This is a genomic window from Mycobacterium sp. AZCC_0083, assembly GCF_014202335.1.
Taxonomy (GTDB): Bacteria; Actinomycetota; Actinomycetes; order Mycobacteriales; family Mycobacteriaceae; genus Mycobacterium.
The window spans coordinates 224,587-451,931 of the sequence record NZ_JACHGP010000003.1; the positions used below are offsets into that span (position 1 = coordinate 224,587).

233 protein-coding genes, 6 pseudogenes and 2 riboswitches (2 of these 241 only partly in view) are annotated in these 227,345 nt (G+C 67.2%); of the genes and pseudogenes, 108 read left to right on the forward strand and 131 right to left on the reverse strand.

Annotated features, from left to right (window positions below; genetic code table 11):
• From HNP02_RS08210 to HNP02_RS08230, 5 genes are all read left to right on the forward strand, one after another.
• Positions 1-92: the 3' portion of a hypothetical protein gene (locus HNP02_RS08210; RefSeq protein ID WP_184437028.1), read on the forward strand. The gene continues 481 nt to the left of window position 1, outside the view; 92 of the gene's 573 nt are visible here — the last part of the coding sequence; its start codon lies beyond the left edge, outside the window; the stop codon is at positions 90-92.
• A 212-nt stretch (positions 93-304) separates the two neighbouring features.
• Positions 305-1,006: a class I SAM-dependent methyltransferase gene (locus HNP02_RS08215; protein ID WP_255506322.1), complete on the forward strand. Its 702-nt coding sequence runs from the start codon at positions 305-307 to the stop codon at positions 1,004-1,006.
• The gene (locus HNP02_RS08220) at positions 966-1,805 is read left to right on the forward strand and encodes a sulfurtransferase (RefSeq protein ID WP_184437014.1); all 840 of its coding nucleotides are present in this window, start codon (positions 966-968) and stop codon (positions 1,803-1,805) included. The genes HNP02_RS08215 and HNP02_RS08220 overlap by 41 nt, the downstream gene beginning before the upstream one ends.
• 86 nt (positions 1,806-1,891) lie before the next feature.
• Complete coding sequence (locus tag HNP02_RS08225; RefSeq protein WP_184437740.1) at positions 1,892-2,149, forward strand: SHOCT domain-containing protein; 258 nt, start codon at positions 1,892-1,894, stop codon at positions 2,147-2,149.
• A 243-nt stretch (positions 2,150-2,392) separates the two neighbouring features.
• Positions 2,393-4,372, forward strand: a complete 1,980-nt coding sequence (locus HNP02_RS08230; protein WP_309241472.1) for a copper resistance protein CopC — start codon at positions 2,393-2,395, stop codon at positions 4,370-4,372.
• A gap of 286 nt (positions 4,373-4,658) precedes the next feature.
• Here HNP02_RS08230 and HNP02_RS43990 read toward each other — a convergent pair.
• Together HNP02_RS43990 and HNP02_RS08240 are read right to left on the reverse strand one after the other, a co-directional pair.
• Positions 4,659-4,763 (reverse strand): annotated as a pseudogene (locus HNP02_RS43990) (DUF1707 domain-containing protein); the annotation flags it as partial.
• A 27-nt stretch (positions 4,764-4,790) separates the two neighbouring features.
• Positions 4,791-5,225, reverse strand: a complete 435-nt coding sequence (locus HNP02_RS08240; RefSeq protein ID WP_184437032.1) for a heavy metal-responsive transcriptional regulator — start codon at positions 5,223-5,225, stop codon at positions 4,791-4,793.
• A 47-nt stretch (positions 5,226-5,272) separates the two neighbouring features.
• On the opposite strand from HNP02_RS08240, the gene HNP02_RS08245 reads away from it, so the two are divergent.
• From HNP02_RS08245 to HNP02_RS08255, 3 genes are all read left to right on the forward strand, one after another.
• Complete coding sequence (locus tag HNP02_RS08245; RefSeq protein ID WP_184437034.1) at positions 5,273-7,813, forward strand: cation-translocating P-type ATPase; 2,541 nt, start codon at positions 5,273-5,275, stop codon at positions 7,811-7,813.
• Between the two features lie 64 nt (positions 7,814-7,877).
• Complete coding sequence (locus tag HNP02_RS08250; RefSeq protein WP_184437036.1) at positions 7,878-8,966, forward strand: sulfite exporter TauE/SafE family protein; 1,089 nt, start codon at positions 7,878-7,880, stop codon at positions 8,964-8,966.
• 17 nt (positions 8,967-8,983) lie between these two features.
• Entirely contained in the window at positions 8,984-9,205 is a 222-nt protein-coding gene (locus HNP02_RS08255; protein ID WP_184437038.1) for a heavy-metal-associated domain-containing protein, read from the forward strand.
• A 6-nt stretch (positions 9,206-9,211) separates the two neighbouring features.
• Here the strand turns inward: HNP02_RS08255 and HNP02_RS08260 are convergent, their stop codons facing one another.
• From HNP02_RS08260 to HNP02_RS42575, 3 genes and pseudogenes are all read right to left on the reverse strand, one after another.
• Positions 9,212-9,847, reverse strand: coding sequence for a DUF1326 domain-containing protein (locus HNP02_RS08260; protein WP_184437040.1), 636 nt, complete (start codon positions 9,845-9,847; stop codon positions 9,212-9,214).
• Between the two features lie 8 nt (positions 9,848-9,855).
• Positions 9,856-10,641, reverse strand: a complete 786-nt coding sequence (locus HNP02_RS08265; RefSeq protein WP_184437042.1) for a DUF2182 domain-containing protein — start codon at positions 10,639-10,641, stop codon at positions 9,856-9,858.
• A 61-nt stretch (positions 10,642-10,702) separates the two neighbouring features.
• Positions 10,703-10,927, reverse strand: a pseudogene (locus HNP02_RS42575) (SAM-dependent methyltransferase); the annotation flags it as partial.
• 177 nt (positions 10,928-11,104) lie between these two features.
• Here HNP02_RS42575 and HNP02_RS43995 point away from each other — a divergent pair.
• Positions 11,105-12,387, forward strand: a pseudogene (locus HNP02_RS43995) (MFS transporter).
• On the opposite strand, the gene HNP02_RS08280 reads toward HNP02_RS43995, so the two are convergent.
• Entirely contained in the window at positions 12,371-12,853 is a 483-nt protein-coding gene (locus tag HNP02_RS08280) for a pyridoxamine 5'-phosphate oxidase family protein (protein WP_184437044.1), read from the reverse strand. The pseudogene HNP02_RS43995 and the gene HNP02_RS08280 overlap by 17 nt on opposite strands.
• A gap of 22 nt (positions 12,854-12,875) precedes the next feature.
• Here HNP02_RS08280 and HNP02_RS08285 point away from each other — a divergent pair, with 22 nt between their 5' ends.
• The 3 genes and pseudogenes from HNP02_RS08285 (at position 12,876) to HNP02_RS08295 (ending at position 15,934) form a co-directional block, all read left to right on the forward strand.
• Positions 12,876-13,220 carry a DUF3024 domain-containing protein gene (locus HNP02_RS08285; protein WP_184437046.1) on the forward strand — a complete coding sequence of 115 codons (345 nt, stop codon included), beginning with the start codon at positions 12,876-12,878 and terminating at the stop codon, positions 13,218-13,220.
• A 132-nt stretch (positions 13,221-13,352) separates the two neighbouring features.
• Positions 13,353-14,492: a cytochrome P450 gene (locus HNP02_RS08290; protein WP_184437048.1), complete on the forward strand. Its 1,140-nt coding sequence runs from the start codon at positions 13,353-13,355 to the stop codon at positions 14,490-14,492.
• Positions 14,493-14,571: 79 nt separating this feature from the next.
• Positions 14,572-15,934: pseudogene (locus HNP02_RS08295) on the forward strand (flavin-containing monooxygenase).
• Here HNP02_RS08295 and HNP02_RS08300 read toward each other — a convergent pair.
• From HNP02_RS08300 to HNP02_RS44000, 13 genes and pseudogenes are all read right to left on the reverse strand, one after another.
• Positions 15,914-16,519, reverse strand: a complete 606-nt coding sequence (locus HNP02_RS08300; protein ID WP_184437049.1) for a TetR/AcrR family transcriptional regulator — start codon at positions 16,517-16,519, stop codon at positions 15,914-15,916. The pseudogene HNP02_RS08295 and the gene HNP02_RS08300 overlap by 21 nt on opposite strands.
• Entirely contained in the window at positions 16,503-17,360 is an 858-nt protein-coding gene (locus HNP02_RS08305) for an oxygenase MpaB family protein (RefSeq protein ID WP_184437051.1), read from the reverse strand. The genes HNP02_RS08300 and HNP02_RS08305 overlap by 17 nt, the downstream gene beginning before the upstream one ends.
• A gap of 52 nt (positions 17,361-17,412) precedes the next feature.
• Positions 17,413-17,652, reverse strand: coding sequence for a hypothetical protein (locus HNP02_RS08310; RefSeq protein WP_184437053.1), 240 nt, complete (start codon positions 17,650-17,652; stop codon positions 17,413-17,415).
• Positions 17,649-18,137 carry a DUF3093 domain-containing protein gene (locus tag HNP02_RS08315; protein ID WP_184437054.1) on the reverse strand — a complete coding sequence of 163 codons (489 nt, stop codon included), beginning with the start codon at positions 18,135-18,137 and terminating at the stop codon, positions 17,649-17,651. Before HNP02_RS08315 ends, HNP02_RS08310 begins: the two co-directional genes overlap by 4 nt.
• Positions 18,138-18,147: 10 nt before the next feature.
• Positions 18,148-18,552, reverse strand: a complete 405-nt coding sequence (locus HNP02_RS08320) for a hypothetical protein (protein ID WP_184437055.1) — start codon at positions 18,550-18,552, stop codon at positions 18,148-18,150.
• Between the two features lie 23 nt (positions 18,553-18,575).
• Positions 18,576-18,998 carry a hypothetical protein gene (locus HNP02_RS08325; protein WP_184437056.1) on the reverse strand — a complete coding sequence of 141 codons (423 nt, stop codon included), beginning with the start codon at positions 18,996-18,998 and terminating at the stop codon, positions 18,576-18,578.
• Positions 18,995-19,975, reverse strand: coding sequence for a porphobilinogen synthase (hemB, locus tag HNP02_RS08330; RefSeq protein ID WP_375373647.1), 981 nt, complete (start codon positions 19,973-19,975; stop codon positions 18,995-18,997). The genes HNP02_RS08325 and hemB overlap by 4 nt, the downstream gene beginning before the upstream one ends.
• A 10-nt stretch (positions 19,976-19,985) precedes the next feature.
• On the reverse strand, positions 19,986-21,638 hold the full coding sequence (locus HNP02_RS08335) for a bifunctional uroporphyrinogen-III C-methyltransferase/uroporphyrinogen-III synthase (RefSeq protein WP_184437058.1): 1,653 nt from the start codon (positions 21,636-21,638) through the stop codon (positions 19,986-19,988).
• Positions 21,638-22,579 carry a hydroxymethylbilane synthase gene (gene hemC / locus HNP02_RS08340; RefSeq protein WP_184437753.1) on the reverse strand — a complete coding sequence of 314 codons (942 nt, stop codon included), beginning with the start codon at positions 22,577-22,579 and terminating at the stop codon, positions 21,638-21,640. The genes HNP02_RS08335 and hemC overlap by 1 nt, the downstream gene beginning before the upstream one ends.
• Positions 22,580-22,603: 24 nt before the next feature.
• Complete coding sequence (locus tag HNP02_RS08345) at positions 22,604-23,974, reverse strand: glutamyl-tRNA reductase (protein ID WP_184437059.1); 1,371 nt, start codon at positions 23,972-23,974, stop codon at positions 22,604-22,606.
• Positions 23,975-24,070: 96 nt separating this feature from the next.
• Positions 24,071-24,328, reverse strand: coding sequence for a glutaredoxin family protein (locus HNP02_RS08350; RefSeq protein WP_184437060.1), 258 nt, complete (start codon positions 24,326-24,328; stop codon positions 24,071-24,073).
• A gap of 83 nt (positions 24,329-24,411) precedes the next feature.
• Positions 24,412-25,410, reverse strand: coding sequence for an RNA-guided endonuclease TnpB family protein (locus tag HNP02_RS08355; RefSeq protein WP_309241473.1), 999 nt, complete (start codon positions 25,408-25,410; stop codon positions 24,412-24,414).
• A gap of 83 nt (positions 25,411-25,493) precedes the next feature.
• Positions 25,494-25,625, reverse strand: a pseudogene (locus tag HNP02_RS44000) (helix-turn-helix domain-containing protein); the annotation flags it as partial.
• Positions 25,626-25,751: 126 nt separating this feature from the next.
• Between HNP02_RS44000 and HNP02_RS08365 the strand changes: the two are divergent.
• Both HNP02_RS08365 and HNP02_RS08370 read left to right on the forward strand, forming a co-directional pair.
• A complete protein-coding gene (locus HNP02_RS08365) occupies positions 25,752-26,651 on the forward strand; it encodes an HAD family phosphatase (protein ID WP_184437066.1) in 900 nt (299 codons plus the stop codon).
• Between the two features lie 123 nt (positions 26,652-26,774).
• Positions 26,775-27,317 (forward strand): MaoC family dehydratase N-terminal domain-containing protein, encoded by a 543-nt coding sequence (locus HNP02_RS08370; protein WP_184437068.1) that lies wholly within the window; start codon positions 26,775-26,777, stop codon positions 27,315-27,317.
• Positions 27,318-27,320: 3 nt separating this feature from the next.
• Here the strand turns inward: HNP02_RS08370 and HNP02_RS08375 are convergent, their stop codons facing one another.
• The 9 genes from HNP02_RS08375 to HNP02_RS08415 form a co-directional block, all read right to left on the reverse strand.
• The gene (locus HNP02_RS08375; RefSeq protein WP_255506323.1) at positions 27,321-28,412 is read right to left on the reverse strand and encodes a lysophospholipid acyltransferase family protein; all 1,092 of its coding nucleotides are present in this window, start codon (positions 28,410-28,412) and stop codon (positions 27,321-27,323) included.
• Positions 28,413-28,423: 11 nt separating this feature from the next.
• The gene (locus tag HNP02_RS08380; RefSeq protein ID WP_184437072.1) at positions 28,424-29,533 is read right to left on the reverse strand and encodes an NAD-dependent epimerase/dehydratase family protein; all 1,110 of its coding nucleotides are present in this window, start codon (positions 29,531-29,533) and stop codon (positions 28,424-28,426) included.
• A gap of 29 nt (positions 29,534-29,562) precedes the next feature.
• A complete protein-coding gene (locus HNP02_RS08385) occupies positions 29,563-29,664 on the reverse strand; it encodes a 30S ribosomal protein bS22 (RefSeq protein WP_003402602.1) in 102 nt (33 codons plus the stop codon).
• A gap of 98 nt (positions 29,665-29,762) precedes the next feature.
• On the reverse strand, positions 29,763-30,026 hold the full coding sequence (locus HNP02_RS08390; RefSeq protein ID WP_184437073.1) for a helix-turn-helix domain-containing protein: 264 nt from the start codon (positions 30,024-30,026) through the stop codon (positions 29,763-29,765).
• A 139-nt stretch (positions 30,027-30,165) separates the two neighbouring features.
• Positions 30,166-31,038 (reverse strand): pyrroline-5-carboxylate reductase, encoded by an 873-nt coding sequence (proC, locus tag HNP02_RS08395; RefSeq protein ID WP_184437076.1) that lies wholly within the window; start codon positions 31,036-31,038, stop codon positions 30,166-30,168.
• Between the two features lie 28 nt (positions 31,039-31,066).
• Positions 31,067-31,939 (reverse strand): thioesterase family protein, encoded by an 873-nt coding sequence (locus HNP02_RS08400; protein ID WP_184437078.1) that lies wholly within the window; start codon positions 31,937-31,939, stop codon positions 31,067-31,069.
• Positions 31,940-31,949: 10 nt separating this feature from the next.
• A complete protein-coding gene (locus HNP02_RS08405) occupies positions 31,950-32,795 on the reverse strand; it encodes a sugar phosphate isomerase/epimerase (protein ID WP_184437080.1) in 846 nt (281 codons plus the stop codon).
• A 19-nt stretch (positions 32,796-32,814) separates the two neighbouring features.
• Positions 32,815-33,843: a hypothetical protein gene (locus tag HNP02_RS08410; protein ID WP_184437082.1), complete on the reverse strand. Its 1,029-nt coding sequence runs from the start codon at positions 33,841-33,843 to the stop codon at positions 32,815-32,817.
• Entirely contained in the window at positions 33,840-34,823 is a 984-nt protein-coding gene (locus tag HNP02_RS08415; RefSeq protein WP_184437755.1) for a Ppx/GppA phosphatase family protein, read from the reverse strand. The genes HNP02_RS08410 and HNP02_RS08415 overlap by 4 nt, the downstream gene beginning before the upstream one ends.
• 25 nt (positions 34,824-34,848) lie before the next feature.
• On the opposite strand from HNP02_RS08415, the gene HNP02_RS08420 reads away from it, so the two are divergent.
• Positions 34,849-35,634 (forward strand): hypothetical protein, encoded by a 786-nt coding sequence (locus tag HNP02_RS08420; RefSeq protein WP_221317331.1) that lies wholly within the window; start codon positions 34,849-34,851, stop codon positions 35,632-35,634.
• A gap of 25 nt (positions 35,635-35,659) precedes the next feature.
• Here HNP02_RS08420 and regX read toward each other — a convergent pair whose 3' ends face one another.
• From regX to HNP02_RS08450, 6 genes are all read right to left on the reverse strand, one after another.
• A complete protein-coding gene (regX, locus tag HNP02_RS08425; protein ID WP_184437757.1) occupies positions 35,660-36,346 on the reverse strand; it encodes a two-component sensory transduction protein RegX in 687 nt (228 codons plus the stop codon).
• A gap of 7 nt (positions 36,347-36,353) precedes the next feature.
• A complete protein-coding gene (locus tag HNP02_RS08430) occupies positions 36,354-37,541 on the reverse strand; it encodes an ATP-binding protein (protein ID WP_309241474.1) in 1,188 nt (395 codons plus the stop codon).
• 139 nt (positions 37,542-37,680) lie between these two features.
• On the reverse strand, positions 37,681-38,427 hold the full coding sequence (locus HNP02_RS08435; protein ID WP_184437086.1) for a phosphoglyceromutase: 747 nt from the start codon (positions 38,425-38,427) through the stop codon (positions 37,681-37,683).
• Positions 38,428-38,452: 25 nt separating this feature from the next.
• Complete coding sequence (locus tag HNP02_RS08440; RefSeq protein WP_184437088.1) at positions 38,453-38,956, reverse strand: YbjN domain-containing protein; 504 nt, start codon at positions 38,954-38,956, stop codon at positions 38,453-38,455.
• Positions 38,953-40,239, reverse strand: a complete 1,287-nt coding sequence (mshA, locus tag HNP02_RS08445) for a D-inositol-3-phosphate glycosyltransferase (protein ID WP_184437091.1) — start codon at positions 40,237-40,239, stop codon at positions 38,953-38,955. The genes HNP02_RS08440 and mshA overlap by 4 nt, the downstream gene beginning before the upstream one ends.
• A gap of 44 nt (positions 40,240-40,283) precedes the next feature.
• Positions 40,284-41,561, reverse strand: a complete 1,278-nt coding sequence (locus HNP02_RS08450; protein ID WP_309241500.1) for an ROK family protein — start codon at positions 41,559-41,561, stop codon at positions 40,284-40,286.
• Between the two features lie 243 nt (positions 41,562-41,804).
• Between HNP02_RS08450 and HNP02_RS08455 the strand changes: the two genes are divergently transcribed.
• On the forward strand, positions 41,805-42,563 hold the full coding sequence (locus HNP02_RS08455; protein WP_184437093.1) for an SDR family NAD(P)-dependent oxidoreductase: 759 nt from the start codon (positions 41,805-41,807) through the stop codon (positions 42,561-42,563).
• On the opposite strand, the gene HNP02_RS08460 is transcribed toward HNP02_RS08455, so the two are convergent.
• Entirely contained in the window at positions 42,541-43,854 is a 1,314-nt protein-coding gene (locus HNP02_RS08460) for an Ig-like domain-containing protein (RefSeq protein ID WP_184437763.1), read from the reverse strand. The two genes, HNP02_RS08455 and HNP02_RS08460, sit on opposite strands and share 23 nt — an antisense overlap.
• A 21-nt stretch (positions 43,855-43,875) precedes the next feature.
• Positions 43,876-44,940, reverse strand: a complete 1,065-nt coding sequence (locus HNP02_RS08465) for a UDP-N-acetylmuramate dehydrogenase (protein ID WP_309241501.1) — start codon at positions 44,938-44,940, stop codon at positions 43,876-43,878.
• A gap of 26 nt (positions 44,941-44,966) precedes the next feature.
• On the opposite strand from HNP02_RS08465, the gene HNP02_RS08470 reads away from it, so the two are divergent.
• The 4 genes from HNP02_RS08470 (at position 44,967) to HNP02_RS08485 (ending at position 48,129) form a co-directional block, all read left to right on the forward strand.
• A complete protein-coding gene (locus HNP02_RS08470) occupies positions 44,967-45,473 on the forward strand; it encodes a DUF2505 domain-containing protein (RefSeq protein ID WP_184437096.1) in 507 nt (168 codons plus the stop codon).
• 21 nt (positions 45,474-45,494) lie between these two features.
• A complete protein-coding gene (locus tag HNP02_RS08475; protein WP_309241475.1) occupies positions 45,495-46,295 on the forward strand; it encodes a class I SAM-dependent methyltransferase in 801 nt (266 codons plus the stop codon).
• Between the two features lie 93 nt (positions 46,296-46,388).
• The gene (locus HNP02_RS08480; protein WP_184437098.1) at positions 46,389-47,201 is read left to right on the forward strand and encodes a carbon-nitrogen hydrolase family protein; all 813 of its coding nucleotides are present in this window, start codon (positions 46,389-46,391) and stop codon (positions 47,199-47,201) included.
• A 1-nt stretch (position 47,202) separates the two neighbouring features.
• Positions 47,203-48,129: a DUF2993 domain-containing protein gene (locus HNP02_RS08485; protein WP_309241476.1), complete on the forward strand. Its 927-nt coding sequence runs from the start codon at positions 47,203-47,205 to the stop codon at positions 48,127-48,129.
• Here the strand turns inward: HNP02_RS08485 and deoC are convergent.
• From deoC to HNP02_RS08515, 6 genes are all read right to left on the reverse strand, one after another.
• Positions 48,126-48,800 carry a deoxyribose-phosphate aldolase gene (gene deoC / locus HNP02_RS08490; protein ID WP_184437100.1) on the reverse strand — a complete coding sequence of 225 codons (675 nt, stop codon included), beginning with the start codon at positions 48,798-48,800 and terminating at the stop codon, positions 48,126-48,128. The genes HNP02_RS08485 and deoC overlap by 4 nt on opposite strands.
• On the reverse strand, positions 48,800-49,207 hold the full coding sequence (locus HNP02_RS08495; RefSeq protein ID WP_184437102.1) for a DUF2599 domain-containing protein: 408 nt from the start codon (positions 49,205-49,207) through the stop codon (positions 48,800-48,802). The genes deoC and HNP02_RS08495 overlap by 1 nt, the downstream gene beginning before the upstream one ends.
• 4 nt (positions 49,208-49,211) lie before the next feature.
• A complete protein-coding gene (locus HNP02_RS08500) occupies positions 49,212-49,496 on the reverse strand; it encodes a DUF2516 family protein (RefSeq protein ID WP_184437104.1) in 285 nt (94 codons plus the stop codon).
• 41 nt (positions 49,497-49,537) lie between these two features.
• Positions 49,538-50,146: a heparin-binding hemagglutinin gene (locus HNP02_RS08505; protein ID WP_184437106.1), complete on the reverse strand. Its 609-nt coding sequence runs from the start codon at positions 50,144-50,146 to the stop codon at positions 49,538-49,540.
• Positions 50,147-50,211: 65 nt separating this feature from the next.
• Complete coding sequence (locus HNP02_RS08510; RefSeq protein ID WP_184437108.1) at positions 50,212-50,604, reverse strand: helix-turn-helix transcriptional regulator; 393 nt, start codon at positions 50,602-50,604, stop codon at positions 50,212-50,214.
• Positions 50,605-50,701: 97 nt separating this feature from the next.
• A complete protein-coding gene (locus HNP02_RS08515; RefSeq protein ID WP_255506324.1) occupies positions 50,702-52,042 on the reverse strand; it encodes a DUF445 domain-containing protein in 1,341 nt (446 codons plus the stop codon).
• A gap of 87 nt (positions 52,043-52,129) precedes the next feature.
• On the opposite strand from HNP02_RS08515, the gene HNP02_RS08520 reads away from it, so the two are divergent.
• Positions 52,130-52,834: a TetR/AcrR family transcriptional regulator gene (locus tag HNP02_RS08520; protein WP_184437110.1), complete on the forward strand. Its 705-nt coding sequence runs from the start codon at positions 52,130-52,132 to the stop codon at positions 52,832-52,834.
• A 4-nt stretch (positions 52,835-52,838) separates the two neighbouring features.
• A complete protein-coding gene (locus HNP02_RS08525; RefSeq protein WP_184437112.1) occupies positions 52,839-53,711 on the forward strand; it encodes a polyphosphate kinase 2 family protein in 873 nt (290 codons plus the stop codon).
• Between the two features lie 2 nt (positions 53,712-53,713).
• Here HNP02_RS08525 and HNP02_RS08530 read toward each other — a convergent pair whose 3' ends face one another.
• The 4 genes from HNP02_RS08530 to HNP02_RS08545 form a co-directional block, all read right to left on the reverse strand.
• Positions 53,714-54,586, reverse strand: a complete 873-nt coding sequence (locus HNP02_RS08530) for a cyclopropane mycolic acid synthase family methyltransferase (RefSeq protein WP_184437114.1) — start codon at positions 54,584-54,586, stop codon at positions 53,714-53,716.
• A gap of 175 nt (positions 54,587-54,761) precedes the next feature.
• On the reverse strand, positions 54,762-55,649 hold the full coding sequence (locus HNP02_RS08535; RefSeq protein ID WP_255506383.1) for a 3-hydroxybutyryl-CoA dehydrogenase: 888 nt from the start codon (positions 55,647-55,649) through the stop codon (positions 54,762-54,764).
• 75 nt (positions 55,650-55,724) lie between these two features.
• Positions 55,725-57,011 (reverse strand): isocitrate lyase, encoded by a 1,287-nt coding sequence (gene aceA / locus HNP02_RS08540; RefSeq protein ID WP_184437119.1) that lies wholly within the window; start codon positions 57,009-57,011, stop codon positions 55,725-55,727.
• 261 nt (positions 57,012-57,272) lie between these two features.
• Positions 57,273-58,049 (reverse strand): acyl-[acyl-carrier-protein] thioesterase, encoded by a 777-nt coding sequence (locus tag HNP02_RS08545; protein ID WP_184437771.1) that lies wholly within the window; start codon positions 58,047-58,049, stop codon positions 57,273-57,275.
• Positions 58,050-58,168: 119 nt separating this feature from the next.
• Here HNP02_RS08545 and ramB point away from each other — a divergent pair, with 119 nt between their 5' ends.
• Both ramB and HNP02_RS08555 read left to right on the forward strand, forming a co-directional pair.
• Positions 58,169-59,596 carry an acetate metabolism transcriptional regulator RamB gene (gene ramB, locus HNP02_RS08550; RefSeq protein WP_184437120.1) on the forward strand — a complete coding sequence of 476 codons (1,428 nt, stop codon included), beginning with the start codon at positions 58,169-58,171 and terminating at the stop codon, positions 59,594-59,596.
• Positions 59,597-59,606: 10 nt separating this feature from the next.
• Positions 59,607-60,161, forward strand: coding sequence for a carboxymuconolactone decarboxylase family protein (locus HNP02_RS08555; protein ID WP_184437122.1), 555 nt, complete (start codon positions 59,607-59,609; stop codon positions 60,159-60,161).
• Here HNP02_RS08555 and HNP02_RS08560 read toward each other — a convergent pair.
• Entirely contained in the window at positions 60,158-61,105 is a 948-nt protein-coding gene (locus HNP02_RS08560) for a helix-turn-helix domain-containing protein (protein ID WP_309241477.1), read from the reverse strand. The two genes, HNP02_RS08555 and HNP02_RS08560, sit on opposite strands and share 4 nt — an antisense overlap.
• A gap of 106 nt (positions 61,106-61,211) precedes the next feature.
• Here HNP02_RS08560 and HNP02_RS08565 point away from each other — a divergent pair, with 106 nt between their 5' ends.
• Positions 61,212-61,613, forward strand: coding sequence for a cupin domain-containing protein (locus tag HNP02_RS08565; protein ID WP_184437126.1), 402 nt, complete (start codon positions 61,212-61,214; stop codon positions 61,611-61,613).
• Positions 61,614-61,616: 3 nt separating this feature from the next.
• On the opposite strand, the gene HNP02_RS08570 is transcribed toward HNP02_RS08565, so the two are convergent.
• Genes HNP02_RS08570 through HNP02_RS08590 form a run of 5 tightly spaced genes read right to left on the reverse strand, consistent with a single transcriptional unit; the run spans position 61,617 to position 64,563 of the window.
• Positions 61,617-61,886 carry a hypothetical protein gene (locus HNP02_RS08570; RefSeq protein ID WP_184437128.1) on the reverse strand — a complete coding sequence of 90 codons (270 nt, stop codon included), beginning with the start codon at positions 61,884-61,886 and terminating at the stop codon, positions 61,617-61,619.
• Positions 61,883-63,277, reverse strand: a complete 1,395-nt coding sequence (lpdA, locus tag HNP02_RS08575; protein ID WP_184437130.1) for a dihydrolipoyl dehydrogenase — start codon at positions 63,275-63,277, stop codon at positions 61,883-61,885. The genes HNP02_RS08570 and lpdA overlap by 4 nt, the downstream gene beginning before the upstream one ends.
• A 30-nt stretch (positions 63,278-63,307) precedes the next feature.
• The gene (locus HNP02_RS08580) at positions 63,308-63,766 is read right to left on the reverse strand and encodes a hypothetical protein (RefSeq protein WP_184437132.1); all 459 of its coding nucleotides are present in this window, start codon (positions 63,764-63,766) and stop codon (positions 63,308-63,310) included.
• A complete protein-coding gene (locus HNP02_RS08585) occupies positions 63,759-64,037 on the reverse strand; it encodes a putative holin (protein ID WP_184437134.1) in 279 nt (92 codons plus the stop codon). Before HNP02_RS08585 ends, HNP02_RS08580 begins: the two co-directional genes overlap by 8 nt.
• Positions 64,038-64,065: 28 nt before the next feature.
• Positions 64,066-64,563 (reverse strand): DUF779 domain-containing protein, encoded by a 498-nt coding sequence (locus HNP02_RS08590; protein WP_184437142.1) that lies wholly within the window; start codon positions 64,561-64,563, stop codon positions 64,066-64,068.
• A gap of 51 nt (positions 64,564-64,614) precedes the next feature.
• Here HNP02_RS08590 and HNP02_RS08595 point away from each other — a divergent pair, with 51 nt between their 5' ends.
• The 4 genes from HNP02_RS08595 to HNP02_RS08610 all read left to right on the forward strand — a co-directional run bounded on the left by HNP02_RS08595 (position 64,615) and on the right by HNP02_RS08610 (position 69,254).
• Positions 64,615-66,624 (forward strand): prolyl oligopeptidase family protein, encoded by a 2,010-nt coding sequence (locus HNP02_RS08595; RefSeq protein WP_184437773.1) that lies wholly within the window; start codon positions 64,615-64,617, stop codon positions 66,622-66,624.
• Between the two features lie 236 nt (positions 66,625-66,860).
• On the forward strand, positions 66,861-67,436 hold the full coding sequence (locus HNP02_RS08600) for a TetR/AcrR family transcriptional regulator (RefSeq protein WP_184437143.1): 576 nt from the start codon (positions 66,861-66,863) through the stop codon (positions 67,434-67,436).
• A 136-nt stretch (positions 67,437-67,572) separates the two neighbouring features.
• Entirely contained in the window at positions 67,573-68,805 is a 1,233-nt protein-coding gene (locus tag HNP02_RS08605; RefSeq protein WP_184437144.1) for an NADH:flavin oxidoreductase/NADH oxidase family protein, read from the forward strand.
• Positions 68,806-68,924: 119 nt separating this feature from the next.
• Entirely contained in the window at positions 68,925-69,254 is a 330-nt protein-coding gene (locus HNP02_RS08610; protein ID WP_184437145.1) for a hypothetical protein, read from the forward strand.
• A 128-nt stretch (positions 69,255-69,382) separates the two neighbouring features.
• Here HNP02_RS08610 and HNP02_RS08615 read toward each other — a convergent pair whose 3' ends face one another.
• On the reverse strand, positions 69,383-69,964 hold the full coding sequence (locus HNP02_RS08615; RefSeq protein ID WP_184437146.1) for a TetR/AcrR family transcriptional regulator: 582 nt from the start codon (positions 69,962-69,964) through the stop codon (positions 69,383-69,385).
• A gap of 99 nt (positions 69,965-70,063) precedes the next feature.
• Between HNP02_RS08615 and HNP02_RS08620 the strand changes: the two genes are divergently transcribed.
• From HNP02_RS08620 to HNP02_RS08630, 3 genes are all read left to right on the forward strand, one after another.
• Positions 70,064-70,831, forward strand: coding sequence for a GDSL-type esterase/lipase family protein (locus HNP02_RS08620; RefSeq protein ID WP_184437148.1), 768 nt, complete (start codon positions 70,064-70,066; stop codon positions 70,829-70,831).
• A 58-nt stretch (positions 70,832-70,889) separates the two neighbouring features.
• Entirely contained in the window at positions 70,890-71,255 is a 366-nt protein-coding gene (locus HNP02_RS08625; protein ID WP_255506328.1) for a nitroreductase family deazaflavin-dependent oxidoreductase, read from the forward strand.
• A 116-nt stretch (positions 71,256-71,371) separates the two neighbouring features.
• The gene (locus HNP02_RS08630; protein ID WP_184437152.1) at positions 71,372-72,277 is read left to right on the forward strand and encodes a crotonase/enoyl-CoA hydratase family protein; all 906 of its coding nucleotides are present in this window, start codon (positions 71,372-71,374) and stop codon (positions 72,275-72,277) included.
• A 91-nt stretch (positions 72,278-72,368) separates the two neighbouring features.
• On the opposite strand, the gene HNP02_RS08635 is transcribed toward HNP02_RS08630, so the two are convergent.
• The 7 genes from HNP02_RS08635 to HNP02_RS08665 all read right to left on the reverse strand — a co-directional run bounded on the left by HNP02_RS08635 (position 72,369) and on the right by HNP02_RS08665 (position 80,190).
• Positions 72,369-73,220 (reverse strand): hypothetical protein, encoded by an 852-nt coding sequence (locus HNP02_RS08635; RefSeq protein ID WP_184437154.1) that lies wholly within the window; start codon positions 73,218-73,220, stop codon positions 72,369-72,371.
• Between the two features lie 40 nt (positions 73,221-73,260).
• Complete coding sequence (gene ppk2, locus HNP02_RS08640) at positions 73,261-74,118, reverse strand: polyphosphate kinase 2 (RefSeq protein ID WP_184437775.1); 858 nt, start codon at positions 74,116-74,118, stop codon at positions 73,261-73,263.
• Between the two features lie 78 nt (positions 74,119-74,196).
• Complete coding sequence (locus HNP02_RS08645; RefSeq protein ID WP_184437156.1) at positions 74,197-75,714, reverse strand: aldehyde dehydrogenase family protein; 1,518 nt, start codon at positions 75,712-75,714, stop codon at positions 74,197-74,199.
• Positions 75,715-75,723: 9 nt separating this feature from the next.
• The gene (locus HNP02_RS08650; RefSeq protein WP_184437157.1) at positions 75,724-76,305 is read right to left on the reverse strand and encodes a PA-phosphatase; all 582 of its coding nucleotides are present in this window, start codon (positions 76,303-76,305) and stop codon (positions 75,724-75,726) included.
• Positions 76,306-76,824 (reverse strand): mycothiol transferase, encoded by a 519-nt coding sequence (locus HNP02_RS08655; protein ID WP_184437159.1) that lies wholly within the window; start codon positions 76,822-76,824, stop codon positions 76,306-76,308.
• Between the two features lie 28 nt (positions 76,825-76,852).
• Positions 76,853-79,759, reverse strand: coding sequence for an RND family transporter (locus tag HNP02_RS08660; RefSeq protein WP_184437161.1), 2,907 nt, complete (start codon positions 79,757-79,759; stop codon positions 76,853-76,855).
• Entirely contained in the window at positions 79,756-80,190 is a 435-nt protein-coding gene (locus HNP02_RS08665) for an MmpS family transport accessory protein (protein WP_184437163.1), read from the reverse strand. Before HNP02_RS08665 ends, HNP02_RS08660 begins: the two co-directional genes overlap by 4 nt.
• A gap of 217 nt (positions 80,191-80,407) precedes the next feature.
• Here HNP02_RS08665 and HNP02_RS08670 point away from each other — a divergent pair, with 217 nt between their 5' ends.
• Complete coding sequence (locus HNP02_RS08670; protein WP_184437165.1) at positions 80,408-80,995, forward strand: TetR/AcrR family transcriptional regulator; 588 nt, start codon at positions 80,408-80,410, stop codon at positions 80,993-80,995.
• 66 nt (positions 80,996-81,061) lie between these two features.
• Here the strand turns inward: HNP02_RS08670 and HNP02_RS08675 are convergent, their stop codons facing one another.
• Positions 81,062-81,442, reverse strand: coding sequence for a VOC family protein (locus HNP02_RS08675; RefSeq protein ID WP_184437167.1), 381 nt, complete (start codon positions 81,440-81,442; stop codon positions 81,062-81,064).
• A gap of 59 nt (positions 81,443-81,501) precedes the next feature.
• Here HNP02_RS08675 and HNP02_RS08680 point away from each other — a divergent pair, with 59 nt between their 5' ends.
• The 4 genes from HNP02_RS08680 to HNP02_RS08695 are packed head-to-tail and all read left to right on the forward strand — an operon-like array spanning position 81,502 to position 86,189.
• On the forward strand, positions 81,502-83,256 hold the full coding sequence (locus HNP02_RS08680; RefSeq protein WP_184437169.1) for an amidohydrolase family protein: 1,755 nt from the start codon (positions 81,502-81,504) through the stop codon (positions 83,254-83,256).
• A 48-nt stretch (positions 83,257-83,304) separates the two neighbouring features.
• On the forward strand, positions 83,305-83,622 hold the full coding sequence (locus HNP02_RS08685) for a hypothetical protein (protein WP_184437171.1): 318 nt from the start codon (positions 83,305-83,307) through the stop codon (positions 83,620-83,622).
• 5 nt (positions 83,623-83,627) lie between these two features.
• Positions 83,628-85,793: a LamG domain-containing protein gene (locus HNP02_RS08690; RefSeq protein ID WP_184437173.1), complete on the forward strand. Its 2,166-nt coding sequence runs from the start codon at positions 83,628-83,630 to the stop codon at positions 85,791-85,793.
• A 21-nt stretch (positions 85,794-85,814) separates the two neighbouring features.
• Positions 85,815-86,189: a pyridoxamine 5'-phosphate oxidase family protein gene (locus HNP02_RS08695; protein WP_184437175.1), complete on the forward strand. Its 375-nt coding sequence runs from the start codon at positions 85,815-85,817 to the stop codon at positions 86,187-86,189.
• A gap of 127 nt (positions 86,190-86,316) precedes the next feature.
• Here the strand turns inward: HNP02_RS08695 and groL are convergent, their stop codons facing one another.
• Positions 86,317-87,942, reverse strand: a complete 1,626-nt coding sequence (gene groL, locus HNP02_RS08700; RefSeq protein ID WP_184437177.1) for a chaperonin GroEL — start codon at positions 87,940-87,942, stop codon at positions 86,317-86,319.
• 180 nt (positions 87,943-88,122) lie between these two features.
• Positions 88,123-88,686 carry a TetR/AcrR family transcriptional regulator gene (locus tag HNP02_RS08705; protein WP_184437178.1) on the reverse strand — a complete coding sequence of 188 codons (564 nt, stop codon included), beginning with the start codon at positions 88,684-88,686 and terminating at the stop codon, positions 88,123-88,125.
• A gap of 96 nt (positions 88,687-88,782) precedes the next feature.
• Here HNP02_RS08705 and HNP02_RS08710 point away from each other — a divergent pair, with 96 nt between their 5' ends.
• The gene (locus HNP02_RS08710) at positions 88,783-89,691 is read left to right on the forward strand and encodes an SDR family NAD(P)-dependent oxidoreductase (RefSeq protein ID WP_184437180.1); all 909 of its coding nucleotides are present in this window, start codon (positions 88,783-88,785) and stop codon (positions 89,689-89,691) included.
• A gap of 9 nt (positions 89,692-89,700) precedes the next feature.
• On the forward strand, positions 89,701-90,210 hold the full coding sequence (locus tag HNP02_RS08715) for a cupin domain-containing protein (protein WP_184437182.1): 510 nt from the start codon (positions 89,701-89,703) through the stop codon (positions 90,208-90,210).
• On the opposite strand, the gene HNP02_RS08720 is transcribed toward HNP02_RS08715, so the two are convergent.
• Positions 90,195-92,723 carry an excinuclease ABC subunit UvrA gene (locus HNP02_RS08720; RefSeq protein ID WP_184437184.1) on the reverse strand — a complete coding sequence of 843 codons (2,529 nt, stop codon included), beginning with the start codon at positions 92,721-92,723 and terminating at the stop codon, positions 90,195-90,197. The genes HNP02_RS08715 and HNP02_RS08720 overlap by 16 nt on opposite strands.
• A 45-nt stretch (positions 92,724-92,768) precedes the next feature.
• Positions 92,769-93,563: a polysaccharide deacetylase family protein gene (locus HNP02_RS08725; RefSeq protein WP_184437186.1), complete on the reverse strand. Its 795-nt coding sequence runs from the start codon at positions 93,561-93,563 to the stop codon at positions 92,769-92,771.
• A 147-nt stretch (positions 93,564-93,710) separates the two neighbouring features.
• On the opposite strand from HNP02_RS08725, the gene HNP02_RS08730 reads away from it, so the two are divergent.
• From HNP02_RS08730 to HNP02_RS08740, 3 genes are read left to right on the forward strand one after another with little or no spacing between them, the layout of a single operon-like run.
• Positions 93,711-95,402: a DEAD/DEAH box helicase gene (locus HNP02_RS08730; RefSeq protein WP_184437188.1), complete on the forward strand. Its 1,692-nt coding sequence runs from the start codon at positions 93,711-93,713 to the stop codon at positions 95,400-95,402.
• 10 nt (positions 95,403-95,412) lie between these two features.
• Positions 95,413-96,126, forward strand: a complete 714-nt coding sequence (locus HNP02_RS08735; RefSeq protein WP_184437190.1) for a peptidase E — start codon at positions 95,413-95,415, stop codon at positions 96,124-96,126.
• Between the two features lie 3 nt (positions 96,127-96,129).
• Positions 96,130-96,585, forward strand: a complete 456-nt coding sequence (locus HNP02_RS08740) for a GNAT family N-acetyltransferase (protein WP_184437192.1) — start codon at positions 96,130-96,132, stop codon at positions 96,583-96,585.
• Positions 96,586-96,734: 149 nt separating this feature from the next.
• Here HNP02_RS08740 and HNP02_RS08745 read toward each other — a convergent pair whose 3' ends face one another.
• The 3 genes from HNP02_RS08745 to HNP02_RS08755 are packed head-to-tail and all read right to left on the reverse strand — an operon-like array spanning position 96,735 to position 99,549.
• Positions 96,735-97,547 (reverse strand): HAD-IIA family hydrolase, encoded by an 813-nt coding sequence (locus HNP02_RS08745; RefSeq protein ID WP_184437194.1) that lies wholly within the window; start codon positions 97,545-97,547, stop codon positions 96,735-96,737.
• A gap of 47 nt (positions 97,548-97,594) precedes the next feature.
• On the reverse strand, positions 97,595-99,031 hold the full coding sequence (locus tag HNP02_RS08750) for a PH domain-containing protein (protein ID WP_184437779.1): 1,437 nt from the start codon (positions 99,029-99,031) through the stop codon (positions 97,595-97,597).
• 35 nt (positions 99,032-99,066) lie between these two features.
• Positions 99,067-99,549, reverse strand: a complete 483-nt coding sequence (locus tag HNP02_RS08755) for a PH domain-containing protein (RefSeq protein ID WP_184437777.1) — start codon at positions 99,547-99,549, stop codon at positions 99,067-99,069.
• A 25-nt stretch (positions 99,550-99,574) separates the two neighbouring features.
• On the opposite strand from HNP02_RS08755, the gene HNP02_RS08760 reads away from it, so the two are divergent.
• From HNP02_RS08760 to HNP02_RS08785, 6 genes are all read left to right on the forward strand, one after another.
• A complete protein-coding gene (locus HNP02_RS08760; RefSeq protein ID WP_184437196.1) occupies positions 99,575-100,489 on the forward strand; it encodes an SDR family NAD(P)-dependent oxidoreductase in 915 nt (304 codons plus the stop codon).
• Positions 100,490-100,492: 3 nt separating this feature from the next.
• Positions 100,493-101,713 carry a gephyrin-like molybdotransferase Glp gene (gene glp, locus HNP02_RS08765; protein WP_184437198.1) on the forward strand — a complete coding sequence of 407 codons (1,221 nt, stop codon included), beginning with the start codon at positions 100,493-100,495 and terminating at the stop codon, positions 101,711-101,713.
• A gap of 40 nt (positions 101,714-101,753) precedes the next feature.
• Positions 101,754-102,467 (forward strand): phosphatidylserine decarboxylase, encoded by a 714-nt coding sequence (locus HNP02_RS08770; protein ID WP_184437200.1) that lies wholly within the window; start codon positions 101,754-101,756, stop codon positions 102,465-102,467.
• Positions 102,464-103,324 (forward strand): phosphatidylcholine/phosphatidylserine synthase, encoded by an 861-nt coding sequence (locus HNP02_RS08775; protein WP_184437203.1) that lies wholly within the window; start codon positions 102,464-102,466, stop codon positions 103,322-103,324. The genes HNP02_RS08770 and HNP02_RS08775 overlap by 4 nt, the downstream gene beginning before the upstream one ends.
• A gap of 71 nt (positions 103,325-103,395) precedes the next feature.
• Entirely contained in the window at positions 103,396-105,543 is a 2,148-nt protein-coding gene (locus HNP02_RS08780; RefSeq protein WP_184437781.1) for an AAA family ATPase, read from the forward strand.
• A gap of 8 nt (positions 105,544-105,551) precedes the next feature.
• A complete protein-coding gene (locus HNP02_RS08785; RefSeq protein WP_184437205.1) occupies positions 105,552-106,355 on the forward strand; it encodes an alpha/beta fold hydrolase in 804 nt (267 codons plus the stop codon).
• Here the strand turns inward: HNP02_RS08785 and HNP02_RS08790 are convergent.
• Positions 106,327-107,379 (reverse strand): methyltransferase domain-containing protein, encoded by a 1,053-nt coding sequence (locus tag HNP02_RS08790; protein WP_184437207.1) that lies wholly within the window; start codon positions 107,377-107,379, stop codon positions 106,327-106,329. The genes HNP02_RS08785 and HNP02_RS08790 overlap by 29 nt on opposite strands.
• Positions 107,380-107,549: 170 nt before the next feature.
• Between HNP02_RS08790 and HNP02_RS08795 the strand changes: the two genes are divergently transcribed.
• Together HNP02_RS08795 and HNP02_RS08800 are read left to right on the forward strand one after the other, a co-directional pair.
• The gene (locus tag HNP02_RS08795; RefSeq protein ID WP_184437209.1) at positions 107,550-107,828 is read left to right on the forward strand and encodes a type II toxin-antitoxin system Phd/YefM family antitoxin; all 279 of its coding nucleotides are present in this window, start codon (positions 107,550-107,552) and stop codon (positions 107,826-107,828) included.
• Positions 107,825-108,226 carry a PIN domain-containing protein gene (locus tag HNP02_RS08800; protein WP_184437211.1) on the forward strand — a complete coding sequence of 134 codons (402 nt, stop codon included), beginning with the start codon at positions 107,825-107,827 and terminating at the stop codon, positions 108,224-108,226. Before HNP02_RS08795 ends, HNP02_RS08800 begins: the two co-directional genes overlap by 4 nt.
• A 1-nt stretch (position 108,227) precedes the next feature.
• On the opposite strand, the gene HNP02_RS08805 is transcribed toward HNP02_RS08800, so the two are convergent.
• Positions 108,228-108,677: an SRPBCC family protein gene (locus HNP02_RS08805; protein ID WP_184437213.1), complete on the reverse strand. Its 450-nt coding sequence runs from the start codon at positions 108,675-108,677 to the stop codon at positions 108,228-108,230.
• Between the two features lie 90 nt (positions 108,678-108,767).
• On the opposite strand from HNP02_RS08805, the gene HNP02_RS08810 reads away from it, so the two are divergent.
• Positions 108,768-109,196 (forward strand): DUF1707 domain-containing protein, encoded by a 429-nt coding sequence (locus tag HNP02_RS08810; protein ID WP_184437215.1) that lies wholly within the window; start codon positions 108,768-108,770, stop codon positions 109,194-109,196.
• Here HNP02_RS08810 and HNP02_RS08815 read toward each other — a convergent pair.
• Complete coding sequence (locus HNP02_RS08815; protein ID WP_184437218.1) at positions 109,174-110,616, reverse strand: FAD-dependent monooxygenase; 1,443 nt, start codon at positions 110,614-110,616, stop codon at positions 109,174-109,176. The genes HNP02_RS08810 and HNP02_RS08815 overlap by 23 nt on opposite strands.
• Positions 110,617-110,711: 95 nt before the next feature.
• Between HNP02_RS08815 and HNP02_RS08820 the strand changes: the two genes are divergently transcribed.
• Genes HNP02_RS08820 through mnhG form a run of 7 tightly spaced genes read left to right on the forward strand, consistent with a single transcriptional unit; the run spans position 110,712 to position 119,622 of the window.
• Positions 110,712-113,471 (forward strand): helix-turn-helix transcriptional regulator, encoded by a 2,760-nt coding sequence (locus tag HNP02_RS08820; RefSeq protein WP_184437220.1) that lies wholly within the window; start codon positions 110,712-110,714, stop codon positions 113,469-113,471.
• Between the two features lie 49 nt (positions 113,472-113,520).
• The gene (locus tag HNP02_RS08825) at positions 113,521-116,391 is read left to right on the forward strand and encodes a Na+/H+ antiporter subunit A (protein WP_184437222.1); all 2,871 of its coding nucleotides are present in this window, start codon (positions 113,521-113,523) and stop codon (positions 116,389-116,391) included.
• Positions 116,388-116,846, forward strand: coding sequence for a Na(+)/H(+) antiporter subunit C (locus tag HNP02_RS08830; RefSeq protein WP_184437224.1), 459 nt, complete (start codon positions 116,388-116,390; stop codon positions 116,844-116,846). Before HNP02_RS08825 ends, HNP02_RS08830 begins: the two co-directional genes overlap by 4 nt.
• On the forward strand, positions 116,843-118,438 hold the full coding sequence (locus HNP02_RS08835; protein ID WP_184437226.1) for a Na+/H+ antiporter subunit D: 1,596 nt from the start codon (positions 116,843-116,845) through the stop codon (positions 118,436-118,438). The genes HNP02_RS08830 and HNP02_RS08835 overlap by 4 nt, the downstream gene beginning before the upstream one ends.
• Positions 118,435-118,968: a Na+/H+ antiporter subunit E gene (locus HNP02_RS08840; RefSeq protein WP_184437228.1), complete on the forward strand. Its 534-nt coding sequence runs from the start codon at positions 118,435-118,437 to the stop codon at positions 118,966-118,968. Before HNP02_RS08835 ends, HNP02_RS08840 begins: the two co-directional genes overlap by 4 nt.
• A gap of 31 nt (positions 118,969-118,999) precedes the next feature.
• Positions 119,000-119,281, forward strand: coding sequence for a monovalent cation/H+ antiporter complex subunit F (locus HNP02_RS08845; RefSeq protein ID WP_184437230.1), 282 nt, complete (start codon positions 119,000-119,002; stop codon positions 119,279-119,281).
• A complete protein-coding gene (gene mnhG, locus HNP02_RS08850) occupies positions 119,278-119,622 on the forward strand; it encodes a monovalent cation/H(+) antiporter subunit G (RefSeq protein WP_184437233.1) in 345 nt (114 codons plus the stop codon). Before HNP02_RS08845 ends, mnhG begins: the two co-directional genes overlap by 4 nt.
• 5 nt (positions 119,623-119,627) lie before the next feature.
• Here the strand turns inward: mnhG and HNP02_RS08855 are convergent, their stop codons facing one another.
• The gene (locus HNP02_RS08855; protein ID WP_184437234.1) at positions 119,628-119,990 is read right to left on the reverse strand and encodes a metallopeptidase family protein; all 363 of its coding nucleotides are present in this window, start codon (positions 119,988-119,990) and stop codon (positions 119,628-119,630) included.
• Between the two features lie 113 nt (positions 119,991-120,103).
• Here HNP02_RS08855 and HNP02_RS08860 point away from each other — a divergent pair, with 113 nt between their 5' ends.
• Positions 120,104-121,000, forward strand: coding sequence for an SAM-dependent methyltransferase (locus HNP02_RS08860; RefSeq protein ID WP_184437236.1), 897 nt, complete (start codon positions 120,104-120,106; stop codon positions 120,998-121,000).
• Here HNP02_RS08860 and HNP02_RS08865 read toward each other — a convergent pair.
• From HNP02_RS08865 to HNP02_RS08885, 5 genes are read right to left on the reverse strand one after another with little or no spacing between them, the layout of a single operon-like run.
• A complete protein-coding gene (locus tag HNP02_RS08865; RefSeq protein WP_184437783.1) occupies positions 120,997-121,629 on the reverse strand; it encodes an LON peptidase substrate-binding domain-containing protein in 633 nt (210 codons plus the stop codon). The genes HNP02_RS08860 and HNP02_RS08865 overlap by 4 nt on opposite strands.
• Before the next feature lie 56 nt (positions 121,630-121,685).
• Positions 121,686-122,834 carry a glutamate--cysteine ligase gene (locus HNP02_RS08870; RefSeq protein WP_184437785.1) on the reverse strand — a complete coding sequence of 383 codons (1,149 nt, stop codon included), beginning with the start codon at positions 122,832-122,834 and terminating at the stop codon, positions 121,686-121,688.
• Complete coding sequence (locus tag HNP02_RS42580) at positions 122,815-123,513, reverse strand: superoxide dismutase family protein (protein ID WP_184437238.1); 699 nt, start codon at positions 123,511-123,513, stop codon at positions 122,815-122,817. Before HNP02_RS42580 ends, HNP02_RS08870 begins: the two co-directional genes overlap by 20 nt.
• Before the next feature lie 10 nt (positions 123,514-123,523).
• Positions 123,524-123,991: a LytR C-terminal domain-containing protein gene (locus tag HNP02_RS08880; protein WP_184437240.1), complete on the reverse strand. Its 468-nt coding sequence runs from the start codon at positions 123,989-123,991 to the stop codon at positions 123,524-123,526.
• 40 nt (positions 123,992-124,031) lie between these two features.
• Complete coding sequence (locus tag HNP02_RS08885; RefSeq protein WP_184437242.1) at positions 124,032-124,340, reverse strand: DUF3263 domain-containing protein; 309 nt, start codon at positions 124,338-124,340, stop codon at positions 124,032-124,034.
• A 123-nt stretch (positions 124,341-124,463) separates the two neighbouring features.
• Between HNP02_RS08885 and HNP02_RS08890 the strand changes: the two genes are divergently transcribed.
• The 3 genes from HNP02_RS08890 to HNP02_RS08900 are packed head-to-tail and all read left to right on the forward strand — an operon-like array spanning position 124,464 to position 126,751.
• Positions 124,464-125,057 carry a peptide deformylase gene (locus HNP02_RS08890; RefSeq protein ID WP_184437244.1) on the forward strand — a complete coding sequence of 198 codons (594 nt, stop codon included), beginning with the start codon at positions 124,464-124,466 and terminating at the stop codon, positions 125,055-125,057.
• Positions 125,057-125,953 (forward strand): GNAT family N-acetyltransferase, encoded by an 897-nt coding sequence (locus HNP02_RS08895; RefSeq protein WP_184437246.1) that lies wholly within the window; start codon positions 125,057-125,059, stop codon positions 125,951-125,953. Before HNP02_RS08890 ends, HNP02_RS08895 begins: the two co-directional genes overlap by 1 nt.
• A 3-nt stretch (positions 125,954-125,956) precedes the next feature.
• Positions 125,957-126,751, forward strand: coding sequence for an exodeoxyribonuclease III (locus tag HNP02_RS08900; protein WP_184437248.1), 795 nt, complete (start codon positions 125,957-125,959; stop codon positions 126,749-126,751).
• Between the two features lie 14 nt (positions 126,752-126,765).
• On the opposite strand, the pseudogene HNP02_RS08905 reads toward HNP02_RS08900, so the two are convergent.
• Positions 126,766-127,702: pseudogene (locus HNP02_RS08905) on the reverse strand (lysophospholipid acyltransferase family protein).
• A gap of 43 nt (positions 127,703-127,745) precedes the next feature.
• On the reverse strand, positions 127,746-129,512 hold the full coding sequence (locus HNP02_RS08910) for an MFS transporter (RefSeq protein ID WP_184437250.1): 1,767 nt from the start codon (positions 129,510-129,512) through the stop codon (positions 127,746-127,748).
• Positions 129,513-129,645: 133 nt separating this feature from the next.
• Positions 129,646-129,780, forward strand: a riboswitch (TPP riboswitch).
• On the opposite strand from HNP02_RS08910, the gene thiC reads away from it, so the two are divergent.
• The 11 genes from thiC (at position 129,773) to HNP02_RS08965 (ending at position 140,243) form a co-directional block, all read left to right on the forward strand.
• The gene (gene thiC, locus HNP02_RS08915) at positions 129,773-131,380 is read left to right on the forward strand and encodes a phosphomethylpyrimidine synthase ThiC (protein WP_184437252.1); all 1,608 of its coding nucleotides are present in this window, start codon (positions 129,773-129,775) and stop codon (positions 131,378-131,380) included. (Overlaps the previous riboswitch by 8 nt.)
• A complete protein-coding gene (gene thiD, locus HNP02_RS08920) occupies positions 131,377-132,231 on the forward strand; it encodes a bifunctional hydroxymethylpyrimidine kinase/phosphomethylpyrimidine kinase (protein ID WP_184437254.1) in 855 nt (284 codons plus the stop codon). Before thiC ends, thiD begins: the two co-directional genes overlap by 4 nt.
• Positions 132,232-132,234: 3 nt before the next feature.
• Positions 132,235-132,861 (forward strand): alpha/beta family hydrolase, encoded by a 627-nt coding sequence (locus HNP02_RS08925; protein ID WP_184437256.1) that lies wholly within the window; start codon positions 132,235-132,237, stop codon positions 132,859-132,861.
• Positions 132,858-133,517 (forward strand): septum formation family protein, encoded by a 660-nt coding sequence (locus tag HNP02_RS08930; protein WP_184437258.1) that lies wholly within the window; start codon positions 132,858-132,860, stop codon positions 133,515-133,517. Before HNP02_RS08925 ends, HNP02_RS08930 begins: the two co-directional genes overlap by 4 nt.
• A 25-nt stretch (positions 133,518-133,542) precedes the next feature.
• Positions 133,543-135,027, forward strand: coding sequence for an NAD(P)/FAD-dependent oxidoreductase (locus HNP02_RS08935; protein ID WP_184437260.1), 1,485 nt, complete (start codon positions 133,543-133,545; stop codon positions 135,025-135,027).
• 16 nt (positions 135,028-135,043) lie between these two features.
• A complete protein-coding gene (locus HNP02_RS08940; RefSeq protein ID WP_184437262.1) occupies positions 135,044-135,328 on the forward strand; it encodes a hypothetical protein in 285 nt (94 codons plus the stop codon).
• Positions 135,329-135,488: 160 nt separating this feature from the next.
• Entirely contained in the window at positions 135,489-136,322 is an 834-nt protein-coding gene (locus tag HNP02_RS08945) for a polysaccharide deacetylase family protein (RefSeq protein WP_184437787.1), read from the forward strand.
• 17 nt (positions 136,323-136,339) lie between these two features.
• On the forward strand, positions 136,340-137,566 hold the full coding sequence (locus tag HNP02_RS08950) for an APC family permease (RefSeq protein ID WP_309241478.1): 1,227 nt from the start codon (positions 136,340-136,342) through the stop codon (positions 137,564-137,566).
• Between the two features lie 32 nt (positions 137,567-137,598).
• Positions 137,599-138,033, forward strand: coding sequence for a MarR family winged helix-turn-helix transcriptional regulator (locus HNP02_RS08955; RefSeq protein WP_184437263.1), 435 nt, complete (start codon positions 137,599-137,601; stop codon positions 138,031-138,033).
• Between the two features lie 19 nt (positions 138,034-138,052).
• On the forward strand, positions 138,053-138,913 hold the full coding sequence (locus HNP02_RS08960; protein ID WP_184437265.1) for an LLM class F420-dependent oxidoreductase: 861 nt from the start codon (positions 138,053-138,055) through the stop codon (positions 138,911-138,913).
• Positions 138,914-138,938: 25 nt separating this feature from the next.
• Positions 138,939-140,243, forward strand: a complete 1,305-nt coding sequence (locus HNP02_RS08965; protein WP_184437267.1) for a uracil-xanthine permease family protein — start codon at positions 138,939-138,941, stop codon at positions 140,241-140,243.
• Here HNP02_RS08965 and HNP02_RS08970 read toward each other — a convergent pair.
• Entirely contained in the window at positions 140,230-140,742 is a 513-nt protein-coding gene (locus HNP02_RS08970) for a hypothetical protein (protein WP_184437269.1), read from the reverse strand. The two genes, HNP02_RS08965 and HNP02_RS08970, sit on opposite strands and share 14 nt — an antisense overlap.
• 175 nt (positions 140,743-140,917) lie before the next feature.
• Between HNP02_RS08970 and HNP02_RS08975 the strand changes: the two genes are divergently transcribed.
• The 5 genes from HNP02_RS08975 (at position 140,918) to HNP02_RS08995 (ending at position 144,966) form a co-directional block, all read left to right on the forward strand.
• Positions 140,918-141,964, forward strand: coding sequence for an isopenicillin N synthase family oxygenase (locus HNP02_RS08975; protein WP_184437270.1), 1,047 nt, complete (start codon positions 140,918-140,920; stop codon positions 141,962-141,964).
• Positions 141,965-142,166: 202 nt separating this feature from the next.
• The gene (locus HNP02_RS08980; RefSeq protein WP_184437271.1) at positions 142,167-142,499 is read left to right on the forward strand and encodes a DUF2563 family protein; all 333 of its coding nucleotides are present in this window, start codon (positions 142,167-142,169) and stop codon (positions 142,497-142,499) included.
• Complete coding sequence (locus tag HNP02_RS08985) at positions 142,499-143,659, forward strand: hypothetical protein (RefSeq protein WP_255506336.1); 1,161 nt, start codon at positions 142,499-142,501, stop codon at positions 143,657-143,659. Before HNP02_RS08980 ends, HNP02_RS08985 begins: the two co-directional genes overlap by 1 nt.
• 10 nt (positions 143,660-143,669) lie before the next feature.
• Entirely contained in the window at positions 143,670-144,242 is a 573-nt protein-coding gene (locus HNP02_RS08990) for a hypothetical protein (protein WP_221317335.1), read from the forward strand.
• Positions 144,232-144,966, forward strand: a complete 735-nt coding sequence (locus HNP02_RS08995; RefSeq protein WP_184437272.1) for a hypothetical protein — start codon at positions 144,232-144,234, stop codon at positions 144,964-144,966. Before HNP02_RS08990 ends, HNP02_RS08995 begins: the two co-directional genes overlap by 11 nt.
• A 120-nt stretch (positions 144,967-145,086) precedes the next feature.
• Here HNP02_RS08995 and HNP02_RS09000 read toward each other — a convergent pair whose 3' ends face one another.
• Positions 145,087-145,272, reverse strand: coding sequence for a hypothetical protein (locus tag HNP02_RS09000; protein WP_184437273.1), 186 nt, complete (start codon positions 145,270-145,272; stop codon positions 145,087-145,089).
• A gap of 208 nt (positions 145,273-145,480) precedes the next feature.
• Between HNP02_RS09000 and HNP02_RS09005 the strand changes: the two genes are divergently transcribed.
• Positions 145,481-146,809: an adenylate/guanylate cyclase domain-containing protein gene (locus tag HNP02_RS09005; protein WP_184437274.1), complete on the forward strand. Its 1,329-nt coding sequence runs from the start codon at positions 145,481-145,483 to the stop codon at positions 146,807-146,809.
• 234 nt (positions 146,810-147,043) lie between these two features.
• Here HNP02_RS09005 and HNP02_RS09010 read toward each other — a convergent pair whose 3' ends face one another.
• The 5 genes from HNP02_RS09010 to HNP02_RS09025 all read right to left on the reverse strand — a co-directional run bounded on the left by HNP02_RS09010 (position 147,044) and on the right by HNP02_RS09025 (position 153,907).
• Entirely contained in the window at positions 147,044-149,128 is a 2,085-nt protein-coding gene (locus tag HNP02_RS09010) for a serine hydrolase (RefSeq protein WP_184437275.1), read from the reverse strand.
• 272 nt (positions 149,129-149,400) lie between these two features.
• A complete protein-coding gene (locus tag HNP02_RS43665; protein ID WP_309241479.1) occupies positions 149,401-150,141 on the reverse strand; it encodes a LuxR C-terminal-related transcriptional regulator in 741 nt (246 codons plus the stop codon).
• Complete coding sequence (locus HNP02_RS09015) at positions 150,081-152,180, reverse strand: AAA family ATPase (protein ID WP_309241480.1); 2,100 nt, start codon at positions 152,178-152,180, stop codon at positions 150,081-150,083. Before HNP02_RS09015 ends, HNP02_RS43665 begins: the two co-directional genes overlap by 61 nt.
• Before the next feature lie 182 nt (positions 152,181-152,362).
• The gene (locus HNP02_RS09020) at positions 152,363-152,671 is read right to left on the reverse strand and encodes a hypothetical protein (RefSeq protein WP_184437277.1); all 309 of its coding nucleotides are present in this window, start codon (positions 152,669-152,671) and stop codon (positions 152,363-152,365) included.
• A gap of 60 nt (positions 152,672-152,731) precedes the next feature.
• Positions 152,732-153,907: an acyl-CoA dehydrogenase family protein gene (locus HNP02_RS09025; protein WP_184437279.1), complete on the reverse strand. Its 1,176-nt coding sequence runs from the start codon at positions 153,905-153,907 to the stop codon at positions 152,732-152,734.
• Between the two features lie 64 nt (positions 153,908-153,971).
• Between HNP02_RS09025 and HNP02_RS09030 the strand changes: the two genes are divergently transcribed.
• Complete coding sequence (locus HNP02_RS09030) at positions 153,972-155,174, forward strand: FAD-binding oxidoreductase (RefSeq protein WP_184437281.1); 1,203 nt, start codon at positions 153,972-153,974, stop codon at positions 155,172-155,174.
• On the forward strand, positions 155,174-155,524 hold the full coding sequence (locus HNP02_RS09035; protein ID WP_255506337.1) for a cupin domain-containing protein: 351 nt from the start codon (positions 155,174-155,176) through the stop codon (positions 155,522-155,524). Before HNP02_RS09030 ends, HNP02_RS09035 begins: the two co-directional genes overlap by 1 nt.
• On the opposite strand, the gene HNP02_RS09040 is transcribed toward HNP02_RS09035, so the two are convergent.
• The 4 genes from HNP02_RS09040 to xylA form a co-directional block, all read right to left on the reverse strand.
• On the reverse strand, positions 155,521-156,786 hold the full coding sequence (locus tag HNP02_RS09040) for a sugar ABC transporter permease (RefSeq protein WP_184437283.1): 1,266 nt from the start codon (positions 156,784-156,786) through the stop codon (positions 155,521-155,523). The two genes, HNP02_RS09035 and HNP02_RS09040, sit on opposite strands and share 4 nt — an antisense overlap.
• A gap of 11 nt (positions 156,787-156,797) precedes the next feature.
• The gene (locus tag HNP02_RS09045; protein ID WP_184437285.1) at positions 156,798-157,592 is read right to left on the reverse strand and encodes an ATP-binding cassette domain-containing protein; all 795 of its coding nucleotides are present in this window, start codon (positions 157,590-157,592) and stop codon (positions 156,798-156,800) included.
• Between the two features lie 7 nt (positions 157,593-157,599).
• On the reverse strand, positions 157,600-158,676 hold the full coding sequence (locus tag HNP02_RS09050; RefSeq protein WP_184437287.1) for a sugar ABC transporter substrate-binding protein: 1,077 nt from the start codon (positions 158,674-158,676) through the stop codon (positions 157,600-157,602).
• A gap of 87 nt (positions 158,677-158,763) precedes the next feature.
• The gene (gene xylA, locus HNP02_RS09055; protein WP_184437289.1) at positions 158,764-159,987 is read right to left on the reverse strand and encodes a xylose isomerase; all 1,224 of its coding nucleotides are present in this window, start codon (positions 159,985-159,987) and stop codon (positions 158,764-158,766) included.
• An 87-nt stretch (positions 159,988-160,074) separates the two neighbouring features.
• Here xylA and HNP02_RS09060 point away from each other — a divergent pair, with 87 nt between their 5' ends.
• A complete protein-coding gene (locus HNP02_RS09060) occupies positions 160,075-161,229 on the forward strand; it encodes an ROK family transcriptional regulator (protein ID WP_309241481.1) in 1,155 nt (384 codons plus the stop codon).
• Here the strand turns inward: HNP02_RS09060 and HNP02_RS09065 are convergent.
• Together HNP02_RS09065 and HNP02_RS09070 are read right to left on the reverse strand one after the other, a co-directional pair.
• Positions 161,167-163,332, reverse strand: coding sequence for an acetate--CoA ligase family protein (locus HNP02_RS09065; RefSeq protein WP_309241482.1), 2,166 nt, complete (start codon positions 163,330-163,332; stop codon positions 161,167-161,169). The two genes, HNP02_RS09060 and HNP02_RS09065, sit on opposite strands and share 63 nt — an antisense overlap.
• On the reverse strand, positions 163,239-164,882 hold the full coding sequence (locus tag HNP02_RS09070) for an NAD(P)/FAD-dependent oxidoreductase (RefSeq protein ID WP_184437291.1): 1,644 nt from the start codon (positions 164,880-164,882) through the stop codon (positions 163,239-163,241). Before HNP02_RS09070 ends, HNP02_RS09065 begins: the two co-directional genes overlap by 94 nt.
• Positions 164,883-164,998: 116 nt before the next feature.
• On the opposite strand from HNP02_RS09070, the gene HNP02_RS09075 reads away from it, so the two are divergent.
• Complete coding sequence (locus HNP02_RS09075) at positions 164,999-165,658, forward strand: TetR/AcrR family transcriptional regulator (RefSeq protein ID WP_184437293.1); 660 nt, start codon at positions 164,999-165,001, stop codon at positions 165,656-165,658.
• On the opposite strand, the gene HNP02_RS09080 is transcribed toward HNP02_RS09075, so the two are convergent.
• Both HNP02_RS09080 and HNP02_RS09085 read right to left on the reverse strand, forming a co-directional pair.
• A complete protein-coding gene (locus HNP02_RS09080) occupies positions 165,603-166,760 on the reverse strand; it encodes an ABC transporter ATP-binding protein (protein ID WP_184437295.1) in 1,158 nt (385 codons plus the stop codon). The two genes, HNP02_RS09075 and HNP02_RS09080, sit on opposite strands and share 56 nt — an antisense overlap.
• A 10-nt stretch (positions 166,761-166,770) precedes the next feature.
• Positions 166,771-168,159: an aspartate aminotransferase family protein gene (locus tag HNP02_RS09085; RefSeq protein ID WP_184437297.1), complete on the reverse strand. Its 1,389-nt coding sequence runs from the start codon at positions 168,157-168,159 to the stop codon at positions 166,771-166,773.
• Positions 168,160-168,251: 92 nt separating this feature from the next.
• Between HNP02_RS09085 and HNP02_RS09090 the strand changes: the two genes are divergently transcribed.
• The 3 genes from HNP02_RS09090 to HNP02_RS09100 are packed head-to-tail and all read left to right on the forward strand — an operon-like array spanning position 168,252 to position 171,359.
• Positions 168,252-169,496, forward strand: a complete 1,245-nt coding sequence (locus HNP02_RS09090) for a spermidine/putrescine ABC transporter substrate-binding protein (protein ID WP_184437299.1) — start codon at positions 168,252-168,254, stop codon at positions 169,494-169,496.
• Between the two features lie 52 nt (positions 169,497-169,548).
• Positions 169,549-170,457, forward strand: coding sequence for an ABC transporter permease (locus HNP02_RS09095; RefSeq protein WP_309241483.1), 909 nt, complete (start codon positions 169,549-169,551; stop codon positions 170,455-170,457).
• Positions 170,454-171,359: an ABC transporter permease gene (locus HNP02_RS09100; protein WP_184437302.1), complete on the forward strand. Its 906-nt coding sequence runs from the start codon at positions 170,454-170,456 to the stop codon at positions 171,357-171,359. The genes HNP02_RS09095 and HNP02_RS09100 overlap by 4 nt, the downstream gene beginning before the upstream one ends.
• 4 nt (positions 171,360-171,363) lie before the next feature.
• Here HNP02_RS09100 and HNP02_RS09105 read toward each other — a convergent pair whose 3' ends face one another.
• A complete protein-coding gene (locus HNP02_RS09105; protein WP_184437303.1) occupies positions 171,364-171,588 on the reverse strand; it encodes a hypothetical protein in 225 nt (74 codons plus the stop codon).
• 202 nt (positions 171,589-171,790) lie between these two features.
• On the opposite strand from HNP02_RS09105, the gene HNP02_RS09110 reads away from it, so the two are divergent.
• Positions 171,791-172,972, forward strand: coding sequence for an SRPBCC family protein (locus tag HNP02_RS09110; RefSeq protein WP_184437305.1), 1,182 nt, complete (start codon positions 171,791-171,793; stop codon positions 172,970-172,972).
• On the opposite strand, the gene HNP02_RS09115 is transcribed toward HNP02_RS09110, so the two are convergent.
• The 9 genes from HNP02_RS09115 to thiO all read right to left on the reverse strand — a co-directional run bounded on the left by HNP02_RS09115 (position 172,905) and on the right by thiO (position 180,301).
• Positions 172,905-173,315 carry a hypothetical protein gene (locus HNP02_RS09115; protein ID WP_184437307.1) on the reverse strand — a complete coding sequence of 137 codons (411 nt, stop codon included), beginning with the start codon at positions 173,313-173,315 and terminating at the stop codon, positions 172,905-172,907. The genes HNP02_RS09110 and HNP02_RS09115 overlap by 68 nt on opposite strands.
• Before the next feature lie 72 nt (positions 173,316-173,387).
• Positions 173,388-174,812, reverse strand: coding sequence for a M28 family peptidase (locus HNP02_RS09120; RefSeq protein ID WP_184437309.1), 1,425 nt, complete (start codon positions 174,810-174,812; stop codon positions 173,388-173,390).
• On the reverse strand, positions 174,809-176,317 hold the full coding sequence (locus tag HNP02_RS09125) for a M28 family metallopeptidase (protein ID WP_184437311.1): 1,509 nt from the start codon (positions 176,315-176,317) through the stop codon (positions 174,809-174,811). The genes HNP02_RS09120 and HNP02_RS09125 overlap by 4 nt, the downstream gene beginning before the upstream one ends.
• Positions 176,318-176,331: 14 nt before the next feature.
• The gene (locus HNP02_RS09130; protein WP_184437313.1) at positions 176,332-177,090 is read right to left on the reverse strand and encodes an ABC transporter permease; all 759 of its coding nucleotides are present in this window, start codon (positions 177,088-177,090) and stop codon (positions 176,332-176,334) included.
• The gene (locus tag HNP02_RS09135) at positions 177,087-178,010 is read right to left on the reverse strand and encodes an ATP-binding cassette domain-containing protein (protein WP_184437315.1); all 924 of its coding nucleotides are present in this window, start codon (positions 178,008-178,010) and stop codon (positions 177,087-177,089) included. The genes HNP02_RS09130 and HNP02_RS09135 overlap by 4 nt, the downstream gene beginning before the upstream one ends.
• Positions 178,011-178,023: 13 nt before the next feature.
• Complete coding sequence (locus HNP02_RS09140; RefSeq protein WP_375373648.1) at positions 178,024-178,314, reverse strand: hypothetical protein; 291 nt, start codon at positions 178,312-178,314, stop codon at positions 178,024-178,026.
• A 19-nt stretch (positions 178,315-178,333) separates the two neighbouring features.
• On the reverse strand, positions 178,334-179,092 hold the full coding sequence (locus tag HNP02_RS09145; protein WP_184437317.1) for a thiazole synthase: 759 nt from the start codon (positions 179,090-179,092) through the stop codon (positions 178,334-178,336).
• Positions 179,085-179,282 carry a sulfur carrier protein ThiS gene (thiS, locus tag HNP02_RS09150; protein ID WP_184437319.1) on the reverse strand — a complete coding sequence of 66 codons (198 nt, stop codon included), beginning with the start codon at positions 179,280-179,282 and terminating at the stop codon, positions 179,085-179,087. The genes HNP02_RS09145 and thiS overlap by 8 nt, the downstream gene beginning before the upstream one ends.
• Complete coding sequence (gene thiO, locus HNP02_RS09155) at positions 179,279-180,301, reverse strand: glycine oxidase ThiO (protein ID WP_184437321.1); 1,023 nt, start codon at positions 180,299-180,301, stop codon at positions 179,279-179,281. Before thiO ends, thiS begins: the two co-directional genes overlap by 4 nt.
• A riboswitch (TPP riboswitch) is annotated at positions 180,291-180,404 on the reverse strand. Its footprint overlaps the gene before it by 11 nt.
• A gap of 72 nt (positions 180,405-180,476) precedes the next feature.
• On the opposite strand from thiO, the gene thiE reads away from it, so the two are divergent.
• Entirely contained in the window at positions 180,477-181,148 is a 672-nt protein-coding gene (thiE, locus tag HNP02_RS09160; RefSeq protein ID WP_184437323.1) for a thiamine phosphate synthase, read from the forward strand.
• Here the strand turns inward: thiE and HNP02_RS09165 are convergent.
• Positions 181,132-181,629 (reverse strand): NUDIX hydrolase, encoded by a 498-nt coding sequence (locus HNP02_RS09165; RefSeq protein WP_184437325.1) that lies wholly within the window; start codon positions 181,627-181,629, stop codon positions 181,132-181,134. The genes thiE and HNP02_RS09165 overlap by 17 nt on opposite strands.
• Before the next feature lie 132 nt (positions 181,630-181,761).
• Here HNP02_RS09165 and glnX point away from each other — a divergent pair, with 132 nt between their 5' ends.
• The 3 genes from glnX to HNP02_RS09180 are packed head-to-tail and all read left to right on the forward strand — an operon-like array spanning position 181,762 to position 186,292.
• Positions 181,762-183,081, forward strand: a complete 1,320-nt coding sequence (gene glnX / locus HNP02_RS09170; RefSeq protein ID WP_184437327.1) for a protein kinase G-activating protein GlnX — start codon at positions 181,762-181,764, stop codon at positions 183,079-183,081.
• The gene (locus tag HNP02_RS09175) at positions 183,081-184,031 is read left to right on the forward strand and encodes a glutamate ABC transporter substrate-binding protein (protein ID WP_184437329.1); all 951 of its coding nucleotides are present in this window, start codon (positions 183,081-183,083) and stop codon (positions 184,029-184,031) included. Before glnX ends, HNP02_RS09175 begins: the two co-directional genes overlap by 1 nt.
• The gene (locus HNP02_RS09180; RefSeq protein ID WP_184437331.1) at positions 184,031-186,292 is read left to right on the forward strand and encodes a serine/threonine-protein kinase PknG; all 2,262 of its coding nucleotides are present in this window, start codon (positions 184,031-184,033) and stop codon (positions 186,290-186,292) included. The genes HNP02_RS09175 and HNP02_RS09180 overlap by 1 nt, the downstream gene beginning before the upstream one ends.
• On the opposite strand, the gene HNP02_RS09185 is transcribed toward HNP02_RS09180, so the two are convergent.
• Entirely contained in the window at positions 186,289-187,200 is a 912-nt protein-coding gene (locus HNP02_RS09185) for a cytochrome c oxidase assembly protein (protein WP_184437333.1), read from the reverse strand. The genes HNP02_RS09180 and HNP02_RS09185 overlap by 4 nt on opposite strands.
• 73 nt (positions 187,201-187,273) lie before the next feature.
• The gene (locus tag HNP02_RS09190) at positions 187,274-187,948 is read right to left on the reverse strand and encodes a FadR/GntR family transcriptional regulator (protein WP_184437335.1); all 675 of its coding nucleotides are present in this window, start codon (positions 187,946-187,948) and stop codon (positions 187,274-187,276) included.
• Between the two features lie 87 nt (positions 187,949-188,035).
• Between HNP02_RS09190 and HNP02_RS09195 the strand changes: the two genes are divergently transcribed.
• The gene (locus HNP02_RS09195; protein WP_184437803.1) at positions 188,036-189,250 is read left to right on the forward strand and encodes an MFS transporter; all 1,215 of its coding nucleotides are present in this window, start codon (positions 188,036-188,038) and stop codon (positions 189,248-189,250) included.
• Between the two features lie 5 nt (positions 189,251-189,255).
• On the opposite strand, the gene HNP02_RS09200 is transcribed toward HNP02_RS09195, so the two are convergent.
• A complete protein-coding gene (locus HNP02_RS09200) occupies positions 189,256-190,401 on the reverse strand; it encodes an acetate kinase (RefSeq protein WP_184437337.1) in 1,146 nt (381 codons plus the stop codon).
• On the reverse strand, positions 190,398-192,473 hold the full coding sequence (gene pta / locus HNP02_RS09205) for a phosphate acetyltransferase (protein ID WP_184437339.1): 2,076 nt from the start codon (positions 192,471-192,473) through the stop codon (positions 190,398-190,400). Before pta ends, HNP02_RS09200 begins: the two co-directional genes overlap by 4 nt.
• A gap of 283 nt (positions 192,474-192,756) precedes the next feature.
• On the opposite strand from pta, the gene kasB reads away from it, so the two are divergent.
• The 4 genes from kasB to HNP02_RS09225 all read left to right on the forward strand — a co-directional run bounded on the left by kasB (position 192,757) and on the right by HNP02_RS09225 (position 197,008).
• Entirely contained in the window at positions 192,757-194,031 is a 1,275-nt protein-coding gene (gene kasB, locus HNP02_RS09210) for a 3-oxoacyl-ACP synthase KasB (RefSeq protein ID WP_184437341.1), read from the forward strand.
• Between the two features lie 71 nt (positions 194,032-194,102).
• Positions 194,103-194,573, forward strand: coding sequence for a (3R)-hydroxyacyl-ACP dehydratase subunit HadC (gene hadC, locus HNP02_RS09215; protein WP_184437343.1), 471 nt, complete (start codon positions 194,103-194,105; stop codon positions 194,571-194,573).
• Between the two features lie 168 nt (positions 194,574-194,741).
• On the forward strand, positions 194,742-196,424 hold the full coding sequence (locus HNP02_RS09220) for an HNH endonuclease signature motif containing protein (RefSeq protein ID WP_184437345.1): 1,683 nt from the start codon (positions 194,742-194,744) through the stop codon (positions 196,422-196,424).
• Between the two features lie 260 nt (positions 196,425-196,684).
• Positions 196,685-197,008: a DUF732 domain-containing protein gene (locus tag HNP02_RS09225; RefSeq protein WP_184437347.1), complete on the forward strand. Its 324-nt coding sequence runs from the start codon at positions 196,685-196,687 to the stop codon at positions 197,006-197,008.
• A gap of 9 nt (positions 197,009-197,017) precedes the next feature.
• Here HNP02_RS09225 and fgd read toward each other — a convergent pair whose 3' ends face one another.
• On the reverse strand, positions 197,018-198,028 hold the full coding sequence (gene fgd, locus HNP02_RS09230; RefSeq protein ID WP_184437349.1) for a glucose-6-phosphate dehydrogenase (coenzyme-F420): 1,011 nt from the start codon (positions 198,026-198,028) through the stop codon (positions 197,018-197,020).
• Positions 198,029-198,097: 69 nt separating this feature from the next.
• On the opposite strand from fgd, the gene HNP02_RS09235 reads away from it, so the two are divergent.
• The gene (locus HNP02_RS09235; RefSeq protein ID WP_184437351.1) at positions 198,098-198,826 is read left to right on the forward strand and encodes an MBL fold metallo-hydrolase; all 729 of its coding nucleotides are present in this window, start codon (positions 198,098-198,100) and stop codon (positions 198,824-198,826) included.
• Between the two features lie 151 nt (positions 198,827-198,977).
• Entirely contained in the window at positions 198,978-199,976 is a 999-nt protein-coding gene (locus HNP02_RS09240) for an esterase family protein (protein ID WP_184437353.1), read from the forward strand.
• Here HNP02_RS09240 and HNP02_RS09245 read toward each other — a convergent pair.
• The 3 genes from HNP02_RS09245 to HNP02_RS09255 form a co-directional block, all read right to left on the reverse strand.
• Positions 199,958-200,251 carry a hypothetical protein gene (locus HNP02_RS09245; RefSeq protein ID WP_184437355.1) on the reverse strand — a complete coding sequence of 98 codons (294 nt, stop codon included), beginning with the start codon at positions 200,249-200,251 and terminating at the stop codon, positions 199,958-199,960. The genes HNP02_RS09240 and HNP02_RS09245 overlap by 19 nt on opposite strands.
• 105 nt (positions 200,252-200,356) lie before the next feature.
• Positions 200,357-201,472 (reverse strand): LLM class flavin-dependent oxidoreductase, encoded by a 1,116-nt coding sequence (locus tag HNP02_RS09250; RefSeq protein ID WP_184437357.1) that lies wholly within the window; start codon positions 201,470-201,472, stop codon positions 200,357-200,359.
• 28 nt (positions 201,473-201,500) lie between these two features.
• Complete coding sequence (locus HNP02_RS09255) at positions 201,501-201,995, reverse strand: GNAT family N-acetyltransferase (RefSeq protein ID WP_184437358.1); 495 nt, start codon at positions 201,993-201,995, stop codon at positions 201,501-201,503.
• Between the two features lie 129 nt (positions 201,996-202,124).
• On the opposite strand from HNP02_RS09255, the gene HNP02_RS09260 reads away from it, so the two are divergent.
• The gene (locus HNP02_RS09260) at positions 202,125-202,976 is read left to right on the forward strand and encodes an SDR family oxidoreductase (protein ID WP_184437360.1); all 852 of its coding nucleotides are present in this window, start codon (positions 202,125-202,127) and stop codon (positions 202,974-202,976) included.
• Between the two features lie 3 nt (positions 202,977-202,979).
• On the opposite strand, the gene HNP02_RS09265 is transcribed toward HNP02_RS09260, so the two are convergent.
• The 8 genes from HNP02_RS09265 to HNP02_RS09300 all read right to left on the reverse strand — a co-directional run bounded on the left by HNP02_RS09265 (position 202,980) and on the right by HNP02_RS09300 (position 210,230).
• A complete protein-coding gene (locus HNP02_RS09265) occupies positions 202,980-205,628 on the reverse strand; it encodes a LuxR family transcriptional regulator (protein WP_184437362.1) in 2,649 nt (882 codons plus the stop codon).
• Between the two features lie 108 nt (positions 205,629-205,736).
• Positions 205,737-206,021: a hypothetical protein gene (locus HNP02_RS09270; protein WP_184437364.1), complete on the reverse strand. Its 285-nt coding sequence runs from the start codon at positions 206,019-206,021 to the stop codon at positions 205,737-205,739.
• Positions 206,022-206,305: 284 nt separating this feature from the next.
• The gene (locus HNP02_RS09275; protein WP_184437366.1) at positions 206,306-206,701 is read right to left on the reverse strand and encodes a hypothetical protein; all 396 of its coding nucleotides are present in this window, start codon (positions 206,699-206,701) and stop codon (positions 206,306-206,308) included.
• 3 nt (positions 206,702-206,704) lie between these two features.
• On the reverse strand, positions 206,705-207,931 hold the full coding sequence (locus HNP02_RS09280) for an O-succinylhomoserine sulfhydrylase (RefSeq protein ID WP_184437368.1): 1,227 nt from the start codon (positions 207,929-207,931) through the stop codon (positions 206,705-206,707).
• On the reverse strand, positions 207,928-208,341 hold the full coding sequence (locus HNP02_RS09285) for a rhodanese-like domain-containing protein (RefSeq protein WP_184437370.1): 414 nt from the start codon (positions 208,339-208,341) through the stop codon (positions 207,928-207,930). The genes HNP02_RS09280 and HNP02_RS09285 overlap by 4 nt, the downstream gene beginning before the upstream one ends.
• 19 nt (positions 208,342-208,360) lie before the next feature.
• Positions 208,361-208,810 carry a lumazine-binding protein gene (locus HNP02_RS09290; protein ID WP_184437373.1) on the reverse strand — a complete coding sequence of 150 codons (450 nt, stop codon included), beginning with the start codon at positions 208,808-208,810 and terminating at the stop codon, positions 208,361-208,363.
• A complete protein-coding gene (locus tag HNP02_RS09295; RefSeq protein ID WP_184437374.1) occupies positions 208,807-209,898 on the reverse strand; it encodes an ATP-grasp domain-containing protein in 1,092 nt (363 codons plus the stop codon). The genes HNP02_RS09290 and HNP02_RS09295 overlap by 4 nt, the downstream gene beginning before the upstream one ends.
• A gap of 23 nt (positions 209,899-209,921) precedes the next feature.
• A complete protein-coding gene (locus tag HNP02_RS09300) occupies positions 209,922-210,230 on the reverse strand; it encodes a UBP-type zinc finger domain-containing protein (protein ID WP_184437376.1) in 309 nt (102 codons plus the stop codon).
• Positions 210,231-210,256: 26 nt separating this feature from the next.
• Between HNP02_RS09300 and HNP02_RS09305 the strand changes: the two genes are divergently transcribed.
• The 4 genes from HNP02_RS09305 to HNP02_RS09320 are packed head-to-tail and all read left to right on the forward strand — an operon-like array spanning position 210,257 to position 214,129.
• The gene (locus tag HNP02_RS09305; RefSeq protein WP_184437379.1) at positions 210,257-211,852 is read left to right on the forward strand and encodes a Na+/H+ antiporter; all 1,596 of its coding nucleotides are present in this window, start codon (positions 210,257-210,259) and stop codon (positions 211,850-211,852) included.
• A gap of 18 nt (positions 211,853-211,870) precedes the next feature.
• Positions 211,871-212,686: an alpha/beta fold hydrolase gene (locus HNP02_RS09310; RefSeq protein WP_184437381.1), complete on the forward strand. Its 816-nt coding sequence runs from the start codon at positions 211,871-211,873 to the stop codon at positions 212,684-212,686.
• A gap of 41 nt (positions 212,687-212,727) precedes the next feature.
• A complete protein-coding gene (locus tag HNP02_RS09315) occupies positions 212,728-213,933 on the forward strand; it encodes a cytochrome P450 (protein ID WP_184437383.1) in 1,206 nt (401 codons plus the stop codon).
• A gap of 7 nt (positions 213,934-213,940) precedes the next feature.
• Positions 213,941-214,129, forward strand: coding sequence for a ferredoxin (locus HNP02_RS09320; protein WP_184437385.1), 189 nt, complete (start codon positions 213,941-213,943; stop codon positions 214,127-214,129).
• Here HNP02_RS09320 and HNP02_RS09325 read toward each other — a convergent pair.
• The 3 genes from HNP02_RS09325 to HNP02_RS09335 all read right to left on the reverse strand — a co-directional run bounded on the left by HNP02_RS09325 (position 214,092) and on the right by HNP02_RS09335 (position 216,857).
• Positions 214,092-214,805: a hypothetical protein gene (locus HNP02_RS09325; protein ID WP_309241484.1), complete on the reverse strand. Its 714-nt coding sequence runs from the start codon at positions 214,803-214,805 to the stop codon at positions 214,092-214,094. The genes HNP02_RS09320 and HNP02_RS09325 overlap by 38 nt on opposite strands.
• Before the next feature lie 109 nt (positions 214,806-214,914).
• Positions 214,915-215,565, reverse strand: a complete 651-nt coding sequence (locus tag HNP02_RS09330; RefSeq protein WP_309241485.1) for a PaaI family thioesterase — start codon at positions 215,563-215,565, stop codon at positions 214,915-214,917.
• Positions 215,562-216,857, reverse strand: coding sequence for an adenylosuccinate synthase (locus HNP02_RS09335; protein ID WP_184437387.1), 1,296 nt, complete (start codon positions 216,855-216,857; stop codon positions 215,562-215,564). The genes HNP02_RS09330 and HNP02_RS09335 overlap by 4 nt, the downstream gene beginning before the upstream one ends.
• Before the next feature lie 93 nt (positions 216,858-216,950).
• On the opposite strand from HNP02_RS09335, the gene HNP02_RS09340 reads away from it, so the two are divergent.
• The 3 genes from HNP02_RS09340 (at position 216,951) to HNP02_RS09350 (ending at position 219,466) form a co-directional block, all read left to right on the forward strand.
• Positions 216,951-217,556, forward strand: a complete 606-nt coding sequence (locus HNP02_RS09340) for a peptidase M50 (RefSeq protein WP_184437388.1) — start codon at positions 216,951-216,953, stop codon at positions 217,554-217,556.
• 15 nt (positions 217,557-217,571) lie between these two features.
• The gene (locus HNP02_RS09345) at positions 217,572-218,363 is read left to right on the forward strand and encodes a site-2 protease family protein (protein WP_184437389.1); all 792 of its coding nucleotides are present in this window, start codon (positions 217,572-217,574) and stop codon (positions 218,361-218,363) included.
• 206 nt (positions 218,364-218,569) lie between these two features.
• Positions 218,570-219,466 carry a cation diffusion facilitator family transporter gene (locus tag HNP02_RS09350; protein WP_184437390.1) on the forward strand — a complete coding sequence of 299 codons (897 nt, stop codon included), beginning with the start codon at positions 218,570-218,572 and terminating at the stop codon, positions 219,464-219,466.
• Between the two features lie 21 nt (positions 219,467-219,487).
• Here the strand turns inward: HNP02_RS09350 and HNP02_RS09355 are convergent, their stop codons facing one another.
• From HNP02_RS09355 to HNP02_RS09370, 4 genes are all read right to left on the reverse strand, one after another.
• Complete coding sequence (locus HNP02_RS09355) at positions 219,488-220,108, reverse strand: DUF305 domain-containing protein (protein WP_184437391.1); 621 nt, start codon at positions 220,106-220,108, stop codon at positions 219,488-219,490.
• A 93-nt stretch (positions 220,109-220,201) separates the two neighbouring features.
• Complete coding sequence (locus HNP02_RS09360; RefSeq protein ID WP_184437392.1) at positions 220,202-220,624, reverse strand: DUF6153 family protein; 423 nt, start codon at positions 220,622-220,624, stop codon at positions 220,202-220,204.
• Positions 220,625-220,707: 83 nt separating this feature from the next.
• Complete coding sequence (locus HNP02_RS09365; RefSeq protein WP_184437393.1) at positions 220,708-221,793, reverse strand: hypothetical protein; 1,086 nt, start codon at positions 221,791-221,793, stop codon at positions 220,708-220,710.
• A 51-nt stretch (positions 221,794-221,844) separates the two neighbouring features.
• A complete protein-coding gene (locus tag HNP02_RS09370; protein ID WP_184437395.1) occupies positions 221,845-222,261 on the reverse strand; it encodes a DUF3151 domain-containing protein in 417 nt (138 codons plus the stop codon).
• A gap of 102 nt (positions 222,262-222,363) precedes the next feature.
• On the opposite strand from HNP02_RS09370, the gene HNP02_RS09375 reads away from it, so the two are divergent.
• The gene (locus HNP02_RS09375) at positions 222,364-223,146 is read left to right on the forward strand and encodes a DUF4878 domain-containing protein (RefSeq protein WP_184437397.1); all 783 of its coding nucleotides are present in this window, start codon (positions 222,364-222,366) and stop codon (positions 223,144-223,146) included.
• Between the two features lie 116 nt (positions 223,147-223,262).
• Here the strand turns inward: HNP02_RS09375 and HNP02_RS09380 are convergent, their stop codons facing one another.
• The 3 genes from HNP02_RS09380 to HNP02_RS09390 all read right to left on the reverse strand — a co-directional run bounded on the left by HNP02_RS09380 (position 223,263) and on the right by HNP02_RS09390 (position 227,077).
• Positions 223,263-224,843, reverse strand: coding sequence for a transposase (locus HNP02_RS09380; protein ID WP_184437399.1), 1,581 nt, complete (start codon positions 224,841-224,843; stop codon positions 223,263-223,265).
• A gap of 100 nt (positions 224,844-224,943) precedes the next feature.
• Positions 224,944-225,981 (reverse strand): class II fructose-bisphosphate aldolase, encoded by a 1,038-nt coding sequence (gene fbaA, locus HNP02_RS09385; protein WP_184437401.1) that lies wholly within the window; start codon positions 225,979-225,981, stop codon positions 224,944-224,946.
• Between the two features lie 82 nt (positions 225,982-226,063).
• Positions 226,064-227,077, reverse strand: a complete 1,014-nt coding sequence (locus HNP02_RS09390; RefSeq protein WP_184437403.1) for an alcohol dehydrogenase catalytic domain-containing protein — start codon at positions 227,075-227,077, stop codon at positions 226,064-226,066.
• Between the two features lie 121 nt (positions 227,078-227,198).
• On the opposite strand from HNP02_RS09390, the gene HNP02_RS09395 reads away from it, so the two are divergent.
• A protein-coding gene (locus tag HNP02_RS09395; RefSeq protein WP_184437808.1) for a VTT domain-containing protein crosses the window boundary here: on the forward strand, positions 227,199-227,345 show its beginning. The gene runs 504 nt beyond the window's last position; only the first 147 of its 651 coding nucleotides appear in the window; its start codon is at positions 227,199-227,201; its stop codon lies off the right edge, out of view.

Here is a 227,345-nt window from a genome sequence, read left to right on the forward strand (position 1 = left end):
AAGCCATCCGGGCGCACGCGCGAGAAGTTTCCGGCTTCGTCGATGACGGCATGCCGGCGATGATGAAGCCGATGATGGGAATGGGTTCCTAGTTTCACCCATCAATTGAGGTCGGAGCCGACAAGATGGCGAGAGGACCGTTCACCCGGTGCGCATGCCAAGCAGCGGCGCGCCCGGTCGAGGCGACCCTGATGCACACCGGTGGCACACCACGTCCTCATCGCCCCTTCACACCTCAGCGCTAGCTTGGCGTTCGTAATGCCCACCGCTGCCAGACCGTCGAGACAAGAGAGATGAACAGCCCATGACATCCACCAAGGATCACCCAGCCCGGTGGCATCGCTACTGGGACAAGAAGTCCCGATCCTATGACAAGGAGATGCGGTTCTTCGAACGTCACTTGTTCGGAGATTCCCGCAGCTGGGCGTGTGGACAGGCCACCGGGGAGGCGCTGGAGGTCGCCGTCGGAACCGGGCTCAACCTCGGCGCCTACCCCGACGACATCACGCTGACCGGAATCGACATTAGCGACCCGATGCTCGACATCGCCCGCGCCCGGGCCGGCGAGCTTGGGCGTACCGCCACCCTGCTACAGGGCGACGCCCACGCGCTCCCGTTCACCGACGCCTCCTTCGATACCGTTGTCTGCACATTCGGGCTATGCGCGATCCCCGACCCCACCGTAGCCATCTCCGAAATGACCCGAGTCCTGCGACCCGGTGGACGGCTCATCCTCGTCGATCACATCGAAAGCTCCTCGCCGCCCGCGCGTGTGGTGCAGCGCGTCCTGGAGATTGTCACCGTTCCTTTGGGGGGGCGAACACTTCCTGCGCCGCCCACTCACCCAGGTCCGCGCGACCGGACTCGACATCGAACGTGTCGAGCGGTTCAAGCTGGGCCTCGTCGAACGCCTCGTCGCCCGCAAACCCAGCACCCCATAAGACCCAGATATGAGGAGTCATTGCATGAGCCGCAACAATGTCTTGGTCACCGCCGACTGGGCTGAGCTGAATCTGGACAACCCGAACGTGGTATTCGTCGAGGTCGACGAGGACACCACCGCCTACGACGGTGGTCACATCGAGGGTGCAGTCAAACTCGACTGGCGCACCGACCTTCAAGACCCGGTGCGCCGCGACTTCGTCGACCAGGACCAGTTCTCCGAGCTGCTGTCGGAGCGCGGCATCACAGGCGACGACACCGTGATCCTCTACGGCGGCAACAACAACTGGTTCGCCGCCTACGCCTACTGGTACTTCAAGCTCTACGGCCACGACACGGTCAAGCTGCTCGACGGCGGCCGCAAGAAATGGGAACTCGACGCTCGCCCGCTGAGCACCGAGGCCGTCAAGCGTCACGCCACCCAATACAAGGCCGAGGCACCGGACGTGTCGATCCGCGCGTTCCGCGACGAAGTCCTCGACACGATCGGGACCAAGAACCTGGTCGACGTCCGGTCCCCCGACGAATTCTCCGGCAAGATCCTGGCCCCCGCGCACCTGCCGCAGGAGCAGGCCCAGCGTGCCGGTCACATCACCGGCGCGATCAACGTGCCGTGGAGTCGGGCCGCCAACGAGGACGGCACCTTCAAGTCCGACGAGGATTTGACGGCGATCTACGCCCACGCCGGCCTGGACGGATCCCAGCCGACCATCGCCTACTGCCGCATCGGTGAGCGGTCCTCGCATACCTGGTTCGTTCTGAGGGAGCTGCTCGGGCACTCCGATGTGAAGAACTACGACGGCAGCTGGACCGAATACGGCTCCCTCGTCGGCGTGCCGATCGAGCTCGGCGGTGGTCAATGACAGGTGTGGTCCCCCACGCGCTTCACCCACGAACTCGCATGCGCGACTTCGTAACAGAAGAGAAGAAAGGTAGATAGACGATGATGATGTGGTACGGCAGTAACGGCTGGGGATGGGGTAGCTGGATCGCGATGACCGTCGTGATGGTTTTGTTCTGGACCGCGGTGATCACCGCCGTCGTCCTCGCCATCCGCCATCTGACAAACCCGGACGGTACCGCCGCGAGCCCGCCCGGTTCCTGGCAGCCACGCGCACAGGATCTGCTCAGCGAACGCTTCGCACGCGGCGAGATCGACGACAACGAATACCGAAACCGCCTCGCACTACTGCGCGAACCCCGGTGACCGCAATGCACTCCAGCATCCCGGGAGGACACCGGTCATTGCGACCGCTGCCGTCCCGCTCGGAATAACGGCGACGTCGGCGGTCACCGGACCGTTCGCCGCCAAGGACATTCACCTCCGACGGCCGGTTCCACGACGCGTCACGATCGTGTGCGGGGACCGCCGCCTGCCTCGCCAGGTTGCTCTCGTGAGGCACTGCACTGCACCCGGTTTGCTCGCTCGGTCGTTGATGTGTTGACGCCGGTGACGATTCGACACGTTCGGTGGCCTTCCCGCTCGCCGCGCCGCCAGTCGAGAACCACCGGCGTCCGCCGCGCCATGGGAGTGCTCGCCGTACTGGTCGCACTGGTGGTGCTGGGCGTCGGTGCCGCCGGGACGGCGGCGGCGCACCCGACGCTGCTGTTCACCGATCCCGCCGCCGACACCGCGGTACCGATTGCGCCGCAGGCGATCACGCTGATGTTCAACGAGCCGGTCACCATCGGCGCCGACGCGGTCGTGCTGCTCGACAAGGACGGCGCGACGGTGCCGATCGGCGTCGCGACAACCGCGCGTGGCGCGCAGGTGGTGACCGCACGCCCGAGCGCGCCGCTGCCGCCGGGCAGCTACACCGTGCGCTGGCGCGCCACCGGCACCGACGGCGACCTGGTCGAAGAGGAATTCCGGTTCGGCGTCGGCTATGCGCTGACCGCCGCAGCGTCGGGCACCAACGCTGCGTCGATCGCCTGGCTGTCCGCAGGGCTGCGCTGGTTGCTGTTCGGGGGCTTCGCGATCGCGTTCGGCGGTCTGATCGCCCAACGGTTTACCTCCTCGGCGCGGGCCGAGAACCCGCGGCTTCCGGCGACGAGGTCGTGGACCATCGGCGCCCTACTGGTCGCGCTGGCCGCGGTGGCCGGGCTCGGGGCCGAGATGGTGGCTGAGGCCGGACGGGTGAATGTCTTGTGGCGCGGCGGTTCTGGGGTAATCCTGTCGGTCGAAGCTGCCGGACTGCTCGCGGCGCTGGCCGTTGTCGGTGTGCGACGCCGAGCGTGGGCCCTGCTGCCGCTGCTGGTTGTGGTCGGCGCGGAAGGATGGCGGTCGCACGCCCATACCGTGGCCGGAGTGTGGGGCGCGTTGCTCACCGGTGTGCACCTGGGCGCCGCCGCGATCTGGGTCGGCGCCCTCGTCGCGACGACGCTGACGGCGCTTGCCTGGCGGCGTGAACCGGCGGCGCTGCGATGGGTGCTCAGCGGCTACATGCGGCTGGCGGTGTGGACGTTCGCCGTCGTCATCGCCACCGGCGTGGTGTCGGCGCTGGTGCTGCTACCGCTGTCCGAGGTGTTCTCCACCGATTACGGCCGGGTCCTGGTGGTGAAACTCGTTCTCGTCGCCGTCGCCACCACCTTGGCCTTGACGGCGCGCAGGATCCAACGCAACGAAGCCCGTATCTCGAAGGTGCCCAGCGTGATTCGCGCCGAAGGCATTACCCTGGTCGCGGTGCTCGCGCTCAGCGCGACACTGGTGTCCACGACGCCGGCAAGGGGCGCAGTGCAACCAGCGCCACCGGAACCCAAAGGTCCGGTGCTGCCGTTGGGGACCCTCGCCGGCCAGATCGGAGTGGCCGTCGCCGCTAGTGACGGACAACTGGTGGTACGGCTGTCGGCACCACATCGTGGAGACTTCTACGCCGCCCAACCCGACCGGCACTACACCCTGTCCGGCCGGTACGGCCGACCCGACGGTGCCGACGCGGCACTGCCGTTTCGCGGCTGCGGGCAGGGTTGCTTCGTAGCGACCGCGGCCTGGGGCGCTGGCGACAACGTGTTGAGCCTGGCCGCCGGGGCCGACGACGCTCGGGGCGCGCCGGTGAGTCTGCTGGTGCCGTGGCCGACGCGCCCGGGCGCCGAGGACCTCGCTCGCGCCGTGGCCGCGACCGGGGCCGCTGGCCAGATCACCGTCTACGAATCGGTCACCAGCGACTCGGCGTCGGGCGCCGGTGCGCCCACACCGCTGGAATTGTCGGCAGAGTTCTTCGTGTCACAGCAGCCCTACGCGGCGGGCAGCGCCCCGCAGGCGGTCCGTGTCTCGAGCGGCAGCGGCGCGACCCGGCTCGCCCTCGGATACCCTGCCGCGTCGATCTCGATGCTCCTCACCCTCGACAAAGCGGGGCGAATCACTGACGAGACCCTGACCGACCCAAGCCATCTCGTCACCAGGCGGATCGTGTATCCCGACCACGACTAATCAAGCGATGCCTTCCGGGCGGCATTCAGGCTCCGCCGCGAGGAAGGCCTCGGTGCCGCGAGCATCGGTTCGGGGACGGAGTCGTCACCCGCGTACGGGCCCCACGCAGCGGCGTCAGAGTAGGCGCTAGCCGCATCCCAGGCCGCTCATCGGCGGGCCGGCATGCGCCGCAGCGGCAAGACCGAGCAGCGCTAGCGCGGCGCCGATCGCGACCAGTGTCATCACCAAGGAGCGCGGGGAACCCCGTGGCGGGCGGAAGCGGCTCAGGAATGGGCGGCAGGTCTGCGGTGAGTGCAGCCAGCTCGCCCATGGTGCGTGATCGGTACACCGCGGCGGCACGGTCGGAGAATTCGTCCATGCTGAGCCGTCCGGCAGAGGTGTGCCGCTGCAGTCCTGTGAGCCCCCGATCTGGACTCGTTCACACCTCGACGGCCGCTCGGGCTGCGGTCCCGGGATCGGCCAGGTCGCTTTCCAGGATCCAGCAGACGCCGGCCTCCTCGATCGGCCCGGCGGTGGTGGCGTGGTCGAGCAGCGCACCGAGATGGGCCTCCAGGCTGGACAGTTCCGCGATCGTGGCCCGCACCTGATCGAGCCGAGCCTGCAGAGTGCTGACCACGTGTTCGCACGGCGCATCGCCTCGATCGGCGATGGCCAGTACTTGGCGGACCTCCCGCAACGACAGGCCCGCGGACTGGGCGCGGCCGACGAATTCCAGCCGGTCGATGGACTCGGGTCCGTAGTCGCGGTAGCCGGCCTGCGTGCGAGCGGGGGCGGGCAGCAGGCCGGCCTGCTCGTAGAACCGGATGGTCTTGGCCGTGGTACCGCCGCGGCGGGCGAGTTCGCCGATCTTCATCGTGCCTCCTTGACATTCCACCGTACTGGAACGTTTATGGTCGGGTCATGAGCACGACGGTCGATGAGGGCGCCTCGGGGACGCAGCGGGTCGAGTTGGCGATCGGCGGGATGACGTGCGGGTCTTGCGCCACCCGGATCGAGCGCAAGCTCAACAAACTCGACGGTGTCACCGCGGCGGTCAACTACGCCACCGAAATGGCTCGGGTCGAGTTCGCGCCGTCGGTATCGACCGCCGATCTGATCGCCGTGATCGCCGACACCGGCTACACGGCCACCGAACCGAAAACGGTAGCCACTGAGGATGATTCGGCGCACCAGTCGAGCGACCACGACGGGTACGACGAGCACACTGCCTCGCTGCGGCAGCGGATGCGGGTGTCGCTCGCGCTCGGGCTGCCGGTGATCGCGCTGTCGATGTTGCCGCCCTTGCAGTTCACCTACTGGCAGTGGCTCGCGTTGACGCTCGCAGCGCCGGTGGCGGTGTGGGGGGCGTGGCCGTTTCATCGCGCCGCGTTCGCGAACCTGCGCCACCGCACCGCAACGATGGACACGCTGATCTCGATCGGTGTGCTCGCCGCGTTCGCCTGGTCGGTCTACGCACTGTTCCTCGGCGGTGCCGGCCACGAAGGGCTGCACCACGGGTTCAGCCTCGCCATCGAACGCGGATCCGCCGGCGACAACATCTACCTCGAGGTCGCCACCGGATTGACCATGGCAATCCTGTCCGGCCGGTTCTTCGAGGCCCGCGCGAAACGCCGCGCCGGATCGGCATTGCGGGCGCTGCTGGAGATGGGCGCCAAGGACGTCGCCGTCCTGCGCGGCGAGCAGGAGCTACGGATCCCGGCCGACCAGCTCAGCGTCGGCGACCGATTCGTCGTACGCCCGGGGGAGAAGATCGCCACCGACGGCGTCGTCGAGGACGGCACCTCCGCGGTCGACGTCAGCATGCTCACCGGAGAATCGATACCCGTCGAGGTCGGTCCGGGCGACCCGGTCGTCGGCGCAACCGTCAACGCCGGCGGCCGCATCGTCGTCCGTGCGACCCGGGTGGGGTCGGACACCCAGCTGGCGCAGATGGCGAAGCTGGTCGCCGACGCCCAGAACGGCAAGGCCGAGATCCAGCGGCTCGCCGACCGGGTCTCGGCGGTGTTCGTGCCGATCGTGATCGGACTCGCCCTGCTCACGTTGGGGGTGTGGCTGGCGCTGGGCGCGTCGGCGGCGACCGCGTTCTCGACCGCGGTCGCGGTGCTGATCATCGCCTGCCCGTGCGGGCTCGGGCTCGCCACCCCGACCGCACTGCTGGTCGGCACCGGGCGCGGCGCCCAGCTCGGGATCCTCATCAAGGGCCCCGAGGTACTCGAATCCACCCGCCGCGTGGACACCATCGTGCTGGACAAGACCGGCACAGTCACCACCGGCAAGATGAGCCTGCTCGCCGTACACACCGGTGCCGGTGTCGGGGAGGGCGAGGCGCTCACCGTTGCGGGCGCACTCGAAGACGCCTCCGAACACCCCATCGCTGTCGCCATCACTCGGGCGGCCCGCCAACGGGTCGCAGACCTCCCGGCCGTCCGGGACTTTGCCAACCTCGAAGGCCTCGGTGTGCGCGGGATCGTCGACGGACGCGATGTGCTGATTGGGCGGGCCAGCCTGCTCGATCAACACGGCATCGAGCTGCCCCCGGACCTGGCCACCGCCAAACGGCAGGCCGAATCCCAGGGCCGCACTGCCGTCCTGGCCGCCTGGGGTGGGGTCGCCCGCGCGGTCCTGGTAGTCGCGGACACGATCAAACCCACCTCCCGCGAGGCCGTCGCCGGTCTGCGCGCCCTCGGATTGCGCCCGGTGCTTCTCACCGGCGACAACGCCGCCGCGGCGCGGGCCGTGGCCGACGAGGTTGGCATCGACGAGGTGATCGCAGAGGTGCTGCCCAGCGACAAGGTCGACGCCGTCGCGCGTCTGCAGCGTCAGGGCCGGGTGGTCGCGATGGTCGGCGACGGCGTCAATGACGCCGCCGCCCTGGCCCAATCCGATCTCGGGCTGGCGATGGGCACGGGCACCGACGTCGCGATCGAGGCCAGCGACCTCACACTGGTGCGCGGGGACCTGCGCGCCGCGGTCGACGCGATCCGCCTGGCACGCCGCACCCTCGGCACGATCAAGGCCAACCTGTTCTGGGCCTTCGCCTACAACCTGGCCGCCCTCCCCCTGGCGGCCCTTGGGCTGCTCAATCCACTCATCGCCGGCGCCGCGATGGCATTGTCGAGTGTGTTCGTCGTATCCAATAGCCTGCGGCTGCGGCGCTTCCGCAGCGCCTATCCGGTCACTCGGCAGGAAGGCGACCGACGATCGACCGACCTGGCGGAAAGCGCTGCGGCACAGCCATCCTCGGACATCCCGACCGTGACGGTCCCCACCCTGCCGGACCCGCATCTGGTGCAGCTGGCCGCCATCGCGACTCGCCTCGAATCGGTCGTCGACGCATTGACTCGTACGCCGCAGGCGGAGCCGACGCGCAACTCCGAGGGGTGGCACACCCGCGATCGATCTGTAACATCGCCAACAGCCATCTACTATCGTAGTACGTAGATGCCGGATTGCGGGGCTGCGCCGCGGCCGAGACAAGCGCAAGCCATCTCCAGGAGGACATTTCGTGAATCTCGTCGCGGTTCTGCTTACCGGCCTGTTCGCTGGCGGCGTCTCCTGCGCCGCCGTGCAGGGTGGGCTGCTCGCCGGGTTGATCACCCGTCAACATGCCTTCCGAGAGGGAGCCGGAAGAGGGCGGACGGTCGTTGCCTCGCAACAGAACTCGACGACAGCCGAGCCAGCCGAGGACAAACCCGCATGGTGGGGCAGCAGACTTGGTGACGACCTCGCCCCGGTGGTCGGGTTCCTGGCCGGGAAACTGGCGGCCTACACCCTCCTCGGCGCTCTCCTTGGGGCACTGGGCGGTGTCGTGCAACTCTCGCCAGGCGTGCGTACCTGGTTGCAGATCGGAGCCGGGCTGCTCATCATTACCTTCGGTCTTGCCCAGCTGGGTGTCCCTGGATTCCGGAGGATTGTCGTCGAACCTCCGGCGTCGTGGACGCGGCTGGTCCGCACCCGGACGCGTTCCCACGCCGCGCTCGCACCAGCCCTGCTCGGCGTGGCGACCGTACTGCTGCCCTGCGGAGTGACCTTGTCCGTTGAGGCGCTCGCTTTGGCATCCGGGTCGCCGTGGCGAGGTGCCGCCATCATGTCGGTCTTCGTCCTTGGCACCAGCCCGATGTTCGCGATCCTCGGCTACGCCGCCCGCAAGGCGGCCACCGTGTGGCGCGGCCGGCTCGCCGCGGCCACCGGGGTCGCTGTCGTCGCGATGGGCCTATTCACCCTCAACGGCGGCCTCGAACTCGCCGGCTCACCGCTGGCCGCCAGCAGGATTCTCGAGACGATGTCGGGCACCCCCGCCGCCGCGGACACCACCGTCGTTAGCGTCACCGGCGGGAAGCAGGAAGTCGTGGTCATGGCGTCGAGTGGCGGATACAGCCCCCGCAATGCGGAGATCAAGGCAGGCATCCCCACCACCCTGGTCGTGCGCTCCGCTGATGCCACCGGCTGCGTCCGCTCGTTCGCCATCGGCGGCGCCGAAACGGTGCTGCCCGAATCCGGCGACACTCGTATCGACCTCGGCACACCCACCGCGGGAACCCTGCGTTACGCCTGCGGCATGGGTATGTACACCGGCATCATCACCATCGCCTGATTCCAAGGAGACCTGAAATGCCCACCAGCACACACATTTTCCGGGTCGACGGCATGCACTGTGGCAACTGCTCCCTGTTGATCGACGATACGCTCGAAGACCTTCCCGGAGTCAGCAGGTCGTACACCGAGGTGAAGGCCGGGCGGTCCGCCGTGCAGCTCGACACCAGCCTGACAGACACCCGAGAGGTCATCGACAGCATCACCGGCCTCGGCTACACCGCCTCCGAACAACCGTGAGTTCGCCTACGACCCAGCGTTGGTCCAGTCGAAGTCGTAGAGGATCCAGTTGGTGTCCTTGAAGGAGAGGTGGATGCCCTCCGCATCGACGTCGAAGCTGCCTTGGCCGCAGTCGCCGCGTTTCCAGATGAAGCCTTCTTCGAGCACGATCGCGACGCGGTGCTCCTCGCCGGTGACGGGGTTCTTCAGCGTGGTGCCCTTCGCCTCGCCCACGCCGGGGACGCGGAAGCCGCTGTTGATGCCGGCGTCGTCGAGTTCCACATCGGCGCGCACGACACCGGCGACCTCATAGGTCGTCCCGAGGATTTCCCACGGCATGCCGCCGAGCGCTCCCGTGTAGATCTGGGCCAGCGCGCCGAGCTGCGCATCGCTCACCTCTGGCGGGACGACGAAGACGGCCTTTCCGTTACCGTCATGAATCGCCTTAGGCCAGTCAATGATCATCAGCGCGGTAACGCCGGACAGATCGACATCGCCGCAGCTGCCTTCGGTAATCTGATTGGCGACCGCAGCCTTGCAGCTACCATCCGACGAGGTTGGAAAGCCGTTGAAGTTGCAGGTGCAGCCTGGCTGGCAATTGCAGAACTCGTACCCGATGCCCTTGAGTCGCCAAGTGGTGGTGGCGGTTTCGGTGACTGACATGTCTCCTCCTAGGCGATGGTGGTGATCAGGGACGGGGCGATCAGGAGCGCCACACCCAGAACTGCGAGGGCGGGGGCGGCGGCGAGCGCGACGCGCTCGCCGTGCTTGGAGTTCCTCTCGATGACGATCAAGGCGGTGAAGACGACCAGCCACAGCAGGCTCATGCTGGCGCTTGCGACCAGGACCGCGAACAGCGCCCAGCAGCAACCAATGCAATACGCCCCGTGGATGACACCCGTCCGAAATGCGCCGGCGGGGCGGCGGACCTGCTCGCCGTAGCGCATGAAGAAACCTAGCGGCGAGCGGCAGTGGCGCAGGCAGATCGACTTCAACGGGCTGAGCTGCCACAGCGCTGCCACGAGCAGCGTGACGCCTGAAACACGACCGGCCCAGGCGTAACCTTCGGCCAGGGGCATCTCGAGCCGGCGCCACGCGAGGTAGGCGGGGAACGCGAGCACCGTCCAGAGCGCCATGTAGCCGCCCACGAAGAACGGCACAGGCGCGACGCTGCCACGGGCCGCCGCACGGGCATACAGCTTGACGACGGGCAGGACGGCAGGAAGCATCATCGCGGCCATCATCGCGGCCCAGGCCACGACGAATGCCCCTAGCGACATGGGATCGACCATCCGGTCCATCGGGCCGCCGGTCATCTCGCCGGCCACTCGGGCCGACCACCACCACCCGGCACCGGCCAAGCCCAAGAGCGTGGAGGGCACGACGAATCGCAACGCCAGACCGTCGCCCCTGTCAGGGGGCCCCGCAACCCCGACCCCTGCGCTATTCATCCCCATTGACCGCGCCTTTCAGCCCGAGCGTTGCACAGGACCACACCCGTGGCAACCCCCTCCGTCGGGTTGCGGCTGCCGTAAACCAGACGGTGGTGGGGATATCCGTCCTGCGCTCAACGTGCGCGTCGACGAATCCCGCCGCGTACAGCCATGCAGTGGTGTCGGCGGTGGTGGGCACGCGGTAGATCGCCGGGTCGAAACGGGCCGCCAAAGGCTGGTCGTCGGCGAGGGATGTCAGGACGAGGCGGCCACCGGGGCGCAACGTTCGGGCGATGTCGGCAAGGGCGGCGCAGGAGAACGTCGCCTACTGCCGGGGTCCCTACTGTGTCTTCGCCGACGAAGCCGTGGCGCTACTACATGCCAATGGCCGTAAGGCACAACGGCCTCCGGAAGGCTATCCCGAGCGGTGGCTGGCAGGACGGCCAATCGCCAAACGTGACGCTGACGCACGGGAAGGGCTGATCAAATGACCGGAGTGGATCTGGTTCCGCTGGTCGACGAGGGTCTTGGCAACTCGGCCTACCTCATTGACCTGGGCGAAGGGCACGCGTTGGTCGTCGACGTGAGCCGCGATCTGCGGGCGGTGCACACCGCCGCCGCCAAACGCGGGCTGAAGGTGGCGTTCTCTGCCGACACCCACCCGCATGCCGACTTCCTTTCCGGCGCACTCCAACTCGGTGCAACGAGCGGAACTCAAGTACTGGCCTCGGCGGCCGGAAACCGTGAGTTCGCCCATACCGGCCTGCACGACGGCGACGAGGTCGACCTGGGCGGGCTGCGGCTGCGCGCGTTGATGACACCCGGCCACACCCACGAACACCTGGCGTTCCTACTGCTCGACGGCGACCGCGAACTAGGCGTCTTCACCGGTGGTTCGCTGCTGGTCGGCTCTGTCGCCCGCACCGACCTGATCGCCGATGACCGAACCGAGGAGCTCGCCCGAGCGCAGTACGCGTCGCTGCGCCGGCTCGCCACGCTTCCCGGCGACGCGCAGGTGTGGCCGACGCCGGCACCATTTCTTCTCGGTCTGTCCTACGCCCTGATCGCCGTGGGCCTGTGCGCGGTGTTCGTCCGGGAAACCCGGGGTATGCGCAGCTGGAAGCGAGCCAGCACAGCACCGGCGACCAAGCGCAGGCGGCACCGACGAATCGGCAGATCTTCATCCGCACCAGCTTCACCGAACCAGCGCTGTCGTCCGCTAGCCAGACCGGCCTGGTTAACAACCTCAACTTCGGCCTGTCCTGGGGCCTGTTCCCAATCCTGTTCGCCCGCCACGGAATCCCCGTCGGCCACATCGGCATCCTGATCGCCGTCTACCCGGCCGTCTGGGGCGTGTGCCAGATCGCCACCGGCGCTCTGTCCGACCGATGGGGCCGGAAACACCTCATCACCGCCGGCATGTTCACCCAAGCCGTTGCCCTTGCCCTCATCGCCACCGGTGACACGTTCGTCTGGTGGATGCTGGCCAGCGCACTTCTGGGCGCCGGTACGGCGATGGTCTACCCGACCCTGTTGGCCGCCGTCGGGGACGTGGCCCACCCACTCTGGCGAGCACGCGCGGTCGGCGTCTATCGACTCTAGCGCGACAGCGGCTACGCCGCGGGCGCGATCGTCGGCGGCGTGGTCGCCGACCTCTGGGGACTACGCGCCGCAATCTGGGCGGCCGCCGCGATCACAGTGCTGTCCGCAGTGGTCGTCGCCACCCGCATGTACGAAACACACCCACCCTCGCTCAGGCGTGCCAGCTGAGCACGTCGCCTTCGCCCTTGGTCATCACGGAGCCTGCCATCACCCGCAGCCGCCGAGGCGTCAAGCGAAGTGCGGCGAACGCAGCAGAGGTGGGGCCGTCCTTCCACGGCTCGATGATCGCCGGGTCGTAACCGACCGGCGCCGGGCCGTTCTTGAACTTGTCCCACACCATGATTCGCGTCTCGTCATCGAAGAACCACTGCGCCGAACAGTCGGCGTTGCAGGTGTCCTGGTTGGTGGTCCAGTAGCTCGCCGAGACGTCGGGATGGATCGCGAGATCCTCGTGCTTGATCGGCGTCGGAGAAGTGGCGATCCACCCGACGAGATCCGACCCGTCCCAGTCCCAGATCGGGTGCAGGATGCGGCTGCGCGGGCGGCCGTCGCGGTCGACGGTGGCCACCGACGCCCACACAATCGAATGGGCCATCTCGATGAAAGCAGGTGCAATCTTCTCCAGCGGCGTCATGTGTGCCTAGCCTAGAGCGACCATGTCCTTGCCGGATGAAGACGTCGCGATTGTCCGCCAGTGGGTGGACGCGCTCAATTCCGAAGTGCCCGAACATGTGAGAACCCAGTTGCGCTACGAAATCGATACGTATCGCAACGCCCTCACCTTGCTCGAGTGCCGGCCACCGGAGGTGGCGAACCCTGCTGACGATTGGTTACGAGTCCCGCTGGCGCGACTTCAGTTCACCCGATCGCGGGGGTGGGAGCTCTACTACTCGGACCGGGATTCGAACTTCCACGTCTACGCTTCCGTCGAGCCGACTGAAGACGTGACGATACTTCTCGCCGAGATCGACGACGACCCCACATGCATCTTCTTCGGTTGAGCACTAGTGGCTACTCGTCGGTCATACCCTTCTCACGCTTGCCCATGACGTCCTCGTGCTTGATGCCGCCGTGCGCAACCTCGCCGTACTTGGGATTGCCTTCGTGGCGCGTCTTTCGACCCGTTCGACCCCGTGACGATCGCCGACCCGCCAGCCGCTTACCGCCGCCTCCACGCGAACCCCGGTGTGCACCGGATCGGTCGCGGGGCGTACGCGCTGGCGCGGCACGGCGACGTTCGAACCGCGGCGCGCGCACACGACGTGCTGGTGTCGGGAAAGGGCGTCACGGCGGTGCCTACCTCGCTGCCGATGCTGTTGACGATCGATCGCCCACGCCACGACGTCCTCCGTCGACAACTCGTCCCGCACTTCACGACCGCGCGCTCCGCGGCGATGGAACACGGCATGCGCGAGGTGATCGGTCCTGCCATCGACCGGATGCTGGCGCGCCCGGGCGCCGACGCGGTGGCCGAGTTGGCCGTGCCACTCCCAATGACGGTCATCGCGCGCCTCCTCGGCGCCCCAGGCAGCGACCTGGACCGCCTCCACCGCTGGTCCGACGGCGTCGTTTTGGGCTTCCACGCGGATGGATCCTTCGCCAGAACGGTGCGCGGCGCTGGCGCGGTCCGGCACATCCTCGCGCTGCATCGCTATCTGCTCGGGGTGTTCGCCACGCTGCGCCGGGAGCCCGGTGACGACGTCATCAGCGCGCTCCTGAGGTCAAACGAAGCCAGCGAGCTGGGCGACGACGACCTGTTCTGGGTCGCAATGATGCTCATCGTCGCGGGCAATGAGACGACGACGAACCTCATCGGCTCGTTGCTGCTGGCGCTCGCGAGGGATCCAGCCGCGTATCGGCGTCTGCGCGCGGAACCCGAGCTGATCCGCCCCGCCGTCGAAGAGGCGGCCCGGTGGGGCTCGCCGATCCAGGGGCTGTTCCGCACTGCGGCAGCCGATTACGTGGTTGGGCAGTCGATCATTTCGGCCGGCGCGCGCGTCCTGTTGCTCTTCGGCGCAGCCAACCGCGATCCATCCGTGTACACCGATCCCGATCGTTTCGTCGTGGACCGCAAACCCACCGACCACCTTGGCTTCGGCGCAGGGATCCACTTCTGCCTCGGGGCACATCTGGCACGGCTCGAGGCTCGGCTGATACTCGAGGAGCTCCTCGCGCGGGTCGCGTCGATCGAGCTCGCCGGCCCCGTCGTCTGGCGCGACAACCCGTCCGTCCACGGTCCGAGCCGACTCCCTCTCCGCCTGAAGGCCTCGTGATGGCCAGGCTGGCCCTTTCCGACCGGGTCGTACTCGTCACCGACGGCGAACGAGACCTGGCGCCGGAGAGGGAGTCGACATGAACCTGCAGAGGGTGGCGATCATCGGCGCCGGGATGTCCGGGCTCTGCATGGGCGAGGCCCTCAAACGGGCCGGGCTCGAGGACTTCACGATCTACGAGAAGGCCGACGAGGTCGGCGGCACCTGGCGCGAGAACCGCTACCCGGGCCTGACCTGCGATGTGCCGTCGCGCTTGTATTCGTTCTCATTCGCGCCGAATCCAGAATGGTCGAGCGCGTTCTCGCCCGGCGCCGAGATCCAGGAGTACTTCGTCCGCACCGCCGACGAGCGTCAGCTGCGGTCGCATATCCAGTTCGGGACCGAAGTCACCGACGCGCGCTGGCAGGACGGACACTGGCGACTGCGCATGGCCGACGGGGAGTCGGCGGAGGCGGACCTGCTGGTGACTGCCACCGGTGTGCTGCACCATCCGAAGCTCCCGGAGATCGAGGGCCGAAACACGTTCGCCGGTGCGGCATTTCACTCAGCGCGCTGGGGTGAGACGGTCGATCTGCGCGGCAAGCGCGTTGCGGTGATCGGCACCGGCTCGACCGGTGTCCAGATCACGGGCGCGGTCGCCGGCGTCGCCGGCCGACTCCTGCTCTTCCAGCGGACACCGCAATGGATCGCACCGGTGTCCAACGTTCGCTACTCGGCGCTGAGCCGTGCGGTGCTGCGCCGCGTGCCGGGCGAACCTGCGGCTCGGGGTTCGCGACACCGAACTGCGCGCGCGGTTGACTCCCGACTACCCGCCGATGTGCAAGCGGCTGGTCATGTCGACGCGCTTCTATCCGGCCGTCCAGCGCGGCGACGTCGACGTGATCACCGCGGGCATCGAGCGAATCGAGCCGCGCGGAATCGTCACCGATGACGGTGTTCTGCATGAACTGGACGTGATCGTCTACGCCACGGGCTTCGACGCCCACGCCTACATGCGGCCGATGACCATCACGGGCGAGGACGGCCGCACGCTCGATGAAGCCTGGGCGGACGGACCGCGCGCATACCGCACCGTCGCGCTGCCGGGCTTCCCGAACCTGTTCACCTTGATGGGACCACACAGCCCGATCGGCAACCACTCGCTGATCGCCGTCGCCGAAACCCAGTCCGGCTACATCGTCGATTGGATCAAACGGATGCGCGACGATCGTCTGTCGAGCGTCGTACCGACCGACGAAGCCACCGACGCCTACTACGACCAGCTCAAGGCGGCCTTCCCAGGCACCATCTGGGTCACCGGTTGTCAGAGCTGGTATTTGGACGACGCGGGCCTACCCGAACTTTGGCCATGGACCCCCGCCAGACACCGCAAGATGCTGACCGGCGTGCAGCGGTCCGACTTCCGGACCAGTGCACAGCACCTACACCGGGACCGCGCGTAGCGCGGCGGGCAGGCTCGGCAGGAAGTGCGTGGTGGCGAAGGCGCGGATGTCGTCGGCGGTGTCCAGTGGTTGGACGCTCGGCAACATCAGCACCATTGCGGCGTACCGCAGGATGGTGTCGGCCAGGTCGGTGACGCCCTGCTCGCCGATCCCGTCGGCGAACCCCGCGGGGAAGATCACCCGCAGCGCCTCGACCATCCGCTCGACGGCAGCGCCGTAGTGGCGGCTGGCCAGCGCAAGCACCAGCGCGGGCTCGTCGACCATCATCTGATTGAGCACCCGGTGGCGGCGGAACCGCAGGATGGACAGCGTGAAGGCCTCAACGTAGTAATTCGACTTGGGGCCGGCGTTCTTCAGTTCGGCGGCAATGTCGGCGAACAGCACCACGTTCTCGCGCTCGATGACCGCGCCCACCAGTTCGTCGCGGTTGGCGAACCGCCGGTAGATGGTGGTGCGACTGACCCCGGCACGGCGTGCGACGTCGTCGAGGGCGACGCGGTGAAAGCCGTGGCGCTCGAACTCGACGAGCGCCGCGTCGAGGATGGCCTCCGTGGTGGGGTCGGCGGGCTTATCCGGAATGGCCATAGCCCTTCTGCGCAAACGTGTTGTAGCGCAGCCGCATTGGTAGACGATCCCACACCGAGTTCACCAGCCGCGTGCGCCACAGCGCGGCGAACGTCTGGTACGCCTTCTGCTTGCCTGGACTCCACGGCAGGCCCAAGAGGTCGCGGGTCCGCGGCGGCATCCCACCGGTGGTGAGGAACGCAGCGACCGGGTTGAACACCGGCGAGACCAGTCGCCAGGCCAACGGCGATACGCCCTTGGGACGGGGGAAGCCCTTGATGACGTATCCGACGCCGTACTTCGCAGTGGGATGTGCGACGACGATCTCGTCGATCATGTGATCCCAATACCGTTGGAACCCTGCATAATCGGCGGGCATCACCCGGTCACTGACACCGTAACGGCGGTACCACGTCTTCGACTCGAGGTAGATCTGCTCCTTCTCCTCGCGGCTGAGCCGTTTGACGAAGGTGTCGGCGAAGTAGAGGATCTGATCGACGAAGGTGGCATGCGCCCAGAAGTACGTCTTCGGATCCAGCGCGTGGTAGCGCGACCCGTCGGGCATTGTGCCCTTGATCTCGGTGTGAAAGTCGCGGATCCGGGTGCCCGGGTTGTCGCCATCGGTGCCATACACGGTCATCATGATCGGCGGGATCGACCGCTTGACTCGCGCCGCGGTGTCATCGAAGAACACCGAGTGGTCCAGCACGCCCTGGCCGAGTTCGGCGAGCATGTTCTGCAACACGGCCGGCCGCGGCCCGATGAGCAGCGTCCGGTTGTCGCCGAAATACCGCCACACCAGCGACTCCGGTCCCAGGGGTAGCGCGTCCGCCTGCTGAGGGCTATCGGCCAGTTCAGTCATGTGGAACAGTGTTACAGATTTCGGACTCTGTACCACCACGGAGTGACCGAGCTCACGAGACACGGCGCCAGTGGGTCACGCCGATGACCAGCAACACCCCGGCGACGGTGACCAGGAGCATCGACCACGAGATCAACCACGGGTCGTAGACGTTCGACGTCTTGGACGGCTCACCGGCGACGACGGGAGCGACGTCGGCCGTCGACTTGGCTGCCAGCCACGCCAGGACGCACCCGAGCAGGGCCGCGGCGGCCAGCACCAGTTCGATGATCGCGCGGAACCGTGTCGTCACGTCGCCGACTCGTTCACCAGCGACTCCAACGCGGCACGCAGGTCGCGGTGCTTGCGTGCCCACGCCTGCGCGCTGCGGTCGTTGCTGAGTTTGAGGCCGATTCCGGTGCGCCGCCGCGGCACCCCCGTCAGCTCCCCCAATGCGCGCGCCGACTGCCACTTCGGCAGGTCGGGGCCGTCGGCCTCCGGGTAGACCCTGAGGATCTCCGGAATGAGGATGGTCTCGGTGCCCTCGCGCAGGTACTTGGCCGTGAGCTCGACCGAGGTGTGGATGCGCGCGGCCTTGACCTGAACGGCAAGAAAGCTGGTGACGAGCACAAGGAAGATGCCGGGTACCACCGGCTTCGGGCCGTAACCGCTGGAGATCTGGATGATCATCATCGCGATCCCCGCCGCAGGCCCGGCGAGCAGCCACAGCCACGATGCGCCCGCTTCGCTGAACAACACCTCGACCTCTGCGGTCGGTGCCTGAGGTGCCTCGCTCACGCTTGCCTCATCACTCGACGGCCTCGAACCACTCCTGGGCCGACCCGCGCTGGATCAACACTGAACCGGTGATCATCAGGATCATGATCGAGGCCACGAAGATGATGCCGACTATCGACGAGCCGAACAGCAGCAGCACCGCCAGGAACGCGACAGACGACATGGCCAGGCCGACGCCGGCGCTGGCGAACCGCAACTGCCGCTTGCGCGCCCGTCCCGCCACGTATCCATGGCCCAGTCCCACGACCACCAACAGGACCCCGGCCAACCGGAAGAACGGCGCGGTGCTGGCGGCCGACTGCGTCGCCATCAGCAGGCCGAGAAGGGCGGTGAGAGCGGCCGCGGCGATCCAGCACCAGAAGGCGGCGTCAACGATGCGGGGCCGTTTCGACGGCGCTGGCGGCGTTGCTGACATGGTCGGGTCAGCCTACTGGACCATCATTTGGTGAAGAACGTGTGAGCGTCCTTGCGGTGCAGCAGGTACATCCCGCCTGCGATGAGCACCGAACCCATGATCCCGGTGACCGCGTACACCACTGCGGCCACCTCGGGGCGGTCGGCGGCGAAGAGACCGACGGTGACGAAGACGATCGTGGTGGTGCCGCCTCCGGTGAGCAGCGTGCACGCCCAGCGGTAGCCGTGCCGCATCAGGATCAGGAAGGTCACGACGACCGCGGCGACGATGAAGACGAACATCCCCGAGACCGCGTACACGAACCACGATTGCGCCTTCGCCGGGCCCGCCACCAGATCGACGACGTATCCGGTCACCAGCAGCGGGAGGGCGGCCACCCACAGCCAGAAGCCGGTGGCGATGTCTTCCGGCAAGTCCTTGGGCGCGCCGCCAGTCGGTTCGCTCACGCCAGCCACGAGGCGACGTCGGCCGCCCAGTAGGTCAGCACGATGTCGGCACCCGCGCGCCGGATTCCGATCAGCGACTCCAGGGCGGAGGCCTGCAGGTCGATCCAGCCGTTGGCCGCCGCGGCGCAGATCATCGAGTACTCACCGGAGATCTGGTACGCGGCCACCGGCACCGGCGAGATGTCGGCGGCGGCCCGCACCACGTCCAGGTAGCTCATGGCCGGTTTCACCATCACGATGTCGGCACCCTCGTCGATGTCGAGCTCGATCTCGTGGATGGCTTCGCGGGCGTTGCGCGGATCCTGCTGATAGGTGCGGCGATCGCCGACCAGGCTGGAGGACACCGCTTCCCGGAACGGCCCGTAGAACGCGGACGCGAACTTCGCCGCATAGGCGAGGATGGCGACATCCGTGCGTCCGGCGTCGTCGAGACCGTCCCGGATGGCGCCGACCTGACCGTCCATCATCCCGCTCGGCGCGACGACGTGCGCGCCGGAATTCGCTTGTGCCACTGCAAGTTCGACGTAGCTGGCGTTGGTGGCGTCATTATCGACCCGGCCAGACTCGTCCAGAACGCCACAGTGCCCGTGGTCGGTGAACTCGTCGAGGCAGGTGTCGGCCATCAGCACGGTGGCGTCACCCAGGTCGGCGGACAGATCGCGCAGCGCCACGTTGAGGATGCCGTCCTCGGCGATCCCGACGGATCCCGATGCGTCCTTGTCCTCGTTGCGCGGCACCCCGTACAGCATCAGCCCGCCGACGCCAAGGTCGACCGCCTCGGCGGCAGCCTTGCGCAGCGAGTCGCGGGTGTGCTGAACGACGCCGGGCATCGAGGCGATGGCTCGAGGCTCCGTCAAGCCGTCGGCGACGAACATCGGCAGCACCAAATGCCTTGGCTCCAAAGATGTCTGGCCCACCAGCCGACGTAGGGCCGGAGTGGAGCGCAGCCGACGGGGCCGATGTCTTGGGAAAGCCACGACTCTGACTCTAGCGGCGACGGCTCTTCTTGCGCGGCGGAGGCAAGGCACCTTCGGCACGCAGTCGGGCGGCATGCTCGGCAAGCGCCTCGACCAGCGGGCCGACCGCAGCGGTCTCCGGCTGCACGTCGACGCGCAAACCGAACTCGGCGGCCGTCTCGGCCGTCTTGGGTCCGATGCACGCGACGATGGTCCGGGCGTGAGGCTTGCCCGCGATGCCGACCAGATTGCGCACCGTCGAACTCGAGGTGAAGCAGACCGCGTCGAACCCGCCGGTCTTGATCATCTCGCGCGTCTGCGCTGGCGGCGGTGCAGCGCGCACCGTCCGGTAGGCCGTCACGTCCTCGATCTCCCAGCCGCGTTCCCGCAGGCCCTCGGCAAGGGTCTCGGTGGCGATGTCGGCGCGCGGCAGCAGCACCCGGTTGACCGGGTCGAAGATGTCGTCGTAGGGCGGGAACTCGTCGAGCAACCCCAGCGAGCTCTGCTCACCCGCGGGCACCAGTTCGGGGTTGATTCCGAAGGCGCGCACGCGATCTGCGGTGGCCTGACCCACGCAGGCGATCCGCACACCGGAGAACGCACGCGCGTCGAGACCGAACTCGTTGAACTTCTCCCACACCGCGCGAACCGCGTTGGTGGAGGTGAAGACGACCCACTGGAACCGGCCGTCGACCAATCCCTTGACGGCACGCTCCATCTGAGCCGGGCTACGCGGCGGCTCGACGGCGATGGTCGGCACCTCGATGGGCAGGGCGCCGTGGGAGACGAGCCTGTCGCTCATCTCGCCGGCCTGATCCTTGGTGCGCGGCACCAGCACGGTCCAGCCGTACAGTGCCCGGCTCTCCCACCAGTTCAACTTCGCGCGGTTGGCGACGGTCTTGCCGATCGTCGCGACCAGCGGCCCGGCCAGCGAGCCCGAAGGGTCACTGCCTGCCAGCGTGGTCTTGTCGAGCAGGCCGGCCAGCGTGGTCTCGATCGACCGCTGCTGGCAGGTGGTGCCGTTGGCGGTGATGACACACGGCGTGGAGTTGGTCAGCCCGTACTCGATGAGCGTGCGGGCGGCGTCGGGCAGATGCGTCGCGGTGGCGTGCAGGATCAGAGGTCCCGGTGCCGCTGCCAGAGCTCCCCAGTCCACGTCGCCGCGGACGTCGGCCACGGTGTGCGACGAACCGAGCGGCAGCCCGGCGTAGGTCGGCACCGCCGTCGTGGCGGGCAGGCCCGGCACGATCTCGAAGAGGGTCTGGGTGCGCGATACCGCGTTCACCTCGGTGGTGACGGAGTCGACCGACAGCGGGTCACCCGCCACCAGGCGGACCACGTCCATGCCGTTACGGGCCTCGTTGACCAGAACCTTGGCCACCTCGGCCGGATCGCCGAGCGCGGGCCGGACGTCCACTCCGTTGGCGAAGACGGGTGTCGTCTCGGGTGCATCCACGTCGGTCGTGTCGTCGGCCGGTTTGGCCGCCTCCACGGGTCCCGACGGCGGAGGCAGTTCGGTACCGACAAGGGCGAGCACCGCCTCTGGCACGTCCGGGTCGGTGAATACCAATGCCGCGTTGGCCAGAACCGTCCGCGCGCGGGTCGTCAAAAGCCCAGGATCGCCGGGCCCGGCACCCACGAAGGTAATGCGGCCGGGCTTGTGCTTACGCCCTCGGGTGGTCATCAGTCGCTCCCGCTCTCAGTCCGCTGCCCCAACACTTCCCGCGCCCCCAGGTCGAACAACTCCGCGGCCACCGAGAGCCCCAGCTCCCGTGCCCGATCGGGTGTACCGATTCCGGACGCACGGATCACGTCGGATCCGTCTAGCGCCGCTACGCAACCGCGCAACGACAGCTCTTCGAAGACACGGCCGTCCTCGTCGATCGACTCGACCACTTCCGCGATCGCGCCCACCGGCGCGGAGCAACCCGCCTCCAGTTCGGCGAGCAGAGTCCGCTCTGCGGTGACCGCGGCGCGTGTGTCGGGATCGTCCAACTCCGCCAGCAGCGCAGCGAGGCCGATATCACCCGCACGACACTCCACTGCGAGTGCCCCCTGAGCCGGGGCGGGCAACATCTGCACCGGCTCGAGGCTCTCCGTGATAGCGCCGAGCCGTCCGATACGGGCCAATCCCGCTCGGGCGACGACGACACCGTCGAGATCACCACTACTTACCCTGTTCAACCTGGTGTCTAGGTTGCCTCGTAGGGGGCGAATTTCCAAACCGAGACCCAGTGCTCTAAGCTGCGCGGTCCTGCGCGGGCTCGACGTGCCGATCACCGACCCGGACGGCAGCTCTCCGAGCACCATTCCGTCGCGGGCGACCAGCGCGTCCCTGGCGTCTTCACGAGGGGGAATCGCCGCGATGACGAAGCGATCGTCCGGCGCGGTGGGCAGGTCCTTGTACGAGTGCACGGCCATGTCGACCCGGCCGTCGGCGATGGCGTCGCGCAGCGCGGCGGTGAACACTCCGATGCCGATGTCGGCGATGGGCGCACTCGACCGGTCACCCGCAGTGCTGACGACGACGAGCTCGGCGCGTCGTCCCTTGGCGATCAGCGCGTCGCGGATCAACCCGGCCTGTGTGGTCGCTAGAAGGCTGCCCCGGGTACCGATCCGGATCACCGTGTCGTTTGTGATGGGCAAGCGCTACTCGGACTTGTCCGGATCCAACCGGGAATCGGCTGTGAACAAATCATTGACAGGCAAAGGCAATTCGCCACCGGACACGGCGTCGACGGCTTGTGGGTCGAGCTCGAACAATTCACGAAGCGCCTCGGCGTAACTGTCCCCACCTGGCGCGCTGGCGAGCTGTTTGACGCGCACCGTCGGCGCGTGCAGAAGCTTGTCGACGACGCGGCGGACGGTGCGGGCGACCTCGTCGCGGTGCGCGGACTCCAGCCCAGGCAGCCGGTTGTCGAGCCGCAGCAGCTCGGCCTCGACGACGTCGGCGGCCCTCTGACGCAGCGCCGTCACGGTCGGTGTGACCTCGGCCATCCGCTGCCCGGCGAGGTAGTTGGCCACTTCCGCGGCGACGATCGTGCGGGCGGCCTCTGCGTCGGATGCGGCGGCTCTGGCCGCAGGCTCGCGCTGAATCCGGTCCATGTCGACCACGTAGACACCGGGCAGACCGGCCACCGCGGGGTCGACGTCGCGGGGCATGCCGAGGTCGCAGATCACCAGCTGCTTGGGTTCCTGGCCGTGTGCCAGACCGCGGTGCACGTCGGCGAGGGAAACCACCGGCCGCACCGCGCCGGTACAGGAGACGACGACGTCGGCATCGGAAAGCACCGGCGGGAGGTGGTCGAATGGGAAGGCGTGCGCGTCGACGCCCTGCTCGCGGAGGTTCTCGACGAGCCGCTCGGCGCGTGGCAGGGAGCGGTTCACGACGTGGACCCGGCCGATGCCCGCCCGCACCAGGTGTGCGGCGGACAGCGCGCCCATGGATCCGGCACCGATCACGACGGCCGTACGTCCGGCCAGTCCGTTGAGCTTCGCAGAAGCCATGTCCAGCGCCACCGACACCACCGACGCGCCCGCGGCGTCGATGCCGGTCTCCGAATGCACGCGCTTGCCCACCGAAAGCGCACGCTGCGCGAGTTCGTGCAGGGTCCGTCCGACGGTGGAATGGGACTCGGCGGTGGCGTAGGCGCGGCGGACCTGACCCAGCACCTGCTGCTCGCCGATCACCACGGAGTCCAGGCCGCTGGTCACCGCGAACAGGTGCTCGACGGCAGCCTCGGCGTAGCGCACGTAGGCGTACTTGGTGAGGTCGCCAAGCGACATTCCGGAATGTTCGGCCAGCACCGACCCGATCACCGAGAGGCCGCCGTGGAACGCCTCGACGACGGCGTAGATCTCGACGCGATTGCACGTGGAAAGGACCATGGCCTCGGTCACCAGCGAGGATTGCAGCAACTGGTCGACGATCTTGGCCTGATCGGACTCGGCGGTGCTCAACTGCTCAAGCACGGATACCGGGGCACTACGGTGCGAAACCCCGAATAAAAGAACGCTCATGGCCTCGTCACCCAGGTATCTCCCCGTCGCTTCGCTCGCCCCAGGACGTCATCAAAGGTAGCTGTTGAGCTGCCCCTGAGCCAAATTTGCTAGATCTCACCGAACCCCCAGATCCGCACGAAGCCGCGGCTCGTCGATCTCCCAGTAGCTGTGCTCGCGCCCGTCGAGCAGCACCACCGGCAGCCGGTCACCGTATTCGGCCCGCAGCGCGGGGTCACCGGCGTCGGCCGCGGCGTCCACGTCGGTCGCTGCGAAGCCGAAGTCGAGCTCGGCCGCCATCGCGGCAAGGCGGTCCTTGGCCCTGTCGCACAGACCACACCCGGCACGCGTCAACAGGACTACCTGATGCTCCACGTTCCCCAGTATCCCGTGCCCTAAAGCGTGTCGAACAAACTCCGGAGAGTCGTTGGGCACCGCCCTTCTCGGGCGTCGTCTGTTCAGCCCGCCGGTGCGGTATGAACGTCGGTTCCCGCGTCTTTCGGGCCGGTTTCACCAGCACGCACAGAGTGCTGGTCAGAGCCGTCCCGTCGGCGGGCATTGGTGGCCCGGCCCCGTAGCTTGGGGGTCCGGGGGTCTGGCGAGGCTTCGCGGTGACGGGTTTGGCCCCAGCGGGCCAGATTCACGGCAGCGTTGAGGTCGCGGTCGGAGACATGTCCACACCCACACATGAAGATGCGATCGGCCAAGGTCATGTCGGCGTTGATCGTCCCGCAGGCCGGGCACAGCCTGGTTGATGGGAACCACCGATCCGCCTCGATGAGTTCCCCACCCCGCCAAACCTGCTTGTATTCCAGGATTCTGGCGAACTCGGTCCACCCGGCATCGGAGATCGCACGGGCCAGGTGGTGATTGCGCAGCATCCCCGCCACGTTCAGGTTCTCGATGACGATCCGGTCGTGGGTCTTGACCAACTCGTTGGTGACCTGGTGCAGGAAATGACGGCGCACATTGGCGACGTGGTGGTGATGTCGCGCCAGCTTGGCGGCGGCATCACGGCGGTTGTGTGATCCTTTCTGCTTGCGCGACAACGATTTCGACAACCGTCGCTGTCGGTTGAGTCGAGCGGCAAACGCCTTGGGCGCGCCGGTGATCCGCGCGACCTCGTCGCCGTCGGCGCGTGCGGCCACCAGGAACACCGACAATCCGCGGTCAATCCCAACCCACCCGCCGGCGTCATCGTCCGGTCGGCGCGGGTGCTGGTGGGCGGGGTGCAGATCGGTGGCCTCGACGGTCAGCGACACACACCAGCGGCCCGCGCGAGAGTTGATCGTGGCGAACAGGATCCTGGCCCGGTCCTTGGCGAGCAGGCGCCGCAGCCTGCGGGTGTCATCGAACACCCCGATCTGTCCGATACCGGGCAGTGTGACTGAGCGGGCTCGGCCACGCCATCGCCGTCGACGCTGAATATCCGGCCGGCGTTCTCGGTCTTCTTCCACGCATTAAACGAATTGATCAGATCGAACCCGGTCCAGGGCACGTTAGTGCTCTGGACCGTGCGGCGGTCGGTGAGAGCTCGCTTCACCAACCGTAGACACTGATTGAACGCGAACCGTGACGCTCCGGCATGCCGGGCCAGCACCGCGCGCTGCTCGACCGTAGGGTCCAGACAGAAGCGGAAAGTGGTGTGCCGCGAGCTCACCTCAGTGAGCATTCCACCGACCACCGACAACCGTTTCACCTCGCGTGACGAGGGCGCAATACCCGATCCCGTCCGCGTGGATCCAAGCTCAGGCGACTCGACCGGCACCAGCTATTCGACAAGCTTTAGTGTTAAGACGTGTCCGAGTCCGGGGAGGTCGTCCACGACGACGTCCGCGCCGACGTCCACTCCGACCTCCAGAACGAGCAGGCGCCGGCGCCGCTCACCGACGACGAGCCGGCCACCCCGCCCCCGCCTCCCCCGCCGGACCTGACGGCGGCCGCGTTCTTCGACGTCGACAACACGCTGGTGCAGGGCTCGTCGCTGGTGCACTTCGCGCGTGGCCTGGCCGCACGGAAGTACTTCACCTACGGCGACCTTGCTCGATTTGGGTATGCGCAGGCCAAGTTTCAGCTCACCGGCAAGGAGAACAGCGACGACGTTGCCGAGGGCAGGCGCAAGGCGCTGGCCTTCATCGAAGGCCGCGAGACCGCGGAGCTCGAATCCGTCGGCGAGGAGATCTACGACGACATCATCGCCGACAAGATCTGGTCCGGCACCCGCGCGCTCGCCCAGATGCACCTCGACGCCGGCCAGCAGGTCTGGCTGGTCACCGCCACGCCCTACGAGCTGGCCGCGACGATCGCCCGCAAGCTCGGCCTGACCGGTGCACTTGGCACGGTGGCCGAGTCGGTGGACGGCGTGTTCACGGGCCGGCTGGTCGGGGAGATCCTGCACGGCGCGGGCAAGGCCCACGCGGTGCGGTCGCTGGCCATCCGCGAAGGCCTCAACCTGCGGCGCTGCACCGCATACTCCGACAGCTTCAACGACGTGCCGATGCTGTCGCTGGTCGGTACTGCCGTCGCGATCAACCCCGACGCCGCCCTGCGCGACCTGGCCCGCGAGCGCGGCTGGGAGATTCGCGACTTCCGCACCGCTCGCAAGGCTGCGAGGGTCGGCGTGCCGTCGGCGCTCGCTCTCGGTGCGCTCGGCGGGGCCCTGGCCGCGGTGGTTTCCCGTCGTCAGGGTGGCCGCTGAGCACTCGTCCGGGCGAGCGAAGCGACGGGAGGATCGTCCGGGCGAGCGAAGCGACGGGAAAACCGCTGATAGGCTCAACGCCGCTTCCACGCAAGGGAGCACGAGTGGGGAGCACATCCGACTATGAGCATCGCCGAAGACATCATCGGTACCCATTTCCGGTACCCGGACTACTTCGAGGTCGACCGCGAGAAGGTTCGCGAGTTCGCGCGTGCAGTGAAGGACGAACATCCCGCCCACTACTCCGAGGAAGCCGCCGCCGAATGCGGCTACGACTCGCTGATCGCGTCATTGACGTTCGTCGCGGTCGCCGGCCGCCGCGTGCAGGAGGAGATCTTCAACCAGTTCGACGTACCCGTCGACATGGAGCGCGTGCTGCACCGCGACCAGAAGCTGGTCTTCCACCGCCCGATCGTCGCCGGTGACAAGTTGTGGTTCGACTCCTACCTGGATTCGGTGATCGAATCGCACGGCGCCATCCTCACCGAGGTCCGCGGCGAGGTCACCGACGACGACGGCAACCCGGTGCTGACCAGCATCGTGACGATTCTCGGCGAGGCGTCGCACCCGGACGAGACCGAAGAAGTCACCGCTCAGATCGCGGCAGCACGCGACGCCGCCGTCGCCAGAATGATTGCCAAGCAAACCTCGGCAGGCGCCAAGTAGCGGTCAGCCGAGGAACGCGTTCCTGCGGTTGGCGAGCAGTTGGTAGAGGGTTTGCTGGATGGTCTCGCGAACCTGGTCGGTCAACTCGAATGTGATCATCGGGTCGTCGGCCGCCGACTCGTCGTAGTCCTCGGTGTGGATCGGCTCACCGAACTGGATGTGCCACTTGGACGGCATCGGGATCAGCCCCGCCGGACCCGCCAACGGGAACAGCGGCGTCACCGGGAAGTAGGGCAGGCCCAACAGCCTGGCCAGCAGCTTGACGTCGGCGATCATCGGATAGATCTCCTCCGAGCCCACGATCGAGCACGGCACGATGGGCGCCTTCGCCCGCAGCGCCGCGGCGACGAAACCGCCGCGGCCGAACCGCTGCAGCTTGTAGCGGTCGCGGAACGGCTTGCCAAGACCCTTGTAACCCTCGGGGAACACGGCGGTCAGCTCGCCTGCGGCCAGCAGCCGGTGCGCGTCGGCGGTGCACGCCATGGTGTGCCCGGCCTTGCGCGCGGCCTGGCCGAACACCGGCATGTCGAACACCATGTCGGCGGCCAGCAGGCGAAGGTCGCGGTGCGCGGGATGCTCGTCGTGCACCGCCACCGACGTCATCAATCCGTCGAACGGCAAGACGCCCGCGTGGTTGGCCACGATGAGTGCCGCACCGGTCTCGGGCAGGTTCTCGATACCGCTCACCTCGACCCGGAACCACGACTTGAAGAAGACCCTCAGCAAAGGCAAGAAGATTGCCTCGTTGAGGTGGGAGTCGAAGCCGAACTCGTCGACGGTGTAGTCGCCCGACATCCGCTTGCGCACGAATTCGGCGATCGCCGCGACGCGCTGCGCCAACTCGTTGGGGGTGTCGTCGGCCGTCGCGGAACCCGACACCGAACCGCGACGCTGGTCGATCTCCCGAACCACCGCGGCCATCTGTTCAGCCGAGGCACGCGTTCCCGGGTCCTCCAATAGCGAGGGATGCCTGCGCGCGCCGTCGGCCCGTGCAGCTGCCCGTCGCTGAGCCGATGCACGGCTCGAATTCGAGTGCAGCGGAATCACTTTCGCTTTTGAGTCGCCCGCCACGTCGTTACCTTCTCCCCGGCCCAAATGAGTTTTGTCTATCGTCCCCAACGCTGCGCCGCCGCTACCGCGCGATTCTCCACAGAGAGTACCCATCGCGGGTCGATGATCGGCGTCAATCCACGACCGCGGACGTAATCGTCAAAAGCCTCCGCAGTCGTCCACTTCGGGCTATAACCAAGATCCTTGCGCATCCGCGCCGTGTCCATCACCCGGCCGAAGCTCACGTAGTTCAACTGTTCACGGTCGAGCTCAGTGTACCGAGTTGCGCGCATCAGCGAATCCACGGCGGCCAGTGCGGACCTCGGCACCGGCAGCGGAACCCGGCCCGACCGGCGGATGGCCTGAGACATCATGATGATCCCCGACGCGCCGACGTTGAAGGTGCCCGCGCGGCCTGCCATGGTCGCCCGCTCGAGCACGCCGAGCGCATCCTGCTCGTGCAACAGCTGCAACCGCGCGTCGTGTCCGAGGACGGACGGCACCACCGGGCCCGCGAGATACCGAGACAGTGCGGTGTCCATCGCGGGGCCGATCATGTTGGCCAACCGCAGGATCGAGACCGCGATGTCCGGCCTTCGCCTGGCCAGACCGCGCGCGTAGCTCTCGATGTCGATGCTGTCGCGGGCGAAGCCCTCCGCAGGTGGTCTGCGTGCAGTGCCTGCCTCCGTGAACAGCACCGGGTCGCGCGGGCTCGAGCCGTACACCTCGGAGGTGGACTTGAGCACCATGCGGCGCACCGATGGCGCCTTCTGGCACGCCGCGAAGAGCTGCATCGCGCCCATCACGTTCTGTTCCTTGAGCGCCGCCCTGCCACCGGCACGCGGTGCGTAGGACGCCGCGGCAGCATGCACAACGGTGTCGACGTCGCCATTGCGGATCACCTTGGCGATGAACGGGTTTCGGATGTCCGCCCTGACGAACTCGGCGCGGCCCATCCGACGCAGCAGGTCCTTGCTCGGCGCGATGGCATCCACGGCGATGACGTGGTTGATCAGCGGATTCTGGGCGAGCCTGGCTGTCAGGTATCCACCGAGGAACCGGCATGCGCCGGTAACCAGCACCACCTTGGGGTAGTGCACGGTGTCCTGGAAGTCAGAGCCCGCCCCAGAATTCCCGCCGTTCGGCGGCCGACCAGTGACGTCCATCCGGTCAGCCTATCGGCTGGAGGCGAAGGCTACTTGCCGAGTTTTCTGCGCTGCACCCGAGTGCGACGAAGCAGCTTGCGGTGCTTCTTCTTCGACATGCGCTTACGTCGCTTCTTGATGACTGAACCCATTTACTCCACTACCTAGCCACTTCCGGACCACTATGGCCTCGAACTGGTTACCCTACCGGCCCAGGTCGGTGGAACGAAAACGCCTCTGGATCGCAGGGCTAGCCGGCGTCGAAGTACGACGTCTCGAGTAGGTCGTGCACCGCCTTGGCGTGCACGCGGAACGACCGGCCCACCCGGACGGCAGGCAGCTCGCCGTTGTGAACCAATCGATACACCGTCATCTTGCTCACCCTCATCAGGCTCGCCACTTCGGCGACGGTGAGAAATTGAGCTCGTGGCGGTTGACCTTCGCTGGCCGCGGCATCACGTGCCGCTTTACCGCCAGCCGAATCCCGTGCCGATGGCCCGTTCATAGACGTCATCGCAACCCAATCAATCAGGCCCGGCCAGTTCCAGCGGCTTCCCCACCGCTGGCACCAACGCGTGCATACCCTGAGGAGAATAGCGTGGCCAATGGGGTTATTGCGACGGGTGTGGGCTAATCAGTTATAAATTCCTGAACTACTCTGATGTAATTCCGAGCTGCTCAGAGCGTGTTTTCGCCGCACTCACGGCGTTGGCAACCGCGGCCCGCAGACCCCCACGCTCGAGTTCGCGCAGACCAGCGGCGGTGGTGCCCCCCGGCGACGTCACGGTCGCGCGAAGTTGTGCGGCGCTGGTGTCGATCCCGGCGCCCATTGCCGCCGCGCCCTCCGGCTGCTGCCGGTCGAGGCTCTCCAGCAGCATCGCCGCCGAACCAGCCATGGTCTGAGACACCAAGTCAGTCGCCACCGAGCGCGACAGGCCCTCGGCAACGCCTGCGTCGATGAGCGCCTCGACCATCAGGAAGAAGTACGCGGGACCCGAGCCCGACAGCGCCGTGACGGCGTCGAGTTGGGCCTCTGGCACGGTCAGCACGCCACCGACCGCGTCGAAGATCGACACCACGTCCTTGAGTTGCTCGGCGGTGGAGAAGCTACCTGCGGCCACGGCGCTGACGCCTCCGCCGACCACCATCGGCGCATTGGGCATCACCCGGATGACGGGCGCCCCCGCGGGTAACTTGGACTGGTAGTAGGCCGTCGTCACCCCGGCGGCCACTGTCACGAAGACCTGCTCGACGCTGTCGTTGTCGGCACCCGATACCGCTTCGGCGAGCTGGTCGACCACTCCCTCGACGTCCGAGGGTTTGACGGCGACGATGACGTAGCCGGCATTCTCGGCCGCGTCGCGGACCGACGAAACCTGTATCGAGTACTTCTCGGCCAGTTCCTTGGCGCGGGCGGGATCCTTCTCGGCGACCACCAGATCCTTGGTCTGCCTGCCGGCGCGCAGCAGCCCGGACAGCAGCGCCTCCCCGATGTGTCCGCCCCCGATGATCGCGATTCTGGCCATGGGCCAAAGCATTGCATGTCGCCGAGGGCTACTGCGCGGGCGGCGGCACCATGGCGAGTTGACGCGACTGCACGATGATTCGGCCCTCGCAGTCGACGACGATGTGGTCCTCGTCGAACCAGTCCTGACCGATCTGCACGGCGGTGCACATGACGCGCAGCCACCCGTCGGCGGGCATGGCCCGTAGATAGGCCGTCAGCTGCACCGTGGGCGCCCAACCCGAGCGACCCACCGCGAACGTCACCGGAGCCGACACGTCGCCACACAGCAGCGCGAAGAGCACGTCCGGTGCCACGCCCTTGGGCCGCACCCAGTACTCGAAGACAGGCGGGCCGCCGTCGGATCGCGGCCCGAGTGTGTGCAGTGCGGGCCGGATGTCGCAGCCGTGGGCCAGGTGCACGATGTCAGCCATCGGATGCCCCGGCCCGATCGGTGCCAGACCCGGCGGCGGCTCCGGCGTCATCAGCGGCACCACGGGGTTGAACGACAACAGCGGCGCGACGTGGTGCTCGGGGTCGCCGAGGGTCACCGACGACCGCACCGCAATGCGCTCGCCCTGGTGCAGCTCGACGTCGACGAGGCTGACGCGGCGCCCCCGCTTGCGCACGGTGGCCACCAGCCGCATCGGCCCTGGGTCGGGTGCCCACAGGAAGTTCCCGGTCACGGCGATCGGCTGCACGTCCCCGGGGGCTTCGCCGTGCCCATTCCCCCCGTCGCTTCGCTCGCCCCCGAAGGCCAGACGGGCCGCCTTGGCGCACAACGCCAGCATCGCGCCGCCGTGCACCTTCGGCCCGATCGTCCAGTGCTGGTTGATCAGTCCGTCAAAGACGCTCTCGTCCGAATCCTCGGACGACACCGGGGTGAGTCTCATGGCATCGGTGAACAGGGTGGAATCGTCCATGTGGGTCCGTTCAGCGCAAGAGATTCGCGCGAGCGAACTCGAGTGACTCGGTCAGCAGTTCCTCCCGCTCGGCGGCATTGCGCGCTCGCGAGGTGGTTACCTCCAGGATCACGTGTCCTGAGAAGTCGCCCGCGCCCAGCATCTGGCAGATCTCGACCACGGGCTGGGTGCCGCGACCGGGCACCAGATGCTCGTCGGTCGCCGCGCCACTGCCGTCGCAGAGATGCAAGTGCACCAGGCCCTCACCCATCCGCTTGGCCATGTCGATGGCGTCTGTGCCCGCCGTGGCCGAATGCGACAGATCGAGCGTGTAGTGCGCGTGCTCGCCGTCCAGCGGGTCGTACGACGGGGCGAACGCCGAGATGGCCGCACCAGGGGTGCCGCCGCGCTTGCGCATGCGCTCGATGGACGGTGTGCCGGTCCCGAAGAAGCGGTCGGCGCGGAACGGGAACATGTTCTCCACCGCGACCATCACCGCGCTGCCGGACTCGAGCTCGGCGACCTGTTCGGCGAACCCCTCGGCGTAGCGCCGCTGCCACCGGAACGGCGGATGCACCACCACCGTCTGGGCGCCGAGCTGCTCGGCGGCGCGCACGCTGCGCTCCAGCTTGGAGATCGGATTGGCACCCCAGACCCGTTGGGAGATCAGAAGGCACGGCGCGTGCACGCTCAGCACGGGCATGTCGTAGCGCTCGGAGATGGCAGCAACAGCATCTACGTCCTGGCTGACCGATTCCGCCCACACCATCAGTTCGACGCCGTCATAGCCCAGTCGTGCGGCGTATTCGAAGGCCGCCTCGGTCCTCAGCGGATAGACCGAGGCCGTGGAAAGACCAACCTTGATGGCAGGGCGCACGGTTGTTGATTGTGGTGCGTCAGTGCGCTTGCAGCAGCGCCAGGGGTCCGAGTGTGACCATCGCGCCTACCGCTACCGCGATCAGCGTGCTGCCGATGTCCTCGGTCTTGCGCACCACCCTCACCCCAACCACCAGGCCGAGGATGACCAACACCGCCAGCACCAGGGCGACGATGCTGTTCCACTTCCACAGCTGGTCGAACGCGATGAACAGGCCAGCGCCGAAGGCGACGGCGAGGATGCACTGACCGACCACCCAGACGCCTCGCAGGAACGACGAACCCCGAGTCTCGGTGGTTTCCGTCGCGGCGACGGCGACGAACTCGTCGTCCTCGTCGCCGAGGTCGATGTCCTCCGGGCCCGGCTGCCGTCCCCGACGGGCCAGGTCGTCGGCCACCGACTGGCCGCCGAACAGGGTGTCGGCGCCCGACCGCAGATAGGACGGCCGGGGCGTCACCTCGACGCCGTTCGGCGCGACGTCGAGCGAAGGGGCCTCGACGTCGTAGGTGGATTCCGGGACGTCGTCGATGTCGAGCAGGCCGAGGTCGTCGTCGGAGTCCTCGTCGTCGTCGACGAGGGGGTCAGGGCTCATCTGCTCGGCGCCACCGGCCGGGGCGGACAACGCGGTGCGCGGGGGTGCCTTCGGACGCCGGGGCGGCGGGGCGAAGTCCAGCGGTTCGGGGTCGGCGTCGCGCTGCTCGAGGTGCGCGACGTAGTCGGCCTCAGCGGGCAAGGGTTCGGGCGCGTGCTCGACGGCTCCGTTGGTTGGAGCCTGCGTGGTGGAAGCCGGAACGTCGGCCTCGGTTGGGCGAGCCTCGGTGTGGCGAGCCTCGGCGACCTCGACGTCGTCGGATTCCTCGACGTCTGTGGGATCCGTCACGATGGGGATCTCGCCGGTCAATTCGGCGACGGTGACCGAGTCACTGTTGCCGCGCCGACGGCGGCGCCGGCCACCAACCGGCGGGGACCCGATGGTCCCGTTCTTGGCCAGCAACTCGGCGACCGAGATCGGTCGGGTGCTGCTGTGGTCGTCGTGTGATTGTGTCATCGTGTGTCCCTGGCCCTGGCTAAGCCTGCGGATGTCTCCATCAAGGCGGTTCCGTCGGCCTCACTGTCGAGTTTCCGCAAAATCAGCCCCTCTCGCAACGCCCAGGGGCAAATGTCTACCGTATCGATAGCAAGTGCCCGCATGCTCGCCTCGGCCACCAACGCGCCTGCGACGATCTGTGGCGCCCGTTCGGCGCTCACCCCTTCCAGTTCAGCTCGGTCGGTCGCGGTCATCCTAGAGATGAAAGCTATGAGCTGCCGCAAGCCGGCTGCTGTCAGTGTCCTCTTCACCCGCGGACCCGCGCCAGAAGGCGCCGCGCCAGTGAGTCGCGCCAACGACCGGAACGTCTTCGAGGTCGCCACGGTCAGGTCCGGCGCACCGGCATCGAGCACCCTGGCTCCTGCGTCGGCCATCTCGGTGGCCAGCCAGTCCCGCAACATCGCAACGCGGCGCCGCCCCGGTGGGTCCTCGGGCAGCCACTCGCGGGTGAGCCGGCCCGCCCCGAGCGGCAGCGACAGCGCCACTTCGGGCTCCTCGTCGACGCCGCTCGACAGTTCCAGCGAACCGCCGCCGATGTCGATGTTGATGATCCGGCCCGGACTCCAGCCGTACCAGCGGCGCACCGCGAGGAAGGTCAGCCGGGACTCGTCGACCCCGCTGAGCACCTTGAGCGCAACACCGGTCTCCGCGCGCACCCTCGCGAGAACTTCCTCGGAGTTCTTGGCGTCGCGCACGGCCGACGTCGCGAAGGCCATCAGTTCCGCGCAGCCCGAACTGCCCGCGATCTTTGCGAACTCGTCGATGGTTTCGACCAGTTTGTCGGCGCCCTTGCGTGTCAGCTTGCCCGAGGAGTCGATCGCCTCGGCCAGCCGCAGGGAGGCCTTGGTCGAACTCATCGGCGTCGGGTGTCCACCACGACGCGCGTCGACCACCAGTAGATGAACTGTGTTGCTACCCACGTCGAGCACGCCCAATCGCACGAGACCCACGTTATCCGGTCTACCGTTGTATTCCGTGAGCGGATCGCACCGAGGGGAAGTCGAACTCGACTTCGCCCGTGAATGGGTTGAGTTCTACGACCCCAACAATCCTGAGCATCTGATCGCTGCCGACATGACCTGGCTGTTGTCGCGGTGGACGTGCGTGTTCGGCACGCCGGCGTGCCAGGGCACGGTCGCAGGCCGACCGGACGACGGCTGCTGCTCGCACGGCGCGTTCCTCTCGGACGACGACGACATCGCCAAGCTCGACGACAGCGCCAAGCAGCTGACGGCCGAGGACTGGCAGTACCGCGAGAAGGGCCTTGGCCGCAAGGGCTATCTCGAGATGGACGAGTACGACGGCAAGCCGAACTATCGGACGCGAAAGTACAAGGGCGCCTGCATCTTTCTGAACCGGCCCGGTTTCGCGGGCGGTATCGGCTGTGCGCTGCACAGCAAGGCGCTCAAGCTGGGCGTTGAGCCGCTGACGATGAAACCGGACGTGTGCTGGCAGCTGCCGATACGGCGCAGTCAGGAATGGGTGACACGACCCGACGGCACGGACATCCTCAAGACCACCATCACCGAGTACGACCGGCGTGGCTGGGGCGAGGGCGGGTCAGACCTGCACTGGTACTGCACCGGTGATCCTGCGGCGCACACCGGATCCCGCCAGGTGTGGCAGTCCTACGGCCCCGAGCTCACCGAGCTGCTCGGCGACAAGGCGTACGCCGAGCTGGCCGCGATGTGCAAGCGGCGCAGCTCCCTTGGCTTGATCGCGGTGCACCCCGCCACGCGCGCCGCGAAGTAAAAGTCGCTTACCCCCGCGGAAGAAACTAGCCCTCCAGCTTGTAGCCGAGCCCGCGCACGGTGACCAGGTGTACCGGGTTGGCCGGGTCCGCCTCGATCTTCGAGCGCAGACGCTTGACGTGCACGTCGAGCGTCTTGGTGTCGCCGACATAGTCGGCACCCCACACCCGGTCGATGAGCTGGCCGCGGGTCAGCACCCTGCCGCTGTTGCGCATCAGGTACTCGAGGAGGTCGAACTCCTTGAGCGGCAACGTGATCGCCTCACTGTTGACCGACACGATGTGCCGCTCGACGTCCATCCGCACCGGGCCCGCCTCGAGCACCCCGTCGGCGATCCCCGCGTCGTCGTTGTCGACGCCGCGGCGCAGCACGGCCCTGATGCGGGCGATCAGCTCGCGCGCCGAGTACGGCTTGGTGACGTAGTCGTCGGCACCGAGTTCCAGGCCCACCACCTTGTCGATCTCGCTGTCTCGCGCGGTGACCATGATCACCGGCACGCTCGACCGCGAGCGCAGTTGCTTGCACACGTCGGTCCCGCTCATCCCCGGCAGCATGAGGTCGAGCAACACGATGTCGGCACCCGCCCGCTCGAATTCGGCCAACGCCGAAGGGCCGTCGGAGACAACCGTCGCCTCGAATCCCTCCTTGCGAAGCAGGAATGCCAATGGATCGGCCAGGGACTCCTCATCCTCAACGATCAGCACGCTGGTCATCTGATGGCTAGTCCTCTCGTTCGTCTCGATGATCTTGGTCGTCATCGGTGTAGGGGTAGGTGGGAATCGACAAGGTGAAGGTCGATCCGGTGCCCGGCTGGCTCCACAGCCGGATGGATCCGTTGTGATTGGCCGCGACGTGTTTGACGATGGCCAATCCGAGTCCCGTGCCACCCGTGGCCCGGGACCGCGCCTTGTCGACGCGGAAGAATCGTTCGAACACCCGCTCCTGGTCAGCGCGCGCAATGCCGATGCCACGGTCGGTCACGGCGATCTCGACGTTGTCGCCACGCCTGCGCCTGCTGATCGACACCGAGGAACCGTCTGGCGAGTACGCGATGGCGTTGGAGACCAGGTTGGCGATGGCGGTTGCCAGCAACGGCTGATCGCCAAGCACGCGGTACCCGGTCGGTGCGTCGGTCGTGATCGCGATGTCGGCGTTGTCGGCGGCCAGCTTGTAACGGGAAAGCGCTTCGGCAACAACGGTATCCACGTCGACGTCTTCGAGATCGGGCAACGGCTCGGCACCCTGCAGCCGAGACAACTCGATCAGCTCACCGACCATCTTGCCCAACCGATTGGACTCGGTGACCATCTTCTCGGCGAACCGGGTGACGGTCGGCGGGTCGTCGGTCGAGGCCAGCAGCGCCTCGGCAAGGACTCCCATCGCGCCGACCGGGGTCTTGAGCTCGTGACTGACGTTGGCGACGAAATCGCGACGGGTGGCCTCCATGCGGGCCTGCTCGGACTGATCGTCGACGTAGACCACCGCGAAACGGCGGTCGTCCTCGGTCAGCAGACGCACGTGACCACGCACCGAGAGTCCGGACCGACCGGGGGTCTGGCGTTTGACCGGCGACAGCTCGATGTCGACGTCCTCGCCCGTCGCCAGGGTGCGTTGGGCCGCAGACCACGCCCGATCGTCGAGCAGCCGGTCCCGCACCAGGCCCAGTTCGCGCGCCTGGTCGTTGATGTAGACCACGTCACGGTAGGTGTCGACGACCACGATGCCCACCGGAGCCAGGGAGACGATGTGCGCCAGCATCTGCGAGATCGTGATTCCGTCGTGTTGAACGGCCCGACGTTGCCTGCGTTCGGCGATCCGCGGCAGCAACGCCGCCCCGATCGCTACGCCCAAGCCCAGCGTGAGAAGCGCCACGACTGCCGTCAGCAGTAACGCGGACCCCACACTCACGAGCAAATCGTACGCATCGGGTGAACGTCATCCCAGCAGCGTGCGGCTAATTCGGGACATGTCACAGACTCAAACACAGGAGTTCGGATTCCGTTCACCTGTGTTCACCGAGAGTTCGCCTCGGGCGAGCTGCGGGTCTCTATTTGGCTCCCTGGGCAGCGACGGCGGCGGCACCTGCGGCCGCGGCGTCCGGGTCGAGGTACCGGCCGCCCGGCACCGTGGGCCTGAGATTGTCGTCCAGCTCGTAGAGCAGCGGAATACCCGTCGGAATGTTCAACCCGACCACGTCGTCGTCGGACATCCCGTCCAGGTACTTCACCAGCGCGCGCAGCGAGTTGCCGTGCGCTGCGATCAGCACGGCCTTGCCTGCCAACAGGTCGGGCACGATCGTTTCGGTGTAGTACGGCACGAACCGCTCGACGACGTCGGCCAGGCACTCGGTGAGCGGGCCACCCCCGATGTCGGCGTAGCGCGGGTCGGCGTCCTGGCTGAACTCGCTGCCGCGTTCGATGGGCGGCGGCGGTGTGTCGTAGCTGCGGCGCCACGCCATGAACTGCTCCTCGCCGTACTTCTCCTTGGTCGCGGCCTTGTCGAGACCCTGCAGCGCGCCGTAGTGCCGCTCGTTGAGCCGCCAGGTTCGGTGCACCGGGATCCAGTGCCGGTCGGCTTCGTCCAGTGCCAGATTGGCGGTGGTGATGGCCCTGCGAAGCAGCGAGGTGTACAGCACGTCGGGCAGCGCGCCGTTTTCGACGAGCAGTTCACCGCCGCGCGCGGCCTCCGCGCGGCCCTTGTCGGTGAGGTCGACGTCGACCCATCCGGTGAACAGGTTCAGCGCGTTCCATTCACTCTCACCGTGACGGAGCAGAATCAGCGTGGCGGCTCCCATGCCCAAATCCTCTCATGCGACGGCGCTAGCCGTCTTGATCGTCTATCAGATGCTCGAACGCCCGCAGGTTCTTCAAGGACTCGCCGCGCGAGACCCGCCATTCCCATTCCTTTTGGATCGAGGTCCGAAAACCCAACTCCAGCAACGTATTGAAGTCCTGATCGACGGCCTCGAGCACCTGGCCGAGTATGCGGTCGATCTCGTCGGGCGTGACGGCGTGCAAGGCCATCCTGCCGACGAGGTAGATGTCGCCAACGTTGTCCAGGGTGTAGGCGACGCCGTAGAGCCTGCGGTTGCGCTTGAGCAGGAACTTGTAGACGCCCTCGAAGTTCTCGTCGGGCTTGCGGCAGACGAACGCCTCGACGCGCACCGAGTGCTCGCCGATGGACAGGATGGTGTTGGTCACCAGACGCCGCTCCCCCGGCAGTTCGACGATCAGCCCGGGCAGGCCGCCCCTCGCGCCGTCGTGGTGGCTGTAGACCAGGTCCTGTTCCTTGAGGACGTCTTCGATGACCTGCTGGACGCTCAAGCGCGGACACCCCGGCGGATCGAGAACCGTCGCCCGTTGCGCCGCGCCGCGACGTCGCGGCCCTGGTGGCGGGCCCGGTAATCGGTGATGGCCCGGCCGTAGGAGGCCAGCAGTGCGTCCACGGTGTGCGCCCAGGAGAACGTCGCGGCGTGTTCGATCGCGGCGGCGCTCATGGTCTCGGGCCCGCAGCGGAACAGTCCGTCGATGGCGGCGGCCCAGTCGTCGATGTCGTGGCCGGGCACCAACACGCCGCTGACCCCGTCACGCACGGCAACCGGCAGCCCGCCCACCGCGGCGGCCACCACCGGCGTGCCGCACGCCTGCGCTTCGACGGCGACGAGTCCGAACGACTCCGAATGGCTCGGCACCGCGACCACGTCGGCCGCGCGGTAGACGTTGACCAGCTGATCGCGGGACTGCGGAGGAAGGAAGGTGACCCGGTCGGCGATGCCCAGTTCGTCGGCGAGGCGAACCAGACCATCGGGGCTGGCAAGGCCGCTGCCCGAGGGGCCGCCTGCGATCACGACGCGCACGCCGGGCAGCTTGGCCGCCGCCCCCAGCAGCACGTCGGGTGCCTTGAGCGGCTGGATGCGGCCGACGAACGCCACGATCCGCTCGTCGGCGGCGAGGCCAAGCGCGGCCCGTGCCGCCAGCTTGTCGCCAGGGGTGAAGACGGTCAGGTCGACGCCGGGGTGGACGACGTCGATGCGGTCCGGGTCGGCGTGGTGCAACGAAACCAGTTGCTGCGCTTCGTCTTCGGTGTTCACGATCAGCCGGTCGGCCTCGTCGACCACCTGCTGCTCACCCACCGCCCGCAACGGTGGCTCCGGCGCGTCGCCCGTGGCAAGTGCGGCGTTCTTGACCGCGGCGAGCGTGTGCGCGGTGTGCACCAGCGGCACCGCCCACCGGTCCCTGGCCAGCCAGCCGACCTGCCCCGAGAGCCAGTAGTGCGAGTGCACGACGTCATAGTGGCCGGGTTCGTGGGTGGCCTCCGCGCGCAGCACGCCTGCGGTGAACGCGCACAGCTGCGTGGGCAGGTCGTACTTGTCGAGTCCCTCGAACGGGCCCGCGACCACGTTGCGGACCAGCACTCCTGGCGCCACTCGCACCAGCGGGGGGTCCGCAGACGACGTCGCGCGGGTGAAGATCTCCACCTCGACGCCACGGCGCGCCATCTCCAGCGCGGTCTGCAGCACGTAGACGTTCATCCCGCCTGCGTCACCGGTCCCCGGCTGGGCCAACGGTGAGGTATGGACCGACAAGACGGCTACGCGCACACTCAATACTTACACCGGCGCGAATCAGCCCTCGTCGGGCGGTCGATTTCTCAGGCCGGCTCGAGGCGGCGGCTCTGCGCCCGCCGCATCGCGGCGATCGGGTCGGCGTACAGCCCGCCCAACGACACCACGCCTGCGCCGGCCTCCTGGACGCGGTTGCCGAACGCCGTCACCCGGATGTCGCGGGTAGGAAGCACCGACCGCTTCGCATAGGCGGCCTCCACCAGCGCCATGCCCTCCGGGTACTCGGTGAACGCCTGCCCGCCGACGACCAGATCGTCGGGGTTGAGCATGTCGCGCAGCAGCGCCACGGCCTCGCCGAGCACCCTGGCCCGCTCGGCAAGCAGCTCGGCGGCCTGCTCGTTGCCCTGACGCGCCGCGCGGAGAACCGCCGCGACCGTCGAGGCAGGTCCCTCGGCGGGCACGATTCGTAGCTTGCGGGCCGCCGTCAGGACCGCCTCGTCACTGACCGTCGACTCCAGCAGTCCGGTACCACCCAGCACGTCCGACTGCGCGGGCAGCGCGGCGATGGTGCCGGGGCCGCTGGTCGGCGAGTGCACCTGGCCACCGATCGACAGTGCGTAGCCGACGGTTTCGCGGGCGTAGACGTAGAGGCTCGTCGCCGGAGTCGTCCGGGCCGACGCGTCCGACGCGGCTTGGGTGCTGAACCGGCGCACGCCGAGCAACAACTCAGCGCCTGCCATCGCGTCCACGTGTGACGCCAAAGAGACTGGCAGGCCTAGTGTTTCGGCCAGCACGGCCCCGACCGGGGCACCCGACCAGCCCAGCCGGGCGTGATCGAGCTGACCGGTGACGCTGTCGACGACGCCACCCGCCGCGACGCCGACCCACAGCGGGCGGCGGCGGTGCCAACGGCTCAGGTAGCGCCGTGCGCTTCCGGCCAACGACGCTAGGGCGGCGTTCTGCGTGCCCCGCGGCGTCGGCGTCTCGACCACGTCGAGCGTGCGGCCGAACAGGTCGGTGGCCACGATGCTCGTCGTACGGGCGCCGATGTGGATGCCGAGGGTCAGGAAGGGTTCGTGGTTCACCTCGACCGGCACCCGCGGCCTGCCGATGGCACCGGAGACGGCCAGGTCGGCGCGTTCGCGCAGCACACCGGCGTCGAGAAGGGCGGTGACCTGACGGTTGACCGTCGCGATGCTCAGGCCGGTGACCTGGGCGATGACGTCACGGGCGATCGGCCCGCGCAGCCGGGCCGCGCCGAACACCGATGCGGCAGCGGCGTCGGCGACGCGCAGCGAGGGAGCCACGATGTGGTGGCGGGCCAGAAGTGCACGCTTGGCGTGCGCCGTCGGCGTCTGACGAATGGCAGTAGAGGGGCTTGCGGTCAAGATTGGGGTGGCGGTCGATGCGCGCACTGTGTGTCCTTTGGGAGAAGTCGGCTGGTGGGGTCCGGGCCACACCTGCGACTCATCAGGACGAAGAACGTCTGCGGTTCAGTCAGGCGCGGCAATAAGCGCGACAACAACAACACGCGCGCCGAACGGCGCTGCGGGAAGCCTGACTGGCGGACACACGAAGAATTTAGCACGCCAACTAAAGTTGGTCGCATGACGAGAGGCGAATCCCCCCAGCGGGTGGCAGTGGTCACCGGCGCCAGTTCCGGCATTGGCGAAGCGACCGCGAGAACCCTTGCCGGACTTGGCTTCCACGTGGTTTGTGTAGCCCGCCGCGAGGACCGCATCAGAGCCCTTGCCGACGAGATCGGCGGCACCGCAACTGTGGCGGACGTCACTGACCCCGAGGCCGTCGACGCCCTGGCGGCCGGCCTCGACCGCGTCGACGTGCTGGTCAACAACGCAGGCGGCGCCAAGGGCACCGAACCAGTGGCCGACGCCGACCTCGAGAACTGGCGGTGGATGTGGGAGACCAACGTGATGGGCACCCTGCGGGTGACCAGAGCGTTGCTGCCCAAGCTGGTCGACTCCGGTGACGGCCTGATCGTCACGATCACCTCGATCGCCGCGTTCGAGATCTACGACGGCGGCGCCGGGTACACCTCAGCCAAGCACGCCCAAGGCGCACTGCACCGCACGCTGCGCGGCGAGTTGTTGGGAAAGCCGGTGCGGCTCACCGAGATTGCGCCAGGAATGGTGGAGACGGAGTTCTCCGTCGTCCGGTTCGGCGGCGACAAGGACAAGGCCGACGCGCTGTATCAGGGGCTGACACCGTTGGTGGCCGCCGACATCGCCGACGTGATCGGCTTCGTGGCGTCGCGGCCGTCGCACGTGAACCTGGACCAGATCGTGATCCGGCCGCGGGATCAGGCCAGCGCGACCCGCAAGTTCACCCGCCCGGAGACGTCGTAGCCGGAGTAGAGGTGGTGGTCGGTGCCGTCGTCGTCGGCGTGGTCGTCGTCGGCGTTCCCGAGAGCGTGGGCGCATCGGTCGGGGTGGCAGGGGCCGTGCTGGGCAGGTTCAACGGCGACGGCGCCGGGGTGACCGCCGACATGGCCTTCCACTCGTCCCAGCTGATGGCCCAGTCCCAGATGTCGCCGTCGGCGTAGGACAGCTCGATCGAGGTACCCGTGACCTCCACCGGGTCGCCGTAGATCGCGGTGTTGAAGTACTGCTGCGCGTCCGACGTCGACAGGTTGATGCAGCCGTTGGTGACGTTGGTGTTGCCCTGCGCACCAGCGCTGGACGGGTTGGCGTGGATGAACTCGCCGTTGTTGGAGATCCGCACCGCGAACCGCTCGTGCACATTGCTGTAGCCGGCAGCGGGGTTCGTCATGTAGAAGTCCTCGTACTTCTCGGTGACGACGTGGACGCCGCTGCGGGTGACGTTGCGGGGTTGATCGGCCTCGCCGTAGCTGCACGGCAGGGTCATGATCGTGCCCTCGTCGGTGATCACCTCGATCTGGTGCGACGACGCCTCGGCCTTGACCACCTGACGTCGGCCGATCTCGAAGTCCAGCGTCACGTCCTGCGCGCCGAACGCACCGTCGCCGAAGGGGATGCCGTACAGCTTGGCGGCGACGTTGACCTTGGTGCCTGCCGGGTAGTAATCCCTGGTCCGCCAGTGCACCCGCGATCCGCCAACCTCGTCGGGCAGCCAGGCCCAACTGCCCTCGACCGGTGGGATGGTCGTCACCTTCATGGCCTTCTCGACAGAGGCCTTGTCGCTGATCGAGGCGTCGAACTGCATGATGATCGGCACCGCGACGCCGACCACCTGTCCGTCTGCGAGCTGGAACTGCCCGTTGACCTGGGTCTGCGGGGTGACGGTGGTGAAGTTGCCTGCCAGCGGGACGGCCTTGCCGTCACGCCCGACGACGGCGCCGCCCCACGAATAGACCACGCCGTAGCCGAGTGGTTCGGTGGTGGTGAACGACGTCCGGTCGCGGTTGATCACACCGGCGACGGGCTTGCCCTGGGCGTTCGACAGCGTGACGCGCTGGAACCAACCGTTGTTGACGTTGATGCCGATCTGCGAGGTCGGCACCACGTCGGTGGCGGCAATATCGGGCTTGTAGCTGATCTCCGGAGCGGGCGGAGGTCCCTGCGCCTCGGGCTGTCCCTTGACCGCGTTACCGGCACATGCGGCCAGCACGCCAGATGCGCCCACAGCTAGCGCGGTCAGTGCCTGCCGCCGGTTCATCCCCACGTGGATCGAGAGTACCTAGAGTGCGCTGCCAATCAGAATCGGTTCGGGTGTGATATCGATCCCGAACCTGCTCCGCACCCCGTCCCGAACCGTCCTGGCCAGCGCAATCACGTCGGCGGTCGTGGCCGTACCCCGATTGGTCACAGCGAGCGCGTGCTTGGTCGACAGCCGTGCTGCAGCCGCCTCACCCGGATAACCCTTCGCGAACCCGGCGTGCTCGACCAGCCACCCCGCGGCCAACTTCACCCCGTTTGGCGCGGGGTAGTTGGGCACCGGGCCGTCGACCTCTGACCGGAGTCGTTCGAACACATCCGGCGTGACGACCGGGTTGGTGAAGAAGGAGCCGACGCTCCACGTGTCGTGGTCCTCGTGGTCGAGCACCATGCCCTTGCCTCTGCGCAACGTCAGGACCGCCTCCCGAACCAGGGTGGGGTCGACCTGAGAGCCGGGTTCGGCGTCCAGCGCCGTCGTCAGCTCCCCGTAGCGCAGCGGTGCGCTGCGCCCCTCGACGTCGAGGGTGAACTCGACCTCGAGGACGACGGAGTCCTTCGAGTTCCTCAGCACACTCTGGCGGTACCCGAATCCGAGCGCGCTCGGCGCCACCCAGCGGTCCGCGCCGGTGCGGCGGTCGAGCAGACGCACCCGGCTGATGGTGTCGGCGACCTCTGCGCCGTAGGCACCCACGTTCTGTATCGGTGTCGCACCGGCCGATCCGGGGATTCCGGACAGGCACTCCAGACCGCCAAGCCCGTACGCGAGCGAGGTGACGACGACGTCGTCCCACAGCGCACCCGCCTCCGCGCGCAAAACGGCGCCATCGACGGTGATCTCGGTGTTCGCGACCTGGACGGCCGTCAGGTCGGTGAGGTCGTCGGCGATCACGACGTTGGAGCCGCCTGCGAGTACCAGGGTCTTCTCGGAAGGAACTCCCGCAGGCAACTCGCGCAGCACGGCGATCAGCTTCTCGGTGGTGTCACAGGTGATCAGGCGACGCGCGACGGGTCCGACCCGCAGCGTGGTGAGCCCAGCGAGCGGCACGTCGTATTGGACCGACGCGCCCGCGAACTGCGAACTGACCACGGGCGGTAACGGTAGCGTCATCGGCTATGCCGCGTTCCTTCGACATGGCAGCCGAGTACGAGGGCACCGTCGAGCAGGTCCATCAGGCGTTCCGCGATGAGCGGTATTGGCTGGAACGCCTCGCGGGTTCGGGAGCTGACAAGGCCACGCTGGATTCGATGACCGATGCTGGCGATGGCGGCATCGACGTGATCACCACGCAGACGCTGCGATCCGACCGCCTGCCCGCCGTGGTCGCCCAGTTCCACCACGGAGACCTGCGCGTCATCCGGGAGGAGGCGTGGAGCGCGGTCACCGACGGGCGGGCCACGGCCGCGGTGACGGGATCGATCCCCGGCGCACCCACGACGCTGTCCGGCACCGCGGTGTTGATGCCCTCGGACAAGGGCTCGCGATTGGAGTTCAAGGTCACCGTCGAGGTCCGCATCCCGCTCGTGGGCGGCAAGGTAGAGAGCTTCATCGGCAGCCAGCTGGTGAACCTACTCATCGCCGAACAGCGCTTCACGTCGGCGTGGATCAGGGAAAACGCCTGATCCGGCCCTAAACTCCAGAGCGTGGGCGCGATCCAGCCCGTCGGCCAACTGACGCGGGGCACGACCGGCTACAACCGGTTGCGGCGAAGCGACCGCTGGCTGGTCCACGATCACCGCGTGCGCACGGCGCTTCTCGTGGCCGCCGATCCGCTGGTGATCGACCTCGGCTACGGCGCCCTTCCCGTGACGACCCTCGAGCTGGCGGCGCGGTTGCGCGCGGTGCGGCCCGACGTGCGGGTGGTCGGGCTGGAGATCCACCCCGAGCGGGTGCACGCCGCCCGCGCCGCAGTGGGCAGCACCCGAGGCGGCCCCGTCGAATTCGCCTTGGGCGGTTTCGAATTGGCCGGTCTGCAGCCGGTGCTGGTGCGTGCCTTCAACGTGCTGCGGCAGTACGACGTGGACGCGGTGCCCGACGCATGGAGTGAGATGACGACCCGTCTCGCGCCAGGCGGATTGGTCGTCGACGGCACCTGCGACGAACTCGGAAGGCGGTGCTGCTGGGTGCTGCTGGACGCGAGGGGGCCGTTGAGTCTGACCCTGGCGTGCGATCCCTTCGCGATCGACAAACCGTCGGATCTGGCCGAGCGGCTGCCGAAGGCGCTGATCCACCACAACGTGCCTGGCCAGCCGGTGCACGCCCTGCTCACCGCGGCCGATCGGGCGTGGGCCACTGCAGCCGGCCACGGGGTCTTCGGTCCACGGGTGCGCTGGCGCGCGATGCTGGACATGCTGGCAGCCGCGGGATTCCCGGTCGAACCCCCGCGGCGGCGCCTGCGCGACGGTGTGCTCACGGTGCCGTGGGACACGGTGGCGCCCCGCTAGTCCCGTACGGCGTTGACTCTGCGGCCTGGTCGCACTCGTGCGACGCACCGCCAACGCAGAGTCGAGCTGGCCCGGCGTCAGTACGCTTGCGGGATGCGGATTGCCCTTGCGCAGATCCTGGCCGGCACCGACCCGGCGGCCAACCTCGAGATCGTCGAGGACTACACCCGCCGTGCCGCGGACGCAGGCGCGAAGCTGGTGTTGTTCCCCGAGGCGACCATGTGCCGGTTCGGCGTGCCGCTCGCGCCGATCGCCGAGCCGCTCGACGGGCCGTGGGCCGACGGGGTGCGTGCCATTGCCGAACGCCACGGCGTGACGGTGGTCGCAGGGATGTTCTGCCCGAGCGACGACGGGCGCGTCACCAACACGCTCGTCGCGGCCGGCGGCGGGGTGGCCGCGCACTATCACAAGATCCACCTGTACGACGCGTTCGGTTTCAGCGAATCACGCTCGGTCGCACCGGGTTACGAGCCGGTAGTGATCACGGTCGACGGCGTCGGCGTCGGGTTGACCACCTGTTACGACGTCCGCTTTCCGGAGCTGTACGTCGAGCTCACCCGGCGCGGGGCGCAGCTGATCACCGTGCACGCGTCGTTTGCATCTGGCCCCGGCAAGCTCGAGCAGTGGACGCTGCTCGCCCGGGCCCGCGCGTTGGACACCACCAGCATCGTCGCGGCGGTCGATCAGGCCTACCCGGATGACGTTCAGATCGCGGCCGTCGGACCGACCGGTGTCGGCGGCAGCGTGGTGGCCTCTCCGCTCGGCGAGGTGATCGTCGCAGCGGGGTCCGACCCGCAGTTACTCGTGTCCGACCTGGACCTCGACACCGTCGAGAAGGCCCGCGAAACCATCGCGGTGCTGCGCAACCGAACGGAGTTCGCTTCGTCGGTAGGGCAGAATCGCTGAGGTGAGCGATCCCTGGGCCCGTCCGGCCAACCAAGTTCCACCAGGCCAGCAGCCCCAGACCCCCGAACCGCCGACGCAGCAGCTCCCTCAGCAGGGCCCTCCGGCTCCGCAGAACTATCCGCCGCCGCAGACCTACCCGCCGGCACCGTCATCCGACGATGGTGGTGCCCCTCCCCCGAAGAGCGGCTCGTTCATCGGGCGGCTGCTGCGCGATCCGATGTCGATCATCCTGGTGCTGGTGATCGTGGTGGCACTGGTGGCCGCCGGCGTGGTCGGCGCAGAGCTGTACGCCCGTGGCCGCGCCGACGATGTGGTGGCCAAGGCCGTCTCGTGCGTGGTGCAGGACAGTGCCAAGGTGTCGTTCGGTGCCAGCCCATTCCTGTTGCAGCACATCACCGGTCACTACGGCAACATCTCGATCAGCACCGCGGGCAATCAGATCCGCGACGCCAAGGGGATGAAGGCCGACATCACCATCGACGACGTCAGGCTCGAGGACAAGGGCAACACGAAGGGCACCATCGGGGCCCTCAACGCGACGATCAACTGGACGACCGAGGGCATCAAGGAAACCGTCCAGAACTCGATCCCTCTGGTCGGCAGCTTCGTCACCAGCGTGAACGCCAACCCGTCCCAGGGCACGATCGAACTCGACGCCGCACTTGGCACCATCATCACCAGACCGCAGGTCGTCGACGGCGGCCTCTCGCTGCAGGTGCAGGAGCTGACGGGGCTCGGCTTCACACTGCCGCGTGAGGCGGTGCAGCCCGCCCTTGATGCGTTCAGTTCGCAGCTGATGAAGAACCTCCCGCTCGGCATCCACGCCGACAGCGTCTCGGTCGCCGACTCCGGGGTGACCGCCAAGTTCTCCACGCAGAACGCGACCATGCCCGCCGGTCAGCAGGACCCCTGCTTCGCGGGGATCTAGAGCCCGTCGAGCACCGCGCGCGTCCCCGATAGCCCCAGCCGGGTCGCGCCCGCGTCGAGCATGGCCGCCGCGTCCGCCGCGGTGCGGATGCCACCGCTGGCCTTGACGCCGAGCCGGTCGCCGACCGTGGCCGCCATCAGTTCGACTGCCCGCACCGAGGCGCCTCCCGATGGGTGAAAACCGGTGGAGGTCTTCACGAAGTCCGCGCCAGCGTCCTCGGCCGCCTTGCACGCGTCGATCAACGTCTGCTCGCTTCCGAGATTCAGCAGTGCCGCCGATTCGACGATGACCTTGAGGACGGCGGCGTCGGTTGCCTGACGCACCGCCGCGACGTCGGCCCGCACCAGGTCCATGCGGCCTGACAGGGCGGTGCCGACGTCGATGACCATGTCGATCTCGTCTGCGCCAGCGTGCACCGCGTGGGCGGCCTCGCCGGCCTTGACGGCCGATAGGTGCTTCCCAGAAGGGAATCCGACGACGGAGGCGATGTGGAGATCAGGCGATGCGACGGACTTCGCAGTCGCGATCATCGTGGGAGAGACGCATACCGCGTACACGCCGAGATCGGCCGCCTCGGACAGCAGCGCGATGACGTCGGCCTCGGTGGCCTCTGGCTTGAGCAGGGTGTGATCGACCAGCGCCGCCACGTGCGCCCTCGAGTAGGACGGCATTAGAACGGTTCTTCCGTGCCGCCGGGGTTGCAGCCGGAGCCCACCATCGTGTCCTCGTCGACGACGGGCCGCCAGGGCTCCAGGTTCCAGCTGGACTTGCCCGGCTGCGCAAACTCGGCATACGTCCAGTGACACATGAACTGTTCACGCATGCCTGGAATGTCGGCGTCGGGTGCCTGGGTCAGCACCTCGGTCCACGCCTCGTCGCCCTCGGCGGCATTGTGCACCTGACCCGCGGCTTCGCGTCCCGCCGCGGTCGGATACACGCGCAGACTGGACAGGTCGCCCCAGTGCACCCACTCGGTGTGATCGACGAACGGCGGGCCGGGAATCGGGGCGGCAGAGGCCGTGCCCGCGCTCAGGCCGACGGCAGCGGCAGCCGCCATCGTGGCGATCAGTAGGCGCATCGGGTTAGCGGGACTTCCCTTGGATCTCAAGGATCTTGGGCCGGACGTCGACGAGGTAGATGCCGGAGGCGCAGATCGCGATGGCCGAGCCGACGGGCGCGCCAAGGACCAGGGCCAGCACGACGGTGCCGCCGATGATGGCCAGCCAGATCGGCTTGGTCATCTTTCCGGTAGCGGTATAGGCGTCGGGTCGCTGGATCGCGGCATGCACGAAGGAGTACACGCCCAACACCAACGCACCCACCTGAATGACAAGGAGGACGTAACCCACCAGGCTCTGTGGCTGCACGCCTCAAGCCTAAGCGGGTTACGTCCTCCCGGTCTAATGAACTACTTCTGGGTGACCTTCTTGGCAGGCGCCTTGGCCGGAGCCTTCTTGGCAACCGGGGCCTTCTTGGCGGGAGCCTTCTTGACGGCCTTCTTGACCGGCGCAGCGGCCTTCTCGGCCTTCTTCGGCAGCTCGACGCCGACCAGCTTGGCGGCACGCTCGCCGACTGCACGGGTCTGGCTGGCAACGGTGCCCAGCGCGTCCTGCGTCAGCTCGACGGCCTGATCGGTCACGCTCTCGACGCGGCCGGCGGCCTCCTCGAACGCGGGCTGGCTACGCAGGCGCGCCAGCGCCTCCTCGCCGCGCTCGACGAGCTTGTTGTACTGAGCGGTGGCGGCGTCGGCATAACCCTCGGCAGCCTTGCGGAGCTCGTCGCTGCTCAGCTTCTCGCGCAGCTCGCCGATCTGGGTCGGCAGCTCTTCCTGCAGCTTGGTGAGGCGCGCACGACGCTCCTCGCCACGGGCCTTCGCCTCGCCTGCGGCCTCTTCGGCACGCTCGCGCAGCGTGACCACGATCTCGTTCACTGTGGCCAGCGCCAGGTCTGCAGCGCCGACGGCGGCGAGCAGGGGAGCCTTCAGGTCTTCGATGGTGGGCTGATTCTTCTCGGCCATGTCGGGTGTTTCCTCTCTCGGATGTTTACTCGGTGATGTGTTTCTAGCGGGCAGTCAATCGACAGTCAGTCAGTGGTTGGCTCCTCATCTGCGGCTTCGTTCTGCTGGCAAAACGACGTGTAGATGTCGAGCAGCACCTGCTTCTGGCGCTCGGTGATCGTCATGTCGGTGATGATGGCGTCGCGAACCCCGCTGGGCTCGCTCGGCTCCAAGATCCCAGCCCGCACGTAGAGCACTTCGGCAGACACTCGCAACGCCTTCGCGATCTGGTTGAGCACGTCGGCAGAGGGCTTGCGCAATCCCCGCTCGATCTGGCTGAGGTAGGGATTGCTGACGCCAGCCTTCTCAGCCAGCTGCCGGACCGATACCTGCGCAGCCTCGCGCTGAGTCCGGATGAAGCTCCCGATGTCCTGTGCAGCGTTGGTCACGACAGCGGCAAGTTTTTCGTCCTGAGGCATGCTTGGCCCCCTCTGCGTCTGTAACCGGTTGGCTTCGAAATAAACCGTACGACGGGGTGCTAACTTTTGCAAGCAGTAGCTAGCGCAGGTCAGGAGATCAGAAGAGTAGTTGGGCTATCGAATAGATCGCCAAGCCGGCGAGCGACCCAACGACGGTGCCGTTGATCCGAATGAATTGCAGGTCACGGCCGACATGCAATTCGATGCGCCGGCTGGCCTCGTCGGCATCCCAACGTTCGATCGTCTCCGTGATGATCGCTGTGATCTCCGTCCCATACTGCTCGACCAGGTGCTGCGCGGCCCGCACGATCCAGTTGTCGACCTTGTCGCGGAGGTCTGCGTCGTCGCGCAACGACTCGCCGATGTGCACCACCGAGTCGGCGATCCGGGAGCGCAGCGCCGAGGACGGGTCGTCGACGGACTCCAGAAGGATGCGCTTGGCCGCGCTCCACGCGGTCTCGGCCGCCTTGGCGACCTCGTCGCGCGCCATGATCTGGTCCTTCACGTTCTCGGCGCGGTCGATCGTCGCCTTGTCGTGCTGCAGATCGTCGGCGAACTCGAACAGGAACTTGGTGGCAGAGCGACGGAGTTCGTGGTCGGGGTTGCGCCGCACCTTGTCGGTGAAGTCCATCAGCTCGCGATGAATCCGGTCGCCGACGAGATGGTCCACCCAGCGCGGTGACCACGTCGGCGAGTCACGTTCGATCACCCTCTCGATGACCTCGCCCGAGTTCAGGGACCACTCGAACGCGCGATCCGCCAACAGCTGAATGAGCGCCTCCTGGCGGCCCTCCTCCAGCAGGCTGGCCAGCACCCGTCCGATCGGCGGCCCCCACTGTGGTTCGGCGATGCGCTTGACGATCATCCGGTCCAGCACCTGCTGGATGTCCTCGTCGCGCAGCATCTCGACCAGCACCCGCAGCACCGTCGATGCCTCTGCGGCGACCCGTTCGGCGTGCGACGGCTCGGAGAGCCACTTGCCCACCCGCCCGGCCACCTCGGCGCCGCGCAGCTTGGCCTCAACGACCTCGGGGGACATGAAGTTCTCCCTGACGAACGTGCCAAGGCCCTCGCCGAGCTGGTCCTTCTTGCGCTTGATGATCGCGGTGTGCGGGATCGGGATGCCCAGCGGATGCTTGAACAGGGCCGTCACCGCGAACCAGTCGGCCAGCGCGCCGACCATGCCGGCCTCCGAGGCCGCTCGGACATAACCCACCCAAGGCGCCGCTCCATTGGACTGCGCCCACGTGCACACCAGGAAGATCACCGTCGCCCCGACCAGGAAGCCCAGCGCGACGACCTTCATCCGGCGCAGACCGGTACGGCGTTCGGCGTCCGCGGCGGAGTCGGCGCCGGCCAGCGTTTCGGCAAAACTCTGGCGCGGTTCGGCCGTTGGTCCTGGCGAGGATCGGTGTACCACCCCCCAATCATCCGTCATCGCGCCACCGGCGCTTCGCTCCCGTCGGTCACGACCGACGGATCAGCCGTATTATCAAGAACAACTAGGGAATGGACTGGTGCGACAGTGGCACAACAGACCCCAGCGGGGGCGCTGAAGACAGACGGACGTAAACGACGCTGGCACCAGCACAAGGTCGACCGTCGCGGTGAGTTGGTCGACGGCACCCTCGAAGCGATCCGCCGGCGCGGCAGCAACGTCAGCATGGACGAGATCGCCGCCGAGATCGGCGTTTCGAAGACCGTTCTGTACCGCTACTTCGTCGACAAGAACGATCTCACCACGGCCGTGATGATGCGCTTCGCGCAGACCACGCTGATCCCCAACATGGCGGCGGCGTTGTCATCCAACCTCGACGGCTACGACCTGACCCGCGAGATCATCCGCGTGTACGTCGCCACGGTGGCCGCCGAGCCCGAGATCTATCCGTTCGTGATGGCCAACAGCTCGGCGACCAAGAGCAAGGCCGTCGCCGACTCCGAGCAGATCATCGCGCGCATGCTCGGCGTCATGCTGCGCAGGCGGATGCAGGAAGCCGGCATGGACACCCATGGCGCTCAGCCGTGGGCGTTCATGATCGTCGGCGGCGTACAGTTGGCCACCCACTCCTGGATGTCACACCCGCGCATGACGGCCGACGAGCTGATCGACTATCTGACCATGCTGTCGTGGAGCGCGCTGCGCGGAATCGTCGAAGTGAACGGATCGCTGGAGAAGTTCAATTCGATACCGCATCCATCGCCGATTCTGCCGCCGCAACTGCTTGACTGATCGGATGAGCAAGTCTTCCCAACCTGACCTCCCCGAGTTGTGGACCCACGAACCGCACGTCCACCTCGAGTTCAAACCGGGCGAACTGGTCTCGGACATCAAGACCGATGCCACCCCTGGATTCAAGGGGTCCAAGAGCGACGCACCGGACCTGCAGGCCGAACGCAACGACCGCTTCGCCGAACTGCAGGAGATGCTGTACGCCAGCAGTCGCTCCGGTGACACCAGGTCGGTGCTGCTGGTACTGCAGGGGATGGACACCGCGGGCAAGGGCGGCATCGTCAAACACGTTGTCGGAGCATGCAATCCGCAAGGCATCCGCTACACCAGCTTCGGCAAGCCGACGAAGGAGGAGCTCGACCACCACTACCTGTGGCGGATCCGCAACGCGTTGCCGACCGCGGGCCACATCGGGGTGTTCGACCGTTCGCACTACGAAGACGTACTGATCGTGCGTGTGCACGACCTGGTGCCACCGGAGGTCTGGGGCGCCAGATACGACGAGATCAACGCGTTCGAGAAGGAGTTGGTCGAAGGCGGCACGACGATCGTCAAGGTCGCCATGTTCGTCTCGCTCGACGAGCAGAAGGCGCGACTCGAGGAGCGACTCGAGCGGCCGGACAAGTACTGGAAGTACAACCCGGCCGACATCGACGAACGCCTGCTGTGGCCGAAGTACCAGCAGGCCTACCAAGCGGTGCTGGACAAGACCTCCACCGAGTACGCGCCGTGGCACGTCATCCCGTGCGACCGCAAGTGGTATTCGCGGCTGGCCATCACCGAGCTGCTGATCGAGGCGCTGGAGGGGCTCGACTTGTCCTGGCCGCCAGCCAATTTCGACGTCGAAGCCGAGAAGAAGCGGCTGGCTGGCAGCTGACGCTACTTGACCAGGGTGAACTGGCCGATGTTGGTGATGCCGCGGCGGAAGAAGTCGGCGCAACCGGTCAGATACCGTATGTAGCGCTCGTACACCTCGTCGGAGGTGATGGCGATCGCCTCGGCCTTGTTGGCCTCGAGATTCTTCGCCCACATGTCGAGGGTGCGGGCGTAGTGCGGCCGCAGCAGGTGGGTGCGGGCCAATGTGAAGCCCGAATCGTCGGCCAGCTTCTCGATGTCCTCGGTGGCCGGGAGCTGGCCGCCTGGGAAGATCTCGTCGCCGATGAACTTCATGAACTTCAGGTCGCTGATGGTCAGCTTGATTCCGTTGTCGCGGAAGAACTTCTGGGTATGCGCCAGGATCGTGTGCAGCAGCATGCGCCCGCCGCCGGGAAGGATGCGGTGGGCCCTGTCGAAGAACGCGCCATAGCGTTCCTTCTTGAAGGCTTCGAATGCGCCGATGGACACGATGCGGTCGACCGGTTCGTCGAACTCCTCCCAGCCCTGTAGCCGCACGTCCACCGACCGCGCCGACGAAAGCCTCGCCAGCTTTGCCGAGCTGTATTCGAACTGGTTGCGGCTCAGCGTGATTCCGATGACGTTGACGTCGTACTTCTCCACGGCGAGTTGCAGCGCGCCACCCCACCCGCACCCGATGTCGAGCAGCGTCATCCCTGGCCTGAGGTCGAGCTTGCCCAGCGCGAGATCGAACTTGGCGACCTGCGACTCGTCAAGAGTCATGTCGGGCCGCTCGTAGTAGCCGCAGGTGTAGCCCATCGTCGGGCCTAGGAACAAGGCGAAGAAATCGTCGGAGATGTCGTAGATCGACTGCGATTCGTCGTAGAACGGCGACAGCTCGAACTCGACGTTCGACATACGGTCAACCCCTTGCGCTCGTCCGAGAGGACGGCCGTGTGGCGGCGCGCGACGGATCATCCTGTCGCACAAGGCCCACAGACCAGGACGGGACAGACCATATCACAAGCTAGCTTAGCTAATGAACCCTACTTTGCTCCACGCCGACATCTACGCGTCACCTATGTGCCACCTGTTAGTACGAGTAGAAACCCTGCCCCGACTTCTTGCCAAGCTGGCCCGCTTCGACCATGCGCTGCAGCAACGGCGGTGGCCCGTAGAGCGGCTCCTTGAATTCCTCGAACATGCTGTCCGCGATCAACTTCAACGTATCCAGCCCGACCAGGTCGGACAGCCTGAGTGGCCCCATCGGATGCGACAAACCGGCGACGATGGCCGTGTCGATGTCCTCGATGGTGGCGACGCCCGCCTCGGCCATTCGGATGGCCGACAACAGGTAGGGCACCAGCAGCGCGTTGACGACGAAGCCCGACCGGTCGGCACACTTCACCACCTTCTTGCCAAGCACTTCGCTGGCGAACTGCTCGGTGCGTGCGATCGCCTCGTCTGTCGTGACCAGCGTCCCGACCAGTTCGACGAGCGGCAGCACGGGCACGGGGTTGAAGAAGTGCAACCCCAGCACGCGACCCGGATTCTTGGTCGCCGCAGCGATCTTCATGATCGGGATGCTCGACGTGTTGGAGGCCAGCACGGCGTCCGGATCGGTGACGACCTCGTCCAGCTCGGCGAACACCTTGGCCTTCACGGCGGCGTCCTCGACGATCGCCTCGATGACGAGCTGGCGATCGGACAGGTCCGACAGCTTCGTGGTGACGCTCAGCCGGGCCAACGCCGCGTCGCGCTCGGCTTCGGACAATTTGCCCTTGCTGACACCGCGTTCCAACGACTTGGTGATCCGGTCGCGGCCCGCGTCGACCAACGCCTCGGTCGGCTCGTAGATCCGCACGTTCGCGCCCGCCCGCAGCGACACCTCGGCGATGCCAGCACCCATCTGCCCGGCGCCGACGACGCCAACTCGCTCAATGCTCACGCTGACACTTTCTACTCCACCCCCGCCGAACAGTCCGTTGGCTCCAGTAAATGGCCCTCAATCGCATGGATTCAGGGCCATCTACGTCTGCTCGCGCAGGGCTGGTGTCTAGTGGAACTGACCTTCCTCGGTCGAACCCGCGAGCGCGGTGGTCGACGAGGTCGGGTCCACGGTGGTGGCGATCCGGTCGAAGTAGCCTGCGCCAACCTCGCGCTGGTGCTTCGTCGCGGTGTAGCCGCGCTCCTCGGCGGCGAACTCGCGCTCCTGCAGCTCGACGTAGGCGCTCATCTGGTTGCGGGCGTAGCCGTGGGCCAGATCGAACATCGAGTAGTTGAGGGCGTGGAAGCCGGCAAGGGTGATGAACTGGAACTTGAAGCCCATCGCGCCGAGCTCGTTCTGGAACTTCGCGATGGTCGCGTCGTCCAGGTGCTGCTTCCAGTTGAAGGACGGCGAGCAGTTGTAGGCCAGCATCTGGTCGGGGAATTCGCTCTTGACGCCCTCGGCGAACTTCTTGGCCAGCTCCAGGTCCGGGGTGCCGGTCTCCATCCAGATCAGGTCGGAGTACGGCGCGTAGGACTTGGCGCGGGCGATGCAGGGCTCGAGACCGTTCTTGACGCGGTAGAAGCCTTCCTTGGTCCGCTCACCGGTGATGAACGGCTGATCGCGCTCGTCGACGTCGGAGGTGATCAGCGTGGCTGCCTCGGCGTCGGTGCGGGCGATGACGACCGTCGGGACGTCGGCGACGTCGGACGCCAGGCGGGCCGAGGTCAGGGTGCGGATGTGCTGCTGCGTGGGGATCAGCACCTTGCCACCGAGGTGGCCGCACTTCTTCTCCGACGCGAGCTGGTCCTCCCAGTGCGAACCGGCGACACCGGCGGCGATCATGGCCTTCTGCAGCTCGTAGACGTTCAGCGCGCCACCGAAGCCCGCTTCACCGTCGGCGACGATCGGGGCGAGCCAGTTCTCCACCGAGCGGTCGCCCTCGACCTTGGCGATCTGGTCGGCGCGCAGCAGCGCGTTGTTGATCCGGCGGACCACCTGCGGCACCGAGTTGGCCGGGTAGAGGCTCTGGTCGGGGTAGGTGTGGCCGGACAGGTTCGCGTCACCGGCGACCTGCCAACCGGACAGGTAGATGGCCTTGAGGCCGGCGCGGACCTGCTGCACCGCCTGGTTGCCGGTCAGCGCGCCAAGCGAGTTGACGTAGTCCATGTCGTGGAGCTGCTCCCAGAGCACCTCGGCGCCACGGCGGGCAAGCGTGCTCTCCTCGACGACGTGACCCTGCAGGGCGACGACGTCCTCGGCGGAGTACGTGCGCTCGATGCCCTTCCAACGGGGGTTGGTGTTCCAGTCGTGCTGGATCTGCTCCGGGCTCTTCGGCGTGCCAACTGTGGACATTGCGGCTCCTTTGGTTTGCAAGTCGCTTGGGGCGTCGGGCTTCGATCTTGTTAACGCCTCAGCAGCTTCACTGGTGTGCTAACTCGAGGATGCACCACCACATATCCGCAGGTCCAGTCGTTTCAGTTGCCAATTTTCGCCAACACCCCGCGATAACTTGCAAATCTTGCGAAGGTGGCCAACAGCTGAACCGGTTCAGAAGTTACCGTGCGGTAACGGATTTTCGCTGGTCAGTACGCCCGTACTGTTAAACCCGACCGTTCAGAGGGCGAACACGCAAGCGACGGCTTTGGTCTCGTCGCCGACCACGTATGTGAGCGTTGTAACAGTGCGATCGGAGAGCTCTTCGCCGAACAAGTCGGTCGAGCCGGCCGGGTGCACGTGGGTGATGATCTCCAACTCGTCACCCAAAGCGACCGGAAGGTCGTGTTCGATGGTCACCCGCAGCGGCTTCTGCAGCAGCTCGGGATTGTTGTAGAGGTAGTCCTCGACGACGCTCCAGTACACGGAGTTGTTCATGTGGTCGAAGATGTCGATGTCGCTGACGCGAACCGGATATGGGCGGACCTGCGTGGCGTCCTCGCGGCCGCCTGCCTTCAGATAGGCCTTCCACCGCAGTCGGTCGACGGTGGTGGTGCGCTGCAGTCCCGCGATGAAGTCGTCGGAGATGCGTGCCGGTCCCTGCGTCTCCCGGTTGATGTTGATCCAGAATGCCTCGGACTCGATCAGGCCGCCCTTGCGACCGTCGATGCGCACCCGCATCTCACACCAGCGGTTCGACGTTCCCGAGCACCAGCGCCGCAGACGCAACATGTCCTGGAACTCGATGGGGCGGATCAGGTCGATCATCGTGCGCCGGACGATCCAGAGCGGATGGGTCTCCTCGTACCCCAGCTCGCGCAACTGGTCCGTGCCGACGTCCTGGATGTGCCGGGTGGCGGCATCGAAGCGAAGCCTGCCGGTCCGGTCGGTGTCGGCCACCCGCAGTGGCCAGTTGGCGTCGAAGACATCCGGGTGCGGATCGGGCACGGGCATCATGGTCTTGGCCAGGCCAGTGACCGCTCCAATGCTGGTACTCACAGCTCGAAATACTGCCACGAGCGACCCATTGCCAAGAATGCAAAGGTAGCCTTCGCAGGGTTGTTACGCTGGCTGACGTGGCCAAAACCTTCGTCGGATCGCGGGTGCGACAGCTTCGCAGCGAGCGCGGATTCAGCCAGGCGGCGTTGGCTCAGATGCTCGACATCTCCCCCAGCTACCTGAATCAGATCGAGCACGACGTTCGTCCGCTGACGGTCGCCGTGCTGTTGCGCATCACCGAGGTGTTCGGCGTCGATGCCACGTTCTTCGCCTCGCAGGACGACACCCGGTTGGTCGCCGAGTTGCGCGAGGTGACGTTGGACCGCGACCTCGGCATCGACGTCGACCCGGCCGAGATCGCCGACGTCGTCGCTGCGCATCCCGCGGTCGCCCGCGCGATGGTCAACCTTCATCGGCGCTACCGGCTCACCACGACGCAGCTGGCCGCCGCGACCGAGGACCGATTCTCCGACGGAAGCGGCTTCAGTTCGGGGTCGGGGTCGATCACCATGCCGCACGAAGAAGTCCGCGACTACTTCTACCAGCGGCAGAACTACCTGCACGAGCTCGACGCCGCCGCCGAGGACCTCACGGTTCGCATGGGGATGCACCGCGCCGATCTGGCCCGCGACCTGTCCGACCGGCTCACCAGGGTGCACGGCGTGCATATCGTCCAGCGGATCGACCTCGGCGACGGCGTGCTGCACCGCTTCGACCCCCAGACCAAGACGCTGGAGATCGGAAGGCACCTCGCGTCGGGTCAGTACGTGTTCAAGCTCGCCGCCGAGTTGGCCTACCTCGAGTTCGGCGACCTCATCGACGGCATGGTCACGGAGGGCAACTTCACCAGCGACGAGGCGGTCAAGCTGGCGCGGCTCGGCCTGGCCAACTACTTCGCGGCGGCGACGGTCCTGCCCTACCGCCAGTTCCACGACATCGCCGAGAAGTTCCGCTACGACGTCGAGCGGCTGTCGGCGTTCTACTTGGTGAGCTACGAGACCATCGCGCACCGCCTCTCGTCTCTTCAGCGTCCCGCGATGCGCGGTGTCCCCCTCTCGTTCGTGCGGGTGGACCGGGCAGGCAACATGTCGAAACGTCAGTCCGCCACCGGTTTTCACTTCTCGTCCAGCGGCGGCACCTGCCCGCTGTGGAACGTCTACGAGACGTTCGCCAACCCGGGCAAGATCCTGGTGCAGATCGCCCAGATGCCCGACGGCAGGAGCTACATGTGGGTGGCCCGCACCGTCGAACGGCGCGCGTCGCGCTACGGCCAGCCGGGTAAGACGTTCGCGATCGGCCTCGGTTGCGAACTCCGGCACGCCCATCGGTTGGTCTACTCGGAGGGGCTCGACCTGGCCGGTGAGATCGCCACGCCGATCGGTGCCGGTTGCCGGGTCTGCGAACGCGACAACTGCCCGCAGCGGGCCTTCCCCGCGCTGGGCCGTGCGCTCGATCTCGACGAGCACCGCAGTACTGTCTCCCCATACCTGGTCAAGCACCAATAGACTCGCGAGGGTGAGCGCTGCCGAAACTGCCCCCGCCCGCATTCCGCCCGGTGGCTTCCGTGAGCTGGGTCCCGTCGGCTGGGTGATCGCCAAGGCCGGCGCGAAGCAGATCCGCGCGCCAAGGTTCACGCTGTTCACCGTTCTCGGTCAGCACAAGCTGCTGTTCTTGGCCTGGCTGCCGTTCGGCGGCTACCTCCTCGGGGCGGGCAAGCTGCCGCGCAAGGAAGCCGAACTGGTGATCCTGCGGGTCGGTCACCTACGCAATTGCGAGTACGAACTTCAGCAGCACCGTCGGCTGGCGCGCAGCCGTGGGGTCGACGCCGACCTGCAAGCGAAGATCTTCGAGGGGCCCGATGCCGAGGGGCTGACCGATCGCCAGCGCGTGCTGATCACCGCAACCGACGAGTTCGTCGTCACCCGGTCGGTGTCAGCCGAGACGTGGGCGGCGCTGGCGACTCATCTGGACCGACCGCGGCTCATCGAATTCTGCATGCTCGCCGGTCATTACGACATGCTGGCGGCCACCATCGCCACCCTGCAAGTTCCGCTGGACTTCCCCGACTAGATCGGCGGAGACAACCCAGGCCCGAACCGTCGCCGGTAGTCCGTCGGCGTCAACCCGGTTTCCCGGCGCATCAGCGTGCGCAGGTTCGCCGGGGTTCCCAACCCACTCGTACGTGCCACCGTCTCGAGACTCGACTCGCCGCGCTCGATCAAACGACACGCAAGGGCCAATCGCTGACTGGTCAGCCACGCCAGCGGCGTCGTGCCGAGTTGTGACGTGAACCGACGATGCAGCGTGGCCGGGCTGACCATCGCCCTCGCCGCCAGTTCGGTCACGGACAGCCGCTGATCGAGCCTGTCCTGTGCCCAGTCGAGGACCGGGGCGAGTGATTCGTCGGCGACGGCGGGCACGGGCCGTTCGATGAACTGCTTCTGTCCGCCGTCCCGGTGCGCGCTGAACACCAGTCGGCGGCTCACGGCGTTGGCGATCTCGGCGCCGTGGTCGCGGCGTATGACATGCAAACCGAGGTCCAGCGCGGCGGCGCTACCCGCAGCGGTGAGGATGTCCCCATCGTCGACGAAGAGCACGTCCTCCACGAGTGCCACGTTCGGGAACCGAGTCCTGAACTCGCCGGCCCACTTCCAGTGCGCAGTAGCCCGGCGGCCGTCGATGACACCCGCCTCGGCCAGTGTGAACGCTCCGCTGCAGAACCCGATCAGGCGGGTACCGCGACCGTGCGCCCGCCGGATCGCCTGCAGCACCTCTGGGCGTCGGGGCGTCTGGACGTCGGGCCGATTCGGCACGATCAGCGTGTTCGCGGACTCCGCGGCGTCGATTCCGGCAACGCCAGTCAAGGTGAATACGCCGTCCCTCATCCGCGTATGCGTTTCTGGCGAGCAGAGCTGGAAGTCGTAGAGGGCACGCCCGAGCTCTGGTCGAGGCAGGCCGAATATCTCCGTGGCGCAGCTCATCTCGAAGGGGTTGGAGTTCTCGTCAACGATCACCACGACACGATGTGTCCGACCATCGGCCGAAGGTTGAGAGGATCGTTTCGCCATGTGCGATTTCTAGCACTCACCAGAACCAAGCTCAACCGGCCAGGATCGACTCGTGACCACCAATCCGATCAGCCTCGAGCACGCGCTGGCGTCGTTCGACGCCTTGTGGAGTCCCCGAATCGTTACGCGCGTAAACGACTACGACGTCCGGATCGCCAAGCTCAAGGGTGACTTCACGTGGCACTCTCACACCGACACCGACGAGTTCTTCCTGGTCCTGGACGGTGTCTTGAACATCGCGTTGCGCGACGCCAACGGCGAGCGCACGGTCCGACTACCGACGGGATCGTTGTTCACCGTGCCAAAGGGCGTGGAGCACAAGCCTTTCACTGCCGAGGGGGCGTCGATTCTCCTCTTCGAGCCCACGGGCACGCTCAACGTCGGCGACCACCACGACGAAATACCCGGCTACGTCGACACCACCAAGGGCCGGGCACTGAACTTCGCCGACTGATGCCTACAGGTAGGTGACCCCGAGCACGCACAGCGTCAGCAGCACCGGGGAGATGGGCAGGCACCACAGGAACGCCGCCTTGGCGGACGCCTTGCGCCGGTGATACACCCAGCCAAGCCAGCCGAAGACGACGCCGAGCACCAGGCAGACGGCCGCGATCACCAGCACCCAGACATTCACCGTCGTGGTCGCGACCGCGAAGGAGATGGCGATCAGCCACAGGATGTGACCGATGAGCAATCCGCCGATCCCGGCGACGACGTTCTCTCTCAAAAGTTGATCATGTGTCCGGCGAGGCCGTGGAAGCACTCCTGCAGTGCCTCGGACAGCGTCGGATGGGTGTGCACGTTGCGGGTGAGCTCGTTGACCGTGAGGTCCCACTTCTGCGCCAGCGTTAGCTCTGGCAGCAGCTCGGAGACATCATGCCCGATCAGGTGCCCACCCAGCAGCTCGCCGTACTTGGCGTCGGCGATGATCTTGACGAAGCCGCCGGGTTCGCCGAGCCCGTGTGCCTTACCGTTCGCGGTGAACGGGAACTTCGCGACCTTGACGTCGTAGCCCTCGTCGCGGGCCTGCTGTTCGGTCAGTCCGAAGCTGGCGACCTGCGGCTGGCAGAAGGTGGCGCGCGGCAACATCCGGTAGTCGCCGAGTGCGAGAGTCTCGGCGCCTGCGATGGTTTCGGCCGCGACGACACCCTGCGCCTCGGCGACGTGGGCGAGCTGCAGCTTGGCCGTGACGTCGCCGATCGCGTAGATGTGCGGCACCGAGGTGCGCATGTACTCGTCGATGCCGATGGCCCCGCGCTCGGTGACCTGCACGCCCGCCTCGTCAAGGCCGAAGCCCTCGACGTTGGGGGCGAAACCGATCGACTGCAGCACCTTGTCGGCCTTGAGCTCGGTGGTCTTGCCGTCCTTGCTGACCGTGACGGTCACCGTCGATCCATCGTCCTTGATCGACTCGACCTTGGTGCCGGTCAGGATCTTGACGCCGAGCTTCTTGAACGCCTTCTCGATCTCCTTGGAGACCTCGGCATCCTCATTGGGCAGGGCGCGCGGCAGGAATTCCACGATGGTCACGTCGACGCCGTAGTTGCTCATGACGTAGCCGAACTCCATGCCGATGGCGCCCGCGCCTGCGATCACGATCGACTCGGGCAGATCCCGCGCAAGGATCTGCTCTTCATAGGTGACGACGTTCTCCGACAGCGACGTGCCGGGGACCAGCCGGGTGCTGCTGCCGGTCGCGATGATCGCGTTGTCGAAGGTGACGGTCTCGGTATCACCGTCGTTGAGGTCGACCGAGAGCGTCTTGGCGTCGGTGAAGGTGCCGCGCCCGTGGATCTCGGTGATCTTGTTCTTCTTCATCAGGAAGTGCACGCCGGCGACGCGGCCGTCGGCGACCTTGCGGCTGCGGTCGAAGGCCGAGCCGTAGTCGAAGCTCACCTCGCCGGAGATGCCGAAGGTCTTCGCTTCCTTGGTGAAGATGTGGGCCAACTCCGCGTTGCGCAGCAGCGACTTCGACGGAATACAACCGACGTTGAGGCACACGCCGCCCCAATACTTCGGTTCGACGATGGCGGTGTTCAGCCCGAGCTGAGCCGCACGAATGGCCGCGACATATCCGCCGGGACCTGCTCCGAGAACGACGACGTCATAGTGAGTCACGCCCCTACCCTAGTAGTCCCTGCGCGGGCGCTAGCGGTCGATCCAGTGAAAGACGTAGGCACCGTAGAGGGCGGCCGCAGCGGCGGTCGACGCCAGCGGAGCCGACATCAAGGCGATCGCGACGGCGGAGACCAGCGGCTTGTTCTGCACCATCGCGACGAGCAGCGCGGCGACGGTGCCGACGACGATATAGACCAGCAGCACGAACAGCGGCCCGGTCTTGTCCACCGACTGGAACCACCACTCGTAGATGGCCAGACCGATGACCGCGGCGACCGTCCAGACGCCCGCCACGACCAGGGCGAACATCCAGCGCTTGAGGTACTGGCTGGTGCCGGGGACCAATTCCGGTGCGACGAACGTCGGCAGTGGTTCCGACGGGTTCTCCGTCGGGGGCTCGGTCGCGGTGATCGGCTGCGCCTCGATCGCGCCCGTGTCGAACAGCGGTGTCCAGTGCGTCGTCGGCTCGCCGGTCTGAAGTTCAGGCACCCGACACCACCTGCATCGCGACCAGCGCGCCGAACCACCCAGGGGTCAGAGCCAACACGAACGCACCGAACGTGGTGATCCACCGCCGGCCGGAGAACAGGATGAGCAACATGCCGATGGCGCTCGGCACCCCGACCACGACCGCGATCACGGCGTGCGGGCGAATGCTTGCAGTCACCAACAGGGTCGATCCGATACCGGCGAGCAGCCCCACCGCGACGCCGATCAACATCACACTTGTCAGCAGCCACGCTCGCGGGAGCGGAATCACCCTTCCAAGGTAGCGCGGCGATCGGCCGCTATGGCGTTACGCCCGCGGCGTGCCGCCGCGGTATCGGGCAGGCATCTTCGGCCTGCGCGACGATGTGCGTGCCCGTTTCAGCCGGGCGCGCGCCGTCGGCGTACTGCTCACCGGTCACCGGTGGGTGATCGGCGAGCTCGGCGTTCTCTACGTCGGTGAACGCCCGTCCCCGGGACAGGAACCGCATGCCCTCTGGCGCTTCGAGGCTGAATCCGCCGCCGCGACCGGGGACGACGTCGATCACCAGTTGCGTGTGCTTCCACGCGTCGAACTGGGGACCGGAGATCCAGACCGGAACCTTGTCACCGACGTCGAGGATCGACAGCAGCACGTCCCGGTCACCGATGATGAAGTCGCCGTCGGGGTAGCACATCGGCGACGACCCGTCACAGCAGCCGCCGGACTGGTGGAACATCACGGCACCATGTTGGTCCTGCAGTCGACGCAGCAGGTCGGCGGCGTCCGCGGTGATCAGCGCTCGGCTCGGAGGGGTCATGAGGTCCCATCTACGGGTGCAACTCCGCTCACACTACGCGTGACCAGCACAATGGTTCCCGTGGATTCAGACCCCCATCTGTGGCTCGAGGACATCACCGGCGACGACGCACTGGAGTGGGTGGAGGCGCACAACGAGCCGACCCTGTCCGATCTTGGCGGTGAGCGCTTCGAGCAGATGCGCGCCGAGGCGCTGGAGGTGCTCGACACCGACAGCCGCATCCCCTACGTCCGGCGCCGCGGCGAGTACCTGTACAACTTCTGGCGCGACGCGGCCAACCCGCGGGGGCTGTGGCGGCGCACCACGCTGGACAGTTACCGCACTGCCGAACCCGACTGGGACGTCCTCATCGACCTGGACGAGCTTGCGGCCACCGACGACGAGAACTGGGTGTGGGCGGGCGCCGACGTCATCGAGCCCGACCTGACGCTGGCACTGATCGGGTTGTCGCGCGGTGGCTCTGATGCCTCCGTCGTGCGTGAATTCGACATGCGGACACGGCAGTTCGTCACCGACGGCTTCGAGCTACCGGAGGCCAAGACCGACGTCACCTGGCAGGATGCCGACACCGTCATCGTCGGAACGGACTTCGGCTCAGGTTCGCTGACCGACTCCGGTTACCCGCGAATCACCAAGCGGTGGAAGCGCGGAGAGCCGTTGGCCGACGCCGAGACGTTGTTCGCCGGAGAGGTTTCCGACGTCAGCGTTGGCGCCGGATTCGATCCGACCCCCGGCTTCGAGCGGCTGCTCGTCTCGCGGGCGTTCGACTTCTTCAACAGCGAGCGCTACGAACTGCGCGCCGGGGAGCTGATCAAGATCGACGTGCCCACCGATGCGGGCACGTCGATCCACCGCGAGTGGTTGCTGATCCGACCCCGAACCGATTGGACCGTGGGTTCGACGACCTACCCCGCCGGGACGCTACTGGCGACCAAGTACGACGAATTCCTTTCCGGGACAGTGGATCTGACGGTGGTCTTCGAACCCGACGAGCACACCAGCCTGGAGTCCTACACGTGGACGCGTGACCGCCTGGTGCTCGTCACGCTGGTCGACGTGACGAGCCGGCTCGAACTCGTCACCCCCGGCACCTGGCAGCGCGAGCCGATCCGGGGCGTCCCGCCGAACACCAACACGGTGATCGTCGATGCCGACGAGTACGGCGACGAGATCTTCCTGGACTCCAGCGGCTTCGACACCCCGTCGCGCCTGCTCTGGGGCCGCGTCGGCGATGAGGTCGTCGAGGTCAAGAGCGCTCCGGCGTTCTTCGACGCCTCCGACATCGAGGTGAAGCAGCACTTCGTGGCGTCGGCCGACGGCACGATGATCCCCTACTTCGTTGTCGGGCATCGGGATTCCTCCGGTCCTGGCAACACGCTGCTCGCCGGGTACGGCGGCTTCGAGAACTCCAGCACCCCCGGTTACGGCGGTGTCCTCGGCAGGCTGTGGTTGACGCGCGGCGGCACGTACGTGCTGGCCAACATCCGCGGCGGTGGCGAGTACGGGCCACGCTGGCACACGCAGGCGATGCGGGAGGGCCGTCACCTCGTCGACGAGGACTTCGCCGCCGTGGCGAGGGATCTCGTCGACCGCGGCATCACGACGGTCGCCCAGCTCGGCGCCCAGGGCGGCAGCAACGGCGGGCTGCTGATGGGGATCATGCTGACCAAGTACCCGGAACTGTTCGGCGCGCTGGTGTGCAGCGTCCCGCTGCTCGACATGAAGCGCTACCACCTGCTGCTCGCAGGCGCCTCCTGGGTGGCGGAGTACGGCGACCCCGACAACCCCGATGACTGGGAGTTCATCTCCAAGTATTCGCCGTACCAACACGTCTCGGCCGCCCGCCGCTATCCGCCGGTGTTCATCACCACGTCGACGCGCGACGACAGGGTGCATCCCGGGCATGCCCGCAAGATGACGGCGGCGCTCGAGGCGGTAGGCCAGCCGGTGCAGTACTACGAGAACGTCGAGGGCGGGCACGCCGGGGCGGCCGACAACGCCCAGACCGCCTTCCGAGCGGCACTGGTCTACGAGTTCCTGCACCGCATGCTTGGCGAATGATCGACGGTGTGGTGCTTTGGTCCCATCCGCCACGCGAGTCACCGGGAGCTAGTGGGTGCTCTTTCTGCCCACCTTCGAGCGAATTGAGCGTCAAGGGAATGGTTTCAGCCCGAAAGTCGCTCGTAGGTGGGCACTTTCACCACGACTGCTCGTTGCACCGCGCAGCGCTGCGCTTGTCGCGCTGGAGTCAGCACTGATGGATGTATACAATGACCACATTACGAAGCGAGTGTGCAGTGTCCACATCACATAGGGAGAGTTATCACCACGGTGATCTGCGCGCCGCGCTGCTGAGCGCGGCGATGCAGCTACTGGCCGAGGGCGACGAGACGACGTTGTCGCTGCGCGCCGTTGCCCGCCGGGCAGGGGTGTCGCCGAATGCTCCCTACCGGCACTATCCGGACAAGGACGCCCTCTTGGCGGCAATGGCGACGCAGGGATACCACGACTTGCGCGACGCGCTCGTGGCGGCAGACGCGGCGACCGAGGGCCGGTTCGTCGCGATGGCGCAGGCGTATGTGAGTTTCGGCGTGCACAACCCGGGCTTGTTCCGGTTGATGTTCGGTCATCCGTGCAGCCGCAGCAGCCCGGAGACCTCGGCGGCCGCGGCGGAGACGATCTCGGTACTGGCCGAGCGTGTCGGCGCCGTCGTCCCTGCCGCCCAGCACGCCTCGTTCATGGTAGGGGCGTGGTCGCTCGTGCACGGCCTGGCCGCCCTGGTGCTCGACGGCAAGTTAGACGTCGAGGGCCAGGACGCGCTCGACGAATTGGTCCGCTCCACGGTCGTGACGATGCTTGGCACCCAGACCTGACGACTCCAACACTTCTCGCCGCCACGCCCGCTCCTCCGGGGTGAGAGATCGATCTCACCAATGTTGACACTGCGCACTTCCGTTTTTAATGTGGGCATCGTCCACATAGTCTGAGCGCAACGAAGGACGGCCTGCCATGTCGAGTGACCTCTTCGAACACTTGGTACTGCCCAACGGTTCGAGGCTTGCCAACCGCATCGCAAAGGCGGCGATGGAAGAGAACCTTGCCGGTGACGGGCAGCTTCCAGACGAGCGACTCCTGCGGCTCTACGAGCGTTGGAGCGCGGGCGGCGCTGGGCTCCTGATCACCGGGAATGTCATGGTGCACGCACATGCGATGACCGGTCCGGGCGGTGTGGTCCTCGATCTGGACTCGCCACTGGAGCCGTTCCGCGCGTGGGCGCAGGCCGCGAAATCGGGCGGCGCCCGGATCTGGGTGCAAATCAACCACCCGGGCCGGCAGGTGTTCGCGGAGATGCAGGGGGTTGCCTGGGCTCCGTCGCCGATCCGCGTCGATATCGGCAGGCAGAGCAAGCGCTTCGCTGAGCCCACCGCGATGACCGAACAGCAGATCACCGAGACGATCGGGCGATTCGCCGATACGGCCCGGCTGGCCGAGAAGGCGGGCTTTGACGGCGTCGAGATCCACGCCGCCCACGGCTACCTGATCTCGCAGTTTCTGTCGCCGCTCGCCAACGTCCGAACTGACAGGTGGGGCGGTTCGCTGGACAACCGCGCACGGCTGCTGCTGGATGTGGTCCGCGCGGTGCGAGCCGTAGTCACGGCCGAGTTCGCGGTGGCGGTGAAACTCAATTCCGCCGACTTCCAGCGCGGCGGGTTCGAGGCCACCGACGCCGAGCAGGTGATCGCCATGCTCGCGCCTCTCGGCGTCGACATGGTCGAACTGTCTGGCGGTAGCTACGAGAGCCCGGCCATGTCCGGACGGCCGGCCGACGAACGAACCCAGGCTCGCGAGGCCTACTTCCTCACACTGGCCAGTGAGCTGGTGACGAACAGCCCGGTGCCGATCATGCTCACCGGTGGAATCGCCCGCCGCCCCGTCGCCGAGGAAGTGCTCGCAAGCGGTGTTGCCGTCGTCGGGATGGGCACCGCGCTTGCTGTCAACCCCGACCTGCCCATCTTGTGGCGAAACGGCACCGACGCCGAGGTGGTATTGCCCCAGATCCGGATCAAGAACAAGGCGCTGGCGGCATCGGCCGGGATGTCGCGGGTCAAACATCAACTCCGTCGCATCGCCTCTGGTCGGCCACCCGCGTCGAAGGTCAACCCGACGCTTGCGTTCCTGCGCGACCACGTGGGTCGCAAACGGACGCTCCGCCGTTACCGCACGTGGCTGGCCGCAAGATGAGCAGGAGCGAGTAGTTCCGTTGTTGCAGAACAGTTTTCGACTCCGCGCCGTACCTTTAGTCGGCGATAGCACGGTTACGCGTTGGGCTGCTTCGTCGCATCGGGCCATAGGGTGGTCTCATGAGCACGCTGTCCCTGTACATCTTCTATGCCGCCTTGGCGATCCTGCTCGTCGGGCTCCTCTTGCCGGGCTGGGACACCGCCCGGACCCCGAAGCGGGCGGTGAAGCGCCGCATCTACTGGACCGCCACCATCGTCGGAGCCGCCGTCGCGTTCATCGCCGGGCTACCCGACCTTCAGAGTTCCATCGCGTTCGTCGCCATGTGCTTCGTCCTCATGGTTGGCTGGGGATACTTCCGCACGCCGAACATCAAGGTCAACGGGCAGATCTGGGCGGCGTACCCGCCAAACCGCGATCCGGACCCAGCGCCTCCGAGCGACTCATCGTAGCGGCGCCTTCCCGCGTTCGGTCAGGTTCCGAACCGCCTACTGGAGCACCGCGGTGGTTATAGCAGTTCGGCTCGGCGAACTCCTCCATCGGGATGGTCGTGTCCCAGGTCGCGCCACCATTAGGCAGGCTACGACTCGGGGTCGAGTCCCCTAAACAGTGTTTGAGCAAGCCCCGCGGCGGTGTGATCCACCGTTTGGTCATCCATCGACGTGTCGGCAAAGCGGCTCAGGAACGCGTGCTGGAAGCATGCCCCCAGCAGCAGAGCGGCAGTGGACCGTGAGTCGACATCCGGCCGTATGCGCCCTAGATTCTGTTCGGCTGCAATGTAATTGGCCACGGTTTCGCTGATACGGTGCGGGCCGGCATCGCGTTCCAACACAGCGGCACGGTGGGCTGCCAACAGTTGCGGTTCAGAGAACACCGACGCGGCCATCACGAACGTCTCGTTATAGAAGTCGAGCGCCGCTCGCGCGAGTTCGTGCAGCGTGTCTTGCACAGATTCCTCGCCCGCTTGTTGGACGAGGTTGGCTAGCACAACCCCCAACGTGCTCGGTACACGCTCTGTCAGCACAGTCAGGAATATCTCGGTCTTGTCGCGAAAGTGCTTGTATAAAGCCGCCTCTGAGTAGCCAGCCGCCTTCGCGATCTCCTTGGTGGTCGCGCGGGCCATTCCGCGGGTGCGCATGACGTGCGCGGCCGCGTCGAGCATGCGATCTCTCGTACTCACATCCACCTCCACCTTGACAAGTTTGTGAGTCTTCACCCACTCTAGCGGTGGGTGAATACTCACTAACCAAGAGGAGCCGCTATGCCACCAACTTCCCAGCGGCACGTCGTCTGCCTTGGCGACAGTCTCACGCGGGGGCAGGTCAGCGCCGACTTCATCAAGATGCTGGCCACACGACACGTCGGCAGCACTGTCATGTTCACGAACGCCGGCGCCAACGGCGACCTCGCCTACAACGCGCTGCAGCGGCTCGACTCGGTGGTCGACCTACGGCCCGATGCGGTGCCGGTGCTGATCGGGACCAACGACGCCAACGCCAGCCTGTCTGAGAAGAACGTCCAGATGATGACGCGGATGAAGAAGCTGCCCACGCGGCCGACTATCGAGTGGTTCCGCGAAAATCTCACCGCGATCGTCGACCGCCTCTGCGCGGAAACCTCGGCACGGGTTGCCCTTCTGTCACTTCCGGTCCTCGGCGAAGAACTCGGCTCGCCATCCGTCCAGCGGTCGGCGGACTACAGCGCCGTGATCAAGGAAATAGCCACTGCGCGCAACGTGACATATCTAGCGCTGCATGAACGCCAAGTTGCCTACTTGACAGCCATGGCAACAACGCCGGGAATCCGGTATCGCGACGGCCGCCTACTTTCGGCGAGCGCGGCGACACAACACTTCGTGCTGCGCCGCTCATTCGATAGCATTTCGCACCGCCGCGGTCTGCAGCTGACGACCGACCTGATCCATCAAAACACCCGAGGGGCCACGCTGATCGCAGATCTCATCGAACAATTCCTGCAGCAAGCTGACGACACCACACAGGCTTGCCCTGCCAAACCCATAGGGAACTAACATGTCTCAGACCGGGAGCCGATTCAATCAACGTGTAATCAACCCCTTCATGGCCCGAATGGCCGGCAGCAAGTATTGGTACACCGCTCTGCTGCGGCATACCGGACGGCGGTCGGGCAAGAGCTACGCAACGCCGCTGATGGCCATGCGAGTACGCGACGGTTTCCTCATTGCGCTGCCATACGGAACGAATGTCGACTGGCTGCGTAACGTACAAGTGGCCGGGCGGGCATCACTCCAGTTGCGTGGTCAGACCTACGAGGTTGCCGATCCGGTAATAGTCGACCCGGCAACGGCATTGCCGCAGCTCTCGGCAACCATGCGCAACGCCATCCGATGGCTCGGCGTTAAGAACTACTTGAAGCTGAGGCGTGCGTCCACGGCCATTACGTCAGCACCAGGCTTCCCATTCGATTCCGCATAGCGCGGCGAACCCGACGGCCGCATCTCGGTGCAGGCACGGATGCTCAGGCCCCCATCTTGGCGGCTCGCCGACACGCCGCCCTTGACTTCCGACGCGCAAATGACTCGACTGCTGCTATGCCGACGACGCCAGACTTCGAGACCCTGCTCTACAAAACCGAACCGCCCGTCGCCACCATCACGCTGAATCGGCCCGACCAGCTCAACACCATCGTGCCGCCGATGCCCGACGAGATCGAGGCCGCCATCGGACTGGCCGAGCGGGACCCCCAGATCAAGGTCATCGTGCTGCGCGGCGCCGGACGGGCGTTCTCCGGCGGCTACGACTTCGGGGGCGGCTTCCAGCGCTGGGGCGAGGCCATGAACACCGACGGCCGCTGGGATCCCGGCAAGGACTTCGCGATGGTCTCCTCCCGCGAGACCGGTCCCACGCAGAAGTTCATGGCGATCTGGCGCGCGTCGAAGCCGGTGATCGCCCAGGTGCACGGCTGGTGCGTCGGCGGCGCGAGTGACTACGCGCTGTGCGCCGACATCGTGATCGCCAGCGACGACGCCGTCATCGGCACGCCGTACAGCCGGATGTGGGGCGCGTACCTCACCGGCATGTGGCTCTACCGGCTCAGCTTGGCCAAGGCGAAGTGGCACTCGCTGACCGGGGAGCCGCTCACCGGTGTCGAGGCCGCCGCCGTCGAGTTGATCAACGAATCGGTGCCGTTCGAACGCCTCGAGGCCCGGGTCGCCGAGATCGCGGCCAAGTTGTCCCGAATCCCGTTGTCCCAGTTACGAGCTCAGAAGCTGATCGTCAACCAGGCCTACGAGAACATGGGCCTGGCCTCCACCCAGACGCTCGGCGGAATCCTTGACGGGCTGATGCGCAACACCCCCGAGGCGCTGGAGTTCATCGACGTCGCGGGCAACGACGGAGTGCGCGCCGCAGTCGAGCGCCGCGACGGACCGTGGGGCGACTACAGCCAGGGCCCGCCGGAACGTCGCCCGGACCCGTCACACGTGATCGAACCCTAGCCCGGCAAGTGCGTCGAATTCTGCGCCAGGGCTGCATATTTCGCGCGGGCGCGACCATGATGCAGAAGTCGACAGCCCAGGTGATCGAGCCCTAAACGCTCTTGCGCAGCAGCCCGCCCACCATCGAGACGACCACGCCGAACAGCACCAGAGCGCCACCCGCCGCCAACGTCAGGTTGAGCCACTGATGCAGGCTGCCCTCGGCGTGGCCCACCATCGCCTGGGCAATGTCGCGGATGTCGCCGGTGGTCTGATTGAGCGCACGGTCGACGTAGCGCTGCGCCACCTCGATGCCCGCCCAGCCTGCGGCCCCGACGATGAGCGCCGAAACGCCCAAGGCCCCAAGCGCTTTGCCGCGCGAACGCGCCACGGCCAAGGTGAGCAACGCGAGGACGCCGGTGAGCACCATCGCACCGACGCTGGCCCACGGACCCCAACGGGCCACCTGGCGCAGCTGGCCCGGGCGCAGTGAGTCGGACACGTTCTCGGTCAGCGGGACGACCAGTGTCGACGGCGCTCGGATGCCGAAGTCTCGCAACGTCTCCTGAAACGAGCTGTCCGCCAGCATCGGCGAGAGGTCGATCTGCCAGCGTCCCGACGCGTCGGACGTCTGGACGATGTCGGTGAACAACCAGCGATGCACGATCCGGTTCGCCTGCGCGAACTGGCCGGGAAAGGCGGCGCTCCGGGTGTACGCGGTGGCCGCGCCGCTCAAGAGATCGGGCCGGACGTCGTAGCCGCTGTTGGCGGCCAGCGTGACGAGCTGACTGGTGAGCTCTGCGGCCATCGCACTCTGCACCGCGGGATCCTTCGCGGCCGACGTCGCCAACGTCGCGTAACCAGCTTCGTCGATCACGTTGTGCTGCGCCCACGCGGCGGGCACCGCGACGGCCAGCGCGGCCGTGGTGAGGACCCACATCAGAAGCGCAGCCACGAACCGCACGGCGCGTCCTCCTTGTCTGGGACGCGCGCGCGGTACACGGTCAGTCAGTCAGCGCACGTCCCACGATGAGCGGGTCGGCGTGGCCGACCACCTCGTGGTCCTTGTTGTCGTAGTCGAACTTACCGAGCACGTAGCGCATGGCGTTGATGCGGGCGCGCTTCTTGTCGTTGCTCTTGACCACCGTCCATGGCGCGACGTCGGTGTCGGTGAGCTCGAACATGTCTTCCTTGGCCGCGGTGTAGGCCTCCCACTTGTCCAGCGACGCGAGGTCCGTCGGGGACAGCTTCCACTGACGCACCGGGTCGACCTGGCGAATGGTGAAGCGGGTGCGCTGCTCGGCCTGCGTGACCGAGAACCACAACTTGGTCAGGCTGATGCCGTCGTTGACGAGCATCTGCTCGAACAATGGTGCCTGGCGGATGAATTCGGCGTGCTGGTCGGGCGTGCAGTAACCCATCACCCGCTCGACGCCGGCCCGGTTGTACCAGGACCGGTCGAACAGCACCAGTTCGCCCGCCGCAGGCAGATGCTTGATGTAGCGCTGGAAGTACCACTGCGTGCGTTCACGATCGGTGGGCTTCTCCAGCGCGACGACGCGGGCGCCGCGGGGGTTGAGGTGCTCCATGAAGCGCTTGATCGTGCCGCCCTTGCCCGCTGCGTCGCGTCCCTCGAATACGAAGACGTGTCGCAGGCCGTTGGACTGGCTCCACTTCTGCAGCTTGAGCAGCTCGATCTGCAGCAGCCGCTTCTGCCCCTCGTAATCGTGGCGCGACATGCGTTCGTCGTACGGGTAACCCTCGCGCCAGGTGTCGACATCCGATCCGCTCGGGTGGTGCACCAGCACGGGGTCGTCGTCATCGTCGTCGCGAACGGAATAGAACTCGGTCCCTTGAAGCATGGTCACGGACAGAAGGTATCGACCCCGGCATAAGCGACGGTGTCGCGCGGGTGAACGGAAGGTAGCGCGAAGGTCGGGTTACTTGGCCGCGCGGCGCGGCCGGATCAACGCGAGCTTGGTCATCATCTTGTTCATCCGCTTCGTCGACTTCAGCGAGTTGTTGTAGTACGTCCCGCCCGCGCCCACGTTGGTGCGCGGTGAGACGATCACCTCCTGGCGGCAGAACTTGCGCAGCCCGTCGGCGCCGCCGAAGCGAGCCCCGATGCCCGAGGTCTTCCAGCCGCCCATCGGCGCGGTGGTACACATCAGGTTGGAGATGACGTCGTTGATGTTGACGGCTCCGCAATCGAGTTCGACGGCAACGTCTTTCGCACGCTCGATGTCCTTCGAGAACACCGAAGCGCTCAAGCCGTATGGGCTGTCGTTGGACAGCCGCACGGCCTCGGCCACGGTCGACACCTTCATGATGGGCAACGTCGGTCCGAAGGTCTCCTGCATCATGCAGTCCATCGAGTGGTCGACGTCGACGAGCACGGTTGGCTCGTAGAAGCTGCCGGGCCCGGTGGGCCGCTTGCCGCCGGTGAGCGCCCTCGCCCCCTTGGCAAGTGCGTCGGCGACGTGACGCTCCGCGACGGCGACCTGGGTGTCGTCGATCAACGCGCCAAAGTCGTTCCCGTCGCCTGGGCCCATCTTCAGGTTCTCGACGTCGCGCACCACTGCGGCGACGAACTGGTCGTAGACGGGCTCCAGCACGTACACCCGCTCGACCGACACGCACGTCTGGCCTGCATTGAAGAAGGCCCCCCACACCGCGGCGTGCGCGGCCAGGTCGACGTCGGCATCCTCGAGCACGATCATCGGGTCCTTGCCGCCGAGCTCGAGGCTGATCGGGGTGAGCCTCCGCGCCGCGCGTTCCGCCACCTTGGCACCCGTGGCGGACGAGCCGGTGAACTGGACGTAGTCGGCGTCGTCGACGACGGCCTCGACGGCCTCGCGTGCACCCTGGACGATCGCCATGACCTCGGGCGCGCCCGAGTCGATCCAGCCGCGCAGCAGCAGCTCGGCGGTCAGCGGGGTGCGCTCGGACGGCTTGAGCAACACTGCGCAACCCGCTGCGAGCGCGCCGATGCCGTCCATCAGAAGGTTGGCGACGGGGTAGTTCCACGGCGCGATGATGGCCACGACGGGGCGGGGCCGGTAGTGCACGGTGATCTTCTTGATCGCCAGGAATGGCAGCGCGGCCGGACGGCTCTCGGGCGCCAGCGCCTTCTCCATCGTCTTGACGTAGTACGAGGCGATCATGATGAGCATCGGTACCTCTTGCGCCGCGTCGGTCGCAGACTTGCCGGTCTCCTTGATCAGCAGCGCCTCGATCTCGTCGCGGTGCTCACCCATCCAGACCGCGAAACGGGCCAGGACCTTGGCTCGGCCTGCTGCGCCGCGCGCCTCCCACTCCCGCTGCGCGTGTCGCAGCCCGGCGGCGATGCGCGGCACGTCGGCCGGATCGGTCCAGCGCACGGTTCCTGCCACGGCGCCGGTCGCGGGGCTGAGGATGGTGGCGGCGTCGGTGGCGTCCACTTCGGGCGTTGCTGTCATAGGCCCATGCTAACCGCCGTTGTGACTCAGATCGCAGTCGGGTTGACACCTGTCAAATCCGGCGGCCCAGGCCGCCAGGCAGACCACCGAGATACCCAGGAACACCGCGCCGATGGTGTCGGTGAAGTAGTGGTAGGTGAAGGCCTGGCCCAGGACCCCGAGCACGGCGACCACCGATGCCGCCGCGACGGACCACACCGTCACCCCGGCCGCCAATACCGCCAGCCCGAGGACGACGACGGCGAGCGTCGTGTGCCCGCTCGGGTACGCGAGCACCCCGTCGCTGAGCCTGCCGAACAACCGCTTGCACAGCCGCGCCGCGGCGACCGCGAGGAGCGGTGTCGCCACGTCCACTGCGGCGAGTCGCCATCGCCTGCGGAACAGGGTGGCCGCCAACACGATGGCCCACGCGACGAGCACCACGCGCCCGTCGGTGAAGAACAGCAGCCTGCCGAGCAGCGGATGCTCCTCGCCGGTGCGGGTGAACCAGGCGTCAACGGGCGTGGTGCCCTTGCCGACGGCGAGGCCGAGGGCGACGAGTCCTGCCAGCCCGACCAGTGGCCACCACCGGACCGCGGTCGTGGCCGTCATTCAGCCTGCGATGCCTCGGATGTAGGCAGCCTGGCCAAGGTGCTGGGCGCAGTCGTCGATGATGCTGACCAGTCGTGCGCTCGCGGTGACGGGCGGGGTCCAGCGTCGGTCGACGATGCGGTCGAGCTCCTCCGGTGTCACCGAGGCGACGAACTCCAGCGTCACCTTGTGCACGGCGTGGTAGTAGCCGGCCAGCAGGTCCGCAGTCGGGCGCACCTTGCCGACCTGGTCCGGGGTGTGACCGTAGCCGTGTGAGTCGCGCGGCAGGTCGAGGTCGAGGCGGTCGGCCCAGCCGTCGCGGAACCACACCTGCTCGACGCCGGCGATCTCGCAGAGCTGCGCATCCTGCACGCGGGCGCTGTGCCAGATCAGCCACGCGATGCTGTTGGCGTCCGGGGTGGGCCGGTGCCAGGACAGTTGGTCGGACAGACCGTCGGTGAGGTCGTCGACGTGCTCGATGAGCCGGGTGAACGAATCGCGCAGCAGTTCGCGGACCGCTGCGGTGTCAGAGTCAGACATGCCCGAAACGCTACCGTCCGGCACCGACTCATTCCGTCGTCAACTCGTCATCGGGCGGCGGTTCGGTGCTGTGCCGGCCCGCAGATCCGGCCGGCGCCAGCTCGCGTTGTGGCCGGGCGGGGCGGGTACGTACGTTCAGCGGCCACCAGAACCAGCGGCCCATCAGTGCTGCGATGGCCGGCGTCATGAACGACCGAATCACCAGGGTGTCGAACAGCAGTCCAAGACCGATGGTCGTGCCCACCTGTCCCAGTACGCGTAGGTCGCTGACCGCAAACGAAATCATGGTGAAGGCGAACACCAAACCGGCTGAAGTCACCACGCTGCCGGTGCCGCCCATCGATCTGACGATGCCCGTCTTCAATCCCGCGTGGCGTTCTTCCTTGAAGCGGGACACCAGAAGAAGGTTGTAGTCCGAACCGACCGCCAGCAGGATGATCACCGACATCCCCAAGATCATCCAGTGCAGGTCGAGTCCAATGATGTGTTGCCACAACAGAACTGACAGCCCGAACGAGGCCGCGAGTGACAGTACCACCGTGCCGACGATCACAAGCGCGGCGATGACTGCTCGGGTGATGATGAGCATGATGGCAAAGATCAAGCACAGTGCGGATATGGCAGCGATCACGATGTCGTAGTTGCTGCCCTCCTGCATGTCCTTGTAGGTCGCCGCGGTGCCGCCCAGATAGATCTTCGAGGTTTCGAGAGGCGTTCCCTTGATGGCTTCGAATGCCGCGTTCTTGATTTCGGCGATGTGGGAGATGCCTTCTGGACTGGCCGGGTCCCCCTGATGGGAGATGATGAGGCGCACGGCCTTTCCATCCGGCGACACGAACTGTTTCATGCCACGTTTGAAGTCCGCATTGTCGAAGACCTCGGGCGGTAGGTAGAACGAGTCGTCGATCTTGGACTCGTCGAACGCCTGACCCATCGCGTTCGAGTTCTGTTGTTGCTCGGCCTGCTGATCCTGCTGACCCTTCTGCGTCGCGTAGTTGGTCAGGATCCGGTCGCGGTTGGCTTCCTGGCTGGCGATCTGAGGTGGAAGCAGGCCAACCAGTTTCGGCTGAATGGCATCGAGCTTGTCCAGACTCGCCGTGATATTGCCGAACTGGTCGCTGAGCTCATCGATGCCGTCGATGGCGTCGAATACCGATCGCAATGCGGAGCACGACGGGATGTCGTAGCAGTGCGGTTCCCAGTAGAGGTAGTTGCGCACCGGCCGGAAGAAGTCGTCGAAGTCGGCGATCTTGTCCCGCAGTTCGTTCACGATCTTGATGGTGTTGTGGAACGCCTCGGTCTGATCGTGTTGGGCGGCCGCGCTCTCCTGCTGTAGCGAAAGCTGTTGTCGCAGGATGCCAATCGTGTTGGAGATGTCCTGGGCCTGCCCAATGAGGTCCGACGTGCGGTCCTCCGAGTAGGACTGGTTCAACTGGGTAGTGACGCCCTGCATGCTGACCTGGTACGGGATCGAGGTGTGCTCGATCGGGGTACCAAGTGGCCGGGTGATGGTCTGGACTCGGGCGATGCCGGGCAGGTGAAACACGGACTTGGCGATCCGGTCGACGATGAGCATGTCCGCGGAGTTGCGGAGGTCGTGGTCGGCCTGGATCAGGAGCACCTCCGGATTGAGGCGAGCTTGGGAGAAGTGTCGGTCCGCCGCCGCGTAGCCCTCGTTGGCCTCGATGTCGGTAGGCAGGTATTTCCGGTCGTTGTAGCTGGTCGTGTACGACGGTAGGGCGAGGAGCCCGACCAAGGCGACCGCGATGGTCGCCACAAGAATCGGGCCGGGCCAGCGCACGACGGCGGTGCCCATCCGACGCCACAGCCGCGTGTTGGAGGCACGTTTCGGCTCGAGGAGGCCGAATCGACTTGCCACGGTCATCAGCGCCGGCGCCATGGTGAGCGCCGCCAACGTGACGACGAACATGCCGATTGCCAACGGCACACCGAGGGTCTGGAAGTAGGGCAATCGGGTGAAACTGAGGCAGAAGGTTGCGCCTGCGATCGTCAGGCCCGAACCAAGGATCACGTGGGCGGTGCCCCGATACATGGTGTAGAACGCGGTCTCCCGGTCCTCGCCGGCGTGACGCGCCTCGTGGTAGCGGCCGACGAGGAAGATCGCGTAGTCGGTGCCTGCCGCGATCGCGAGCATGGTGAGGAGATTGACCGCGAACGTCGAGAGCCCGATGATCTCGTGGTAGCCGAGAAACGCCACCATGCCCCTGGCCACCAGCAACTCGAGCATCACCATCAGCAGGACCATGACCACGGTGACGACCGAGCGATAGACGAGTAGCAACATGACCAGGATGACCCCAACCGTCACCATGGTGACCAGCTGCAGGCTCTTGTCGCCTGCGTGCTGTTGGTCCGATGCCAGCGGCCCCGGCCCGGTGACGTAGACCTTCAAGCCCGCCGGCGGCGGATCAGCGGCCACCACGTCCTTCACCGCCTGGACGGATTCATTCGCCAACGTCTCGCCCTGGTTGCCGGCAAGGTAGATCTGCACGTAGGTCGCCAAGTTGTCGGCGCTCTGCGCACCCGCCGAGGTCAGTGGATCGCCCCAGAAGTCCTGGATGTGCTGGATGTGCGTGGGGTCCGCTCTGAGCTTCGTGACCAGACCGTCGTAGTAGTGATGGGCCTCGTCACCGAGTGGCTTCTCACTCTCCAGGACGATCATCGCCGTGCTGTTGGAATCGGATTCCTGAAAGACCTTGCCCATCAGCTTCATTGCCTGCAGCGACGGCGCATCATCGGGAGTCAGCGACACCGAGTGTTCCTGGCCGACCTCCTCCAATTGCGGTACGACGACGTTCACGATGGCGGTCAGCGCCAGCCAGCCCAACAGCACCGGCACGCAGAACAGTCGAATGAAGCGAGGAATCGCCGGGTGCTTGCCGACGCGGTTTTCGTCTGCGTGGTTGGCGCTCATGCGGACTTCACCAAGCAGAAGGTCTGTGCCTTCACTCCGACTGACGTCTTCTCCGCCTTGACCTCGTCATTCACCGTGACGCGGCAGCCGATGCTGTCGCCGTCGCCCTGGGCCACGATGTTGGCGCTGGCCGACGGTGCGGTGGTGGTCAGGGTGATCGACCAGGGCAGAGGTGCGTTCGTCACCTTCTGCGGTGTCGCTTCGAGGTCGAGGTAGTTGATGGTCGCCACGGCGCCTTCCAATCCGAAGATCTCGTACTTCACGACTTTGGGATCGAACGGCTCCGCGTCTTCCGCGAGGCCGGCGCCTGGTCGGGTGATCTCGTTGTTCGAGCCGAAGAACCCGTGCATGCGATAGACCACCAATCCCCCTAACGCGACGACCACCGCGATGAGCAGCGGAATCCACGCCCGCTTCACAAGTCCGAGCACTGATGGGCCTCTCGTTCGCCTGACCTGCACTTCACCCAGCCGTCACCGATGGCGGAGGTTGCGCTGGTCGATAGTTAGCTCGCCAAACATTAAGCGATACCACTAACTATGACAAGCCGATCGGCTAAGTTAATCAGAGTCGATCGACATACGGGTCAGCCGCGGGGGGCTACCCTGAAACACTTGGTCGGCTCGTGCATCTGAGGAGGAAAGCGACTTGGCGAAGCCAGTGTCACCCCGGGGCCTCGCCAGGGAACGAGTCCTCGATGCCGCCCTCAGCCTGTTCGCCGAGCACGGAGTGCATGGCACATCGCTCAAGATGATCGCCGACCGCGTCGGGGTCAGCAAAGCTGCTGTGTACTACCAGTTTCAGTCCAAGGAAGACATCGTCATGGAAGTGATGCGTCCGACGATCGAGGACATGGCTCGCGTCATCAGAATCGCCGACGCGCTCGACGGTTGGGAAGCACAGCGGGCGGTCGCCATCAGCGGAATGGTGGAGATGGTCGTACGCCATCGACAACTGGCCGTGATGATCAACAGCGACCCCGGCATCGAGCAAATCATGATGGCTCAGCCCGACCTGAAGGCCGTGGCCGACCGACTTCGCGAGTTGATGGAGGGGCCGACACCCGACCCCATCAGCCGGATCGCATTCTCAGTCTTGTTCGGCGGGGTGGGCAAGACGGCCGCCGATCCCCTGCTCGCCGACATCGACGATGCCGACCTCCACCGCGCGCTCCTGGACCTGTCGAACCGGATCATGCAACCCGTCCCCGACAGCGTCGGCAATCGAGCACCTTAAGGCGTCACGGGCTCCGAGCAGATACCGGAAACCGTGGCGCGCCAGGTACTCCGACGCGCTGGGGAGCTAGCCCGCCGGCTGCGCACCGTGGAACACGGCCTCGACGTTGTTGCCGTCGGGGTCGCGGACGAACGCACCGAAGTAGCCGGGGTGGTACTCGGGCCACAACCGCGGCTCGTGGAGGGACTCGGCGCCCAGCGTCAGAGCGGCGTCGTAGAAGGCCCTCACCTCGTCGGTGCTGGTGGCCTGAAAGGCAAAATGGATCGGCGCGCCCACCTCACGGTCGGTGCCATCCTCGATCCAGAAGTCGGGCTTGCCGTTGCGGCCGTACCCGATGGCGGGCCCGACGTCCATCTGCCGGGAGTGGCCAAGCACTCCCAGCACGGCGTCGTAGTACTCCTTCGACTTGGTGTAATCGGCGCAGATGATTCCGAAGTGATCGATCACGGCTTCATCCTGGCATCTGCCACCGACAGAAGCTCAGAATGAAGTCGTACATTCAGGTCATGGGTTTCGATTCCGGAGCCGCCCCGGCGGCGACCTACGACCTCTGCATTCGCAACGGCACGATCGTCGACGGACTCGGCGGTGACCCGTACGTCGGCGACGTCGCGATCTCCGACGGGGTGATCGCCGCAGTCGGCTCCGTCGACGGCGAGGCGACGCGCGAGCTCGACGCCACGGGCCTGCTCGTCACCCCCGGCTTCATCGACCTGCACACCCACTACGACGGCCAGGCGATCTGGTCGGACCGCATGGTCCCGTCGTCGGCGCACGGCGTCACGACCGCGCTGATGGGCAACTGCGGGGTCGGCTTCGCGCCATGCAGGCCCGAGGACCACGACGTCCTCGTCGACGTGATGGCCGGCGTCGAGGACATTCCCGGCGTGGTCATGGTGGACGGACTGCCATGGACCTGGGAGACCTTCCCCGAGTTCCTCGATGCCCTGGATGCGGGCAAGCGAGACATCGACGTCGCGGCGTACCTGCCGCACTCCCCGCTTCGGGTGTACGTGATGGGGCAGCGCGGCGTCGATCGCGAACCCGCCACCGCAGAAGACCTCGCCCAGATGCGCAAGCTGGCGGCCGAGGCCGTCGAAGTCGGCGCCATGGGTTTCGCGTCATCGCGGCTGACGCTGCACAAGTCCGAAAGCGGCATGCCGATACCGAGTTTCGACGCCGGTCACGACGAGATCGAGGCAATCGCCCGCGGCGTCAAGGACGCGGGTGGCGGGCTGATCCAGTTCGTCCCTGACCTCGTCGCCGGCGATTACGAGCCCGCGCTGCAGACGGTCTTCGACGTCGCCGCCGACGTGGGCCTGCCGGTGACGTTCACGTTGGCCATCGGCAACGCGGGCGACCCGTTCTTCGAGGAGGGGCTCAACCTGGTCGAGAAGGCGAATGCGGCAGGCGGTGAGGTCAGCGCGCAGGTCTTCCCGCGGCCCATCGGGCTGGTCATCGGCCTCGAGCTGTCCGGTAATCCGTTCGTCCTGTATCCGAGCTACCGGGAGCTGGCGCACCTGCCGCTTGCCGAGCGTGTCGTCGAGATGCGCAAACCCGAAGTGCGCGAACGCATCTTGGCGGACACACCGGCGAGTGACGGGCATCCGCTGATGTTCGCGGTCCAGGCGTGGGACTGGATGTTCCCGTTGGGTGAGCCGCCGAACTATGAGCCCGATGCGTCGGACAGCATCGCCGCAAGGGCGCGGGCACGCGGGGTCAGCCCCCTCGAAGAGGCCTACGACCGCGTACTGGACGACGACGGACACGCGATGCTGCTGATCACGCTGGCCAACTTCCGGGACGCGTCACTGGACACCGTGGCCACCCTGTTCGGAAGGGACGATGTCGTGCTCGGCTTGGGTGACGGCGGCGCACACTACGGAATGATCTGCGACGCAAGCTTTCCCACCTACATGCTGGCGCACTGGGCACGCGACCGCGCGTCGGGCCGGCTGTCGGTGGCCGAGGCGGTGCGCGAGCTGACGACCGTGCCCGCCCGGGTGGCGGGACTGGCGGACCGGGGCCGCATCGCCGTCGGCTACAAGGGCGATGTCAACGTCATCGACCACGCGGCCGTGCGGTTGCACCGGCCCGTCGTCGCGCGCGACCTGCCAGGGGGCGGACGCCGTCTCGACCAGTCCGCCGACGGTTACGTCGCGACCGTCGTCTCCGGTGAGGTGATCGCCGAGAACGGCGTGCCGACCTCCGCGCGTCCCGGCAAGCTGATCCGCGGCAGGCAGCCCGCGCCGGTTGCCTAGACGAGTTCACCGTGCGTGAGTCTCGACGCGGATCTACGATGCGCATCGATGACTCAGTCCGCCTATCGCATCGATCCGATCACGGATCTTCCCCATGCGCGGGAGTTCATGGCCACTCCGGTCGGCCTGCACAGCCCGGGGCTGCAGCGTGTCCTCAATGTCCTTCGTGGTGAGCCGCTTGCGGGCAAGTACGTCTTGATCGAGGTCACCCCGCATCGGCGATGGCGCTTGGCACGACTGACCGGTGAACGTGGCCAACCCGTTCGCCTCCTCGACACCGAGTTCACCGATCTCGCGGCGGCCGAACGCGAAGTATTCGCCTTGCGCTGGAAGGAGCACGTCGGCCAGGACCTCGTCCTCGGCTGATTCCCATGCTCACGCTCACGGGTTACAGCGACAAGCTCTACTGCCGCCCCGGCGATACCGTCGCGTTCAAGGTCAACTGCGAAGCGGCGCCCGAATATCACGCCGAGGTCGTCCGGATCATATGCGGTGACACCAATCCCGACGGTCCCGGCGTCAAGGAGGTCGTCGTCGATACATCCGTCAACGGTGTCCACCCTGGGCGCCCGCAGCACATCAAGGCCGGCTCCTACGTAGAGGTGCCGAGCCGCCCGGTCCTCGAGAACTTGGAGAGCTTCTCGGTGGAGGCCTTCATCTGGCCAACAACGCCGGCAAAGGGTGTGCAGGGGCTCATCACGAAGTGGTCCGATTCCGAGGGCTTTGCGCTCATCGTCGACGGAGCGGGCGGCGTTGCACTGAAAACCGGTGACGGAGCACGAGATTCCGTCGTGACGGTCGGTAAACCGTTGCAGGTCCGGCGTTGGTATCGGGTCGGCGCGAGCCTCGATGCCGCGACCCGCACGGTCTCGGTCTTTCAGATCCCCCTCGACCCGGTACCCGGAATCGACGACGCCGGCGTGGTTGACGCTCGACTGGACCAGCTGCCGAAGGCGCACAACGGCCCTCTCCTTTTCGCAGCGTTCCCCGGTCCGGCAGCGGTGTTCAACGGAAAGATCGACAGTCCCCGGATCTGGAGCGACGTCGAGGCCGACGATCTCATGGGCGCCTGGGACTTCGGTTCACAGATGTCGTCTCAAACCGCCATCGACGGATCGCCCAATGAGCTCCACGGCACGGTGGTGAACTTCCCCGCCCGTGCCATGACCGGGTGGAATTGGACCGGCGAGGAGATGGACTTCAAACGGAACCCGTCCCAATGGGGCGCGATCCATTTCCACGACGACGACATCTACGACGCCGCATGGGAAACGGACTTCGAGTTGACGGTTCCCGAGACGATGACGAGCGGCGTCTACGCCGCGCGACTTCGCGCCGAAGGAGCCGAGGAGTACATCCCGTTCACCGTCGGACCCGCACCGGGCAAGGAGCAACGGATCGCGCTGATTCTGCCGACGGCGAGCTACCTGGCCTACGGTAACGACCACCTCGGCACGGACGGCGGAAACGGCGAGCTGCTCAACAACATCCTGAACGTCCTGACCCCACCTGATCTGTTCCTCAACGAGCACTGGGAGTACGGCGGGTCGCTCTACGACGAGCATTCCGACGGCAGCGGTATCTGCTACTCGTCGCGGTTGCGGCCGCTGCTGCAGATGCGCCCCAAGGTGCAGTGCCTTCTCGGTGGCTTCGGATCATCGAAGTTGTGGCAATTCAACGCCGACACCCACATCGTTGACTGGTTAGATGCCAAGGGGTTTGGCGTCGACGTCTACACCGACGAGGAGCTGCACTACGCCGGCTACGGCCTGCTGGAACCGTACGCCGTCGTGCTGACCGGATCGCACCCCGAGTACACCTCGACCGAGATGTGGGAGGCGTACCACGACTACCGCAACAGCGGCGGCCGGCTGATGTATCTCGGCGGCGACGGGTTCTACTGGCGCATCGCATTTCACTCGGATTGTCCCGGCATCATCGAATTGCGTCGCGCGGAGACCGGCGTGCGGGCGTGGGCGGCGGAGGCGGGCGAGTACTACCAGGGTTTCGACGGCCGCTACGGCGGATTGTGGCTGCGACAGGGCCGCGCGCCGCAGAAGCTCGTCGGCGTCGGATTCTCCTGCCAGGGCTTCGATCTGTCGTCGCACTACTGTCGCAAACCGGACAGCTTCTCGCCCAAGGTGGCCTTCATCTTCGCCGGTGTCGACGACGACGAACTGATCGGCGACTTCGGTTTGATCGGTGGCGGCGCCGCTGGCCTCGAGCTCGATCGCGCCGGCGCTGGGCTGGGAACTCCGCCGAACGCCTACATCCTCGCCTCCTCGGAGCAGCACACCAACGCCTACTATCTGGTGCCGGAGGAATTCCTCGAGACGGGACCGGCGCTGGGCGCTGCCGAGAACCCCAATGCCCGTGCCGATCTCGTCTTCTTCGAGACGCCCAACGCGGGGGCCGTGTTCTCCGTCGGCTCGATCGCGTGGGCAGGGAGTCTGTCGCCGAACGACTACGACAACAACGTGTCGCGCATTACCGAGAACGTGCTTCGGCGGTTCCTCGACCCAAGCCCGTTCGACTAGGTTTCGCACTATCCTCACGTCATGAGCGTGAAGGTGGATCTGGATCAGCTCGCCGATGCGCTGGCCGATTTTGCCTTCGCCTATCTGATCACCGTTGGCGATGACTACCAGGCGCGCACCGTCGCGGTCGATCCGGTGCTGCGCGACGACGTGCTCGACGTCGGAACGGTCGGCGGCGGCACGCGCCGGAACCTGGCCGCGCATGACGGCGTCACGCTGTTGTGGCCTCCGCGCGAACCTGGCGGCTACACGTTGATCGTCGACGGTCGTGGGCTGCTCAGCGCCGATGACGCGCCGCTACGGGTCGTGCCCAGCCACGCGGTGCTGCATCGCCCAGCGACCCCGGCCGCCGCGGCCTCGGCGACCGGCTGCGGCGACGACTGCATACCGCTCTGAACGCGAGTGGGAACCTCACGACAAAATCGGCGAAAACCGTCGCCACCTTCACACTCGGCGGGGAGCGCGGACACGAAAAGGCCCGGCTCGCAAGCCAAGCGAGCCGGGCCTTTCGTAGTAGCTGGACTTAGAAGTCCATACCGCCCATGCCACCGGTCGGGTCGCCCGCGGGTGCGGACGCCTTCTCCGGCTTGTCGGCGACGACGGCCTCGGTGGTGAGGAACAGAGCCGCAATGGACGCCGCGTTCTGCAGCGCCGAGCGGGTGACCTTCACCGGGTCGGCAACGCCGGCCTTCAGCAGGTCCTCGTACACACCAGTGGCCGCGTTCAGGCCGCTGCCGGCGGGAAGGTTGGAAACCTTCTCGGCGACGACGCCCGGCTCCAGGCCAGCGTTGAAGGCGATCTGCTTCAGCGGAGCCGACAGCGCGACACGCACGATGTTGGCACCAGTGGCCTCGTCACCCTCGAGCTTCAGGTCGTCGAGCGCGGGAGCCGACTGCAGCAGAGCCACGCCGCCACCGGCGACGATGCCCTCTTCGACGGCGGCCTTGGCGTTGCGGACCGCGTCTTCGATGCGGTGCTTGCGCTCCTTGAGCTCCACCTCGGTGGCAGCTCCGGCCTTGATCACCGCAACACCGCCGGCCAGCTTGGCCAGGCGCTCCTGCAGCTTCTCGCGGTCGTAGTCGGAGTCGCTGTTCTCGATCTCGGCACGGATCTGCGCGACCCGGCCCGCGATGGCGTCGGAATCCCCGGCGCCCTCGATGACCGTGGTCTCGTCCTTCGTGACGACGATCTTGCGAGCAGTGCCCAGCAGCGCGACGTCAGCGGTCTCGAGCGAGAGGCCGACCTCCTCGCTGACGACCTGGCCACCGGTCAGGATCGCGATGTCCTGCAGCATGGCCTTGCGGCGGTCACCGAAGCCCGGGGCCTTGACGGCGACGGACTTGAAGGTGCCACGGATCTTGTTGACCACCAGCGTGGAAAGGGCTTCGCCCTCGACGTCCTCGGCGATGATCAGCAACGGCTTGCCGGACTGGATGACCTTCTCCAGCAGGGGCAGCAGATCCTTGACCGTCGACACCTTCGACGACACCAGCAGGATGTACGGATCCTCGAGGACCGCTTCCTGACGCTCGGCGTCGGTGACGAAGTAGCCCGAGATGTAGCCCTTGTCGAAACGCATGCCCTCGGTGAGCTCGAGCTGCAGGCCGAAGGTGTTGGACTCCTCGACCGTGATGACGCCCTCGTTGCCGACCTTGTCCATGGCCTCGGCGATCAGGTCGCCGATGGTCTGGTCACCGGCGGAGATGCCCGCGGTGGCAGCGATCTGCTCCTTGGTCTCGACCTCCTTGGCAGACGCCAGCAGCGTCTCGGTGATCTTCTCGACGGCCTTCTCGATACCGCGCTTCAGGCCCAACGGGTTGGCGCCGGCAGCGACGTTGCGCAGGCCCTCGCGGACCAGTGCCTGAGCGAGAACGGTGGCGGTGGTGGTGCCGTCACCCGCGACGTCGTCAGTCTTCTTGGCGACCTCTTTGACCAGCTCGGCGCCGATCTTCTCGTAGGGGTCCTCCAGCTCGATCTCCTTGGCGATGGACACGCCATCGTTGGTGATCGTGGGGGCGCCCCACTTCTTTTCAAGGACGACGTTGCGGCCCTTGGGGCCCAACGTCACCTTTACCGCGTCAGCGAGGGCATTGAGGCCCCGCTCGAGGCCGCGACGGGCCTCTTCGTCATACGCAATTGTCTTGGCCATTGCGAAGTGATTCCTCCGGATTTGGGGATCGCACGTGTGTGGCCGGGATCAGTGCCCGCGACGGACGCCTAGGGTGTGCTCCCGCAGGTGCGGCCCTAGACTCACCGTCCCGACCTAGCACTCGCCGATCGCGAGTGCCAACGTCATTTCTAGCACTCGGCCATGGCGAGTGCAAGGTCGCTAGGGCGCTCGGAGACCGTCCAAGACCACCTCAGTAAGCCTCCCGGCGGTCTCCGGCGTGTATGCCTGCATGGCCTGGCATCCGACCACGATCGCCTTCACGTCCTTGACGCCGACGTCGCGCCGCACGGTGCCCGCGTCCTGCGCGGCGCTCAGCAACCCGCCAAGCAACGACAGGAACGCCTCCTCGAACTGGGGTAACGCGTCGTCGATCTTGATCCCGGCGCCGGCGAGCGCGTCGGTGAGGCCGCGGTCCGTCGCGCCCCACTGCAGCACGATCGAACGAAGGAAGGTGAACAGCGCGTCGCCAGGATCGCCCGACGTCAGCAGTGCGTGGCCGTCGTCGACGATTCCGCGGATGCGGTCCTCGATGACCGCGCGGAAGAGGTCGTCCTTGGTGGGGAAATGCCGGTAGACGGTGCCTGCGCCGACGCCGGCCCGCCGGGCGATCTCGTCGATCGGTACCGAGAGCCCCTCGGCCGCGAAGGTGTCGTAGGCGACCTCGAGTACGCGGGCGCGGTTGCGGGCCGCGTCCGCGCGCAGCGGCCGGTCGGGTTGAGCCAATTCACACCTCGGGAATAGTTAAGCGGGGCGTACGTTCCGTATAGTCGTAACCAAACGGGGCGTCTGCTCCGTTTAACACTGTACCGAGGAGAACCAATGCTTAAGTGGACATCCGCCGACATTCCCGACCAGACCGGCCGCGTCGCCGTCATCACTGGCGCCAACACGGGTCTGGGCTACGAGACCGCCGCGGCACTCGCGGCCAAGGGTGCGCACGTCGTGCTCGCCGTCCGCAACCTCGACAAGGGCAAGGACGCAGCGCTCCGCATCGCGCAGACCACTCCCGGCGCCAAGGTCGACCTGCAGGAGCTCGACCTGACCTCGCTCGACTCGGTTCGCTCGGCCGCCGAACAGCTGAAGTCGGACCACGACGCCATCGACCTGCTGATCAACAACGCAGGAGTGATGTTCACCCCGAAGTCGACGACCAAGGACGGCTTCGAATTGCAGTTCGGCACCAACCATCTTGGCCACTTCGCATTCACCGGCCTCTTGCTCGACCGCGTGCTCGCCGCACCTGGATCGCGCGTGGTTACCGTCAGCAGCGTCGGACACCGCTTCGCCCGTCAGGGAATCCGCTTCGACGACCTCCAGTGGGACCGCGACTACAGCCGCGTCGGCGCCTACGGGCAGGCCAAGCTGGCCAACCTGCTGTTCACCTATGAACTGCAGCGCCGCCTCGCCGGCACGCAGACCATCGCCACCGCGGCTCACCCCGGCGGATCGAGGACCGAGCTGACGCGCAACCTGCCGCCGCTGGTCGGCGCGCTGACACGACTGGTCGAGCCCCTCTTCCAGGGCCCCGACATGGGCGCCCTCCCCTCGCTGCGGGCGGCCACCGACCCCAGCGTCATCGGCGGGCAGTACTACGGCCCCGACGGTTTCGCCGAGCAACGCGGCTACCCGAAAATCGTGTCGTCCAGCGCGCCGTCGCACGACGTGGACGCACAGCGTCGGCTGTGGACGGTCTCCGAGGAACTGACCGGAGTCAGCTTCCCGGTCTAGCTTGGAAGTGTGTCGCTCTGGAGCCTCAAAAACGTGCTGCCCTATCCCCCGGCCCGCTATACCAAGGACGAACCCGAGGTCAGTGCGTGGCTGCGCCGAGGCGACCAACCGCCGGACTACGACTCCTTCGGGTTGGTGCAGTACCACTACGTGGCCAACCAGCAGAACACCAACGGCGACTACGGCCTGTACCGGGTCGAGCTCGCGCCGAAGGCCGGCGGGCCGGGGCCGCACTTCCACCGGGCGATGTCGGAGGCCTTCTTCGTGCTGTCTGGCGCGATGAGGCTCTACGACGGCACCGACTGGATCGACGGCACGCAGGGCGACTTCCTCTACGTCCCACCTGGCGGCGTGCACGGTTTCCGCAACGAGGCCGACGAGCCCGCGTCGATCCTGATGCTGTTCGCTCCCGGCGCACCCCGTGAGCACTACTTCGAGGGCCTCGCGCAGCTCCACGAGTTGACCGACGAGGAACGCAGCGCCTGGTTCATCGCCAACGACAACTACTTCGTCGAGTAGGCGGGGAGCCGGGCTGCCAGATACGGCGCAGTGCGGCTCCCCTCCGCACGGGCCACCTCGCCCGGAGTTCCCGACGCCACCACGCGACCGCCGGCATCGCCCGCTCCGGGCCCGAGGTCGATGACCCAGTCGGTGCCTGCCACCAGCCGCATGTCGTGCTCGGCCACCACGACGGTGTTGCCCGCGTCCACCAGCCGGTGCAGCTGACGATCCAACAGGTCCACGTCGGCGGGATGCAGGCCGGTGGTGGGTTCGTCGAGGACGTAGAGGGTGTGTCCGCGCCGCGGCCGCTGCAGCTCCGAGGCCAACTTGATCCGCTGCGCCTCCCCACCGGACAGCTCCGTCGCGGGCTGGCCTAGGCGCAGATACCCCAGCCCGACTTCCTGCAGTGTGGCAAGACTCCGCGCCGCGCCCTGAACGTCGGCGAAGAATTCCGACGCCTCGTCGACCGTCATCGCGAGCACGTCCGCGATCGTGCGGTCTCGGTAGCGCACCTCGAGGGTGTCCTCGTTGTAACGGGCGCCGTGGCACGTCGGGCACATGCCGTACGTGCCCGGCAGGAACAGCAGTTCCACCGACACGAAACCCTCGCCCTGACAGGTGGGACAGCGGCCGTCAGCGACGTTGAAGGAGAACCGGCCCGCCGTCCAGCCTCGCCGCCGCGCCACGGGAGTCGCCGCGAAGACCTTCCGCACGGCGTCGAACAGCCCTGTGTAAGTAGCCAACGTCGAGCGCGGGGTCCGGCCGATCGGGCGTTGATCGACGGCGACCAGCCTCTTGATCTGCTCGACGCCGTCTGCCGTCACGCCGATGCTCGCATCGTGATCGAGGTCGACGATCTCGGCGTCACCTTCGTCGCCGTCGGTCTCCTCGATCGCGCCGCCACCTAGTTGCCGCCTGACGACGTCGCCGAGAACCTTGTAGACGAGCGTCGACTTGCCAGAGCCGGAGACCCCGGTGACCGCGGTGTACACGCCGAGCGGGATGTCGACGTCGAGATCGCGCAGGTTGTGAAAGCGGATGCCCCGCAACGCCAAGGTGCCCGACGGGTGGCGCGGCGTGCGGGCGGCGGGGGCCTGGTCGCCGAACAGGTAATCGCGGGTGACGGACGCGGCCACGTCGGCAAGGCCGGCCACCGGCCCGCTGTAAAGCACCTCACCACCAAGCTCGCCTGCGCCGGGCCCGACGTCGACGATCCAATCGGCGCGGCGCACCACGTCCATGTCGTGCTCGACGACGAACAGCGAGTTACCCGCCCGCCGGAGTCGGTCGAGCACGTCGAGCAACGGCTCGGCGTCAGCCGGGTGCAGGCCTGCCGACGGCTCGTCGAGGACGTAGAGGACACCGAACAGGCCCGCGCGCAGCTGGGTGGCCAGCCGCAGACGTTGCAGCTCGCCCGGCGACACCGTGGGGGTGCGACGGCTCAGCGTCAGGTAGCCGAGTCCGAGGTCGATGAGGACCTCGATGCGGGCGACCAGGTCGGCGGCGATCATCGTCGCGACCTCGGTCAGCTCACCCGACTCAGTGGACTCGTAGGCGGCCTCGAACTCGGTGCGGGTGGCGGCGGGCCGGAGCGCATCTGCGAGTTCGATCAAGGGCAGCGCGACGAGCGCCGCGATGTTCTGGCCGGCGAACGTCACGGCAAGCGCCTCGGGCCGCAGCCCCGATCCGTCGCACACCGGGCAGTCGACGCTGTCGACGAACTTCAGCACCCGCCTGCGCATCATCGCGCTCTGCGAGTTCGCCAGCGTGTGCCGAACGTGCCGCTCGCCGCTGGAGAAGGTGCCGTTGTAGGTGTAATCGGCGATCACGTCATGTCGGTGGGGGTGGATCTCGACGGTCGGCTGCTCGTCGGTGAAGAGGATCCAATTGCGTTGCCGCTTTGGGAGTTTGCGCCACGGCTTGTCGATGTCGTAGCCGAGCGTGATGAGGATGTCGCGCAGGTTCTGCCCCTGCCAGGCTCCCGGCCATGCGGCGACGGCGCCCTCGCGGATGGTCAGCGACGGGTCGGGAACGAGCGTGTCCTCGGTGACCTGGTGAATGCGGCCGAGGCCGTGACACTCGGGGCAGGCGCCAACGGCGGTGTTCGGGGAGAACGCGTCGGAGTCCAGTCGCTCGGTGAAGCCACGCGGGAACGTACCGGCGCGGGAGAAGAGCATCCGCAACAGGTTGGACAGCGTCGTGACCGTGCCGACCGACGACCGCGACGATGTCGCGCCACGGCGCTGCTGCAGCGCCACGGCGGGCGGCAGCCCGGTGATGTCGTCGACCTTGGGCGCGCCGGTCGGCAGCAGGAGCCTGCGGGCGTATGGGGCGACGGACTCGAAGTAGCGGCGTTGCGCCTCGGCGTAGATCGTGCCGAAGGCCAGTGACGACTTCCCCGACCCCGAGATCCCGGTGAACGCGACGAGTGCGTCGCGCGGGGCGGCGACGTCGACGCCGCGCAGGTTGTGCACCCGGGAGCCGAAGACCCGGACGAACGGATCGTGCTCGGCGGGCGTCTCCTGCGGCATCCGATCATTCTGCGCGTGGCCGACCGGACTATCGCGTAGGAACCGTCACTGAACCGATTGCCCGGCCAACGGCACGAATTCCCACCCGGCCGCGCTCAGCGCCGGAATCGCGGCCGCCACCCCCGCGGAGGTGCCCGACGCGGGATGGTTCATGTGGGCCAACACGATCGACCCCGGCGTCGCTCCCGTGATCGCGGCGCCGACCTTGGCTGCCGGCAAGGTCGCGCCTTCGTCGGCGTTGACCGAGAAGCCGACGGGAGTGAGCCCGAGCTCGTGCACGATCTGTACGGCGACATCGTCGTAGTGGGCGGTGCCCGTGCGGTACCAGGATGGCGCCTTGCCGGTGAGCGCCGCGAGGCGGGTCTGATTGGTCCACACCTCGTCGACCGCCTGGTCGGCGGATGTCGTTCCCGCGATCCCGTATGCGGACCGGCCCGTCACCGACAGCGGTACGTGGCGCGTGCCGTGATTGCCGATCTCGAACAACGGATCGGCGGCCAACTGCTCGGCCCGCCCAGGGTTGGCATCGATCCACTTCGAGCAGAGGAAGAGCACGGCAGGCACGTTGTTGCGCTGCAGCGTGTTCAACAAGGCCTCGTCGCACGCGTGGTCGCACGCGTCGAACGTCAGCGCGAGTTGGCGACCCGTCGCCGCAAACCCCGTCACGATCCCCGGCAGCGCCATGCCCCACTGCGTCGGCGTCTGCCCGGCGTTGAGTGCCGCGATGGACCCGGGGTCGAGACCCGATGCGGCGGCCGCAGCGGCGGGCCTACCGACACCGCTACCGAGGACGGCAGCGGTACCTGCGATGGTCGCAAGGAACGTCCGACGGGTGTGCACCAGCGGACGGTAGGTCCAGAGCCTGAGTCCACCTTGGGAACGAGGTGGCAAAGCTCTGGACGCGGGTCGTCGACGACACGCCGAGAGGAAATGCGCAGCCGGAACCCCTTGCCCTAGACTGCCCTTCGACCAGATAGGAGTCTCAGGGTGCGGGCTTACACAGCGCCCAGCACCCAGGCGTTGCGGGGCTGGCAGCGTCGGGCTTTGGTGCGCTATCTAACGTCGGCTCCTCGCGACTTTCTCGCGGTCGCGACCCCGGGAGCAGGCAAGACGGCGTTTGCGCTCCGCATCGCCGGGGAGCTTCTGACCCAGGGCGTCGTCGAGCGGATCACCGTCGTGGTCCCAACCGAGCACCTCAAGGTCCAGTGGGCGCAGGCCGCCGCAGCGGTCGGGATGTCGCTGGACCCCAAGTTCAGCAACTCATCGGCGCAGAACTCCGACGAGTACCACGGCGTCGTCGTCACCTACGCCCAGGTGGCCAGCCACCCCGGCCGACACCGGGTCCGCACCGAGAACCGCAAGACACTCGTCGTGTTCGACGAGATCCACCACGGCGGAGACGCCAAGAGTTGGGGCGACGCGATCCGGGAGGCATTCGACGACGCGACCCGCAGGCTGGCGCTGACCGGCACGCCCTTCCGCAGCGACGACAGTCCGATCCCGTTCGTCAGGTACGAGCGCGGCCCCGACGGGCTGGAGCGCTCGCAGGCCGACCACACCTACGGGTATGCCGACGCGCTGGCCGACGGTGTGGTGCGGCCGGTGGTGTTCATGGCGTACTCGGGCGAGGCCCGGTGGCGGGACAGTGCGGGCGAGGAACACGCCGCCCGCCTTGGTGAGCCGCTGAGCGCCGAGCACACGGCACGGGCTTGGAGGACCTCGCTGGATCCCACGGGTGAGTGGATGCCCGCGGTCATCGCTGCGGCCGAGACCCGGCTGCAGCAGAAGCGTCAACACGTACCCGACGCCGGCGGCATGATCATCGCCTCCGACCAGACCGCGGCCAGGGCCTACGCGAAGCTGCTGACGGAGCTCACTGGCGAGGCGCCGACGATCGTGCTGTCGGACGACAAGGGTTCGTCGGACCGCATCACGAAGTTCTCGCAGGGCACCAGCCGGTGGCTGGTGGCAGTGCGCATGGTGTCCGAGGGCGTCGACGTGCCCCGGCTCGCGGTGGGGGTGTACGCCACCAGCGCGTCGACCCCGCTGTTCTTCGCGCAGGCGATCGGCCGGTTCGTGCGCTCCCGCCGACCGGGCGAGACGGCGAGCATCTTCCTGCCGTCGGTGCCGAACCTGCTCATGCTGGCCAGCGAGATGGAAGCGCAGCGCAACCACGTGTTGGGCAAGCCGCATCGCGAGTCGCAGGGCGACGAGTTCGAAGAATACGAAGAGAAGCAGAAGTCCGAGCCCAGCGAGATGGACAACGGCTTCGAGATGCTTGGCGCGGACGCCGAGCTGGATCAGGTGATCTTCGACGGCTCGTCGTTCGGCACGGCGACGCCGGCGGGCAGTGACGAGGAGGCCGACTATCTCGGCATCCCGGGTCTGCTGGATGCCACCCAGATGCGAGATCTGTTGCGGCGCAGGCAGGAAGAACAGTTGGACCGCCGGACCGCGGCGGGCGGAACGGTGCCGGTGGTGTCAACGACGCACGGCCAGCTGCGCGACCTGCGGCGTGAGCTCAACGCACTGGTCACCCTGGCCCATCACCGCACCGGCAAGCCGCACGGCTGGATCCACAACGAACTCCGTCGGCTCTGCGGCGGACCGGTGCTTGCGGCGGCGAACTCCGAACAGATCTCGGCGCGCATCGAGGCGGTCCGGTCGCTGAAGACCTAACCTTCCAACCATGCCCGCCGATGCACCCACGATCCTGGCCACCAGCGGTGGGATCCAGGAGGGGCGACGAACCCGACTCGCCTTCAGCGCCCTGACGGACTACGCCGTCGACCTGTCCGGGACGACGGGCCGAGCACCCCGGGTCTGCCTGCTGGCCACCGCGATGGGTGACGACCGGGCGACACTGCACTACCTCACCGAGGCCGCGCAGGAGCGGGGCTTCGCCGTATCGCACCTGGCCTTGTTTCCCATGCCCAACGTCGACGACATCACCGAACGACTGCTCGCACAGGACGTGGTGTGGGTGTTCGGCGGCAGCGTGGCGGGACTGCTGGCGATGTGGCGACTGCACGGGGTCGACGCCGCGATGCATGCCGCCTGGCAGGCCGGGGTGGTACTGACCGGCATCTCGGCAGGGTCGATCTGCTGGCACGTCGGCGGCACGACGGACTCGTTCGGGCCGGATCTTCGGCCCGTGACCGACGGACTGGGCTTCGTGCCGTTCTCCAACGGCGTGCACTACGACTCCGAAGAGGAGCGACGGCCACTGCTGCAGCGCCTGGTGGGTGACGGCACGCTCCCGTCCGCGTACGCCACGGACGACGGCGCGGGCGTGCTCTATCGCGGTACCGAATTCGTGGAGGCGGTCGCCGAGAACGGCGGCGCCGGAGCATATTTCGTGGAGTCCGGTGTCGAAACCGCGCTCGACGTGCGTCGGCTCTGATCCATGGCGGACATCGCGTTGCGTCCCGCCACCACGGACGACGCCGAGTTCTTCTTCGCACTGCACAAGCGGTCGCTCGGCCCGTACGTCGACCAGATCTGGGGTTGGGACGACGACGAGCAACGCGCTTACATGACAGGCGTTTTCGATCTGGGTCGCGTCCGCGTCATCGTGGTCGACGGCGTGGACGTCGGAAGGCTCGACGTCGAGGAGCGCGACGACGAGGTCTTCCTCGGGCTGATCGAACTGGCGCCCGAGTATCAGGGTCGCGGCATCGGCAGCCGCGTCATCAGCGAGCTCATCGACGGCGCCGACGGCAAGCGCGTGACGCTCAGCGTCCTCGGTGTCAACGAGCGGGCGTATCAGCTGTACCGCAGGCTCGGTTTCGCCGAGGTCTCGCGAGACGGCGTCGCGCCCGAGGTCCGGATCCGGATGGTGGCCGTCATCGCGTCGCGGTGAGCGATTCGAAGTGGGTCTGCATGACAAGCCGCCGAGCGTGCACAGAGGGCGGAAACGATCACGGAATCCCGCCATGGACACACGGTGGGCGGCGGTCGACGTGGTGTCCCGCGACGACATGATCCGCGCCGGCAGCGACTGAGCGCGGGTTACAGCCCCAACAACTCCGGCAGGTCGGCGACCGACTCGATGACGTGGTTGGGCTGCATCGCGTATTCGTCTGCGGCCCAACGATCCAACGTGTCCTGCCGGAACTTGCCTGTGCGCACCAGCACCCCGGTCATGCCGACCACCTGCGCGGCCAGCACGTCGTTGTTGAGGTCGTCGCCGACCATGTACATCTCCTCGGGGTCGACGCCCAGGCGACCGGCCGAGGCCAGGAAACCCTCGGGCGCCGGTTTGCCGACGGCGGTGGCCTTGCGCCCCGACGTCTCCTCCATGCCGATCAAGTACATGCCGGTGTCGATCCGCAGCCCCTCGGTGGTGTTCCACGACGTGCTGCGGTGCATGGCGACGACGGGCACGCCCTGGGCCATCCAGTCGTAGACGCGGCTGAGCGTGACGTGGTTGTACTCGGGTCCTGCGCCGCCGAGCAGGACGACATCCGGCGTCTCGGGCACCGCATCGCCGACCTCACTGGCGTAGACGAGGTCGATACCAGGCATGTCCTCGCCGATCTGGCCGCTGTTGACCAGGAAACATCGCGCGCCCGGATAGCGGTCCCTGACGTAGTCCGCGGTCAGCACTGCAGCGGTGATCACCTCGTCGGCGACGACGTCCATGCCCGCATCCGTGAGCAGGCCCGCGATCTGGCTACGGGTGCGCGTCGTGGTGTTGGTGAGGTACGTCCGCGCAATCTGGTTCTCCGCCAGAACCCGCAAAGACTCCGCGGCGCCGGGGATGGCCTGCCACGAGGTCACCAGGACGCCATCGATGTCGAACAGCACTCCACCGACAGCCATGCAGCCGACAGTAAACGGCCCATGTCCCGGCGCAACTCGGGCGCCCACTAAGAGTGAGCCGGCCCTCGGATCCAGTCGCAGTCGGCCACCCACGGCGATGCCGCCGCGGCGACCGACCACGCCAGTTCAGCGGGTACGTCGAGCACGCGGTAACCCTTCACGCCCGCGGGCGTTGCCGCGATCAGCGTGGCGACCCCGGCGCGGCGCTGAAACAGCGTCTGGCGTGCGGTCCAGCCGATGATGCCCTCGGCGGCCAGGCAGTCGCGGCGCCGGTCCAGGCTGCCTGACCTGGCCACCAGCCAGCCGTTGCCGACGCGATGGCCCAGCGCGCGGGACCGGTCCGCGGCCAGGAACACCCCTGCGGCGATAACCACTCCGCACAGCACCCACGCCCATGGCGTCACTGCGGCGACGACCGCCGTCACCCCCAATCCGACCGCGAACAGCGCCGGAAGCGCCAAGGCGCGCGTCCAGCGCCTGCGGGTGGCGGCCGGACCATGGTGGCGCAACTCACCCGTCACCGCGTCCGGCTGTCCGATCAGTTCGGTCAGCACCGCCTCGGCCGTCGCGGCCGGGCACGGTGGCAACAGCAGCGACGCTTCACCCGACCCGACCACGCCGGTCATCACGGCATCAAGGCGTGCACCGCCGAACGCCCGCACCAGCAAGGGTTGGCGGATCGTGCCGCCGCGCAGGCGACGCATGTCGTAGGTGTGTTCGCGCACCCGCAGCAGGCCGTGCTGGAGGTGCAGCACTCCGGCCCCCTTCTCGTCGCGCCGGGACAGCACCAGGTTGCCGAACGTGACCAGGGAACGAACAACGGAGAGAAGCACTCCGAGGAGCAACAGGGCGAGCACTGCCACGCCCACGGTCGCAGCCACGCCGAGGCGCTCGGCGGCGTCGAGACTCTGCTGCGTGAGCGGCGAATCCTCTAGTGCCGCAACGGCACCCGTTTGGTAGATCACGCCGACGGCGGCGGCGATCGTGGCGAGTCCGGTGAAGCTCAGCGGGCTGTACCGCAGCCACGACGGCTGCCACCGCGCCAGCACCCGCTCCGCCGGTGCGACGTCGTCACCGGTCTCCAGCGAGTCCGCGAGCAGGAGCGCGCGCAGCGCCGGCACCTCGTCGGCCCGGACGGCGTCGAGTGCGAACCCGGCGTCGCCCTTGACCTCTTGCCCCGTGCTGACCTTCACGACGGTCAGCCCGAGGATCCGGTGCAGCACCCGCGCATCGGTCGACACCGAGCGAATCCTGTTGCGCGGCACCGACAGCACCGAGCGCTGCAGTACGCCTTCGCGTAGCTGGATCTGTTCGGCGTCGATCCGGTAGGTGGTGGTGAACCAGCGCGCGACGCCGAACCCGACCATCAGCACCAGCACGGCGATCGACCACATCGCGTTGCCCGTCGCCGACCCCAGCACGACGGCGCCGATCAGCAGCGGGACCTGCCGCAATATCTCGTGCACCGGATGTACCAGCAGCATCAGCGGACTCAGCCTGCGCCACGGCACGGGAGCCGTCACGTCGCGTCCCGATCGCCGATCGCGGCGATGTCGGTCAGGTGCGCGGCGATCCGGTCGGCCACCTCGGAGTCCAACGCGACGATTCGCACCGCACCCGCCGACGACGCCGTCGTCACCGTGACGTCGGCAAGGCCGAACAACCGCGCGAGCGGACCCCGGTGAGTGTCGACCGTCTGCACGCGCGAGATCGGCGCGATGCGACGCTCCTGCACCAACCAGCCGGACCGGGTGTACACGGCCTGCGCGCCGACCTCCCAGCGGTGAACGCGGTACCGCCACACCGGCGCCACCACCACGAACGTCGCGATACCGACGACGGTCACTCCGGCCGCGACGGCGTGCAGCCAGCCCAAGCGCGCGTCGAGCACGAACCACACCACCTGCGCCACGGCGAGCACCGCCCATGGGATCGCCGCGCCGATGGCCCATACCAGCGGCGCCTTGCGGCTTGGCGGATTCGCAGGATCGACGAGTGTCACCATCCGTCTGAGTATGGTCTTGCTCATGAGCGCCAACAGCAAGTGGACCGCTGCCGACGTGCCCGATCAGACGGGCCGGGTCGCCATCATCACCGGTTCCAACACCGGCCTGGGCTATGACACCGCCCTGATACTGGCCAGCCGCGGCGCGCGCGTCGTGCTCGCCGTCCGCGACACCGACAAGGGCAACGCCGCCGCCGCCCGCATCGTGGGTGCCCACCCTGGCGCCGACGTTGCGGTCCAGCCGCTGGATCTCGGCTCGCTGCAGTCGATCCGGACGTCCGCCGAGGAGTTGAAGGCGGCCTACCCACGGATCGATCTGCTGATCAACAACGCCGGCGTAATGTACCCGTCGCCGCGGCAGACCACCAAGGACGGCTTCGAGCTTCAGTTCGGCACCAACCACCTCGGCCACTTCGCGCTGACCGGGCTGCTGTTGGAGAACCTGTTGCCGGTCGAGGGTTCCCGCGTCGTGACGGTCGCCAGTCTCGGCCATCGCTTGCTCGCCAAGATCCACTTCGACGACCTGCAGTTCGAACGCAGCTACAACCGGGTCGCCGGCTACGGGCAGTCGAAACTGGCGAATCTGCTGTTCACTTACGAGCTTCAGCGCAGGCTCGGCGGGCACAACGAGGCGACGATTGCGGTTGCCGCGCATCCAGGCCTCTCCGACACCGAACTGGCGCGGCACATGCCCGGGGTGTTGGTCCCCGTGGTGGGGCTGGTCGCGCAGAACCCGGCGATGGGCGCGCTGCCGACGCTGCGGGCGGCGACGGACCCGACGGCGCGCGGCGCCGAGTACTACGGACCCGACGGTATCGGTGAATCGCGTGGCCACCCGAAGGTCGTCAAGTCGAGCGCGCAATCGCACGACCAGGACATCCAAGGCCGGCTCTGGACGGTGTCCGAGGAGCTCACCGGCGTCACCTACCCGCTTTAGTCCATGCGGTCCGTCGAAGAACACCAGCGCGTCGTCGCTGGGTTGATCACTCCCCGCCCTGCCGTCACCGTCGATATCGGCGACGCACTCGGACTCGTCCTTGCCGACAACGTCGTCGCGCCGCTGTCGTTGCCGGGGTTCGACAATTCGGCCATGGACGGCTACGCCGTCGTCGCCGAGGACATCGCCGACGCGTCGGACGAACACCCGGTGAAACTGCCGGTGGCCGAGGACATTCCGGCCGGGCGCACCGACGAGCTCGTGCTGATCGCGGGTACCGCACACCGGATCATGACCGGCGCGCCGCTTCCGGCCGGTGCGACGGCGGTCATTCCGGTCGAGGCCACCGACGGCGCCACCGACGTCGTCAAGATCCGCGCAAGCGCGCAACCCGGCCAGCACCTCCGTCGCGCAGGGGAGGACGTCACCGAGGGCACCATCGTGCTGCTGGCGGGGCAGGTGCTCACCCCTGCCGCGCTGGGGCTGGCCGCGGCGCTCGGCCTCGGCGAGTTGAACGTCGTTCCGCGACAACGGGTTCTGGTGATGTCGACCGGTTCGGAGCTAGTGGCACCCGGGACGCCGCTTCTGCCTGGCCAGATCTACGAGTCCAACGCCGTGATGCTGGCCGCGGCGGTTCGCGACGCGGGTGGCGAAGTCACCACCGTCGCAATGACGTCCGACGACGTCGACACGTTTCGCGCCACGCTGCTGGAACACGCGGCCGCCGCCGACCTGATCATCACCACCGGAGGTGTCAGCGCGGGCGCATACGAAGTGGTGAAGGACTCGCTGGGCGACGAGGTGGAGTTCGTCAAGGTCGCCATGCAACCGGGGATGCCACAAGGTGCGGGGCGCTTCGGCGGAGCCGAAACGACAGGCTCCAGCGGGGGGACGTCGATCATCACGCTGCCCGGCAACCCCGTCAGCGCCCTGGTGTCGTTCGAGGTGTTCATCCGCGCCCCGTTGCGCGCGGCGATGGGTCTGCCCCACCCGGAACGCTCGCGAATCACCGCCGAGCTGACCGAGTCGCTGACCTCACCGCGCGGCAAGCGGCAGTTCCGGCGCGGCGTACTCGACCCGCAGGGGCGCTCCGTCACCAGCTACGGTCCTCCTGCGTCGCACCATCTGCGGTGGCTGGCGTCGGCCAACTGCCTGCTGGAGATCGGCGAAGACGTCGTAGAACTCGCGGCCGGTTCAGCCGTGCGCGTGTGGGACCTGGCCTAAACACCCGGCCGGGCCGGTCGATACGTATTATCGAGGCGCCATGGCCAGACCCGCGAGACCACCCGCAGATGATCACCAATCCGAGATCGCACGACTGGTCGACCTCGTCCAGTCGACCATTCCGCCGGTGCACCGCGCCGGCCTCCCGTTCATCGCGGGTGGGCTGGGCCTCGCCGCCGCGGGTCGTCGCCACCGATGGGTACGAGCCACCGGCCTGACGGCCGCCGCCGCGTGCGCGGCGTTCTTCCGTCACCCGCCACGTGTTCCACCGACGCGGCCCGGACTTGTCGTCGCGCCTGCCGACGGACGCGTCACCCTGATCGACAAGGCCACTCCACCAGCCGAGCTCAACCTGCCCGACGTCCCGATGAACCGGATCAGCATCTTCCTTTCGGTGTTCGACGCGCACGTCCAGCGCGCGCCGATCGGCGGCGAGGTGGTGACCGTCAAGTACCGGCCCGGCCAGTTCCAGTCGGCGGACAAGGCCACGGCCAGTGCAGAGAACGAGTGCAACAGCGTGTGGATCCGCACGCCGGACGGCGACGACGTGGTCGCGGTTCAGATCGCCGGGTTGGTCGCCCGCCGGATCGTCTGTTCGACGCACGCCGGCGACAAGCTCGCGCTCGGTGAGACGTACGGCCTGATCCGGTTCGGCTCGCGCCTGGACACCTACTTTCCTGCCGACGCGAAGGTACTCGTCGAGATCGGTCAACGTGCCGTCGGCGGCGAGACACCACTGGCGGAGCTGGCGTGAGTCCCGACTCTCGAAAACGCCCTACGCGGGGGCTACGGATTCTGCCAAGCGCGACGACGGTGCTGGCGATCTGTGCCGGACTGACGTCGATCAAGTTCGCGCTCGACGAGAAGCCGTGGATCTCGCTGGCCCTGATCGGCGCGGCCGCCGTCCTCGACGGCATCGACGGCGGCATTGCCCGCGCGCTGAACGCCCAGTCCCGGATGGGCGCCGAGATCGACTCGCTCGCCGACGCGGTCAACTTCGGGGTGGCGCCCGCACTGGTGATCTACGTGACGATGCTGCAGCACTCGCAGGTCGGCTGGATCTTCGTGTTGCTGTACGCGGTGTGCGTCGTGCTGCGGCTGGCCCGCTTCAACGCCCTTCTCGACGACGACACCCGACCGGCCTACACCCGCGAGTTCTTCACCGGCATGCCCGCGCCCTGCGGCGCCATAGGAGCGATCGGCCCACTGGTCGCCATGATGCAGTTCGGCCACGGCTGGTGGACGTCGCACTGGTTCGTCTGCCTGTGGCTGGCGTGCAACGCCGCGCTGCTCGTCAGCCGGGTGCCCACCCTGGCATTGAAGGCGATCTCGGTGCCGCCCAACGCCGCACCCATTCTGCTGATCCTTGTCGCAGCGGCCGCCGCTGGGCTCCTGCTGTTCCCCTACATCCTGGTGCTGCTGATCATCGCCGGGTACCTGTGCATCATCCCGTTCACCATCCGCAGCCAGCGTTGGGTGGCCGCGCGCCCCGAGGCGTGGGACGTCGAACCGCGTCAGCGGCGTGCCGTCCGCCGCGAGGCGCGACGCGCTGCGCCCTATCGGCGTTCGATGGCACGATTGGGTCTGCGCAGACCGGGCTCCGGGCAGTGACGACCAGTCACGAACAAGACGAGACGCCGCTGTCCCACCTCAGGTTGACGGCCCGACTCAACACATCGGCCATGGACTCGCGCCGCGGCGTGGTCCGACTCCACGGGGAAGTCCTTGGTGCGCTGGGCATTCGGGAATGGGATGCGATATCGCTGACGGGTGCGCGCACGACGGCAGCGGTAGCCGGCCTCGTCGTCACACCGGGTGTGCCGCCCGGCACGATCCTGCTCGACGACGTCACGTTGTCCAACGCCGGCCTGCGGGAGAACTCCACGGTGATCGTGGCGCCCGTGACGGTGCACGGCGCGACGTCGGTGACGCTGTCCGGGTCGCGGCTGGCCACCCAGTCGGTATCCCCGGCGACGCTGCGACTTGCGCTGCTGGGCAAGGTGATGACGGTGGGCGACACGGTCTCGCTGCTACCGCGCGACCTCGGCCCCGGCACGTCGACGTCCGATGCCACGACGGCGCTGGCGACATCGGTCGGCATCACCTGGACCTCTGAATTGCTCACCGTCACCGGCGTCGACCCGGCCGGTCCGGTAAGCGTGCAGCCGAATTCCCTTGTCACCTGGGGCGACGGAGCACACCTTGCGACGCAGTCCACCGCCGGCCAGCAGGCCGTCATCGCCCCCAGCCTGGCGCCAACCACCCCGCCCATCCCCGTCGACGACCTCAGGGGCGCACACAACCAGGTGGGTCGGCTGACCGAGTGGCTCAAGCTCGCGCTCGATGAACCGGCACTACTCGAAACCCTGGGCGCCAAGCCCAATCTCGGTGTTCTGGTATCGGGTCCCGCTGGCGTCGGAAAGGCCACCCTGGTGCGCGCGGTGTGTGCACAACGACGCCTGTTCGAGTTGGACGGCCCCGAGGTCGGGGCGCTGCGCGCCGAGGATCGGCTGGCCTCGGTGTCGTCGGCGGTCGCGACGGTCCGCAACGGCGGCGGGGTGCTTCTCGTCACCGATGTCGACGCGCTGCTGCCGGACACCCATGACCGACAACCCGAGCCGGTCGCGACCTTGATCCTGGCCGAACTCCGTTCCGCGGTGGCCACTTCGGGGGTGGCGTTCATCGCGACGTCGGCGGTGCCGGACGCCGTGGATGCGCGGCTGCGGGCACCCGATCTGTGCGACCGCGAGCTGAGGCTGAGCCTGCCCGACGGCGCCACCCGCAAGGCGTTGCTGGAGGTGCTGCTGCGCGGGGTGCCCGCAGAATCGCTCGCGCTCGACGAAATCGGCGAAAAGACACCGGGTTTCGTGGTCGCCGACCTGGCCGCCCTCGTACGGGAAGCGGCACTGCGGGCCGCCGCGCGGGCGAGCGGCGACGGAAAGCCGCCCGCGTTGACGCAGGACGACTTCACCGGTGCCCTTTCGGTGATCCGCCCGCTGTCCCGGTCTGCCACCGAGGAGGTTGCCGTCGGGTCGATCACGCTCGACGACGTCGGCGACATGGTCGAGACCAAGCAGGCGTTGACCGAGGCGGTGTTGTGGCCGCTGCAGCATCCCGACACGTTCGCCCGCCTCGGGGTGGACCCACCGCGCGGAGTGCTGCTGTACGGCCCGCCCGGCTGCGGCAAGACGTTCGTCGTACGCGCGCTCGCCAGCAGCGGGCGGTTGTCGGTGCACTCGGTGAAGGGCGCCGAGCTGATGGACAAGTGGCTCGGCGCTTCGGAGAAAGCCGTCCGCGACTTGTTCAGGAGGGCACGGGATTCCGCGCCGTCGCTGGTGTTCCTCGACGAAATCGACGCGCTGGCGCCGAGGCGCGGCCAGAGCGTCGACTCCGGAGCCACCGACCGGGTGGTCGCCGCACTGCTCACCGAGCTCGACGGCATCGACCCGCTGCGCGACGTCGTGGTGCTCGGGGCAACGAACCGACCGGATCTGATCGACCCCGCGCTGCTGCGGCCTGGTCGGCTGGAGAAGCTGGTGTTCGTCGAGCCGCCGGATGCGCAGGCGCGCCGCGACATCCTGCGCGCCTCGGGCAAGTCGATCCCGTTGAGCCCCGAGGTGAACCTCGACGAGCTCGCCGACGGGCTCGACGGCTACAGCGCCGCCGACTGCGTGGCGCTGCTGCGGGAGTCCGCGCTGACCGCGATGCGGCGGTCGATCGACACGGCGGACGTCACCGCCGCCGACGTCGAGAAGGCCAGGGCGACAGTGCGTCCCTCGCTGGACCCCGTGCAGGTGGAGGCATTGCGGGCGTTCGCGGCCGGGCGTTAGGTGGTCGTATGACGAGCACGGTGGTATCTCCGGACGGCTCGCAGATCGCCTTCGAGTCGTACGGTGACGGACCCGCCATGCTGCTGGTACATGGCGGCACCGCGACGCGGATCAGGTGGGCACCCGTACGCGAGAAGCTCGCGGCCAGGTACACGGTTCACGAGATGGACCGCCGCGGCCGCGGTGGCAGCACAGCGGAGGTCGGTCCGTACAGCCTGGCCCGCGAAGGGCAGGACGTGGCCGCCGTCGCGGAGGCGCTCGGTGGGGACGTCTACGTCGTCGGGCACTCCTACGGAGCGCTCTGCGTGATCGAGGCTGCCCTCGTCACCTCGGCCTTCCGGCGCATCGTGCTCTACGAGCCGCCGATGCCCTCGCCGGGCGCGGACGTCATGCGGTCCGAGCTACTGGCATCGATGAGGACGATGAGCGACCCGGAAGCGATCCTGGAAACGTTCTATCTCAACGCCTTACAGCTGCCGCAGGCCGCTGTGGACGCCCTCAAGGGGACCGAGGTCTGGCAGGCGAGAGTGACCGCCGCGCCGACGATCATCCGGGAGATCGACGAGGTCAACGAGTTTCGGGCCACCGACCGTCTCGCCGGTATCACCGCACCGGTGCGGATGTTGCTCGGCACCGAGAGCCCGACGTATCTGCGTGCGGCGACGGCGGCGATCGCCGCACAGCTTCCGGACGCCCGCGTCGTTGCGGTGCAGGGCCAGGCGCACCAGGCCATCGATGCCGATCCCGACCAGTTCGTCCGGCTGGTGTTCGACTTCGATGCGACTACGGACGGGCCTCGAGCACCAGGTTGAACGGTGTCTCGGTAGCCCGCCGGAAACGGGTGAAACCGCCTTCGTCGACCACGATTTCGCGCAGTCGCGCTTCGCCGGCCTGAGCGCCGAGCGCGGGACCCTTGCGCGCGAGTGAGACGGGCACGCAGATCTGGGTGGACGCGCCGTACATCACCCGGCCAACTGGGTTGAGGTTGTCCTCCACCCGGTCATTCGCGAACGGCTCGACGATCATCGCCGTCCCGTCGCCGTTGAGCGCCTGCCGCGCGTGCCTCGACACGCCGATCGGATCACCCATGTCGTGCAGGCAGTCGAAGAACGCGATGAGGTCGAAGCCCTTCTCCTGGTAGCCGACCGCATCGGCAACCTCGAAGCGCGCGTTGGATGCACCTGCCGCCGCGGCCTTCTTGGCGGCGACGTCGATCGACTCGGCGTGATAGTCGTACCCTACGAACTCCGAGTTGGGATAGGTCGTCGCCATCAAGATGGTGCTGGCGCCGTGCCCGCAACCGACGTCGGCGACCTTTGCCCCGCTCTCCAATTTCGCCACGACGCCGTCCAGTGCGGGCAACCAGGCGCCGATCAAACTGCTGTTGTAGCCGGCGCGGAAGAACCGCTCGGTTCCCTCGAACAGACACGGATGGTGCTCACCCCACTCCATGCCACCCCCGGACTTGAAGTTCTCCAACGTGTGACCGAGGGCGTGAAACGTCGCCTCGACGATGTTGTACGCACCGGGCATGTCGACCGGACCGTTCGGGTCGGTCAAGCACAGCGCCTGCTCCGGGCTCAGCGACCACTTGCCGGCTGACGCGTCGAACTGCACGTATCCCCCTGCACCCTGGTTGCCGAGCCATTCGCGCACATACCGCTCGTCGGTACCGGTGCGCTGCGCCAGCTCGCCGGGTGTCAGCCCGCCTTTGGCCAACTCGCGATACAGCCCGAGCCGATCCCCCACCAGGATCAGCGTCGCACTCATCGCGGCCCCCAGATCACCGACCGCCTTGCCGATGAACTCATTCAACTTGTCTTCGTCGATCGTCATGCTGTTTCCTCCCGCAGACATGGATGGCCAGGCACAGGCGTCAGGCCGCCGGTTTGCTGTATGCCACCTGTGAGCGTGCGCCCCGGGTATGCCATGGCGCTGTCATTCCGCCAAACGCTCTTCCAAAACATGTGCTACGGCCCGTAGCACATAAGCGCTACAGTTGATGAATGTCCAACGTCATCAGCCAGCGCGAGCTGCGTAACGACAGTGGCGCGATCATGCGTCGGGTCGAAGAGGGCGAACGCTTCACCGTCACCCGCAACGGTTCACCGGTGGCAGACCTGGTGCCACACGTCACGTCGGCGTCCGAACGGCCGCGGTTCGTTGCCGTCGTCGATATCGCTGCCGGGTTGGATCAATTGCCACCCTGGGGCGTCCAGCGGTTCACCCAGGACTTGCTCGACCTTGACGACGCGGTCGACGACAGTGTCAACGACCCGTGGTGACCAGCCGCCACGACCGTGCGCTGCTCGACACCTCCGTCGTCATCGACGTCCCTTCCGACGTCGTGGCATCGCATGCCAGCACCGCCGCCGTCAGCACGATCACCCTGGCCGAGCTGGCGTATGGGCTACACACCGGCGATCCTCTGATCGACGCGTCGCGCGAGCAGCGCTACCACTGGATTCTGGCGACATTCGACCCAGTTCCGTTCGACGCACGCGCCGCACGTATCTATGGCGCCCTGTGCGCGCAAGTCCGCGCCAGCGGACGCGATCCGAAGCCACGCAGGTTCGACTTGCTGATCGCCTCAGTGGCCGTCAGCCTCGGCGTCCCGCTCATCACCCGCAACCAAGCCGAGTTCCGGGGCATCCACGATGCCCTCGACGTCATCGCGGTCTGAGTCAGCCCCGTTCGGCCAGCGCGGCCAGCTTGTCCACGGATGCCTGCAACTTGTCGGCGGTGGTGGCGCGGGCGCGCACCATGCGCTTCTCGTCGGTGAGCCGTGACCAGTCGTAGGTGTGGGTGACGCGGGTGAGCGCGTCGTCCAGCGGCTCGAGCTCCCAGCGCCACAGGTGGCCGGGCGGGGTCCCACCCGGCTCCGACGGCCGCCACGCGATGAGCCGCCCCTCCTCGAACTCCTCGACGTGGTTCTCCCGCGCGGCACCCGTCGTGAGCGACATCGTGAATACCGCACCAACACGCCGCACGCGCTGACCGGCAGGCGCCTCGGCGAGATTGTCGTTGCCATCCCAGCGCGGCTGCTGAGCCGGATCGGCGATCAACTCGAAGATCACGTCTGCCGGGGCGGCGACGTCCCGGCTTGCATTGACCACCCTGCTCTCGTCGGACATGCCCTCATTCAACCTCAGCCGTTGACAGTCCCCCACCGACATGTCACAGTAGGACTATCTAACTAGGCAACGTCAAGATCGGAGTCCGACATGACCACCATCGCCCACACGTCGACGGTCATCCGCGCTGGTGACCACGATCGGGAGAAGACCGCGAACCTCCTCGGCCAGGCGCTTGCCCAGGGGTACCTCGACATGACCGAGTACGAGCGCCGGGTACAAACCACGTTCGCCGCGAACACCACCGCTGAACTGCGCGAACTCGTCGCCGACCTGCCGTCGGCGTACCTGCGGCGCACCGACCCGCGCAGGCGCGCCGCCCGTCAGCGCGCGGCCCGAATGTCGGTCCGCCTTCACCTCGCCGGGTACCTGACGATGGTCATCATCGTGCTGACGGTGTGGCTGGCCGTCGCCCTGTCTGCCGGCGCCTGGTACTTCTGGCCGATCTGGCCAATCCTCGGCGCCGGCATCGGTGTGCTCGGTCACGCGATCCCGATCAAACTCGCGATGCGGGCCTAGCGATCTTCGTCCACTGATTGACGGCGGCGCGGATGGTCACTTCGTCGGGCACCGTGTCGGACGCCCATGCGACGTACCCGTCAGGGCGAATCAGGATGGCCGCGGGCAGCGTCGGGTCGCCGTGCACACCATTCGCCACCCCCGGCAGCTCGATGTCAGTGGAGGCCCGGGTGAGCAACACGAAGCGACCCGTGCGCAGCAGCTCGAAGAGTCGCTGCGCGCCACAGTCGACGTCGGGCATCCGCCGTCCGACGAGCTTGTGCGCGCCCCTCGGACGCGCGTAGTGGATCCCGATCCCGGTGAGCAGACCGCCCAGGATCCGGCGCCCGATCGGAAGTCCGAGGATGACGGTGACGGCGACTCGGCGGAAGAGCCTGCGAAACGCGCTGGTTCCGAGCACCAGCGTGTTGAACGCGTCGGTCAACCGCAGCACCGTCGTACCAACGGGGTGCCGCTCGGCCTGATAGCTCTCGAGCAGACCGGCCGGAGCAGTCCCGCGCACGGCCTCGGCGAGCTTCCACCCGAGGTTCATCGCGTCGCCGATGCCCGTGTTCATGCCCTGGCCACCGAGCGGTGAATGCACGTGCGCGGCGTCGCCCGCGAGGAACACCCGCCCGACCTGGTACCGGCGCGCCTGCTTGCGTTCACTGAGAAACCTTGAGCTCCAACGCATCTCCGTGACCCCCAAGTCGGTCCCGGCGATGCGGATCATCGCGTCCCTCATCTCGGTCTCGGTGACGGGCTCGTCGAGCGGCGCCTGCTCGCGCAGGCGGTCCCACACGATGAGGCGGAACCATCCGTCGCCGAACGGCACCACCAGCACCACACCCGCGACGCTGTTCCTGGCGAACAGCCCTTCCTCGGGCGGGCTCGGGATCCTGACGTCGGCAAGCAGGATGTGGGTCTCGTACTGCGTGCCGACGAAGTCGACGCCGACCAGTCGGCGAACCGCGCTGTGCGCACCATCGCAACCCACGACGTACTTGGTGCGCAACGACGTGCCGTCGCCGAGGTCCACGGTGACGCCGTCGGCGTCCTGGTTCAGCCCGACGACCTCCGCGCCGCGCGCGACGTGCACGCCGAGTTCCGTGGCGCGCGCCTCGAGCACGCGTTCGGTCCAGCTCTGCGGCGCGATCAGCAGCATGGGATACCTGCTCTTCAGCTCCCGCAGGTTCAGTACCGCGCCGGGGGCCGGGGCAACCTCGTGGATTTGGACCCCGTGCGGCAACAGCTCATCGGCCATGCCGCGCGAATCCAGCAGTTCAAGCGTCCGGGCGTGCACCGCGAACGCCCTGGTCATGTTGGGTGTATCGGCACGGCGCTCCACCAAACCCACCCGGATGCCCCGCATCGCGAGCTCGCACGCCAGCGTCAAACCCGTCGGGCCCGCGCCCACCACGATCACGTCGTTGTCAGTCATGGTTGTCATCTCCTCGATTTCATCGTCGTTGCCTCCAGCGTCGCGCTCGGGCCGATCGGTCGAATCAGTGAAATCACCAGTCCTACGATTTGAGCGTGCTCCACGGCCGCGGACGGGAAAGCGCTCGGATCGACGAGCTGATCGCGTCGGCTCGCGACGGCGAGAGCGGTTCGCTGGTGCTTCGCGGCGAGGCCGGCATCGGTAAGTCGGCGCTGCTGGGTCGTGCGGCGGACCTCGCGACCGGGATGCGGGTGCTGCCCGGCACCGGCGTCGAGACCGAGTCCGAGCTGCCGTTCGCGGGACTTCACCGGCTCCTGCTGCCGGTGCGCCACCTGGTCGACCTGCTTCCGCCGCCACAGTGTTCTGCGATGAAGAGCGCGTTCGGCGACGGGCCCGTCGTTGGCACCGACCGTTGGCTGCTGTCGCTGGCCGTGTTGAACCTGCTGGCCGAAGCCGCCGTCGAATCTCCCGTGCTGTGCATCGTCGATGACGCCCAGTGGCTGGACAGCGCCAGCGCCGACGCGCTGACCTTCGTCGCACGTCGCATCCAGGCCGAGGGCATCGCAATGCTGTTCGCGGCGCGCGACGATCCGCTCCGGCCGTTCGCCGCACCCGGCCTACCGCAGCTGCAGCTCACCGGCCTCGACGAGGCCTCCGCCGACGCGCTGCTCTCCGAACGAGCGCACGTGCCCGTCGCCGCCGCGGTCCGCGACCTGATGTTGTCGGGGACGCTCGGAAACCCGCTCGCGCTCGCCGAACTGGCCGAGTCGTTGAGCGCGGCTCAGTTGACGGGAACGGCCCCGCTTCCCGATCGCCTTCCGGTCGGCGCGGACGTCGAACACCTCTTCGGCGACCGGGTCCGCCGCCAGCCCGCCGATACCCAGACCTTCCTGCTCGTCGCGGCGGCCAGTGACTCCGACGACGTCGACCTGGTGATCCGCGCCGCGCGCTCGCTGGGCATCGACGCAGGCGCGCTCGACGCGGCAGAAACGGCCGGCCTGGTGATCATGCGCGCCGGCGCACTGACGTTCCGTCACCCCCTGGTGCGGTCGGCGGTCTATCGGGGCGCGACGTCCCAGGCGCGCCGAGCCGTCGAGCTGGCACTGGCCGACGCGCTCGACGCAGTGAAGGACCGTGACCGTCGCGCCTGGCATCGGGCCAACGCCGCGACCGGGCCGGACGACGCGATCGCCACGGAGCTGGCCCACGTCGGCGACCGGGCCGGTGACCGTGGTGGGCACGTCGGAGCGACGGCCGCCTATGAGCGCGCCGCCGAGTTGACCACCGACGACGACAAGCGTGCGGTCCTGCGTGCCGACGCCGCACGGGCAGCCTGGTTGGCGGGCCAGCCCGACAGGGCCCGCGACCTCCTCGACAGGGCCGCGCCCTCCAGCGCCGACGCACCACTGCGCGGACGCATCGCACATCTGCGCGGAACCATCGAAGCCGCCTGCGGCGCACCCGTGGCGGCCTACGCGACACTCGTCGCCGGCGCAGAACTGATCGCCGAAGCCGAACCCGACCTTGCCGGTTTGATGATCGCCGAGGCAGGCCAAATCGCTTGGGGTACGGGCGATCTGACTCGCATCGCGGAGGCGGGGCGGCTGCTTGTCGCGTTGCCGGGCACGGCCACCAACCCGGGCGCGCGCGTCGTCGTGGGACTGGCCACCTTCATGGCGGGCGACGGCGCGGGCGCCGCCCGAGAACTGGCCGCCGCCGCCGACCTCGCAGAGAACTCCGACGCACCGCACATGGTGATGCTCGCCGCCGCGGGCGCGATGTTCATCGGCAACGACGTCAGGGCCATCGACCTGTTCACCCTCGCGGTGGCCAGGGTGCGTAGGGCGGGCGCGGCAGCCACGCTGCCCATCCTTCTCGCGCCACTGTCGACGATCGAGATGTTCACCGGTCGCTACGTCGCCTCCACCACGGACGCGACGGAAGGACTCCGGCTCGCCACCGAGACCGGTCAGGACAACCCCGCGGCGCACATGCGCAGCGTCCTCGCCTGGCTTGCCGCCGTGCGGGGCCAATCGGACGAATGCGTCGACCTAGCGAACGAAGCGCTCGCCCACGCCATCGGTCAACGACTCGGCCCGCACGCAGCGATCGCGTCGTGGGCGCTGGCCCACAACGACCTGGCCTCTGGCCGCTCGGAGCAGGCCTTCGATCGCCTGCAGGATCAGGCCGCCGCCCCCGCCGGCGAAGGCAACCAGATGATCAGCCTGTTCGCGGCGGCCGACCTGGTGGATGCGGCCATCCGCACCGATCACGGGGACGAGGCGCAGAACGCAGTGCTCCGGCTGCAAGCCTGGGCCGCCAACACCACCGCTCCGTGGGCGCACGCGTTGGTGTTGCGGTGTCGGGCACTGCTCGCCGCGGACGACGACGACGCCGGCCGTCTGTTCTCCGAAGCTCTCGAACTCCACGCGAGTGGTGGGCGCCCCTTCGACACCGCCCGCACGGCGCTGATGTTCGGCGCTCGGCTGCGCCGTCGACGCCGCCGGGCCGACGCCCGCAAGCACCTTCGCAACGCGCTCGAGACGTTCGAACGGCTCGGCGCTACCTCGTGGGCCGAGCAGGCAAGGGCCGAACTGCTGGCCACCGGCGAAACCGCACGCAAACGCGACGTCAGCACGCTCACTCAGCTGACTCCGCAGGAGTTGCAGATCGCACGACTGGTCGCCGCAGGATCGACCAACAAGACCATCGCGGCGCAGCTGTTCCTCAGCCCGCGCACGGTCGACTACCACCTGCGGAAGGTCTTTTCGAAACTGGGGCTCTCGTCGCGCGTCGAACTCGTCCGACTGTCACTCGACGACGACGCGTTATCCCCTCCCCGTAAACTGGCCTGAGACAAAGCCAGCCACACTTCGACGGCTGGCACCCCGACATCGGAGTGCCATGCTCGCCATTCTTCTTGCGCATGCCGCGGCAGCGGTACTCGCGCCGGTGCTAGTGCACCGCTGGGGACGGCAGGCCTTCTATCCACTCGCCCTCGTCCCGCTCGGCTCGCTGGTGTGGGTCGCCATGAACTGGCCGGGGCGCGGCGACAAGACGATCCACGTCGACTGGGTGCCCGAGCTGTCGATGAACATCACGCTCCGGTTCGACGCGCTGGCCGCGATCATGAGCGTGCTGGTGCTCGGCATCGGCGCGCTGGTGCTGTTCTACTGCGCCCAGTACTTCCACCACCATGACGGCCACACCGAGAAGCGGCTTCCCAGTTTCGCCGCCGAGCTCGTCGCGTTCTCCGGCGCGATGTTCGGCCTCGTGGTCAGCGACAACATGCTGCTGCTCTACCTGTTCTGGGAACTGACCACGGTGTTGTCGTTCCTACTGGTCGGCCACTACGCCGAGCGTGCGACCAGCAGGCGGGCCGCCACCCAGGCGCTTCTGGTCACCACCGCGGGCGGGCTGGCGATGCTGGTCGGCATCGTCATCCTCGGCACCGCGAGCGGCACCTACCTGCTGTCCGAACTGGTCGCCAAACCGCCGACCGGACTGGCCGTATCGATCGGCGTGGCCCTGGTGCTGATCGGCGCACTGAGCAAATCGGCGATCGTGCCGATGCACTTCTGGCTACCAGGCGCGATGGCCGCACCCACCCCGGTCAGTGCGTACCTGCACGCGGCCGCGATGGTGAAGGCCGGCGTGTACCTGGTGGCCCGCATGACACCCGGGTTCGCCGACTCACCCGCGTGGCGCCCGATGGTGGTGACCCTCGGCCTGGTGACCATGCTGCTGGCCGGCTGGCGCGCGGTGCGCGAGTACGACCTCAAGCTGATCCTCGCGTTCGGCACCGTCAGCCAACTCGGGCTGATCACCCTGATGGTCGGCGCGGGTGGCGGCGACCTGATGCTGGCCGGGTTGGCGATGCTGTGTGCGCACGCCATGTTCAAGGCCGCCCTGTTCATGGTCGTCGGCATCGTCGACCATGCGACCGGCACCCGCGACATTCGACGCTTGGCATGGCTTGGCGATCAGTACAAGCCGCTTCTCGTCGTCGCCGTCGCCGCGACCGCCAGCATGGCCGCACTGCCACCGTTCCTCGGGTTCGTCGCGAAGGAAGCGGACTTCACCACCCTCGCCCACAGCGCATCGCTCGGGAGCGCCGCGCCGTTCGTGCTTGGCGGCGTGGTGTTCGGCTCGGTGTTCACCACGATCTACAGCCTGCGCTTCATCTACGGCGCCTTCGCCCGCAAGGGACGGCCATCGCCGAGCCAGCGGGTTGCCGAAATGCACCATCCACCAATCACATTCCTGCTCGCCCCGGCGATACTGGCCGCCGCAGGTCTGGTGTTTGGCGTGTGGCCGAAGGGCCTCGACCACGTGCTCGACGGCTACGCCGACACCCTGCAGGGCGGCGCGGAGTACAAGCTGGCGCTATGGCACGGCGTGAATCTGCCACTGCTGCTGTCGATCCTGGTGCTCGCCGCGGGCACCGCGGCGTTCTTCGCGCGCAAGCGGCTGCGCCGCGCTCGGATCGATTACGTGCCGCTTGGCAATGCCGACCGCATCTACGACGCGGTGATTCACGGCGCCGACGTCTTCGCGGTGCGGCTCACCGCGTTGACGCAGCGCGGTTCGATACCGGCCACGCAGACGGTGATCCTGTCGACGCTGGTTCTGGTGCCGGTGGCGATGCTGGTGTTCGGGGCACGCGACCGGCCGGAGCTGCGGCTCTGGGAGTCGCCGCTGCAAGTCGTCATCGGGTTGATCATCCTTGCCGCGGCGCTCAGCGCGACCGTGCTGCGCAACCGGTTGGCCGCGGTGCTGCTGGTCGGCGTCACTGGCTACGGCTGCGGCGTCATCTTCGTGTTCCACGGCGCACCCGACCTGGCACTCACCCAATTCCTGGTGGAGACACTGACATTGGTGATCTTCGTGCTGGTGCTGCGCACCCTGCCCGCGGAGGCGGACCGGGCCAAGATACGGCGAAACCGGATACCGCGCGTGCTGCTGGCGGTTGCGGTCGGCGCCAGCGTCACGACGCTCGCCGCGTTCGCGATCGCCGCACGTACCACGACGCCCATCGCCGAGCTTCTCCCCGATGCGGCCTACTACCGCGGCTACGGCTCGAATACGGTCAACGTGCTGCTGGTCGACATCCGCGCCTGGGACACCATGGGAGAGATCTCGGTACTCCTTGTCGCGGCGACGGGCGTGGCATCGATGGTGTTCAGGCACAGGCGTTTTGGCTCGGCACCACGCGTCGCCGACGCCGGCCAGCCCGACATCGGCCGGATTCCCGCGCTGCCGACGAGCCCCGCCGTCGGCGACATCACCTGGCTGCGCGGCAGCGAGCTTCGCGATCCCCGATACCGGTCGTTGGTGCTCGAGGTCGCGACCCGACTCATCTTCCCGCTCATCATGGTGCTGTCGTTCTACTTCTTCTTCGCGGGCCACAACACTCCTGGCGGCGGCTTCGCGGGCGGCCTGACCGCAGGGCTCGCCCTGGTGCTGCGCTACCTGGCGGGTGGCCGCTACGAACTCGGCGAGGCGCTGCCCCTCGACGCGGGCAAGGTGCTGGGCGCTGGTCTGATCCTGTCTGCGGGCACGGCAGTGACGTCCCTACTGCTGGGCGCCCCCGTGCTGTCGTCAGCCGTGCTGCAGTTCGAGCTTCCAGTGTTCGGGCACGTCAAACTCGTCACCGCACTGTTCTTCGACCTCGGCGTCTACCTCATCGTGGTCGGTCTGGTCCTCGACGTCCTGCGCAGCCTCGGCGCGCGCGTCGACGTCGAGATGGCTCAGCTGTCGCCGGGGACCCGATGACCTATCTCGTTCCGCTCGTGCTGATCGGCGGCCTCATCAGTGCCGGGGTGTATCTGCTGCTCGATCGCAATCTCACCCGAATGTTGTTGGGGCTATTGCTGGCAGGCAATGGAGTCAACCTGCTGATCCTGATGGTCGGCGGTCCGTCGGGCAATCCGCCGATCCGCGGCAGGACCAGCGACGGCGAGACGACCACCGCCGATCCCCTTGCGCAGGGCATGATCCTGACCGCGATCGTCATCTCGATGGGTATCGCAGCGTTCGTGCTCGCCCTGACCTACCGGTCGTACCGGCTGTCGAGGGCCGAGGAGGTCGCCAACGACGCCGAGGACGCCCGCGTCTCCAAACTCTCGGCCACCGCACTCGACGAGGACCGGCCCGAACCCGACGTCCGCAGCGACACCGACGAACCCGACGAGCTCGACGCCCTGCCCGGGCACGAGGGGTCCCGATGAATGGCCAAGTGCTGGCGCCGCTTCCGGTCCTGATCCCGACGATCGCCGCGGCAGCGACGTTGTTCGCAGGCCGACGGCCACGGTTGCAGCGCACCATCGCGGTGCTGGCGCTGGCGGCCGTGGTCGCGGTGTGTGCAGCGCTGCTGTACTTCGCCGACCGCGACGGCACCATCGCCGTACAGGTCGGCGGCTGGGGGCAGAGCGTGTCGGGGATGGGGCCGCTCGGCATCACCCTGGTAGTCGATCGGCTCTCCGCGATGATGCTGCTGGTGTCGGCGATCGTGCTGCTGGCAGTGGTCTTCTACGCCATCGGGCAGGGCATCAGGGACGGCGACGAACATCAGCCGGTCTCCATCTTCCTGCCCACATACCTGGTGCTGTCGGCAGGCGTGTGCACGGCGTTCCTGGCCGGTGACCTGTTCAACCTGTTCGTCGGATTCGAGGTGCTGCTCGCAGCGAGCTTCGTCCTGCTGACCATCGGTGCGAGCACCGAACGGGTCCGCGCCGGGATTGCCTACGTCATGGTGTCGATGGTCTCGTCGCTGATCTTCCTGATCGGCATCGCCCTGATCTACGCGGCCACCGGCACCCTGAACATGGCGGAACTGTCGGTGCGGCTCGACGGCGTTCCTGCCGGTACCCGCACTGCGTTGTTCGCGGTGCTGATCGTCGCGTTCGGCATCAAGGCCGCGGTGTTTCCGCTGTCGGCGTGGCTTCCGGACTCCTACCCCACCGCGCCCGCACCGGTCACCGCGGTGTTCGCCGGCCTGTTGACCAAAGTCGGTGTGTACGCGATCATCCGGGCGCATTCGCTGCTGTTCCCCGGCGGCGCGATGGACCGCATCATGCTGGTGACTGCGCTGCTGACGATGCTCGTCGGGATCTTCGGCGCCATCGCGCAGAGCGACATCAAGCGGCTGTTGTCCTTCACCCTGGTCAGCCACATCGGCTACATGGTGTTCGGCATCTCGCTGTCCAGCGCGCTAGGCATGGCCGGCGCCATCTACTACGTGGCCCATCACATCGTGGTGCAGACGACGCTGTTCCTGGTGGTCGGCCTGATCGAGCGGCAGGCAGGCGCGTCGACGCTGCAACGGCTGGGCGGGCTGGCCGCAGCCAGTCCGCTGTTGGCGTTGGTGTTCTTCGTGCCGGCGCTCAATCTCGGTGGCATTCCGCCGTTCTCGGGGTTCATCGGCAAGGTGGCGTTGTTGGAGGCGGGCAGCCAGGACGGCTCGGTGCTGGCTTGGATGCTGGTCGGGGGCAGCGTGGTGACGAGCCTGCTGACGCTGTACGTGATGGCCCGGGTGTGGACGAAGGCGTTCTGGCGGCCACGCGCCGACGCACCCGAGGGCAATCTGGCGGCCGCGTCGCCGTCGGCGCTGCTCAACGACACCGAGGACATCGCCTACGCCGATCGCGACGACGTCGGCCGGATGCCGGTGGGCATGCTGATCCCGACCGGCGCGCTGATCGCCGTGGGCCTGACCCTCACCGTGCTCGCGGGCCCGATCTTCGCCTACACCGAGCGCGCCGCCGACGAAGTCCTCGACCGCGGGCACTATATCTCGGCAGTGCTGGGGGAAGTCCGATGAGGCGGTCGCTGCTACGGGTCTGGGTGCTGTGCTGGCTCATCCTGGTGTGGATGTTGTTGTGGGGCAGCATCTCCGCAGCGAACGCACTGAGCGGTCTGGCGATCGCGCTGGTGATCACCGTGCTGCTGCCGCTGCCCCCGGTGCCCATCGAGGGCAGGCTGTATCCGTTGTCGCTGCTGCGATTGGTCGTGCAGGTGGCCTACTACCTGGTGCTGTCGTCGGTTCAGGTGGCCTGGCTCGCGATCAAGCCGGGGCCACCCCCGCGCACGGCGGTGCTGCGGGCGCACCTCGCGCTCAAGTCGGATCTGGTTCTGGCCTTGGCGGTCAACGTGATCAACCTGATTCCCGGCTCGATCGTGCTGGAGATCGACCAAACCCGCCGGATGATCTACGTCCACGTCATCGACGTGGGATCCGACCGTTCGGTGAGCCGGTTCTACCACCAGGTCGCCGAGGTGGAGCGGCTGATGATCGCGTCGTTCGAGCGAGGAAGCGACTGGAACCCGTCGCAGGAACGGGAGGACGCATGACGACCCAGCGAGAAGCGAAGCGGGATCGCGCATGACAACCGTCTGGATCATCGCGGCGGTACTCCTCACCGCGGCCGCCGCCATCACGATGTTCCGGCTGCTCGCCGGTCCCGGCACGCTGGACCGGTTGGTGGCGCTGGATACCTTCGTCGCGGTGACGATGTGCGCCATCGGCACATGGGCTGCCTACAGCCTCGACACCACCGTGACCTACAGCCTGACCGCGCTGGCGCTCATCAGCTTCGTCGGCTCGGTCAGCGTGGCCCGTTTCCGCGTGCGGGACACCAACCGCGACGACGGGACGCCGCAATGACTTTCAGCGCTGTCCTCGACGTCCTGGCGGCCGTGCTGGTGCTCGGCGGATCGATACTCGCCCTGACGGCTGCGATCGGCGTGGTCCGGTTCCCCGACACCCTGTCGCGGATGCACGCCGCCACCAAGCCTCAGGTACTCGGTCTGCTGCTGGTGCTCGCCGGCGCGGCGATCCGGCTCCGCGGAAACGCCGACGTGGGCATGGTGATCCTGGCCGGGCTGTTCACCGTGATCACCGCGCCGGTGGTGGCGAACCGGGTCGGCCAACTCGCGTACCGGGAGCAGAGCTTCCGTGACGACCTTCTGACCCGCGACGAGATGGCCGAGTACGACGAGAACTGATGCCGTCAGTAGCGATCGATCTCGATCAACCGTTCGTCGCTGATTCCGAAGTGATGCGCGATCTCGTGGAGCACGACGTGCCTGATCTCGCGGCGTAGACGATCGGAGTCGCCGCCAGCAAGTCGGGTGATCGGCCCGCTGAAGATGCTGATCCTGTCGGGAAGCACTCCGAAGTACATGCTATTCCTTCGCGACAGCGGTATGCCGCGGTACAGGCCGAGCAGCGGCTGCCCGTCGGGAGGCTCGTCCTCGACGACGATCTCGACGTTGCTGATCGCCGCGCGGAGATCGTCGGGCAGGGTGTTCAGCGCGTCGTCGATCGCCTCTTGGAACGGGTCATTGAGCTCCGGCACCGAACGCGCGTCCATATCCGCAATGGTGCCAGATCGGCGGGCGCCCAGATCTTGATCGGGTTGGTTACCTCGCATACCGGGAACAGAACTAGCGTGGCGATCGGCCCACCCCGACGAAATGGCGGAGCATGACCAGAACTGACGACGACTCCTGGGACATCACCGAAAGCGTCGGCGCCACCGCCCTTGGCGTGGCCTACGCCAGGGCCAGCGAGAGTACGGGGTCCTGCCCACTGTTTCGCGATCCGTTCGCGCAGTTGTTCGTCGACGCCGCGACCGCCAAGGGCTGGCGACCGCCCACCGGTGCGATGGCCGAGCGGATCAAGCACGTCTCGCCCTATGCCGCGTCGCGCACCAAGTGGTTCGACGACTTCTTCACCACGGCGGGCGCCAACGGGATCGAGCAGGCGGTGATCCTGGCCGCCGGACTGGACGCCAGGGCGTGGCGGCTGCCGTGGAACTCGGGCAGCACCGTCTTCGAGATCGACCAGCCGCAGGTCCTGGCGTTCAAGGCCGAGACCCTGGAAGCTCACGACGCGCAGCCTGCCGCCCGCTACGTCGCCGTGCCCGTCGACCTCCGTCACGATTGGCCGAAGGCGCTGCGGGAAGCGGGTTTCGACGCGGATGCACCGACGGCCTGGTCGGCGGAGGGACTGCTGCCCTACCTGCCCAACACTGCTCAGGACGAGCTTTTCGAGCGGGTCGACGAGCTCAGCGCACCCGACAGTCGGTTCGCCGTCGAGGCATTCGGCCCCGACTTCTTCTTCCCCGAGTATCTGGAGCAACGGCGTGAGCAGATCCGACGGATGAAGGTGGAGGCCGGGGAGGCCGATGACGACACCCCCGACGTCGCCGACCTCTGGTACATCGAGGACCGCACCGACGCCGCGGACTGGCTGTCGGGCCACGGCTGGGAAGTCAGCTCGATCCCGGCGCGTGACCTGATGGATCGTTACGGCCGCGACAGCGGGGACGCGGCGATGCGCACGGCGTTCGTCGAAGGTCGACGGCTGCCCCGCGTCTAGTCCGCGGAGCCGCCCTCGGCGAGCTGGAATTCGACCATGGCGGCCACCGTCTCGACGGCGTCGCGCAACGCGTCCAGCCGTTCGGCCGCGGACGGAGCCGCGAGCACCGAGTACCGATCGGCTTGACCCATCGGTACCCGAGCTGCCAACGCGTACAGCCGCTTTCCCGCATCGTCGCCGGGCTCCGGCTCGCCGAGCAGGTGCTGCTTCGACGGCAGCTGCGCACTCTGGGACGAGGCGATTCGCTCGAACACCTCCATCAGCCGGTCCTCCACGACAGCGATGTCCTCACCGGTGACGCTCGCCCCCGGCTCGTCGGGCCACGGTTCGACGTCCGCCTTCGGGTACGGGTCGTCGTCGAGCCAGGCCGTCACCCGGATCCGTTCGCGCATCTCGCATTCGAGCAAGTACCGGCCGTCACCGAGGTCCTTGCAGTTCACGATGTGGGCCATGGCCCCGACGTCGAGCCGAGCATCGCCGCCTCCGACCTCGCGGCCCGCGGCGATCAACACGACCCCGAATTCCCTTGCACCGCTGAGGCAGTCGCGGACCAGCGCGCCGTAGCGCGGCTCGAAGATGCGCAGCGGCAGACCCTCACCAGGCAGCCGGACGCTCTCCAACGGGAACATCGGCCTGATGGACACTGAAACATTCCCCCTGTCGCTGCGCTCCGCCGGCCGGAGCCCTACAGAACCAGCTCCGCGATCAGCGCGTCGACCACCGGGCGCAGGTCGCCGTCGTGCTCTTCGGCTACCCGGCGCTGCCGCTGATAGGACGCACCGCTGTAGATGGCCGACACCTGCGCCAACTCATCGGCACAGCCCAACGACTTCGCGACCGGTTCCAGCCTGTTCAGAATTTCGTCGAGATCCTCGGTGACCAGCCGCTCGTTGCTGTCCTCGTCAAGGATGATCACCGCGTCAAGGCCGTAACGTGCTGCGCGCCACTTGTTCTCCTGCACGTGCCATGGCGGCATGGTAGGCAGGTGCTCACCGGCATCGAGACGACGGTCGAGATCGACGATCAGGCAGTGGGTCAGCGCGACCAGCGCTCCGAGTTCGGCGATGTTGGAGATGCCGTCGAAGATACGCACCTCGATGGTGCCGAGATGCGGCGAAGGCCTTATGTCCCAACGAATCTCGTTCATGTGATCGATGATGCCGGTCTTCTTCTGATCGTGAACGAACTGCTCGAACTGGGACCATTCCTGGAAGTGGAACGGCAGGCCCGCCGTCGGCAGCTGCTGAAACATCATCGCGCGGTTGCTGGCGTATCCGGTGTCCCCGCCGTCCCAATAGGGCGACGACGCCGACAGCGCCAGCAGGTGCGGGTACTGGTTGAGCAGGGACGTGATGATCGGCATCACCTTGTGCGCCGACGACACGCCGACATGCACGTGCACGCCCCAGATCAACATCTGCCTGCCCCACCACTGGGTGCGCTTGATCAACTCCGCGTAGCGCGGCGCGTCGGTCAGCTGCTCCGGCGACCACTTCGCAAACGGGTGGGTCCCCGCGCAGAACAACTCCATGCCGCGGTCGCGCACGATCCGACGCGCGGGACCGAGAGTCGAGCGCAGGTCGTCCATCGCCTCGGCGGAATTGCCGCAGATACCCGTGACCACCTCGACGGTGTTGCGCAGCAATTCCTTGTGCACGTGCGGGCTTTCGCCGATCTCCGCGATCACCGCGGCAGCTTCGTTGCTCAGCTCGCGGGTCTCGGGATCGACGAGGGCGAACTCCCACTCGACGCCGATGGTCGGCTTGGCGGACCCGGCGAAGTCGATGCGCTGGGGCCGCGCGCGGTCCGTCGGCTTACCCGCCGGTGATGACACCGCACGCCACCCGTTTACCGGCGTCACCGGTGGCCATGGTGGTCTCGTCCGGCGGAGGGGTGCCGTTGGTCTGCTGGTAGCGCTCCGCCGGGATGTTGGCGAAGTTGTCCGCCTTCTCGTGGATGATGATCGCCGTCTTGGCACCGGCGAGCAGATCCGCAGCGGTGAACGCGTCGGTCGTCGTCTCGAGCAATGCCGAGCCGTCCGCACGCACCTGCAGCGAGGTCAGGTCACCACTGGCGGGATGGCTGGTGTGGCCTGCCACCTGGAAGTGCGCGCCTGCGGAGTTGAAGTCGCCGGGGGCACCGCCGCTCGGAGCCACCGAGTTGGGTTCACACTTGCCCGCAGAGTGGATGTGCAGGCCGTGAAAGCCCGGGGCCAGCTGCCCTGGCGCGGTGGTCTTCACGGTGATCGTGGCGTAGTTGCCGCTGAACACGAAATCGGCGGTCGCGACGGTGGTGCCGTCGGGCGACTTGATGTCGGCGGTCAGCTTCTCGCCTGCAGGAGGCGCCTCGGCCTGGCCTGCACTGTGGCTGGCCGACGGCGGCGGAGAGCCGGTCCAGACGGGCGGCGTGGTGCCGGGTTGGGTGGCGACGGGCTCATTCGGACTGCACGCGCTCGCAACCGGAACGACGAGCGCCGCGGCGGCGAGTAGACGAAGCGGGGCGGAGATCGGCATGCCCGAAAGCCTAGCCGGTGACCGCCACGATCACGCCCGGTGGTTGCTCGACGAGATCGGGTCTCCGCGGCTCGACCGGAGCCTCGAGGAACTTGCCCACTGCGTCGGCGGCTTCGTGCTCACCCGGCGCCTCGCCGAAGTACACCGTGGTTGCGGTGACGCCGTCCAACACGAGGTTGCCGGTCTCGGTGACGTTCCACTGCGCGTCGCGCAGCCGGGTCGCGACGCTCTCGGCGGCGCCGGGCACCTCGGAGATGTTGTACACCCGCACGTCGGCCTTGGCTGGCGCGGGTGTTCCCGTCGCTGACGCCGGGGTGGTCGAGGTGGCGGTGACGGTGGTGCCGGCCGTCGAGCTACCGTCGCCGTCGTCGCCCGACCCCATCGCCTGGAACCCCACCAGCAGGAACACCACGCCGAGGAAGAGCAACACCATGACCATGGCGCGCAGTGGCAACCCGGAGGATTCTCGCTGATTCATCGAAGCCACTGTATCTACATGCGATCGTGGGACGGAGAGGTCAGGTGACCTCGAACCCCAGCCTGCGTGCAGCGCGCGCCTTCTGCCTGCTGGCGCGCACTCGGCGCAACCGCTTGACCAGCATCGGGTCGGCCGCCAGGGCCTCTGGCCGGTCGACGAGGGCGTTGAGCACCTGGTAGTACCGCGTCGCCGACATCGAGAACAGCTCCTTGATGGCGTCCTCTTTGGAACCCGAGTACTTCCACCACTGTCGTTCGAAGGCCAAAATGTCGTGTTCGCGGCGGGTCAACCCGTCGGCGAGCTCGGAATCGTCCCCGGATCGCTCAGTCCGCGCCATGGCGCCGTCCATTTCGCTCCCTGGGCCCTCTCCGACATGCAAACACGTACTGATGGTTCGGGCACATTCAATCACGGCAGCGGGAGTTGAGCCGTGATCGTTGCCCGCGCGTCGGCTGACTTAAGATTGCCCACCGTGGCTGTCGTACCGATCCGCATCGTGGGAGATCCCGTCCTGCACACCGTGACCACTCCCGTGCCCGTCGGAGAGGACGGTTCGCTGCCCGCAGAACTAGCCGACCTCATCAACGATCTCTACGACACGATGGACGCCGCGTACGGTGTCGGCTTGGCCGCCAACCAGATCGGCGTATCGCAGCGAGTCTTCGTCTACGACTGCGCCGACGAGCGCGGCAGAACGACGCGGCGGCGGGGAGTTATCGTCAACCCGGTCCTTGAGACGTCCGAGATTCCCGAGACCATGCCCGATCCCGACAACGACGACGAGGGCTGCCTTTCCGTGCCGGGAGAGTCGTTCCCGCGGGGCAGGGCCGACTGGGCGCGGGTTACGGGCCTCGACGCCGACGGCACGCCGATCACGCTCGAGGGCAGCGGGCTGTTCGCGCGCATGCTGCAGCACGAGACCGGACACCTCGACGGGTTCCTCTACGTGGACGGCCTGATCGGTCGACATGCGCGGGCCGCCAAGCGTTCCGTCAAGTCACACGGCTGGGGTGTGCCCGGGTTGACCTGGATGCCTGGCGAGGATCCCGATCCCTTCGGCCACTAGTGCAGGTGCCCGAGATCGGCACCAGGGTCAGCCTGCGCTACCGGCTGCCCGCCGGGTCGGTGCCGCCGCTGACCGACGTCGTCGGCCATCTGCTCGAGGTCGGTCCAGCACTGCGGGTGCGCACCAAACGCGGCGACGTGGTGGACGTCGCCGCGGCGGACGTGGTCGCGATCAAGGCATTGAGCGATGCGCCGGTGCGCACGGGCGACATCCGCAACGTCGAGTACGCGGCGGCACGGGCCTGGCCCGGTGTCGAGCAGCAGTGGATCGACGGCTGGCTGCTGCGCTACGGCCACGGCAGCACCCGGCGGGCGAATTCGGCTGTCCCGCTCGAGGTCCGGGGCGACCTGAGCGCACTGCCCGCGATCATCGACTGGTACGCCGCCCGTTCGGCCACCCCGCTGCTGGTTGCGCCCGACCGGTTGTTCCGGGTGCCGCCGGGGGTGCCGGTCGACGGTGAGAACGTGGTCATGACAAGGGAGTTGACGACGGTGCCCGCCTCGGCAGCATCGGTGACGATGGCGCCGCGCCCCGACGAGCGGTGGCTGCAGCTCTACGAACGCGGTGTTCCGCTCGACGTGTTGACCGCGGTTGTCGACGGCGAGGTGATGTTCGGGAGCCGGGGCGGCGCCGCCGTTGCGCGGGTGGCGGTGACCTCGGCGCCAGACGGCACCAGGTGGGCGGGTCTTGCGGCGGTGCACGTCTCCGAGGCGCATCGCCGGAAGGGTCACGCCCGCGCGCTGTGCGAGGAGATGCTGGGGTGGGCGGCAGGCCGCGGCGCCACCCGCGGTTACGCGCAGGTGCTCGCCGACAACGCCCCGGCGATCGACATGTACGAGTCGATGGGCTTCACCACCCAGCACCGCGTCCGCTATGTCGACGCCCGTACGCTCTAGCGCGTGCGGCTGGCCACCTGGAACGTGAACTCGATCCGTGCCCGCGTCGACCGGGTCACCGACTGGTTGCAGCGGGCCGACGTCGACGTGCTCGCGATGCAGGAGACCAAGTGCACCGACGACCAGTTCCCCACTATGCCGTTCGCGGCGCTGGGCTATGAGGTCGTGCACACCGGGTTCAGCCAGTGGAACGGCGTGGCGATCGCGTCGCGCGTCGGCATCGACGACATCGCGATTGGCTTCGGCGGGCAACCGGACTGGGCCGAGGCATCGGAGGCCAGGGCACTCGGTGCGACGTGCGGCGGGGTCCGGGTGTGGAGCCTGTACGTGCCCAACGGGCGCACGGTCGAGGATCCGCACTACGCGTACAAGTTGGAATGGCTTGCCGCACTGCGCGGGACGGCCGCGGGCTGGCTGGCCGACGACCCGGCCGCACCGATCGCGCTGACCGGCGACTGGAACATCGCGCCCACTGACGAGGACGTCTGGGACGTCGAGTTCTTCCGCGGCAGCACCCACGTCACCGAACCGGAGCGCGCGGCGTTCCGGGCGATCGAGGAACAGTTCACCGACGTGGTCCGCCCGTTCACCCCTGGGCCGGGCACCTTCACCTACTGGGACTACACCCAGCTGCGATTCCCCAAGCGTCAGGGCATGCGCATCGACTTCATCCTCGGCTCACCCGCGCTGGCAAGCCGGGTCACCCAGGGCGAGATCGCCCGCGACGAGCGCAAGCCAGGCAAGAAGGGCACTCCTGCGCCCAGCGATCACGCGCCGGTGTTCGTCGACCTGACCTGAGTCGTTCAGGCCCGTCATCCGAACAGCGGAAGCGCCCGCTTGCGGGCCAGTGCGTCCATGCCCCGCTGGATGCTTGCCTGCACCTCGCCATACACCCGGTCCACGTAGGCGCGATCGTCGGCACGATCGGGGTTGGTATCCACCTCCACTGCAGGCATGAACCGGGTCCGGATCTTCGCGGGTAATGGCAGCTGGGGCAGCGCGGCGGGCGCGATACCCCACGGCAACGATATCGCCAATGGAAAGACCTTGAGCCGCAGCACTTTATCTAGTCTCAACGCCCGGGACAGCCCATCGCCCCGCATCAGCACCGGCATCGCATCGGCGCCACCAACCGTGGCGATCGGCACGATGGGCACTCCGGCACGGATCGCCATCTTGACGAAGCCCTTCCGGCCCGCAAGGTTGGCCCGGTCACGCTCGCGCCACGGCCGCAGCGAGTCGACCTCGCCGCCTGGCCAAACCGCCACGTCCCTGCCGTCGGCCAGGGCCGTCGCAATCGAGTCGGGCGCAGCCGGTAGCACGCCCATCGCGCGGAAGTACCTCCCGATGACGGGGATCGCCATCAACGCGTCGTGCGCAGTTCCGTGCAGTGGCCGTTCCTGACCGAACCGCCGCCACCACTGCACCCCGACCGTCCACGCGTCCCAGACGAACGGTGCGCCGGAATGAATGCCCACCAGCAGGACCGGCGACTTGGGCAGGTTGTCCCAGCCGTCCATCTCCATCCGGAACCAGTAATCCACCAGGGCGTTCCACAGGAACTTCTGGCGTTGCATGGCGGGCTTCGTCCTGACCGTCGAGATTCCACTCACCTGCGCGTTCGGCGATCCAGCCGGCCAATCCGTTCCCGGCATCGCGGCGCTTTTCGTCGGCCGCCTCGCGGGCCGCATTCGCGTGCCGTCGAGCCTGGTTGCGAACTTCGCGTGGTCGATCGTCGGTAGTCGTCATGCCTGCCGGGTACCCCGACTGTGCCCGGCGTCACACCTCCCGGTCAGGCTGCGTTGTCCGCGTCCTCAGCGGTGCCGTAGCGGCCAGCGTTGAACAGCGAGGCCACCGCGCCGAGCAGCATCATCACCGCGGCCGCGAGGAACACCACGGTCAGACCGGAGTGGAACGGCTCGGTGATCAGCTGCGGGAAGAAGGTCTTGCCGGTCAGCACGTCGACATTGACGCCGGGATCCTGCAGCGCGCCGGACGGGCCGAGCAGTTCGGCGATCGGGTTGTAGCCGAGGAAAGCGGCGAACAAGCTGCCGACGGGTGGCAGGTTGGCGACGTCGTGCGCGACCGACGCCGACACGCCCTGCGCCTGCAGGCCGGTGCTCATCGCCGACGGCAGCGTGTTGGCCAGCCCGATGATCATCAGCGAGAAGAAGACTCCGATCGACAGCGACGAGCCCGCGTTGAAGAACGTCGCGCGCACACCCGAGGCTGCGCCGCGCTGGGACGCGGGCACGCTCGACATGATCGCAGCGGTGTTCGGCGCGGTGAAGATGCCACCGCCGAGACCGTTGAGGAAGACCAGCAAGGCGAACACCCAGTAGTCGAAGTTCACGGGAATCATCAGCAGCGCGGCGAACGTCACCGCCATCAGCAGCATGCCGCCGACCGTGAACGGCCGCGCGCCGAAGCGATCCGACAGCGAACCCGCTAGAGGCCCTGCCACCAGGAAGCCGACGGTGATCGGCAACAGGTAGATGCCCGCCCATAGCGGCGTCGACTCAAAGCTGTACCCGTGCAAGGGAAGCCAGATTCCTTGCAGCCAGATGATCAGCATGAACTGCAGACCGCCTCGGCCCATCGAGGACATCAGCCCGGCCAGGTTGCCCATGCCGAACGACGCCGAACGGAACAGCCGGATGTCGACCATCGGCGAGTCGACGCGCAGTTCGATGAAGCAGAACGCCACCAGCGACAGCAGGCCGAAGACGATCGCCCCCAGCACCAACGGGTTGCCCCAGCCGGTGGTGGAGGCGCCGTAGGGCTGGATGCCGTAGGTGATGCCTGCGAGCAGCACCGTCAACCCGAGACCGAAGGTCAGCGTGCCCGGCCAGTCGAGCTTGCCTGGCGTGCGGACGCCGAGCTCCCTCAGCGACCGGATGCTCCAGATGGTGCCGAAGATGCCGATGGGCACGCCGACCCAGAAGATCGCCTGCCAATGGATCTCGGAGAGGACTCCGCCGATGAGCAGGCCGAGGAACGAGCCGGCGACCGCCGCCACCATGTTGACGCCGAGCGCCATGCCGCGCTGGTTGGCGGGGAACGCATCGGTCAGGATCGCCGACGACGACGCCATCAGCATCGCGCCGCCGACACCCTGGACCACGCGCCAGGCGATCAGCCACATCGCGCCGCCGCCGAGGTGGAACGGGTCGAACGACAGCGCGACCGCTGCGAGCGTGAACACGACGAAACCGAGGTTGTAGATCTTCACCCGGCCGAACATGTCGCCGAGGCGGCCGAACGGGACGACCAGCACGGCCGTCACCACCAGGTAGCCCATCAACATCCACAGCAGATAGCTGACATTGCCGGGGGCCAGGGGGTTCAGGCCGATGCCGCGAAAGATGGCGGGCAGCGAGATGAGGACGATCGACGCGTTGATGGTGGCCAGCAGCGTGCCCAGCGTGGTGTTGGACAGCACCACCCACTTGTAGAAGGGGTGGTCGTGATCCATCCGCGTGCGGCGGCGTGCCGTCTCAGCAGCAGCGGAGTCGCCCGTTGCGGACTTTGCTGCAGATCTTTCGATGTCAGTCGTCATCATCTTCGCTTTACGTATCGAAACAAGTTAGCCGCGCACCCGCGCACAAAACACATATGTTAGCTATACAAAAGATCTTCAGGCAATTCGTATTCCCACCCCGACCCCCGCCGCAGCCGTGCGGTAGGTTGAAAAGCGTCCGCGCGGGAGCACACACCAGAGTGCGCTGAGAGGACGGCTGGAGATTCTTCGCCTTGGCGAAGAGGTGCCGTCGACCGTATGAACCTGACCGGGTAATGCCGGCGTAGGGAGATGTTCTGATGGCTATTCTTGTCGACCCTTCAATCGACCCCACGGTGACCACCGGTCCGATCACGGGCAGCGTGAAGGTCTATCGCGAACTCGGCGAGGGCGGCCGCGTGCCGTTCCGCAGGGTCCTGCAAACCAACGGCGAGCACCTCGACCTGTACGACACCTCGGGTCCGTACACCGATGAGGCGGCCGTGATCGATCTCGCCGCCGGGCTGGCCCACCGCCCCGGCGTGCAGCGCGACCGCGGCACCCAACTGCAGCGGGCCCGCGCAGGCGAGGTCACCGCCGAGATGGCGTTCATCGCCGAACGTGAAGGCGTGCCAGCCGAATTGGTGCGCGACGAGGTGGCCCGCGGCCGCGCGGTGATCCCCGCCAACCACAATCATCCGGAATGCGAGCCGATGGTGATCGGCAAGGCCTTCGCCGTGAAGGTCAACGCCAACATCGGGAACTCGGCGGTCACGTCGTCGGTCGCCGAGGAGGTGGACAAGATGGTGTGGGCCACCCGCTGGGGCGCCGACACCATCATGGATCTGTCCACCGGCCGCGACATCCACCTGACCCGCGAGTGGATCCTGCGCAACTCCCCCGTCCCCGTCGGCACCGTCCCGATGTATCAAGCGCTGGAGAAGGTCAACGGCGATCCGACGGCACTGACGTGGGAGGTCTACCGCGACACCGTGATCGAGCAATGCGAGCAGGGCGTGGACTACATGACCGTGCACGCAGGGGTACTGCTGCGCTACATCCCGTTGACCGTCAACCGGGTCACCGGCATCGTCAGCCGCGGCGGCTCGATCATGGCGGCCTGGTGCCTGGCGCACCACACCGAGTCGTTCCTATACACCCACTTCGCCGAGCTGTGCGAGATCCTGGCCCGCTACGACGTGACGTTCTCACTCGGCGACGGGCTACGGCCCGGGTCGATCGCCGACGCCAACGACGAGGCACAGTTCGCCGAACTGCGCACGCTCGGCGAGCTCACCAAGATCGCCAAATCCCATGGCGTACAGGTGATGATCGAGGGCCCAGGCCACGTGCCCATGCACAAGATCGTCGAGAACGTCCGCCTCGAGGAGGAGCTCTGCGAGGAGGCGCCGTTCTACACCCTCGGGCCGCTGGCCACCGACATCGCACCGGCCTACGACCACATCACCTCGGCGATCGGCGCGGCCATCATCGCGCAGGCAGGCACCGCGATGCTGTGCTACGTCACTCCCAAGGAGCACCTCGGTCTGCCCGACCGCGACGACGTCAAGGTCGGGGTGATCACGTACAAGATCGCGGCGCACTCGGCAGATCTGGCCAAGGGCCACCCCCTCGCCCAGCGGCGCGACGACGCATTGTCCAAGGCGCGCTTCGAGTTCCGCTGGCTCGATCAGTTCGCGCTGTCACTGGACCCGGACACCGCCCGTGAATTCCACGACGAGACGTTGCCCGCAGCGCCTGCCAAGACCGCGCACTTCTGCTCGATGTGCGGCCCGAAGTTCTGCTCGATGCGGATCTCACACGACATCCGGGAGACCTACTCCGACGAGATCGCCAAGGGCATGGCCGAGAAATCGAAGGAGTTCGCCGAACACGGCAACCGGGTGTATCTACCCTTGAACACGTGAACTACCTGCCATTGGCCCCGCCTGGCCAGACACCGCTGCGCGTGATGACGATCGCGGGCACCGACTCGGGCGGCGGCGCGGGCATCCAAGCCGACCTGCGCACGTTCGCGATGCTCGGCGTGCACGGCTGCGTCGCGGTCGCGGCGGTGACAGTGCAGAACTCCGTCGGGGTCAAGGGCTTTCACGAGATCCCACTGGACGTCATCACCGGCCAGATCGAGGCGGTGGTCGAGGACATCGGCATCCAGGCCGCCAAGACCGGGATGCTGGCCTCCTCGGAGATCATCACCGCGGTCGCCGAGACCTGGCGCGGCCTGAACACCAACGCGCCGATGGTGGTCGACCCGGTGTGCGCCTCGATGCACGGCGACCCGCTGCTGCACCCGTCGGCGCTGAATGCCGTTCGGACCGAACTGTTTCCGATTGCCACCTTGGTGACACCGAACCTGGACGAGGTGCGGTTGATCACGGGGATAGAGGTCATCGACGGCGACACCCAGCGCGACGCAGCAAGGGCCCTGCACGCACTTGGGCCGCAGTGGGCGCTGGTCAAGGGCGGGCACCTGCGGTCGTCGTCGCACAGTGCCGACCTGCTGTTCGACGGCACCGACTTCTACGAGTTCGACGCCGAACGCATCGACACCGCCCACGATCACGGGGCGGGCGACACGTTGGCCGCCGCGACGGCGTGCGCTCTGGCGCATGGGTATTCGGTGCCCGACGCGGTGCAGTTCGCCAAGCAGTGGGTCACCGAATGTCTGCGCGCCGCTTACCCGTTGGGCCGTGGCCACGGCCCCGTGTCTGCCCTGTTTCGGCTCACCGCCGATGAGCGCTTGCGCGAAGAGAAATAGCTGATGGATCTCGACGCCATCGCGGGCATCGCCCATCAGCCGGAGGGCGACCCCAAGGGAGCCGTCATCCTGACCCACGGCGCGGGCGGCAACCGGGAATCTCCGATGCTGATCCGGCTGTGCGACGAGTGGGCCCGACGCGGGTTCCTCGCGGTGCGCTACGACCTGCCGTACCGGCGGCGCAGGCCGAAGGGGCCACCGTCGGGGTCGGCGGCGAGCGATCGCGCAGGCATCGCCGAGGCGGTGGAACTCGCCAGGACACTGACCGACGGCCCGGTGCTCGCAGGCGGGCACTCCTACGGCGGACGGCAGACCTCGATGGCGGTCGCCGATGACGGCGTCGTCGTCGACGTTCTGACGCTGTTCTCCTACCCGTTGCACCCGCCGGGCAAGCCCGAGCGCGCCCGCACCGAGCACCTGCCACGCATCTCGGTGCCGACGGTGTTCACCCACGGCACCGCCGACCCGTTCGGCACCCTCGAGGAGTTGCGCCCCGCGGCCGCGCTGATCCCCGCCCCCACCGCGATCGTGGAGGTCACGGGCGCCCGCCACGATCTGGGCTCGAAGAAGCTGGACGTTCCCGCGCTAGCCGTCGACGCGGCACTGGATCCTGCTATCTTCCGGTGGTGACCTGGCCGCCCGGAGATCCAAACCAGCCCCAGGGGCAGCCGTACCAGCAGCCCTACCAACAGCCGTATCAGCAGCCGTACCAGCAGCCCTACCAACAGCCGTACCAGCAGCCCTACCAACAGTCAGGGCCGCCGCCACCCCCGCCGATGCCGTACCAGCAGGCGTCCTACGGCGACCCGTACGCGCAGCCCTACGCGACACCCCCGAAGAAGTCACACAAGGGGTTGATCATCACCCTGATCGTCATCGGCGTCGTCCTGCTCGGGGCTGTCGCCGTCGGGGTGTTCGTGCTTGCGTCGTACGCCAAGGACAACGTCATCGCCACCGATCTGAAGCTCGGCGACTGCATCACCGAGGTGCCGACCAGCACCAGGGTCTTGACGCTTCCCACCGTCGATTGCGCCCAGCCACACGGCGGCGAGGTCTACGCGGTGCTGACCATGCCCGACGGCGGCTATCCGGGTGCGTCCGCCATCGACGAGTGGCAGAACAAGTGCCCCGACGAGCTGCAGTCGTTCTCCCCGGAGGCGATGGCCGACGACTCGGTGGGCGTGTTCGTGCTCTACCCGACGCAGGAGACCTGGAACCAGGGCGATCGCGCGGTGACCTGCATCGCGACCCTCGAACCCAAGCGGGCCGGGTCGATCAAGGGATAGCCAGTACCCCTGGTACCGTCTACCTATGACTTCGGAGCGATTCGATGCGGTCATCGTGGGGGCCGGATTTGCAGGAATCGGCGCAGCCATTCAGCTCAAGCGGCTGGGCTTCGACGACTTCGTAATCCTCGAACGCGAAGACGACCTCGGCGGTACCTGGTACGTCAACCACTATCCGGGCCTCGCCGTCGACGTGCCCACCACCACGTACTCCTATTTCTTCGAGCCGAACCCGAACTGGTCGCGGCTGTTCACGCCGGGCCCGGAGATCAAGCAGTACGCCGACGACGTCGCCGACAAGTACGACGTGCGCAGGCACATGCGGTTCAGCACCGTCGTCGAGGGCGCCCGTTGGGACGAGGAGGCCGACGTCTGGCGGGTCGCCGTGGCAGGTGGTGAGACGCTCACCGCGCGCTACCTGATCACGGCGACGGGCTTCCTGTCCCAGCCGAAGGTGCCCGAGATCTCGGGCATCGAGACCTTCGAGGGCAAGGTCATCCACACCACCGACTGGGAGGACGACTACCCGCTCGATGGACGCCGGGTGGCCGTCATCGGCACCGGTGCCACCGCCGTGCAGCTCATCCCGCAGCTCGTCAAGAAGGTCGCCGACCTGACCGTCTACCAGCGCACCCCGATCTGGGTGGTGCCCAAGATCGACCTGCGCTTCGGCGAGCGCGCCAAGCGGCTGTTCGCCCGGATCCCGTTGACACAGCGCGCCATCCGCTGGCTGACGGATTCGATCTACGAAGTCATGATCAACACCGCGGTGATCCACCACCGGCACTTCCACCGGCTCAACGTCGCCGCGTCGGACCTGTCCAAGACGCACCGCTTCCTCTCGATCCGCGACAAGGAGCTGCGTCGCAGGCTGACTCCGGACTACGACTTCGGCTGCAAGCGGCCGACGTTCTCCAACGGCTACTACCGCGCGTTCACCAAGCCGCACGTGCACCTGCAGGACAGCGGTATCGAGCGCATCGAGGCGGACGGGATCGTCGCCTCCGACGGCACCAAGACCGTCATCGACACCCTGATCCTGGCCACCGGCTTCGACCTGTGGGAAGCCAACTTCCCCGCCATCGAGGTCGTCGGGCGCAATGGCCGCAATCTCGGAAAGTGGTGGCGCGACACGCGTTTCCAGGCCTACCAAGGTGTCTCGATGCCGTACTTCCCGAACTACCTGAGCCTGGCCAGCCCGTACGCGTTCCTCGGTTTGAACTTCTTCAACACCATGGAATACCAGATGCGGCTGATGGACCGGCTGTTCACCGAGGTGAAGCGGCGCGACGCAACGACGTTCGAGGTGACCGAGGACGCCAACACCCGCTACCTGGACCGAATGACCGAACTGCTCGGCGACTCGCTGTTCACGCTGGGCAATTGCGCGAGCGCGCGGTCCTATTACTTCAACCCCGCCGGCGAGCCCACGCTGCTGCGGCCGACGTCGACGGAAACCGCGATCAGGGAAGCCTCCGAGTTCCCCCTGAGCGACTATCAGATTGCCTGACCAGAGAGGAGCCTTGATGTCTGACAAAAAGGCGGCTTACAAGAAGAACTCCCGCGCCGCGGCGTTCGCCGGGTTGGCCATCGCCGGGACCGGCGTGTCGCATTTCACCAGCCCGCAGTTGTTCGAGCCCGTCACCAAGTCGGCCTTCCCGCGGGACACCCGCAGGCACGTCTTCACCAACGGCGGCATCGAAACCGCCCTTGGACTCGGCTTCAGCGCGCGCAAGACCCGGCCGCTAGCGATCGTCGGCCTGATCGGCTACGGCGCCTATTTGGCCGGGAACGCCCTTCGCAACCGCTAGGCCCTCGGCGGCGGTCCAGCAACTCCACAGTCACGCCTCCCCGGTTGCGGGGCATTGTGCAGTTACCCTGCACTACGTGCCGCGTGTGACCAGAGTGACTAATGGGATTACGGGTCGTCCCGCAAGTTCTCGTTCCGGAATTGGGACGACGATCCCGACCCTGTCACGCCGCAACGTCCTCATCGGTGTCGCCGCGTCGGCAGCCGCCATCGCCCTGGCAAAGGTCAGCACGCAGACGTCGACCCAGGCAGAGGCGGCAATCCCAGCTCCACCCGCACCGCCTCCGCCGCCGGAGTGGCCAGCCCTATCGCCACCCCCGCCGCCTGCGGCTCGCATGCTGTTGCCGGGCGGCGGCGTAGTGAGCTCCATCCCGGGACCCGGCGATCTGCTCTCCCTCACCTTGGACGACGGCGTCGACACCGACGTGGTGCGCGCCTACGGCCAACTGGCCAAGGACAGCGGAATCCGGCTCACCATGTTCGTGACCGGCGTGTTCCAGTCCTGGACCGAAAATCGGGACCTCCTGCTGCCGATGGTGGAGTCCGGCCAGATTCAGCTGGGCAACCACACCTGGCTCCATCACGACCTCACCAAGATGACCGGTCCCCAGATCGCCGACGAGCTCCGGCATACCGACCATTTCATCAAGGACACCTTCGGAGCCGACGCGACGCCGTACTATCGCCCGCCCTACGGCGCATACAACGACCTGGTCACGAAGGTGGCAGGGGACCTCGGCTACACCGTCACCACCATGTGGAACGGCAACATCGGAGACGACGCGATCCTCGCGCCGCAGGACATTATCGCCAACGCCGACAAGTACTACGTCGCCCAGAACGTCGTCATCGGCCACCTCAACCATCCGGCCGTCACCAGCATCTACCACCAGTTGCTCGACATCATCGCGAGCCGCGGCCTGCGCACCGTCACTCTCAACGACGTCTTCGACAAGCCCGAGTCAACCCGCCTCATCTCCGCGTACCCCACGTAGGCCAATACGATTACGTGGTGCCGGATCAGCCCTCGCTCGAACGAAGGCTCGGCACCGTCGACGCCGTCACGATCGGCCTCGGCTCGATGGTGGGCGCCGGTATCTTCGTCGTCCTTGGCCCCGCGGCTGCGGCGGCCGGAACCGGACTGCTCGCCGGGCTGGCCGTGGCGGCAATCGTCGCCTACTGCAACGCCACCTCATCGGCACGGCTCGCTTCGCTCTACCCCCAGTCCGGCGGCACCTACGTGTACGGACGGGAACGGCTCGGACCGTTCTGGGGCTACACCGCCGGCTGGAGCTTCGTGGTCGGCAAGACCGCATCGTGCGCGGCGATGGCGCTGACGGTCGGGATCTACGCCTGGCCCGAGTACGCACACGCCGTCGCGGTCGCCGCAGTGGTGGCGCTGACGGCGATAAACGTTGTCGGCGTGCAGAAGTCGGCGCTGCTCACCCGCGTCATCGTCGTGGTCGTGCTTGCCGTGCTTGCCGCGGTCGTGGTCGTCGTTCTCGGCGGCGGCGACCTGGACCGCTCGCGCCTGGCATTCGGCGACGACGTCAGCCCGGGTGGTGTGCTGCAGGCCGCGGGGCTGCTGTTCTTTGCGTTCGCCGGTTACGCACGGATCGCCACCCTCGGCGAGGAGGTACGCGAGCCCGCCCGCACCATTCCCCGCGCCATCCGCCTCGCGCTCGGCCTGGCCCTTCTGGTGTACGGAGCAGTCGCGGTCACCGTGCTGGCCGAACTGGGTAGCGCGACACTGGCCTCGGCGACGGCACCCCTGGCCGAGGCGGTGTCCTCGGCCGGGCATCCCGAGTTCGCACCGGTGGTCCGGGTGGGCGCCGCCGTGGCCGCGCTCGGTTCGCTGCTGGCGCTGATCCTCGGCGTGTCCCGCACCACGCTGGCGATGGCGCGCGACCGGCACCTCCCCCAGCGACTGGCGGCGGTGCACCCCCGGTTCAACAGTCCGTACCTGGCCGAGATCGCGGTCGGTGTGGTGGTGGCCGTGCTCGCCGCGGTCATCGACGTGCGCGGCGCCATCGGCTTCTCGTCGTTCGCGGTGCTGCTGTACTACGCCATCGCCAACGCCTCGGCAATGACCCTGCGCGGCAAGGTGATTCCGGTCGCAGGCCTGGTGGGCTGCGTCGTGCTGGCGTTCTCGCTGCCGGTGTCGTCGGTGCTGACGGGGGTTGCGGTCGTGGCGGTCGGTGCCGCGGCATACGTAGTTCGCCGGCGGCCGGGCAGTTAGACAGTTTCAACTGTGCAGTTTAAACTGTCCATATGGCACAGGTCAGTGAGTCCGCGGTAGCGGCGGCGCGCGATCTCCGGGTGATGTTCAGCAGGCTGCGCAGGCGGCTACTCGAAGTCGCGACGGCCGAGGACCTGACCCCGTCCCAGACGGCGGTGCTGATCCGTCTGGTGAAGGACGGGCCTGCGTCGACCAGCCAACTGGCCGGCGCGGAACGGGTGCGTCCGCAGTCCATGGCGACCACACTGGCCGGCCTGGACCGGCACGGGCTGATCGGCCGCACGCCCGATCCCGAGGACGGCCGCCGTCAGCTCATCACGCTCACCCCCATCGGCCACAGACACGCCGAGAACGACCGCAGGGTGCGCGACGAATGGCTGGTCCGTGCCATGCAGGACCGCTACACCGAACCCGAGCGTCGTCTCATCAACGAGGCACTGACGCTGCTCGAACGCATCACTGATTAGCGAAAGGCATTAGACGACAATGGAACTAGGCATTCACTACATCGACTTCCTGCCGGGCGCACCCGAACGGCTCGGCCCAACACTGGCCGCCACCGCGACGGCGGCCGAGGAGGCCGGGGCCACCATGTTCACCCTCGCCGACCACTTCTTCCAGATGGAGAACATGGGTCGCGCGGAGGACCCATTCCTCGAGGGCTACACGTCCATGGGCTTCCTGGCAGGCCAGACCCGCAGCATCGATCTCACAATGCTGGTCACCGGTGTGACGTACCGGTATCCCGGTGTGCTGGCCAAGACCATGACCACACTCGACGTGCTGGCGCAGGGCCGGTCGATGTTCGGCATCGGTGCCGCCTGGTACGAACGCGAGCACGTGGCGCTCGGCATGCCGTACCCGCCGCTCAAGGACCGCTTCGAAATGTTGGAGGAGACGCTGCAGATATGCCTGCAGATGTGGAGTGACGACGACGGGCCGTACGAAGGCAAGCACTACCAGCTGGCCGAGACCATCTGCCAACCGCAACCCATCCGGCGCCCGCCCATCCTCATCGGCGGCGATGGCGAGAAGAAGACCCTGCGAATGGTCGCGCAATACGCCGACGTCTGGAACACCACCGCGTCGATCGACGAGCTGCCGCACAAGCTCGACGTGTTGCGTCGGCATTGCGACACGGTGGGCCGCGACTTCGCCGACATCCGGCTGACCGCGGGTTTGTTCACCGATCCGTTCGTCGATGTCGACGGCTACATGCGACAAGTCGACCAGCTCGCCGACCTGGGTTTCGATCTCATCAACGTCGGACCGATGCCGGGCAACCCCGATCCGGTCGGCTTCGTGAAGCGCCTCGGCGACGAGGTCATCCCACGGCTGGCGCGTTAGCCGCACATGGTGTGTAGTCCAACCTGTGATCCCCCTGACCTGGAAGCCCGTCCCGTCCGACGCCGCAGTCGTCGCACCAGATGAGCGGCTGAGCTGGCCACGCACCATCGGCATCGGCGCCCAGCACGTGGTGGCCATGTTCGGCGCCACATTCCTGGTACCGGTGCTGACCGGCTTCCCGCCCACCACGACGCTGCTCTTCTCCGGTGTCGGCACGGTGCTGTTCCTGATCATCACCGGCAACCGGCTGCCGAGCTACCTCGGATCGAGCTTCTCGGTGATCGCCCCTGTGACGGCGGCGGTGGCGTCGAACGGAACGGGCAGCGCGCTGGGCGGTTTGGTGGCGGTCGGCGTGCTGCTGATCATCATCGGGGCCGTCGTGCACCTCGTCGGCACCCACTGGCTGGACCTGACCCTGCCGCCCGTCGTGACCGGAGCCATCGTCGCGCTGATCGGTTTCAACCTGGCGCCTGCCGCGAAGAACAACTTCGAGAAGGGCCCGCTGGTCGGCATCGTCACCTTGGTGCTGCTCGTCGCGGCCCTGGCATTCTTCCGCGGCATCATCGGGCGGCTCGCGATCTTCGTTGCCGTCGTGCTCGGGTACCTGTTGGCGCTCGCTCTCGGTGACGTCGACACCGCGTCGATCGCGGCGGCGCCCTGGCTCGGCCTTCCTGAGTTCCAGACGCCGACGTTCACCTGGTCGGTGCTGCCGTTGTTCCTGCCTGCCGTCATCGCGCTGATCGCCGAGAACATCGGGCACGTCAAGTCGGTCGGCCAGATGACGGGCACCGACACCGATCCGGTCATCGGCCGTGCGCTGGCCGCCGACGGAGTGGCGACGGTGTTGGCCGGCGTCGGCGGCGGCTCGGCCACCACCACCTATGCGGAGAACATCGGTGTCATGGCCGCCACACGGGTGTATTCCACCGCGGCGTACTGGGTCGCTGCTGCGGTGGCCATCGGGTTGTCGCTGTGCCCCAAGGTCGGGGCGACGATCTCCGCGATCCCTGCTGGCGTCCTCGGCGGTGCCACGGTCGTGTTGTACGGCCTGGTCGGCGTCCTCGGCGTGCGCATCTGGCTGACCAACCACGTCGACTTCAGCCAGCCCATCAACCAGATGACCGCCGCCATCCCGTTGATCATCGGCATCGCCGACTTCACCTGGCACGCAGGATCTTTGATCTTCACCGGCATCGCACTCGGCTCGATCGCGGCGCTCGTCGTCTACCACGGCATGCGGCTGCTGGGCTGGCGCACCGTCAAGGTGCAGGAGGAGCCCGCCGAACCAGTCGCTGATTCGTCCAAGCCCGAAAGCCCTACGGGCACATGAACGCAATGGGCGGGCACTGAGGCGGCGGAGGCGGCGGTCCGCCGGCCGCATCCCAGACGTAGTCGCCGACGTTGCCCTGGTGGTAGCCGACGTTGTAGTAGGTGTGGCAGACGTTCATGTCCCAGTCGACCTGGTGGGGCGTTCCGTCCGGGTTGGTGCCGTCTTGCGGCATCGGTTGTCCTGGACACCATTTGTGCGCGAGCGGGCCCGTGGGGCCGGGACCCTCTGGTGGATTGGTCCCTTCCCAGACGTTGTTGATGCCGCCGTTGCTCCCGTCTCCGACATTTCCCTGCCCCATGTTGACGTAGTAGTACGTGTGGCAGCCGCCCATACCCCAATTGACATCGGGTTTCGGCAAGGGCTGTCCTGGGCACCATGTGAAGGGGCCGACCGGCCCGGTGGCATTGGCTTCGGCGGCCAGTCCGAGTCCGGCCAGCGCGAGGCCGCTGGACAACAGCGCCCCGGCAACGATCCGCTTGCGACGGTGAATGGTTTTCATATGGCGAAGCAAATACCATTAGCGCGGCTACCGATCCCAACAAGTGGCGACAGGCGCACCCTGAGCAGGCCTGTTAGCATCGGACTACCCGAGTTCAACACGAGACGTCAGGCCGCTCAGGCAGGGAAACGGACACCTCCGGGACAGTGTTCCGTGTCGCCCGAGAGGAATTTCCATGAGCGAGTTTCGAGTACCAGCCGTCGACATCAGTCCGTATGTCACCGACGGCACCTCCGACGAGAAGGCCGCGGTCGCCGCGGCCATCGACATCGCCTGCCGCGAAGTGGGTTTCATCCAGATCCACGGGCACGGCATCGATCCGGCCGTCAGCTCGGGCCTGGCCGAGGCGATGGACGGCTTCTTCACGATGCCGATGGACGACAAGAAGCCGTGGCGCCGCCCCGCGTCGGAGAACCGCGGCTACACGCCGCCGAACTCGGAGTCGCTGAGCCTGAGCCTCGGCGTCGAATCGGCCAGCCGGATGAACGACTTCTTCGAGGCCTACAACGTCGGCAGGTCGCTCGACGACTACCCCGACGTGCCCGCTGACGTCGCGCAGCACTATGCGACGAACACCTGGCCCGACGTCGACGGTTTCGAGGGCAAGGTGAGCGCGTACTTCACCGAAGCGGAACGCGTCGCGGTCACGATGACGCAGATCTTCGCCGACGCGTTGAACCTGCCGAGCGGTTTCCTCAGCGCTCTCACCGACCACTCGATCAACGTGCTGCGGATGAACAACTACGCGCTGCCCGCGGGCACCGACGTCCGGCTCGACGGCGACTTGACCGGAATGGGCGAGCACACCGACTACGGCGTCGTCACCGTCTTGTGGGCCGACCAAGTGGACGGTCTGCAAGTCCTTGGCAGCGACGGGATTTGGCACGACGTCAGCCCCGAGGACGGCGCGTTGCTGATCAACCTCGGGGACCTCACCGCACGGCTGACCAACGAGCGCTGGATGTCGACGCTGCACCGCGTCAAGCCGCCCGTCGTCGACGGCACCATTCGGCGCCGCCGGTCTGCGGCGCTCTTCCACGACGCCAACGCCGACGCAGTCATCGGCCCGCTCGACTCGTGCGTCGACGGCCAACACCCGGCGCTGTACACCCCGGTCACCGTGGACGAGCACGTCCGGGCGAAGCTGGCCGGCTCGCGCGTCGGCGTGCGCAACGAGGCCGCCGAACGCGAGAGCGCGCGAGTGCTGGAGTCTCGGAGATAGCGAAAGCTGTTACCCCCGGGCATGTTCCTGATTGACATCAGGTCTACGGCGTAATAGATGTGTTCGTCGGGGCGTTGACCACCGCGACCAGGACGGTGTCAACTGAGCTGTCGCCGACCTGTTTGGCAGCAATTTCCCTGCAAATTCACAGGTTCGGGTTGGGTAGACTTTTCTCCGAGGTTGCTGCGGGGAGGAGCGGGCCATGACCAGGGCGGGTATGGAAGTCGATTCGAGGCATCTGCATGCCGGTGCGGACCGGTGCGCCGATGCAGCCTCGGCAGCACAGGCCGCGGCGGGCAAGCTCGCCGCGAAGGAGCCAATGGTGGGAATGTTCGGCGATTTTGCCGAAGCCCATGCATTTCACGAGGCGATCACAACGGCACACCAGGATCACATTGAGCAGCTGCGTGCTCATCACCGTGCTCTGACCGACATCAGCGACAAGAGCCATTACGGGGCAGACAGATTCACCGCACAAGATGCTTCGGCCGCCGATTCCCTGCGGGCCGCCGAATCGGGTTTCGACGCGCTCTAATGCCCCCGCCCTTGGGTTTGATCAATCTCTCCGTCAGCGACTTGATTGCGGCCGCCGGCGCGGACCCGTGGAAGATCAACGACGAACTGCAGGCCGGGGACGCCGGCGCAATCAACGCCCAGGCTGACGCGTTTCACGCTGCGGCGGGTTCTGCCACCGAAGTCGAGAATGACTTCCAGTCGGCCAAACAGCGCTTTGAGCAGGGTTGGCGACACAACGGTGTTGAGCATCCGATCACCGAGTCGGCCGAGGTCACGCGCGCGACCACGACACTGCACCTGCAGAAGTCCCAACTCGCCAAGATCGCATTGGATTTGGAGACAGTGGCCGCTGCACTGGCGACGGCACAACGCACCTGCGACGCCGACATCGCCGCACTGGACAACTTTTTGCACGGGGCCGACGACGCGATCGGCGCCGCCAAAGCCGCCAAGCAGGACACGCAGGCTATGCACGACGCGGCGGTCGCAACGGTGCGAATCACCCTTGGTGAGGTGCAGGCCAGTCGTGACGGCTATGTGAACGCCATGGCGGCCGCCGAGTCAGCGATGGCGTCGGTGACAGGCGAGGCCCCTCAAGTTCCGGGCGGCGCACCGGCCGAGACCGGCCAACCCGGCGAGGGTTCCGGACCAACGGTGACGAAGGGGGATGTGGCAATCGGTGCCGCTGGTGCGGTGGCGGGCGGTACTGCGGACGGTGTGCGCCAGGCGACAATCAATTTGATCAACGAGTCCCCCGGTACGGGTCCTGGTAAGGCTGACCCTGCCTTGTTGAAGTGGCTCGAGGATCCGAAGATCGGCGGCGTCGATCTGACGGGATTCTCTCGCATCGGCGGGGTCGTTTCTGCGGTCAGCGCGGTGCCCGCGGTCATGTCCGACGTCCATGACGGCAACTCGGTGCCGGAGGCTGTCACCCGCGAGTCCGTCGGAACCGCTTTCGGACTGGGTCTAGGCGCATTCGCAGGAGACGCGGCAGCAGGTGCAGTGGCAGGTTCTGTCATTCCGGGCGCAGGGACCGCGGTGGGATTGGCGGTCGGCGCCGTCGTGGGAGCCGGCGCCGCCTTGGGTGCGTCTAAAGGGATCGAGATGATCTGGGATCCGGTCACGGATGCGCTGAGTAGCGCAGCGGATAGCGCTGATTCGCTATTAGGTTTCAGGTAGGCCGTGGACAATGCGATTCGATGAGTTCGTGGTGGGGCATGGTGTCGCTGTGTCCGCGGTCGATGAGTTTGCCGGATTTTTGGTGGAGGTCGGCATACCGGCGGATTGGGATTCCTTCGATTCGACCACGGGTATGCGAGTGTGGATCTGGCGCGGCGACCCAGGCATCCGCGAGTTCTGCGCCAACGCAGTGCTGACGATGCATAGCGTCGAGGCCGTGTTGGACGCCGATGAGGTATTCGCGATGCTCGTTGACCAGCAGGTGCAGTCGGTGCCGGGCAGTCATGAACTGCACCGTGAACTCGCTGCGGCCACCGAGGGCGCTGGCGGCGTGGGGACACTCGCAATGCAGATCACTCACGACCTCGGCACCATCGACAGCGTGTCACGATCCCGGATCATCACGACTGAACAGGAGACGCTCATCGCGCAACTGACAGTAACCGCGCTCCACGGTTCACCGGTGGACCGGGCAGATGTCTGGCTGACCGTCCGAACGGGCGCGTCGACAGGGCCGGTGTCCGCGAGTCACCGCCGGGGAGTCCCGGTAGACGGACGCAAGACGGTCGCCGATGGCAGATAGCAGTCCTAAAGGCGGTTGGCGTCGGGCACTGCGGTACACCTTCGGGGGCGCCCTCTGCCTGTTGGCGGTGGTAGCAGCGCAGACGGGGCTGCAATGGTATTGGTCTGTGGTCGTGCTCTGCGGAGCGTTTCTCATCATCCTCGGCAGACGCCGGATTTTTCGGCCGGGAGTCACACGAACGACCGACCTGGTCGTCTGCCGCTACATTCCCTGGTACGAGGGAAACGCTTACTACTTGAACGTGGCGCTCCCGCTGACCGGGGCCGCCATGGCCGCGGCGGGATACGCGCCCGGAAACCCGGTGTGGCTTCGATTCGGTGGGATCTTCCTAATTGCGGTAACACCGCTCATGACGTACTCCGCCGTACGTATGTGGCGCCGGTGCATTCTGTGCTTCTCCCCGTCAGCGTTGACCGTGCGAACGGCCGCGCCTGGGGATGCGTTGACCGAGATCCCGCGTGAGCGTGTCCAGTCGATCACGCCCAAGGTGATCGCAAATTCGGCAAACGGCGTCGCATCGCTACAGGTCGAGATCGCCTACCAGACAGCGGATTCAAGTGACGACGCGACCAAGACCGTGCTGCTGGGCCTGCAGCTGACCGTTGTACCGGACAACCTCCTCAACGCCCTCGTGGCCTGGAAAGATGCCACCAACGACGACCCGAGTGAGCTCTTGGATCGGATCGAACGAATTCTCATGGGCCGCTCAATGGCTGGCGTGTAACTGCATCACGCGAGATCTACGCGCCCTCCGGCACCGCTGCCGAACGCGAGAGCGCACGAGTAGCGTGGTTCCGGGAGATAGCGAAAGTTATTACCCCGCAGACATATTCCTGATCGGCCGTTAGAAGGGTGGTGGGATCGATTCGCGGTCCGCGGGGAAGGTGTCGAGGTAGGACAGGTATTCGTCGGGAATGTGGGGCGTTGGTTTGGGTGTGGTGCGGTAGTGGTGTTGGCCCGGCGTTCCGCCGACAGGCCGCACCTCGGCGGTGACCGGTGCGGTCGGGGCGCACAGGCCGGGGAAGATCAATGCACTCCCACGACGGGTGACGTCGTGACCTAACGCTCCCCGGCCCGTGAGTCCAGATGACCGAGCCGTCGCGCAGCTGTTCAACGCGCCAACCCCAGAACGTCTTGGCCAAAATGATGACACCGAATTGTTGAAGAACATTTGAGGGAACGCTCTTGAACAGCGTAAACGTCTGTCGACGCGCTCCACCGGGACTTAGACTTCTGCGGTGTTCTCGGAGACGCGCTATGCGATGAACGGGGACTTGCGCGTCGCCTACTGCGCCTCACCCCGTGGCGCTCGCGACATCGTGTTCGTCCCGATGTGGTTCAACTGTTGCGAAATTCTGCCGACGCTACCGGCGATTCAGGGGTGGGTTGAGGCGATGACATCGCTGGGCCGGTTGATCTTTTTCGATCAGCCGGGCACTGGCGCGTCCGATCCGGTCTCGGCGGGTGCGTTGCCGACGTTGGAGCAATGGGCCGACAGCATCACCGCGGTGTTAGACGATCTCGGGAGTCGCGAAGCGGTTCTAGTCGCGTCGAACGCTGCGTTCGCGCCCGCGGCGCTGTTCGCGGCCAGCCATCCGTCTCGCACCACGGCGCTGGTCGGGCTTGAGGTCTATGCGGATCCGACGAGCCCGATGGCTGAGAGCACCGACGGGCTCACTCCGGAGAAGTTCTTCGATGCCATGATCGCCGTGTGGGGAACGGGGGAGTTCGAACATGTGCTCAATCCCGATATGCCGTGGAACGAGGAAATCCGGGCAACATGGGCACGATTTGAACGCCTGTCGGCGAGCCCACGGACCGTTGCTCTCATGATGCCGGTGGTTTCCGAATTGGACATACGGGCGCTGCTTCCGACCGTCCGGGTGCCTACCCTCGTCGTCCAGTACATGAACGACTCATTCGTCCCACCCGCTTCCGGCAAGTACGTCGCCGATCACATCCCGGGCGCGAAATACGTTGAACTGTCCGGGCGCAACCTCTATCACATCGTCGAACCCTGGCGCGAATCATTCCAGCACGTCGCTGAGTTCCTCACCGGCGAGCGGGCAGACGTGGCCGACGACCGCGTTCTCGCCACGGTGTTGTTCACCGACATTGTGGACTCGACGCACCGGGCCGCGGAGATCGGCGACCGTGACTGGCACGCGTTGCTTGATGCGCACGACGCCGTCATCCGGTCGCAGCTCGCGCGGTTTCGGGGCCGTGAGGTGAACACCTCGGGCGACGGCTTCCTCGCAATGTTCGACGGCCCGCAGCGAGCGATCCGCTGCGCCATGGCAATTCGCGACGCGGTTCAATCGCTCGGCATCGAGGTGCGTGCCGGGTTGCACACCGGCGAGTGCGAGGTCCGCGGCGACGACATCGGCGGCATCGCCGTGCACATCGGCGCTCGCGTGAGCGCACTGGCCGGGCCGAACGAGGTGCTGGTGTCCAGCACGCTGCGCGACCTGGTGATCGGGTCAGGACTCGAATTCGAGGAGCGCGGCGCTTACGAGCTCAAGGGCGTGCCCGGCGAGTGGCGGCTCTTCTTCGTCGCGTCTGCATAGTGGCGGGCTTCGGCCAAACTCATGTCGCCTGCACCACTACCACCGGACCACCCGGCGTGCCCGTCGAACCGCTACCGCTCGCGCCGCCAGCGCCGGAACCACCCTGGGCGCCTGTGCCGGCCGTGCCACTAACGCCGCCGCGCCTCCCACGCATCGTCGTTATTGAGACAAGGCCGGCACAGAATCGGGGTTTCCCCATGCCTCACGCGAGTGCGGTGCGCCGACGGTCGAGCACTACAGATCGGTCACGCCGAAATGCTCGAAGAGGTCGGTGCCCGGCCAATTCCCCGCGTCGCGGATCGCGTGCAGCTCGTGCGACACCCAATCCAGCTGTGCCCCACCGAAACCGTCGCCTTCCGTGTTCGTCGCCAACAGCACGCCGAACGCCATCCCGTCCTCCATGACCCCAGAGATCGATTCGGCACCGCCCGTCCCACCGTTGTGCGCGTAGTAGGTGTGGCCGTCGACCTCGGCGGTGTTCCACCCGCGGAGGTTCGTCCCGTTCGTGCCAGGCAAGTGCTGCCAAGCGGGTTTGAAGCTCCACATGTCCTTCAGCCCGTCTTTGGTCAACAGCTCGGGCCCCTGCGCGCCACGCTTGAACGACGAGCAGAACCGGGTGATGTCGATGATGGACATGGCCAGCGCCCCGTGGGCGTCGAAGGTGTGCCCATCGCCCTCGTAGGGCGGATACACCAAGGGCCTCGGGGCCCCTGGCGCGGGATTGACGTGGGCCCAGGCATCGATGGGTGTCGGGCGCGCAGTGTGATAGAGCAGCTCGCCGTTCTCGCCAGGTTTGACGCTGCCGATCTGAATGCGCTGCGCGGGCACGCCCAGCGAGCCGAAGATGCTGTCGCGCACGAACGTTAGATACGGGACACCGGCGACGGCCTCGAGCACGCGGCCAAGGACGACGAACGCCATGTTTGCATACGCGCAGATCTCCCCGGGCTTGACCGTGCCGTCGAACGCGTCGGCATCGCGCTGTGCCATGTAGGACATCGACTGCGCCTTCGTGATCGGATGATGCACCGTCGCACCAGGAATGGTGGCCTTGATCAGCGCATCGATCTCCGGATCACTCTGGTTGGCACCGAATCCGCCGAAGCCCGTCACCATGCTGAGCAGGTGGTCCAGCGTCAGCTTGCGGAAGCGCGGGTCTGAGGGCTCGTCGCCGGTGAAGTTCCTCCACGGCGTCGACGACCCCTTCAGGATGTCGTACACCTTCGTGTTCACGCCGTCCGGTTGGAAGGCCGGGTGCAGATTCTGGACGAGCAACATGATCGCCGTAGCGGTGATCGCCTTCGTGGTGGAGCCGATCTCGCAGAGGTCGGTCGCCTTGGCGGTCGGGAAGTCGTCCTCGGCCCACGTGTATGCGCGGCCATACCCGAGGCGGCCCTTGTCGGCGGCGGCGAACTGCATCACGCGGATCCCGCGCTGCACCATGAAGTCCTTGATGTAATCGTCGATCGCGCTGAACGGGTTCGCTACACCCGCGCCAAACGGGTTGGCGGACTTGCGAAACGTCCAGTCCGGCAATTTGGCGTCCGGCTTGGCGAAGACGACGTCGTACACACTCACGCCGCCCATCTCGCCTGCGCTGATCCTCAGCGGCACATTGCCCTTCTTCTCCTCCGCCTCGACCCGCTGTGCGGTGTCGTGCGCGACCATTCCGAACGTGTGAACCTGGTCGAACGCCGGGTCGTCCCAGAGCATGATCCGCTGTGGCGGGTCACTGACCAGAAACGTGTTCAGCAGCCGTGCACGATGTGGCCGCATCACTTGCACCGCCTCGTTGAGGCGATCCTGACGGTCAACCTCGAACCACTGCAGCGGAGCCCGCTGCGGATCGCTCGGCATCCACAGAGCCCGGACGAACGTATCGGCGCCGTCACGCACGGCGATCAGGCCGGCGCACGAGTTGCCTGCCCGCATCTTGATGCCCGCCTCGCCGTTGTCGGCGAGCAGATTCCCCGGGTCGAACCAGAGCTTCGTCCATGGTCCGACGACCGAGGCCTTGATGCCAGGCTCGAACACGACCAGGACGCGGCACACCGACCGCGACTCGCCGACCCCCGTCACGAGGGTCGGGTGGGTGCCCTTCTTGGCAGCGTCCGCGATCACGTGATCGAGCTTCGCGATGTCACAAATGACGACGGTTTGCACTGGACCCGATGCCTGAACCCATACGGCGGCGAAGCTCGGGTCAGCGGCCGCGCCATGCATGGAAATGGACCGCAACCGCCAGCCGTGCCCGAGTTTTGCATTCTGCTCGGCCGTTTGCAGCTGCTCGTTCTTCGCTAGATACCACTCGATCATCATGTCCCCCCAGGGAATTGAGTGCTGCACCTGCTCACTGAGCGCGGCAATTAGCACTTGCATTGATTGGAAGGGAATCACTCTGCGATTCCCCAACGGCGACCGCCGAACCACTACCTCGCTGACGACATCTAGCCATGTCGAGGTCTCCTTGGTTCGTCCCCGTACCGGAGCGCTGACTGCTCTGGTAGGCGTTGACGCTATTGGTGCAAGGTCCGCGCAGAATCAGGCGTTTCCCCATGGTTGACGCGCGGCGCGGGCGTCGATGGCCAGGGCTATGCGCTGGGCGGGAGTCCCGGTTCGGGTTTGCCCATACGACGGCCGAGTTCGGCCCGCGAACGGATGCCGAGCTTGCGGTAGATACGGGACAGGTTGGCATCGACCGTTTTTGGGCTGATGAACAGTGCTGCGGCGACGTCGCGGTTGGTCATGCCCGAGGCCGCCAACTCGGCGACCCGCTGTTCGGCCGGAGTTAGCCCGGTGGCCCGGCGTGGCACGACGACGCAGCGGGCCAGCTCGGCGCGGACCCGCTCGGCCCACAGCGGGATCCCCATCTCCTCGAATGCGGCCAGGGCGTCGCGCAGCGTTTCGGTGGCACCTTCCTTACGGCGTTGGCGACGCTGAATCTGGCCGAGCAGCAGCTGGGTTCGGGCGCGCTCGAAGGGCATCGGCAACCGCTCGTGTTCGGCCATCGCCTGCAATGCGGCCAGGCCGGCGGCGTCGAGGTCGCCGCGGGCGGCCTCCAGCATGGCCCTGCCGCGCGCTCCGACCGCCAGCATCCAGGCGCGATCAAGGCGACGACCGTTGCGTTCCAACCGCTCGATCAGCGGCTCAGCCTCGTCAAGCCGGCCCAGCTGGATCATGGCCTCGACGGCGTCGGGCACGAACGACGCAGCGATGATCTCCGCCACGTCCGGCGCCGCGTCAAGCCTGGCCACCTGCGGCTGCAGGGCGGTTAGCGCCGCGGCGTAGTTGCCCTGCGACACCTCGAGAAACCGAGAATCGTGACCGGCCATTCTGACAGCGTGCTCCAGTTACTACGCGAGCCTGCCGCGCGCGCCTCGGTGACGTCGCAGCGGGCCTGCTCGACGTGGCCGGCGTAGGCGGCCACCGCGGCCCGCATCGTCAGGGCCATGAACATCGGCACGTCGCCGCCGAGCTGCCGCGCGCGCTCCATGGCGTCCTCAGCAACCTGGCTGGCTTCGGGGAAGTCCCCTCGCCAGATCTCGATGAGAGCGCTGTGGAAGGCGAGGAAGATCAGTTCCTTCTCTTCACCGTTCTCGACGCAACGGCGCCGGGTGGCCAACATCCCGTCGTGGGCTCGCTCGAGTTGGCCGGTCCACGCCAGCATCACGGCGTTGTGGACGCTCGGCCGGAACGGCAAGGGGATGGCCGCGTTGGGGTCATCCAATTCGAGTGCTCGTTGGAGGCTGGGCAGGTCGACGCCCTCTCCGCGAATCATGCGGATCATGACCCGCATGGCCAGCGCCTGGCTCAGCAAACGTGGCTGGTCCAGCCGCTCGGCATCGGTCACCGCGTCTTCGGCGCATTCAGCGGCGGCGGTGAAATAGCCGACGTTGCCCCGGGCAAACGCCAACGCGATCAACATCTGGACCCGCAGCCCGAGATCATCTCCGGTCTCGCCGAGCCCGCGCTCCAGCAGGCCGATGGCGTCAAGGAAGCTATCGTCGGTCAGGCGCACAATGGCCAGCAGGCATGACGCCGCCGCCAGCAGCACCCCGGATTTCAGGGTGTTGACGGTCTTCTCGAGCACGGCGCGGGCCCGTCCAGGATCCCCGGCGTCGAAATGATGGCTCGCCGAGCGGATCCGGCGCTGCGGGGTGTCGCCGCCAAGGCCCACCGCCAGCTCGACCAGCTCGGCCGCGGCGGCGGGCGCTCCTCGCTTGCTCGCCATCTCCGCGGCCTCATCGAGGGACGCCAACGTAGTCGGGTCACCGACGGTGGCAGCCAAGGCCAGGTGCCTGGCCGCCGGTTCGGGTTCGGCGACGACCTCGGCCAATCGCCGATGCATCGCGCGGCGCCGCGGCGGGGCAGCGTCGGTGTAGACACCCCTTGCCAGCAACGGGTGGGTGAAACGCACTCGGTTGCCGTCGATCCCGACGATGCCCTTGTCCTCGGCATCCTCCAACAACTCCGCAACCTGACCGGCATCCGCGCTCACGGCGCGCGCCAGCAGCTCCACGGTCGGCGCGGCGGCGCACGCCGCCGCCAGCAACACCTCAAGAACCTCGCGATCGAGGCCACCGATCCTGGCCCGCACTACCTCGGCAAGCGTGCTCGGTAGCGACGCATCGACGTCCGTCGTGCCATCAGCCATCGCCCGCGCCAGCTCGAGGGCATAGAACGGATTTCCACCAGAGACCTCCTGGATGCGCGCCATCGTCGGCCGCGGAAACGACCGCCCAAACCGCTGAGACACCACGGTATGGAGCCCGCCAATGGTCAATGGACGCAACACAATCCGCGCAAGACCGTCGGCATCGGGCAACTGCAGCCAGGATGCAGCACTCCCGCCGTCCGGATCCGTGCGCACAGCACCCAGCACCCCCACCGGCGCCGCGAGCCGCCGCGCGGCGAACGCGAGGACGCTCACGCTGGAAGGATCAAGCCACTGCAGGTCGTCAATCGCGATCAGTACCGGCGTCTCCTGCGCCAGGCGGGAGACCATCGCGAGGAAGCCCGCCGCCACCGCGCGCTGATCCGTCGGCGCGCCGTCGGAGTCAGCCCGCAGCAGTACCCGATCGATTGCGCGCCGCTGCGGGGACGGCAGATCCGCACTGGCGGCCGGATCGATGTCGCCCACGAGATCCGCCAGCGAGGCGTACGCCAGTACCGACTCCGCCGCCGCCGGCCGCGTCGACAACACCCGGAACCCCTGTTCGCGGGCCTGCTCCACACCGGCTGACCACAGCACGGTCTTGCCGATACCCGGTTCACCCTCCACCACCAAGGCTGACGGCCGAGTCGCCGCCGAGGTCAGGAAGCCGGCGACCGCTCGAGCCTCAGCGTGGCGGCTCACGACATCGGCGGGCATCGTCGACCAATCTCAGCCAGGACGCTGACGCACATGGAGGCGTGCCGCGGGTCCGCATATCGGGCTGACACTCGCAGCGACATGGGCGTCCGTCCACGCTAGTTATGTGCTGGGCGGAACCTTACGCCTGGCTAGCCCGCGTCCGTGCGCGTTGACGCTATGAGGCAAGGGCACGCACAGAATCAGGTGTTTGCCCATGGTTGATGCGTGGCGCGGGCGTAAAAGGCCAGGCTGAGCCGCCGGGCGGGGATCCCGGCCTGAGCGCACACCCGGGCCACCACCTGTTCCGAGCCGGCCGCGAAGACACCGAAGACCACGTCGTCGTCGGGTACCGCGAGCGTCATCATCAGCTGCACCGGTGAGCCTTGTGCGCACATCAACGCAACGCAGTTGTCGAGGATGCTGACGGCGTACGCGAGCCCTTCGGCGGTCAATTCGGGTCGATACCACTCCGCGAGGTAACACCGCAGACCCGACGCAGGGGCGCTCATCGCCTCGACACTAGGCGATGACGGCGACCACAGAACCAGGTGTTTTCCTACAGTTCGGGGCTACGCGCCCTCCAGCACCGCCGCCGGTCCGCGGTTCATCAACTGGCGGGCCACGATGATTCGCTGGATTTCGCTGGCGCCCTCCCAGATCCGCTCCACACGAAGCTCGCGATACATCCGCTCGGCCACGTTCTCCCGCATGTAACCGCGGCCGCCGAAGATCTGCACGGCGCGGTCGGCGACCCGGCCTGCCATCTCGGAGCAGTACAGCTTGGCCATCGACGCCTGCGCGTGCAGGGTCTTGCGGTCGGTACCCGCGTCGATCGAGCGCGCCACCTCGTAGAGCATCGTGCGAGCCGCGAACAGTTCGGTGGCGCTGTCCGCGAGCATGCCCGCCACCAACTGATGCTCGCCGAGCGGCTTGCCGTCGACCACCCTCTCCTTGGCGAACGCGGTCACTTCGTCGATCAGGCGCTGGGCGGCGCCGACGCAGCGGGCGGCCACCATCAACCGCTCGAACCGGAACCAGTCCTGGGTGAAGGTCATGCCCTCACCCTCGGCGCCGACCAAGTTCTCCGCGGGAACCCGTACGCCGTTGAACGCCACGATCGGGTGCTCGTCGGCGATGTGATGCGAATAGTGCGGTGTGCGAACGACTTCCACCCCGGGCCAAGGCAGGTCTACCACCAGCAGCACGTGCTCGCCCTCATAGTCCCCGCCGACCAGAACCGCCTGGACGAACAGGTAGTCGGCGAGGTTGTACGACGTGACGTGCCACTTGACGCCGTCGATGACGTACTCGTCGCCGTCGCGCCTGGCGGTCGTCTGCAGCGCCGAGACGTCGGAACCGGCGAACTCCTCGGTGATGGCGTACGCCTCGTGCTTCTCGCCGCGTACGGCGGGCAGCAGCCACCGCTCGCGCTGATAGTCGGTCGCCACGTCGGCCCACCACTGCGGCGGCGTGTGCATCGCCCAGGCCAGCCCGTTGGTGGCCCTGCCGCACTGTTCCTGCACCAGAACCTGCTGCAGAGCGGTGCATCCAGGGCCCCCGACCGAGGTCGGCATGTTGGTGGCGTAGAGGCCCAATTCGATTGCCCGGGAATGATGTTCGGCGGCAATCTCCTTGCTCAGCACACCGCCTGCCATCTCAACCTCGACCTCGAGCGGGATCACCGAGTCGACGAACCCGCGCGCCGCCTCCTGGATACGCCGATCGTCCGCCGACAGTCCGTACATTCGGGCACCTCTATCCTCGCCGACCTCTTGACTGAGCGTTCAGTCTATGTCACGGTCTCGTAGTATGACCAGATCCGGTAGCGCCGACGTAGTGGTGGTCGGCGGGGGGACGGTCGGTGCGTGGACCGCCGTTCTGCTCGCCGAATCCGGCGTGCGCGACGTCGTCCTGCTCGAGGCGAGCACACTCGGCGACGGGGCCAGCAGCCGCGCCGCGGGCATGGTGCGCGCACAGGGCGGCACCGAGACCGCCATCCGCCTTGGCCTGCGTTCCCAAGAGTTCTACTCCGCAAGCGGTGAGCGCTTCCCGCTCGACTGCGGCTTCCGCGCCCAGGGATATCTGATGCCGTGCTTCACGCCTGCCGAGGTCCAGCAGGCCGGCGACCGCATCGCTCTGCAACGCACTCTCGGGCTCGAGGTCGAGTGGCTGAGCAGCGACGACCTCGACGCGAGGCATACCGGTCTGGCACCGGGCGTCACCCTCGGCGCGTCATACGCTCCAGGCGACGGCTACATCGATGCCCCACGAAACGTGTTGGCCTACACCGCCGCCCTCACCGCACACGGCGTCGACGTCAGGGAGCGCTGTGCGTTCACCGGCCTGCGCACCCGTGGGGGTCGCGTCGTCGGCGTCGACACGTCGGAGGGCCCGATCGACGCCGACCGGGTGGTGCTCACCGGTGGGCCGCAGCTCGCCGACGTCGGCAGCCGCGCGGGTGGCCGCATCCCGGCGGGCGGCACTCGCCACCAGGTCGTGGTGACCGCGGCCCCGCCCAGCGTCGACATCTACGAGCTGCCGATGGTGTTCGACGTGACCTCCGGAATCTACTGGCGGCCAGGCGAATCCGGTGGCGTGCTCTGGGGCATGAGCAACCCGGACGAGCCGCAGGGGCCCGCCGTCGACTTCGACGAGGAGTACTACCTGAAGGCGCGGGACCGGATCGAGCACCTGTTCCCCGCCATCGCCGGCCTGGGGCTGCGGCGGTCGTGGGCGGCGACGATCGACTACACCCCGGATCACCTGCCGATCCTCGGTCCGTTGCTCACCGACGACGGACCGGTCGACGGCACGGTGGTGGCCAGCGCCGCCGGTCACGGCATGATGTGGGGCCCTGCGGTGGCCCAGGTGGCCTCCGACCTGGCCACGACGGGCGCGTGCGACTGGCTGGACCTCACCGACCTCGGCCTGGACCGCTTCGACGCCGACGGCAACAGTCGCGTTGCACCCGAACCGATTTCACTCCCATTTCCCGAGAAGGCGACACAGTAATGGCGACAAGCAAGATCAGCACCAGCACCCTGACCCAAGCGACCGACGCCGAGCTCGAGGACTGGGGCCCGCTACCGGAGGCCACCGGCGAGGAGATGGCCACCCAGGGCGTGGAACTGTGGGTCGACGGCGAGTCCTCGGCGGGCATCTGGCAGTGCGCTCCAGGACCGTCGCGATGGACGCTGGAGACCAACGAGGTGATCCATCTCGTCGCGGGCCGGATGACGGTGACGCCCGACGGCGGCGAGCCCGCGGAGATCGGAACGGGCGACATGGCAGTCTTCCCGAAGGGCTGGACCGGCACGTGGGACATCCACGAAACCGTGCGGAAGGTCTACTCGATCTTCTAACTCAGCCCGGTAGCGGACCGCCGTCGCCGCGATATCGCGTCAACACTGGCCGCCAGTAGCAGGACGCCACCGGTGACCAGGAAGTTGATGTAGGACGACTGATTCAGCAGGCCGAGTCCGTTGGCGATCGTCGCGACCACCACGCCGCCGATCACGGCATCGAGCGCACGGCCCTTGCCGCCGAACAGGCTGGTGCCGCCGATCACCGCCGCGCCGACCGCGTACAGCAGGACGTTGCCAGCGCCCGAGGATGCGGATACCTTGCCGCCGTACGACGCTGCGATGATGCCGCTCACCGCCGCCAGCGCCGAGCACACCACGAACACCGACATCCGGATCCGGTCGACGTTGACACCCGCGCGCCGTGCCGCCTCTGCGTTGCCGCCAACGGCGTAGATGTGCCGACCATAAGCGGTCCGGGTCAGCACGAACGTCAACACGATGAGCAGTACCCCGACCAACGGCAGAACGTAGGGGATACCGCGGATCTCGATGTTCCTGTTGACGCTGCGGTTGAGGCTGAGCAGGTAGGTGACACCGAGGGTCACCGCGCCAACGCCGACGATGCGCGCCGCCACCACCCCGAACGGTGCATGGTGCAGCCCGGCCGCGACCTTGCTGCGGTGCCGGTACAGCTCAAGACCGGCATAGCCGACGACGACCAGCAGCGCGCAGATCCAACCCACCGTCACGGGCAGGTTGTCGATGGTGATGCCCCGGATCACCGGATCGTCCACCCGGACCGATCCACCCTCACCGATCAGCTTGAGCGTAACGCCTTGCAGCCCAAGGAAGAACGCGAGAGTCACCACGAATGACGGGATGCCGAGCTTGGCCCGCAGCAGCCCGATCGACAGGCCGATCAGCGCTCCGCAGGCCACACCTGCCAGCACCGCAGCCCACCACGGAAATCCGTGGTTGGTGATGGTCAGCGCCATCGCACAGGCCGACACACCGCCTGCCACGCCAGCGGACAGGTCGATGTCACCGAGCAACAGAACGAAGATCAGCCCCATCGCGAGCACGCAGATCGAACCGGCCTGGGTCACCAGGTTGGCCAGGTTGAGCGCCGACATGAACCGCTCGTTGGCCAACCCGAACACGATGAACAGCACGACCAGACCGAGAACTGCGGGCAGCGAACCCATGTCACCGCCGCGTACCCGTTGCAGGTAGCCGCGCGCGGCATCGCGGAACGTCTCGTCGGAGTGGGTATCGGCCACGAAGTCCGAATCGGCGAGTTCGGGTTTGACGGTGGTCATTTCGCGATCCTTCACATCGACTGCGCAGCTTCGGCAGGCGCGAGGCCGAGATTGCCGGAGCGACCGGCGGTGATCAGCTCCACCACCTGACCGTGGGTGACCTCGGACGCCTTGACCTCGGCCGCCACCCGGCCCAGGTACAGCGCACAGATCCGGTCGGCCACCTCGAATACGTCGACCATGTTGTGCGAGATGAGCACCACGCCAAGACCCTGATCGGCCAGTCGGCGCACCAGGTCGATGACCTGCCGGGTCTGCGCAACTCCCAGTGCCGCCGTTGGTTCGTCGAGCAGCACCACCCTGGAGTTCCACAACACGCACTTGGCGATGGCGACGGTTTGGCGCTGGCCGCCGGACAGGCTGGAGACGGCCTGGCGCACGGACTTCACCGTGCGTACCGACAAGGACGCAAGGGCCTCCCTTGCCAACGTCTCCATCCTGGCTTCGTCGAGCACACCTCGGTGCTTGAGCTCTCGGCCCAGGAACATGTTGGAGACGATGTCGAGGTTGTCGCACAGGGCGAGGTCCTGGTAGACCACCTCGACACCAAGGGCCGCAACGTCGTTGGGCCCATGCACCGTGACCGGCTTGCCCTCGAAGAGATAGATCCCGCTGTCGATCGGGTGGATCCCGGCGATCGCCTTTACCAGCGTCGACTTACCGGCGCCGTTGTCGCCCACCAACGCGGTCACCTCGCCGGGATACACCTTGAAGTCGACGTCGTGCAGGACGTGCACGACACCGAAACTCTTGTTGACTCCCTGGAGCTCGAGGATGGGTGCCGTCGGGGTCACCTCTTCGGGCATCGGTCGGTCAGAGCCCCGCTGCGGTGCAGATCGCCGCGAACTGGCCGGTGCACACCTCGTCCTTGGACTGACCGCCGTCCTTGAAGACGACGTCGACGTTGTCCTTCGTGATCGCCTTAGGGATCAGGAGAACCGAGGGCACGTCCCGGTTGCCCTTGTCGTCGCGCGAGGTGGCGTCGGTGCTGACGGTCTCGCCCTTGACGAGTGCGATCGCGGCCTTGGCCAGTGCGTCGGCTTCCTCCTTCGCGGACTTGTAGACGGTCACACACTGCGTTCCGGCAAGGACGTTCTGCAGACCCTCGACGGTCGCGTCCTGACCCGTGACCGGCACCTGCCCGGCGCGCTTGTTCTTCTCCAGGATCGAGATGACCGATCCGGCAAGCCCGTCGTTGGCGGCGTAGACGCCGTCGATCTTCCCGTCAGCTGCGGTGTACATCTGCTCGAAGATGGTGACGGCCTTGTCGTTGTCCCAGTCCGGCACCGCCTGCTCACCGACGACTTTGATACTCGGCGTCTTGTCGACCGCCGAGTGCGCACCGGACGTGAACAGGGTGGCGTTGTTGTCGGTGGGAGAACCGTTGAGGAACACCACGTTCGCCGGCTTCCCGCCAAGGCAGTCGACCAGGCCCTGGCCCTGGAGTTGACCGACTTTGGTGTTGTCGAACGAGATGTAGACATCGGCCCCACCACCGAGCGTCAGCCGGTCGTAGTCGATGGTCTTGACGCCCTGGCTTGCCGCCTTCTGCTGAATGGCGGCGCCGCTGTCGGAGTCGAGGTTCACGATCGCCAGCACGGTCACGCCGTCGGCGATCATTCCGTCGGCGATGGTGGCCATGGTATCGGCCGAACCCTCGGCGTTCTGGATCGTGTACGGGACGCCGGCCGCCTTGAAGGCCGCCTCGAGCGCGGGTCGGTCCTTGGACTCCCATCGGACCGACGATTTGGTGTCGGGCAGGATCACCCCGATCTTGCCCTTGGCCTGGCCTCCCCCATCGCCACCGCCGCTGTCGCTGCTGCTACACCCGGTCAGGGTCAGCCCCGCTCCGACGAGCACGGCGAACACCAGAGATCCCATTCGCTTCATGGAGATGCTCCCAACCTTCCGATTTGTTGTTTGGGACAACTTATAGCGTGACGCACATCACGTCCAGGAAATGCCCGAGTACGGCCGTCAGCGGGCACCCATGAGATGCTCGAGCGCCAACTGGTTGAGCCGCACGAATCCGAATCCCCGTGAACCAAAATATGATTCGGCATCGAAGTCTTCGTACGCGGACCGGTCGGCCAATAGGTCGCGGTAGGTTTCGCCTGGGTTGAGGGTCGGCCGCCGCAGCTCGTCGACGCGTGCGGCCGCCATGGCCTCGGCAACCTCGGGGTCGGCGCGGAACGCCGCGGCACGCTGCTTGAGCAGGAGGTACATCCGCATGTTCGTCGCGGCCGAGACCCACATCCCCGCGACGTCCTCGGTGCGACTCGGCTTGTAGTCGAAGTGGCGGGGGCCGGAGTAGCTGGGTCCGCCGTCGGCACCGCCGTGCTCCAGCAGGTCGACGAGTGCGAACGCGTTGGCGAGGTCACCGTGACCGAACACCAGGTCCTGGTCGAACTTGATGCCACGCTGACCGTTGAGGTCGATGTGGAACAACTTGCCGCTGTACAGCGCCTGGCTGATGCCGTGCACGAAGTTCAGCCCTGCCATCTGTTCGTGTCCGGTCTCCGGGTTGACGCCGACCAACTCGGGGTGGGCGAGCGTCTCGATGAACGCCAGCGCATGGCCGACGGTTGGCAGCAGGATGTCGCCGCGCGGCTCGTTGGGCTTCGGCTCGATCGCGAAACGCATGGGATAGCCGTTGTCGGTGACGTACTCGCACAACAGATCGAGGGCCTCGCGGTAGCGCGCGAAGGCGGCCTGGACGTCCTTGGCGCTGTCGTACTCGCTGCCCTCCCGCCCACCCCAGAGGACGAAGGTCTGCGCGCCGAGTTCGGCGGCGAGATCGATGTTGCGCAGCACCTTGCGCAGCGCGAAGCGGCGCACTGCGCGGTCGTTGCTGGTGAATCCGCCGTCCTTGAAGACGGGCTGGGTGAACAGGTTCGTCGTCACCATCGGCACGGTGATCCCGGTGGATTGCAGTGCCGCCGACAGCCGACCAATTGCACGCCGCCGATCGCCGTCCGAACAACCGAAGGGGAACAGGTCGTCGTCGTGGAAGGTCAGGCCGTGTGCGCCCAATTCGGCCAGCCGTTCGACGGCCTCGACCACGTCGACCGCAGGACGGGTCGCCACGCCGAACGGATCGGCGCCGGTCCACCCCACGGTCCACAGGCCGAAGGAGAACTTGTCCGACGCTTGCGGGACCAGGTCGTTGGCGGCCGGAATGCGAGACTCGAGAACGGACATCTCCGCCTCCTCAAGGCTAGATTTGTTCAGACGCCGAACATATGATGTGGTCCAGGCCACTGTCAATGGGTAGCGGGGAGGAGTGCCGTGGACCGCACCGCGCGGATCGGAACCAGCACCGACGACGTCCGTCGGCGCAACCTCTCCGGCGTGCTCGTGTTGGTCCATCGTCACCGCGGAATGAGCCGCGCGGAGTTGACCCGTCGAACCGGGCTGTCGCGATCGACGGTCAAGGATCTCGTCGAGGAGTTGGTCGAACATGGCCTGGTCGAGGAGGCTCAACCCGCGGCATCCACCCAGGTCGGCCGCCCCAGCCCGGTAGTGCGGCCACAGAACCGCAGGCTGGCGATAGCGGTGAACCCCGAAATCGATTCCGTCACCATCGGTTTGGTTGGCCTCGGCGGATCTGTTCTCGAGATGACGAGACGTACCACCACCGGCATCCCAACTCCCGAGCAGACGGTGGCTCTTGCCGCCGAGACGATTCAGGCAATGCGGCGGCAACTGGGGACCGACCGTGGCGTCACCGCGATCGGCGTCGCCGCTCCCGGTCTGGTGCACGCGGCCGGTTCCATGGTCCGGCTGGCACCCAATTTGGGTTGGGAAGACGCGCCGATCGGTCAAATGCTCAGCGCAGCAACTGGACTACCGGTGTTCGCGGCCAACGACGCCAACCTCGGCGCGGTCGCCGAGCACATCTTCGGGCGGCACCTGAACGCCGAGCACATGATCTATGTCAACGGCGGTGCAGGCGGCATCGGTGCCGGCGTGGTGGTTGCCGGTGAACTCCTCGACGGGGTGGCCGGCTACGCCGGCGAACTCGGCCATACCTACGTGGGCGGCTTGGGGGTGTGTCACTGCGGCAGGGTCGGCTGCCTCGAAACGGAGGTCAGCCAATCCCAGACCTACGCCACCGATTCCACAGCGGTCGCGAAAACCGTTGAACGCCAGGCCCAGTACCTCGGCATTGCACTCGGCAATGCGGTCAACATGCTGAACCCCGGGCTGATCGTGCTCGGGGGGTTCCTCCAGGCCTTTCCCTCGCTCGCAGCCGACGTGCTCAACGACGCGGTCGCGCGGCACAGCCTGCGTGAACCCCACGATCTGGTCCGGATCGTGCCGGCCAGCCTGGGATCGCAGACACTGATGATCGGCGCAGCCGAGCTGGCGTTCGCGCCCTTACTCGCCGATCCCGCCGCGCACTATCAGCAGGGCATCGACCGCGACGGCACCATCGGCTGACGCGATCACCGGGTTCGCCTCGACGGCGTCGATGGCGTCCCCGAGTTCGGTTGCCAGGGTAGAGAATGCGACGACGACGTCGGCCAGCGCCGTCAGGTCAGCAGGTCCGCTACCACGCCATCCCGCCAGCAGAGCCCGGATGCGCGTCCCGTCGAGCAGTCGCATCGCACCGGCCCGCGACAGTGGCGGAAGTGCGACCGCCCGATCGTCCAGCAGTTCGACCAACGTGCCGCCCGCAGCGACTACCAGCAGCGGACCGAAGGCCGGGTCGCGCACTACGCCCACGGAGATCTCCACCCCTTCGGTGATCATCGGTTGCACGGTGACGGCGGGTCCCAGCCGATGCGCCATCGCCGTGTACTCCGCACGCAGCGTCTCCTCATCGCCGATCCCGAGCACGACGCCACCGATGTCGCTCTTGTGCTCGGCGCCCAGCGTCTTCAGCGCGACGGGATAGCCGATCTCGCGGCCGGCCGCCAGCGTCGCCTCCACCGATTCCGCGACACCCGACCGCGCCACCGGGATGCCGTAATCGGCCAGCAACTCGAAGGCCGCGCCGGGACTCCAATCGGCCAACCGGTGCAGCCAGCGGTCACGTCGGGCCTGATCGACACCGGAGTCGGAATGGTCGATCGGCAGCGGCCATGCGGCCAGGTGCCCGAGCGCGGCCAGCCCACTGGTCGTGCCTTCGAGCACCGCGATGCCGTTGCTGCGCAGCCGTTCCGCAACTGCCCGGTCGATGGCCGACGGTATCGAAGTCAGCACGGCGAGCGGGGCGTCCGTCTCAGCCGCGACGTCCACTGCAGCGTCTGCGTAGGCAGTGTCACCATCGAACTCGGTGACCAGATCGACCGCGAGCGCGGTGACGGCCACCGCGGGATCGTCGGCGATTAGGCGCAAGCTGGCCCGAAACAGCTCGTGGGTGTCGGCGCCGGTGCCCCAGAGGTCGAGCGGGTTGGTCGCGGTCAGTCCTTCGTCGAGCAGTTCTTCGATGGCCAGCACCGTGGGCTCCGACAGTGTCGCGAAGTCGACGCCAAGTGCATGGGCCAGATCGGCGGTGAGCGCACGCTCGGCGCCCGAGTCGTGCACCGTCGCGATGCCCCCGTGGTGGGTTCTAGCCGTGCGGTTGCGTCGCGTGCCCATCGAGAACAGCTCGATCGTGTCGGCGAACTCGGCGAGGTCGCGCACCCGGACCGCACCGACGGCGTCGCAGAACGCATGCCATCCGGCGTCCCCACCGGCCAGCGCACCGGAGTGCGCCGCGACCATGGCACTACCTGTCGGCGAGCCGCCGACAGGTACGATCACCACCGGCACATCGCGTTCGGCGGCTCGCAGCAGTGCTCGGCGCAGCCGGGGCGCGGCCCGTGGTGTCTCCATCAGCAGGGCGAGCAGCGTCGTGCCCGGGTCGTCGAGTGCGTAGTCGACGTAGTCGGCGGTGTCGGTGACGAGTTCCTGGCCCGACGACACTGCGAGCCGATACCCGAACCCGCGCCGGGAGCGCAGTAGCGCCGAGAACGCCGATCCGGAGTGAGTGATCAGGCTGACCCCGCCGGACGGCAACGGGTCGGGCTCCAGATAGCCCAGTGCGCGAACGCCGCTCACGTTGTTGACGAAGCCCATGCAGCCTGCGCCGCACACCGCCATGCCCGCCGCCGATGCGACGGCGGCGACCTTGTCGCGAAGTCCGTGTGCTGAACCGAAGAGCACGGCGGACGGCACCCCGGCGTCGGCGGCCGCCTCCAACTGGCCGATCAGCGCGCCGTCGGGCACCCCCAGCAGCACCAGGTCGACGGCCTCGCCCAGATCGGCAAGGGACGGCGCACAGGGCAGGTCGCCGATCCGGTCGTAGCGCGGATTCACCAAATGCATGCGCGCCGAACTTCGTTGCGCCTCGATGACCATCCGCGCACCGAAGCTGTCCGGCTTGGCGCTGGCGCCGACCACCGCCACCGAACGGGCGCCGAGCATCGTCGCGACTGCCACTCGGCGTGCGTCCTCCATCGCGGCTACCGGCGCCCCAGTGCCGAGCGCAGCCTGCTGCTGCCCTTCTTCTTGTCGGCCAGCGCCGCCCTGGCGGCCTGCCAGCCAGGGATGCCGCACACGCCGCCACCTGCATGGGTGGCCGAGCTGCCGTTGTACAGGCCTGCGATCGGGGTGCGGTAGTCGGCAAACCCGGGCGCGGGCCGCATGTGGAACAGCTGCTCCAGCGAGAGTTCGCCGTGGAAGATGTTGCCGCCGATCAGCCCGTACTCGACCTCCATCTCGTGCGGTCCGACGACGTCGCGGTGCGTGATCGACGCCTTGAACCCCGGCGCGACCTGGTCGTAGGTGTCGATCACACGGTCCGCATAGGCGTCGAGCTCCTCGGTATGCGGTGCGTTCGCCCACTCCGCGGGGCACCACTGGGTGAACAGCGACATGATGTGCGTGCCATCGGGATTGAGCGTCTTGTCCAACGTCGTCGGGATGACGCCGTCGCTGAACGGCAGCGTTGCGGCCTTGCCGACGCGGGCTTCCTGGAAGGCGGTCTCGAGGTACTCGATCGACGGCGCCATCTCGATCGATCCGGTGAGGTGTTCGGCCTCACCGGAACTCGGGTTCGCGGTGAAGCTGGGCAGCTCGGACAGTGCGACGTTGATCTTCACCACGCCGCTGCGCGTCTTCCAGTGTTCGATGTCGCCGACGAAATCGTCTGGCAGTTCAGTGCGCGAAAGGTGGTCGAGGAAGGCGATCTTCGGGTGCAACGTGGTGACCACCATGGGGGCCGTCAGCTCTTCGCCGTTCTCGAGGACGACCCCGCGCACCTGACCACCACGGGTCAGTACGCGGGAACCCCTTGCGTTGGTGCGGATCTCGGCGCCGAAGCTACGGGCCGATTTGGCGATCGCCGCGGACACTCCGCCCATGCCACCCTCGGGATATCCCCAACTGCCGAGTTGACCGTCGCCGACGTCGCCGATCGAGTGGTGGGCCATCACGTAGGCGGTTCCCGGTTCGCAGGGGCCTGCCCAGGTTCCGATGATGCCGTTGACGGCCATCAGACCTTTGACTTGCGGTGATTCGAACCAATCGTCGAGCAGGTCGGCGATGCTCATGGTCAGCAGCCGGGTGATGTCCGCGGTGAGGCGTGGAGTGATCTTGCTACGCAGCGGCCAGGCCAGCTTGGCCAGGTCGAGCAGATCCGACGGACGCTTCGAGCCGACGTTCGGCGGTACTTGCGTCAGCAGCGGACCCATCACCTCGGCGATGCCGCCGATCCAGTCGTAGTACTCGGGCAACGCGTCCGCGTCCTTCTTGGAGAACTTGGACAGCTGTTCGTGGGTGCGCTTCGGGTCGTCCTCGTAGATGATCAGCGAGCCGCCCTCGGGAAAGGCCTGGTAGGACGGGCCCATCGGGTGCACCTTGTAGCCGTGCCGCTCGAGGTTCAGCTCGCGAACGATGGTAGGTGGCATCAGGCTCATCACGTACGACAGGCGCGTCACCCGAAGGTGCGGTGCGTCCTCCCACGGCGCCTCGGTGGTTGCCGCTCCGCCGAGGCTGGCGCGCGATTCCAGCACCAGCGTCTTGGCGCCCGAGCGGGCCAGATACGCCGCCGAGACCAACCCGTTGTGGCCACCGCCGATCACGATCGCGTCATACGAGTTCGACATGAGGACCTCTTCCCGGCGGGGGAATCCCACCTTCCTGACTGACTGTTCAATCTAATCAAGTGTTAGGCTGCAGACAAGTAGCAGCGCCGCTAGTTCACGAGGGGGAACGCAACGACATGGCCGATCCTGCGCCCGCGACCGAGAACAACGAAGCCCGTCGCATCGAGATGCTCCGTGCCGCAGCCGAGCTGATCTGCGAGCGCGGCTTCGGCGAGACCCGCATCGCCGACGTGGCGAAGCGCGCAGGGGTGAGCTCGGCTCTGGTCATCTATTACTTCGGCACCAGGGACCGGCTGCTCGTCGACGCGCTGCGCCACTCGGAGGAGTCGTTCTACGAGGCCGCCGAGAAGATGCTCGCCGAGGTGCCCTCGCTGCGCGAGCGACTCTCGCTGCTGATCGAGTGGACCTGCGTTCCTCAGGTGGACAACGAGATTCCCGGCGCGTGGGGTCTGTGGTTCGACCTGTGGGCTCAAGCGTTCCGCCATGACGAGGTCAAGGCGGGCAGGGTCGAACTCGATGCCCGTTGGCGCCGGATGATCGTGGACGCCATCAAGTCGGCGGAGGCGTCCGATGAACTCGACGTCGAGGTCGACGCCCGGTTGTTCGCCCTTGAGTTCAGTGCGCTACTCGACGGCCTGTCGATCCAGGTGGCGTTGGAGGATCCCGAGGTCGACTCGGAGGTGGCCCACCAGATCGCGATGCGGTTCGTCGAACGCGAACTCAACCTGCCGCCGGTGAAGAAACCGCAAGCGCGCTCTCGGCGACGGGGTCGGTGATCGGCTGCGCGGCGCTGCGATGCAGCACGCGTACCGCGTCGTGTGTGCAGACACAGGTAACGGCCGCACCTGGCTGATGGGTCACCGATCCCGGTCCTGAGGTATTGGGTACCTCCACGATCAACGCGGACGGGGCACCGACGTCGACGTGAACCTGCGTGGACGAGCCGAGGTAGACCACTTGGGAAACCGTGCCGCTGATCGCGTTGTGTCCGTTGCTCACTGGCGTACCCGCATCCTGCAACGCGATCCGCTCGGGCCTGATCACGATGGCCGCCGGGCCGGTGCGCGCGGACGTGTCCACGGCCGCGCCGAGCCGGGTGTCCATGGCCGAGCAGACCGCCGACGATCCGGACAGTTCGAGCACGTCGGCGTCGAAGATGTTGGCCGCACCAAGGAAACTGGCCACGAACGTGGTGGCGGGTGCCGAGTAGATCTCTTGCGGGGGCCCGATCTGTTCGACGCGTCCCTCGGCGAGCACCGCGATCTGGTCGCTCATGGTGAGCGCTTCTTCCTGATCGTGGGTCACGTAGACGAACGTGATGCCCACCTCGCGCTGGACGGCGCGCAATTCGAGCTGTAACTGCTTGCGCAGCTTGGCATCCAATGCGCCAAGTGGCTCGTCGAGCAGCAGCACGCGCGGCCGCAGCACCAGGGCCCTTGCCAGCGCGACGCGTTGCTGCTGGCCGCCTGACAGCTGCGAGGGGCGGCGTTTGGCGAACTTGCCCATCTGGACCAGGTCGAGTGCCTCGCCAACGCGCCGCTTGGTCTCGTCCTTCGGGGCCTTCTGATATCTCAGCCCGAAGGCCACGTTGTCCCAGACCGTCATGAACGGGAATAGCGCGTAGGTCTGGAAGACGGTGTTCACCGGGCGTCGGTTCGGTGGATCGCCCGCGACGTCACGGCCGTCGAGTTCGATGCGCCCGGAGTCCGGTTTCTCGAACCCGGCGATCATGCGCAACGTGGTCGTCTTGCCGCATCCGGAGGCGCCGAGCAGTGAGTAGAACTGCCCCGCCGGAATGTCGAGGTCGATGCCCGTCACCGCAGGCACCCCGTCGAAGGACTTGACCAGCTCGACCAGTCGGATCTCGCCGCCGGTCACGCGAACCCGATCAGTTCGACACCGCTTCGGCGAACCGGGCGAAGTTGGTCGCGAACCTGTCGACGTCGTCGCGGTCGTGCTGTACGGACAACAGCCATTGCTCCACCTTCCCCCATGGCGGGAGGAATACCCCACCATTGTGCTGCACGAGCCAGTGCAAGTGACCCAGTCTGGCGTCGATCCCGAGGAAGTCGCGGAACTCGCGCACCCTGTCGCGACGGAACGTCACGCAACCCTTGGCGCCCACCGAGACGACGTGCCAGTCGTATCCGTGTTCGGCGATCACGCCTTCCAGCGCGGAACGAAGGCGGGTGGCGTTAGCGTCGAGTCGGCGGTAGTTCTCGGGGGTCAGCACCTCGGAGAGGGTGGCGCGGGTGGCCGCCATCGCCAACGGGTTGCCGTTGAAGGTACCGACCTGCTCGTAGCGGCCGTCGGCGATCGCCGACATCACCTCCCTCGTGCCGCCGATCGCGGCCACCGCAATGCCGCCTCCCAAAGCCTTTGCCAGACACACGATATCGGGCGCGACGCCCGATAGCGCGGTCACCCCACCAGGGCCTGTGGTGAAGCCCGTCTTCACCTCGTCGAAGATCAGCAGCGCGCCGGCCTGATGGACCAGGTCGCGGATGGCAGCCAGATAGCCGTCGTCGGGCGGGATGATGCCCGCGTTCATCATCACGGGTTCCAGGATCATCGCGGCCACCTGACCGCGGTGTTCGGCGAGCGCGCGGGCGACGGCCTCGGCATCGTTGAACGGCACCACGACCACCAGGTCGCGGATCGCCGCGGGGATGCCACTGTTTCCCGGCACCGGAGTGGGATGGCTGCGCGGGCCGACCTCGTCGGCCTCCGGGAGCACCGACACCTGCACCGAGTCGTGGTGTCCGTGATAGCCGCCCTCGACCTTGATGATGAGGTCACGCCCTGTGAGCGCGCGGGCCAGATGAACGGCGTCCATGGTGGCCTCGGTGCCGGAGTTGGCGAACCGCCACAGCGGCAGGTCGAACCGGCGGGCCAACTCGCCGGCGATCCAGATCGCGTCCTCGGTCGGCTGGGCGAAGTGGGTACCGCGCCGGACCCGGTCGCTGACGGCGGCCACGATCGCCGGATGGGCATGTCCCGCAATGGAAGCGCCGTAGCCGCCGTGCATGTCGACGTACTCCGTGCCGTCGACGTCGTACACCTTGGAGCCCTTGCCGTGGCTCATCCAGACGGCCTGCGGTTCGGCGATCTGCCAGTTCGAGGTCGCACCTCCTGCGAGGTGCTCGCGGGCCAGCGCGATCAGTTCGGTGCTGCGCGGCTGGCGCCGAAGGAACACCTGCTCCTCATCGACGATCAACTGCCCGACTCGATCGTCTTGGATGTCGGACTCGGGACTTTCGATCACCGTCGAAGACACGGTGAAACCTCCACTCTCCAGCGGTTGACTGAGCATTCAGTCTATGTGATAGTCCTAACACCGACAAGACGCGAACCACCGGGGAGGCCCAGATGCCCGTGCCCATTGGATCCGGTCCGAATCGTCGACAATTCCTGCAACGCGCTGCGATTCTCGCGGCCGCGGCTCCCACTCTCGGCGCCTTCCTTGCCGCGTGTTCGAAGCCCGCTGGAACACAGGGGTCGGCGCCGAGCCTGACGATCGCGAAGCCTGACAGTCCGGTCAAGTGGCCGATCGCCGATGACAACAAGGCCATCGGTGACAACCTCCCGCCCGAGAAGGGCGCGACGCTCAAGATCTACAACTACGCCGACTACCTCAGCCCTCAAGCCATCAAGGGTTTCGAGGATCAGTACGGGGTCAAGGTCGAGGTGTCGACGTTCAATGACGGCGACGAGGCGATCACCAAGCTGCGCAGCGGGGTCGACTTCGACATCTACAACGCCAACTACACCGAGATCAGCCGCCTGGTGACTGGCAACCTGGTTCGCCCCCTCAACCACAGCTACATCCCCAACATCACCAACGTCTGGCCGACCTTCACCAACCCCTGGTACGACCAGGGCTGGCAGTACACCGTGCCGTACACCATCTACACCACGGGAATGGGCTGGCGCACCGATCAGGTGCCCGCCGACATCGGCAAGCTGAGCAATCCCTATGCCGCATTGTGGGATCCGGCCTACAAGGACAAGACTGCGATCATCGACGACTTCCACACCGCGATGGCGATGGTCCTACTGAAGCAGGGCATCACCGATGTCAACACGTCATCGGAGGCCGACCTGAAGATGGTGGGCGAGCAGCTCTCCGCACTGGTCAAGGCGACGTCGCCCAAGGTCACCATCACGATGTACAGCGACATGCCCGCCGGGCAGATCGGGCTGTCCCAGATGTGGTCGGGCGACGTCATCAACGCGGTGAACTACCTTCCCGAGGGTGTCGGGCCCGAGATTCTGCGGTACTGGTTCCCCGAGGACGGCAAGGGCTTGGTGGACAACGACATGTTGGTCACGCTCAAGGGCGGGAAGAACCCCGTGCTCGCCCACCTGTTCCTCAACCACATGCTCGACCCCGCGGTCGCCAAGGAGAACTTCTCGGCGATCGGCTACCAGCCGCCGCAGAACTCCCTGACCGCCGACTCACTCGTCGCCGAGGCGTTCATTCCGGAGAACCTGAAGAACGTGATCGTCAAGCCGGAGTACTTCGACACCGGTTACCGGACGCTGGAACTCGACGCGGACAACGACACCGCCTGGCACAACGTCTGGAACGCGTTCAACGCCGGCGGATCCTGACGCCGCCGCGGACGCGAGGAGCAATCAGGCATAGGACGCGAGGAGCAATCAGGTGCCCGTGGCGCGCTCGCGCGAACGCCCCAACCGACTGTGGCCCGTACTGGCCGCACCCGGTGTCGGCTGGCTGTTGCTGTTCTTCCTCGCGCCCCTCTACGTGGTGCTCGCGATCGTGTTCGGTCAGCGGGATCCGGTGTTCCGCACCGCGGTTCCGGTGTGGAATCCGTTGCAGTGGGACCCCACCCAGTTCACCTACGTCCTGACCCGTATCGGCCCCGACGGCGTCTACTTCCCCGCGCTGGTGCGCACCGTGGGCTACGTCGCGGCGGCCAGCATTCTGTGCCTGTGCATTGCGTTCCCGGTGGCCTACTACGTGTCTCGGCTGGCCGCTAGACACAAGGGCCTGCTCATCGCGTTACTGATCGCGCCGTTCTGGATCAGCTACATGATGCGAATGCTGGCCTGGGTCAACCTTCTTCAGAACGACGGACTCTTCAACCGGATGCTGAGCTTCGGCGGCCTGTTCGACCCCAACGTGGACTGGCTGACCGGTCAGCCCGTGGTGGTGGTCCTCGGTCTGGTGTACGGCTACGTGCCCTACATGATTCTGCCGCTCTACGCGGGGCTGGACCGGCTGTCCCAGTCGATGCTGGAGGCATCCAGAGACCTTGGCGCCAACCGGGTGTCGTCATTCGTTCGCGTGACGCTACCGATGTGCAGGCCGACGATCATGGCCGCGGTCCTGCTCACCTGCCTGCCGATGCTCGGCGACTACTTCACCAACGACCTGCTATCCGCCTCCCCCAAGACGGCGATGGTCGGAAACCTGATCAACGACAGCGTGCAGGCGCCGGGCCAGACCGGACAGGCCGGCGCGTTCGTCATGCTGGTATTGATCGCCACGGTGGTGCCGATGATCTACTACGTCCGGGTGACGCTGCGGGGCGACGAGGTGCGAACGTGAGCGTCACGACGCCGGAGAAGACCCTCCGAGGCCCCGTTGGCTGGTGGCGTGATCCATGGCGGCGACCCCGGATTCTGGCCGGCATCACCATCGCCTACCTGGTGTGGTCGCTGCTGCCGGTGCTCATCGCCGTGATGTTCTCGTTCAACGACGGGCGATCCCGAACCAATTGGCAGGGCTTCTCGTTTCGCTGGTACTGGGGCGATCAGACGCGGTCGGTCTGGCACGACGCCTCCCTGCACACGGCTCTGTTGCAGACACTGAAGCTCGGACTGCTCTCCACCCTGGTCGCCGTTCCACTCGGTGTGCTGTTCGCGATCGGCATCGACCGGTGGCGGGGCCGGCTACCGTCAGGCGCCAACGTGCTGATGTTGATCTCGTTCGTGATCCCCGAGGTACTGCTGGCCGTCGCACTGCTGTTCATGGTGACCTCGCTGTCGCTGCCGTTCGGCCTGGGCACCTCCGCACAGGTGATCGGGCTGGTGACTTATCAGGTGGCCTACCCCGCGGTGCTGGTGCGCGCGCGGCTCGCCACCATCGGGCCGCAATACGAGGAAGCCGCAATGGATCTCGGCGCCTCGCAGGTGGAGGCGCTGCGCCGGGTCACGCTCCCGATGTTGATCCCCGCGATCTTCGCCAGCACGGTCCTAGTCTTCGCCGACGTGATCGACGACTTCGTGTTGGTGCGGTATCTGTCCAACGGCTCGGCGACCGAACCGGTGTCGGTGAAGATCTACAACACGGCGCGCGCCGCACCCACCCCGGCACTCAACGCACTGGCCACCCTGCTGCTGCTTGCCGCGTTCGCCGCAGTGGTGATCGGTTATCTGGTGTTCCGCCGGATGACCCGCAACGACGACACGACCGGCCGCGGCATCGCCGCCTTCGCCGGGGAGACCTAACAACTCAGCGCCGACTGTGTGGGTTCTGTGCGAAGTTTCGCCGATTTCTCGACCGCAACTCCCACAGTCGACGAGGACCAGCCAGCCCGACGCGCGTGGGTGGGTTGCCACCGTCGGCGAAGAACGGACCGCGCAGCACTTCGAGCCGCAGATCCGGGAAGGCATACCACATGCCGTCGAACACGCCGCGGAACTCGTCGACACCGCGGAAGACCGTGCCCGGCATCATGTCGTCATCGAACCACCTCAGCGGAGACGACCTCGGCGATGCCATCTCGATCGTGGCTGTTCAATACCGTGTAGTACCGGTCGAGAACGTGCTGGATTGCTTGCTTGTCCATGAACGTTCCTCCGCCCGCAAGTGCTGCCAGATTACTCGTCTAGGCCCCGCCCATCTAGACCAAACTGCCTCGTCGCAGTAACCTGACTGTATGTTCAAACAGTTTGGTCCGGCGCCGGTTCCTGCTGATGACCTCGCTGCGGCGCTCGCGCCGTTCGGCCAGTCGCGCATGCTGCCGAGGGCGGCGTACGTCGACCCCGCGGTGTTCGAGTGGGAGCAGCGCAACATCTTCTCGGGCTGGATCTGCGTTGGCCACGCCGACGACCTCGACGGCGTCGGCACCCAGCGCGCCGTCGGCTCCGGCGCCAACGGGGTGCTGCTGGTGCACGGCGATGACGGTGTCATCCGGGCGTTCGCGAACACCTGCCGACACCGCGGCCATGAACTGCTTGCCTGCGGCGAGTCGGCCAAACGCCGCGGCATCGTCTGTCCCTACCACTCCTGGTCGTATCGCCTCGACGGTCGGGTGCGCAACGCACCGGGCTTCTCCGAAACCGCCGGCTTCGAACCCGAGGACTACGGGCTGGCCGAGCTGCGACTGGTGAACTGGCACGGCTGGCTGTTCACCGACCCGAGCGGCGAGGACGCCGACTTCACCGAGCACGTCGTCGGCCTTGAACAGGTGGTCGGCCCCTACCGCCCCGAGGACTTGACGATCGTCGACCGGCACTCCTATGAGCTCGCCACCAACTGGAAGGTGATCGCCGAGAACTACCAGGAGTGCTACCACTGCTCGACCATTCACCCCGAGCTGTCCCGGATCAGCCCGCCGACCAGCGGGGAGAACCTCGAACTCGCGGGCAGCTGGATGGGCGGCTGGATGTCGATCATCGAAGGCGCAGAGACGATGTCGCTGACCGGCAAGAGTGGTGGTGTGGCGATTCAGGGTCTCTCGGAGCACGAACTACGCAGCGTCATGTACCTGGTCGGTTACCCCAACCTGCTCGTCAGCCTGCATCCCGACTACGTGATGACCCACCTCATGACACCCCTTGCGGTGGACCGCACACACGTGGAGTGCGCCTGGGCGTTCCCGAAAGACGTTGCCGCCCAGCCAGATTTCGATCCGTCCTACGCCGTGGACTTCTGGGATCTGACGAACAGGCAGGACTGGGCGGCGTGCGAGTCCGTCCAGCGCGGACTGAGTTCACCGCACGCCCGACCGGGCCCGCTTGCCCCCGACGAGGACGGCGTCTACCAGTTCGTCACCCGTGTTGCCCGTTCGTACCAGGGCCGAAATCCCGATTCTGCTGACGCGTCGGCGCGACGGTAACCGTCGACGTCGCCGTCACCACTGACGTTGCAACGGTGGTCTCGACCGAGGTCGCCACCGTCGTCTGAATGTCGGTCTCGGTGTTGGTCACCGTGCCCGGCGCTACGGTTTCGGTCTCCACCGGCGCAGGTGCGCCCCCTCCTCCACCTCCACCTCCACCACCGGAGGAATGCTCACTGTGATGGCTGGTGGTCGTCGTCGTGGTCGGGGTGGTGGTGGTCGTCGTCGTAGTGGTGGTGGGCGCGGTGGTGCCGGTGGAGCTACACGCCACCGACAGTCCGCCCATGAGTACCGCGGTGGCAATCCCGGTCACGGCCGCCCATCGGCGAGAAGTGGTCTTCACGAACGTCATTCATACGCAGGTCAGCTGTGAAAGTAACTGCGGCGCGGGTGGGCAAACCCGTACGACTTGCTGTCAACCCCTGGGCTTGACGCCGTTCGGGCCGTCGGTCGACGCCGCGTACGTGCCCACCGCGAAGGCCACGGCGGGGCCGGTGATGGCCAGGACCTGCGGGTTGACGTTGTCGACGTTGTCCCGTGGCGTGCGATAGCCGGGGTCGAACGGGACGCCCGCCTGGCCGCCCCAAAGCCTGGCCTGCACCGCGGACTTCAGCTGTGAGGCGCCCGTGGTGATGCCGCCGATCGGTATGCCGGCCGTCAGGAAGGGGATGTAGTCGCTGGCCCGGCTCAACGGCATGTCGGCAGGCCGCACGCCGGCCAGGTTCAGGTAGCCCGCAAGGGTGCGTTCCGCGCCCGCCGATCCCGGGGGCACGCTGGCGGTGGGGATTCCAGGGCTCGGTTGCCCGGACTGGTCACCGTCGTAGGTGAAGTACCCTGCGTTCTTCGACGCCAGCATGTCGAAGTTCAGGTACACCGCGATGTCGGCGATGTGTTCCCGGTCGAGGCCACTCACGTACTTCGTCGGCCCCTCCAGACCGGACTCGTCGGAACCCCAGAAGGCGAACCGGACCGCGTTGGTCACGGTGGGCGAGCCACCCAGTTGCGCGGCGGTCTCCAACACCGCGGCGACACCCGAACCGTCGTCGTTCATGCCAGGGCTGTGTGGCGCAGAACCCAGGTGCGCACCGGCGACGACGACGTTGTGCGCGTCTCCGGTCTTCGTCTGCGCCACCACGTTTCGCACCATGACCAAGTTTGCCTTGGCGTCGAGCACGAGTTGAACGGGTGCCGTGGTGCGCCGCAGCTGCGCGTCGACGTCCTTGCCGATGATCGCGACGGGCGACTTGAGTCCCTGGTAGTAGTCCGCAGGGAACAGGCCGGGTACCGCGCTGTCGCTGACCACCAGCAGGCCGACGGCGCCCCTGGCCACTGCGGCGACGTGCTTTTCGACGACGGAGCAGCCGCTGTCGTCGACGATGGCGATCGCGCCCTTGACGTTCACCGTTCCGTAGTCGGCTGCGGTGCACCCGGCCGGCTTCTGTGGCCGCAGTGTGATGGCATTGATCCCGGCCGCCGGAGTGGTGACGAGCAGAGACGCCTCCGTGACGGGGAACCTGCGGCCCGCCACCGTCAGCGTGGGATCGCCGATGTCGGTTTCGACCAACTTGTCGAACTCGGGTGTTTGTACGTCGAAACCCTTGTCCCGCAATACTCCTGCGACGTAATCGACGCTGGCGTCATACCCCGGCGTGCCGACTGCTCTTGAGCCGTTGTTGCCCGTCGCGATGCCGGACAGCTTGTCCAGGTGTGCGCGCATCCCGTCAACGGTGACCTTGCCGGCCAGCTCGCGGCCAGGGTCAGCCGAGGATTGCGGGGCCTGCTGGGACGACCCACACGCCGCCACCGCCAGTACGAAGGCCAGGGTGGCGAACCGCCTCATGACTCCGTCACCACGTGCCGGGTGCGGTCATTTCGGACGGGAATTCCGTTGCGCCCACTCAAGTCCTGGGCGTAGAGGCCGATCGCGTAGGCGACTCCCCTGCCCTGGATCTCCAGTGCATTGCGGTCGATGTGCTCGAGGGTGTCGGTGCTCTTGTGATAGTTCGGATCGAACGGTTTGTCGGCCTGACCGCCCCAGAGCTTCGCCTGCTCGGCGGTCATGTTGTCCTCGGCGCCTGCGAACAATCCACCGGAGGGCACACCCGCCTGGGTGAACGCGTCGTAATCGGAGCGGCCGTCGAAATCGGTGTCCTGCGCTTTCTTCCCTGCGCCGTCGAGATAGGCGGCCAGCGTGCGCTCGATGCCCGCCGAACCCTCCGGTACCCGCGGCACGCCACCGTCGGACGACGGCGGCGCGGACTGGTCTCCGTCATAGGTGAAATAGCCTGGGTTGGGCGAGGCGAGCATGTCGAAGTTCAGGTATAGGGCGACGTCCCTGAGTGCCTCGGCGTCCAGCGTTTCGACGTAATGCGTCGACCCGATGAGGCCCTCCTCCTCGGCACCCCAGAACGCGAACCGCACCGCGTTGTGCACCTGCGGTGAGCTGCCCAGCTGCACAGCCGTTTCCAGCACGGCCGCCACACCCGAACCATTGTCGTTGACGCCAGGCCCCTCCGGCACGCTGTCCAGATGCGCACCCGCCATCACGACGTCGTGGGTGGATCCGGTCTTGGTCTGCGCGACGACGTTGTGGGTGCGCTCCACCCTGACGCCCGCGTGGAGCTTGATCACCGTCTGGCCAGGGTTGGCGCGCAGCCCGGCACCGTCGGCCTTGGTGACGCCGAGGACCGGGATCTTCACGTCGGTCTGCTCACCAAGGGTGCCGCCCACCTCGTCACTGTCGACGTTGTCGACGACGATCATCGCGATCGCGCCGCGCTCGGCGGCCACCGCCTGCTTGACGGCGAAGGGGCAGGAGCCGCGGTCCACCAGCACCACGGCTCCCGACGCGGGCAGCCCGTCGTAGTCCGATGCCGTGCAACCCGGTGTGTCCTCGGCGCGGGCGGCGACCAGTGGGCCGCGTACCCCCTCGGGCGGCGTGCCGATGGTGAACCCAAGCGCGTTGGCCTTGATGTCCGAACCGCCAACCGTGACCGACGGTTTGTCTGCGAACGGCAGCTTCACCTCGAACTCGTCGGTGGCGACGTCGAACCCGTTGTCCCGCAGGGTCTTGGCCACGTAGTCGGCGCTCGCCGCGTAGCCCGGCGTGCCAAGCGCCCGGTTGCCCTTGTTGGCGTCGGCGATCTCCTGCAGCTTGGTCAGATGCGCCATCATCGCGTCGGTGGTGAGCTTCTCCTGCAACCCACCCGCGAAGTCGTCCGCGGGCGTCGACGGCGTCGACGGGATGGCTTCCGGCGCGGTGTTGCGGCCGCATCCGGCCACCGACGCCGTCGCGACCACCGCCACTGCCAGAGCCGCCAGTGCCGTTCGTGAGCTACGCCGCATTGCCCCCACGTTAGTCACGCGTCGCGACGGTTCACCACGACGGTGGCCACGACGAAGACGATTGCAACGACCACGGCGAAGTAGAGCACCGAGCCGAGCCGGTCCCACGGCATCGAGTACGCCGGGTAGAGCCACTGCACGTCGGCGAATACGAACGCGTTGCCGAACGGCAGATACGGCCCGACCTCGGAGCCGATGTCGGGCAGGTTGCCGACGATCGGCTCGACCACCAACGGCCAGAGCAGCAGTACCGCGACCGCGCCTGCGGCGTAGCGCAGCAGCGCCCCCACCGCGACGCCGAGCACCGCGGCGAGCGCGGCGTACAACGCCAACGCGCCCGTCACCTGCCACACGCCGGCCTGCGCAAGAGACAGCTGCGCGCCCACCAGTGGGCTTGAGGCCATCCCAGCCACCAGCATGGCGCCGATCACCAATGCCGCGGTGAACACCGCCGAGAACACCGCGGCGACAACCGCTTTCGTCACGACGACCAGGGTGCGATTCGGGATGGCGGCGAACGTCGTACGGATCATCCCGCTGCGGTACTCACCCGTCATCGTCATCGCCGAGAGCACCATCAACACCGGTACCCCGAATACCGCAACCCCGACGGCGGCCCGCTCCGGGGAGAGACTCGCCGCGCCGTACGCCGACGATCCCTGCAGCGCGGCTACCCCGAGACCCAGCACGGCCGCGGCGATGCACGACCACAGCGGCGAGCGGATGGTGGAGAGTTTGATGCGCTCGGCGTTGAGCGCTGCCGTCACAGTCATTTGTTCGCCGTCCGGTATTCGACCGCATCGTCGGTGAGCTTGAGGTAGGCCTCCTCCAGCGAGGCCCGCTGGGTGCTGAGCTCGTGCAGTGTGATCCCGTTGCGGGCAGCCAGGTCTCCGATCACCTCGATCGCCGCGCCGCGCACCGACAATGCGGAGCCATCCGGTTCGGCGGTGGCCTCGATACCCGCCCCGGACAGCAGCCCGCCAAGGGTGTCCAGCTGAGGGCTGCGGACCCGGACGGCGCCTGCGTCCGAACCGGAGACGAACTCGGCGACGGTGGTCGACGCGATGAGCTTGCCGCGACCAATCACCACCAGCCGGTCGGCGGTATTGGCCATCTCGGCGAGCAGGTGGCTGGACACGAACACGGTGCGGCCCTCCGCCGCCAGCGTGCGCATCAGCGTCCTGACCCAGCGGATGCCCTCGGGGTCGAGCCCGTTGACGGGTTCGTCGAATAACAGCACCCGTGGGTCGCCGAGCAGAGCCGCCGCGATGCCGAGCCGCTGGCTCATCCCCAGCGAAAGGGTGCCTGCCTTCTTGTCGACGGCCGAGCCGAGGCCGACGATGTCGAGCACTTCGTCGACGCGGGTGACCGCGATGCGGTTGGTCGCGGCGATCCAGCGCAGGTGATCGCGCGCCGACCGGTTGGGGTGTGCCTGCTTGGCGTCGAGCAGCGCGCCGACCGTGCGCAGCGGGTCGGCCAGTTGGCGGTAGGTCTTGCCATCGATCGTCGCGGTGCCCGAGGTCGGATGATCCAGCCCAAGAATCATCCGCATCGTGGTGGTCTTGCCTGCGCCGTTGGGACCAAGGAATCCCGTCACCACGCCCGGTTCGATCGAGCAGGTGAGGTCATCGACGGCGCGGTTACTGCCCGGGCCGTGCCCGAACACCTTGGTCAGGCCCGCCAACTGGATCATTGGGCCGATTCTCTCAGGTCAGTGCGGCCACGACGAGGTCTGCGACGGCGCGCATGCCTGCCGCGTTGGGGTGCAGCGGTGCCGGTCGTCCCGGCAGAGGCAAACCGAGTCGGCTCGTCCACGGCTCGTTCGACCAGGCGTGATGGTCGACGCTGGCATCGGCGGCGCGAACCAGCTCGCAGCCCGTCGCGGAGGCGGCGGCTTCGGTGAGTTGCTTCAGCGTGTCGGCGACGTGTCGCGCGACCGCGATGTCTTCGGCGGGCAGCGACCGCAGCAGTGGAGGCAGCCCCGCCGCGTACAACATGGGGACGCAACGTAGCGGCTCACAGGCTAGGGCTCGACGCCTGCGCCCAGTACCGCTTCGGGATCCGCCCTGCCTCGCGCGCGAGCCGCCCTGCCACGACGGCCGACGCCATCGCGGCCGCCATCAGCGGCGGGTCAGACGCCCTTGTCACCGCAGTCGCCAACAGCACCGCATCGCATCCCAACTCCATCGCAAGGGCGGCGTCGCTCGCGGTGCCGATGCCCGCGTCCAGCACGACGGGTATCCCGGCCCTCTCGACGATCATCTCGATGTTGTGCGGGTTGGCGATGCCAAGACCCGTCCCGATCGGTGAGCCGAGCGGCATCACCGCGGCACATCCGACGTCTTCGAGACGACGGGCCAGCACCGGGTCGTCGTTGGTGTAGGGCAGCACGACGAACCCGTCGTCGACGAGCTGTTCTGCGGCTCTGACCAATTCGATGGCGTCGGGCAGCAGTGTGCGGTCGTCGGCGATCACCTCGAGCTTGACCCAGTCGGTGTGCAGGGCCTCGCGAGCCAGTTGTGCGGTCAGCACCGCCTCGGCGGCGCCTCGGCACCCCGCGGTGTTGGGCAGCGGGGTGATGCCGAGCCGGTCCAACAGTTCGAGTACCCCGGTGCCGCCGTCGGCGTCGACGCGGCGGATCGCGACGGTGGTCAGCTCGGTGCCCGACGCGACCAGCGCCTCCTCGAGCACCACGAGGTTGGCTGCGCCGCCGGTCCCCATGATGAGCCGCGAGCCGAACTCGCGACCGGCAATGGTGAGTATCGAGTCAGCCACCCTGCACCGCCGTCACCACTTCCACCTTGGCCCCCTCGGACAACGCGTGATCCCACTCCGACCGGGGCAGCACCGCCCAGTCGACGGCCACCGCGATGCCCTTCTCGGAGATTCCCAATGTCGCCAGAAGCCCTGTCACGGTTGCGTCTTCGGCGATCTCGACGGCCTCGTCGTTCACGATCACTCTCATGCGGGCACACCCACCTTCAGTTCGGCCGCGATCCGTTCCGCAGTCCACGGCGCCAGTAGGAATCCGGACCTGCCGTGGCCTGCGGCCACCAAGGTCCGTTCGTCAAGCCTTCCGACAACGGGCACGTTGTCGGGTGTCATCGGCCGCAGGCCTGCCGCGACCTCGGCGAGCTCGTACTCGCCGAGCGCGGGCATCACCTCGCAGGCGTCGTCGAGCAGATCGCGCACACCAGATACCGAAGGTGCGGTGTCGCGGCCGTGCTCGTACTGGGTGGCACCCACCACCACGCCGTCGGGCCGTGGCACCAGATACACCTGCCGTCCGTGCACCCTGGCACGAATGACGCGCTGCGGCAACGGCATACAGCCACGGCGCCATCGCAGGCGCAGCACTTCGCCCTTGACAGGGCGGATCGGAAGACCCGGCCACAGTGAGGGCGCGTCGATGCCGTTGGCGATCACCACTGTCTCCGCGTCGCGCGTGTCATCGAGCGAATCGACCGGTGGCGCCCAGCTGACGCCGAGCCGTTCACAGTGTTGCGCCAATGCCGCGACGAGGGCCCGGTTGTCCACGGCCAGTTCGGTTTCCGCGCGGAAGCCGTGCCTGATGCCCTGGGCGAGCAGCGGCTCGACGTCGCGGGCGGCAGTCGTCACGGTCACCGGCTGCCCCTGAGCGGCAAGCCACCCCGCGACCGTCTTCAGATCTTCGACGTCGGCCCGGTCGACGGCCACGACCAGCGACTCGCGCGCCGTCACCACCTCCGGCGGCAGACCCTCCAGAAACGACCCGTCATTCCACAACGCGAGCGAGGCCAGCCCGATCTGCAGCAGCCGCTCCTCGCCCGGCCAGCCCTCGCTGTGCGGGGCCAGCATGCCGCCTGCCACCCAGGAGGCGCCATGCTCACCGGTCCGGTGCACGCGCACCGACCAGCCGTCGAGCGCGGCTCGGCGCGCCACCGACAAGCCGATGACGCCACCACCGACGACTGCCAGTGAGCGCCCGTTGGGACGGGGTGACATTTCTGCTCCCTTCGCCGGCATGACCCGGATCAGGTGTGACGGTAAGGGCTGGTGTCGATGCCCACTCTCAGTCCCCGATCCCGGGACTCCCGTGTGAAGCGTCCACATTACTCGGGCATCGGCACCAGAGGCATCCCCCGTCGCTTCGCTCACCTCAGCGGCTAACCTCGCGGTCGTGCTGGATCCCCGCGAGCGTCTCTCCACCGCCACGCTCTACCTCTGCACCGACGCCCGCCGTGAACGCGACGACCTCGCCGAGTTCGCCGACGCGGCGCTCTCCGGTGGCGTCGACCTCATCCAGCTGCGCGACAAGGGCTCGGTCGGCGAGCATCGGTTCGGGCCGCTGGAGGCCCGCGACGAGCTCGCCGCGCTCGAGGTTCTTGGCGACGCGACGCGACGGCACGGCGCTCTGCTTGCGGTCAACGACCGCGCCGACATCGCCCGTGGCGCCGTTGCCGACGTCCTGCATCTCGGGCAGGACGACCTGCCGCTGCCGCTGGCCCGCGACATCGTCGGGCCGGGCCCGTTGATCGGGCGTTCCAGCCACGACCAGGCGCAGGTGGCCACGGCCATCACCGAGGAAGTGGACTACTTCTGCGTCGGGCCGTGCTGGCCGACTCCGACCAAACCGGGCAGGACCGCGCCCGGCCTCGACCTCGTCCGCTTCGCCGCGGAGTCGGGCACCACCAAACCCTGGTTCGCGATCGGGGGGATCGACGCTGCGCGCCTGCCCGAGGTGCTCGCCGCGGGCGCGCGTCGCATCGTGGTGGTGCGGGCGATCACCGCCGCCGAAGACCCCGCCGCAGCGGCCAGGGAGTTGAAGACTGCGCTTACTGCTGCGGGTTGACCAGCAGCGGGATCGACGCGGTCACCGAACGGAGCTGAGGCCAGCTGGCCGCGAAACCTGGGTGCAACGGCAGATCGGCGACCTCATCCTCGGCCACCCAGCGCAATTCGGAGCTCTCCCGGTTGGGCACGGTGACCAGCTGTTCGAGTGCGTCGGCGATGACCGTGGTGTAGGTCCAGTCGCTGCCCGTAGCGGTCGCAGTCACCACGGTGGTCCGAACGGTCAGTCGGTCGGCGGTCAGCCCGGCCTCCTCGTTGGCTTCTCTGACCGCGGCCTCCTCGACGGTTTCGTGGCTGTCGCGCGCACCGCCGGGAAGTCCCCACGTGCCGCCTTGATGACTCCACGGTGCCCGGTGTTGCAACAGGACGGCGGCGCTGCCGTCGGGTCCGGGGGCACGCAACAGAAGACCCGCCGCGCCATGCCTGCCCCAGAAGTGAGAGCCGTCGTCGGACAACACCCAGCCGTCACCATCACCATGCACGCGTTCAGCTTATGGAACTCAACGCAACATTCGCTGCCCCAGAATCCCCCGCGTGGTGCCAGCAGCTCTTAGAATTCTTTTATATAGTTGGGCAGCCGAAAAAGTAGCCGGAAAGCTGAGGTCCGCGCACAGGTGACTGTGGAGTTGGCGCACCCTTCGACCGAGCCGCTGGCATCACGGTCGCCGACCACCCCCGTGCATCCACGGTGGTGGTTCCTCTGGACCACCCCCGGTCGCATCCTCACCATCGGGATCGTGTTGGCCGCGCTCGTGGCGGCGTGCGCATTCGCCACGTCGACCACGATCAACGATCGCCAGCGGGCACTGACCACGGTGCTCAACCACACCGAGCCGCTGGCGTTCGCCGCTGGCCAGCTCTACACCACGCTCTCGGTGGCCGACGCCGCCGCGGCAACGGCCTTCATCGCCGGCGCCGAGCCCCAGGACGTGCGACAACGCTACGAGCAGGCCATCACCGACGCGTCCGTGGCGGTCACCCGGGCGTCGAGTGGGCTGACCGACGAGCCGATGGTGTTACTGCTCGGCCGCGTCAACGCGCAACTCGCGGTCTACACCGGCCTCGTCGAGACGGCCAGGACCAACAACCGCGCCGGGAACCCCGTCGGCTCGTCGTACCTGTCCGAGGCGTCGGCCCTGATGCAGACGCAGATCCTGCCCGACGCCCAGCGGCTCTACGAGGAGACCTCGCGGCGGGTGGACGCCGAGACCACCGCGTCGACCAGGATCCCGGCCCCGGTGATCCTGGTGGTGCTCGCGACCCTGCTCTTCGGGGCCTTCGCCAACCGCTGGCTGGCGCGCCGCACCCGGCGCCGGGTGAACATCGGGTTCGTCGCGGGTGGGGTGGCCGTGTTGATCATGGTCGTGTGGGTCGGCACGGCGATCATCATCTCGACCGCGGATAGCCGCAGCGCGAAGAGCACGGCCGCCCAGTCGCTCAAGACCGTCACCTCCATGGCCATCACCGCTCAGCAGGCCAGGGCCGACGAGACGCTGTCGCTGATCCGGCGCGGCGACGAGAGCGTGCGCAAGCAGTCCTACTACCAACGCATCGACATGATGGAGCAGCAGCTGTCCGACTACCTCGGTCACGAGGACGCGATCGACAAGACCGACCTGGCCGACGCCGAGCAGCTCCTTCAGCGTTGGCGCGCGGCCGACGACCGGATCAACGCCTACGTCGCCGTCGGCAACTACCAGGCCGCAACGCAGGTAGCGCTCGGTACCGGCGAGGACGATTCGACGCCTGCGTTCGACAAGCTCGACGCCGCGCTGACCAAGGGCATCGAGGAAAGTCGCCAGCAGTTGCGCGGTGACATCACCAACGCGCGGCGGGTGCTGTCCGGCGCCACCGTCGGCGCGGCGGTGCTGAGCTTGGTCGCGGCGATCGCGGTGGCGCTCGGGTTGTGGCCGAGAATGAGCGAGTACCGGTGATGAGAAAGTTTTTGGTCGTCCTCGCCGCACTCACGGTGTTGACGGGCTGCGGGCAGGCCGCGCCGGTGATGCCGGTGCCTGGAGTGACGCTCTCCCCGCCGACACCCGCAGGCATGGAGGAGGTGGCGCCGGAGCCCATCCAGCCGGTCATCCCCAACGACGACTGCCGGGCCAGCCTGCGGCCCTTCCCGAGCAAGTCGCAGGCCGACGCGGCCGTTTCGACGATCCGCAACCGCGGCAGGCTCATCGTCGGCCTCGACATCGGCAGCAACCTGTTCAGCTTCCGCGACCCGATCACCGGGGAGATCACCGGCTTCGACGTCGATATCGCAGGCGAGGTCGCGCGCGACATCTTCGGGACGCCGTCCCAGGTGGAGTACCGCATCCTGTCGTCGGACGATCGAGTCACCGCGCTGCAGAACAATCAGGTGGACATCGTGGTGAAGACGATGAGCATCACCTGCGAGCGGAAGAAGTTGGTGAACTTCTCCACCGAGTACCTGTCGGCCAATCAGCGGATCCTTGCGCCGCGCGACTCGGCCATCAGGCAGGCGTCGGACCTGTCGGGCAAGCGGGTGTGTGCGGTGGCGGGCACCACGTCGATGAAGCGCATCCAACAGATCAACCCGCCGCCCGTCGTCGTCGACGTGGTGACGTGGGCCGATTGTCTTGTCGCACTGCAACAACGCCAGGTCGACGCCGTCAGTACGGACGACTCCATCCTGGCAGGCCTGGTCAGCCAAGATCCCTACCTGCACATCATCGGCCCCAGCATGAACGAGGAGCCCTACGGCATCGGCATCAACCTGGAGAACACCGGTCTGGTGCGTTTCGTCAACGGAACGCTGGACCGCATCCGCCGCGACGGTACGTGGAACACGTTGTACCGCAAGTGGTTGACCGTGCTCGGCCCGGCTCCGGCGCCGCCCACCCCGAGGTACACGGACTGATGGCCACCCAGCCGGGCGGCCCGGAAGACACCAACGACGTGACCGATCCCGGCACGGAGCGCTCTGAGGTGTCCTGGGATTCGCTTGCGACGATGCGACCGATGTCCACCCAGGCGGTATTCCGGCCCGCCTTCGACGACTCGGACCGCGTCTCGGTCGGTACCGCGGAGACCGAACCGCGCGACCACACGACGACCGTCACGCGGAGGTGGTCGCCGATGCGCAGGCTCGGCGGCGGGCTTGTCGAGGTGCCACGCGTGCAGGAGCGCGACCCGCTTCTTGCGCTGATGAAGAACCCGGTGGTCACCGAGTCGAAGCGGTTCTGCTGGAACTGCGGCAAGCCGGTTGGCCGCTCATCGTCCGACGGGAAGGCGCTCTCGGAGGGCTGGTGCCCGCATTGCGGCAGCGCGTACTCCTTTCTGCCGCAACTGAGTCCAGGCGACATGGTGGTCGAGCAGTACGAGATCAAGGGCTGTATCGCCCACGGCGGCCTCGGCTGGATCTACCTGGCGTTCGACACGAACGTCAACGACCGGCCCGTCGTGCTCAAGGGTTTGGTGCATTCGGGTGACGCCGAGGCGCAGGCGATCGCGATGGCCGAACGACAGTTCCTCGCCGAGGTGACCCATCCGGGGATCGTGAAGATCTTCAACTTCGTCGAGCACGACGACAAGCACGGCGAACCGGTCGGCTACATCGTGATGGAGTACGTCGGCGGAACCTCGCTCAAGCAGGCCAAGGGGCACCGGCTGCCGGTGTCGCGGGCGATCGCCTACATGCTCGAAATCCTGCCCGCGCTGGGCTATCTGCACGCCAGCGGGTTGGTGTACAACGACCTCAAGCCCGAGAACATCATGGTGACCGAGGAACAGCTCAAGCTGATCGACCTCGGCGCCGTTTCGACCATCAATTCGTACGGATTCCTCTACGGCACACCGGGTTACCAGGCACCCGAGATCGTGAAGACCGGGCCCACGGTGGCCACCGACATCTACACCGTCGGCCGTACTCTGGCCTCGCTGACGCTGGAGATGCGCACCCGCAACGGGCGCTACGTGGACGGTCTGCCTGAGGACGATCCCGTTATCAAGCAATACGATTCGTTCGCCAGGCTGCTGCGCAGAGCCATCGACCCCGATCCCCGGCGGCGCTTCGCCAGCGCAGAGGAGATGTCGGGTCAGCTTCTCGGCGTGCTGCGCGAGGTCGTCGCCCATGACACCGGCGTACCCCGGCCCGGTCTGTCGACGGTGTTCAGCCCGTCGCGCTCGACGTTCGGCGTGGATCTGCTCGTCGCACACACCGACGTCTACCTCGACGGCCAGGTGCACTCGGAGAAGCTCACCGCACAAGACATCGTGCGGGCGCTGCCGGTGCCGATGGTCGACCCGGCCGACGTCGGGGCCACCGTGTTGTCCGCGACGATGCTGAGTCAGCCTGTCCAGACGCTGGATTCGCTGCGCGCGGCGCGACACGGGACGCTGGAATCCGAGGGCATCGACCTGTCCGAGTCGGTGGAGTTGCCGTTGATGGAGGTGCGGGCGCTACTGGACCTCGGCGACGTCGCGAAGGCCAACCGCAAGCTCGACGATCTGTCCGACCGCGTCGGCTGGCGCTGGCGGCTGATGTGGTTCCGCGCGGTCGCGCAGTTGCTGTCCGCCGACTACGACTCGGCGACCAAGCACTTCTCTGAGGTACTCGACACCCTGCCCGGCGAATTGGCACCGAAGCTCGCCTTGGCCGCGACGGCCGAACTGAGTGGCGCCACCGATGAGAGCACCTTCTACAAGACGGTGTGGAACAGTGACAACGGCGTGATCTCGGCGGGCTTCGGCTTGGCCCGTGCACAGTCGGCGTCCGGCTCGCGCGACGCTGCCGTCAAGACACTCGACCAAGTGCCCGCCACCTCAAGGCATTTCACCACCGGACGACTGACCAGCGCGGTCACCCTGCTGTCCGGGCGGTCGGGCAGCGAGATCACCGAGCAGCAGATCCGCGACGCGGCACGCCGGGTGGAGGCACTGCCGGAGACCGAGCCGCGGGTGCTCCAGATCCGGGCCCTGGTGCTGGGCACGGCGATGGACTGGCTTGCCGAGAACACCGCGAGCACCAACCACATCCTGGGTTTCCCCTTCACCGAGCACGGCCTGCAGTTGGGCGTCGAGGCTGCGCTGCGGGGGTTGGCCCGGTTGGCACCGACGCAGGCGCACCGCTACGCGCTCGTCGACCTGGCCAACAGCGTGCGGCCGACGAGCACGTTCTAGCCGCGACCGAACCGATCCCGCAATTGCGGATCTGCTTCCCACCACAGGGTTTGGCGAGCCGAGCCGGGTTCGACGTGCTCGGTGCGGTCGGCTTCGTCAGCCTCGTCAGCCTCATCGGCGACCGCCTTCTCGTGCGAACCCAGGGCTCGCATGAGCACCAGCAGGAACGGCAGTCCGAGGACGTCCCCGAGAATCCACAGGATGCCCGCGCCGACGGTCTGGTCGGTCCGCATGCTCGGCCCCCAGGTTCGGCCAAACCCCGCGTAGTAGTCATGGGCGATCAGCGGGCCGAGCCACAACACCAGCCCGAGCAGGCCGTCGCCGAGCGTCTCGGCGACACTGATCCCGATCGACAGCAGCGGCGAGTAGCGGTGCGGCACCGGGTCGGACTGCAGCCGTGCGTAGAAGTAGCCAAAGCCGATGAGCAGCAGCAGGATCCGCGTCAGCGCCGCGACCACGCCGTTGACCAGCGACGCCACGTACCACGGTGTGAGATACAGCAGCCACGGCGTCGCCAGCATCAAGGCCGACGTGACCGCGGGCGAGCACACCACCCGGGCCGGCAGGGACGCCAACAACCCGTCGATGCGACGTCTGCCCGACGCGCTCGACGCAGCGCGCAGCGTCGCCACCGGCCGACCGAGGGCCAGGAGGAACGGTACGACGAACAGCAGCATCAACACCTGCAATGCCCGCATCCAGAACAACAGCGGGGCGTAAACGGCGATGACGCTCAGCGTCGCCAGCGCCCACAGCGCCAGCCCGCTCCCGAAACTCCAAGCCTGGGGAGGGGTCGGCTCGCCGCTGCGCCGGGCCGCCCACCCATACCCGGCACCGACGGTCAGGATCAGCGTCAGAGACAGAAAGTCCGGTGACCACGATCCGACGAGCGCGTGCAGAGGCGGCACGGCGCCGAAGCTACGCGGAGAACCTGGCAGGATTCAGTCAACGGCTTGGGCGTTCACCTCGAGGCAGCTGTCATCACTCCGATTCGACGCTCAGGTGAGCCAGCACTCGGTCCAGCATCGCGCCGACGAGGCGTGCCGCCTCCTCCGGTTCCCCCGCCGCGACGCGCGCCATCAATTCACGATGGTCGTCAACGTCGACCGGCAGCGTGCTGGTAGCCGCCACGCTGGCTGTGATGGCTTCGAGTAGCCCACGATAGAGCCCCGTGAGCATGTGGTTGTGGGAGCTGCCCACCACCGCGAGGTGAAACTCGGTGTCCAGTGCGGCGAAGCCTGCCGTGTCACCGGCCAGGAGGCACTCATCTCGCCGGTCGAGCAACACTTCCATGCTTGCGACGTCCTCTGCGGTGCGGTTGGTGGCCGCCAGCCGGGCGCCTTCGACCTCCAGCGCGCGCCGGACCTGAAGGATGTCGCGCAGTTCGCTGCCACCCAACCGCCGCAGTGCGCCCGAGACTTCGCTGGTGGCACGTACGTAGGTGCCGTCGCCCTGTCGGACCTCGAGGATTCCGGTGTGTGCTATCGCACGGACCGCTTCTCGAACTGTATTGCGGCCCACACCAAGCGATTTCACAAGTTCGGCTTCGTTGGGAATGCGTTGGCCCACTGGCCACTCACCGCTGCCGGCGAGCTGCCTGATCTGTTCGATGACCTGATCGACGAGCCTCGTCCGCTGAGTGGTGATCAATGGCATGAGGATCATCCTTTCAACCAATGATGGGATGTATGTCAGACTAGCATCGTGAACCCCCGGACGCAGCAGTCGAACTTCGGTCGCGACTTGTCTCGTCAACTCGACGGCGCCGACGAACTTCCGCAGGGCCGGGTTCCCGTAATCGGCGGCGGTGCACTCCTTGCCGTCGCCGTGGTTCTCACCGCGTTGAATCTGCGGCCCGCCGTCACCAGTGTCGCGCCGCTGCTCGGCGATATGCGGGCCGACCTCGGCACGTCGGCGACGTGGGCCGGCTTACTCACCACGCTGCCCACGTTGTGCTTCGCGGGTGCAGGCCTTGCTGCGCCCGTCTTGTCGGCGCGGATCGGTACGAGCCGCACGATTGCAGTCGGGTTGGTAGCTCTCGCAGTTGGTTTGGGAGTCAGGTCCCTTGACGGCCCGTATGTGGTAATCGGAGCTACTCTGCTGGCGTGCGCCGGTATCGCCTTGATCAACGTGCTCATCCCCGTGGTGATCAAGGGATCGTTCCCCGCCCGGGTGGGGTTGATGACGGGCATATACACCGCGGCGCTACAGGGCGGCGGTGCCCTTGGGTCGGCGGTCACACCGGGTCTCGAGCAGTCGTTCGGGAATTGGCGTACGGCTCTTGCGGTCTGGTCGCTAGTGGCGGTGGCCGCACTCGCCGTGTGGATTCCCGCCACCATGCGGCACCGCGAGCCTGCGCCGCTTGCCACCCCGGTCGCCGCCGAACCCCGGCCCTCCATGCTGCGCAGTGCGCTTGCGTGGCAAGTGACGCTGTTTCTCGGAGCCCAAGGGTTCTTGGCCTACATCGTGATGGGGTGGCTGCCTCAGGTCTTCATCGACAGCGGTGTGAGCAAGGTCCATGCCGGCATGCTGGTGGGCTTGGTCTCGCTGGTTGGTGTTCCCGTGGCACTGGTGCTGTTGCCGCTCGCCGCACGGCAGGCCAGCCAGAGCGCGTGGATCGTCGGGATTGGATTGTTCGGCATGGCTGGCATCATCGGGGTGGTGATCGCGCCTGCGGCTCAGCCAGTGCTGTGGAGCCTGCTCATCGGCGTGGGCATGGGTGTGTTCTCGATGGCACTTGCGGTGATCGCACTCAGGTCCAAGGATGCCGAGGGCACTGCTCGACTCTCCGCGATGGCCCAGGGTTTCGGCTATCTGATCGCCGGTCTTGGTCCGTTTCTATTCGGACTGCTCCATGACGTCTCCAGCGGCTGGACCATGCCTTGGATCATGTTCCTGGTGGTGTACGTGCTTCAGATCGTCGTGGGTGCGCTCGCCGGCCGTGAGCGGGTCGTCTGACAGGACTAGTCCAGCAGGCCAACGCACGCCCTGGCGATGGCCAGCTCCTCGTCGGTGGGGATGACGAGCACCGTCGTGGGCGACATGTCGGCGGTGATGCGACGCGGACCCCTTGCCGTGCTGTCGTTGAGGTGCTCGTCGAGTTCGATGCCGAGCGTGGCCATCGCACTGAGCGCGTCGCGCCGCACCAGCGCGTCGTTCTCGCCGACACCTGCGGTGAACGTGATGACGTCGGTGTGGCCAAGCAGCGCGAGGTACGCGCCGATGTACTTGCGCAGCCGGTGGATGTAGACGTCGTAGGCCAAACGTGCTTCGGCGTCACCGGATTCGATGCGCTGATGCAGCACTCGGAAGTCGATCGCCCCACCGATACCCATCACGCCGGACCGGCGGTTGAGCATGGACTCGATGTCCTCCACGCTCATCCCCGCCGTCCGCCACAGGTAGGTGATGACCCCTGGGTCGATGTCACCGGAGCGGGTGCCCATCACCAGACCCTCCATCGGCGTCAACCCCATCGAGGTGTCCACCGGTCGTCCGCCTGCGATCGCCGACGCCGACGCACCGTTGCCGAGGTGCAGCACGATCTGGTTGAGCGACTCCAGCGGCGCGTGCAGGTACTCCGCCGCCTGCTCGCTGACGTACTGGTGCGACGTGCCGTGGAAGCCGTAGCGGCGAATGTGCCACTGCTCGGCCAGTTCCCGGTCGATCGCGTACGTCGCCGCCGCGGGCGGCAGGTCGTGGAAGAACGCGGTGTCGAAAACCGCGACGTGCGGCAAGTCCGGCAGCAGCCGTCGGGCGACCTCGATCCCGAGGACGGCAGGCGGGTTGTGCAGCGGCGCCAGCGGCGCGAGGGCCTCGAGCGTGGCGATCAACCCGTCGTCGACCAGCGTCGGTTGGTAGAGATCGGGCCCGCCGTGTACGACGCGGTGCCCCACCGCGACCAGGCCCTGCTCGTCCAGGTCCAGCCCGGCCTCCGCCAGCGCGTCGAACACCACGCGCAACGCCGCCTCGTGGTCCGCGATCTCGCCCTCACCGATGCGCTCGACGATCCCGTCGGCCAGCTGGCGTCCCGAATCGGGTTCGACCACAGCATATTTCAGCGACGAAGAGCCACAGTTGAGCACCAGAACCGTGCGGGTATTGCTCACTTGCCCTGCGCCTGGATCGCCGTGATGGCCACGGTGTTGACGATGTCCTCGACCAGCGCTCCGCGCGACAGATCGTTGACCGGTTTGTTGAGCCCCTGCAGGACGGGTCCGATCGCGATGGCCCCCGCACTACGCTGCACGGCCTTGTAGGTGTTGTTACCCGTGTTGAGGTCAGGGAAGATCAAAACCGTGGCCCGGCCGGCAACCTGCGAATCCGGCATCTTGGTGGCCGCCACCGACGGCTCGACCGCGGCGTCGTACTGGATGGGCCCCTCGACCAGCAGATCCGGTTCGCGTTGCCGCACCAATTCCGTTGCCGCACGGACCTTGTCGACGTCGGCACCGGTCCCCGACGTGCCGGTCGAGTACGAAAGCATGGCCACCCGCGGCTCGATACCGAACTGGGCCGCCGTGCGCGCCGAGCTGATCGCGATGTCGGCGAGCTGCTCGGACGTCGGGTCGGGCACGATCGCACAGTCGCCGTAGGCGAGCACCTCGTCGGCGAGGCACATCAGGAAGATGCTCGACACCGTGGAGACGTCGGGCCGCGTCTTGATGATCTCGAAGGCAGGCCGGACGGTGTGCGCGGTGGTGTGCGCGGCGCCGGAGACCATGCCGTCGACCATGTCGTTGTGCACCAACATGGTGCCGAAATACGAGACGTCGTGGATGATCTCGCGGGCCTGCTCCACGGTGACGCCCTTGCGCTTGCGCAGCTCGGCGTACTGTTCGGCGAACTGGTCGCACAGCTGGCTGGTGCGCGGATCGAGCACGGTGGCCGCCGAGAGGTCCACGCCCAGTTCCGCCGCCCTGGCCCGCACCACGGGTTCGTCTCCGAGGATCGTCAAGTCGGCCACCGACCGCTTCAACAACCGTCCCGCTGCCTTCAGGATGCGGTCGTCGTCGCCCTCGGGCAGCACGATGCGCTTGCGGTCCGACTTCGCCCGGTCGAGCAGCTTGTAGGTGAACATCTGCGGCGTCGTCACCGTGGGAACCGAGATCGACAGCTGGGCAATGAGATCCGCGGTGTCGACGTAGGTGTCCATCAACGCCAGCGCGGTATCGATCTTGCGCTGCGAGCCCGTCGTCACCCGCCCTCTCGCCTGTGCGACTGCTCGCGCCGTCTCGTAGGTGCCGAGGTCGGTGGCCACGATCGGCAACCGCAGCCCAAGGCCTGCCACCAACGCCGCGATCGACGGGTGCAGCGGCAGTCCACCGTTGAGGATGATTCCTGAAAGCGACGGAAAGCCTTCTGCCGCATGGGCACTGACCATGGCCAGCACGACGTCCGAGCGGTCGCCCGGCGTGATTACCGCCATCCCGTCGTGCAGCCGCTCCAGCACGTGCTCGGCGGTCATGCCCGCCACCAGCAGGCCCGTCGCCTCTCTGCTCAGCAGATCGTCGTCGCCACTGATCAGCGTGCCGTTCACGGCTTCGCTCAACTCGGCGACCGAAGGGGCCACCAGCAGCGGCTCCTCCGGCAACACGTAGCTCTTGAGCGTCTTCGGCTCGATCCTCGCCAGAGCCTCGGCGACGGCGTCCAGCTGCTCCGGGTCGCAGCGATTGGCCACCACCGCTGCGGTGTGGGCGTGCTGGCCCGAGATCTCGGCCAAGCACAGTTCGACGACGTGCGCGACCTCGTCGGGCGTGCGGTCCTTGGCCCGCACCGCCAGCACCACCGGCGCGCCGAGGTTGACCGCGATGCGCGCGTTGGCGCTCAGCTCGCTTGGCGAGGCGACGTCGGTGTAGTCGCTACCGACGATGACCACCGCATCGCACTGTTCGGCCACCCGGTGGAAGCGGTCGACGATGTCGGCGAGCGCGGCGTCCGGGTCCTCGTGCAGCTGGGCATAGCCGACGCCGACGCATTCCTCGTAGGGCAGACCCGCCGTGGTATGCGCGAGCAGCAGCTCGAGGATGTAGTCGCGGTCCTCGTGCAACCGGGTGATGGGCCGGAACACCCCCACCTTGGCGACGGTGGCCGCGAGCCGGTGCAGGATGCCCAGCGCGATCGTCGACTTGCCGGTGTCACCCTCTGGCGACGCGATGTAGATGGCAGTCGAACTGGGCACGCCCGCCAGCCTGCCGTATCAGCCCATCCGACGCAGCCTCGGGGTTGCCGCGCTAACGGGAAGACCTCATCAAGATCAAAACGTGCTGCTCGCGGCAACAGTTGGCAAAAAAACTGCAGGTCCCTGCCGCTCCGGTATATTCGTTGTCAACGCCTCCCAGACCCCGAGGCCGCACGTGATCGCCACCCCGCCATGTCGGGGTCGTTCTCGAGGATCGGGCGGGGAGCGGAAGCGGTCCAGTAGCGGGCCAAAAAAGAATATTGGTGAGACGAAGGTTGATCTCATGCCCCGATCGAGCAGTGCGCCGACAACCAAATTGAGTACTGGCAACGGGTTCCCCGATGTCGTGGTCACGGGCGTCGCCCTGACCACGTCGGTGGCCACGGATGCGGAGAGCACCTGGAAGCTGTTGCTTGACGGGCAGAGCGGAATCCGCAGGCTCGAAGATCCCTTCGTGGAGCAGTACGACCTTCCGGTCCGCATCGGCGGGCACCTTCTCGAGAACTTCGACGGCGAGTTGACCCGGGTCGAACTGCGCCGGCTTGGCTACGTCCAGAAGATGGCGACCGTGCTTGGCCGGCGGGTGTGGGACGACGCGGGCAGCCCCGAGGTGGACACCAACCGACTGGCGGTTTCCATCGGAACCGGAATCGGTGCGACGGAAGCCCTGGTCTTCGCCTACGACGACATGCGTGAGCGCGGCTACAAGGCCGTCTCTCCCCTGGCCGTGCAGATGTTCATGCCGAACGGGCCTGCCGCCGCGGTCGGTCTGGAACGCCATGCCAAGGCTGGCGTGATGACCGCCGTGTCGGCGTGTGCGTCCGGGTCCGAGGGCATCGCGCAGGCGTGGCGGCAGATCATCCTCGGCGAGGCGGACATCGCGATCTGCGGCGGAGTCGAGAACAGCATCGAGGCGGTGCCGATCGCCGCGTTCGCCCAGATGCGCATCGTCATGTCCACCAACAACGACGATCCGGCAGGAGCGTGCCGCCCGTTCGATCGGGATCGCAACGGCATCGTGTTCGGCGAGGCCGGGGCACTGCTGGTGATCGAGACGGAAGAGCACGCCAAGGCCCGCGGCGCCCCCATCCTGGCTCGCTTGATGGGGGCATCGATCACCTCCGACGGCTATCACATCGTGGCGCCGGATCCCAACGGAGAACGCGCCGGACACGCCATGACGCGGGCCGTCGAACTCGCCGGGCTGACCCCCGGCGACATCGACCACGTCAACGCACACGCCACGGGGACCCGGGTTGGGGACGTGGCGGAGGCAAAGGCCATCAACCGTGCCGTCGGAACCTCCACGGCCGTCTACGCACCGAAGTCTGCGCTCGGCCATTCGGTCGGTGCCGCCGGCGCGGTAGAAGCGATCCTGACCATGTTGGCGCTTCGCGACGGCGTGATCCCGCCGACGCTCAATCTGAGCAATCTCGACCCGGAGATCGACCTGGACGTGGTCTCCGGCAAACCCCGCACCGGTGACTTCAGGTACGCGATCAGCAATTCGTTCGGATTCGGTGGGCACAACGTCGCGCTCACCTTCGGCAGGTACTGAAGGGAACCAACCCAACCGTGTTAGCAGTTAAATGCGTTGAACAACAACATTATTCAGGGGCGGCCTGACAGATGACGCTCAAGACGGACATCCGCGGGATGCGGCACACGTACCCGGACTACTTCGAGGTGGGCCGCGAAAAGATCCGCGAGTTCGCGGCCGCGATCAAGGCTGACGACCCCGCCAGCCTCAACGACGATGCCGCCGCCGAACTCGGTTACAAGGGCCTGGTCGCCCCGCTGACGTTCCTCACGCTGTTCGCCGTACTGGCACAGAAGGACTTCTTCAGGGTCGTCGACGTAGGCCTGGAGACGATGCAGATCGTCCAAGTCGACCAGAAGTTCATCTATCACAAGCCCGTGGTTGCCGGTGACAGGCTGTGGTGCCACTTCGACATCGTCTCCGTCGAGGAGCGGTTCGGCGCCGACATCGTGGTGAGCCGCAACACCTGTGTCAACGACAACGACGAGCCGGTGATGGTGGCGTACACGACGTTGATGGGCCAACAGAGCGAGAAGTCCGCGGTGATCAACTTCGGCTAAGCTAAGGCCCTGAGCCCTAGCACGCGGTACCGACATTCGGGTGTTCGGCGTCGGTGTTCGGCGGGGTTGTGCACAGTCACCGATTCATCCACAGCCCGGTGGTTGTGGGTCGGTTGGATGTCTGGGTCTGCGGGCATGAATGTCTGGGTTCCTCAGCATGATTGAAGCGTGTTCGAGGAATTAGCCCAGAGCGATGACCTGCCCCATGTCGATGATGCGGCGCTGGTTGATGCCGTCACCGGCTGGACCCGTGCCCAGGCCACCGTGGCCTTTCACCGGATGGCCGCCATCGCCGAACTCACCACCCGACGCTGCGCCGCCGAACAAGCCATGGGGCGGCAGTTCTGGGCCTGTGACGGCTGGGACAGCGCGGCCGCCGAGATCGCCGCCGCCAGTGGGATCAGTCAGCGGACGGCGTCCACCCACATGCATCAAGGGCTGGCCCTGCGTCACCGGCTGCCCCAGATCGCCAAACTGGTCGCCGAGGGCACCCTGGCCGCCCCGCTGGCCCACACCATCAGCTGGCGCACCCAACTGATCGACGATCCCGACATCCTGGCCCGCGTCGACGCCGACCTGGCCGCCATCGCCGCCTCCTTCGGCCCGATGTCGGTGACCAAACTCGAAAACGCCATCGATGCCGCCATCCTCGTCCACGACCCCGCCGCCGTCCGGCGCTTCCACACCGCCGCCAAGAGCTGTGACGTGAAGTTCGGGGACCGCGACGACACCACCGGCACCACCACCATCTGGGGGCGGTTGACCGTCACCGACGCCGACCTGGTGGCGCGTTGTGTCGATCAGCTCGCCGCCACCGTCTGCCCGCACGACCCCCGCAGCTCCGGTGAACGCCGCTCGGCAGCACTCGGGGTGCTCAGCGCCCGCGGCGCCCACCTGCCCTGCACCTGCGCACGCCCCGACTGCACCGCCGCCGGACCCGACGCCCGCGCCGAGGCCATCGTCATCCACCTCCTCACCGACCACCACCCCGACACTGCACCACCCCCGCCACCACCCGACCCAGGGCCCAATGATCCCGACGTGGGACCACCACCGCCGGCCCCAGGGCCGATGCCCGACCAACCACCGCCCGGGGCGCAACGCGGGATCGCAGCGCAGCCAGCACCCGACCCCAACCTAGAACTGGAGCGCGAACCCGACCCCGACCCCGAACTGTCGGAGCCCGAGCCCGCTGCCGAACCGTCGGACCCTCAGCCGCAGTGTGAACACCGCGGCACTGCGTCGGGTTTGGCGGTGATCGCCGGCGGCGGAATCGTGCCCACCCCACTACTCGCCGAACTCATCCGCCTCGGCGCCCCCATACGCCCCGTACCCCACCCGGCCGAACTGGGCAGCGAGCCGCGCTACCGACCATCAGCGAAGCTGGCGCGGTTCGTCCGCAACCGGGACCAAACCTGCACCTTCCCCTACTGTGAGCGCCCCGCCGAACGCTGCGACCTCGACCACACCACACCCCACGGTCCCGGCGGGCTGACCCATCCCGGCAACATCAAAGCCCTATGCCGAAAACACCACCTAGTCAAGACTTTCTGGATCGGCCCGACTGGCTGGACCGACCACCAACTGTCCGATGGGACCATCGTGTGGATCAGTCCCACCGGACACCGCTACACCCGACCACCGGGCAGCAGAATGCACTTCCCACACTGGGACGCCACCACACCGCTACCGCCGGGGACCGTCGCACCACCAGCGGCCACCGGCTCACCCGAACGCGGCCTGACCATGCCCACCCGCAAGAACACCCGCGCCCAACAAAGCGCCCAGCGACTCCACGCCGAACGCCAACGCAACCAACGCGCCATCGACGACGACCCGCCCCCGTTCTGACCAACTGGCATCAAGCCATCAGCCCAGCTTGCGCAGCCTCGGCTCGAGATCGTTGGAGCACTCGGTTTACGGCGCGACGGGCGACGAACGATTCCGGGTATACCGCATCAGCGGTCGGCCGACGCCGCCCGTCCCCTGACTGGTCCCCCAGCGGGGGACGTGCGGATTTGCAGATCCGGGCCGCACCGTTGCCTCCGCGATCCCCTAGGCTCCGGCCACCGCCTTCCGCGGGAGTGTGCTCGGACATCTAGGCTGATCAGGTGCAACGCATCTGGGCAGCCGTCATCGTGGCGTGTTCGTCCGTCATGCTCGCCGTCGCGGGTCCTGCTCGCGCCGACGGGAACGACCAGCAGTTCCTCGACCTACTCAAGGCCAACAACCTGGCGTGCGGCCAGACTGCCTTCGACTGTCCGCAGGGCGATGCCTCGATGATCGCGGTCGGCCACCAGATCTGCACGCAACTGAAGGCGAACTCCAAGCGGTCGATCGCGAACCTGATCGCCAAGAACAGACCAGGCGTGCAACCCCAACAGGCAATAACGTTGGTCGTCGCCGCCGAGACCGCATACTGCCCGAAGGACTGATGCTTCGCGCTAGCCGAGCTTGCGCAGCCTCGGCTCGAGATCGTTCTTGAAGAGTTCGAGGAAGCGCCGCTGATCGTGGCGAGGGTCGTGGAACACCAGGTGATTGAGTCCCCACTTGACGTACTGCCCGACCTTCTCGACCGCTTCGTCGGGATCCGACGCGACGATCCAGCGCTTGGCGACCTGTTCGATGGGCAGCGCGTCGGCGGCCTTCTCCATCTCGAGGGGGTCGTGGATGCTGGTCTTCTGCTCGGCGGTCAGAGACAGCGGCGCCCAGAACCGGGTGTTCTCCAACGCTAGCTTTGGGTCCGGGTCGTAGGAGATCTTGATCTCGATCATCCGGTCCACGTCGTCGGGGTTCTTGCCAGCGGCCTCCGCACCCTCGCGCATGGCGGGGATGAGCTTGTCCTTGTACAGCTCTTCGCCCTTGCCGGAGGTGCAGATGAAGCCGTCGCCCGCGCGCCCCGCGTACTTGGCCACCTGCGGCCCGCCCGCCGCGATGTAGATCGGGATGCCGCCCTCGGGCACGTCGTAGATCGAGGCGCCCTTGGTCTTGTAGTACTCGCCCTCGAAGTCGACCCGGTCGCCCAGCCACAGCTCGCGCATCAGCCGCACCGCTTCGCGCAGCCGCGCGTAGCGCTCCTTGAACTCGGGCCATTCGCCCTCGTATCCGGTGGCGATCTCGTTGAGCGACTCCCCGGTCCCGACACCCAAAAAGATCCGGTCCGGGTACAAACAGCCCATCGTCGCGAACGCCTGCGCGATGACCGCGGGGTTGTAGCGGAAGGTCGGGGTCAACACCGACGTGCCGAGGATCAGGCGCTCGGTGCGTTCGCCGACGGCCGTCATCCATGCCAGCGAGAACGGCGCGTGACCCCCTTCGTGGCGCCACGGTTGGAAGTGATCGCTGACCGTCGCGCTGTCCATGCCGTGCGCTTCGGCCGCCACGGCCAGTTCGACGAGCTCGCGTGGGGCGAACTGCTCCGCCGACGCCTTGTATCCGAGTTTCAGTTCAGCCACGCTTCGTTTCTACCCCACTGCCGCAGGCCGTGCCGCAGCGCGCTCCCACTGGCTGCATAAACTCAAGGCATGGCGGCCCTCACGGAGATCACCGACACCGTCCACTTTGCTCACACCGACCTGGTCAACTGGACCCTCGTCGCCGACGACACCGGCGTGCTCGTCATCGACTCCGGGTTCCCCGGCCAGCGCGACGAAGTGCTCGACTCGGTTCATCAGCTTGGGTTCGGCATCGACGACATCCACGCAGTCCTACTCACCCACGCGCACGTCGACCACTTCGGTTCGGCGATCTGGTTCGCGAAAAACCATGGCACACCGGTCTTCTGCCATGCCGGCGAGGTCGGCCACGCCCACCGCGAGTACCTGGAGCAGGTGTCACCCGTGGACTTGGCCACCAAGTTGTGGCAACCGAGCTACCTGAAGTGGACCGTGGAGATCGCCCTCAAGGGCGCGTTGAACCGCGAAGGCATCCCGACCGCCCACGCGTTGACCGAGGAGGTCGCGGCGGCCTTGCCCGGTAACCCGATGGCGATTCCCACTCCCGGCCATACCGGCGGGCACTGCTCGTACATGGTGGACGGAGTGCTCGTCAGCGGTGACGCACTGGTGACCGGCCATCCGGTGTCCACGCGCCGCGGACCACAACTGCTGCCCGGCCTCTTCAACCACGATCAGGACGGCTGTGTGCGCAGCCTGGCCGCGCTGGGACTCCTCGACGCCGAGGTAGTGCTACCCGGCCACGGCCCGGTGTGGCGGGGCCCGATCCGCGAGGCCGCCGAGCAGGCGGCACTCTGATCGGGTCAACCTGACTCCGTTGCCAGAGATACGGTTTCGCCCTGGTAAAGCGCGGTATTGCAAAATTGCATAATTCGCTGCGCGGCGGACCCGGCTGAGTTACCGTCGGTCATACCGGGTCGGGCATACCGGGATTGATCGGAGGCCAGCAATGGCATTCGTTGAACAGATCACAGGCGCGTGGATGCGCCGGTTGGCGATCGCTGCGATCGCAACCTTGCCGAGCCTGATCGGCGTCGCGGGCGACCCGGCTAAGGCAGCGGCGTTCTCCAGTCCAGGCCTGCCGATCGAATACCTCGCCGTGCCGTCGCCCTCCATGGGTCGCGACATTCGGGTCGAGTTCCAAAGCGGCGGACCGGATTCCCACGCGGTGTACCTCCTGGACAGCATGGAGGCCGGGGACGACTTCAACGGCTGGGACATCAACACCGCGGCATTCGATTGGTACTACCAGTCGGGGCTCTCGCTCGTCATGCCCGTTGGCGGGAAGTCGAGTTTCTACAGCGACTGGTATCAACCCGCGGTAGGCAACGGTCAGACCCAAACCTACAAATGGGAAACCTTCCTGACCCAGGAACTTCCGGCGTGGCTGACGACCAACAAGCAGGTCGCGCCGAATGGCAATGCCGCAGTGGGTTTGTCGATGGGTGGCTCCTCGGCGCTGGTGCTCGCCATCAATCATCCGCAGGAGTTCGTCTACGCCGGATCGTTGTCGGGCTTCTTGAACCTCTCCGCACCAAACTGGACCGGCCAGGTCGGAATCGCGATGTCCTGGAACGGCGGCTTCAGCCCCGAAGCCATGTGGGGCCCGCCCGGCGACCCGGCATGGGCGCGCAACGACCCGACGGTCAACGTCGCACAACTCGTCGCCAACGGGACGCGCATCTGGATCTACTGCGGCAACGGCACACCCGGAGATCCCGCCCTTGCGAGCCCGGACGCGCCGATCGCAGGCCTCGGCTTCCTTGAGGGATTCGCCATCGACTCCAACGTCGCCTTCAGGGACGCCTACCTAGCCGCAGGCGGCAACAACGGCGTGTTCAACTTCCCCGACGGCATCCACAGCTGGGGCTACTGGGGCCAGCAGCTGCAACAGATGAAACCCGATCTGCAAAGGGTATTGGGCGTGGCTCAGGTGAGCGCTTCGTAGCCAAGCAGGAAGATCGCCGTCAGGCACAGCCCGCACGACAGCAGGATCGCGGGCATCAGGATCATCTGGTCGAGCTCCTCGTCGTCGAGGGCGTCACTGGCGACGCGCCCGAACAACACCCGGCCAATGACGTTGTCCCGGAATGCCCGCACCACCCGCCGCACGGCCTTGACGTCGCGCTTGCGTCCAATCAGCGTCCGCAGAACGAATCCCGCGACGAAGATCGCGATGGCGCCCAGCAATAGCAGCCATCCCACCACCGTCTGCGATAACACGTTTCCCCCCGGGATGTCGGCGTTACCCCCGTTGCCGCGAAGCTTAGAGGCCGAGGTGGTCCCGCAATGGGAACCCGCCGTATTCGTTGCGCTACTTGCCTTCTCTCACTGCAAGCCCCACTGTTTGGCGATCAGTTCGTGCGAACGCAACCGATCCTCGTGGCGGTGCGTGACCGACGTGACGACCAGCTCGTCGGCATTCGTCACCCGTTGCAGGGCATCCAGGCGATGCGCGACCTCGACCGGATCGCCGACGAACTGCGTCGCAGTACGGTCCCCCACCACCGCGAGCTGTTCGGCGGTGAGCGGAGTGCTGGTGTCTGGATCCGGGTACGGCACAGCGCCATCACCCGCGCGGATCGAGTACACCCAGTGCCCGTAGCTCGAGGCCAGTTGCCGCGCGGTGTCGCCGTCGTCGGCGACCACGATGTCGGCCGACACCACAACGTAGGGTTCGCGCAGCGCCTCAGACGGCTGGAACGCCGCGCGGTACGCGTCGACCGCCTCCAGCGCGGTCGCCGGCGTGATGTGATAGCTCGCCACGAACGGCAGTCCGCGGGCCCCCGCGACCTGTGCGCTCTGGCCCTTGCTGCTGCCGAATACCCACGGCGACAACGGGGCCCGCTCGCCCGGCACGACGTGCGACTCCACGCCTTCTGGCGCGTATGTGCCATCCAGCATCGCCAGGATGTCACCGACCTGATCACCGAAATCGGGCGGAACCGCCTCGGGCTGTTGCAGCACCCCCATCCTGGCCTTCAGCCGAGGGTTGCGCATCAACGCGCTGAGATCGAACGGCGGCGGCACGACCACGCCATCGATCTCGCGCCATTCCCGCGGTGGCTTCGGCTGATCGCTGACCGGTTGCTTGGCCGCCTCGCGCCTGCGCTGCCCGGACCGGCCGACCCCGAGGTCGATGCGGCCGGGGTGGAACGCGTCGAGCATCCCGAAGCTCTCGACGACGGCCACGGCGGTGGTGTGACCCAATTGCACTGCGGCCGCGCCAACCCGGATGCTCTGCGTCGCGGCGGCGATCTGGCCGATCAACACGGCGGGCGACGAACTCGCCACGGCGACGAAGTGGTGCTCGGCGATCCAGTAGCGACGGTAGCCCCACTGTTCGGCCTGCTGTGCAAGGTCGACGGTGTTGCGCAGTGCGGTCGCTGCGTCACTGCCCGCGCTGATGGGTGCGAGGTCGAGGATTGAAAGGGGGACGTTCATGGTCGGCTCACCTTCTCGTATCGCGCTGTCACGTCAACTCCTTGGCGAAGGCCACCGGGTAGACCTCACCAACGGAGGGCAATGGCTCGGCAAGCCTGCGGTAGCCGGTGGCCAGGTACAGCGCCTCGGCCTCGGGTTGCCTGTCGCCCGTGGTCAGATAGATGCGGCGATAACCGGCCACGGCGATCGCGTTCTCCAATTCGGCCAGCAGGGCCCGGCCATGCCCCTGGCGACGGTGGCCGCTGTCGGTCCAGATGCGCTTGAGTTCGGCGGTCTCCTCGTCGAACCGGCAGAACGCCCCTCCGGTGACGGGGTCGCCGTCGAGCAGTCCGACGAACATGCCGCCCCGCGGCGGCGCGAACTCATCCGCCGGATTCTGACGCAGCCAGGTGCCAACTGCGTCGACGGTGCTGCCGTATCGGGAGGCGTACTCGACGGCGAGTTCGGCGAGCAGCGGCTCGGCCAGCGCATCGTCCTGACCGACCGCCACGAATCGCAGGTGGTTCAGTGCAGACACGGCCATCACCTAACTGTCTAACGCGGGGCGCTCTTGCGCATTCCAGGATGCGCCCTTCGGCTCATCGTGATCGGAATCGATGCGGTTCACCGCGCCGCTTCTCAATCAAAATTGACACGTGTAAAGTTTGGCCGCATGGACAACATCCGTGGCAGGACCATCGCGATCACCGGCGCCGCAAGGGGCATCGGCTACGCCACCGCCAAGGCCCTGCTGGCCCGCGGTGCGCGCGTCGTCATCGGCGACCGCGACGTGGCGATCCTCCAATCGGCAGTGACCGGCCTGAGCTCGCTGGGCCCGGTATCGGGCTACCCGCTCGACGTCAGCAACCAGGAGTCCTTCGCGACCTTCCTCGACAAGGCCCGCGCCGACGGCTCCGGTGACATCGACGTGTTGATCAACAACGCAGGCGTGATGCCCGTCGGCCCGTTCCTGTCGCAGTCCGATGAGGCCGTTCGCTCCGCCATCGAGGTGAACCTGTACGGGGTGCTCACCGGCTGCCGGCTGGTCCTGCCCGAGATGGTGAAGCGCCGCAGCGGCCACATCGTCAACGTCGCATCAGTGGCAGGCGTTGTCGCCGTACCCGGCCAGGTCGTCTACGCAGGCACGAAGTTCGGCGTCGTCGGGCTGTCCACCGCGCTGGCCGACGAGTTCGCGCCGCAGGGCGTCGAGGTGTCGGTCGTCATGCCGACCTTCACCAACACCGAACTGATCGCGGGCACCAAGGCCACCGGCGCGCAGAAGCCCGTGCAGCCCGAGGACATCGCCGCGGCGATCGTCAAGGTGCTCGACAAGCCCAAGACTCACGTTTCCGTGCCGGGGCCGCTGCGGTTCGTGGGCGCCGTCACCGCGATGCTTGGGCCGCGCGGCAGGCGCTGGCTGTCCAAACAGACGGGTAACGACCGCGTCTTCCTCGACATCGACGTCAAGGCGCGCCAGAGCTACGAGGACCGCGCACAGCATGCGACGGGTGTGGTCGACGAGTAGCGGTTAAAGGCCTGGGGCGCCGCCCGCCAGCATGATCCTCGCGAGGTCACCCCGCGAGGTGGCCCCAGTCCGCTGACACGCCCGCAGTATGTGGCCCTCGACGGTGCGCACCGACGTGCCCAGCCGGTCGGCGATCTCCTTGTAGGACAACCCCGCCGCCACCATCTCGGCAATCTCACGCTGCCGAGGGGTCAGCGGCTGCGGCGACGCCGGACTGCGCGTGGCAGGCGTGCACAGCCCGCCACAGTCCTTGGCCAGCTGCGCCGACACCGACGCCGCGAACAACCCGCGGCTGCGTGACTGCGCACCGGTGAACGCGACCGCTGCCTGGGCGGCGGCATCGGCGGCCGTGCACCGGTCGCCGATCGCCTGGTACGCATCGCAGGCGGCCAGCAGCCCCTCGCCGTCGCCATTCAGCAGCGACTCGGCATGTGCCGCAACGGCATCCGCCAACGGCAACGACAGTTCGCCTGCCAGCTCCCTGGCGCGCGCGGCGATGTCGGGCAGCTCGACGGTGGCACCCCACTGCACGGCAGCCTGCAGACATGACAACTCGTGGGTGGGCTGTCCCCGGTCACGGGCCACGGCGGCTTCGGCGAGCACGGTCTCGATGGCACGCGTGAGCGAACCAGCGGCGGCCAGCGTCCAGCCGGTGGCGGTCGCCAGCGCGGTCTGCATGAACAGGAAGTCCGGCCTCGCGCACTCGCGCGCCTCGGCCAGCATCTCCGCGGCGGCCTCGGCATCACCGAGCTTGGCGTGCGTCTCGGCCAGCGCGAACGTGCATGCCGGTCGCAAACCCGTTGTGATTCCGTGGTTCTCGACTCTGGCCAACGCCTCGTGCAACAGCTTCTCGGCCGCCCGCAGGTCGCCACGCATCATCTCGGCGGTGCCCATCAGGAACACCAGGTTGGCGTAGGCCAGGCCCGGCATGTCGTTGGCCATGCCGAACATGACCGTCGCAGCTTCGTGGCATTCCTCGATGCGGCCGGTCAGGCGACAGGCCCTGGCATACACGCCGCCGAACCAGAACCGCATGTGCGCCGTCTCGAACGAGTTGGTCGCCCGGTGCAGCACGGCGCGCGCCACCGGGGTGATGGCATCGGCATGTCCGAGCGCACCGGATGCCATCATCAGCGCCACGGCTGCCACCATCGCGTTGATGTCGGCTAGCTCCCCGGATTCCAAGGCGGCACTTGCCTTTTCCTGCGCATCCACGCAGCGGGTGAAGACCGCGTCGACACACGCTTCGACGGCGAGGCGGCCAGCACGCTCGGCGTCGGTCTCCGGACCGGCGGCGAGTTCGGCAAGAATGGCCGCCGCCTCGGCGGGCCTGCCGAGCATCCAGATCAGGTTGGCGGCCCGCAGCGTCGTCCAGCGGTGCCGATCGGTACCCGCATGCGCGCTGAGGTCGCGCAGGAACTCCTCGGCCGCGTCACCCCGTCCGGCCACCAGCCGGTTGATCGCCTGAAGTTCGACGGCGGCCTGGAGACCAGACGCCGCGGCGGCAGTGGCCAGCCGGTCGGCGAGGTCGAGGTCCAAAAGCTTCATCGTGTGCCGGGCCGCGTCCAGGTACAGATCCGGGTCGGGGGGCAGGTCGGATTCCAGCGTCAGCAGCGCCCGGCGCACCGTGGTCTGGGGATCGTTGTCGGCCCGGCCTGCCAGCCGTTTGGCGAGGTCCCCGCGCACCGTCGAGAGGTACATCTCACCCGCAGTTGCCCGCCGCAACTCGCCGTACAGCGGGTGCGCGAGGCGGGCCATCAGCGCGCCCTTCGTGCGCTCGATGGTGATCAGGTGCATCTTCTCGGCCATTGCCAAGTGCTCGCGCCCCACCGCCTCGCCCAGCATGTCGACGTCCATTGGCTCGTACTGCGAGAGGGTGTCCACCACCAGCGCGACCTCGGGCGCCAACCGGTCCAACTCGTTGCCCACCAGATCGCTCATGCTCTGCGAGACGGCGACGTGGCCCTCCCAGATCCACACGCCGGCCACCTGCCGGATGCGGCCTGCCGCCACCTGGTCCTTGACCAGCCGCTGCAGGAAGAGGGCATTGCCGCCGGTGAGCCGGAAGAACCGTTGGGCGCTGCGCGCGTCGATCGGACCGTTCAACTCCGCCTCGACCATCGTGCGGGACGCTTCGGCGGACAGCGGCTCCAGATCGAGGCGGGCCAGCAGACCGTCCTTCCACAACGCCTTCACGGCGTCCGGTTCGTCACTGCCGGTGCGGACGGTCACGACAAGGCGGGCCTCGCGGGTCTGCGCGAGCTGATGCACGACGTGCGCGGAGAACTCGTCGAGCAGGTGTGCGTCGTCGATGCCGAGAATGAACCGCCCGCCCCGCTGCTGGGCGACAAGTGAACTGATCACCCGCCGCACGCTGGGCACGGGGTTGGAGACATCGGAGAAGGTCGCGTCGACCAGGGCGGCGTTGAACGCGCCCAACGGAATCGGACGTCCCGATGCCGTTCCGACCACCCAGTTGATTCGCGTGCCAGACGACCCGGCTTGCAGGAGCAACTCACGCGCGAGTCGCGTCTTGCCAACGCCCGCCGCACCGGCGATCACCACACCCGCGAAATTGCCTACCCCACTCAGCGCACGGCGCAGGGTCATGAGTTCGTTGTCCCGCCCCGTCAGCGCATCACCGCTGGTCACGCGCCGACTATAACGCGAATCACAGTTCGGGACGGGCTGAATGCGCGCGGTGCGACGCTAATGCCGCAAGTCAACGCTCCGAGGGCCGTTCGCCCCGTTGAGCGAATACTAAATGCAGAGGTCGCCGATGCAGATTCCGCCAGGCGGCTGCCAACCGTTGTTCCATCCCGCATCCCCCAGAGGACCCTCGCCCCAGTTGGGCGCGGGCGGACCCCACCCACGGTCGTCGTGATGCCCCCATCCGGGTCCGGGAGGCGGCGGTCCGCCCCAAGCAGGAATGGGACCAGGTCCCGGACCGGGTGCGGCCTCGGCAAGACCGGCGCCCGCGCTTACCGCTGCTGCAGCGAGCCCACCGGCAATGACCACACCAGCCAGCAGTTTCTTGGTTCTCATGTCGAACAACTCCTCTCGCGTACCAGGGCACGCGTCCGTCGTGTCGAAGACTCACCGCCGTCTACGTTCATCGCAGTTCGCGGCTGACACCCAGCATGGTTAGCGGAGTTAAGTAACTGCTTTGTGAGACCTCTGAATTGCCTATACGGCAGACCAGCGGGCGCAAGGCGAGACCGCGCAACGGTTCTACGACCACATGACGGCAGCCGGCAAAGAGCTTGTCTGGGTTTGAAAAGTCTGCGCACACATCGCAATACGACGAACCAGCCGGATTGCCTAGCCTACTAATTCGCTACTGGCTTGGGGTCGCCGATCCGGTAGGCCTCGATCTCGCCGAGGCGCGCGAACAGCTGCTCCACGGTGAACCGGTAGTCCACCCCGTCGGCCTCCCCCGCGCCGACCAGGATCACGTGCGGTTCCTCGGGGTCGCTGAGCCAGATCCTGGTGACCGGCTCGATCGACTCGTCGTCCACCTCGGCCGCGGACGGCGGATAGAACCACGTGATGAAGTCCTCGGTGGAGAACTCGCGGTCGAATTCCCAACCCCGCCCGATGATCTCGTTGGCGATCCGGGCCACACCCTCGACGTCGGCGTGGACCTCGTCGGGCAGCCAGCGGTCGTTGCGCCCGACGAGGCGTCTCTTGCGCCGCGCCTTCTTGGCCGCACTCGCCTTGGACACGGGCTAGCCGAGTGCCCGGTCGAGGTCCGCGATCAAGTCCTCGGTGCCCTCGAGACCCACCGCCACCCGGACCACGGCATCGCCGAGGCCGATCGCCGCCCTGCCCTCGGGACCCATCGCCCGGTGCGTGGTGGTCGCAGGGTGCGTGATCAAGCTCTTCGCGTCGCCGAGGTTGTTGGAGATGTCGATCACCTGCAGCTTGTCGAGCACCTCGAATGCCCGCTGCTTGCCGCCGCCATCCGGTGCGGCCAGCTCGAACGTCACCACGGTGCCACCCCCGGTCATCTGTCGCTTGGCCAGGTCGTACTGCGGGTGCGATTCGAGGAACGGATAGCGCACCCAACTGACTGCCGGGTGCGCTTCCAGGAACTCGGCGACGCGGTGTGCCGACCGGTTCGCGAAGTCCACCCGAACGGCCAGCGTCTCAAGGCCTTTGAGCATCGTCCAGGCGTTGAACGCGCTGATCGCCGGACCGGTGTGGCGCATCAGCTTCTGCACCGGACCGTCGATGTACTCCTTGTCGCCGAGGATCGCCCCACCGAGCACGCGGCCCTGACCGTCGATGTGCTTCGTGCCCGAGTACACCACCACGTCCGCACCCAACGGGAGACCCTGCTGCAGCAGCGGGGTGGCGAAGACGTTGTCCAGCACCACCTTTGCGCCTGCGGCGTGCGCGAGATCGCAGACCGCGGCGATGTCCACCAGCGACTGCATCGGGTTGGACGGCGTCTCGAAGAACACCGCCTGGGTGGGCACCGACAATGCCTCCTCCCATTGGGCGAGGTCTTCACCGTCGACGAACACCGTCTCCACGCCCCAGCGCGGAAGGATCTCGCTGCACACCACGAAGCAGGAACCGAAGAGGCTGCGCGCGGCGACCAACCTGTCGCCCGCCCCGAGCAGTGCGCCCAGCGAGGTGAACACCGCGGCCATGCCGGTGGCCGTCGCGAACGCCGCAGGCGCACCCTCGATCAGGCGCAGCCGCTCCTCGAACATCGAGATGGTGGGGTTGCCGTACCGCGAATACACGTAGCGGTCGATCTCACCGGTGAACGCCTTCTCGGCGTCGGCGGCCGTCTCGTAGACGTAGCCCGACGTGAGGTAGAGCGCCTCGGCGGTCTCCTCGAAACCGGATCGCAGCAGGCCGCCGCGCACGCCGATGGTGGCCTGGCTGACGCCGTCGGGCAGTTGGGCCGGGATCCGGACGGAGGGAACTTGGGGCTCGGTCATGACTGCGTCCAGGGAAGTCCGATGGCGCGCCAGCCCGTGCCGCCGCGGTGCTTCTGCTCGTCGAGGTTGCCCTCGAAACCGTCGAGCACGTTGTACGAGGGCGCGATGCCGACCTCGGTGGCCGCCTCGGCGGCGCCGATCGAGCGGTTGCCCGAGCGACACAGGAAGACCACCGGCCGCTCGCCGGGCGTCACGCCCGCGGCGATCAGGTCGTCCACGAAGCCGTCGTTGTGCTTGCCGTCGCTGCCGTTCCACTCGACGTACACGACGTCGCGCCCGAGGCCGGAGAGGTCGGGCACACCGACGAAGCGCCATTCGGCGGAGGTGCGGCAGTCCACCAGCACGGCCTCGGGATCGTCATTCAGCAGGTCCCAGGCCTGCTGCGGCGTTATGTCTCCCGCGTAGCTCACGATCGCGAGTCTCCCACACCTAACTGGCGGCGGGCGAGCACACCTTCCACGTGCCGTCCTCGCGCGCGACGGTCAATTCCGCCCCAGAGGTGGCATCAGGGGTCTTGTCGAAGTGGTAGGTCACCTTGGCGACGGCCCGGTCGCCGTCGATCCGCACTTCCCGCACGCCGTCGACGTAGCGTTCACCGTTCCTGGCCACCGAATCACGTTGACGAGCAAGGAAGTCCGACTCATTGCCCTGCTCGGCGCGGCAGGTGAAGTCGCGGAAGCCCGAGAAGCTCTGCCGTTGCAGCGCATCGTTCTGGCCGACGATCACCCGACCCACGTCCTGCTCGGGGGTGGGGCCGTCGCCGCTGAAGGAGTTGGCCACCGCGATTCCGATCACGATGAGCACCACGATTGCCAGCGCACCAAGAAACGGCGCGATCGTGGGCCGGTCGGACTCGAACTCGGGCTCGGGTTCGGTCACGACTCCGGCTTGCGCAGGGCGGCCAACACCTGGTGCGCACGGTCACGTGCCCGGACCACGTCCGGTGCGGTGGCCAAGGCCACGGATAGCCCGTCCAGCACCCGCACGTCGCTCTCGGCCACGTCCAGCGCGTCGGCAAGCACACCCGTGCCCGGTCCTTCGTGCAACACCTCGGCCGCGGCTGGCGAGATCATGATGGTGTCGACCGACAGCCCGAGGATCGCGCGGGCATGCAGTTCGAACTGCGAAAGGCGCTGCGACCGCAGCGTCACCAGGCCGACGTCGTCCGGCCTCGGCCGAACCGACGAGAAGTACACCTCGTCGCCCTTGACGAGGAGCTCGACGTTGAACACGCCGCGCCCGCCGAGCGAGTTGACGATCCGTGCGGCGATCGACCGTGCCGCGTCGAGCGCCGCCGGCGACATCAGATGCGGCTGCCACGTCTCCAACGGCCCGCCGTCGGACTGCCGGTGGCCGATCGGTTCGCAGAACTGCACCGTCGGTCCAGAAGGTCCGACGGTGCGGACGGTGAGCATGGTGACCTCGTCGTCGACCTCGACGACGGTCTCCACCAGCACTCGGCTCGGCGCGTGCTCGGCGGCGATGGCCCGATGCCAGGCAGGCTCGACGTCGTCCTGCCTGGTCAGCACCGACTGCCCGTCGGTCGGGGTTCCCGCCACCGGCGTGACGACCAGCGGGAATCCCGCATGCTGGGCGACCGCGGCGAGTTCCTCCTCCGACCCGGCGAACCAGAACGGCACGGTCGGCAACCCGAGCTCGTCGGCGGCCAGCCGTCGCAGGCCTTCGCGGTCGAGGCTCAACCGGGCGCCGCGCGGGGTCGGAAACACCTCGACGGCGTCGTGTTCGGCCGCGGCGATGAGCACGTCGGTCGAGATCTCCGAGGAGTCGGCGACCACATAGGCCGGCTTCTCCTGGTCGATCCACGAATTGATCACGCCCACGTCCGCGCCCTGGTTGACGGTGTGGGCGACCGCGCCCAGCCGCTCGAATGCCAAAGCGAGGTCGCGGCCGGCGCCGCCGGTGCTGAGCAGCATGACCACGGGTCGGTGGTCGGTCGGTTCAGTCATCGCGGTCCAGCCTGCCAGAGAAGTCAATCCAGCCTGATGTCGACATAGCACCAACGCCAGGTTTCCCCCGGCTCGATCGAGCGCATCACGGGATGGCCGGTCTCGTGAAAGTGGGCGCCGGCGTGCTGATGCGGGCTCGAGTCGCAGCAGCCCACGTGCCCACAGATCAAACACATCCGCAGGTGCGCCCAGGTACTCTCGCCGAGTTCGCTGCATCCCTGGCATTGGCCGGGGGTGAGGGGTTCGGGCTCCGCGACGTCGACCGCGGCAGCCAGGTGCTCGCAGGTTTGCGGCGCGGCATCGGCGTCACGTCGTCGCGATCTCTTGAGCATGCTGAACACGATAGGAGGTTGGCGACGTGGGTGCCTCACTGCTCGCGGTGCTCGTGGTGTCGGTGCTCCTGGCCGGGGTGGCCCGCCGCTTCGACATATCGGCACCGCTCGCGCTGGTGGTCGCCGGTCTGCTGGCCGGCTCGATCCCCGGCCTGAAGGGCATCGAATTCGAGCCCAACCTGGTGCTGTTCGTGATCCTGCCCCCGCTGCTGTGGTCGGCGGGCCTGGAGAGCAGCTACGTCAACCTGCGCCGCAACATCCGGCCGATTGGGCTGCTCGCGGTGGGCTTGCCCCTCGCTACGACGTTCGCCGTCGGCGTAGTCGCCTTTCACACGGTGCCCGAGCTGACCATCGCCGCGGCGCTGACGCTCGGCGCCATCGTCGCGCCGCCGGACGCGGTGTCGGCCGCGGCGATCGGCCGCAGGCTCGGACTGCCCCGCCAGATCATGACGCTGCTTGGCGGGGAGAGCCTGCTCAACGACGCCACGGCGCTGACCGCATACAAGGTCGCGCTGGCGGCGGCGATCGGTACCGCCGCCACCTGGAGTTCGGGTCTGAGCACGTTCGCGCTGGCCGCCGCGGGCGGGGTGGTCGTCGGCGGCGCGATGGGCTGGTTGATCGTCGCGATTCGGACGTGGTTCGACGATCCGTTGGTGGAGAGCGCAATCGGGTTGGTTGCGCCGTTCTTCATCTACCTGCTCGCCGAGGAGGTGCACGGCTCCGGCGTGATCGCGGTGGTGGTCGCCGCGCTGATCATCGGTCAGCGGTCGACACGCGCCAGCTATGCCACCCGGCTGCAGGACGGCGCGGTGTGGCGGGCGCTGCAGTTCGTGCTCGAATCGTTCGCGTTCCTGCTGATCGGCCTGCAGCTGCCGACGGTGGTCGGCGAGCTCACTGGGATCTCGGCGGTCATCCTGGCAACCGCATCCGCGGCGGTACTGGCGACGGTGATCGGTGTCCGGATCATCTGGGTCTTCGTGTTCGCCTACCTGCCGAGAATGCTGTCGCCGCGCATCCGCGCCAGCGAGCCGAGACCGACGCCCGCCCAGGTGTTCATCGTGGCGTGGGCGGGCATGCGCGGCGTGGTGTCCCTCGCCGCAGCCTTCGCCGTTCCCCTGACGACGGCGTCCGGGGCGGCATTTCCCGGCCGCCCACAACTCGTCTTCCTGACGTTCGTGGTGGTCGTCGGAACCCTGCTGCTGCACGGGCTGACGCTGCCGTGGTTGATCAAGGTGCTCGACGTGCAGAACGAGGACGCCGCACGCGACGCCATCGAGGAGGCCGCCGCCCAGACCAGGGCGGCCAAGGCCGCATCCGACCGGCTCGACGAGCTGCTGGCCGAGGACCGCGCCCAGACCGACGTGCACCAGCGGGCGGCCACGATCCTGCGCAGTTGGAACACCCGGCGGCAGAACGCCGCATGGGAGCGACGATTGGGGCGCGGCGACGACGAGATCGGCGAGAGTCCGTCGGCGGCGTTCAAGCGATTGCGACTGGAGATGCTGGCCGCCGAGCGCGAGGCGTTCATCGCCGAACGCGACTCCGGGCACATCGACGACGAGGTGCTGCGGTCCGTGCTCAACGGGCTGGACCTCGAAGAGGCCACGCTCAACCGCGACTGAGCGCGCTAGCGTTGGGGCGTGGAGCCAAAACTCGATCGCGTCACGGTCGACACCACGCTGGGTCGGATCAGCGTGCAAACCGCCGGTGACGGAGACGCGATCCTGTTCTGGCCCAGCCTGCTGATGAGCGGTGACATGTGGAAGGCGCAGGCCGAGCGCTTCGCCGCGCGGCACCGGGTGGTGTTGATCGACCCACCAGGGCACGGCCAAAGTCAAGCGCTCACAAGCACGTTCACGTTCGACGAGTGCGCGCGCACCATCGTCGACGTGCTCGACGGCCTCGGCATCGACCGCGCACACTTCGTCGGCAACTCCTGGGGCGGCATGATCGGCGGAACGTTCGCCGCCACCCACCCCGACCGCATCGGCAAGGCGGTGCTGATGAACTGCACGGCGTCGGCCGCGGGCGGGCGGCAGAAGCTCGAGTTCGGCTTCCTGCTCCGCATGGCCGGGTGGCTTGGCGGAATCCGGCCCCCGCTGACGCGGTCGGTGCTCAAGGCGTTCCTGGGGCCCACCACGTTTCGCGAACGGCCCGACGTCGTCGCCTACGTGCGCAATGCCGTACAGGCCGTCAACCTCGATTCGGGTGCATGGGCGGTGCGCAGCGTCGTGCCACGGCGGCCCGATCAGCGGGCACTGCTCGCCCACGTGACGACGCCCGTCCTGGTCGTCGCGGGCGTCGAGGACGCGACGTTCCCCAACCCCGAGACCAAGGCCATGGCCGACGCGATCCCCGGCTCGTCGTTCGTGATCCTCGATGGGGTGGCGCACCTGGCCGCCCTTGAGAACCCGACGTTGGTCAACCAGCTGGTGGAGGATTTCCTGGCGCGCTGAGGAACATGTCGCACTTAGAAACCGTCGGTACCGTCGAATGCATGACCCAAGCTGGGGAGCTGCCGCCGGTGCACATGCGGCGCAACGCCTTCGACCCGACCGCGGAGCTCGGCGAGATCAGGGAGAGCACCGGCGTGCGCTCGGTGGTCAACGCGTTCGGCATGAAGGTCTATCTGGTCACCCGCCACGACGACGTCAAGATGGTGCTGTCGGACTACGAACACTTCTCCAACGGCCGCCCTCCCGGTTTCGTCATGCCTGGCGCGCCGCCGATGTCGGAGGAAGAACAGGCCGCCGCGCGGGCGGGCAACCTGTTGGGCCTCGACCCGCCCGAACACCAGCGACTCCGTCGCATGCTCACCCCGGCGTTCAACTTCCGCCGGATCAAGCAGCTGGAACCACGCATCGTCGCGATCGTCGACGAACACCTCGATGCGATGGAGAACGCCGGTGCGCCAGCCAATCTCGTCGAGGCGTTCGCGCTGCCCATCCCGTCACTGGTGATCTGCGAATTGCTCGGCGTGCCCTACGCGGATCGCGCCGACTTCCAGAAACGCTCAGGGCGCCAACTGGATCTGTCACTCCCGATCCCCGAGCGGCTCGAGATGCAGCGACAGGGTCGCGAGTACATGCGGTCGTTGGTGACCCACTCCCGCAGCCAACCCGGCGACGACATCCTCGGCATGCTGGTCCGCGAGCACGGCGACGAGCTGACCGACGACGAGCTCGTCGGCATCGCCGGACTACTGCTCCTTGCCGGACACGAGACCACGTCGAACATGCTCGGGTTGGGCACTCTCGCGCTGCTGCGGCACCCCGATCAACTGGCCGCCGTGCGTGACGACCCCGACGCCGTCGGCCCGGCAGTCGAGGAGCTGCTGCGCTGGCTGTCCATCGTGCAGACCTCGATCCCGCGCATCACCACCGCCGATGTCGAGGTCGCAGGCGTGCCGATCGCCGCAGGCGAGCTGGTCTTCGCGTCACTGCCTTCGGGCAACCGGGATCCCGAATTCACTTCATTTCCAGACGTTCTCGACATCGGCCGCGGCGCGCCGGGGCACCTCGCGTTCGGGCACGGCGTGCACCATTGCCTCGGCGCCCCGCTGGCGCGGATGGAGATGCGGATCGCGTGGCCCGCCCTTCTCCGCCGGTTCCCGAACCTGGCGCTCGCCGAGAACTTCGAGGATGTCGACTTCCGCTCGTTCCACTTCATCTACGGGCTACGGTCGTTGGCAGTGAGGTGGTGATGCTCCGGTGAAGCTGATCGCCGATCGGGACGCCTGCATCTCGTCGGGCAATTGCATGATGGTCTCGGAGGAGTTGTTCGACGCCGACGACGACGGAGTCGTGGTGCTGCTCGCCGAGGACGTACCCGAGGCCGAGGAGGACCACGCACGCGAAGCCGTCAGGTTCTGTCCGGCGTCGGTGCTGCGCCTGGAGTGACGTCGGGCTCGTGGAAGTGCAGGTCGATGACGCCAGCGCGGACCAACGCAAGCAGGCTCACCACCAGCACCCAGGCCGGGAACGCCAGCGTCACCCACATGCTGATGTCGGCCGCGATCAGCAGGCTGACCGCGCAGAGGTAGGTGCCCGCGACCAGCCAGGTCGGCATTAGCCGGGTCTTCAGCCAGATGGTGGCCAGCGAGATCATGAACACCGCGCCCATCCGCAGCGCGTAGGTGTTGGTCAGCGTGGTGAGCAACACCTGGCCGAACGCCACCACCTCGTCGTGCGCGGCTTCGTCGACCTGCAGCTTCCGGCTGGCCACCAGTCCGGCGCCGACCGCCGACGAGACGAACATCATCGCCAGGAACAGCAGCCCGCTGCCGAGGAACACCGACGAGAAGAACTTGTCCTCGTACTTGCCGATCCCGTCGCGCACCACGCCGATGAACCAGAGGAACATGATGCCCGCGAACGGCATCAGCACCGCCGCGATCCTAAGCTTGCCCGCCGACCCGTCGACCCACTGCGCGCCATGCTCGCCGCCGTCGGGCAGCGACGTGCGGATGAGCACCAGTGCCGCGCCGAACAGCAGCGCGAACAGCACGCCCGCCAAGGCCGCGGCCCGCGGTGTCGACAGGCTGCGGATGTGGCGGTCGGCTCGGTGTTCGGTCACCGGGCCATGGTGACAGAGCGGCGGCCCCACGGCGTTCAGATTGCGCTCAGGGCGCTGACTTCTCGACTTTTACAGCCCTCACCGCAGTCTCAACGCGCGGCAAGCGCGCTCAGGGTTGGCCGGGCAGCAGCCGAATCATCAACCCGTTGGCTTCGGCAAGCACTGCCCCGTCGGGGTCGCGCAGCTCGGCGTTGACGAAGGCCTTGCGCCCCTCGGTCGCGCGGATCCAGCCGCGCGCGGTCAACTGGGTGTCGATCGGTGTCACCTTGCGGTAGTCGACGTGCAGGAACCCGGTGCGGCTGATCGGCCGGCCCGCGGCATGGATCACCATTCCGAATACCGAGTCGAACAGCAGTGGCAGCACCCCGCCGTGCACGGCGTTGTTGCCGCCGACGTGAAAGCGGCTGAACTGCACCGTCAACTCGACCCCGTCGGGGTCGAACTTGCTCACAGCGAAGGGCGCCATCAGCAGGCTGCCCCCGCCAGGCAGGTCGGGTACACGGCCCGCGGGGCCGACGCCCTCGGCCGCGTCGAACGGCTCGAGCAGCGCGACCAACTCCTCGACCCGCGCTGCCGCCTTCACCCAGGTGTCGCTGTCCGGGTCGGCAGACACCGCAAGGTCCTGCAGCCGCCGCATCGACGTCAGGAACGGCCCGAACCCCGGTCCTGGTTCCGCCGCCTCGAAGAGCGGAAAACCGCCATGCCGTTCGTAGTCGGGATCGCTGGTTGTCTGCTCTTCGCGCAAGCGCTCATCGCTCACGAAGGTGCCAGGATCTCGCGACGCACGATCGTCTGGTCGCGGCCGGGCCCGACGCCGATGCACGAAACATGGGCGCCGGCAAGCTCTTCCAGGCGCAGCACGTAGTCGCGGGCCTTGGCGGGCAGATCGTCGAATTCCCGTGCGGCGGAGATGTCCTCCCACCAGCCGGGCAGCTCCTCGTAGATCGGCTGGGCGCGCGCGATGTCGCTCTGCGTCATCGGCATCTCGTTGGTGCGCTTGCCGTCGACGGTGTAGCCGACGCAGACCGGCACGGTCTCGAGGCTGGACAGCACGTCGAGCTTGGTCAGGAAGTAGTCGGTGATGCCGTTCACCCGGGTGGCGTAGCGGGCGATCACGGCGTCGAACCAGCCGCACCGCCTGGCTCGTCCCGTCGTGACACCGACCTCGCCACCGGTCTTGGACAGGTACGCTCCGAACTCGTCGAACAGCTCGGTGGGGAACGGGCCCGAGCCGACGCGCGTGGTGTACGCCTTCAGGATGCCGAGCACCGTGGTGATGCGGGTGGGGCCGATGCCGGAACCGACGGCCGCGCCGCCCGCCGTCGGATTCGACGACGTGACATAGGGATACGTGCCGTGGTCGACGTCGAGCAGCGTGCCCTGCGAGCCCTCCAGCAGCACCGTCTCACCGTTCTCCAGCGCCTCGTTGAGCAGCAGCCGGGCATCGGCGATGCGGTGCTTGAAACCCTCCGCCTGCGTCAGCAGGTTGGCCACCATCTCGTCTGCGTCAAGAGCCTTGCGGTTGTAGATCTTGACCAGCACCTGGTTCTTGAATTCCAGTGCGGCATCGATCTTCTGGGCAAGGAGCTCGGGATCGAGGACGTCGGCGGCCCGGATGCCAAGACGCGCGACCTTGTCCTGGTAGCACGGCCCGATACCGCGGCCGGTGGTGCCGATCTTCTTGCTGCCCATGTAGCGCTCGGTGACCTTGTCGATGGCCACGTGATAGGGCATCAACAGGTGCGCGTCGGCGGAGATCAGCAGCCGCGACGTGTCGACGCCGCGCTCCTCGAGACCGGCCAGCTCGGCCAGAAGGACTCCGGGGTCGACGACGACGCCGTTGCCGATCACGTTGGTGACCCCTGGCGTCAGGATGCCCGACGGAATCAGGTGCAGTGCGAAGTTGTCGCCAGTGGGCAGCACCACGGTGTGACCGGCGTTGTTGCCGCCCTGGTACCGCACGACCCACTGAACGCGCCCACCGAGTAGATCGGTGGCCTTTCCCTTGCCCTCGTCGCCCCATTGGGCGCCGATGAGGACGATTGCCGGCATGGCATACTCTCCCGCTCAAGTGCGTCAAGACTGTGGTGCAGCCGGTGACAAACCTTATCCGACCTGATCCCTGCCTGTTTGCGAGGAGCTGAGTTGAGCGCAGAAGTCGTCGTGCTGCGCTTCGGTGCACGGCGCGTACCCAGGGCCTTGTCGGGTCTGCCAGTGCACGACGTCGGCGCGCCCACCGACGTCGACCCGCTCGTCGGTGCAGGTCGAATGATCGTGGTGGGCGGCCTCGCCGACCTCGGCACCGTGCTCACGCGGCTGCTGCGCGCCGACCGGCTGGACGTCGAGGTCGGTCTCGTCAGCCGGCCGTGGCATGCCCGCCGCGCCCGCACCGGCGCTGCCAGGCGCGTGCCGTTGATTCGCGACGAGACCGGCACCGTCGTCACGGGGGCCGCCTACTGGCTGCCGACCGACGACGACGCACGCACCATCTCGGGCGAGGGCGTCGTCGACGACGTTCTGCTGTTCGACGGCGACGTGACCGGCGTGCGCGTCGAGCCGACCGCCGACCTTCCTGGCCTGCGCGCCAGCGTGCTGACGGGCCGGATGCGGCCGCGCCGGTGGGTCACCGGGCGAGCTGCCCAGCTCGGGACGACGGGCGCGCTGGTGGTGCGCGACGGCGTGCCCGCCCCGCGCCCAGTCCGGCGATCCACCTTCTACCGCCACACGCAGGGCTGGCTGGCCGTCCGGTGACGGTAGTTTCGTGAGGTGAACATCCGTCCGCTGCGCCAATCGGTGCGACCCAGCCTGTTCTTCTGGGCGATCGTCGCGATCACCGCAGTCGGCGGCGTCATCGCATGGCTGTCTCCCCTGTCCGCGGCAGGCGATGCGTCACCCCTGGCGTACATCGGGGTGTTCACGTTCGTGGTGTTCGGCTGGCTGGTGTCACTGTGTCTGCACGAGTTCGGCCACGCCTTCACCGCCTGGCGGTACGGCGACCGCGACGTCGAGGTCCGTGGCTACCTGACGCTGAACCCGCTGAAGTACTCCAATCCCCTGCTGTCGCTGGGGCTGCCGGTGTTGTTCATCGCGCTTGGCGGCATCGGACTGCCCGGCGGGGCCGTCTACGTCCGGACGGCCGGGATGACGCCGCGGCAGCGGACCACGGTGAGCCTGGCGGGCCCGTTCGCCAACGTGGTGCTCGCGGTGCTGCTGCTGGTGCTGACCCGCGTCCTGTGGGACCTCGACCATTTGGTGTTCTGGGCCGGTGTGGCGTTCCTGGCGTTCCTTCAGGTCACCGCCGTCATCCTGAACCTGCTGCCAATCCCTGGGCTGGACGGTTACGGCGCCCTCGAGCCTCATCTGTCCCCCGACACGCAGCGCTCCCTGCAACCGTTCAAGCAGTGGGGTTTCTTCATCCTGCTGATCCTGCTGATCGCTCCCTCTCTGAACCGGTGGTTCTTCTCGGTGGTGTTCTGGTTCTTCGACCTGTCCGGGGTGCCGAGCTTCCTGGTGTCCAACGGCAGCGTTTTGACGAGGTTCTGGTCCGCCTGGTTCTGACCGGTCAGGGTGCGATCGGCATCGCCGGCCCGACGCCGTCTTAGGCATCCAGGCGCTGGCCCACGGTTACTCGATGGCGCTGGCCGTCGGCGCGGGGCTTCTCGTCGCCGGAGGTGCGATCGCCGTCGTCGTGATGCCGCCTCACGTCCGGCGGGCGCGTTGACGGCCGGTTGCAATACATGCGGACTTACGCATATATTGCTCACATGGGCGCCGGGCATAGTCACGATCACGGGAGCGACACCCGGGTAAGCCGGATGCTCGCCGCGGCGGCAATCCTGACCGTCTTCTTCGTCATCGAGCTGACCACCGCGTTGTGGATCGACTCGATCGCGCTGCTGGCCGACGCAGGCCACATGCTGACCGACCTGGTCGCGATGTTCATGGGGTTGACGGCGGTGCTGCTGGCCAGGCACGGACCGGCTTCGGCCGCAAGGACATACGGCTGGCACCGCGCCGAGGTGTTCACCGCCGTCGCCAACGCCGTGCTGCTGCTCGGCGTCGCCGGCTTCATCCTCTTCGAGGCGTTCGAGCGCCTCGGGCATGCGCCCGACGTGCCCGGCGTCCCGATGATCGTCGTCGCGCTCGCAGGCCTGCTCGCCAACTTCGTCGTCGTGCTGATGCTGCGGTCGCAATCCGAGTCCAGCCTGGCCGTCAAGGGCGCCTACATGGAGGTCGTCGCCGACACGGTGGGCAGCATCGGCGTGCTGATCGCAGGCATCGTCACCGTCACGACGAGCTGGCCCTACGCCGACGTCGTCGTCGCGGTCCTGGTCGCCCTGTGGGTGCTGCCGCGGGCGATCGCACTGGCCCGCGCCGCTCTGCGCATCCTGTCCGAGTCGTCGCCGAGCCACATCGACGTCGAGGAACTGCGCACTGCCCTGGCTGCCGTCGACGGCGTGACGGGCGTGCACGACCTGCACGTGTGGACCCTGGTACCTGGCAAGGACATGGCCACCGCGCACGTCACGTGCTGCGGCGATTCAGTCCAGGTGCTCGAGGACGCGCGCGCCGTGCTGGCCGCCCGTGGCCTGGAGCACGCCACCGTTCAAGTGGAACCGCCCGAGGGCGCCGGCGATTGCGAGAAGCAAGCTCACCGGTGACGCCCACGGGTCAGCCTTGGTTCAGCCCTGACCGAGCATGCCGCGCATCTGCGTGATCTCCGCCTGCTGATTGGCGATGATCGCCTGCGCCATCTTCTTGGCGTCGGGGTTGATCCCGTCTTGCAGCTCGGTGTTGGACATGTCGATTGCGCCGGCGTGGTGATCGATCATCATCTGCAGCCACATGCGGTCGAAGGCCGCGCCCGACAGCGCTTCGAGCGACGTCATCTGCTCGCTCGACATCATTCCGGTCATGTGGCCGGAGTCCGCAGACGGTGCGGGCTTGCCGACGCTCTCCAGCAGACCGGTCATCCGGGCCATCTCGGGCCCCTGGGCCTTCTCGATGTCCTGTGCCAGCGTGATGACCTGCTGGTTCTCAGACCGGTCCGCAACCAGCTTGGACATGTCGATCGCCTGGGCGTGGTGTGGATACATCATCTGCAGGAACATGACGTCAGCGTCGTTGAAGTCACTGCGCGTGACGTTGGGGGCTGTCGACATGGGGGAACTCCCGTGGTCCATTCCTGGCATCGAGCCACTCGGTGCCGTCGAGCTCGAAGCGGACGTGCCGTTGCTACAGCCGGCGACGGTCAGGGCTGCGGCGGTGGCCGTCGCGACGATGACGGTTTTGATCGTGAACATGGTTGTCTTCCTTTGCGAAGTGTCGAAAGAGGTTGAATCGGACAGGTTTCGACCCGCGACTGGGCACAGTGCGCGCCCACGGGCGAAGACCTGTCAGACCCTCAGGATCGACAGTTCGAAGAGGGAGAGGACCGTCCAGGGCGGCGCGCGTTGACGGCGCCGACGGTGGCGGCAGAGTGCAGCGACGAAAGCCGTGACACGTCCGACACCGACCCAGCACAGCAGGACCAGGCCCGCGATGACGGAGACGGCGGTCACGATGAAGACGCAGCCGTGCATTCCGCCGTGTCTCGGAGCGCAGCCGTCGTCGCCACACGACGAGTCAGTGGACTGGTGGTGCGTGCTCGTGGCGTGGTGCTGACCGGTGGCGGCCACCGTGACAACGGCGTGGTGGCCCTGGTGGCCGGGCATCACGGCGACGGCGTGCATGGTGACGATGCCGCCCAGCAGCGCCAGCAGCACGACCGCGCGCGCCAGGGACGGCGCGCGCATCACCGAAGCCAGCGCCGAGATCACGCCGTCAGCATACCCCCAAGGGGTATACGTGGCCCCGTCGCGTTAGCTGAGTCCCAGTTCCCGGCAAGCACACCGATGAGCGGTCACCGGGTGAACCAGGCGTACCAATCGCGGCTCGACGGCTTCAGGTAGTGCCCCGGATCCACCTGCTCGCCGGGAAACAGCCGATAGCCGGTGGGCGCTCCCGACGGCCGCGGATGGAAGTACGCGCCGCTGACCCACGCCGGATTGATGTCGAGTTCCATGCCGCGAACCACGCCTGCGTCCTGCAGAATCCGGCCAAGGCTGCAGACCGATAGTGCTGGGCCGCCGACATAGACCTCGGTTCCTCTCGCGGTGACGCCGAAACCCGACCGCTGGATGTAGGCGGACTGCCCGATGGTCTTGCCCCACTCCTTGGCGCCGCCCGTCGCACACGTGGGATTGACCTGGCCGTCGTCGACGAGCGGAACCAGGTTCTGCCGGACGCTGGCGACCGTCGGATCCATCCGCACTTCACGGCCCCACGCGCCGACGTCGGCGGTGCCGTCGGTGTGCAGCACCAGGCTCGCCTCGCCGTCGACCAGTGGGGCGACCGTGCGGCCTTCGCTGTAGTAGCCGCCCCGGTCGCGATCGTTGAGCCGGAATCCGCCGTTGAACACCGCGGCGACGTCTCGCTGCTCGGCATCGGTGAGGAAGTTCGCCGCGTGCCAGAGGCCGCCGGGATCCGAGGAGCCCGGGCGCAATTCACCACGGACCAGCGCCGAGTTCATCCGAATCACGCCTGCCACGAACGAGGTGTGAACGTCGTCGGGTCGCAGTTCGGCGACCTGGACGGCAGGCCTGCCCCTGACTGTCACCACGGTCCGCCAGACGCCCTCACCCGGCAGCGGCGTGCCGTGTGCCAGCGGTGCGAGCGGCGCGGGCGTGAAGGCCGGCGACATCGCGGCTGGAGCCACCACGCCGCCGGGTGTCGGGATGCCCCCTGGAGGCGTTCCACCCACGGCCGGTGGGTCGCGTTCGTACTGCACCCGCTCGAGCCAGGTGACCGCCACACCGAGGCCGTGATCGCGTCCCCATTCCGCGAGCTTTGCCTCGGCACTGTCATTGCCAGGAGTGCCAAGTGCCTGCACGGTCACCGCACCGACCACCACCGCAGCGACGGCCAGCACCCCCGCCAGCGCGCTCACGCACCGCCAAATCCAACTCACGCGCGCGAGAATGCCACGCGCATTTGTGACTTAGCTGAGCCCGAGCTGTGAGCGTGCCGCAGGATCGCAGTCGTCGAGCAGATCCAGGCACCGCTGGAACTCGTCGGTCTCGCCGATGGACTCAGCGGCGCGGGCCAGCGCGGCCACGCAGCGCAGGAATCCGCGGTTGTGCTCGTGGGCGTAGGGCACCGGGCCGAAGCCCTTCCATCCGTTGCGACGGAGCTGATCAAGACCGCGGTGGTAGCCGGTCCTGGCGTAGGCGTACGCGGCGATGGCCCTGTCGTCGTCGAGCGCCTCCTCGGCGAGCGCCGCCCACGCGACGGAGGCCGACGGGTGCGCGGCCGCCACGTCGGCGGGGTTCTCACCCGCGTCCAATGCGTCCTCTGCTGCAATGTCGCCTGGCAACAACGTTGGTTCCGGCCCCAGCAGATCGCCCATCCGTGTCATGGGCCTATTGTGCCGTGCGGGCTTCTCGCGACCGTCTTCAGGCAGGGTCAGGCGCGGATGGATAGGCTCGATGGACGCGTGTCTAGGAGGACTGGGAGTCAGATGTCGAACCCATCGGGGCCCGACGAGAACGTGCAGCCGGCTTCGGGCGACGAGCCCACCGCCGAACCGCTGACGGGGGCCATCGCACCCACCGATCCGGCCATCGAGCAGGTGGCGCCGCCGGAGCCAGAGGAACGTCGGTTCACCGCGCCATCACCATCCGATGCGGGCTCGACCCAGATCATCGAGACCGGGCCGCCCACCGAGATCCTGTCGGTATCGGATGCGCCCGCGGGAATGGCCGCGTCTGGAGCTCCGACCGAACAGTTCGCGCCTCAGCCGAATGCCGTTGTGCCACAACTCATTCCGCCGCGTTCAGACGCACCGGTAGCGCCGCGCAGGCGCCGCAGCTGGGGTTGGGTGATCGCCCTGGTGCTGGTGATCGCGGCGCTGGTGGCCGTCGCGATCCTGGGCACCGTGATGCTGACCCGCGACGACGCACCGAAGGTCTCGCAGGAGGACCGGGTCCGCACGACGATCCAGAACTTCGACACCGCCATCCAGAAGGGCGACCTCGCCACGCTGCGCAGCATCACGTGCGGCGAGACCGCCGACAGCTACATCAAGTACGACGACGCGCGGTGGAAGGACATTCACGCCCGCGTCGCGGCGGCCAGGCAGTACCCGGTGGTGGCCAGCATCGATCAGGTGGTGGTGAACAACACCCACGCCGAGGCCAACGTCACGTCGTTCATGGCCTTCGACCCGGCCACGCGGTCGACGCGAAGCTTCGATCTGGAGTTCCGCGACGAGCAGTGGAAGATCTGCCAAGCCCCCCAGTAGTCCCACCCCACGCGATTTGTGCACGCGCAGCCGCGCTCAGTGGCTCTTGCGATTTGATTCTCCGCGGTCGGGATCCTGGTTTCGGTGCGGGCGGGCCGGGGTTTTCGGCTGCCGGATTATCCGGTGGCGTAGTGGAGTCGGGTGAGGTTGAGCGCTGCGGCGGCCAAGTGCAGTTCGGCGGTGACCGCATCGAGCCCGCGGCGGGCGTAGCGGCGCAGTCCGATGCGGTCTTTGAGGTGTCCGATGACTGGTTCCACCGTGGCCGAGCGGCGCTTGTAGCGCTGCATCTGATCGGGATTGCGCAGGGTGTGGCGCATCGCCTCGGTCGGGGACAGATCCGACGGCGGCGGCCCGTGGGTCGGGGACTCGCGGATGTCACGGTCGATGTCGCGGCGCTTGCCCGGCGCGATGAGCCGGTCCGGTCCGGGGCTGGTGAGGTTGTCCTCGGTGAAGTAGCCGTTGTCGGCCAACACCACTCCGATGGACTTGCCCAGCACGTCCATCTGGTCGGTCGCCGCGGCCAGCGTCGGTGTCCAGCAGTGCAGGTCGTTGGCCTCGCGCGAGACGTGTATTCCGACGATGAAGTGGTCATCGGAGCAGGCGATCTGACTGTTGTAGCCCTGGACCGATCCGCCGCCGGAGCCCTCGGTCATCAACCGGGCCTGCGGGTCGGTCAGATTGACCACCGGCCCACCCTTGGGGCCGCGACGGGCCCGGTCACGATCACGGGTACGGGCCGCGTCACCGCGCCGGTCGATCAGCCCGGCCGCCTCCCGGGCGACGGCGTCGGCCACGCAAGCCTCGGCTTTGCGGATGTTGCGACGAATGGCACTGCGCTGCCGGGCTTCTCGGGTCCCCCGCACTCCGAGCAGCGGTGCCAGCCGCTGCTGCTCGCGGGCCAGCCGGGCCCGCCACAACCGGACCGGATCGGTACCCGCGGGCGGGGTACCGGCCACCATCTCACCGGCCTCGGCGCGCTGCAGATACTCCTCTTGGCGATCGGCGTCGGCGGCATCGGCCGCGGCGTCGCGGGCGTCCTGCTCGGCGATCTGCTCCATGGCCCTCCTGATCGCCGCCGCCCGCCCGGCGCGGGTCCGCAACTCCGGGGACGGCGTGGCGGGGCCGCCGGCGGCGGCGTCGGCGGCGTCCTCGGCGGCGTCGGCGGCAGCGGCCTCCTGCACGGCGGTCTCGGCGATCCGGCGGGCCTGCTCGCGCACCCACTGCTGGGAACGATTGGCCGACATCGACGCATTGGCCGCGATCTTGGTGCCGTCGATCGCGATCGAGTCGACCCGGACCATCTCCGCCTGCGCACACAACCGCAGCACCTGGGCGAACACCTCGATGAAGGCCTCGTCGTGATCGGCCCGGAATCGGGCGATCGTGGTGTGATCCGGTGGATCCTGGGCACACAGCACCCGATAAGCCACGTGATCGGCGCACAGCCGTTCGATGCGCCGCGAGGACCGCTGACCCGAGGCGTAGGCATAAATCAACAACGCCAACAACATGTCCGGGTCATAACCCGCCCGCCCCACACCACCGATGCGTCGACGCACGTGAAACGCCGAAGTGTCCAGCTGCTCGACCGCATCGAGCACGAACCACACCAGATGATCATCTGGCAGCCAGTCGGCCATATTCGGCGGCAACAGGAACTGCTGATCACGCACTACCGGGCGATACCCCTTGGCCATCACCACATACTCCACGAGCGACCACGCACCCGATCAGATCAACACACCATTTCGCAACAGCCACTCACCGCTACTGCGAGTGCACAAATCGCAAGGAGGACTAGCCGGCGGTGACTGACCGGCCCGTGCTGTGCAGGTCGTTGCAGGCCTCGATGACGCGCTCGGTCATCGACGCCTCGGCCTTCTTCAGGTAGCCGCGCGGGTCGTATGCCTTCTTGTTGCCGACCTCGCCGTCGACCTTGAGCACGCCGTCGTAGTTGGTGAACATGTGGCCGGCGATCGGGCGGGTGAAGGCGTACTGGGTGTCGGTGTCGACGTTCATCTTCACCACGCCGTACTTCAACGAGTCTTCAATCTCGGACTTCAGCGATCCGGAGCCGCCGTGGAACACGAAGTCGAACGGCTTGGAGCCCTCGGGTAGCCCCAGCTTCTTCGCCGCGACGGCCTGGCCCTCGGCCAGCACCTCGGGCTTCAGTTTGACGTTGCCCGGCTTGTAGACGCCGTGCACGTTGCCGAACGTCGCGGCCAGCAGGTACTTGCCGTGCTCGCCCGCGCCAAGCGCGTCTATGGTCTTCTCGAAGTCCTCGGCCGAGGTGTAGAGCTTCTCGTTGATCTCGGCCTCGACACCGTCCTCCTCGCCACCGACGACGCCGATCTCGACTTCGAGGATGATCTTGGCCTCGGCAGCAAGCTTGAGCAGTTCCTTGCCGATTTCGAGGTTCTCGTCGATCGGCACCGCCGAACCGTCCCACATGTGCGACTGGAACAGCGGGTTGGCGCCCTTGGCGACGCGTGCCGCCGAGATGGCCAGCAGCGGCCGGACGTAGGTGTCCAGCTTGTCCTTCGGGCAGTGGTCGGTGTGCAGTGCGACGGTGATCGGGTACTTCGCGGCAACCACGTGGGCGAACTCGGCGAGCGCGACCGCACCGGTGACCATCTCCTTGATCCCGAGACCGGAGGCGAATTCCGCTCCGCCGGTGGAGAATTGGATGATGCCATCGCTACCGGCGTCGGCGAAGCCCTTGATTGCTGCGTTGACGCTCTCGGAGCCGACGCAGTTGATGGCGGGGAACGCGAAGGAGTGCTCCTTGGCACGGCCCAGCATCTCGGCGTAGATCTCGGGCGTTGCGATGGGCATGGGTTATTCCTCCTGGGCGTTCCAGCTTCGACCGTTGCCCTGGGAGTATCTCAAGAAGCGCACCGGTGCGGCACCCCCGGGGCTAAACCACGAGAACCATCCGGTAGTGGGCCTTGCCGGTGTCCATCGCTTCGTACGCCTCGGCCGCCTGCGCGAGCGGGCGTTCCTCGATCACCGCGCGAACCCCCGTGAGCACCGCGAAGTGCATGGTCTCCTCGACGTCACGTGACGTGCCCGACGGATGTCCGACCACCGAAAACCCGCCGTCGATCAGCTGGGCAGGGCTGATGGGAAGGTTCTCGGTCGTGACGCCGATGGTGACGAGCTCACCCTGCGGTCCGAGTCCGCCGACGGTCGCGGCCATCGCCTCGGAGTTCGCCGCCGTGGCAAGGACCACTGCCGCACCGCCGAGTGCCTTGAGCGCCGCCGCGACGTCGGCCTCGCTGGAGTCGATGTAGTGATGGGCACCGAGTTCGCGGGCTGCGTCTGCCCTGGCGGCCCCGCGCGCGATCGCCACCGTCTCGAAACCCATCGCCCTGGAGAACTGCACGCCGAGGTGGCCGAGTCCTCCGATGCCGAGCACGGCGACGAGGTCACCGGCCTTCGCCCTGGTCCTGCGCAACCCGTTGAACGTCGTCACCCCCGCACAACCAAGTGGCGCCGCCTCCGCGAACGTCAACGCGTCGGGGATGCGAGCCAGGGCCGTCGCAGGCACGGTGACCGACTCGGCGTAGCCGCCCGGGTAGTGCCAACTCGGGACCTGCAGGCGCTCGCACTGCATGAAATAACCCCCGCGACACGGCACGCAGCGATTGCAGTTTCCCCCGAACCACCCGACCTCCACCCGATCCCCGACGGCGAAGTCCTGCACGCCGTCACCAATCTCGGCGATCGCGCCCGCGATCTCGTGCCCTGGCGTGATGGGCCAGGTGAGCCCGGGAAGGAAACCGTTGACGAAGACGTGATCCGTTCCGCACACACCGGACGCCTTGACGGCGATGCGCACGTGGTCGCGTGGCGGCGAGGCGGTTTCGACGTCGGCGAGGGTCAGCGCTGCGCCTGCGGAGGCGACGTGGACGGCTTTGTGCGTGGGCATGATCTGACCCTATCGACGCCTGGTGGCGACAGGAATCCTCTCGGCGGGACGAAGTCGCAATGCGCGTCATCGCAGCCCACGCCGGTATCTTGGGCCCGTGACCATCACCAACCTGGCGCTCATGCCCGACTTCTTGAACCCGTCGATCCTCGTCGGGTACTTCGGCGCCTGGGCGTTGATCGGCCTGCTGGTGGTCGTGTTCATCGAGTCCGGCGTGCTCTTTCCCGTCCTCCCGGGCGACACCCTGCTGTTCGTGGCGGGCATGGTC

Bases quoted from the DNA above. Each gene is read 5' to 3' on its own strand.
- hadC (WP_184437343.1), top strand. From the start codon at position 194,103: ATGACGCTCAAGACGGACATCCGCGGGATGCGGCACACGTACCCGGAC.
- HNP02_RS08545 (WP_184437771.1), bottom strand. From the start codon at position 58,049: ATGATGCCCGTGCCCGATCCGCACCCGGATGTCTTCGACGCCAACTGG.
- HNP02_RS08385 (WP_003402602.1), bottom strand. From the start codon at position 29,664: ATGGGTTCAGTCATCAAGAAGCGACGTAAGCGCATGTCGAAGAAGAAG.
- HNP02_RS08610 (WP_184437145.1), top strand. From the start codon at position 68,925: ATGAGCACGCTGTCCCTGTACATCTTCTATGCCGCCTTGGCGATCCTG.
- HNP02_RS08265 (WP_184437042.1), bottom strand. From the start codon at position 10,641: ATGGGGATGAATAGCGCAGGGGTCGGGGTTGCGGGGCCCCCTGACAGG.
- HNP02_RS08305 (WP_184437051.1), bottom strand. From the start codon at position 17,360: ATGACTGAACTGGCCGATAGCCCTCAGCAGGCGGACGCGCTACCCCTG.
- HNP02_RS08470 (WP_184437096.1), top strand. From the start codon at position 44,967: ATGCCGCGTTCCTTCGACATGGCAGCCGAGTACGAGGGCACCGTCGAG.
- HNP02_RS08880 (WP_184437240.1), bottom strand. From the start codon at position 123,991: ATGAATCAGCGAGAATCCTCCGGGTTGCCACTGCGCGCCATGGTCATG.
- HNP02_RS08740 (WP_184437192.1), top strand. From the start codon at position 96,130: ATGGCGGACATCGCGTTGCGTCCCGCCACCACGGACGACGCCGAGTTC.
- HNP02_RS08220 (WP_184437014.1), top strand. From the start codon at position 966: ATGAGCCGCAACAATGTCTTGGTCACCGCCGACTGGGCTGAGCTGAAT.
- thiO (WP_184437321.1), bottom strand. From the start codon at position 180,301: ATGTCACCCCGTCCCAACGGGCGCTCACTGGCAGTCGTCGGTGGTGGC.
- HNP02_RS08960 (WP_184437265.1), top strand. From the start codon at position 138,053: ATGGAACTAGGCATTCACTACATCGACTTCCTGCCGGGCGCACCCGAA.
- HNP02_RS08785 (WP_184437205.1), top strand. From the start codon at position 105,552: ATGACGAGCACGGTGGTATCTCCGGACGGCTCGCAGATCGCCTTCGAG.
- HNP02_RS09180 (WP_184437331.1), top strand. From the start codon at position 184,031: ATGGCCACCCAGCCGGGCGGCCCGGAAGACACCAACGACGTGACCGAT.
- HNP02_RS08990 (WP_221317335.1), top strand. From the start codon at position 143,670: ATGCGATTCGATGAGTTCGTGGTGGGGCATGGTGTCGCTGTGTCCGCG.
- HNP02_RS08480 (WP_184437098.1), top strand. From the start codon at position 46,389: ATGCGGATTGCCCTTGCGCAGATCCTGGCCGGCACCGACCCGGCGGCC.
- HNP02_RS08255 (WP_184437038.1), top strand. From the start codon at position 8,984: ATGCCCACCAGCACACACATTTTCCGGGTCGACGGCATGCACTGTGGC.
- HNP02_RS08805 (WP_184437213.1), bottom strand. From the start codon at position 108,677: ATGTCCGACGAGAGCAGGGTGGTCAATGCAAGCCGGGACGTCGCCGCC.
- HNP02_RS08695 (WP_184437175.1), top strand. From the start codon at position 85,815: ATGAGCGTGAAGGTGGATCTGGATCAGCTCGCCGATGCGCTGGCCGAT.
- fbaA (WP_184437401.1), bottom strand. From the start codon at position 225,981: ATGCCCATCGCAACGCCCGAGATCTACGCCGAGATGCTGGGCCGTGCC.
- HNP02_RS08835 (WP_184437226.1), top strand. From the start codon at position 116,843: ATGAATGGCCAAGTGCTGGCGCCGCTTCCGGTCCTGATCCCGACGATC.
- HNP02_RS08995 (WP_184437272.1), top strand. From the start codon at position 144,232: ATGGCAGATAGCAGTCCTAAAGGCGGTTGGCGTCGGGCACTGCGGTAC.
- HNP02_RS08650 (WP_184437157.1), bottom strand. From the start codon at position 76,305: ATGACGGCCACGACCGCGGTCCGGTGGTGGCCACTGGTCGGGCTGGCA.
- HNP02_RS08750 (WP_184437779.1), bottom strand. From the start codon at position 99,031: ATGCTGCTGGTACATCCGGTGCACGAGATATTGCGGCAGGTCCCGCTG.
- HNP02_RS08645 (WP_184437156.1), bottom strand. From the start codon at position 75,714: ATGACAGCAACGCCCGAAGTGGACGCCACCGACGCCGCCACCATCCTC.
- thiC (WP_184437252.1), top strand. From the start codon at position 129,773: ATGGCTATTCTTGTCGACCCTTCAATCGACCCCACGGTGACCACCGGT.
- HNP02_RS09140 (WP_375373648.1), bottom strand. From the start codon at position 178,314: ATGTTGTACGCGGCGGGGCTGCCTCCACTGCTGCGGTCGCTGCCCGCC.
- HNP02_RS09015 (WP_309241480.1), bottom strand. From the start codon at position 152,180: ATGCCCGCCGATGTCGTGAGCCGCCACGCTGAGGCTCGAGCGGTCGCC.
- HNP02_RS08885 (WP_184437242.1), bottom strand. From the start codon at position 124,340: ATGGACGGCGCCATGGCGCGGACTGAGCGATCCGGGGACGATTCCGAG.
- HNP02_RS09135 (WP_184437315.1), bottom strand. From the start codon at position 178,010: ATGATCCAGTTGGCGGGCCTGACCAAGGTGTTCGGGCACGGCCCGGGC.
- HNP02_RS43665 (WP_309241479.1), bottom strand. From the start codon at position 150,141: ATGGCCGGTCACGATTCTCGGTTTCTCGAGGTGTCGCAGGGCAACTAC.
- HNP02_RS09030 (WP_184437281.1), top strand. From the start codon at position 153,972: ATGACCAGATCCGGTAGCGCCGACGTAGTGGTGGTCGGCGGGGGGACG.
- kasB (WP_184437341.1), top strand. From the start codon at position 192,757: ATGCCCCGATCGAGCAGTGCGCCGACAACCAAATTGAGTACTGGCAAC.
- HNP02_RS08955 (WP_184437263.1), top strand. From the start codon at position 137,599: ATGGCACAGGTCAGTGAGTCCGCGGTAGCGGCGGCGCGCGATCTCCGG.
- regX (WP_184437757.1), bottom strand. From the start codon at position 36,346: ATGACCAGCGTGCTGATCGTTGAGGATGAGGAGTCCCTGGCCGATCCA.
- HNP02_RS08280 (WP_184437044.1), bottom strand. From the start codon at position 12,853: ATGACGCCGCTGGAGAAGATTGCACCTGCTTTCATCGAGATGGCCCAT.
- HNP02_RS08735 (WP_184437190.1), top strand. From the start codon at position 95,413: ATGCCCGCCGATGCACCCACGATCCTGGCCACCAGCGGTGGGATCCAG.
- HNP02_RS09125 (WP_184437311.1), bottom strand. From the start codon at position 176,317: ATGCGGCGTAGCTCACGAACGGCACTGGCGGCTCTGGCAGTGGCGGTG.
- HNP02_RS08320 (WP_184437055.1), bottom strand. From the start codon at position 18,552: ATGTCAGCAACGCCGCCAGCGCCGTCGAAACGGCCCCGCATCGTTGAC.
- HNP02_RS08435 (WP_184437086.1), bottom strand. From the start codon at position 38,427: ATGGGAGCCGCCACGCTGATTCTGCTCCGTCACGGTGAGAGTGAATGG.
- xylA (WP_184437289.1), bottom strand. From the start codon at position 159,987: ATGTCCGTTCTCGAGTCTCGCATTCCGGCCGCCAACGACCTGGTCCCG.
- HNP02_RS08225 (WP_184437740.1), top strand. From the start codon at position 1,892: ATGTGGTACGGCAGTAACGGCTGGGGATGGGGTAGCTGGATCGCGATG.
- HNP02_RS08410 (WP_184437082.1), bottom strand. From the start codon at position 33,843: ATGACACAATCACACGACGACCACAGCAGCACCCGACCGATCTCGGTC.
- HNP02_RS08605 (WP_184437144.1), top strand. From the start codon at position 67,573: ATGTCGAGTGACCTCTTCGAACACTTGGTACTGCCCAACGGTTCGAGG.
- HNP02_RS08710 (WP_184437180.1), top strand. From the start codon at position 88,783: ATGCTTAAGTGGACATCCGCCGACATTCCCGACCAGACCGGCCGCGTC.
- HNP02_RS09175 (WP_184437329.1), top strand. From the start codon at position 183,081: ATGAGAAAGTTTTTGGTCGTCCTCGCCGCACTCACGGTGTTGACGGGC.
- HNP02_RS08720 (WP_184437184.1), bottom strand. From the start codon at position 92,723: ATGCCGCAGGAGACGCCCGCCGAGCACGATCCGTTCGTCCGGGTCTTC.
- HNP02_RS08780 (WP_184437781.1), top strand. From the start codon at position 103,396: ATGGACTCGCGCCGCGGCGTGGTCCGACTCCACGGGGAAGTCCTTGGT.
- HNP02_RS08495 (WP_184437102.1), bottom strand. From the start codon at position 49,207: ATGCGCCTACTGATCGCCACGATGGCGGCTGCCGCTGCCGTCGGCCTG.
- HNP02_RS08400 (WP_184437078.1), bottom strand. From the start codon at position 31,939: ATGGACGATTCCACCCTGTTCACCGATGCCATGAGACTCACCCCGGTG.
- HNP02_RS08935 (WP_184437260.1), top strand. From the start codon at position 133,543: ATGACTTCGGAGCGATTCGATGCGGTCATCGTGGGGGCCGGATTTGCA.
- HNP02_RS09020 (WP_184437277.1), bottom strand. From the start codon at position 152,671: ATGAGCGCCCCTGCGTCGGGTCTGCGGTGTTACCTCGCGGAGTGGTAT.
- HNP02_RS09295 (WP_184437374.1), bottom strand. From the start codon at position 209,898: ATGACTGAACCGACCGACCACCGACCCGTGGTCATGCTGCTCAGCACC.
- HNP02_RS42580 (WP_184437238.1), bottom strand. From the start codon at position 123,513: ATGCCGATCTCCGCCCCGCTTCGTCTACTCGCCGCCGCGGCGCTCGTC.
- thiS (WP_184437319.1), bottom strand. From the start codon at position 179,282: ATGAGAGTGATCGTGAACGACGAGGCCGTCGAGATCGCCGAAGACGCA.
- HNP02_RS09035 (WP_255506337.1), top strand. From the start codon at position 155,174: ATGGCGACAAGCAAGATCAGCACCAGCACCCTGACCCAAGCGACCGAC.
- ppk2 (WP_184437775.1), bottom strand. From the start codon at position 74,118: ATGCTTCAAGGGACCGAGTTCTATTCCGTTCGCGACGACGATGACGAC.
- HNP02_RS08215 (WP_255506322.1), top strand. From the start codon at position 305: ATGACATCCACCAAGGATCACCCAGCCCGGTGGCATCGCTACTGGGAC.
- HNP02_RS09260 (WP_184437360.1), top strand. From the start codon at position 202,125: ATGGACAACATCCGTGGCAGGACCATCGCGATCACCGGCGCCGCAAGG.
- HNP02_RS09255 (WP_184437358.1), bottom strand. From the start codon at position 201,995: ATGGCCGTGTCTGCACTGAACCACCTGCGATTCGTGGCGGTCGGTCAG.
- HNP02_RS08510 (WP_184437108.1), bottom strand. From the start codon at position 50,604: ATGCCTCAGGACGAAAAACTTGCCGCTGTCGTGACCAACGCTGCACAG.
- HNP02_RS08660 (WP_184437161.1), bottom strand. From the start codon at position 79,759: ATGAGCGCCAACCACGCAGACGAAAACCGCGTCGGCAAGCACCCGGCG.
- HNP02_RS09335 (WP_184437387.1), bottom strand. From the start codon at position 216,857: ATGCCGGCAATCGTCCTCATCGGCGCCCAATGGGGCGACGAGGGCAAG.
- HNP02_RS08940 (WP_184437262.1), top strand. From the start codon at position 135,044: ATGTCTGACAAAAAGGCGGCTTACAAGAAGAACTCCCGCGCCGCGGCG.
- mnhG (WP_184437233.1), top strand. From the start codon at position 119,278: ATGACTTTCAGCGCTGTCCTCGACGTCCTGGCGGCCGTGCTGGTGCTC.
- HNP02_RS09025 (WP_184437279.1), bottom strand. From the start codon at position 153,907: ATGTACGGACTGTCGGCGGACGATCGGCGTATCCAGGAGGCGGCGCGC.
- HNP02_RS08630 (WP_184437152.1), top strand. From the start codon at position 71,372: ATGCCGACGACGCCAGACTTCGAGACCCTGCTCTACAAAACCGAACCG.
- HNP02_RS09280 (WP_184437368.1), bottom strand. From the start codon at position 207,931: ATGACCGAGCCCCAAGTTCCCTCCGTCCGGATCCCGGCCCAACTGCCC.
- HNP02_RS09250 (WP_184437357.1), bottom strand. From the start codon at position 201,472: ATGAACGTCCCCCTTTCAATCCTCGACCTCGCACCCATCAGCGCGGGC.
- HNP02_RS08975 (WP_184437270.1), top strand. From the start codon at position 140,918: ATGAGCGAGTTTCGAGTACCAGCCGTCGACATCAGTCCGTATGTCACC.
- HNP02_RS09045 (WP_184437285.1), bottom strand. From the start codon at position 157,592: ATGCCCGAAGAGGTGACCCCGACGGCACCCATCCTCGAGCTCCAGGGA.
- HNP02_RS09090 (WP_184437299.1), top strand. From the start codon at position 168,252: ATGCCCGTGCCCATTGGATCCGGTCCGAATCGTCGACAATTCCTGCAA.
- HNP02_RS08525 (WP_184437112.1), top strand. From the start codon at position 52,839: ATGAGCAAGTCTTCCCAACCTGACCTCCCCGAGTTGTGGACCCACGAA.
- glp (WP_184437198.1), top strand. From the start codon at position 100,493: ATGCGGTCCGTCGAAGAACACCAGCGCGTCGTCGCTGGGTTGATCACT.
- HNP02_RS09350 (WP_184437390.1), top strand. From the start codon at position 218,570: ATGGGCGCCGGGCATAGTCACGATCACGGGAGCGACACCCGGGTAAGC.
- HNP02_RS09235 (WP_184437351.1), top strand. From the start codon at position 198,098: ATGGCGGCCCTCACGGAGATCACCGACACCGTCCACTTTGCTCACACC.
- HNP02_RS09380 (WP_184437399.1), bottom strand. From the start codon at position 224,843: ATGGCCAAGGGGTATCGCCCGGTAGTGCGTGATCAGCAGTTCCTGTTG.
- HNP02_RS08530 (WP_184437114.1), bottom strand. From the start codon at position 54,586: ATGTCGAACGTCGAGTTCGAGCTGTCGCCGTTCTACGACGAATCGCAG.
- HNP02_RS08345 (WP_184437059.1), bottom strand. From the start codon at position 23,974: ATGAGCGTTCTTTTATTCGGGGTTTCGCACCGTAGTGCCCCGGTATCC.
- HNP02_RS09370 (WP_184437395.1), bottom strand. From the start codon at position 222,261: ATGACACGGATGGGCGATCTGCTGGGGCCGGAACCAACGTTGTTGCCA.
- HNP02_RS08370 (WP_184437068.1), top strand. From the start codon at position 26,775: ATGAGCATCGCCGAAGACATCATCGGTACCCATTTCCGGTACCCGGAC.
- HNP02_RS08840 (WP_184437228.1), top strand. From the start codon at position 118,435: ATGAGGCGGTCGCTGCTACGGGTCTGGGTGCTGTGCTGGCTCATCCTG.
- HNP02_RS08240 (WP_184437032.1), bottom strand. From the start codon at position 5,225: ATGAAGATCGGCGAACTCGCCCGCCGCGGCGGTACCACGGCCAAGACC.
- HNP02_RS08505 (WP_184437106.1), bottom strand. From the start codon at position 50,146: ATGGCCGAGAAGAATCAGCCCACCATCGAAGACCTGAAGGCTCCCCTG.
- HNP02_RS08625 (WP_255506328.1), top strand. From the start codon at position 70,890: ATGGCCGGCAGCAAGTATTGGTACACCGCTCTGCTGCGGCATACCGGA.
- HNP02_RS08590 (WP_184437142.1), bottom strand. From the start codon at position 64,563: ATGACCCCTCCGAGCCGAGCGCTGATCACCGCGGACGCCGCCGACCTG.
- HNP02_RS08795 (WP_184437209.1), top strand. From the start codon at position 107,550: ATGTCCAACGTCATCAGCCAGCGCGAGCTGCGTAACGACAGTGGCGCG.
- HNP02_RS09050 (WP_184437287.1), bottom strand. From the start codon at position 158,676: ATGAAGCGAATGGGATCTCTGGTGTTCGCCGTGCTCGTCGGAGCGGGG.
- HNP02_RS09105 (WP_184437303.1), bottom strand. From the start codon at position 171,588: ATGATGCCGGGCACGGTCTTCCGCGGTGTCGACGAGTTCCGCGGCGTG.
- HNP02_RS08815 (WP_184437218.1), bottom strand. From the start codon at position 110,616: ATGACTGACAACGACGTGATCGTGGTGGGCGCGGGCCCGACGGGTTTG.
- HNP02_RS09355 (WP_184437391.1), bottom strand. From the start codon at position 220,108: ATGTTCACGATCAAAACCGTCATCGTCGCGACGGCCACCGCCGCAGCC.
- HNP02_RS08830 (WP_184437224.1), top strand. From the start codon at position 116,388: ATGACCTATCTCGTTCCGCTCGTGCTGATCGGCGGCCTCATCAGTGCC.
- HNP02_RS08970 (WP_184437269.1), bottom strand. From the start codon at position 140,742: ATGAAAACCATTCACCGTCGCAAGCGGATCGTTGCCGGGGCGCTGTTG.
- HNP02_RS09270 (WP_184437364.1), bottom strand. From the start codon at position 206,021: ATGAGAACCAAGAAACTGCTGGCTGGTGTGGTCATTGCCGGTGGGCTC.
- HNP02_RS08595 (WP_184437773.1), top strand. From the start codon at position 64,615: ATGGTTCCCGTGGATTCAGACCCCCATCTGTGGCTCGAGGACATCACC.
- HNP02_RS08855 (WP_184437234.1), bottom strand. From the start codon at position 119,990: ATGGACGCGCGTTCGGTGCCGGAGCTCAATGACCCGTTCCAAGAGGCG.
- HNP02_RS09075 (WP_184437293.1), top strand. From the start codon at position 164,999: ATGGCCGATCCTGCGCCCGCGACCGAGAACAACGAAGCCCGTCGCATC.
- HNP02_RS09190 (WP_184437335.1), bottom strand. From the start codon at position 187,948: ATGCCATTGATCACCACTCAGCGGACGAGGCTCGTCGATCAGGTCATC.
- HNP02_RS08845 (WP_184437230.1), top strand. From the start codon at position 119,000: ATGACAACCGTCTGGATCATCGCGGCGGTACTCCTCACCGCGGCCGCC.
- HNP02_RS08925 (WP_184437256.1), top strand. From the start codon at position 132,235: ATGGATCTCGACGCCATCGCGGGCATCGCCCATCAGCCGGAGGGCGAC.
- HNP02_RS09390 (WP_184437403.1), bottom strand. From the start codon at position 227,077: ATGCCCACGCACAAAGCCGTCCACGTCGCCTCCGCAGGCGCAGCGCTG.
- HNP02_RS08770 (WP_184437200.1), top strand. From the start codon at position 101,754: ATGGCCAGACCCGCGAGACCACCCGCAGATGATCACCAATCCGAGATC.
- HNP02_RS08380 (WP_184437072.1), bottom strand. From the start codon at position 29,533: ATGGACGTCACTGGTCGGCCGCCGAACGGCGGGAATTCTGGGGCGGGC.
- proC (WP_184437076.1), bottom strand. From the start codon at position 31,038: ATGGCCAGAATCGCGATCATCGGGGGCGGACACATCGGGGAGGCGCTG.
- HNP02_RS08980 (WP_184437271.1), top strand. From the start codon at position 142,167: ATGACCAGGGCGGGTATGGAAGTCGATTCGAGGCATCTGCATGCCGGT.
- HNP02_RS09120 (WP_184437309.1), bottom strand. From the start codon at position 174,812: ATGAGGCGGTTCGCCACCCTGGCCTTCGTACTGGCGGTGGCGGCGTGT.
- HNP02_RS08910 (WP_184437250.1), bottom strand. From the start codon at position 129,512: ATGACGACTGACATCGAAAGATCTGCAGCAAAGTCCGCAACGGGCGAC.
- HNP02_RS08860 (WP_184437236.1), top strand. From the start codon at position 120,104: ATGACCAGAACTGACGACGACTCCTGGGACATCACCGAAAGCGTCGGC.
- HNP02_RS08515 (WP_255506324.1), bottom strand. From the start codon at position 52,042: ATGACGGATGATTGGGGGGTGGTACACCGATCCTCGCCAGGACCAACG.
- HNP02_RS08455 (WP_184437093.1), top strand. From the start codon at position 41,805: ATGACGAGAGGCGAATCCCCCCAGCGGGTGGCAGTGGTCACCGGCGCC.
- HNP02_RS08760 (WP_184437196.1), top strand. From the start codon at position 99,575: ATGAGCGCCAACAGCAAGTGGACCGCTGCCGACGTGCCCGATCAGACG.
- deoC (WP_184437100.1), bottom strand. From the start codon at position 48,800: ATGCCGTCCTACTCGAGGGCGCACGTGGCGGCGCTGGTCGATCACACC.
- groL (WP_184437177.1), bottom strand. From the start codon at position 87,942: ATGGCCAAGACAATTGCGTATGACGAAGAGGCCCGTCGCGGCCTCGAG.
- HNP02_RS09300 (WP_184437376.1), bottom strand. From the start codon at position 210,230: ATGCTCAAGAGATCGCGACGACGTGACGCCGATGCCGCGCCGCAAACC.
- HNP02_RS08390 (WP_184437073.1), bottom strand. From the start codon at position 30,026: ATGACGTCTATGAACGGGCCATCGGCACGGGATTCGGCTGGCGGTAAA.
- HNP02_RS08690 (WP_184437173.1), top strand. From the start codon at position 83,628: ATGCTCACGCTCACGGGTTACAGCGACAAGCTCTACTGCCGCCCCGGC.
- HNP02_RS08655 (WP_184437159.1), bottom strand. From the start codon at position 76,824: ATGTCTGACTCTGACACCGCAGCGGTCCGCGAACTGCTGCGCGATTCG.
- HNP02_RS08985 (WP_255506336.1), top strand. From the start codon at position 142,499: ATGCCCCCGCCCTTGGGTTTGATCAATCTCTCCGTCAGCGACTTGATT.
- HNP02_RS09110 (WP_184437305.1), top strand. From the start codon at position 171,791: ATGTTCAAACAGTTTGGTCCGGCGCCGGTTCCTGCTGATGACCTCGCT.
- HNP02_RS09375 (WP_184437397.1), top strand. From the start codon at position 222,364: ATGTCGAACCCATCGGGGCCCGACGAGAACGTGCAGCCGGCTTCGGGC.
- HNP02_RS08245 (WP_184437034.1), top strand. From the start codon at position 5,273: ATGAGCACGACGGTCGATGAGGGCGCCTCGGGGACGCAGCGGGTCGAG.
- HNP02_RS08285 (WP_184437046.1), top strand. From the start codon at position 12,876: ATGTCCTTGCCGGATGAAGACGTCGCGATTGTCCGCCAGTGGGTGGAC.
- HNP02_RS08680 (WP_184437169.1), top strand. From the start codon at position 81,502: ATGGGTTTCGATTCCGGAGCCGCCCCGGCGGCGACCTACGACCTCTGC.
- HNP02_RS08790 (WP_184437207.1), bottom strand. From the start codon at position 107,379: ATGACGATCGACGAAGACAAGTTGAATGAGTTCATCGGCAAGGCGGTC.
- HNP02_RS09010 (WP_184437275.1), bottom strand. From the start codon at position 149,128: ATGATGATCGAGTGGTATCTAGCGAAGAACGAGCAGCTGCAAACGGCC.
- HNP02_RS09070 (WP_184437291.1), bottom strand. From the start codon at position 164,882: ATGTCGAACTCGTATGACGCGATCGTGATCGGCGGTGGCCACAACGGG.
- HNP02_RS08685 (WP_184437171.1), top strand. From the start codon at position 83,305: ATGACTCAGTCCGCCTATCGCATCGATCCGATCACGGATCTTCCCCAT.
- HNP02_RS09130 (WP_184437313.1), bottom strand. From the start codon at position 177,090: ATGACTGTGACGGCAGCGCTCAACGCCGAGCGCATCAAACTCTCCACC.
- aceA (WP_184437119.1), bottom strand. From the start codon at position 57,011: ATGTCCACAGTTGGCACGCCGAAGAGCCCGGAGCAGATCCAGCACGAC.
- HNP02_RS08810 (WP_184437215.1), top strand. From the start codon at position 108,768: ATGACCACCATCGCCCACACGTCGACGGTCATCCGCGCTGGTGACCAC.
- HNP02_RS08745 (WP_184437194.1), bottom strand. From the start codon at position 97,547: ATGGCTGTCGGTGGAGTGCTGTTCGACATCGATGGCGTCCTGGTGACC.
- HNP02_RS08460 (WP_184437763.1), bottom strand. From the start codon at position 43,854: ATGAACCGGCGGCAGGCACTGACCGCGCTAGCTGTGGGCGCATCTGGC.
- HNP02_RS09315 (WP_184437383.1), top strand. From the start codon at position 212,728: ATGACCCAAGCTGGGGAGCTGCCGCCGGTGCACATGCGGCGCAACGCC.
- HNP02_RS08865 (WP_184437783.1), bottom strand. From the start codon at position 121,629: ATGTTCCCGTTGGAGAGCGTCCGGCTGCCTGGTGAGGGTCTGCCGCTG.
- HNP02_RS08260 (WP_184437040.1), bottom strand. From the start codon at position 9,847: ATGTCAGTCACCGAAACCGCCACCACCACTTGGCGACTCAAGGGCATC.
- HNP02_RS08335 (WP_184437058.1), bottom strand. From the start codon at position 21,638: ATGACCACCCGAGGGCGTAAGCACAAGCCCGGCCGCATTACCTTCGTG.
- HNP02_RS09040 (WP_184437283.1), bottom strand. From the start codon at position 156,786: ATGACCACCGTCAAACCCGAACTCGCCGATTCGGACTTCGTGGCCGAT.
- HNP02_RS08300 (WP_184437049.1), bottom strand. From the start codon at position 16,519: ATGGCCATTCCGGATAAGCCCGCCGACCCCACCACGGAGGCCATCCTC.
- HNP02_RS09240 (WP_184437353.1), top strand. From the start codon at position 198,978: ATGGCATTCGTTGAACAGATCACAGGCGCGTGGATGCGCCGGTTGGCG.
- HNP02_RS08615 (WP_184437146.1), bottom strand. From the start codon at position 69,964: ATGCTCGACGCGGCCGCGCACGTCATGCGCACCCGCGGAATGGCCCGC.
- HNP02_RS08825 (WP_184437222.1), top strand. From the start codon at position 113,521: ATGCTCGCCATTCTTCTTGCGCATGCCGCGGCAGCGGTACTCGCGCCG.
- HNP02_RS08620 (WP_184437148.1), top strand. From the start codon at position 70,064: ATGCCACCAACTTCCCAGCGGCACGTCGTCTGCCTTGGCGACAGTCTC.